Origin of the sequence: Burkholderia sp. A2, from assembly GCF_001729305.1 — a bacterium.
In the GTDB taxonomy this organism is placed as follows: Bacteria; Pseudomonadota; Gammaproteobacteria; order Burkholderiales; family Burkholderiaceae; genus Burkholderia; species Burkholderia sola.
This window is the reverse complement of sequence record NZ_LZXX01000090.1, coordinates 284,854-513,508: the sequence shown is the minus strand read 5'-3', so window position 1 is coordinate 513,508 and position 228,655 is coordinate 284,854. Positions and strand designations below refer to the sequence as shown.

Genomic DNA, 228,655 nt, shown 5'->3' with positions numbered 1-228,655 from the left:
CGGCACTGAGCGACAACCTTCATCAGGATTTCGTGAAGGAAGGCGGCTCGTTCGGGATGACGCAGATCTTCTCGATGGTCGTCGCTGTTGCCGCGGCGATCATGATGCAGCCGGAAATCTCGGCTGCGATTGCGTCGATGTCGGGGGCTGCCGAAGCGGCTACCACGGCGGCATTCATGGCGGCTCAGCAGGGGCTGACAGGTGCTGCTATTACAGCGGCGGCAAGTGCGGCAGGCGGTTCGCTGGCCGTTGGTGGGTTGGCCAACACGATGATTGCAGTCGGGCTGAGTTCGTTTGCATCGAGCGCGCTCGGCCAGGTGGTCGCTAGCGGCAAGATCGATTTCGGCGCGAGCCTGAAGAATGGCCTGATCGGAGCCGTGACTGCCGGGCTGACGAACGGCATCACGTTTGACAGCGGTTCGGGCTCGTTCGGGTTCAGCGCGAATGCTGCATTCGAGGGAAGTGCGCCGTCTCTTTCGGCGCTGGCCGGTGTGCAAACGACGGGTAATGCGTTGGTGCCGCAGGCTGGAGCGGCATCGGGATCGCTGTCGACCGCAGCGTTGGCACTGTCTGCCAATGCGGCGATTCAGGCCGGCACGCAGACGCTGATCGGCGGGGGAAGTTTCCTCGATAGTTTGCGAGACAGCTTCGTGAGGGATGCGGCGGCCGCTGCTGCGTACGCGATAGGGAATGCAAATGGAGCCAAGGTCTTTGGCGATGGGCTTTCAGGAGAGTTGAGTTATGTAGCGTCGCATGCTGCGCTCGGCTGTGTAGCAGCATCCGCAATAGGACAAGGGTGCGGAGGTGGTGCGATTGGCGCCGCCGCGAGCGCGGCCCTTTCGCCGGACTTTATTAAAGCTGTTGATCCGACTGGCGCGCCGTTGAATCCAGAGCAACTGGCGGCGCTTGCCGCGTTCGCAACGTTTGCCGGTGGCGGTTTAGCGGGATTGGCGGGCCAGAGTACGGTTGTTGGAGGCACCGCCGCGCAGAACGAAGCGCTCAACAATGATGCGGGCGATCCTGCTCATATAGCCCAGGCGGCCAAGGACGGCGGCTTTATCAATGCATTGCCGATTCCCGAAAAACTCGGCGTTTTGGCTCTCGCTGCGCTGCAAAACAATGTGACGGGCCCACTCGCAAACGCGATTCTTCATACCGGCACACCGCAGAATCCCCAAGATCCTAACCAGATCGACCCCAGTAGCAGCGGACCGCGCACCGGAGGGCCGAGCGCTCCGGCCATTGTCACGGCAGTATCGGCTCTGGCATGCGCGTTGTCGGGCGGCGAGGCTTGCGGTTTATTGAGTTTGCCAGTGGTTTCGCCGGGGGGGCCGAGCGCGCCGAGTAACGCCCTTTTGGCAAGTGGTAATAATTCCTCTAGCTCTGGAGGGACACAGAATTCGGGCGCCCTTAACGTGAGTGCTCAGAAGGCGCTTGACGCAGTATCGAGAACACCTCCGGCTGAAGCAACGAGCGGCGGTTATGTCAACAGCTCAAAAATCTGCCAAAGTAGTTGTAACGTTCAGGATCTGAATTCGGCGCAGCAGAGTACTCTGCAAAGTATTCTGCAAAATGGTGATCCGGGGGGGACTAAGACAGAGGCTCTTGTTGACTCAGTCAGTCAAAGCGCTGGTTATAATATTTTGTCTGGAAGTAAATATGGATCCAACAACGGGTTCGATCACGTACTGCAAGGGATCGATGGAAGCGTTACTATTGTGGTCGATTCTAAGCAAATCAATGGTGGGAGTGTAAGGCTTGGAGTGACTGAGGCTGGTACTCAGTTGAGTTCAAGTTGGATAAATGCTACCTTGGATAATTTGCCAACCAATTCGCCGGCGCGAATTGCTGTTACAAACGCTCGAAACAATGGGCAACTGTTCACAGCGGTCGCTGGTGTAAACAAGGTAACTGGAAACTTGGTGATTGTGCCTGTTAAAGTAAAGTGAAGGAGAGATTTGTGACGAAAATTCCAGCTACCGAGGAAGCGGCTAATCGGTTGAATCATGTCTTGAAGAGGCGTGCGTTCGATGTTTCGAGTGGAGTGCTGGATAATTGTATCGCCAATATAGAAGGTGATTTGGGTGATCCATCCGGATGTCTGCGCACGTTAATGAGTTATGCAGAGGCGTCGGCAATTTCGGTATGGTACGAGACTGGCGATGTTGCGACCTTCAAGCAATGGTTCTATGTCCGTGCGAAGCTGGAGTATATTCTCTCGCAGCCAAAATATAATGAGCCTATTGGTACATTGGCATATGAGCGCAGGGCGATTAATGGTATTTATTATTTGATTTCTGGTCATGAGGGGTTGCTTGATTGGTATGGTGGAATTGATTCTGAATTTGACGTAAAGAGAGTAAATAACCATAATTTATTTGATTTTTGGACGGAGCAGTTTTTTGTTGCGCTGCGTGGGGATTGGGACGTTTTGAGGGAGCGCTGCGAGCGAGTAATTTCAAATCCTCCGAGGGGCGGTAGGGAGAGGAAATTTCTGGTTGATCATAGATTTTATTTGGCACTTGCGGAGGGGGATGTTAATGGGATGGAGGTCGCGCTTGGTGAATTGGTTTCGCCGAAATCAATTTGCAAGCGTGCATCTCTGGACGGAGGGTTCTTTGCCGACTTAATTTGTGCTCCAGCGGTTATTTATAGCAAACTTGCTTGGCGAAATGGTTATAAGGTGGATGTTGATAGTGCATACGTGCCGAAGGAGTGGATGTCGGAAATTGGGCCGAAGGCATATTTCGATGAATTTGAGTTTATGTCGAAATATGTGATTTGAACGAGTTTTGTTTCATTGAGGGATTGTCTGATTTTCAAGAGGAATGTGAAACCCAGTTGATCTTTCAGCATTGTTGGTGCCGTTGGTCGCGGAGAGTCAAAACAAGCGATGCGCATTCCGCAACATTTGTCCAACGCATTATCGACGGCTGCGATATTGATTACGACAGAGGGTGAACTCCCGCCTGCCGTCCGGAAAGACCTTCTTCAATTGATCGAAGCTCTATCGGTGACCGAACACGCCGATGCGGGGGTACTTACGCTGCGCGCGATTGGCTGTGATCTGTGCGAGAGAGGTGCTAGACCGGCTGAGTCCGTATGCGAGCGTGTTGACGGCGGCCGAAGCGATCCTGGCGAGCGGCATCGACGCGTTATCGGGTCAATTCGATCTGCCCACCCTCGAAATAGCCAACGGCGAGTACCACACGAAGGTTATCGATCTGTTCGAACATGGCGAACCGGCCTTTGTCTCCGTTTATGCGGGCATGGCCGTCTTCTCGGCGATCAATACGATTTTGTACGACACGAACTTCGATGTGGTCGGCGAAAGCGAAAAGAGCGTACCTCCAGACGATTGGGGCGCCGACTATTACGCAGCGCTTGCGGTGTCGGGCAGTGCGATCTGGGAAGCCACGGGAGGCGCCGAACGCCGTCGATCATACTGGCTCTGGTACTTGCAAAACGCTGTTCCGCTAGCCTGGGACGTTCTTGTGCCGCTGCGTCGTGACTGAAGCGTTTTCCCGATCGACAGATTGAATTAAAAAAACGCGGTTTGACTTCATCGCCCGAGCCAACGGCCGAGCGAGAGGGCTTATGGAGCGCCGGAACAAAGCCCCCTAGAAAATTCCCTCGATAAACCCACCCTAAAGAAATCCCCACCACCGCCGTTACCTTCCTCGGCAGCTCAAAAAAGTATTATTAGAGCCGTAGAACCAAACCACACGACCAGATAACCGAGGGGGCGCGCGGCCGGCGAAGCCGTGCGCAGTATAGAAGATGGGATGCACCGATTCGATTGGGCGCGCAGGCACCGGGGGCTGGCGCGCGCTGCGCCTTTGCCTTGCCGCGGCATGCCTGCTGCTGCACGCGGTTCTCACCGCTGCGTACACGTTCCCGCACGACCACTCCTCCACGCTCGTCCCCGTCGTGCCGAATCTCCGACAACCGACGCCCCCCTCATCGCGCTTCCCCAACACATCACCCCAAGCACCCAACATCGCTCGAGGAGGCCCACGTAACCCACCAGAAAAGTAACGCGATTCGAATCTAGACCACTAAAAAAGCATCAAAAAAATCGAGGATTGAATTGAACAAGCATTCCCTTTGCCTGCTGGCAGCAGCCGCAATCTCGGTATTCGTTGTCGCCGGTTGCGGCGGCGGTGACGGCTCGTCGAACGCAAGCAGCGGCACGCCCGCCAACACCGGCGGCGCCAATAACGCAGCCAGCACACCGTCCGTCGCGTCCACACCGCTCGCAGCAGCCCCCGCAAGCGCCCCCGTCGCATCGTCACAGCCGGTGACGGTCGGCGAGGCACTGCCCAGCCTGACGACCCCGCAAACCGGTTCGACGGCCGCAACGGCAACCGGCCCGGTCGGGATCTGGTCGGCATCCGGCAACCTCGGCTACTCGACGATCGCCCTGATCGACCCGCACAACAACCTGAGCACGCTCAATCTGCTCGGATCGTTCGTGATGTCCGACGATTTCTCGACCCTGACCGTCAACGGTTCGACGTGGTCGCTCGCGCCGGGTATCAACTTTGCAGGAACGAGCGGCATCGTCACGAAGATCGATTCGGGCTCGGGCGCATACAGCCCGCAGCAGACGTTGTCCGGCACGATCAGCCGCAACGGTACGGCGTCGAATTTCGCGTGGACCTACAACGCCGCGAACGCACTGGCCGTCACGCAGGACAGCGTGGTGGGCACGTGGGCGACGACCAACGCGTCGTTCGCGATTGCATCGGGCGGTACGCTCACCGGCACGCTGAGCGGTTGCAACCTGAGCGGCACGCTGCTGCTTTCCACGCCCGGCTCGAACCAGAACATGTACGACATGACGGTGACCGCCTCCGCGTCGACGGGCTGCAAGCTGCCGGCCGGCGTTCCGCTGTCGGGCAGCGCCGCGATCATGTTCGTGCCGATCACGGGAACCAACGGCTTCAAGCGCTCGATCCTCTACGTGCTGCGCGCGGCTGATTACAGCTTCATCGCGTACGGTCAGGTGATCAAACAATAAACGCACGGCCGAGCCGCACACGGCGCGTCGACGCACCGCGTGCGGCGGCCCGATGAATACGTTCCGTCAACAACGAAAGCCACTCATCCAATGAAGAACTTCTCCAAAGCCACCCTGTTCGGTTGCGGCCTGCTCGTGACGCTGCTGTCCGGCTGCACCACGCTGCCGAATACCGACATGAAACCCGAGGCGCGTCAGAAGCTGCATTCGATCGCGATGCTCGACGTCACCGAGCCGAAGCGTGTCTCGGTCCTCAATCTCGGCGGCGCGGCGGGCGGGTTCGGCCTGATCGGCGCGCTCGCGCAAGTGGCCGTCAACGCGAGCCATACGAGCACGTACACGGATCACGTGGCGGCCGGCAAGATCGTGTTCGCACCGGACATCGCGGAAGGCGTGGCGGGCCGCCTCACCGGCAACGGCTATCAGGTCGTGAAGCTGGACGGCCAGAAGGTGAAGCTCTCCGATGACGGCAAGTCGGACGACTACTCGGCGATCCAGACCGACGCGGATGCGATCATGAACGTGTGGTTCACGTCGTTCGGCTATATCTCGCCGCCCCAGCAGCTCGACTACATTCCGTGGGTCGTCATCCGCGCGCGCATTCTCGACGCGAAGACGAAGCAGGACCTCTATTACAAGACGTTCGCGTGCGGCTACGACGTCAAGGCGAACAGCGTCCACATCGACAGCGATTTCGCATACACGTACGGCAGCTTCAGCGATCTCGAGAAGAATTTCGACAAGTCGGTGGAAGGGATCAAATCGTGCGAGAAGTCGGTCGCGGACATGATCGGTCGGGATCTGGCCCGTACGCCGGCGCCTGCCACTGCTGCCACGACGATGACGACGCCTGCAGCCGCTGCGACGTCCACTGCCACAGCCACAGCCACGGCGTCGAACAAACTTTGACGCGCCTGCAGGATCGTCGCGATATGCGCTGCGAATCCGGCAGTGCTTGAAGAAAAAGCGGGAAGGGAAGTACTGCATGCAGCCGGGCGGTTGTCACGCCGCCCGGCCGCTCGCGAAAGCGACTGGCTTACTTGTCGCTATCGCCCTTGATCTGCGGCAGCGCCGACGCTTCGCCCGGCGTCAGCAGCCCGACTTGCGAATACACACGCAGCTTGTCGCGCGTATCGGTGATGTCGAGATTGCGCATCGTCAGCTGGCCGATCCGGTCGCGCGGCGAGAACGTCGACGCCACCTTCTCCATCGACAGGCGTTCCGGCTGATACGTGAGGTTCGGCGACTTCGTGCTCAGGATCGAGTAGTCGTTGCCGCGGCGCAGTTCGATCTTCACTTCGCCGGTGATCGCGCGTGCGACCCAGCGTTGTGCCGTTTCGCGCAGCATGATCGCCTGCGGGTCGAACCAGCGGCCTTGATACAGCAGGCGGCCGAGGCGGCGACCGTTCTCGCGGTACTGCTCGATCGTGTCTTCGTTGTGGATGCCGGTGACGAGACGCTCGTACGCGATGTACAGCAGCGCGAGGCCCGGGGCTTCGTAGATGCCGCGGCTCTTCGCCTCGATGATGCGGTTCTCGATCTGGTCGCTCATGCCGAGGCCGTGGCGGCCGCCGATGCGGTTCGCTTCCAGCAGCAGCTCGACCTGATCCTTGAACTCGACGCCGTTCAGCGCGACCGGCTGGCCGGCTTCGAAGCGCACCGTCACTTCCTCGGCGGCGATCTTCACGTCGTCGCGCCAGAACGCGACGCCCATGATCGGGTTCACGATCTTGATGCCGCTTTCGAGGCTTTCGAGGTCCTTCGCTTCGTGCGTCGCGCCGAGCAGGTTCGAATCGGTCGAATACGCCTTCTCGGCCGACATCTTGTACGCGAAGCCGGCCTGGTTCATGAATTCGGACATTTCGGCGCGGCCGCCGAGCTCGTCGATGAACGTCTGGTCGAGCCACGGCTTGTAGATCTTCAGATCCGGGTTCACGAGCAGGCCGTAGCGGTAGAAGCGCTCGATGTCGTTGCCTTTGTACGTGCTGCCGTCGCCCCAGATGTTGACGCCGTCTTCCTTCATCGCGGCGACGAGCATCGTGCCCGTCACGGCGCGGCCGATCGGCGTCGTGTTGAAGTACGTGACGCCGGCGGTCGTGATGTGGAACGCGCCGCTTTGCAGCGCCGCGATGCCTTCGGCGACGAGCTGCGCGCGGCAGTCGATCAGGCGGGCGCCGGCTGCGCCGTATTCGATCGCGCGTTTCGGGATCGCGTCGTAATCGTCTTCGTCGGGCTGGCCGAGGTTCGCCGTGTATGCGTACGGGACGGCGCCCTTCAGTTTCATCCAGTGCAGCGCGGCGCTGGTGTCCAGGCCGCCGGAGAAGGCGATACCGACCTTCTGGCCGGTCGGGAGGCTTTCGAGAATCGTGCTCATAGGAATTACCGTGGATTGAAGCCGGTGGGATCGTATTTCGCGGAATATGCGAGTATCGGCTGTCCGCGAAGTTGGGGCAAGGGCTGATTTTGGTGCGGAACCGTCGTCGCGCCTGTCGCGGCGGGCCTGACAGGCGGTTAACCGGCTGGAGAACACCGGGCTGGACGGTGTTGCATCGCAGCCGAAACGTGCGCTGAAGGGCTGGGCCGCCGCCGAGTTTCCGGGGCCGGATCGGCGGTCAACCCGGCGTTCCCCGTCGCCAGCGCATCGCCTCGTTGCACAGAAAGGCATATGAAAGCATGGCGCGTGAAATCGGAACTCAGATATTCCACGACCGCGCGGTATCGAGCAGCCGCTCGCGCAACTGGTCGACTTCGCCGGCCAGCTTGGCCGTGATCGATACGTAGCCGGACAACTGCGGCGGCGGCGCGTCGGGCGGCGGCTCGGCCGGCCGGCGGCGCGCCGCGAGCCGGCTCGGCGTGCCGAACTTGAGCGCACGGCTCGCGCCGATCAGCGTGTCGCGGATGCGCCGGTTCACGCCCTTCATCTCGACGCGCACGTATTCGCGGGCCGCCACGTCGTCGGAGGCCGGCAGCGCGCTCGACAGGATCTCCAGATACCCGATGCACAGGCGCAGGCTGCGCTGGATCGCCTCGAGCTGCGCCATCGACGTCTCGCATTCCTTCGACACCGACGGCATCAGCGAGCGCAACTGCACGAGCAGCGCGCTCAGCGCGGCCATTTCCTTCAGGTGCGCGTCGTCGCTCACGTGGCGGTCGCCCGCGAGCCGCGCATGCACGGCCGCGCACGCGCGCAGCGCGTCGGCGAGCTTGTAGCGCCAGGAATAGGTCGCGTAGAGCGGCAGCGCGAACGAGAACGCCAGCGCGATCGCGATGCCGACCAGCACGTTCACCGCGCGCCACAGGCCGTCGACGATCTCGTTGTCGCCGTGTCCGGCGACGATCACCATCGTGATCGCCGACAGCAGCGCGATGTAGCCGGCCTTGCCGATCGCGTGATACGCGCAGACGCCGCACCCGACGGCCATCAGCAGGTAGATCGCGAACGGCGCATGCAGGAACGAGTAGAGGAGGATCAGCCCGAGGCCCGCCAGCGCGCCGATCGACGTGCCCAGCGCGCGTTCGGCCGCCTTCTTGCGGATGTTGCCGTGATGCTGCAGCCCGCCGACGACGATCAGCACGGTGATCGTCGACCATTCGCCATGCGGCACGTTCAGCCCGGTGGACAGCGCGATCGACACGAGAATCGCGAGCGCGACGCGCGCCGCGTGGATCAGCTTCGCGTGCCGGTAGCGGCGGTACGGGTCGAGCAGCGGGCGGAGCGCGTGGCGCACGAGCGGCGGCAGTCGGGTCGGGAGCGGGGCGGTCATGACGGAGCGGGAGTGGCGGGAACGCGCACGGCGGCGTGCGCGGGCCGGCGCCGCGCCGCATGCGCAGCTGACGTAACGCTAGCCGAACGCGCGCGGGCTGTCCACGGCGAGGCCGCCGGGCAGTGGCCGTGCGGCAGGTGGCCGCATCCGATCACGCGGCCCGCCGGATCGCATCGCCTTAGTGTGCTTCAAGCGTCGGCCGCGCTCGATTGCGCGTCCAGCACGCGGTTGCGGCCGCCGGATTTCGCGCGGTACAGCGCTTCGTCGGCACGCCGCAGCAGCGTCGCGGCGTTCATCCGGCCGTCGGCGGCGGTGGCCGTGCCGATGCTGGCCGTGACGCACCCGTACGGGCTCTTCACGTGTTCGATGTCGAGTTCCGCGATCGCGCGCCGGATGCCTTCGGCGACGGTTGCCGCGCCCGGCGCGTCGGTGTCGGGCAGCGTGACGACGAATTCCTCGCCGCCGTAGCGCGCGACGTGATCGCTGTCGCGGCGCAGGCTGCGCGTCAGCGATTGTGCGACCTGGCGCAGCACGTCGTCGCCGGCCGGGTGGCCGTAGTAGTCGTTGAATGCCTTGAAGTGGTCGACGTCGACGAACAGCACGGACAACGGGCGGCCGCTGCGCGACGCGCGCTGCGCCTCCTTCGCGAGCACCGTGTCGAACGTGCCGCGATTGTCGAGGCCGGTCAGCGAATCGGTGTGCGCGAGCCGGTACAGCTTCGATTCGGCGTCCTGCCGGCGCTTCAGCTCGCGCGACAGCGCGAGCGAGCCCCACGCGATGAACGCCGTGAACAGGCTCATCAGCACGACGGTCCAGATCGCGCGGTGGCGCCACGCCGCGTAGACGTCGATCTCGGCGGGCGCGACGTCGACGATCAGCGGCAGCCCGGCGAGATGCTTGTAAACATAGATGCGCCGCACGCCGTCGATGGCGCCGACACCGGTCAGCTCGCCGGCGCGGCCGCGCTGCGCGTCGATGAACAACGGCGAGTCGTGCAGGTCGAGACCGACCACCCGCGTGTCGTAAGGCAGGCGCGACACGAGCGTGCCGTTGTCCTCGACGATCGCGGCGCTGCCGTGCCGGCCGACCGCGAGGCCGTCGAGCAGCGCGCGGAAGTAGTCGATGCTGAGCGTGCCGACGACGATTCCGCCGAACGTGCCGTCGGGCCGGTTGATCCGGCGGCTCAGCGCGATCGTCAGCGCGCCGCCGCGCAGCCGCGACGCGTACGGCCGGCTGATGTAGAGGCCGGGGGCGAGCCGGTCGCGATGCACGGCGAAATAGTCGCGGTCGGCGAAATTGCCTTGCCGCGCGGGCGACGCGCTCGAATCGATCGCGATATTGCCGTGCGCATCCATCACGAAAATCGAGCCGAGATAGGCGCCGGTGGCCGCGCGGTCGAACAGCAGCCGGTGGCGCTGGCGCGGCGGCAAGGTCATCAGTTCCGGATCGGCCATGCCGTCGACGACGTTTTGCAGCGACAAATCGTAGAGTTCGATATTGCGCGCGATATCGCGTTCGATCAGCAGCATCAGGTTGCGCGCGTTTTCTACCGCATGGCCATATGCGTCGCGTCGCGCCTCGATTAATAGCGACGTGGAAAGTCCCCAACTGAACATCAGCAGGACGATGCCCGCCACGAGTACGCCGCGGGGCGACAGAATGCGTGCCACGATCGACGCGGTATGGCGGCGCAGCGTGGCGGGCAGCGGGAATGACTTCATCCTCGGGGGCAGCGGGCGGCGGCTACTCGCGTCGTTGGCGGTTCCGCGCGCGGATTATTTCGAATTAAGCGTCATTATCCCGCGAAATCCTGAAATTCGCGTGCACATGCAAAACATGCATGTGAACGGCGTCATTCGCAGCGGTGACGCATCATTACCGCATTGCACGCGGGAAACTTGATTTGAATCAATTGACAGTAGTGTCGGTCTTTTTGTCTGATTAATCGTGTAATCATCAGTCGATTTTGCCTATTGCCGCGGCATTTGGCGGATCGGGACAGGATTACAGGGTCTCGGAGGAATCGAAAATCGAATGACCCGATCGTCGTCGTGGTTTTGCAAGGGTGCGGGGAAATGGCGACGGCCGGCGCGGCCAACCCGTTGATTTCGCGAAATCCCGGCGTGGCGGCAGGCGGCGCGACCTCGGCTGCCCCTATCGAATCAGGTAGAATCCGCGCTTCGCCGCAGGCGCCCGCCGCGCAACGCGTATCGGGGCCGCATCGAATGCATCGCAGGACGCGCACCGCGCTCCGATTCCGCATGCGCCGGCTACGGATGCCGGCTCGCTCAACGTTCGTCTCGTTTATGTCCGCCATTCCGAATTCCGACCCACCCGGTTCGCCCGCGAACCCACCCAAGCTTCATCGCGCGCTGAAGGCGCGCCACCTAACGATGATCGCCATCGGCGGCTCGATCGGCACGGGCCTGTTCGTCGCGTCCGGCGCCTCCATCTCGCAGGCCGGCCCCGGCGGCGCGATGGTCGCGTACATGCTGATCGGCCTGATGGTCTACTTCCTGATGACGAGCCTCGGCGAGATGGCCGCGTTCATGCCGGTGTCCGGCTCGTTCGCGACCTACGGCGCGAAATACGTCGACGAAGGCTTCGGCTTCGCGCTCGGCTGGAACTACTGGTACAACTGGGCGGTGACGATCGCGGTGGAGCTCGTCGCCGCGCAGCTCGTGATGCATTACTGGTTTCCGGACGTGCCGGGCGTGTGGTGGAGCGCGGCGTTCCTCGCCGTGATGTTCCTGCTCAATGCGCTCACCGTGCGCGGCTTCGGGGAAGCCGAATACTGGTTCGCGCTGATCAAGGTCGTCACGGTGGTCGCGTTCATCGGCGTTGGCCTGCTGATGATCTTCGGCATTCTCAAGGGTGCGCCGGCGAATGGCTGGGGCAACCTGACGATCGGCGACGCGCCGTTCGCGGGCGGCCTGCCGGCGCTGATGGGCGTCGCGATGATCGCGGGCTTCTCGTTCCAGGGCACCGAGCTGATCGGCGTCGCGGCCGGCGAATCGGAGCATCCGCGCACGACGATCCCGCGCGCGGTGCGCCAGGTGTTCTGGCGGATCCTGCTGTTCTACGTGTTCGCGATTTTCGTGATCGGCGTGCTGATTCCGTATACCGACCCGAACCTGCTGAAGACGGACGTGACCGACATCGGCGTGAGCCCGTTCACGCTCGTGTTCCGCCATGCGGGCCTCGCGTTCGCGGCCGGCGTGATGAACGCGGTGATCCTGACGGCCGTGCTGTCGGCCGGCAACTCGGGCATGTATGCATCCACGCGGATGCTCTACAACCTCGCCACCGAAGGCCGCGCGCCGAAGGTGTTCGCGAAGCTGTCGCCGGGCGGCGTGCCGCGCAACGCGCTGTACGCAACCACCGCCGTCGGCGCGCTGTGCTTCTTCACGTCGCTGTACGGCGACAAGACCGTGTACCTGTGGCTGCTGAACACGTCGGGGATGACGGGCTTCATCGCGTGGCTCGGCATCGCGGTCAGCCACTACCGGTTCCGCAAGGGGTACGTGAAGCAGGGTTATTCGCTCGACCAGTTGCCGTATCAGTCGAAGTGGTTCCCGTTCGGCCCGCTGTTCGCGTTCGTGCTGTGCCTCGTGATCGCGCTCGGCCAGGATTACCAGGCGTTCCTCGCGAACCGGATCGACTGGGCCGGCGTGACGGCGACCTATGTCGGCATTCCGCTGTTCGTGGTCGTGTGGCTCGGTTTCCGGCTCCTGAAGAAGAGCCGGTTCGTGCGCTACGAGGACATGGAGATCGCGCCGTGGATCGCCGCGAATCGCGGCGCGCAGCGGCAGCCGGTGGCGAACCGCGAAACCGTGGGCTGACGCCGGCGCCGCACGCAGCCGCGTGACGGACGACGAAACGGGAAGCCGCGCGCTTCCCGTTTTTTTTGCCCGGCTTTTGCCTGCGCGGGGTCAAAGCCGGTTATATTGCCCGACCCTACCGGGCCGCGGCCCGGCCGGCGCGACAGGCGCGGCGCGGATCGGCATCCGGCGCGCGCGGCGCGCGGCGGCCGGCGACACGCCCGGCGTTTTCATCGCTCCACCCGGGCCGGCATGGCCCGCGGAGCGCGCAACCCAGAGGAATTCATGAGCGCATCACCCGCCGAGCGGAAGGCCGGACCCGTTTCCATCGTGCGAATCGAAGCCGCGATCAACGCGTGGCGCGAAGTGTACCCGCCGGCGCCGAACGGCGAGGACGGCTACGCGCTCGACGCCGGCAGCAACTGCCTGGCCGAGCTGTACGGCACGATGATCTGCTATCAGTTGCCCGACGTGCCGCTCGACTCGCTGAGCCACGAGCAGCGCGACGCGCTGTATGCGACCGAGGTGTGATGCGGTCGGCACGATGCCGCGGCGCGGCGTCGGTGAACGAACGGGAAGCCTCGCGGCTTCCCGTTTTGCTTTGCGCGGCCCCGGACGTCGCCGCGAGCACCACGCTGCTCGAGCCGGGATCGGCGCCGGCTGAGGTATCGTGACGGGAGCGGGCAGCAGGCGATCGAGAAGGCCGGTACGGATAGCCGACGAGGGCGACCGTTGCGGGCGCTGTCCGCGCGGTGCCGGATGAGCGTCCGTTGCCTGTCCCGGGAGGATTCGAACATGGAGTTGAGACACCTCCGCTACTTCGTCGCGGTAGCCGAAGAGCGGAATTTCACGCGGGCGGCGGAACGGCTGCATATCGCGCAGCCGCCGCTGAGCCGGCAGATCCAGCAGCTCGAGGACGCGCTCGGCGTGCCGCTGTTCGAGCGCACCGCGCGGCCGCTGAAGCTGACCGATGCCGGGCGCTTCTTCTATTCGCACGCGGTGCAGTTGCTCGCGCAGACCACCGAGCTCGAATCGATGACGAAGCGGGTCGGCAAGATCGAGCGCAGCATGTCGGTCGGTTTCGTCGGCTCGACGCTGTACGGGATGCTGCCGAAGATCATCCGGCGCTTTCGCAGCGAATATCCGGCCGTGGAGCTGAGCCTGCACGAGATGTCGACGATGGACCAGATCAAGGCGCTGAAGGAAGGGCGCATCGACGTCGGGTTCGGGCGCATCCGCCACGAGGATCCGAGCGTGCGCCGCGTCGTGCTGCGCGAGGAGCGGATGATCGTCGCGCTGCCGGTCGGCCACGTGCTCGACAGCGCGAAGCCCGTGCTGTCGCTGCACGATCTCGTGAACGACACGCTGATCATCTTTCCGAAGGCGCCGCGCCCGAGCTACGCGGACCAGGTGCTCGCGGCCTTCCACGATCGCGCGCTGCAACCGCGCAGGATCTACGAGACGCGCGAACTGCAGATCGCGCTCGGCCTCGTCGCGATGGGCGAGGGCGTGTCCGTCGTGCCGCACAGCGTGTACGGGCTCAAGCGCGACGACATCAGCTACAAGCCGCTCGACGATCCGAACCTCGTGTCGCCGATCATCATGAGCATGCGGATGCTCGACGAATCGGAGGACATTCGCGCGATGCAGGCGCTGATCTACCGGCTGTACGACGAAGCGCAGATGGAGTACCTGCCGCCGCAGCCCGAATGAGCGCGTGGGCGATAGGGGCTTGCTTGACGCTGCGCGCGCCGGCAGGCCACCATGTCCCGATTCGACGCGGCCGCCGACGGGCGGCCGCTTTCAAGCAGACGACCGACACATGACCGATATCGTGACCGAGGAGACGACCGTCGGGACGCCGCAAGGGCGTCTCTTTGCGAAACGCTGGCGTGCGGGGCCGGCGCGGCACGCGGCCGCGCCGATCGTGCTGCTGCACGATTCGCTCGGCTGCGTCGATCTGTGGCGCGACTTTCCCGCGCAACTCGCACGCGCGACGCAACGCGACGTGATCGCCTACGACCGTCTCGGTTTCGGCCGTTCGGATCGTCATCCGGCAGCGCTTGGCACGACGTTCGTGCGCGACGAGGCCGATCACGCGTTCGTCGCGGTGCTGGAGCAGCTCGGCGTCGATGCGTTCGTCGCGTTCGGGCACAGCGTCGGCGGCGGGATGGCGGTCGGCTGTGCGGCCGCGCATCCGGCGCGTTGCCGGGCCCTCGTGACGGTCGCCGCGCAGGCGTTCGTCGAGGATCGCACGCTGGCCGGCATTCGCGACGCGGGGCGACAGTTCGACGAGCCGGGGCAGCTCGACCGGCTCGCGCGCTATCACGGCGACAAGGCCGAATGGGTGCTTCGCGCGTGGGTCGACACGTGGCTGTCGCCGGCGTTTCGCGACTGGAGTCTCGACGACGACCTGCCGCGCGTGCAGTGTGCGACGCTCGCGATTCACGGCGAAGACGACGAATACGGCTCGGACGTGCATCCGAAGCGGATCGCCGCGCGCGTCGCGGGGCCGTCGTCGTTCCTGTTGCTCGCTCGCTGCGGACACATGCCGCATCGCGAGCGAACGGACGACGTGCTGGCCGCCGTCGCGACGGGGCTGCGCGACGCGCGCGCCTGAGCGCGCTTGCCGTCGCCAGCGGGCGGACGCCCGCCGGCGATCAGAACGAAAGCTGGATCGCGAGATCGATCGCCAGCAATACGATCGAGAGACCGATGCCGAGAATCACGTTTGGCAACCGGTGTTCGAAATCGCGGTGATCCTTGCGCATCGCGGCGCCGAGCAGGAAGATCGCCTCGACGACGATCTGCAGCCCGACGAACAGCAGCATCAGCAGATACTCGTAGCCCATCTGCTTGAACGCGACGAATTGCATCCCGTGATCGCGGATCCACTGGCCGACGCGCAGCAGTTCGTAGACGAACAGCAACGCAGGGAACAGGTAACTGATGAAGTAGGTCGGCGCGGTGGCGTGCCGTAGTTCGAGGTGGAAGTGCTGATGCGTGGTAGCCATCACAACCCTCCTTGCAACGCGTGATTGCGGTCGCGACGGCGGCGCGTGTCGCGTGCAAACGACGGGATTGCCCGATGCACAGTGCGCAGCCGTACCGCATCAGCATACTGCTGCACGGGAAATTTGGCATGCGAAGCGTGCGTTCGTTGTAACAATGTGTATGCGGCGTGCGACGCGTTGGCTGCGTCCCGCTGCCCGTGGCGCTGCGTTGCGCGGTTACGCGACGCTCTTCCGGGCGCTGGTGCACGCGTCACCGTTTCGCTTCGGCGCCTTCGATAAACAGCTTCGCAATCGACTGAAACTCCCGTTTCAGCGACAGCCCCGGCACGGTCAGCCAGCGCAGCATCGCCGCGAGATACAGGTGATGGAACCAGGTCGCGAGCTGATCGGCCCGCAGCGTGCCGTTCAGTTCGCCGGCCTGCTGGCCGGCTGCGATCAGTTGCTGCCACACCAGTGCGATGTCGCTGCCGTTCTCTCCCGCACGCTCCGGTTCGGCTGCGCCGATACTCGGGAAGCGGTGCCGCAGGTACGCGAGCAGATACACCGGATGTTGTTCGCACCACGCGGCCGACGCGTCGAGCACGCAGCCGATCCGCGATGCAAAGGTCTTGCGCCGCGCGACGTCCTGCTGCAGATGCGCGAGATCGCGCGCGAGCTCGCCTTCGAGCCAGTGCGCGAGCACGGCTTCCTTCGTCGGAAAGTGGTTGTACAGCGTGCGTTTCGCGACATCGGCCTGCGCGGCGATCTGCTCCATCGTGACGGCATCGTAGCCGTGTGCATCGAACAGGCGCGCGCCGGTCGCGGCAAGATGCGCGAGCATCTGGATGCGTTTGCGCGCGCGGCGGCCCGGATCGTCGGTCGGAATCGTCATGGCAGGGGATTGACTGAAAGTGTGCGGATTGCATTAGTATACGACGTGCACTTTTTTGAATCCAACCTTTTCCGCCGTGCACGAGGAGTCCTGCATGAAACTCGTCATCGCCACCTACGGCACCGAAGGCGACACGCGCCCGCTCGCGGCGCTCGGCCGCGCGCTGATCGATGCCGGCCACGACGTTCGCTTGCTCGCCGACGCGGCGACGCTCGGGGCGGCGGCCGCGCTCGGCGTGCCGTCGGCGCCGCTGTCCGGCGATATCCGCCGCGCGATCGCGCCGGAAGGCGCGCTGGCCGATGCGGTGCGCGGGCGCGGCGGCTTCACCGATACGTCGAAGGCGCTCGCGGCGATCGCGAATGCGAACACGGCCGCGTGGATGCGTGAAGTGGCGGACGCGTCGGCCGGCTGCGACGCGCTGCTCGTGTCGGGGCTCGCGTCGTTCGTCGGGTTGTCGGTCGCCGAATATCGCCGCATACCGGCGATCGGCACGGGCATGATCCCGATCACGCCCACTGCGGAATTCGCGTCGCCGTTCCTGCCGCCGGGCAAGTTGCCGCGCGGGCTGAATCGCGCGAGCCATCGGTTCGTGAATGCGCTGCTGTGGCAGGCGTTCAGGAAGTCGACCAACGCCGCGCGCGCCAGCGTATGCGGGTTGCCGCCACGCAAGCGCGTGTGGACCGATCATCCGATGCTGTATGGCGTCTCGCCCGCGCTGCTGTCCGGCCCGGCCGACTGGCCGGCGAACGCGCAGGCCTGTGGCCAGTGGCGGATCGATGCGCGCGCGTGGGCGCCGCCGCCCGAACTCGCGACGTTTCTCGACGCGGGCGACCCGCCCGTGTACGTCGGTTTCGGCAGCATGGCCGGCTTCGATCGCGCGGCGATGGCCGCGGCGCTGACGCACGCGCTGGCCGGCCGGCGCGCACTGTTTTATCCGGGCTGGAGCGGCATCGACGCGTCGCTGCTGCCGGCGCACGTTCGCGTGATCGGCGATACGCCGCACGACTGGCTGTTCCCGCGCGTCGCGATGGCGGTTCATCACGGCGGCTCGGGCACCACGCATTCGGCCGCCCGGGCCGGCATTCCGTCGGTTGTCGTACCGTTCGCGGGCGATCAGTTCTTCTGGGCGAACCGGCTGCAACGGCTCGGTGTCGCGGATGCGCCGGTGCCGGGCCGGCGCATGGAGGCTGCCGCGCTGGCGCGAGCCATCGCGTTTGCCGAACGGAGCGAGACGAAGGCGCGCGCGACGGAACTCGGTGCGCGTCTGGCGCAAGAAGCAGGCTTGGAGCGGGCCGTCAGTGCGATCGAACGATGGGCGCAACCGCGCGCGAGGTAAGCCCGCGCATCGGCATCAGAAATGCCCGGTGAACCGATAGCGGCTGCCCGGGTGCCACAGATTGGCGACCGATGCGACGAGCCCCTGCGACCACGTGCGCCGATGCAGCAGCAGGCACGGCTCGCGGTCGTCCATCGTCAGGTGGCGGCGCGTGTCGGCGTCGGGCATCGCGGCCTCGATCCGGTATTCGACGCGCTGCAGCGGCGCGACGCGCGTCAGGTATTGGTTCGGCGTCGTCGTCGTGAAGTCCTGTAGCGCGTATTCGGGCGCGCAGGCCGGATTGACCCAGCGTTCCTCGAGTTGCACGGGCGTGTCGTTCTCGAAGTGCAGCACGCGCGAATGGAAGATCGGGCTGCCGGTGTCGAGCTGCAGCTCGTCGGCGAGCTTCGCATCGGCGACGGCCGCGCCGACCAGCAGTACCTGCGCGCGATAGCCGTGGCCGCGCGCGGCGACTTCGTCGGAGATGCTGCGGATCGCGACGAGCGTCGATTCGTATTTCGGCGACGCGACATAGGTGCCGGAGCCGCGCGTGCGCGTGAGCACCTGTTCGGCCGTCAGCTCGCGCAGCGCGCGGTTGACGGTCATCCGCGCGACGTTGAATTCGCGCGCGAGCTCGTTCTCCGACGGCACCTGGTCGCCTTCCGCCCATTCGCCGGCATGAATGCGCGCGAGGATGAAGTCCTTGATTTCCTGATAGATCGGTGTGGTCATGGGATCACGATTCAGAGTCGGCAGCGGGCCGCCGCCGAATGCCGATCCGGCGCGCGCCCGGCGCCGAGTGTACCGGTTTCGCGGGCGTGCCGGCCCGGATTCCCCGAATGATCCCTGTTCGGCCGGCGCGCGTCCATGCGGGATTGCACAGAGCGGCCGGCCTTCGACGGCCGCGCGCGGTCAGAACCGATGCCGGATGCCGACCGTTGCGACCACCTGCGTGCCGGTCGACGAAGCCGCGAGCCCCGTGACGTTCGCGAACCCGAGCGTCGCGCCCGACGACACGCCGAACTGGTGCTGGTACACGGTTTCCGCATACACGTCGGTGCGCTTGCTCAGCGCGTAGTCGGCCATCAGCGTCACCTGGTGCCACTTCGGCCGGTGGCTGTCGGTCGCGTCATCGTAGCGGCCGTCGGTGAACGTATAGGCGCCCGCGAACGAGACGGCCGGCGTCAGCGCATAGCGTGCGTTGACTTCGTAGTTGTCGAAGCGCAACGCGTTCAGCGCGCCGGGCAGCGACGACGCGGCCGTCTCGTCGAACATCGTATGCGTCCACAACGCGCCGATCGTCAGCCGGTCGAACGCGTAGCTGCCGCCGGCGCCCATCACGCGCTGCCGGACGGCCGGGAAGTTCGGCGCGTCGTTCGTCGACAGTGCGCCGCCGGCCGTCAGGCCGCCGCGGTTCAGTTGCAGGTACGCGGCGCCGATGCTGACCGGCCCGTTCGCATACGACACACCCGCGCTGTATGCGCGGTTGTTCGCGAAGCCGCCGGCCGCGTTGCCGAACCCGTACAGGCCGCCGAACTGCCAGCCGGCGAGCGTGGGGCTCGTGTATTTCACCGCGTTGTCGATGTAGAACGAATCGTCGAGGTTGTCGTTGTCGAACGGATGCGACGCGAGGTTGTTGCCGTCGCCGTTGTTCGCCATCGCGAGCGGGCCGAGATAGTCGACCACGGCGTCGTACTGGCGGCCGAGCGTCAGCGTGCCGTACTGATCGCTCTGCAGGCCGACGTACGCACGGCGGCCGAACATCGTGTTTCGATAGGACTGCGTGCCGTTGTTCAGGTTGAAGCCGCTTTCGAGCCGGAACAGCGCATGCAGGCCGCCGCCGAGATCCTCGTTGCCGTTCAGCCCGAAGACCGTATTCGACAGCAGCCCGCTGCCTTGCTGCCACGCGCTCTTGCCCGACTGGTTGTTCGTATAGGCGATACCGGCATCCAGCATCCCGTAGAGCGTGACGCTGCTTTGCGCATGCGCGGCGGCGCCGATGAATGCGAGCGAGAGGGTACCGACGACTGCTTTTTTCATTGCGTATGTTTCCTGGAAAGGCCCGTTGCGACGGGAACGGCGATCCGTCACGCGCCCGTGCGGACACGCGTGTGCGAATCGATGAAAGGGGAGCGCGTGACGCGTGTCACGCGTGGCGGTGGACGCCGGCTAATGCAGGAGCAGGCGGATCGTGCCGAATTCGGCGGCCGGCAGCACGCGCAGGATCGACAGGATCGCGGGCGACGCCTGCGACCGCGCGACTTCGAGTTCGATGCATGCGCACCCGGTGCGGCTGTCGATCGCGGCCGTGTAGCAGTTGAGCGCGGCGCCGACGGCCTGATGCAACTGGCGCCGCACGAGCGCGAGGTTGTCCGATTCGACGCGGATCGACAGCAGCACGAGTGCGTCGGTGGGAGAGCGGCGCCGCGAACGATCGGGCGGCAGCGTGCGTGAAGCAGCGGAATCGGCTCTGGTCGGTTTCATGTGCTCATCCCCGGTCGCAGCGGGCTCCGCACCGCGGAGATCTCGTCCTGGACATGGCCCCCATTCTAGAAATCGCCGTGGCGAGACGGTGTATAGACTCGCCGCGCGCCTGCAAAGGATGCGTAAACGTGCCGGGCCGTGCCGGCCAAGAGCGGAAGGCATGACGAGCGCGGTGGTGGGTCTGTCGTTGGATGACTCGGCCGACGAAGTCTAGACAGCTGCCGCGCACTGTCCGGCCACCTCCATACGCGGCGAGAAAGCTGTCATTCAGCCTTGCGTAATCAGTAGTTAATTGAAAATCAAGGAAAATAAGGCTCGCTGATCCTAATCCGCCGACAATTAGAGATAAACACGGATTGCTGGCCTCCCCTCTGAAAAGGCAAAGTTGTATGTACAACTTGGGGCGTCGCCTGAACGAGCGATTTCCCGGTTGGAGGGTTCACGGCGCGCAGTCCGGCTGGAACCCCTTCCGGTTCGCCTCTGACAGGAACGCCATGAAGAAACTCGCGCTCAGTATTGCCCTCGCCTGCCTCGCGGTCGGCGCCCATGCCAAGGATGGGCCGACGATCCGCTTCGACGTCTACGGCGGCTGACCGCCCGTGCGCCGCGCATCGATCGCGGCGCGCGCCGCGTCCCTCGCGCGACGCGTCCGGCTTGATGAGCGGACGGCATCAGGTAGTGCGCAGAACTCGTTTGATGCGCGCTTAATGGCTATTGACAATCCAGCCACATCGTTCTGGATCCCTAATATGATCTTCCAAGGATTTGGCCCGCTGCTGTGGGCCGGCACGGTCGAGACCGTGAAGCTCGCGGTGCTGTCGCTCGCCGCGTCGCTGATACTCGGCCTCGCCGGCGCGGCCGCGAAACTGTCGGCCAACCGCGCGCTCAAGTCGGTCGGCACGTTCTACACGACGCTGATCCGCGCGGTGCCCGATCTCGTGTTGATGCTGCTGCTGTTCTACGGGATCCAGATCCTGCTGAACGACGTGACCGACGTGCTCGGCTGGGACCAGATCGACATCGACCCGTTCGTGGCCGGCGTCGTGACGCTCGGCTTCATCTACGGCGCGTACTTCACCGAGACGTTCCGCGGTGCGTTCCTCGCGGTGCCGCGCGGCCAGCTCGAAGCGGGCTTCGCGTACGGGATGAGCGGCTGGCGCGTGTTTTACCGCATCCTGTTCCCGCAGATGATGCGCTTCGCGCTGCCGGGCATCGGCAACAACTGGCAGGTGCTCGTGAAGGCCACCGCACTCGTGTCGATCATCGGCCTCGCCGACGTCGTGAAGGCGTCGCAGGACGCGGGCAAGAGCACGCTCGATTTCTTCTTTTTCACGCTCGCGGCGGGCGCGATCTACCTCGCGATCACGACGGTGTCCAACGTCGTGCTGCACCACCTCGAGAAACGTTATTCCGTCGGTGTCCGGAGGCTCGCACTGTGATCGAACTCGTCGGCCAGTACTGGCAAAGCTATCTCTATTCCGACGGCTACCGCTTCAGCGGCCTCGCGATCACGCTGTGGCTGCTGGTCGTGTCCATCGCGCTCGGCTTCGCGCTCGCCGTGCCGCTCGCGATCGCGCGCGCGTCGTCGAACCGCTGGATCTCCGGCCCCGTGTGGCTCTATACGTACGTGTTCCGCGGCACGCCGCTCTACGTGCAGCTGCTGATGTGCTACACGGGCATCTACAGCCTGCAGGTCGTGCACGACCACGTGCTGCTCGACACGTTCTTCCGCAACGCGATGAACTGCACGCTGCTCGCGTTCGTGCTGAACGAATGCGCGTATGCGACCGAGATCTTCGCGGGTGCGATCAAGGCGACGTCGGCCGGCGAGATCGAGGCCGGCATGGCCTATGGGATGTCGCGCTTCAAGCTCTATACGCGCATCATCCTGCCGTCCGCGCTGCGCCGCTCGCTGCCGAGCTACAGCAACGAAGTGATCCTGATGCTGCACGCGACGACGCTCGCGTTCACCGCGACCGTCCCCGACATCCTGAAGGTCACGCGCGACGTCAATTCGGCGACGTACATGTCGTTCCAGGCGTACGGCATCGCGGCCGTGCTGTACGCGGTCGTCGTGTTCGCGCTCATCTGGGCGTTCCGCAAGCTCGAGACGCGCTGGCTCGCGTACCTCGCGCCGCGCAGCCATTAATGCATTCGCAAGATCCGCAACGAAGGACCCAGCATGTACAAGCTTACCGTTGACAACCTGCACAAGAAATTCGGCGACAACGAGGTGTTGAAGGGCGTGTCGATGAAGGCGAAGGCCGGCGACGTGATCAGCATCATCGGCTCGAGCGGCTCCGGAAAAAGCACGTTCCTGCGCTGCATCAATTTCCTCGAACAGCCGTGCTCCGGGCAGATCACGATCGGCAGCGAGCCGATCCAGACCACGCGCGACCGCAACGGCTCGCTGCGCGTGGCCGACCAGAAGCAGCTGCAGCGCATGCGCACGAAGCTGTCGATGGTGTTCCAGCATTTCAACCTGTGGGCGCACATGACGGTGCTCGAGAACGTGATCGAGGCGCCGATGGCCGTGCTCGGCGTCGGCAAGGAAGAGGCGGTCGCGCGGGCGCGCAAGTACCTGGAGAAGGTAGGGCTCGCGCCGCGCGTCGAGGGTATGTACCCGTCGCACCTGTCGGGCGGCCAGCAGCAGCGCGTCGCGATCGCGCGTGCGCTTGCGATGGAGCCGGAGGTGATGCTGTTCGACGAGCCGACGTCGGCGCTCGATCCGGAGCTGGTGGGCGAAGTGCTGAAGGTGATGCAGAAGCTGGCCGAGGAAGGACGGACGATGGTCGTCGTCACGCACGAAATGGGCTTCGCGCGCAACGTGTCGAACCACGTGATCTTTCTGCATCAGGGGAAGATCGAGGAAGAGGGCGATCCGCAGCAGATCCTCGTGAATCCGAAGAGCGAGCGGCTCGGGCAGTTTCTGTCGGGGCGGTTGAAGTGAGTACGCACGGTTTCGCGCCGTCGCAAACTGGAACGCTTAATGCTTGTCTCGCGTGATCCTTTCGATGAAGGAGCACCGCGATGAGCACGCCGACCACCACCGCTTTTTCCCACGTGAAGCCGCAGGACACCGCCTATCAAGGCGAGGGCCTGCGCGACTTCTTCCTGTATCGCGATCTCGGCATCGCCGCCGCGACGAACGGCAAGGTCGTCGCGCAACTCGTCAGGGCCAATCATGCACCGGCGGCGGGCACCGGCTGGCACCGTCATGAGGCCGAGTTCCATATCGTGATCATGTTGAAGGGCTGGGCGCGCTTCATGTACGGCGACCAGGAAACGCTGGTGGCGGCCGGAGACTGCGTGCACCAGGCGCCGGGGATCGTCCACTACCTGTTCGACTACTCGCCGGACATGGAGTATCTGGAGATCGTCGGGCCTGCCGATTTCAAATCGATCGACGTCGACGGGCCGTGCGCGGTGCCGGAGCCAACGCCGTGGGGCGAGGTCGGTGCGTAGCGTGCCGGCTCGGTGTGCGTTTTCGACGAACCGCCTGCATTCAGGCGGTTTTTTATGGTCCGTCCAAATCCGCGACCGACCTTCCGCTTCCGCCTGTTGATTCGAATTCCAAACGGCCCCGAAGCTCAAGAGCCAGAAAGAAAAGAAAGACAGTCGTCAGCTTCGACCGTCGATTGACGACGCGATGTCAAAGATCATCGATTGCACGCAGATGCGGTGCACGGCCTGTCGACGCCGGGCGTTAGTCGCACGGCAAGGCCTAATCGCAACGAGCCGGCCGCGCGCGTGAGTGGTTCGATCGCGCGTCGTCCGGATGCTGCAGCAAACGTCGCCCCGCCTTTCCGGCGGGGCGATTCACCGTGTCACTACCCGCGTTCAGTCGCGTGATCCGATTGCGCTTCGGTCGCCGCATCGATCCCGGCCGTGCGCGCATCGAGCAGCGCGCGCAGCGTGACGTAATACGCGCCGCTTGTGTCGCCTTCCGCATCCGTGGTGCGATCGTACGGCTCGTTGTCGTGGATCGTCGCGCGCACGATTGGATAGATCTGCGCTTCCCATCGACTGCCGTTGAACACGCCGTAGTGCCCCACACCCGTTTGTACATGGTGCGTCTTCAGGTACGACGGTAACCCCGAACATAGTTCCTGCGCGGCGACCGTCTGGCCCACTGCGCAGATATCGTCCTTCTCGCCTTCGACCGTCAACAGCGCGGTACGATGAATCGCCGCCGGTTCGACGAGCGTGCCGCCGACCGTCAATTCGCCGCGCGCGAGCGCGTACTGCTGGAACACCTTCTCGACCGTTTCCAGATAGAACTCCGCGGTGAGGTCGGCCGTCGCGAAATATTCATCGTAGAAATGCCGCAACGTATCGGCTTTCGCGGGGTCGCCTTTCGCGCGCTCGTAGTACAGATCCGCGAACGACGCCGCATGCCGGTCCGGGTTCATCGACATGAATGCGCCGACCTGCACGAAGCCCGGATACACGCACCGCTGCGCGCCGACGAAGCCCGTCGGCACCACGCTGATCAGGTTGTGCGCGAACCACTCGATCGGCTGGCTCGTCGCGAGTTCGTTGACCTTCGTCGGATTCACGCGACAGTCGATCGGGCCGGCCATCAGCGTCAGGCTCGCCGGCTGCGCGGGATCGCCGCCGGCCGCCATCAGCGAGACTGCCGCGAGCGACGCGACGGTCGGCTGGCAGATCGCGAGCACGTGCGCGTCCGGGCCGATGTGGCGAATGAAGTCGATCACGTGCGTGACGTATTCGTCGAAACCGAAACGTCCGGCCGACAGCGGGATGTCGCGCGGGTTGTGCCAGTCGGTGATGTACACGTCGTGATCGGCCAGCATCGTGCGCACCGTGCCGCGCAGCAGCGTCGCGAAGTGCCCGGACATCGGCGCGACGATCAGCACGCGCGGCTGGCGCGCGACCGGCCGCGCCTTGCGGAAATGCAGCAGCGTCGCGAACGGGGTGGCCGCGGCCGCTTCCTCGACGATCGGCACCGTTTCGCCGTCGACGACGACCGACGCGATCCCGAACGGCGGCCGCCGGTGCGAGAACGCGCAGCATTCGAGCAGTTCGCACAGCGCATCGACCATGCGGCCTGTCGGCGTCGATGTCGCGGGCGGCCACATCGACATCGTCGCGCGCGTCGCGGCCGCCCATGCCCGCGCCGGGCGCAGGCATTCCGCAGACCATTGATAAAACGGATAGGCAAGCAGATTCATGACCGTCGCTCGTGACGCCGCATTGCAAGTAACGAGGCAAGGCGTATGCCAGCATGCGGCTGGCACGCGCGTTGCAGCGCTTCGGGAGCGCGGCGACGCGCGCGGTACGTGATGAGCTGGGCGAAGGCGATCCGTTGCCTTGCTGGCCGGGCGTGCGACACGTGTCGCGATGCCGTGCGACGTTGCGCCAGTTCGGCGTACGGACCGCACAGGCGTGGTGCGCGGTCCGACGGCGCGTCCGTTTACGGTGCAGGGGCACGAACGACATTTAGCAGGGGAGCGACATGGAATCCAACGCACGGACGACGCTGACCATCAGCAGCCGCAATTACTCGTCGTGGTCGATGCGCGGGTGGTTGCTCGCGAAGCTGAGCGGCCTCGCGTTCGAGACGATCAGCGTGCCGATCGATGCCACGTCGCGCGCCGAGCTGCTGCTGCTGTCGCCATCCATCCTCGTGCCGTGCCTGACGCACGACGGCAACGCGGTGTGGGACACGCTCGCGATTGCAGAGTACCTGAACGAGATCCGCCCGCAGGCGCGGCTGCTGCCCGACGAGCGCCACGCACGCGCGCATTGCCGGTCGATCTGCGGCGAGATGCATTCCGGCTTCAGCGCATTGCGATCCGCGCTGCCGATGAACCTGCGCGGGCATTTCCCCGGCTTCCGGATCTGGTCGCGCGCGCAGCACGACATCGAGCGGATCGTGACCATCTGGCGCGAGTGCCTGGCCGAGTACGGCGGCCCCTGGCTGTTCGGGGCGGAGATCGGCATCGCCGATGCGATGTACGCGCCGGTCGTCACGCGCTTCCTGACCTACGACGTGAAGCTCGAACCGGATATCGCCGAGTACTGCATGCGTGTCCTGGCGCATCCGTTCGTCGCCGAGTGGATCGACGCGGCGAAGGCCGAGCACGAAGACATTGACGAACTCGACATGGAGTTCTGACGCGTTCGATCGGAGCGCGCTTTCAATTTCACTACAGGTGCGCGCGACGAAACGAACGATCGATGGACCTGCGCAACTCGCAAACGTTTCACCTTGATTTCGGTTCAAAACGAGCACGAATGCCCTAAAGGGCGTTGCGTCCGATGACGTAAACAAGTCACGGGGACGACTCGCGATCGCATGCTTCAGACGTGCGACGCGCAGTCCGCAACAACCAGCGCAGCAGGGGGATCGACTTGTGAATCGTCAGCAATCGTGGACGCGTACCGCCGCGCCCGGGGAAATCATTTACTCGGAGGGCTTCGCGGGCGAGCCCGTCATCTTCCTCATTACCGACGGCAAGGTCGAGCTGTCCACGCGCTGCGACGACAAGCGCGTGATCGTCGCGACGCTCGGCCGTGGCGAGTTCTTCGGCGAATCGGCGCTGCTCGCCGCCGAGCCGCGTGCGCATACCGCGAAGGCGCTGTCGTTCTGTCAGCTCACGGTCGTGCCGGCCGGCATCCTCGATGAAGAAATCGAGCGCGTGTCCGCGCTGCTGCGTCATATCGTGCGAACGATGATCCGCCGCGTGAAGCGCAAGGACGACCAGCTCGCGACCTATACGCATGCGGATTTCATGCCGGGCGTGCTGTCGTATGCGCACGTGCTGTCTCTGATGGCCGGCGCCGATGCGCGTGAATCGGGCGACACGTGGGCGCGCCGGCCGATGCAGGCGCATGCGGCCGAAACCTCCGTGCCGCTCGCCGAAGTGATCCGCAAATGCCGCGCGATTGCCGGCCATTCTCGGCCGCACGTGCTCGCGATGCTGCGGCGCATGGAGAAGCTCAACCTCGTCACGATCGAAGCCGCGCAGGGCGATGGCGGTGGCGCAACCGATTACGCGGCTTCGTCGGATGCGCGTCAGGTCGTCACGTTCGACGCCGCACGCGTGGTCGACCGCGCGCAGCAGGTGGCCGATCACGATCTCGACGTGTCCATCAACAGCGAACTCGAACTCATCGAGCTGACCGATCTCGAATCGCTGATCGGCGTCGACAAGACGCTGTTGCTCAACAAGCTGTCGAACGGCGAGATCGCGGAAGAAGTGTTCGCGTTCCGCAAATCGAAGGTGCTCAACTACGTCGAACAGAAGGGCGTTGCGTACTTCTCGCGCCGCAATGGCCGCCGAGGCGGCGACGTGCGCGCGCTCGAGGATCTCGTGTGGATCGACCAGCGCACGCTGTTCGACGTGATCAGCGCATTCGATACCTACGACCTCGCGAAACTGATCGCGAACCTCGACGATCGCGCGGTGGCCGACAAGCTGTTTTCCGTGATGACCGAGGCGCGGCGCAACGAGGTGTCGTGGGTGATGCGCCGCGAACTCAAGCTCGACCCGATCGAGATCGAGGACATCGAACAGCGCGTGCTGGAGGCCGTGCGCGCGGCGAAGGCGCCTGCGGCGGGTGCGGCGTCCGTCGCGGCGACACTGTCGTCGGATGTGTGATACGGGGGGCGTATGGATCTGTTGACCCTGGTCGGTGTGATGCTGGGCGGCGCGGCGATCGTGTTCGGGTTCGCGCTCGAAGGTGGGCATTTCTCGATGCTGGTCCAGTTCGAGGCGCTCGTGATCGTGCTCGGCGGCACGCTCGGCGCGGTGATGATCCAGAACACGTGGGCGTGCTTCTTCGACGCGGTGAAACAGTTGCGGCTCGCGTTCGTGCGGGCGCGCGAAGTCGATCGCAAGAACCTGTCCGATCTGCTCGAATGGGGCGACCGCGCGAAGCTCGACGGGCTGCTCGCTTTCGAATCGATGGACGTGAGCGGCATTCATCCGTTCGCGCGACGCGGGCTCGAACTGCTGGCGAACGGCGTGTCGACCGCGGTGCTCGAAGACGCGTTGCAGCGCGAACTCGATGCGTACGAACGCAGCCGCCTCGCCGCCGTGCGCGTGTGGCAGCAGGCCGGCGGCTATGCGCCGACCTTCGGCATTCTCGGCTCGGTGCTCGGGCTCGTGCAGGTGACGAGCCATATTCTGGAGCCGGCGCAGCTTGGGCCGGGCATCGCGATGGCGTTCGTCGCGACGCTGTACGGGCTCGCGTTTGCGAACCTCGTGTTCCTGCCGCTGTACGGCAAGCTGCGCGCGCAGATCGATAGCGAGATGCGGTTCCGCAAGCTGTATCTCGACGGTTTGCTCGCGATTTCGCGCAAGGAATCGCCGCATACGATCGAGACGCGGTTGACCGGCGATGTGCGTGGGCGGGCGGCGGAAACGCTGGCGTGATGTTCGTGCGCTTTGTGCTGGCGTGTGTCTGCACCTGTACCTGTACCGTTTGACGAACCCGGATTTCCGACAGCATGACTGCTCGAACTGACGGCGCATCCGCTGCCGATCGCGACGATCACGAACTCGAAGGCGCGCACTCCGGGCGCTGGCTGATTTCGTACGCGGATCTCATCACGACGCTGATGGTGCTGTTTCTCGCGCTGTATGTGCTGCAGCTCGCGAAATACAACGCGCTCGATGCGCGGTATCAGACGCTTGCGCGGCAGGATGGTGGTGCTGCGACTGCTTCCGTCGATGCCGCCAAGTCCGAGCCAGCGCCGCCATGGCTCGCGTTGCTCGATTCGTTGAAGTCGAATGGACGCATTTCGCTGGTGAAGGCGCCGCATGGCGTCGAGATCGGTATCGACGCGAAGATCCTGTTCAACGTCGGCGATGCGCGCTTGCTGCCTGATTCGTCGCCGGTGCTGAATCAGATCGCGCAGGCATTGAGTGCGCATGCAACCGGCGACATCCTCGTCGAAGGCCACACGGATAGCGTGCCGATCGCGAACGCGAAATACGAATCGAACTGGGAGCTTTCGTCGGCGCGCGCGGGGAGTGTGGTGCGCTACCTGACCGAGCGCGGTGTCGCGCCACATCGGCTGGCGGCGATCGGGCGAGCCGATACGCAGCCGCTCGTCGCGGGGGACGATGCGGCTTCAAGGGCAAGGAACCGGCGCGTCACGATCTTCGTTGCTTACTGATCAGCGCCTCGTGTTTGCGTTGTTTCTCGTGCATATAAGCGGCCGCATATGCCCGCTCTTTAACAACATAACGAATCTCGAATGATCGCTATCTGAAATCAGCGATGCGATTCTGCGCCCGCCTGCCGATAACCCAATCTGGCTCAGACCGAGCGGTTATCGAGGGTTCCCCATGCATTTCTGGCGCAAGCTTTCCATTCAGAACAAGCTGATTCTCAGCATGACGAGTTGTCTGCTCGTGTTCGTCGCGATTTCGAGCGGGCTCAGCGTTCGTTTGATCGGCAACGCGGTGCGCGATCGCGTCGTCCGCGAAGAGTTGCCGACCGCCGTCAACGGCATCCGCGCCGACGTGCAGCGCCAGATGGCTGGCCCGATCGCCGCGTCGCGCATTCTCGCGCGTGATGCGTTCCTGCTGCAATGGGAAGCCGACGGCGAACCCGACGCCGGCACGCGCAACTGGATTCAGCTCGCGAAGAACGTGAAGGACGAGCAGAAGGCCGCGTCCGTGCAGTGGGTGTCGGTGAAGAGCGGCAACTACTACAACGAAGCCGGCCTGCAGCGGAAGGTGACCGACAAGGATCAGTGGCTGACCAGCTTTCTTTCGTCGGGCAAGGCGTACGACGTGAACATGGATCGCGAGGTGACCGTCGGCGGCTACATGATGTTCATCAACAGCCGCGTGGAACTCGACGGCGTGCCGATCGGCGCGGCGAGCATGAGCCTTTCCGTCGATGCGCTCGCGAAGGGGATCTCGGCTTACCGGATCGGCGACACCGGGTTTGCGTACCTCGTGCGCCCCGACGGCGCGATCATGATGCATCGCGATACGTCGTTGATCGACGGGAAGCATTTTCTGAAGGATGAATCGGGGCTGCCGAGCGAGGCGTCGGCGACGTTGCTTGCGGGCAAGCCGTATGCGTATCTCAGCTATGAGGGCGATGGCGGCGCTCGGTTCATCGCGACGTCGTTCATTCCGGAGCTGAATGCGTATGTGGTCGTTCACGTGCCGCAGGCTGAACTGCTGGGGCCGGTGACGCGTGCGATTCGTAGTGCGGCGTTGGTCGCGGCGGTGGTGGGGCTTGGGGTTGCGCTGTTCGTGATCTGGTTGGTGGGCCGAGCGATTGCCGCGCCGATTCGTCGGGCGGCGACGCTGCTGTCGGAGATCGCCAGCGGCCAGGGGGATTTGACGCGCCGCATGACGGTCGAGAGCGAGGACGAGATCGGGCAGTTGTCGGATGCGTTCAATCGGTTCGTGTCGTCGTTATCGACGCTGGTTCATCGGATTCGTGCAGCTTCGGCTTCGATTGCGACCGGGTCGGCGCAGATTGCTTCGGGGAATGCGGATCTCAGCGAGCGCACCGAAGGGCAGTCGAGCAACCTGGAGCGGACGGCTTCGTCGATGGAAGAGATCACGGCCGTGGTGCGTAACAACACCGAGACGGCGACGACGGCCGCGAAGATGATCAATGGCGCGGCGGATACGGCGGCGCGTGGTGGGCAAGTGGTAGGCGAGGTCGTGACGACGATGGAGCAGATCAGTAACGCTTCGCAACGGATTTCCGAGATCATCGTGATGATCGACAGTATCTCGTTTCAGACGAATATTCTGGCTTTGAATGCGGCTGTGGAGGCTGCGCGGGCGGGGGAGCAGGGGCGTGGGTTTGCTGTTGTCGCTTCGGAAGTGCGGAATCTGGCGCAGCGTAGTGCGCAGGCGGCGAAGGAGATTAAATCGCTGATCGAGCATAGCGCGGGGACGGTGGGTGCCGGGTCGCGGCTCGTTAGTGAGGCGGGGAAGGTGATGAGTGATGTTGTCTCGCAAGTTCAAGGCGTTAGCGCGATGATGAGCGAGATTGCGGAGGCTAGCCTGGAGCAGAGCGCCGGGATCGATCAGATCGGGGATGCGGTGCAGTCGCTCGATCAGATGACGCAGCAGAATGCGGCTTTGGTTGAGGAAAGCGCGGCGGCGGCGGAGAGTTTGAAGCAACAGGCGGCGGAATTGACCAAGCTGGTTTCGGCTTTTAAGGTGGATGAGTAAGGGTTGATTTGGGGTTTGAGGTTGGTGGGGTGTTTCTGAGGGCGGCTGTCGTGGGTCACGGCGGCCGTTTTTGTTTGTTGTTGCCCGATTTGGCTGCGTTTATAGAAATGAAACGTATTTCCGGATTGAAGGTTGGGGTGGGGGATGTAGTGCTTGCCGTCGTCATTGCGGGAGTTGAGGGCGAAGGGTGTTGGGGCGCCGGCGGATTCTTATCTTGCATGCGGGGCAGGTGTGTTCCTCAACACTGGGTTTTTCGCTGAGATCTTACGCTTGGTTAGTCAGTTGCGGACTGCTTTAGCTATCGTGGCAATAGACCACAGACCGCACGAGTCTGAGATGAGCACGAGACTGGAAAATTTCTCTACGTCGGATGACGAGAAGAGAACGTTTGCTAAATGGCTAGTTTATACAGAATGCTTGGAGGTAAAGGCCAACCGATCGTGTAGTGGTTATGCGGATGGAGGGGGAGAAGTGTAGGATGTCCAGCCGGTATAGTGTGTGCGTTTCCGCCATCTCGAAAGATGATGTCTCAATGTTCCGCCGGAAATCTCTTCCGACACAACATATTGACTAGCCGGATCCATCAGTGCCAGATCCGTAAACAAGCCGGTACATCCTACCCAAGTAGGTTAGCCGATCAATAACTTTTAAGCAACGCCTTCTTTTCAAGAGACGCGAGTAATTCGGCTTGGTTCCAGGACGTAAACCATCGATATTTTGCAAATTTCTTTTGATATTCGAGTACTACGTGATCGGGTGGTTGCAATTGTGTTACCTGTGCGAGAAGTTTTTTGACGTAACCTCTGCGTTTTTCGTCTGAAACAAAAGGGCAGGTCAATATATCTAAGAGTAAGTATGCTTTCTCTGAATTAGATTTGATATCGGAGATGTCTTGTAGGATGTAATCTATATCTTTGATAATCTTCTCCTTGATTCTATTGTACGATCCCTCTGGGTCGTCACCTATATAAAACAGTAGTGTCGTAATTTCGAAGTACGAGGTTCGCCTGTTATTGGCGATATTGACTATTTTTTCTAAAACGGATCGAGATACAAGAAAATTCCGACCAAGCAGTTTGAGGGCGACAAGGATATTTAATGCCTCGAGAAGTGCAAAGTCCGAATTGTCATTCGATATTTTTTTGAATCCGCTGCTGGAGAAGAAGTCGTTCCCTAGGGTGTAGATTAGGCTTCTTATCTCGTTTGCTTCATCGGGAATCTTCTTGGATATGTATTTGCAAGAAATATTTGTCAAAATACAAATCTTGATTGATCCATTTTGACTTGGGCTGATTGTGTAAAAATGAAATACAAGCTCAATGATGATTTTTAAAAAATCAACATATTTCTTTCTATTTTCGTTTTCGGGGGCTGGGTGGTCAAGATCTTTTTCGCAAAAAGAGATTGCGAGGTTCGAGAGTGCGGAGATAAGGTATCCTGAAACCAACTCATACGCTTCCGTAGATTCTATGCATGCAGATTTTACTTCGTTCAAAAATGAGGCGATAAGACTCTTGCGGCGGTATATTCTCTTGGGAGTTGTTATCTCGTCCTGTTCGTTTTTGCTTGTCAATATGTTTGAAACGAGAGACTGCAGCGCTCTTTTGGCAAATAGAAGTGATCGACTTTTTTGGGTGACAAATGGCCGGCTTGCTTTGTTGGTTTTTGCGCTATTAATGTTGAGTTTGTACGATTTTAGGCAGTTCTCGACAACCTTTGCGACGGTTTCTGATATCTCTTCAGATAGTGAAAATATGTAGATATCATCTACGTAGCGCCTGATTGTGTAATCGACTCCATTGCGGAGATTGTGATGTTCGGGCTTTTGAAGTTCTGTCAGGATGTCTTTGTCAATTCGCTGAAGAATGATTTCCGCGAATATCCGGCTTATCTCTGGACCAATTACAATCCCGGCGGTCTCGTTGTAATTGGCGCGTTGCATTAATGTGTCAAATACAGATCCGAATGTATTTTTGATGCTGGCAATATTTTTTGAGTGTGGTTTGGTTTTTAGTGCCCATGTGATGGAGTGTGTGTAAATGCTGTCGAAGCATTTGGATATGTCGAGAGACCAAAAAGATGAATATTTTCTCTCCAGCGTGATAAATTCTTGGGAATCGAAGAAATGGTGAAGTCTATTGTATCCGCGATATGCGAAATATGATGAAAGATATCGGCTCTTTGTTTCTGATTGTTTTGTTGTTACGCCCTCTGATTTGAATTTTTGTGTGTTTTCCTTTTTGTTGTGCACATAGTACTTGCTCGCAACGGTTTCCGGACAGCGAATGCTGAAGGGGCTATCTTTGCAAGCTAAGATTATCTGCTGATCGAATGTTTTGTAGAAGTCTATGAAATTGATTTGAGTGATGGGGTGAATTAAAGCGAGATGGCGATAGGATCGGCTATCTTTTCTGATCTTGTAGGGCAGTGGGGTTGTGTAGTGATTTATGTCGGAATTGCAGAATAGATAATCCATGACGTCGGGGAAGAAGCTTTTCCCGTCTTGATGTTTTTTCCAATGCCAGTAAAATCCGACGTTCGAGAATGTGACTGGGACGTCATAGCATGGCGTCTCGGTTAAAATGACTCGCGCGTAGTCTTCTTTCTTTATTTGGCGAAGTGATTTCGTCATTTTTTCCAAACCTCCTTTATTTTCTTTAGATCTTCATGTGTGAAGGTGTGTAGTCTTATTTCGTAGAAGCCCTTGGTAAATGTGTGACCGATAAGTTGTCGGCGTTGATTGAGGGTGAGTTTTTTCTGAATTCTTGATGATAGTTTTGGTTTTTTGTCAAATAGAAGTCCTCTCAGCATGGCATCAAGCTCTTTCAGTGGGCAATTGATCTTCTTGTTTTTCTCGGGGTAATTATAAAATATGCCGGTTTTTATGTTGATTTTTGTGAGTGGATCGTTTATGGAGTAATTCCCAGTAAGCGCTTTGATTCTTGATTCTAGGATGTGAAATGCAGTGGGGGCGGTGGCGTTGCTCAGATAATTGGTGAATGATGCGATTATTCTCGATTTTATTCTGTCTATCTTATCTTTGCAGATTTCAATTTCAATGTGTCTGCGGGGAATTCCGAGGATGGAATCTGTTCGGCTGTTTTTTTCATGAATTGAAAAATCATATCCGAGATATTGGAGATTTTTGGGTTTCGTTTGATTCTTGTCGGACGCTTTTCCCAGCGAGTGATGAGAAATTTTATTGCCTGACTTGTGTAGTTTCAGGCCGAAGCCTAAATTCCCTTCGAGAAGTTTGATGACATCGCCGTGAGAGAAGTCAGGGGCGGTGATTAGGATCATGTCATCGACAAATCTGGCGTAGTAAAAGACATTCCTTTCGCGCTTTATTGCGGCGTCAAAATCATGTAGTGCGAGTTCGGAGAGGGTGGAGCTCAATCCAATTCCCCGGGGAAGGCCAAGGATGCCTTGCGATTTTATTCTTTCGAAGAGGTCGTAAATCAGGGTCAATGTTTGTCTGGAGCAATTGTCTTCTGAAATAAGTTTATTGAAAATCGCTGGTCGATCAATGCTTTCAAAGAAATTTTCGATGTCAAATCTGTGAATATTATACGGTGAGCTCTCTCTGAGTGTGGATATTAAGCTCCTTATGATGAGATTTCTGTTTTGAGGTCTGATTTTGTAATTTGCTTTTATATTTTTCGATATGAGTCTGGTGACAAGCGCCTGTTCGGTATTCGCGAATGTATATGCAGTCTTCCCTTTTATTTTTAGCAATTTAAGGTCTTCTTTGAATATTGTTCGAGTGGCTATCTTTTCTGCTGATAATTTTGATTTGGCATCTCGATTTTTAGTGTCGAGTAAGGTTTTGTCGTTAATAATGTCGGCGTAGTTTATACACTTTGAAATTCTGCGCTTCGTATATGCAATTTCTAACATTTCTTCCCCGTTAAAATTGAAATGTTATTTTTGATAGTGGTTAGTTCACTGCGTGGTGCTGTTTGCTAGATCTAGACTAGCTGCTGCGCCAGTGAAGTGTCGCATTATCCGAGGTGGCCCCTTGATGCCTGAAATCGGGCCCTATTCAGACTTCCGACTGATACGAAAACGGTATCACGATCGAAAACTTGCAAGCAATACACTTTTAACCCGATGTGCGACGTCTCTCCGTTCACTTTGTGTCGGAAAGTTTGACCCAAGAGATTGCTCGATCCTCCGATTGGAGTCGACGTCTTGGCGAGGTAACAAGCATTTTGGATTGCTGGCGTGAACATCGGGGACCTTCTGGGAAGCATGAGTCGAGCCAGTTCCTATACCTAACGGCCAATCCCCCTCAATCCCCCATTTCTGAGATGCCAGCTCGACTACACTGGTCATGAAGCCATGCTTCTCGCCATCGGGAGTTGAACGCAGCTCCCTCCACCCCGATGGTCGAAAGAAAGCCGTCTTGCCCAACAAGACCCAGCGAAGAGAGGAGAAAGAAGGGGAAACCCAAGGCAACAAAGAAGCGCGGGCCGCATGGGCGGCAACCCATACGACCCGCTGACCACCACCAACTCACCCAAGGAGTCGGAAATGGCTGACGCCAATACTAAGCCACGTCGTAGAAAGAACAAACCCGTCAACATGCAGAAGACGTTTGAGCTGGTCCTGCGCAACTACCCGGACCTACCCAAGCGAGGCTGGCCGTACCTGCCGTGGATGAAGGCGATCGATATCAATTTCAAGATCTTCGGCTTCAAGCCGGGCGACCGCGTGTACTTGAGAGTCAGCGACGTCGACCGATCGATCACGATCACGCCGGACTACAGCCAGTTGGCGCTGCGAGAGCAGCCGTACCACGATCCTGACCGGGGACCGTCACCGCTCTAACACCTGCAAGGGCCGCTTGATGCGGCTCTAGCGAGTGGAACGCAGGCGTTGCATGAACACGACTGACCGCCGGGGCGACACCGCCCCGGCCATTGCCGCGAACGCCGCGATTCACACCTCTAGTGACCTTCAACAACTGTCACGACCGCAAGGCCCGTGAGGCCGCATCGCGCCTGCCGAAATACCCGAATGGTGTCAAATCACCGCCCGCCGGCCCGCCGCTTCACAACCGCTCCCCGCTGCAACACATACTCGATCCGCGTACCTTCATCGGCCACGACGCCAATATCCTCAAGCGGATTCCCATCCAGCACGACGACATCAGCGATCGCCCCCACCGCAACCACCCCAAGCTCCCCCGTCATATTGACAATCTCCGCCGCCACCGTTGTCGCCGACCTAAGCGCTTCCAAATTCCCAAGCACCTCCGCCCGAATCCGAAACTCACCGGACTGAAACGCGTGCATCTCGCCGAGCAGGTCCGACCCGAACCCCATCTTCACCCCGGCCTTTGCATAGATCTCAAGCGACTCGCGTCCTTTCTGCTGCACGGAGGCCACCTTCGCGATGGAGTCCGCCGGCATCCCAAACTCCGCCCCATGCTTAGCCAGCGCGTCATAAGTCACCAGCGTCGGCACCACAAACGCCCCCCGCTCATGCATCAGCGCCGCAGCCGCCTCATCCACGAGATTCCCATGCTCGATCGTCCGCACGCCGCACCTCACAGCCCGCGCAATCGCCCGTCCCGTATACGCATGCGCCATCACATAAGTATTCGCGGCCTCGGCCTCGTCAACGATCGCCCGAATCTCATCCTCTGAATACTGCGTGTTCGCAATCGGATCGGTCGGCGAAGCCACGCCACCCGACGCCATGATCTTGATCTGCGTCGCGCCTTTCTGAATCTCCTCGCGCACGGCGAGCCGCACCCCTTCGACGCCATCGACGACGCGCGCAATCGCTCCCGTCCTGAAACAGCAGGAGCAGGGCTCCAGCAAATCCCCCCGAGGCCGAAAATCCCCATGCCCGCCGGTCTGCGACAACGCTTTCCCCGACGGAAAAATCCGCGGCCCCGGAATCAGCCCCGTCTCAACCGCCTGCATCAAACTCCAATCCGCGCCCCCCGCATCCCGCACACTGGTAAACCCCCGCGACAACATCGCATCGAGAATCGGCAGCGACCGAATCGCCGCGAGAATATTCGGCTGCGTCGCATTCGCACCCAGGTTCGCATTCGACGCCAGCACATGCACATGGCAATCGATGAACCCCGGCATCACGGTCTTGCCGCGCACGTCGATCACCTGCGCATTCGGCAAATCCACCGGCCGATCGGTGACTTCGACGATCCGCTCGCCTTCGATCACGACATGATGATGTTCGAGCAACACGCCTCGTTCGAGGTCGAGCACGTTGCCGCCTTGAAGCACGGTAATGGTCATGGGAGAAATATCCTTATCGAGTCGTTGCGGCCGCACGCTTCGCGTTCTTCACGAAGCGCGTGCCGACGAAACTGACGGCCGCCGCGAACATCACGTAGAACGCGGGCGCCATGTTGCTGCCGGTGCGGGCGATGAGCCACGTGATCAGGAACGGCGCGAACCCGCCGAAGATCGTCACCGCGAAGTTGTACGCAACGGATAACCCGGTCGACAGCACCTTGGTCGGAAACAGCTCCGCGAACGCCGCGAGGATCGGCCCCGTATAGGCGGCGATCAGCACGCCGAACACGGCCTGGAACACGATCAGCGACGCGAACCCGGGCGCATGGTTGATCCACGAGAACATCGGCCACGCGAGCACGAGGATCGCGAGCGCCGCGCCGGACAGGAACACGCGTCGTCCCCACACGTCGGCGAGTCGCCCGACGATCGGCGAGCAGCACATGATCATCAGCCCGCCGACCATGCCGGCCGTGAAGCCGGTCGATTGCGGCAGATGCAGCGTGCGCACGGAATAGGTCGGCATGTAGAACAGCAGCACGTAGGTGCAGACGGTCCACAGGATGACCATCGAGAAACTCGCGAACGTCTCGCGCGGATACGTGTGCAGCACTTCCTTCAGCGGCGAGCTTTCCTTCGCCTGCGATTCGACGGCGCTGAACGCGGGCGTCTCGTCGATATGGCTGCGGATGAAGTAGCCGACCGGCCCGACGATGATCCCGAGCAGGAACGGCAGCCGCCAGCCCCAGCTATGCAGCGCCTGCGTGTCGAGCGACGTCGTGACGAACGTGCCGGTCGCCGCACCGAGCAGCACCGCGAAGCCGATGCTCGACTGGATCCAGCTCGAGTAATACGCGCGCTTCTCCGGCGGCGCGTATTCGGTGAGGAACGCGGTGGCGCCGCCCATCTCGCCGCCGGCCGAGAAGCCTTGCAGCAGCCGCGCGACGACGATCATCAGCGGCGCGGCGATGCCGGCCTGTTCGTAGGTCGGCGCGATCCCGATCAGCGCGGTGCCGGCCGCCATCAGCAGGATCGTGAGCGACAGCGCGGCCTTGCGTCCGACCTTGTCGGCATAGACGCCGAGCACGATGCCGCCCACCGGCCGCATGAAGAAGCCCACGCCGAACGTCGCGACGGTGAGCAGCACGGACGTGAGTTCGTTGCCGGTCGGGAAGAACAGCTTCGCGATGATCACCGCGAAGAAGCTGTAGACGGTGAAGTCGAACCATTCGAGGCCGTTGCCGATGACGGTTGCGACGATGGCGCGGCGGCGCTGTTGCACCGCCGCATCGACGGAAGGCGCGGCGCGCGGGGAAAGCGTTCCTTGCATGGTCTCTTCCTTTGTCAGAAGTCCGAAGACGGGACGGCTGTCCCGCATGAATCCCATGCTAAGGAGAGCCGGATTTTTTTCTGAAACGAAAGATTCGCATGCCTGCATGCGCTGCACGCATGCGTCGCGCCGGGGGCATTCAGGCCCCGGTCTGCTGCTCCGCCTGCTCGAACAGCCAGCGCGTGAACAGGCGGGCGGCCTGGTTCTGCGCGCGGTCGTTCGGCGAGATCACGTAATAGCCGCCACCGTGGCTCGCGGACGCTTCCGTCACGCGCACCAGCAGGCCGGCTTCGATGCATGCGTCGATCATGTAACGCCAGCCGAGCGACACGCCCTGACCGAGAATCGTCATCTGCACGATCTGCGGATAGGAGTTGATCGAGATGTCCTGCGGCTGCGCCTTCTGCCGGTCGACGTCGTTCAGGTCGAACCATTCGGACCACGACATCCATTGGCGCTGGCCGTCTTCGAGGCGCAGCAGCGTTTCGTTCGCGAGATCGGCCGGGTCGAGCGTGCGGCCGGCGAGATAGCCGGGCGCGCAGACGGGGAACACTTCTTCGTCGAACAGCCGGCGCGCGGTGTATTCGGCCGGTGCCTGCTGGCGCACGTAGTAGACGCCGACGTCGAATTCCGCGGGCGACATCGATGCAAGGCTGTCGCGCACGATCAGGCGCAGCTTGATGTTCGGATACGTGGCGCGAAAGTTCGGCAGCCGCGGCGTGAGCCACAGTACCGCGACGCCGGACGAGCACGCGATCGTCAGTTCGAGATCGCCGTACGGTTTCATCACGTCGTGCGTGGCTTCCGCGCATTGCGTGAGCAAATGATGGACTTGTGCCGCGTATTGTTCGCCGGCTATCGTCAGCCGTAGCGAACGGTGTTCGCGAACGAACAGCGAGCGGCCGAGGAATTCCTCGAGCTGCTGGATCTGGCGGCTGACCGCGCTTTGGGTCAGGTGCAGTTCGGCGGCGGCTTTCGTGAAACTCGCGTGCCGCACGGCGGCTTCGAACGCGATGAGGCACTGAAGAGGCGGCAGGGGCGTGATGCGCATGGCGGGCAGGAAGTCGGGGGCGCTGCCTCCATGATACGGGTGGGCCCGACGAAAATCCCGATCCGTGAAGGGCGCTGTGGATTCGCCGTATTCATTCATGCGAAGATTGAGCGAAACAGCACCGACACGTACCCGAGAACGACGTGACCCTATCAAACCCTGAGAGCAACGTGAAAGCCGTCCACCCACCCTGGATGCCCGTCGCGCTGGCCGAACTCGGCATCCGCCGCCACCCGCCGGGCAGCATCAACCCGCGCATCGTCGAATACAACAACCAGACGAACCTGGTCGGCTACGACGACAAGATTTCCTGGTGCTCGTCGTTCGTGAACTGGTGCATGGCGCACGCCGGATTTCGCGGCACCGGCTCCGCGCTCGCACGCTCGTGGCTCGAATGGGGCAAACCGCTGGAGCGCCCGGTCTACGGCTGCATCGCGATCCTGACGCGTGACGACCCGACGAGCTGGAAAGGGCACGTCGGTTTCTACCTGCGTCACGACGATGAGCACGTCCATCTGTTCGGCGGCAACCAGTTGGAGGAAGTCCGGGAACTTGCGTATCCGCTGCATGAAGTGATCGGCTACCGTTGGCCCTCCACCGAGTGACCGTGCAGCAGCACACGCAAGGCAGCAAACAGCGCCGTTCCCGCTACTGCTGACCTGTCGAGCCGGCATGTCGTACTACGCGCCGCGCCCCCCGCGATCGCCTCACTCCGTCAGCAGTTCAGCGCCGCGGCGCGACGAAATACCGACCAACTGCTCGGCGGGCTGCGGCCGCGCGAACAGGAAACCCTGCCCCTGGTGGCAGCCGATCTCCTGCAGGAAGGCCAGCTGCTTCGCCGTCTCGACGCCCTCCATCACGACGTCGAGCCCCAGCGCACGCCCCATCGCCACGATCGCGCGCACGATCGCGTCGTCCGTGCTGCCCGAACCGCAGTTCGTGAGGAACGACCGATCGATCTTCAGCGTATCGACGGGCAGATCCTTCAGATACACCAGCGACGAATAGCCCGTGCCGAAATCGTCGATCGCGAGGCTGATTCCCCGCGTCGCCAGTTCGCGCAGCAAGATGCCGATTTCCTCGCGGGTGTTCATCGCCATGCTTTCGAGCAACTCGAGCTGCAGGTATTCGGCCGGCAACGCGGTTTCGCTGAGAATGGTCGTCAGGTCGCTGAGGAAGTGGTCGGTAAAGCACTGCCGCGCCGATACGTTCACCGACACACGCCCGAACTCGAAGCCCTCGTCGAGCCAGCGGCGCGCCTGTCGGCACGCTTCGTGCAAAACCCATCTGCCGATCGGGACGATCAGCGCGGATCGCTCCGCCAGCCCGATGAAGTCGCCCGGCGGCACCAGGCCCCGGTGCGGGTGCAGCCAGCGCAGCAGCGCTTCCATGCCGACGATCCGGCCGCTCGCCAGATCGTATTGCGGCTGGTAGAACAGGCGGAATTCATTCTGCTCGAGCGCGCGGTGCAGTTCGCCGAGCGTCTCCAGTTGCTCGATCGCCGATGACGTCATCTTGCTCTCGAAGAACTGAAACACGTTCCTGCCGCGGCTCTTCGCGCCGTACATGGCCTGGTCCGCGAGCAGGATCAAGTCCTCCGCCGCGGTGCCGTCGTCCGGATAGATGCTGATGCCGATGCTGGGCGTCACGAAGATCTCGCGATCGCCGATATCGATCGCCCGTCCCACTTCGTCGAGCAGCTTGCGCGCCACGCGTCCCACGTCGCGGACGTCGTCGATCTCCTCGAGCACGAGCGCGAATTCGTCGCCGCCCATGCGCGCCACCGTGTCGTTCGCGCGCACATTGGCGACGATGCGCTCGGCGACCGTCTTCAGCACCTCGTCGCCGGCGTTGTGGCCGAGCGTATCGTTGATCAGCTTGAAGCGGTCGAGATCGAGGTACATCACCGCGACCTTGCGACCGAACCGCTTCGCATGGCTGATCGCGTGCGCAAGCCGCTCCTCGAACAGCATCCGGTTCGCGAGGTTGGTGAGCACGTCGTGCGTGGCGAGATAGCCCAGCCGTTCCTCCGCCTGGCGCCGCTGCGTGATGTCGGAAAAGATCGCTGCGTAGTGAGAGATCTCGCCTGCGCTGTCGCGAATGCTGGTGATCGTCAGGTATTCGAGAAACAGCTCGCCGGTCTTGCGGCGATTCCAGATTTCGCCTTGCCAGTGGCCATCGGTCGTGAGCGAATGCCACAGCTGCTTGTAGAAATCGGGCGTCTGGCGCCCGGAACTCAGCAAGCCCGGGTTGCGCCCGATCACTTCATCCTCGCTGTACCCGGTCAGGCGCGTGAACGCCTGGTTGACGCGCTCGATCCGCGCGCGCCGGTCGGTCACCATGATGCCTTCGAGTGCCGATTCGAACACCCGATCCGCCATGCGCAGGTTGAAGCGCGCGAGCCCCAGCGCTTCGTCGCGCTCGCGCAACGCGCTGCGCAGCTCGTTCGCGTATTCGTGCTCGATGCTCTGCAGCACGTCCGCGAAGCAGAGCAGCCCGGTCAGTCTGCCATCGTCGTCCCGGATGCCGACATGCCGCATGTTGTGTTCGGTCATGAAGCGCTGCGCCGCATACAGGCTTTGCTTGGCGGTCAGCATCTGCAGCGGCTTGCTCGCATGGGCGCCGACCGTGCCTTGGGCGCCGCCGCCCGCCAGCAGCCGGACGATGTCGCGTTCGGTCAGGATGCCGTGCTCGCCGTCGTCGTAGCCGACGAGGATCGCATCGAGCCGTTGCGCGCGCATCTGCGCGATGACGTCGTGCAGTCGGGCCTGCTCGGGCACCACGACGGGCGGATGGATGCGGATCGACTCGATCGGCTTCAGGTGCAGGAAAAATTCCGGGCCCTGGTTCACGACGACGTCCGTTTGCGTCAGCACGCCGATCGCGGCGCCATCCCGCACCACCACGAAGTGCCGCACGCCCGACTGCTTGAACTTCATCGCGGCTTCGCCCAGTGGCGTGTCGGCCTCGAGCGTCAGCACCGGATGGCTCATCACCTCGCTGACCGGCCGATCGAGCTCGCCCGGATTGTCGCCGGCCGACAGTGCATCATGCTCGGTCCAGATCCCGACGACCTGTTCTTCCTTCATCACGACGATCGAGCTGCAACGTTCGGCGAACATGCGTCGCGCGGCCTCCCGCACCGGCGTGGCGGGCGCGCAGGACAGAATCTGGCGCGCGACGAGGCGCGCAATCGGAACATCGTAGCTGTTCGGATACATTCTCTAACCAAGACGAAAAATCGTCGCCGGCGCGCTTCGGTCCGGCAACCGTCGGGCGCACCCACGCCGGCCGGCAAGGCGTGATCTTGCTCGCCTCGACTGGTTGCGCACTCATCGAACTCGCCCGCGCGGAATCGACGCCGCGTTCGAGGTGTCGCGGCGACGAGCGCGGCACTTTTGCCCCGAGAGCGCGATCGATGCCCCGTTGTCCGGCGAAACCGCACGCCGGCGCATCGCCCTCGCACGGGCCGCCGCCCTGAGTTAACGGCAGATCCGGCCAGGAGTTGAGTGCGATTACAACGTTCGGGCCACGCGGCGGCAAATCGAGCGGCCGCGGGCAAGGCGAGATTGACGGCGCGGTCGTCGCGCCGCCTATTGCGAGGCTTACTGAGGGCGGTGTGCGGGTAGTCCTCGCACCTGATCGTCGTACCACGTGGCGGCAGCGAGCCAGAGCAGGGTCAGGTCGTTCGGGGTGAAGATCGGCGATGCATTGCACACTGCGCGGATGGCGTCGAAGTCGCCCGATTCCGCTGCCTCGCTGGCGTTCAAGAGCCAACCCAGTTCGCCATGCCGTTCGAGCAGTGCCCGCCGGATATCGGCGTGAATCGGCGTCGTCGTGACGACGTCCTCGATCGTGCTGCCGAACAGCACATGAACCAGTGAGAACACGCCCGCAATGAACGCGGTAGCGGCGAACCGGTCGTCATCGGGCCGCAGCCGGGCCGCGGCCAGCTCCATGAATCGTGCCCGCGCGCCGCATAGTTGTGCCAGCGGATCGGAGCGCAACGCATCCAGACGCTCATCGGCAAACAGGAGCAACTGGGTCCAGCGCGTAATCTGTCGCGTGCCGACCAGCATGATCGCCTCGCGCAGTGATGAAACGGGCTGGCTGAGCCCCACCGCGCTCGAATTGAGCAGCATCAGAAGGGGAATGACGAGGTTTGGGATGCGCTTGAGCTCGGCTTCGAGCGCCACGATCTCCGGTTCGCCGCCCAGAAGCACGAGCAGGCGTAGCAGCGCGTCACGCGATGGCGTGACGCGCCGCGATGTCAGCACCTGCGGTTTCGCGAAGTAGTAGCCTTGAAACAGTTCGAAGCCCGCTTGCATGGCAGTGCCATGGTCCTCCGGCGTTTCGATTTTCTCGGCGACCGCCATCTTCCCGTGCTGCCTGACGGCGCCGATCAGTTCGGCCAGGTGCTCGCGCGGACATTCGAGAAAATCGATCTTGACGATATCGACGTAAGGGAGAAATTCGAACAGGCGGGGGGAAACCTCGGAAACGTCGTCCAGCGCGAGCCGGTAGCCCGCGCGCCGCAGTTCGCTGCAGCGCTTGCAGAGCGCGTCGTCGAACGTCACCGTTTCGAGGATTTCGAGAACGAAGCGTTCATGCGGCAACAACCAGACGATGTCGGACATCAGCACCGTCCGGTCGATGTTCACATAGCCGGTGCGATCGCCGAGTGCGGCGTTGAGGCCGATATCGCCGATGAGTCGCCCGATCACCTGTGCGGTGGCGGCGGCGTCATCCGTGATGTGGGCGCGATTGGCTGTCCCGGAGCGGAACAATAGTTCGAATGCGATCAACGCTCCGCTGCGGTCCAGAATCGGTTGCCGCCCGAGGTAGACGTATTCCGGTGTGCCGGCTTTGCTGCCCGACTCCGGTTGATCGTCGGCGGGGTGGGGCGACGGTGCGCTCGTATTCAATCTGAACGTTCCCTTTGAGTTGAGGTCTCGCGGATGCCAGGCGGGTATCCGTCGCATCCGGGGAGTTCGTTGCGCCGATGACCGACGCCGTCTCCGGCTTCTTCAACGTTCACGAAGATGCGCGCGGCCCTTCCGGGCCGGCGCCGACCCGCGCGGTTTGCGCCTCCTGTCAGTTTACTCGCGACACGGGTGGCCGCCTAGAAGGTGTCCCAATCGTCCGTCGCGGCGGTTTGCGCGATTGGAGCGGGTGGCGCGGCGGGCCGGGCCGACGCTGGCCGGGCTGGGGGCCGGATGCGTGTGGGAGGAGCCGCGGTGGTGTGCGAGTCCGGGCGGCTGACTTCGGCGCCGCGTGCGGCGCCTAGTTTTTCGCCACGGCCTCGGTTTCCGTCGGCGGCCCGCCGGCCGCATCGTTCCGGCTCCACCCACCTCCAAGCGACCGATACAACGCCACCGCCGCCAGCGCATGCTCGCGCTTGACCTGGTTGAGCGAATCCGAATCGCGCAGATACACCTCCTGCGCCGACAGCACGTCCAGGAAGTCGGTCGCGCCGCCCTTATAAAGCTGATTCGCCAACCCGAGCGCTTTATCGGAAGCCGCCAATGCACTATCGAGCCGCCGCGTCGCCTCATCGGAGCTGACGAGATTCGCGCGCGCATCCTCGACTTCCCGCAGCGCTTGCAGCATCGTCTGCCGCAACCCGAGTTCCGACTCGCGCATCCGGCTTTCGCTCTGCGAGATATCGGCGGTAATCCGCCCCGCATTGAAGATCGGGCTCGTCGCACTCAGCGCCGCGCTGAACAGGTTATCGGTCAACGTCGGCAACCCGAGATACGAAGCCGCCAGAATTCCGTCCGTGAGGTTCAGCGAAAACTTCGGATACCGCTCGGCCTTCGCCACGCCCACTTGCGCCGCACGCCGCTCGACTCGAGCGTAGGCAGTCAGCACGTCGGGCCGCCGCAACAACGCTTGCGAAGGCAACGTCCCCGGCGCGCCGACCGGCGGCGCGGGAATCTCGCCGGCCTGCGCCAGCACGAGCCGATCGACCGATTCCGGCGTCCGCCCGGAATACACGGCGATCAGATTCAGTTGATGCGAAATCTGCGCCTGCGTCGGCGGAATCCGCGCTTCGAGCGCATCGAGCTGATTCTGCGCGCGCGTCACGTCGAGCTCCGTCGACAGCCCGAACGCCTGCCGCTTGCGCGTGAGTTCGAGCGCATGCTGCCGGATCTTCGCGTTGTCCTGCAGGATCTTCAATTCCTGCTGGGCCCAGCGCAGATCGACATACGCGGCTGCCGTATCGGCCGCGAGCGCGAGCCGCATCGCATCTTCCGCGTGCTTCTGCCCGACCCACTCCGCTTGAGCGGCCAGCAAATCGAGCCGTTCGCCGCCGAACACATCGGGCGACCAGCTCAGCGCGAGCCCCGCGCCGGCCTGCCGCACATAACCGAGCGGCGGCGGCGTGTTCTGCCGCGCGTCGGCCGCATGCGCGGTCGCGTCGAGTTCGGGCAGCAACACCGCGCGCTTCTGCACGGTCAGCGCCTGCGCCTGCTTCACGCGTTCGGCGGCGGCCTGCAGATCGAGGTTGCCGTCGAGCACGGTCGCGATCAGCCGGTCGAGCACGGGGTCGTGGAATTGCGCCCACCAGGCGGCGGCGTCGATGTCCGCGCGCGGCACGTCGGTATCCCATGCGGTGGGCGCAAGCGTCTGAACCGATTCGTTCAGCGCCGGATGCTGCGCGGGCTGCACCGCACACCCGGCGGCGAATGCGCTGACAGCCAGCGCGACGAGTAGCTTCTTCATGATGATGATCCTTGGGCCTCAGTGCGCGTCCGGCGGCGGCGCGTTCAACGTGATGGGTTTGGAAAACACGACGGCAAGCAGCGCGACGACGAAACACAGCGACAGCGCGTAGTACGCATCCGCATAGGTCAGCGTCAGCGCTTCGCGATAGATCAGCCGGTGCAGGTTCGCGAGCCCGGCCTGCGCGGTATTCAGCGTATTGCCGGCCACCGATCCCCAGTACGCGGCCTGACGGTCGAGCAGCGACGCGACCTGCGGTTCGCCGGCGCTCACGTGCTCGTTCAGCCGCAGGTAATGAAAATTCAGCCGGTCGTTGAGCATCGTCGCGCTCACCGCGATACCGATCGCGCCGCCGAGGTTGCGCATCAGATTGAACAGGCCACTCGCCGATTTCAGCCGCGACTGCGGCAGCGAGCCGAGCGCCATCGTCACGATCGGCGGCACGCTGAACTGCTGGCCGATGCCGCGCAGCGCCTGCGGCAGCAGCAGTTCCTGCCAGCCCCAGTCGTGCGTGATCGGCGTGTACAGGTAGCACCCGAGGCCGAAGCAGATCAGCCCGAACACGAGCAACGCCCGCATGCTGACGTAGCGCGCGGCGAACGCATACGCACAGAGCGCGATCAACTGGAACGCGCCGACCGACAGCAGCGCGATGCCGATCTGCAGCGAGCTGAACGCACGGACCTGCGCGAGAAACAGCGGCGTCAGGAACACGGTCACGAAGATCCCGATGCCGGTCACGAACGACAGCAGGCTGCCGATCCCGAAGTTGCGCACGGCGAGCGCGCGCAGGTCGACGATCGGATCTTTCGCGGTCAGCGCATGCACGATGAACAGGAAGCCGCAAATGCCGGAGATCCACGCGCAGACCACGATCGCGTCGTCGCCGAACCAGTTCTTGCGCGGGCCTTCCTCGAGCACGTATTCGAGGCAGCCGAGGAAGCCCGACATCAGCACGATGCCGAGATAGTCGCCGCGCTTGACGAGGCTGAGGTCGGGCGCGTCGATATGCACGTAGCGCGGCACGAGCGCGGCCACCGCGATGCCGGGCACGAGGTTCAGGTAGAACAGCCAGTGCCACGACCATTGGTCGGTGATCCAGCCGCCGATCACGGGGCCGATCGCCGGCGCGAGCGACGCGAGCGCGCCGATGGTCGTCGATGCGATCAGCCGCTGCTTGCCGGGGAACAGCACGAACGCGGTGGTGAACACGGTCGGGATCATCGCGGCGCCGAGCGCGCCCTGCATCCCGCGAAACAGGATCATCGAATTGATGTCCCACGCGAGCCCGCACAGCATGCTGGTGATCGTGAAGCCGACGGCCGACGCGACGAACAGCCAGCGCGTCGACATCACCTTCGACAGCCAGCCCGACATCGGGATCACGATGATCTCGGCGATCAGGTACGCGGTCTGCACCCACGACAGTTCGTCCTGGCTCGCGGACAGCCCGCCGCCGATGTCGCGCAGCGACGACGCGACGATCTGGATGTCGAGCGTCGCCATGAAGAAGCCGACGCACATCAGCGCGAACGCGAACACGCGTTGTTTGGTCGGTTGCGACGCGGGGTCGCCGGAAAACGCGGTGGTCATCGTCGGCTCCCGCTCAGTGCTGGTGGTCGGTATGCACGGTCACGACCGCGGACAGCCCCGGGCGCAGCACGTGCTCGATGCCCGGCTGCGGATCGAGATGCACGCGCACGGGCACGCGCTGGACGATTTTCGTGAAGTTGCCGGTCGCGTTCTCGGGCGGCAGCACGCTGAAGGTCGCGCCGGTCGCGGGGGCGAGGCTGTCGACGCGGCCATGCAGGCGCGTGCTCGACGCATCGAGCGCGACGTCGACGCGGTCGCCCGCGCGCATCTTGCGAAGCTGGTCTTCCTTGAAGTTCGCATCGATCCACAGCCCGGAGGCCGGCACGACGGTCAGCAGCGGCACGCCGACGTTCGCGAGCATGCCGACGCGGCCCGTGCGGTTGCCGACGTAACCGTCGACCGGCGAGCGGATCGTCGTGTATTCGACGTTGAGCGCCGCGACGCGCTGCGCGGCGAGTGCGGTGTTCACGCGGGCCCGCGCATCGGCGAGCTGCGCGCCGAGCACGTCGAGCTGCCGCTTCGACGCGAGCAGCGCGGCGTCGCTGCGTTCGACGGCCGCGCCGGCCTTCGAATAATCGGCGTCCGCGCGCTCGACGATCTGGTTCGATACGGCATCCGATTTCACGAGCTCGCGATAGCGCGCGCGATCCGATGCGGCGCGCGTCAGTTCGGCTGACGACGCGTTCTTGTCCGCCGCGTGCTGGCCGATCACCGCGTATTGCAGTTGCTGCTTTGCTTCGAGTTCGGTCACGGCGGAGCGCGCGCTGTCGACTTCGGCGCTGGCCTGCGCGAGCTTCGCGTCGTAGTCGCGCGCATCGAGCTGCACGAGCACGTCGCCGGCCTTCACGCGCTGGTTGTCGGTCACGAGAATCTTGTCGACGAAGCCGTTGACCTTCGGCGCGAGCACCGTCACGTCGCCGCCGACATACGCGTCGTCGGTGCTTTCCTGAAAGCGCAGCACGAACAGCCAGTCGAGCGCGGCGGCCGCGACCACGACCACGACGGCGCCCACCGCGATGCGCATCCACGGCACGCGGCGTTGTTGCTTCGCGGGCCGCTCGGTTGTGGCTGCTTCGCGTGACGAGGCAGCGGCTTGGGTCGTATCCATCGAATCACCTATGTATATGCACTAATCAAAACGATCGACGACGTCGTGTCGATCGGGAAAAGGGTTAGCGTTCCGGCAGGTTGTGCGTGATCCGGAACAATTCGTCTCTGAGGCGGGCCGCCTGCGCCGACCCGAAGCACCGCTCGAACGCTTCCTGTGCGGCGAGCCAGTGCACGTGCGCGTCGGCCACCTTCGTTTCGCCGTGCGCGGTCAGTGCGAACGTCTGACCGCGGCACGGCGGCTCGATCCGCCCCGTCACCAGCGCCGCGCCGACGAGCGGCTTGAGCGCGCGCAGCAGCGCGGTGCGTTCGATCACCAGCACGTTCGACAGCGTCGCCATCGTCAGGCCGGGCCGCTCGCGCAGCAGCGCGAGGATGCTGTATTGCGACGGCGTCACGCCCGCTCGCGACAGGTAACGCTCGTAGAACTGCGAGATTCGCCGGGCGGCTTGCCGGACCGCGAAGCAATCGTCATCGGTGAGCGTGGTCTTGTGCATGTGCACATGTTAGGCGGCGGGGCGGGGCGAAGCGAGGGGCGGGAGAGGATCAGACTGGTGTCGTGGCTGTACCAATCGGCGTCGGAAAGGCGCGCTCGCGCCGGTCACGCCGCGGCCGGAACGATCCAGCCTTCTCGGTCGCAGTACGCGGCCGTGTAGTCGATAAATGCCTTCACCTTCGCGGGCAGCAGCGCGCGGTTCGCGTATGCGAGCTTGATTTCGACGAACGCATCGACGAGATCGGCGTCTTCCAGCAACTGCACGAGCGCGCCTGACGCGAGTTGCGCCTCGACGAGCGTTTTCGGGACGACGCCGATGCCGAAGTCGTGCATCACCATTTCGCGGTTGAAAACGGGGCTGTTCGACGAGACGTCGAAGCGGAACGGCACGGTGAGCATGTTGCCGTCGACACGGAACGACAGCGCCGGCCGGCGCAGCGACGGCGAGATCGGCACGAACGGATGATTGGCGAGGTCGGCGGGCGTCTCGGGGCGCGCATGCGTTTGCAGATACGCAGGCGTCGCGACGATTACGACCGGAATGCGCTCGACCAGCCGCACGACGGTCGATTCGCTCGTCAGCATGTACGGCACGACGATGCCGATGTCGTAGCCTTCGCCGACCAGATCGACCGGGCGCTCGGTCAGCGTGACGTCGAGGCGCACGTTCGGGTGTGCGCGCTTGAAGCCGGCGATCAGCGGCACGAGCCGGTTCAGCGCGGCCGTCGTATGGGCCACGAGGCGCAGCAGGCCCTCGGGCTCGCGCGTGTGCGTCTGCGCTTCCACTTCGAGCGCGTCAAGTTCGTCGAGCACGGCCGCGCACCGCTCGTAGATGCGCTCGGCCGTTTCGGTCAGTGACACCTGGCGCGTGGTCCGGTGCAGCAGCCGGCTGCCGAAACGCGCCTCCAGATCCGCGACCGCGCGCGAGACGACCGGCCGCGCGAGGCCGTGCATGTCGGCGGCGCGGGTGAAGCTGCGCATCTCCACCACCGACCGGAAGATGCGCAGCTTGTCGATGTAGTCCATGTCCGTCTCCTTGACGCGATGGCCGGCCCGGCCATGTTATGGCGGAGTGTACATTGACTTTATGCATATGCACATATAGATTCGGAAACATGAACGACATTCCGATTTCCGAGGCGTGCAACTGCCTCGCGCTGCGTCAGGCGGCGCGCTTCGTCACGCAACTGTACGAACGCCATCTGGCCCCGGTCGGCGTCACGCCGGCCCAGTTCTCGATCATGGTGAACCTCAAACGCCGGCCCGGCCTGCTGATGAGCGAACTCGCCGATGCGCTGGTGATGGATCGCACGACGTTGCTGCGTGCGCTGAAGCCGTTGCAGCGCGACGGTTTCGTCGCCACGGCGGCGTCCGAGCACGATGCGCGTGCGCACGCGCTGCACCTCACGAAGCTCGGCGAGCGCACGTTCGCGCAGGCGACAGTCGCGTGGCAGGCCGCGCAGGACGAATTCGACACGCAGTTCGGCCGCGATCGCGCGAAAGCGTTGCGCGCGGAGCTGTTCAGTCTGACGGCGGAACGTTAGGCGAGGGGCGGGGTGGGGCCGGCCGGGCGATCAACTGGTGTGGAATTCGAGCCATTGACCGACTTAAAAGCGATCGATCGCAAAAAATTGGTTTCACTGATGTCCGGATTGAATGAAATCTGGACAGTTTTTGTTTCCAGTTGTAGAGTCCTCTGACTGATTCCATGAGCCGGCGCCGCCGCGCCGGTCGGCACGCGTCACGAGGAGCAACCGATGCTGCAGTTGAGTGACCGCGACGACGCCATGTTGCGCGGGGATTTCGGGCACGGCGTCGCCCGCGCGATGCGGATCGTCGCGCGCACCGCGCAAGTGATGTCCGCGCCGCACCTGATCGACATTACGTCCGCCCATATCGACGGCTGTCTGTATCACGGCCAGACGAGCCTCGATTTCGTCGACTATTTCGTCGACACGGGCGCGAAGGTCGCGGTGCCGACCACGTTGAACGTCGGGTCGCTCGACCTGATCCATCCCGAGCTGTATCACGGCGATCGCACGATCCAGCGCGATGCGCAGCGCCTGATGGACGCGCATGTTTTGCTCGGCTGCGAATCGAGCTTCACGTGCGCGCCGTATCAATTGAAGAATCGTCCCGTGCTGGGCGAGCAGATCGCATGGGCCGAATCGAATGCGATCGTGTTCGCGAATTCGGTGCTCGGTGCGCGCACGAGCCGCTACGGCGATTTTCTCGACCTGGCCGCCGCGATCACCGGGCGCGCGCCGTATGCGGGGCTGCATGTCGATGCGAACCGCGCCGCGCGGATCGTGTTCAATGCGCCGGATTTCACCGGCCTGCCGTCGCGCGACATCTATTTCGCCGCGCTCGGTTTGGCGGTCGGCAAGATCGCGGGCGCGGTCGTGCCGGCGATCGTCGGGCTACCCGCGGACACCACCGAGGACGAACTCAAGGCGCTCGGCGCGGCCGCCGCATCGAGCGGGGCCGTCGCGCTGTTTCACGCGGTCGGCGTGACGCCCGAGGCGCCGACGCTCGACGCCGCATTGCACGGGCGCACCGCGCAACGCACGATCGATATCGCGATGGCCGATCTCGACGAGATTCGCCGCACGCTGAATCACGGCGCGGCCGGCGACGCGCTGGTCGCGGTCGCGCTCGGCACGCCGCATTTCTCGCTGGCCGAATTTCGCACGCTCGACACGTTGCTCGACGCGTTCGACGGCAAGCCGGCCTGCGATTTCTACGTGAACACGAGCCGCTTCATTCTGTGGGAGCTGGAGGAAGCCGGCCTCGCGGAGAAATTCGCCGCGCGCGGCGTCCAGATCGTCGTCGATACCTGCACGTACATCACGCCGGTGATGAAGCGGTTGTCGGGACTGGTGATGACCAATTCGGGGAAATGGGCGTCGTATGCGCCCGCGAACATCGGCGTGACGGTCGCGTACGGCAGCATGCGCGAATGCGTGCGGTCCGCGTACGAAGGCAAGGTGCGATTCGATGACTGAAGCGACGGGCACATTTTTGACGGGCGACACGCTCGTGCCGGGCAGCGCGTGCGCGCGGCCGTTCCTCCTCGACAAGCCGCTCAGCTTCTGGGGCGGCTACGACTCGGGCGCGGGCAGGATCGTCGATCGCGGGCATCCGCAGGCCGGCGCGAGCCTCGCCGGCAAGGTGATGGTGATGCCGCACGCGAAGGGATCGAGTTCGAGCAGCAGCGTGCTCGCGGAAGCGGTGCGTAACGGCACCGGGCCGGTCGGGATCGTGCTGAAGGAGCGCGACCTGATCATCTCGATCGGCGCGATCGTGGCCGCCGAGCTGTATGCGATCGCGGTGCCGGTGGTGTGCGTGAGCGACGATCTGTACGACGCGATCGCCGCTGCCACGGGCGACGTGCGGATCGAAGCGGGCGAAGGGGACGGCGGCGCGCGGGTTTATATCGGTCGTTGATGCGCCGAGCGCTCGTCGTTCGCGTCAGAGGAAGCGAATGTTTCGCGTCTCCGTATTCGCGAGCGACAGCGCGTGCTTCGCGGCATTCATCTCGCGCCTGCCGCCGGGCTGCTTGAGCCGCCGGATTTCGGGCCACACGACGACGCCGAACACGGCGCGCAGCATCGCGCTCAGCACGAAAAAGCCGATCGCGGTTGCACCGAACGCCATCGATATGTCGAGCATGCCGTCCGTGCTGCGTTGCACCGCGGACAGGATGCCGGTGACGCAGAGGATGACGCACAGCATGCCGATCGTAACGAACGTATCGGTGCGTGCACCGGCGACTTGCGCGGTTCGAACGAGATACACGGAGCCGTCGGTGACGTTCCGGATGCCGTAGAGGCGGGCGCGATCCCCGCTTCGCGCGTACGCCACGGTCAGCCGGTCGCCGGCGACGATGAACAGGCTTCGCGTGCTGTCCGTCCTGACGGTGAGCAGCGCGTCGAACGTGTCGAGTTGCAGCGCGATTTCCTCGATGCTTTGCGTGGTCCAGCCGAGGTTGTTGCTCCAGACCTTCGTACTGATCGTCGTCTGGCTGACGGACGTCACGCAGCCGGATGCGATCTGCATGGTGCGATCGGTCATGCGTTGCTCCGTTCCGCGGTGAAACGGGCCGGTTCGGATTGCCACTTCTCGTAGGCCTCGCGCCGCTGCGGCTGAAAAGCCAGTTCGGACAGGCCGGCAATCGCGAGCAAAGTACCCAGCATGCTGATGATGCTCACGAACACGTTGATGGCGCCGACGAGTGCCCAGCCCTGTTTGAATATGGCGGCCCCGCTCAGCAGGCTCAATATGAAGATGCATGACGCCCACGTGAGCAGCGACAGATTGCTGTTCCTTTGGCTGAACGCATCGTAAGGCGCGATCGCCACGTCATCGCTTCTGATCCATGCGATCCGGCGACGCCCGCGATCGTCGAAGATGCACGCGCGCACGGCCATCCCGGGCTTCAGTTGATCGACCTGCTTGAACGCCTCCGCGTCGATATCGTAGGCCGCGATGAAGTAGCAGGCGTCCTGCATCGTCAGGCGGTAAAGCGGCACTTTCTTGATGTCGGCTTCGATACGAATGAGATTCGTATCGATACGGTCGATCGTCGACTCGATCAGGGTAGTGTGATTGCGCATAGGCAGGACGGGGCACCGGTGTGGCATTGATCATACCGATGAAACTGCGGGCAGGCATCTCGTGCCGACGGCATCCGGGCGTCACTCGCGTGCAGAACCCGCAGCCGCTTCCCGAAACGCGCTCGGCGTCTGCCCGGCCCAGCGCCGGAACGCACGCGTGAAATTCGCCGGGTCGGTGAACTGCAGCCGTTCGGCGATCGTTTTCAGATCGAGGTCCGACGCGGCGAGCAACTGCCTCGCGTCGCGAAACCGCGCTTCGTCGAGCAATTGCCGATAGCTCGAGCCGGCTTCTTCCAGCCGGCGCCGCAGCGTGCGCGTCGACACGAGCAGCGCGTCGGCGAGCATGTCCGGCCCCGGATAATCGCCGGCGGCGCGCGCCAGTTCCGCCCGTACGCGCTCGACCAGATCGCCTTCCTCCTGCCGCACCTGCGCATATTCGCGCTCGACCTGCACGAGCGCCTGCCGGTGCGCGACTTCGTCGGCGAGCGGCAGCGGCCAGTCGAGCACGTCACGCGCGATCCACAGCGCGTTGGCCGCGCAGCCGAATGCCACCGGCGGCAACGTATCGCGATAGCGCGCGAAATACGCGGGCTCCGGCCACGCGAATTGCAGCCTGATCGGCGGCGACGCGCGCCCGGACCATTGCGAGATGTTCTGCGCAAGCCCCGTCAGCACGAACTCGAACATCACGTGATGCTGCAGCACGGGGTTCGCCTGCACACCGTGCAACTCGAGCGTCGCGCCGCGCTCGTCTTCCGCATAGGTCAGCCGGTACTGGCGATTGCGCATCCGGAAGTAGCGCTGCGTGACCGACAGCGCTTCGCGGATGTCCCGTGCGGTCAGCGTCGCGTAGCCGAGAAAGCCGTGCACGGTCGGTTTCAACAGTAGCCCGAACGCGAGCCCGATGCCCGGATCGCCGCCGATTTCGATCGCGTTGAGCACCAGCCGCCCCCATTGCGACGGCGCGACGCGTGCGTCCGGCTCGGCCAGCACCGCGTCGCGCAGGCCCGTGCCGGCGCGCACGGCGGCCAGGTCGACGCCGCGCGCGGCCAGCGCCTGTAGCAGCAGACGCGTATAGGCGACCGGAATCGTTGGCCGGCGCAGCCCGAGGCGATCCTTTCGAGACGGGGAAGTCATGTCGATTTGGCCGGAAATGACAAGCATTATGGCTGTTTGCCCCCTCACGTTCAAGGCGGGGCGCGCCTACGATGGCAGGCATCGCTTATTGGCCGAATCATCATGACGACACCCTTTCCCCACCTGCTCGCACCGCTCGATCTCGGCTTCACGACGCTGAAGAATCGCGTGCTGATGGGCTCGATGCACACGGGCCTCGAGGACAGCCGCAAGACGCTGCCGCGCCTCGCCGAATATTTCGCCGAGCGCGCGCGCGGCGGGGTCGGCCTGATCGTGACGGGCGGCTTCGCGCCGAACGTGGCCGGCTGGACCAAGCCGTTCGGCGGCACGCTGATGACGTCGGCCGCCGCGCGCCGGCATCGCGAGATCACGGATGCCGTGCATGCGGAGGACGGCAAGATCGCGCTGCAGATCCTGCATACGGGGCGCTACGGTTATCACCCGTTCGCGGTCGCGCCGTCGAAGATCAAGTCGCCGATCTCGCCGTTCGCACCGCATGAACTGAGCGCGCGCGGCGTCGAGCGGCAGATCCGCGCGTTCGTGCGCTGCGCGAAGCTGGCGCGCGAGGCCGGTTACGACGGCGTCGAGATCATGGGCTCCGAGGGTTACCTGATCAACCAGTTCATCTCGATGCATACGAACAAGCGCACCGACCAGTGGGGCGGCTCGTACGAGAACCGCATCCGCTTGCCGATCGAGATCGTCGAGCGCACGCGCGAAGCGGTCGGCCGCGACTTCATCCTGATCTACCGGCTGTCGATGCTCGACCTGATTCCGGATGGCAGCGACTGGCGCGAAACCGTGCAGCTTGCGAAGGCGGTCGAGCGCGCGGGCGCGACCATCATCAACACGGGGATCGGCTGGCACGAGGCGCGCGTGCCGACGATCGCGACGTCGGTGCCGCGCGGCGCGTTCGCGTGGGTGACGAAGAAGATGAAGGGCGAGGTCGGCATCCCGCTCGTGACGACCAACCGGATCAACCGGCCCGAAGTGGCCGAGCAGATTCTCGCGGACGGCTGCGCGGACATGGTGTCGATGGCGCGCCCGCTGCTCGCGGATGCCGAGTTCGTCGTCAAGGCCGCGCAGGGTCGCGCCGACGAGATCAACACCTGCATCGGCTGCAACCAGGCGTGTCTCGACCACGCGTTCAAGAACAAGATCGCATCGTGTCTGCTGAATCCGCGCGCGTGCCACGAGACGGAGCTGAAATACACGCCCGCGCCGCAGCCGAAGCGAATTGCGGTGGTCGGCGCGGGGCCGGCCGGGCTCGCGTGCTCGACCGTGCTCGCGCAGCGCGGCCATCAGGTCGACCTGTTCGACGGCGCGGCGGAGATCGGCGGCCAGTTCAACATGGCGAAGCGGATTCCGGGGAAGGAGGAGTTTCATGAAGCGTTGAGCTACTTTGGCCGGCAGGTCGAACTGACCGGCGTGAAGCTGCACCTGAACCGCCGCGTCGACGCGCGCGACCTGATCGCGGGCGGCTACGACGAGATCGTGCTCGCAACGGGCGTCGCGCCGCGCGACCCGAAGATTCCGGGGCAGGACGGGCCGAACGTGCTCAGCTATATCGACGTGCTCGCGCGCAAACAGCCGGTCGGCCGGCGGGTCGCGGTGGTGGGCGCGGGCGGGATCGGCTTCGATGTCGCCGAATATCTGGTGCAGGACGGCGAATCGCCGGCCCTCGATCTGGACGCATGGAAGGCCGAGTGGGGTGTGACCGACCCGGCCGCGACGCGCGGCGGCGTGACGCGGGCGCAGGTGTCGGCGCCGGCGCGGGAAGTGACGCTGCTGCAGCGCAAGGCCGCGCCGCTCGGCAAGGGACTCGGCAAGACGACCGGCTGGATTCACCGTGCGACGCTGAAGATGAAGCAGGTGAAGATGATCGGCGGCGTGAACTACGAGCGGATCGACGCGCGCGGGCTGCATGTGTCGTACGGCGAGCAACGCACCGATCACGAACTGATCGAAGCCGATACGATCGTGCTCTGCACGGGGCAGGAGCCGCAGCGCGCGTTGCTCGCGCCGCTGCGGGCGGCCGGGCGCTCGGTGCACCTGATCGGCGGCGCGGAACTGGCCGCCGAACTCGATGCGAAGCGGGCGATCGATCAGGGGGCGCGGCTCGCGGCGCGGTTGTAACGGGCGGGCGCTGCGATGGTCATTGGGTCGTCGCAGCGTGGCGATGATCCGTCGTTGCGCAACGCGCAACGGCTACGCGACGGTTCGCGGCTCGCCGTCTGATGCGCCGATTCGCGGGTGCGGAACCATAACCAGCCGCAGCGCCGCTCGCGCCACCATGCAACGTGACGGCGCGAGCCCGGCAGACCGTGATCGCGATCGACCGGCGCGGCTCAGGCCGCTTCGGCCCGTTCTTCCTGTTCCGCCTCGAGCATCGCCTTGACGATCAGATAGACGGCCGGCAGGTCGTCGTCGTCACGCTGCCAGTCGACCGGCTCCTCGACGTCCGTGGCGACCAGCCGGCTGTCGCGCAGCCGGATGAACGCGTCGACGACGGTTGGATCGTTGCGGTTCAGGAACCCGGGATTCGAGAACGCCAGCTCTTCGACGTTCAGCAGCGCCTGCCAGCTCATCGTGCGGACGGCTGCCGGATGCGTGCGGCGGCGCAGGCCGAGCGCCCGCTGCGCGGGGCCGCCGACGACACGCTGCAGATCGACGACCGCCCGCTGCGCGGCGCGCTCGAAGTGGACGGGATTGAAGCCGGGTTGCTCGGGATCGAATGCGGAAGCCTGGAACATGGTCGCCTCACAAAAGTCCGTTCGTCTGTGGATGACGGAATTCGGGTCAAATGGTGCAAAAGCACTGTAAATATATACAGTGTTCGCGGCGGTTTCAAGTCCCGAATAAAGGATTTCGTGCGTCGGCGCTCGGCGCGGACGAATCGCCGCGATCGGGCGGGCAACTTACACCGCCGCCGCGATCGTCTCCCGCAGCCATCGATGCGCCGGATCGCGATGCACGCGCTCGTGCCACAGCATCGACATTTCATAGCCGGGCACCTCGACCGGCGCGTCCACCACGCGCAGCGCGGGCACGTCGCGCACCAGCCGTTCGGGCAGCATCGCGACGAGATCGGTGCTCGCGACGGCCGACATCACGAACAGGAAGTGCGGCACCGACAGCACGACGCGCCGCGTGGCGCCGACCTTCGCGAGTACTTCGTCGGTCACGCCGAAGAAGCCGCCGCCGTCGGGCGACACGATCACGTGCTCGAGCGTGCCGAATTGCGCGAGCGTGGGGCGCCGCTTCAGCTTCGGGTGACCGGCGCGGCCGATCAGCACGTAACGCTCGACGAACAGCGGCAGGCGCCGCATGCCGGGCGGCGACGCTTCGGTCATGTGGAAGGCCAGGTCGATGCCGTTTCGTTCGGCATCCTGCTCGATACGCGGCGGCATGAGCTCGAGGACGGCCAGCCGCGTGCCGGGCGCGGTGGAACGCAGCGTGCGCAGCGCGGGCAGCACGATCGTCGATTCGCCGTAGTCGGTCGCGGCCACGCGCCACGTGTTCGTCGCGGTCGCGGGATCGAACGGCGTGGCCGGGATCACCGCGCGCTCGACCGCTTCGAGCGCATCGCGCAACGGTTCGCGCAGCGCTTCCGCGCGCGCCGTCGGCCGCATCCCGCGCGGCCCCGGCAGCAGCAGCGGATCGCCGAACACGTCGCGCAGTTTCTGCAACTGCACGCTGACCGACGGCTGCGACATGTTCAGCTTCTCGGCCGCGCGCGTGACGTTGTGCTCCGCGAGCAGGACGTCCAGCGTGACGAGCAGGTTCAGATCAAGCCTTCTGAGATTATTCATGGTTATACCTGGAATATCAGGAATTCATTTCAAATATACCTTCGAAGGCGGCATCCTGCAGTCATTCAATCCACGGAGTGACGACATGAATGTGCTGATCGTGTATGCCCATCCTGAACCGCGTTCGCTGAACGGCGCGTTACGCGATTTTGCGGTCGCGCATCTCGAAGCGGCCGGCCACGCGGTGCAGGTGAGCGACCTGTATGCGATGAACTGGAAGGCGGCGTTCGATGCGAACGATGTGGTCGATCATGCGCCCGGCGCACACTTCGATCCCGTGCTCGATTCGAAGCGCGCGTTTGCGGAAGGTACGCAGAGCGAAGACATCGCACGCGAGCAGGACAAGCTGAAGTGGGCCGACGCGGTGATCCTGCAGTTTCCGCTGTGGTGGTTTTCGATGCCGGCGATCATGAAGGGCTGGGTCGAGCGCGTGTACGCGTACGGTTTTGCTTATGGCGTCGGCGAGCATTCCGATACGCACTGGGGCGATCGCTACGGCGAAGGTTCGCTGGCCGGCAAGCGGGCGATGATCGTCGTCACCACGGGCGGGTGGGAATCGCACTACGGCCCGCGCGGCATCAACGGGCCGATCGACGACTTGCTGTTCCCGATCCAGCACGGCGTGCTGTATTACCCGGGGTTCGACGTGTTGCCGCCATTCGTGATCTACCGGACGGGCAAGATGAACGCCGCGCGTTTCGACGAAACGTGCACGGCGCTCGGCCGGCGTCTCGACGATTTGTGGACCATGCCGCCGATTCCGTTCCGCCGGCAGAACGCGGGCGATTACGAGATCCCGGCGCTGACGTTGAAGGAGGACATCGCGCCGGGGAAGGCGGGGTTTGCCGTGCATCTGGTCGCCTGACGGTTCCTACGCACCCTGATGCAGGGCGACACGGATAGCCGCCGCCAAATGCAAATGCAAAAACCCCGGGCGGCCTGCGTGACATCGCCGGCCGTCCGGGGCGTGCATCTCATGGCATCGCACGACCGTGGGTCACGGCCGCGATGCATCGTCGCTTACCGATCGTCTTCCCGCACCGAGGACGGATGCCGGCACAGCGCCCGCACCTCCATCTCCATATACGGAAACAGCGGCAACTGGCTCAGCACGTCATGCAGCTGCTGCACGCTTTCGACGTCGAAGATGCTGACGTTCGCATACTGCCCGGCGATTCGCCACAGATGACGCCACGTTCCTTCGTTCATCAGCCGCTGGCACATCGCCTTCTCTTCCGCCTTCAGCGTGGCCGCCTTGACCGGATCCATGTCCGCCGGCAGGCGAACGGTCATTTCCACATGAAACAGCATCCTGCACTCCTTGCGTTGTCGATTCGTCGAACGGGAAGGGCGCTCACGCCTGCGCGCGGGCCCGTTCGACTTCGCTGCCCGGCACGTCCTGCTTGTCCTTGAGCAGCGAGAAGTCGAAGTCGATCAGCGCGAACTGCCCGTCGATGCCGTACGGCTTGCCTTCCGCGCCTTCCGCCTGCCGCACCGGCGGGATCAGCCCGTCGCGCGTTGCGAACGCGAAGTCGTCCCACAGATGCGGATCGCCATCGATGTTGATCTGCGTCGTCAGCTTACGATAACCGTCCGCGGAAACGAAGAAGTGAATATGCGCCGGACGATGGCCGTGGCGGCCGAGCTGGTCGAGCAACTGCTCGGTCTTGCTGCCCGGCGGCACGCTGTAGCCGACCGGCAGCACGCTGCGGAAGCTGTAGCGGCCTTCGGCATCCGTGCGGATCGAGCGGCGCAGGTTGAACGCGGGCTGCGACGCGTCGAAGTACGAGTAATTGCCCAGATGATTCGCGTGCCACACCTCGACCAGCGCGTTCGCGAGCGGCGCGCCGTCCTGGCCCAGCACCCGGCCGCGCATGATCAGCGTCTGGCCCGGATCGGTGCCGTCGTCGAGACGCGCGTGGCCGACCGATTCCGGCGCGCCGGCGACATACAGCGGCCCTTCGATCGTACGCGGCGTGCCGCCCTGGATGCCGGCCTTCGCCTCGGCTTCGTCCATCCGTACGTCGAGGAAGCGCTCGAGGCCGAGGCCCGCGGCGATCAGCCCGAATTCGCGGCCGGCTTCGTTCAGGAAGTTGAGCGCGGTCCAGAACTCGCTCGGCTGCACGTCGAAGTCCTCGATCGTGTAGCAGATGTCCTTCACGATCCGGTTGACGATCGCGCGCACGCGCGGGTTGCCGGGCTTCTCGGCGGCGTCGTCGAAGGTCTTCAGCAGGGCGTCGATGGCTTGCTTGTTCATCTGTGTCTCCGGTTTCGGGTGTCGTGTGGGGATCAGCGGGCGTCGCGTCGCATCCGTTCGATGCGGGCCCAGTCGAAGGTGATGCCGAGGCCGGGCGTTGCCGGCAGATGCAGCTTGAAATCCTGGTAGCGCAGCGGCTCGACGAGGATCTCCTCGGTGAGCAGCAGCGGGCCGAACAGTTCGGTGCCCCATTTCAGCGAGTCGAACGTGCTGAACAGTTGCGCGGACGCGATCGTGCCGGCCGCGCCTTCGAGCATCGTGCCGCCGTACAGTTCGATGCCGGCCGCCGCCGCGATCGACGCGACGCTCGCCGCGCCCTGCAGGCCGCCCGATTGCGCGATCTTCACCGCGAACACGTTGGCCGCGCGATCCTGCGCGAGCGCGAACGCATCGACGGGGCCGTGCAGCGCTTCGTCGGCCATGATCGGCACCTGCGCGAGCTGCGTGAGGCGTTTCAGCCCCGCCCGGTTGGTCGCGGCGATCGGCTGCTCGACGAGGCTCACGCCGGCGTCGGCCAGCCGCGCGCCGGCCCAGATCGCATCGGTCTCGCTCCATGCCTGGTTCACGTCGACCCGCACGTCGCCGCGTTCGCCGAGCGCGCGCTTGATCGCGACCACGTGGGCCACGTCGTCGGCGACCGCGTTCGCGCCGATCTTCAGCTTGAACGCGCGATGGCGGCGGGCGTCGAGCATCGCTTCGGCTTCCGCGATGTCGCGTTGGGTATCGCCGCTCGCGAGCGTCCACGCGACATCGACCGCATCGCTCCGGCGCCCGCCGAACAGTTCGGACAGCGGCACGCCGAGACGCCGCGCCTGCGCGTCGAACAGCGCGGTCTCGATCGCGCACTTCGCGAAACGGTTGCCCTGGAACAGCTTGCGCGCCCGCGCCATCGCCGCGCCCGGACGCGTCGCGTCCATGCCCTGCAGCAGCGGCGCGAAGTAGGTGTCGATATTGACCTTGATGCTCTCGGGGCTCTCCTCGCCATAGGCGAGACCGCCGATGGTCGTCGCCTCGCCGACGCCTTCGATACCGTCCGTGCATCGAATTCGGACCAGCACGAGCGTCTGGCAATTCATCGTGGCGACCGACAATTTGTGGGGCCGGATCGTCGGCACGTCGACCAGCAACGTCTCGATGCGTGCGATGGTGGCGGCAGTTGCTATCATGCGATTCCTCCTGTTGGTGCACATGGTAGGAATGCCCGCCCCGCGCCGTCCAACACTCTTTCCGACTACTTCCATACCTTTGAGGCATGAAATGGAATTGCGCCAGCTCCGTTACTTCATCGCCGTCGCCGAGGAAATGAACATCACGCGGGCCGCGGAGCGGCTGCACATGACGCAGCCGCCGCTCAGCCGCCAGCTCCAGGCGATCGAGGAGGAGATCGGATTGCCGCTGTTCGAGCGCGGCGCGCGGCCGCTGAAACTGACCGATGCCGGGCGCGTGTTCTATGCGCAAGCCAAGCGTCTGGTCGACCAGGCCGACGAACTGGGGCCGTTGACGCGACGGCTCGCGCAACTGTCGGAGCGGATCGTGATCGGCTTCGTGCCGTCCACGCTGTACGGCGCGCTGCCGGACGTGATCCGCGCGTTTCGCGAGGCGCAGCCGGACGTCGAGCTGTCGCTGATCGAAATGTTCACGCTCGAACAGCTCGGCGCGCTGAAGGGTGGGCGGATCGACGTGGGGTTCGGCCGCCTGCGCTTCGACGACGACCAACTGGTACGCGAGGCGCTGATCGAGGAAAAGCTGATCGCGGCGCTGCCGGTCGGGCATCGGCTCGCCGATCCGGCCCGGCCGCTGACGCTCGCGGATCTCGCGAACGAGACGATGATCGTCTACCCCAGCACGCCGCGGCCGAGCTTCGCCGATCAGCAGTTGTCGGCGCTGCGCGACGGCGCGGTCGTGCCGGCTGCCGTGCACGAGGTGCGCGAGCTGCAGACGGCGCTCGGGCTCGTCGCGGCGCAGGTGGGCGTGTCGCTGGTGCCGGAGAGCGTGGAGGGCGTGCGCGTGAAGGGCGTCGTCTATCGGCGGCTGCCGGAGCCGGGCGCGACGTCGCCGATCATCATGAGCCGCCGGCTGCATGGCGAAAGCGCCGCGACGGCCGCGTTCTGCGCGATCGCGCGCGAGATGATCGTGCCGCCGGCGTAGCGGGACGCCGCTTCGGCCTTTCCATGCAACTAACGGTCTATCTGCGATACGTCCTCGGATGGAAATGCGGCACGTTGCTGCGACCTCATATCGTCGACCGAATCGTGCCAGCTCCATTAATGAGATAGTTTATTAATGAGATAAAGGAGGGCTCAAATATATAGGGATTTATTAATGAGATATCGATCGATAAAAGTGCGGTGGATATCCGGATTCTTGCCGTTTTCGATTTTGATTATTTCGGATCGAGATGCCTAAATCGACTCGTTTTCCTTCCGTAAACCCCGGTCATGGAACGGCGCTTGCCATTCCGCATCGACCTGGAAAGCCGGAGGAGCGTGAAAATGAGTCGATTTGCAAAAAGCATAAAGTTCAGGATTTTTCTCACCCTTGCGTCGTGTGTCGCATTAATGGTCGCGATCGGCGTGTTTGGCGTATTCGGTTTGTCCCGACTGAATTCGAATCTGCATCGCGCGTATCAGGGCAATACATTGCCGATCTGCGAATTGACCGAAATTCGCGCCATCTCGCTCGGGATGCAGCTTCGGATGCGCCGGATCCAGGCGGAGCGCGACCCGGTACGCACGCGAAGCGGCGTCGACGAAATTCGTGCCGAGCAAAGCCGCCTCGATACGCTCTGGAACCGTTATTACGCGGAATCGATCACGAGCGACAAGGAGCGCGCGATCGCCGAGCGCATCCACGGTGTGCTGCCGCGCTTCAGGGCGGGCGTCAACGACGTCGTCGCGGCGATGAGCGGCTCGAGCCCCGATGCGATCAGCGCGGCCATCGACCGGCTGCTGCCGGCCTCGGGCGAACTCAGGCAGGTGCTCGAAGACGACATCGCACTGAACGCCGAGCAGGCGAAGTCGTTCGTCGACGACAGCGAGTCGACGTTCGGGATCATTCTGTGGATCGCGATCGGCTTGATCGGCGCCGGCGTGCTGATCGCGGTGTGGGCGTCCATGCACCTGCTGCGACACATTTCGACGCCGCTCGGCCAAGCCGTGCGCGTGGCCGATGAAATCGCGGGCGGCACGCTGGACAACCGCATCGACGTCGATTTGCACGACGAATTCGGCCAATTGCTCGGCGCGCTGGCGACGATGGACCGGCAGCTCGGCACGACGGTGCGCGGCATCAAGCGCAGCGCGGAGTCGGTCGCGATCGCGTCGCACCAGATCGCGAGCGGCAATGCGGATCTGTCGGCTCGCACGGAGGAGCAGGCCGCGTCGCTCGAGGAGACCGCGTCGAGCATGACGCAACTGACGGAGACCGTGAAGCAGAACGCCGACAACGCGCAGCAGGCGAATACGCTCGCGACGCGTGCGACGGGCATCGCGGACGCCGGCCACGACGCCGTGCAGCACATGGTCGCGACGATCGGGCAGATCAGCGACCGCTCCAGCCGGGTGTCCGACATCACGGGCGTCATCGAGGGGATCGCGTTCCAGACCAACATTCTCGCGCTCAATGCGGCCGTGGAGGCGGCGCGCGCGGGCGAGCAGGGGCGCGGCTTCGCGGTGGTCGCGAGCGAAGTGCGCAACCTCGCGCAGCGTTCGGCGGCGGCGGCGAAGGAAATCAAGGAGCTGATCGGCGCGTCGGTGTCGATGATCCGCGACAGCGCGCAGCAGGCCACGGACGTGGGCGCGACGATGGGGCACGTGAAGCAGGCGATCAAGCAGGTGTCCGACATCGTCGCCGAAATCGCGGCCGCGTCGCGAGAACAGAGTCAGGGAATCGAGCAGGTCAACGTGGCGATCGGGCAGATGGAAGGCGTGACGCAGCAGAACGCGGCGCTCGTCGAGCAGGCCGCCGCCGCCGCGCATTCTCTCGAAGAGCAGGCCGGCCATTTGCAGGCGGCGATGTCGGCGTTCAGGCTGGCGGGAGCCTTCCCGGACGGGCCTGCCGCGCCGGCGGTCGCGCCGACGGCGCGGGCGCAGTCTCCGTCGGCAGCGCGGCCGCCGAGCGTGCCGGTAGCGGCCGCGGCAGGGGGCGCGGCCGCCGAATGGCACGCGTTTTGAACGCCACGCGGCTCGCCCCTGTGGCGACGCGCATGCCGGTGCGCCAGATACGCCGGCGCGCGCGTTCGCCGTTCACGTACACGATCCGTCTGCGGCGATGCGGGCGGTGGAGTTGCCTCTCACACTCATGACCAACCCGACTCAGGCAGTACTGACGCTCGACGCGCTCGTCGACACGTGCGCGCGTTTCGATCCGTCGGACGCGGATCAGCGGCTGATCGTGCGCACGATGGTCGTGCCGATGCTCGCGCGGCGGCTGAAATGGCTGGAATTGTTGCTGCGCGCGTGCCCGCATAGTCCGGCCACGCGGGCGATGTTCGAACAGGTCGAACGCGCGCTGGCCTGCGCGTCGTCGCGACTGGATGGTCCGCCATTGCCGTCCGCGGGCGCCGCGGATACGGCGTAAACGGCGCCGGCATAAGCACGAGTGGCAAAAAGCGGCTGATGCCGTTCACGCTGCTCGGGCCACCGCAGCCGTCAGCGCCGTGCTGTAACGGAGTGATCGTCGGCCCGCCGGTCATCGTGCGCGCCCGCCACGTAACCGGCAACCGCTCGCGCAGCCGCCGCGAACGCGTCCACCCGGATACGCCCGGGCGTGCGTTCAGCGCGTCGCGCCGAGCGTTTCCGACGGCGACTCGCCGAACCTTTCCCGATACGCGATCGCGAACCGTCCGAGGTGGGTAAACCCGCAGTCCAGCGCGATATCGGCGATTCGCCGGTCGGATGCCGCGCCGCGCAGCAGTTCCCGCGCGTGCGCGAGCCGCGTCGCACGCAGGTATTGCATCGGGCTCATCCCGCGGAACTGCAGGAACGCGTCGCGCAGCGTCCGTTCGGGCACGTTGGCGGCCTGGACGATATCGGCGAGCTGCAGCGGCTGCGCATAGTGCGCATCGACGAATTCCTGTGCGCGCCGCACGAAGCCCGGCGCCGGGTCGCGGTGCGACGCCTGCAGCGCGGACGGCGGATGGCCTTCGATCAGCAGGTCGATCAGCAGATGCTCGAGCTGCGACGCGACACGCGGGTTCGCGTTCGCGCGTTCGAGCAGCTCGGGCGACCGCGCGACGAGCATCAGCTGCTGGCGCCACGCGGCGAGCGCGGCGTCGCTGACGTGCAGCACCGGGTCGAGCGTCGCGCGCGGGTCGCCGGTCAGCGCGCCGACGGTCGTCGCGTCGATGCGCAGCACGAACTGCTCGCAATCGGCCGACAGCACCGCGTCGAAGCGCTCTCCGGGCGCGCACAGCACGCCGGTCTGCCCGTCGACGCCAAGCTGCCGCCCCATCGCGCGCACTTCGGCCTGGCCGGACAGGCAGAACATCAGCAGGTAATAGCCGTCGACGGCGTCGACCTGCACGCGCATCGCGTCGCCGAACGCGATCGTGCCGATCCCGAGGCCGCCCAGCCTGACGAAATCCATGTGCGACGCGCCTTGCACGCGGCCGCTCGGCAGCAGCGCGTGCGGCTGCATCACGCGCGAGATCCGCTCGCGCGTCTCGTCGAGATCGCGGGATTCGAACAGCCGGTGCGCGCGCAGCGCGAGCGGCTCGAACGACGTTGGGGACATGGGCCTCAGCCTTGGTATGGACGATGCGCGCTTCGATCCCACGAATGGGTCGCGATCGCGCGCCGGGTCGCGTGTGCCGTCATGCTAGCGCAGAAATCCGCCGAAAGTGGATATTGCGCCGCCGCAATCGCACTTTCCGGATAGACGCCAAATATTAGCTTTTCAAAAATCGGCTCCATGCATTCAACGCAACGGATCGACAAGGAGTCCGACATGGAGCAGACAGAATCGCCCGTCGTTTTCGCCGCGCGCGGCGACGCATCCGACGTGACTTTCCCGCACGACGACGGCTCGCGCGTGCCGTACAAGGTGTTCAGCTCGCGTGCGGTCTACGATCGCGAGCAGGAACGCATCTTCCGCGGGCCGACGTGGAACTTCGTCGCGCTCGAAGCCGAAATCCCGAACGCCGGCGACTTCAAGAGCACGTTCGTCGGCGACACGCCGGTGGTCGTCACGCGCACCGAGGACGGCGCGCTGTCCGCGTGGGTGAACCGCTGCGCGCACCGCGGCGCGCAGGTGTGCCGCAAGTCTCGCGGCAACGCGAGCTCGCACACGTGCGTGTATCACCAGTGGAGCTTCGACAACGAGGGCAACCTGCTCGGCGTGCCGTTCCGGCGCGGCCAGAAGGGAATGACCGGGATGCCCGCCGATTTCGATCCGAAGCAGCACGGGCTGCGCAAGCTGCGCGTCGACAGCTATCGCGGGCTCGTGTTCGCGACCTTCAGCGATGAAGTCGCGCCGCTGCCCGAGTATCTCGGCGAGCAGATGCGCCCGTGGATCGACCGGATCTTCCACAAGCCGATCGAGTATCTCGGCTGCACGCGCCAGTATTCGAAGTCGAACTGGAAGCTGTACATGGAGAACGTGAAGGACCCGTATCACGCGAGCATGCTGCACCTGTTCCATACGACCTTCAACATTTTCCGCGTCGGGATGAAGGCGCGCTCGATTCCGGACGCGAACCACGGGCTGCACAGCATCATCACGGTGACGAAGACGGGCGACGACACGTCGGCCGCGTACAAGCAGCAGAACATTCGCTCGTTCGACGAGGGCTTCCATCTGGAAGACGAATCGATCCTCGATCTCGTGTCGGAATACGACGAGGACTGCACGAACCATATCCAGCCGATCTTCCCGCAACTCGTGATCCAGCAGATCCACAATACGCTGGTCGCGCGGCAGATCCTGCCGAAGGGCCCCGACAACTTCGAGCTGATCTTCCACTTCTTCGGCTACGCGGACGACACGCCCGAGCTGCGCGCGCTGCGCATCAAGCAGGCGAACCTGGTCGGGCCGGCCGGCTACATCTCGATGGAGGACACCGAAGCGACCGAGCTCGTGCAGCGCGGCACCGTGCGCGATGCGGATGCGACATCGGTGATCGAGATGTCGCGCGGCAATCCTGACCAGCAGGACACGGTGATCACCGAGAGCCTGATCCGCAAGTTCTGGGTCGGCTACCAGAAGCTGATGGGCTATTGACGCGGGAGCAAAAAATGACGGAAGACATGAAGACGTGGTTCGAGATTTACATGCTCCAGAACCGCTATATCGGGCACCTCGACAACGACCGGCTCGAGCACTGGCCGGAGATGTTCACCGAGGATTGCACGTACGAAATCGTGCCGAAGGAGAACGCCGATCTCGGGCTGCCGGTCGGGATCGTGCACTGCACGAACCAGCGGATGCTGCGCGACCGCGTGGTGTCGCTGCGGCACGCGAACATCTACGAAGAGCATACGTACCGGCACATGACGTCGGGCCTGACGATCGTCGCCGAACGCGACGGCGAGTTCGATACCGAGAGCAACTACGTGGTCGTGCAGACGCGCAGCAACGGCGAATCGAACGTGTACCAGGCCGGCAAGTACTACGACACGGTCGTGCGTACGCCGGACGGGCTGCGCTACAAGACCAAGCGCGTGATCTACGACACGTCGCGCGTGCAGACGCTGCTCGCGACGCCGATCTGACCGATCTGACGAAGCAAGGAACCGACATGACTGAAGCAACGCTGGCCGAGTGGCATCCGCTCGGCGCTTTCGACGAATTCTCCGAGGACGAACCGGCGGCGCGCGTCGCCGGCCAGAAGCCGATCGCCGTGTTCCGGATCGGCGACGAACTGTTCGCGATGCACGACCTGTGTTCGCACGGTCACGCGCGCTTGTCCGAAGGCTATGTGGAGGACGGCTGCGTCGAATGCCCGCTGCACCAGGGGCTGATCGACATTCGCACCGGCGCGCCGAAATGCGCGCCGATCACCGAGCCGGTGCGGACCTATCCGATCCGGATCGTCGACGGGCAGGTGGAAGTCAATGTCGGCTGACCCGTTCGTGATCGTCGGCGCCGGCCACGCGGCGCGGCGCACGGCCGAGGCGCTGCGCGAGCGCGATGCCGATGCGCGCATCGTGATGATCGGCGCGGAGCGCGAGCTGCCGTACGATCGGCCGGCGTTGTCGAAGGATGCGCTGCTGACGGACGGCGGCGAACGGCGCGCGTTCATCCGCGATGCCGCGTGGTACGACGCGCAGCGCATCGAGTTGCGGCTCGGCACGCGCGTCGACGCGATCGAGCGCGATGCGCAGCGCGTGCGGCTCGACGACGGTGCGTCGTTGCCGTACGCGAAGCTCGTGCTCGCGACGGGCTCGCGCGTGCGCACGTTCGGCGGGGCGATCGACGAAGGTGTCGCCGTGCACTACGTCCGCACGGTCGACGATGCGCGTGCATTGCGTGCGCAGCTTGCGCCCGGGCGCCGCGTGGCGGTGCTCGGCGGCGGCTTCATTGGCCTCGAGGTCGCGGCGGCGGCGCGTCAGCTCGGCTGCGACGTGACGGTGATCGACCCGGCTGCGCGCTTGCTGCAACGCGCGTTGCCGGAAGTGGTCGGTGCGTATGCGCGGCAATTGCACGATGCGCGCCGCGTGGCGTTCCGGACGGCGACGCTGCCGCGCGCGATCCGCCGCGCGCCGGGCGGCGGCGCGATCGTCGAGACCGATCGCGGCGACGTGCCGGCCGACATCGTCGTGGTCGGCATCGGCGTGGTGCCCAACGTCGAGCTCGCGCAGGCGGCCGGGCTCGACGTCGACAACGGGATTCGCGTCGACGCGGGCTGCCGCACGGCCGATGCGGCGATCTTCGCGGCGGGCGAGGTGACGATGCACTTCAATCCGCTGCTCGGGCGGCATGTGCGGATCGAATCGTGGCAGGTGGCCGAAAACCAGCCGGCCGTCGCGGCCGCGAACCTGCTCGGCGCCGACGAGCGCTATGCCGAGCTGCCGTGGCTGTGGTCCGATCAGTACGACTGCAACCTGCAGATGCTCGGGCTGTTCGGCGACGAACGCACGATCGTCGTGCGCGGCGATCCGGCGAGCGGGCCGTTTACGGTGTTCGGACTCGGCGATGACGGCAGGATCGTCGCGGTGGCCGCGGCGAACCTCGGGCGCGACATCGGCGCGTCGCGGCGGTTGATCGCGGCAGGCGCGGTGCCCGATCCGGTGAAGCTGGCCGATCCGGCGGTCAATCTGAAGACGTTCATGTAGCAGCGCGGCGCGGGCGGCGCGCATGCGCCGTGCGTGCCCGCGCCGGCTACGGGTTTGTCGGTGGGGGCGAAATCGGGGATATTAACGGCATCGCCGATCCCCCCGCCCTCCATGACGCCAGACAAAGCCCTCGAACTGAAACGAAGCAAACGCCGTGCGCTGTGGCTGCTGCTGGCGGCCGTCGCGGTGTTCGTCACCACCATCCTGCTGCCGCGCGGCCCGTGGGTCGACGGCTTCAAGGCGGTCGCCGAAGCCGCGATGGTCGGTGCGCTCGCCGACTGGTTCGCGGTCGTCGCGCTGTTCCGTCGCGTGCCGATCCCGTTCGTGTCGCGCCACACCGAGATCATTCCGAAGAACAAGGACAAGATCGCCGACAACCTCGCGGTATTCGTGCGCGAGAAATTCCTCGGCCCCGACGCGCTCGCCGCGCAGATCCGCCAGCACGATCCCGCGCAGAAGCTCGGCGCGTGGCTCGGCGAGCCGGCGAACACCGACGCGCTCGGCGGCTACGTGACGAAGCTGATGAGCTTCGCGCTCGACATGACCGACGACGCGCGGATCCAGTCGTTCGTCCACGACGCGTTCCGCGCGGTGATCGACCGGGTCGACCTGTCGCAATCGGCCGGCGCGATCCTCGACACGCTGACGAAGGACGGCCGCCACCAGGCGCTGCTCGACGACGCGATCGAACAGGTGGTCGACGTGCTCGACAAGGAAGAGAACCGCGAGGTGATCGCGGGCTTCATCGTCGAATGGCTGAAGACGCAATACCCGAAGGTCGAGAAGATCATGCCGACGCAGTGGTTCGGCGAAAACGGCGCGCGGATGCTCGCAAGCGCGGTGAGCCGCGTGCTCGAAGGCGTCGCGGCCGACCCCGAGCACGAACTGCGGCAACGCTTCGATCGGACGGTCGTGCGGCTGACCGAGCGGTTGAAGCACGACCCCGCGTTCATCGAGAAGGGCGAGGAGATCAAGCGCTATATTCGCGATGGCGATGCGTTCAACGACTACGTGCGCGATTTGTGGGACCAGTTGCGCGCGTGGCTGAAGGCCGATCTCGCGCGCCCCGATTCGGCGCTGCACCGGCAAGCCGCGACGCTCGGTGGCTGGCTCGGCGCACGGCTCGCGGAGAGCCCGGCGCTGCGTGCGTCGCTGAACGAGCACGTCGAGAAGGCCGTGCACGAGATGGCGCCCGATTTCGCCGATTTCCTGATGCGTCACATTCGCGACACGGTGCGCAACTGGGATGCGCGCGAGATGTCGCGACAGATCGAGCTGAACATCGGCAAGGATCTGCAATACATCCGCATCAACGGCACGCTGGTCGGCGGGCTGATCGGGCTCGGGTTGTATCTGGTGTCGCTCGCGCCGCGCTGGGCGGCCGGGTGGCTGCACTGACGCGGGCACGCGCGTTGCGCCCGCGGCCCGACGCGGTGCGCCGCCGGATTATGCGGCCGCCTTCGCGCCGTGCAATTGCAGGCCGAGCGCCTTGATGACTTTCAGGATCGTGCCGAAGCTCGGATTGCCGTCGTGCGACAGCGCCTTGTACAGCCCTTCGCGCGACAGGCCCGCATCGCGTGCGACCTGCGACATGCCGCGAGCGCGGGCGATCACGCCGAGCGCGTGCGCGATGAAGGCCGGATCGTCGCCGCCCTCCTGCAGGCAGGCGTCGAAGTACTCGGCCATGTCGTCTTCGGTTTTCAGGTGTTCGGCCGAATCCCACGGCCGCGTGTTGATCTTGTCCATCGATCACTCCATGTCGAGGTGCGCGAGCATTGCATGCGCGGCGCGTATGTCGGCCCGTTGCGTCGATTTATCGCCGCCGCAGAGCAGGATGACCCATATCGTTCCGCGCCTCACGTAGTAGACGCGATAGCCGGGGCCGTGGTCGATACGCATTTCGACGACGGGGGAGCCGGCGGATTTCCAGTCGCCCGTATTGCCCATCGACAGGCGGTCGATGCGCGCCTGGATGCGGCGCTTGGCGAGGCGATCGGGCAGGCCGGCAAACCAGGCGTCGAAGACGTCGGTGGTCCGGATGCTGTACGTAGGCGCACAGTAAGGCACGGATTGCATGATGTCAACCATGGTTCACATGTTCGATGAATGGAATCGTCGCGCCTACGGTAGCGCCGCGCGCGTCGTTCGAGGTCGAATTGGCCGTCAGGCCGATCCTGTCGCGAGGCCGGAGCCGGCCATCCGGCCGAAGCCGGAATGCCGCGAATCCGTCTACAATCAAAAGCGTCTTTGCCGCCCGTGCGCGCTTGCCGCGCGCGGGCGAATCCGTTCGTCCTCCGGCATCCCGGGGGCGCCGCCACGCCTCACGCCTCGAGCATCGCGTGTTGCGCGGCGAGCAGTGCCGTGGTCTGTGTCCAGTAGGTAAGGCGTCCGCGTGCCGTAGGCCGGCGCGCGTCCTGAACGCCGCGTGTCCGTAGGCCGGGCAGGCGGCATAACCGAGAGTCCCCATGAAAGCATCGGATCTGTTCGTGAAGGCGCTGGAAGCCGAAGGCGTCGAGTACGTGTTCGGCATTCCAGGCGAAGAAAACCTCGATCTGCTCGAATCGCTGCGGCGATCGAAGATCAAGCTCGTGCTGACCCGGCACGAGCAGGCGGCCGGGTTCATGGCCGCCACCTACGGCCGCCTCACGGGCCGCACCGGCGTGTGTCTCGCGACGCTCGGGCCGGGCGCGACGAACTTCGTGACGGCCGCCGCATATGCACAGCTCGGCGGGATGCCGATGCTGATGATCACCGGGCAGAAGCCGATCAAGTCCAGCAAGCAGGGCCACTTCCAGATCGTCGACGTGGTCGACATGATGCAGCCGCTCACGAAGTTCACGCGGCAGATCGTGTCGATCGGCAACATCCCGTCGGCGGTGCGCGAGGCGTTCCGCCGCGCGGAGGAAGAGCGGCCGGGCGCCGCGCACCTCGAGCTGCCGGAAGACATCGCGCACGAGGAGGGCGACGGCAAGCCGATCCCGCGCAGCTACAGCCGGCGGCCGGTGGCGGAGGAGAAGGCGGTCGCGCACGCGGTCGACGCGATCCAGGCCGCGCGCCATCCGCTGTTGATGATCGGCGCGGGCGGCAATCGCAAGACCACCTGCAAGATGCTGCTCGAATTCGTCGACAAGACGGGCATCCCGTTCTTCACGACGCAGATGGGCAAGGGCGTGATCGACGAGACGCACCCGCTGTGGCTCGGCAACGCGACGCTGTCCGACGGCGACTTCGTGCATCGCGCGATCGAGCACGCGGATTGCATCATCAACGTCGGCCACGACGTGATCGAAAAGCCGCCGTTCTTCATGCGCACCGACGACAAGACCGTGATCCACGTGAACTTCCTCGGCGCGCAGGTCGATCCCGTCTATTTTCCGCAGATCGAGGTGGTCGGCGACATCGCGAACGCGGTGTGGCAGATGAAGGAAGCGGTGACGCCGCAATCGCACTGGGATTTCGAGCGCTTCAGGATGATCAAGGAGCATTTCGACGCGCATCTGCAGAAAGGGCAGCACGACCCGCGTTTTCCGATGTATCCGGTGCGGACCGTCAACGACCTGTACAACGCGTTGCCGGTGGACGGCATCGTCTGCCTCGACAACGGGATGTACAAGATCTGGTTCGCGCGCTACTGGCGTGCGCACGAGCCGAACTCGCTGCTGCTCGACAACGCGCTCGCATCGATGGGCGCGGGCCTGCCGTCGGCGATCGCGACGAAGATCGTGCATCCGCAGCGCAAGGTGATCGCCGTATGCGGCGACGGCGGCTTCATGATGAATTCGCAGGAGCTCGAAACGGCCGTGCGGCTGAAGCTCGACATCGTCGTGATGATCCTGCGCGACGATGCGTTCGGGATGATCCGCTGGAAGCAGGAGAACATGAATTTCCCCGATTTCGCGATGACGCTGCAAAACCCCGATTTCGTGTCGTACGCGCAAAGCTACGGCGCGCACGGGCACCGCGTCGAGTCGGCCGACGATCTCGAGCCGCTGCTGCGCGAGTGCTTCTCGTCGCCGGGCGTGCACGTGATCGACGTGCCGATCGACTACTCGGACAACGAGCGCGTGCTGAATCGCGAGATCAAGCGCCTGTCGGCGCAACTCTGAATTGCCCGTTCACAGGAAGGAGTCGTTCCATGTTGAAGGAAACCTATCCGTACTACCTCGCCAACGAAGCCGTCTACGCGAACACCGATCTGGAGGTGACCGACAAGTTCAGCGGCAAGGTCGCCACGCGCGTCGCGCTCGCCGACGCGAAGGCGATCGATGCGGCGATCGCCGCGGCCGTCGACGCCACGAAGCCGATGCGCGAGATGCCGGCCTACAAGCGGCAGGCCGTGCTCGATCATTGCGTCGCGCGCTTTCGCGAACGTTTCGACGAACTGGCCGAGGCGCTGTGCATCGAGGCCGGCAAGCCGATCAACGATTCGAAGGGCGAAGTCACGCGGCTGATCGATACGTTCCGTGTCGCGTCCGAGGAATCGGTGCGCATCGACGGCGAGATCGTCAACCTCGAGATCTCCGCGCGTGCGCAGGGCTATACGGGCTACACGAAGCGCGTGCCGATCGGCCCGTGCTCGTTCATCTCGCCGTTCAACTTCCCGCTGAACCTCGCCGCGCACAAGGTCGCGCCCGCGCTCGCGGCCGGCTGTCCGTTCGTGCTGAAGCCCGCGAGTCGCACGCCGATCGGCGCGCTGATCATCGGCGAGGTGCTCGCCGAAACCGACCTGCCGAAGGGCGCGTTCTCGGTGCTGCCCGCGCATCGCGACGGCGCCGACCTGTTTACGACCGACGAGCGCTTCAAGCTGCTGTCGTTCACCGGTTCGCCGGCCGTCGGCTGGGCGCTGAAGGAGAAGGCCGGCAAGAAGAAAGTCGTGCTGGAACTGGGCGGCAACGCGGCGGCGATCGTCGATGCGGATCAACGCGACCGGCTCGACTACGTGGTCGAGCGGCTCGCGTTCGGCGCGTACTACCAGTCAGGCCAGAGCTGCATCGGCGTGCAGCGGATCCTCGTGCATGCCGACCTGTACGACGCGCTGCGCGAGAAGCTGATCGCGAAGACGCGTTCGCTGAAGATGGGCGATCCGAAGGATCCGTCGACGTTCGTCGGCCCGATGATCTCCGAATCCGAATCGCGCCGGCTGTCGGGCTGGATGGACGCGGCCGTCGCGGCAGGCGCGAAGATCGTCGCCGGCGGCAAGGTCGACGGCGCGATGTTCGAGGCGACGCTGCTGGAAAACGTCGGGCGCGAGCAGGACCTGTACCGTAAGGAGGCGTTCGGCCCGGTCGCGATCCTCGAGAAATTCGACCGCTTCGACGACGCGCTCGCGCGCGTCAACGACAGCGACTTCGGGCTGCAGGCCGGCGTGTTCACCGATTCGCTCGCGCATGCGCACCGCGCATGGGACGAGCTGGAAGTCGGCGGCGTCGTGATCAACGACGTGCCGTCGTTCCGCGTCGACAACATGCCGTACGGCGGCGTGAAGGATTCCGGTCTCGGCCGCGAAGGCATCCGCTATGCGATCGAGGACATGACCGAGCCGCGGCTGATGGTCGTGCGGCGCCGGTAACGCGCGGCAGGCCGGGCGGCGCCGCGACGGCACGCGGGCGGGCGATCGGGCCGGCCCGCGTGCCGTTTTTTCATGACGGCGCGCGCAGCGGCACGGCGCCGCGCGTGTTCCGCGCGGCGGGCCGCCCGGAACGGGCTCGACTGCGGGTGTCGCGTCGTGATGTAATCGCGCGAAACTGCCGACCGGGGTACGACGCCGGAACGCGCGAATTCATTCTTCACGAGGTCGATTCATGTCCCCCGTCTCGGCATTCAAGCTGGTTCTATTGTCATTCCTCGCGATCGTCGCGCTCGAATGCATCGCGAAGCGGTTGAGGCTGCCGCCCGCCGCCGCGCTGCTGATCGGCGGCATCGGCATCGCGTTCATCCCCGGCCTGCCGCCGGTCAACCTCGATCCCGAGCTGGTGCTGCTGGTGTTCCTGCCGCCGCTGCTGATGGACGGTGCGTACTTTTCCGTGTGGGAAGAGTTCAAGCGCAACGTCGGCGGCATCCTGATGCTGGCGATCGGCGCGGTCGTGTTCACGACATTCGCGGTCGGCTTTGCCGTGCACTGGGTGGTGCCGGCGCTGCCGTGGGCCGCATGCTTCGCGCTAGGCGCGATCGTGTCGCCGCCCGATGCGGTCGCCGCGAAGGCCGTGCTCGAACGGGTCGCGCTGCCGCGCCGGTTGATGGTATTGCTCGAAGGCGAGAGCCTGCTGAACGACGCGGCCGGCCTCGTGCTGTTCCGCTTCGCGGTCGCGGCCGCGCTCACCGGCGCGTTCAGCGTCGAGCATGCGGTCGTTCGTTTCGCGGAACTCGGGCTCGGCGGCGTGGTGGTCGGCTTCGTGGTCGGCAAGCTCGTCGTGTGGTTCCTGAAGCTGCTCGACGACGACTATCTCGTGATCACCGTCGCGGTGATCGCCGGCTGGATCGCGTACATCGCGGGCGAAATGGTCGAGGTGTCGGGCGTGATCGCGACCGTCACGGCCGGCATGATCGTCGGCTGGCATCAGCACGAGGTGTTCTCGGCGGCCGTGCGCACGCGCGGCACCGCGTTCTGGCAGGTCATCGTGTTCCTGCTCGAGGCGATGGTGTTCGTGCTGATCGGGCTGTCGCTGCGCGGTGCGATCCACCGGCTCGGCGGCTTCGAGCAGGTGCTCGGCACGATGGTCCCGCCCGTGCTCGCGGTGCTGGCGGCGGTGATCCTGTCGCGCTTCGTGTGGATCTACGCGGTCGAGGCGCTGAAGTGGCCGGTGCGTGGCCTCGTGCGGCGCGGCGACGCGCCCGACTGGAAGGCCGCGACGATCATGAGCTGGGCCGGGATGCGCGGCGTGGTGACGCTGGCGATCGCACTGTCGCTGCCCGAGGCGCTGCCCGGCCGCGACGTGATCCTGGTCGCGTCGTTCGCGGTGATCCTCGTGACCGTGCTGCTGCAGGGCACCACGATCGGGCCGCTGATCCGGCTGCTGCGCCTGCCGCAGCGCGACGAGCGCGCCGCGCACCATCTGACCGAGCCGCAGACGTGGGCATACGTCGAGGCCGCGCAGCTCGCGGCGATCCAGCCGCTCGTACGCGACGAGCACGGCGTCGTGATCCATCCGCGTCTGCTCGAGCAGTACACGTATCGCGCCGAGCTGACCGAGCGGTCGAAGAACGAGCCCGCGTATCCGGCGGAAGTGCGCATGGCGCACTACGACGTGGTGCTGGCCGCGATCCGGGCCGGGCGTGCCGAACTGTTGCGCCTGCATCGGTCGGGGCGCATCCACGACGAGATGCTGCACACGCTCGAACGCGACCTCGACCTGCAGGAGGTATCCGCGCAGCACGCGCGCGGGTAAGCGGGCCCACGGGCCGGCGTCCTGCCGGCCCTGAAACGCGCGGGTCGAGCGCGTCCGTCGCGCGATTTCTCTTCTCCCAGCTGCCGTTTGCCGCTCTTCGAATCCGGCCCCAATACACGCCCCTGATACGACCCGCCGCCACCCTTGCAGCGCATGCAAACCTCATGGCGCCGGTCTCGCAAACGTTATCGTCCCTCGAATCCGGAAATGATCTGATTTATCTGATTCCGTATCTTTCTGCATATTTGGCAAAACTAAACCGGAAGGAGATAGATGCTGTGTTCTAATTTCATTTAGAATCAGCCGGTTATGTTTATTGAGAGAAAGAATGCGGAGGTAATGTGGTCGTCGACGGGGAAGAAAGCGGCGTCCAAAGCCCCGCGAGGCAATGCCGACAGGCCAAATCGGCGGAATCAGGCGGTTTTTTCAACTGCCAATATAAGATAGCGTCCAAGTCGGATAAACAACTCCCATGAAAGAATCGATTGGAGATTCGGCGTTTGAAACTGTATTTATGAAAGAATCGAGCAGTGATAATGCCTCGGATTGCCTCGAATCGGGCTTATCGGTCCTGCTGGTCGACGACCAGCCGTTCGTCGGCGAGGTGATCCGCCGCGCGCTGCGCAGCGAGCATGACATCGACCTGCACGTGTGCACCGACGCGCACCGGGCGATGGCGGTCGCGCGCGACGTGAAGCCGACGGTCATCCTGCAGGATCTCGTGATGCCGGAGATCGACGGCCTCGATCTCGTGCGTGCCTGGCGCGCGGACCCCCGCACCGCGCGCGTGCCGATCATCGTGCTGTCCGCGAAGGAGGAGCCGATCGTCAAGCGCGAGGCGTTCATCGCCGGCGCGAACGACTATCTGGTGAAGCTCCCCGACGCGATGGAGCTGACCGCACGCATCCGCTATCACTCGAATTCGTACCTGATGTCGCGGCAGCGCGACGAGGCGCTCGATTTCCTGTCGCACGACATGCGTTCGCCGCAGACGTCGATCCTCGCGCTGCTCGACGTCTACCGGGCCGAACACGGCGACATGCCGGCGATCATGGAGCGCATCGCCGGCCATGCACGGCGCGCGCTCGCGCTCGCCGACGGCTTCATCCACCTGACCCGCGCGCAGTCCGAGCGCCGCGCGCACGAGGTCGTGAGTCTCAACGAGATCGTGCTCGACGCCGTCGACCAGCTGTGGGAGAAAGCTGCCGGGCTCGGCTGCCGGGTGAGCGCGTGCGTGCCCGATACCGAGTGCGTGACGATGGGCGACCGCATGATGCTGACGCGCGCGGTCGCGAACCTGATCGACAACGGGCTGAAGTATGGGCCGGCCGGGATGGACGTACATTGCACGCTGACCGGCGAGGACGACGCCTGGCTGATCGGCGTCGAGGATGCCGGCGTCGGCATCGCGCCGGAGCAGCGCACGGCCGCGACCGAGTCGTTCGTGCAGCTCGAATCCGCGCACGGCGCGGCGCGCAGCGGTTTCGGCCTCGGCCTCGCGTTCGTCCGCGCGACGGCGGCGCGGCATCGCGGCCAGATCCTGATGCGCAATACGGCGCGCGGCTTCATGGTCGCACTTCGGCTGCCGGCGCAAGCGGAGCGATGATGTCGCGACGCGGCCTGCCGGCGCCGCGCCGCCCGCGGGACCCCGATGCGCTCGTGGCGCGCCAACCGGCGCGCCAGGCGGGCGCGGATTTTTCAACGCTGAATTTAGAAAGCCCATAACGAACATGGCCACCTTGACGCCCCGCGCGACCAATGAAAGCCTGCATCCGACGATCGGCGCTGCCCGGCTGACGCTCGGCAATCGCATCCTGCTCAGCTTCGGCCTGCTGTTCGTGCTGATGCTGGTGACCGCCGGCGTGTCGTACGAGCGACTGCGCGCGATCAACGCCGAAGCCGTCAGCATCGAGCGCGACTCGGTGCCCGGCGTCTACCTTGCGTCGTCGCTGCGCGGCGCGGTCAACGAGTCGTTCACGCTGCTGCAGCGCGGGATCTTCGTCGACACCGAGCCCGACGCCGCGCAGCGCGATCTCGCGAAGATCGCCGACGCGCTGAAGGAGATCGAGTCGCTGTCGGTGGACTACCAGAACACGACGTTTCGCGACGACGACCGGCAGCGCTTCATGGCGTTCCGCGGCGCGTACGATCACTACGTGCCGTTGCTGAACGAAGCAGTGCAGAACAGCCGCGCATCGCACGGCGAGGCGGTCGCCGCGTACGCGAAAGCGCTGCCCGCATGGACCGAGGTCGTGCGCAACGCGAACGTGCTGGTGCAGGAGAACCGCAAGTTCGCGGAGCAGTCCGCGAAGCTGATCCGCGAATCCGTGCAGGACACCGAGATCGTGCTCGCGACCGCGCTGGCGTTCATGCTGCTGTCCGCGCTCGGGCTCGGCTACATGCTGTACCGCTCGGTGACCGTGCCGATGGCGCGGCTCGTCGAGGTGCACGACGTGATGCGCACCGGCAACCTGACACATCGCCTCGATCTGCGCCGCCGCGACGAATTCGGCACGCTCGAGACCGGCTTCAACCGGATGGCCGATGAGCTGACCGAGCTGGTTTCGCGCGCGCAGCAGTCGTCGCTGCAGGTGACGACGTCGGTGGCCGAAATCGCGGCGACGTCGCGCGAGCAGCAGGCGACCGCGAACGAGACCGCGGCGACGACGACCGAGATCGGCGCGACGTCGCGCGAGATCTTCGCGACGTCGCGCGACCTGCTGCGCACGATGAACGAGGTGGCCGGCGTGGCCGAGCAGTCGGCGACGCTCGCGGGCGTGAGCCAGAGCGGGCTCACGCGGATGGGCGAGACGATGCGCAGCGTGATGGACGCGGCCGGCTCGGTGAACGCGAAGCTCGCGATCCTCAACGAGAAGGCGCTGAACATCAACCAGGTGGTCGCGACGATCACCAAGGTGGCCGACCAGACCAACCTGCTGTCGCTGAACGCGGCGATCGAGGCCGAGAAGGCCGGCGAGTACGGCCGCGGTTTCGCGGTCGTCGCGACCGAGATCCGCCGCCTGGCCGACCAGACGGCCGTCGCGACCTACGACATCGAGCAGACGGTGAAGGAAATCCAGTCGGCCGTGTCGGCGGGCGTGATGGGGATGGACAAGTTCTCCGAGGAAGTGCGCCGCGGGATGCTCGACGTGCAGCAGGTGGGCGGCCAGCTGTCGCAGATCATCGCCGAGGTGCAGACGCTCGCGCCGCGCTTCCAGATGGTCAACGAAGGGATGCAGACGCAGGCGAACGGCGCCGAGCAGATCACGCAGGCGCTGTCGCAACTGTCGGAAGCCGCGCAGCAGACGGCCGAGTCGCTGCGCCAGTCGTCGCAGGCGATCGACGACCTGACGCTCGTCGCGAACCAGTTGCGCACCAGCGTGTCGCGCTTCAAGGTCGACGCGTGACGCGCGCCGATCCGCAGAACGGCGCGCACGCGCTGTTCCTGATGTTCGAGCTCGACGGCGAGCGCTATGCGCTCGACGCGGCCGGCATCGACGAGGTGCTGCCGCTCGCCGTCATGAAGGCGGTTCCCGGCGCGCCCGACTGGATCGCCGGGCTGCTGATGCGCGGCGGCCAGCCGGTGCCGGTGATCGACGTGCCGATGCTGGCGCTCGGGCGGCGCGCGCAGGCGCTGCGCTCGACGCGGCTCGTGATGGTCCGCCATCGCTCCGGTCACGCCGATGGCGAGCGCACGATCGGCCTGATCGTCGAGCGCGCGACGCAGACGATGCGGATCGACCGCACGGCATTCCGCGCCAGCGGCGTCTCGACCGCGCGCACGCGCTGGCTCGGGCGGGTCGCGAACACGCCCGAGGGCGTCGTGCAGCAACTGTCGGTGTCCGACCTGATCGACGACGTGGCACGCCTGTATCTGTTCGACGGCCTGTCGGGCCACGGGGAGGAGTTCGCATGAACGCGTCCGAATCGCGCTTTCGCGACTGGTTGCTGCGCGAGACCGGCATCGACGCCGATTCGCTCGGCAACGATTTCCTGATGCGGGCGCTGACGGATCGCGTGCATGCGTTGCGGGCGGACGGCGAGCGCGTGCCGTCGGCCGCGCGGCCGCCCGTCACGCCGGAAGCGCTCGACGCGTACTGGCAGCAACTCAACGCGTCGGCCGACGAACGGCGCGCGCTGATCGAGCTGTTCGTCGTCCCGGAAACGTGGTTCTTCCGCGACCGCGAGGCCTTCGCGACGCTCGCGCGGCAGGCCGCCGAACGGCTCGCCGCGATGCCCGGCCGCGTGATCCGCGTGCTGAGCGCGCCGTGCTCGACGGGCGAGGAGCCGTATTCGGCGGCGATGGCGTTGCTGGATGCGGGGCTCGAGCCGGCGAGCTTCGCGATCGACGCGATCGACCTCAGCGCGCGCGCGATCGAACAGGCGCGGCTCGGCTGTTACGGGCGCAATGCGTTCCGCGGGACCGCGATGGAGTTCCGTACGCGGTATTTCACGCCGACCCGCGACGGCTGGCTGCTCGACGAGCGCGTGCGCGCGCGCGTGCAGTTCAGTCACGCGAACCTCGTCGAACCGGTCGCCGATAACGGCATTCGCTACGACTTCGTGTTCTGCCGCAACGTGCTGATCTATTTCGACCGCGATGCGCAGGATCGCGTGATCCGCTCGCTCGACGCGCGTCTTGCCGACGACGGCATGCTGTTCGTCGGGCCGGCGGAGACGGGCGTCGCGATGCGGCACGGGATGCGCTCGGCGCGCGTGCCGCTGGCGTTCGCGTTTCATCGCGAGCCGGCGGGCGCGGCGGCCGATGCATGCGCGGCCCGGCCGGTTGTGCCGCTGTCCGCGGCACCGGACCGGCGCGCGGAGCGCTTCACGGTCGCGCCGCTCGCCGCGCCGCGCCCGGTGGTGGCCGTCGCGCCGCCGGGCTGGCTCGGCGACGGGCGCCAGCCGTTCGCGGCGGCGCCGGCCGTGCAGGCTGCCGCAGTCGACGCGCGGGCCTCTCTGGCGGCGGCGACCGCCGTGGCGGCCGCCCCGGCCTACGACGGGATCGCGCCGACGATCGACGATGCGCCGACGCTGGAGGATGCGCAGGCCCTGGCGAACGCGGGCGCGTTCGACGAGGCCGAGCGCGTGCTCGCGCAGTTCTCGGCGCGCGTCGGCCCGCATGCCGACGCGTTCTACCTGAACGGACTGATCGCGGATGCGCGCGGCCGCGCCGCGGAAGCGAGCGACTTCTACCGGAAGGCGCTGTACCTGCGCCCTACGCATCACGAGGCGCTGACGCATCTCGCGACGCTGCTCGACGTCGGCGGCGATCGCGCGGGCGCGCAATGGCTGCTCGAACGCGCCCGGCGTTCGGCCGGCTGACACGACGACGGGAAATGGGACCGACACCGCGATGACCAGAGGAACCCTTGACGTCCTCCTCCGCCTAAAGGCGGAAGATTCCCACGCCTGGCGATGCACGTCCGCATCGGAGAATGTTCAGCGCAGCGTTGGTATCTCGATCATGCTCGACACCACAGTCACTGCAGGTCCACTCTCTTATTCTCAGTCCCGCGATAACTTTCGGCCGCGTTGTGCTGTCTTTCGACCCGCACGACGAACAGGACTGGGTAGAACCGCTTTCATCGACTTCATCGAACGTGACTCCGTGCGCCATCGCTTTGTAACGGAGCTTGTTTCGGAAGGACGACCAGGACGCGTCGTAGACGCTCTTCGCCATCCTGGTTCTGGCGAGCTTCGCGGCCGACACGTTGCCGACCGCGATGTAATCGAAGCGCCGCACCAGATCGAGCGCGAGCTTGTGTTGGAAATCGGCACGGGCGTTCGTCACTTTGGCGTGCAACTTCGCGATATGCCGCCTGTGTTTTCGCGCCCGTTGCGCTTTCGCGAGTTTCTCGGCCGCGCATCGACCGAACCGATCGTTAGGGAGCTTCTCGCCGGTCGAAAGTGTGGTGAAGTCTTTCAAGCCGAGATCGATGCCGACGCCGGAACGGATCGGTCGGGCCTGAACATCGGGTATCTCGATCACGATGTTGAGAAACCAGTTGCCACGCGCATCCTGCGCAAAGTTGGTTCCATCCCTGATCTTGCCTTCGGGAAGCGGTCGGCTGTTGAACACGCGAAACGTGTTGCCAGCGAAACGGAACGCGTCACCCTCGCGCTTCAGGTCACGGCCCTTCAGCGGCACCCAGCCCAGCGATTTCCTACCGCGATAGCGCAGGTAGGGCCGACGGTGCTGGCTGCGCGACTTCGCGTATTGCTCGCACGTCGCGTTGACCGTGCCGGAATGGATGCCAAGCGCCTTGCTACTCCCCGTCGTCAGCACGTTCAGATCGAATCCCGTCGGCCACTTCTTGCGCCACTTGAGCGCGTGCTTCTGCGTGTCGTTGCAGAAGTTCCAGACGTAGTTCACCGCACGGCTCTGCTTGTTAAGCAGTCCGTTGAGCGATTTCACCCGGTAGCGATAGACAAGGATCATGCCGGTGATCCTAACCCGTGGCAGAAGCTGCCTGTCAACAGCACGCCTTTCCTTCCCGCCATCAATGGCGGGGTCTCTCGGAGAAAATTCTGATGAACCGCGCCGCTGCCACTGACGACGCGACGCTCGACGTCGACGATTGCTGGAACCGGATCGGCACGCGCGGCGACCGCTCGTGCGAGCGGTTGAACGACTGCCTGCGCTGCCTGAACTGCCCGGTCTACGCGTCGCACGCGGCGAAGCTGCTCGAGCGTCCGCTCGACGTGGCCGAGATGGCGGACGTCACGCGCCGGATGAGCGCGTTCGGCACGGCGCGCGCGGGCGACGACGACGGCGATACGCGCCATGCGGCGCTCGCGTTCCGGGTGGCCGACGAATGGCTCGCGCTGCCGATCGGCGTGCTGCGCGAGATCGCCGGCACGCGCCCGATCCATTCGCTGCCGCATCGTCGCCATTCTGCCGTGCGCGGCGTGGTCAACATCCGCGGCACGCTGCGCATCGCGATCTCGATCGGCGCGCTGCTCGGCCTCGATGCCGGCAAGGCCGGCCGCGGCGGTGGTGACGGCCGGTTCACGCGGCTGCTGGTGGCCGCGCACCAGGGCGAACCGGTCGTGTTTCCGGTCGACGAGGTCGAGGGCGTGCTGCGCTTCGGCGCGTCCGACTGGGTACCGGTGCCGGCGACGGTCGGACGCGCGAGCGCCGGCCTGTCGCGCGGCGTGCTGTCGTGGCGCGGCAAGTCGGTGGGCCTGCTCGACGACGATCGTCTGTTCGACGCCGTGACACGGAGCATGCGATGAGCGGCGATGACGACCTGAGCCACCTGTCGCTGCTCGAGCTGTATCGCGAGGAGACGCGCACGCAGACGCAGGCGCTGTCGGAGCGGCTGCTCGCGCTCGAATCGGGCGAGCCCGATTCCGTCGCACTCGAAGCGTGCATGCGCGCCGCGCACTCGCTGAAGGGCGCCGCGCGGATCGTCGGCGTGCCGCTCGGCGTCGAGATCGCCGGGCGGATGGAGGAATGCTTCGTCGCCGCGCAGGCCGGCACGATCGCGCTGACGGCCACGCACGTCGACGTGCTGCTGGCCGGCGTCGACTTGCTGGTGCGCGTCGGCGATCCGCAGGGGCAGCCCGTGTCGCAGGCCGAGATCGACGTGTTCGCGGCGGCGCTGACGGGCGCCGACGGCGCGCAGACGATGCAGGCGCCGGCCGCCGTGCCGCCGCCGGTGCCGATGCCGCCGTCGTTCGTGCCGTATCGCGATCACGACGGCGCCGCGAACGAGCCGGTCGGTGCGGGTGCCGCGGTGCCGCCGCTCGCCGTGTCGAGCCCGGTGCCCGATCCGGTCCAGGCCGGCCGCGTGGCGGGCGCCGGCGCGATGCGCCGCGTGCGCGCCGATACGCTGAACCGGCTGCTGAGCCTGTCCGGCGAATCGCTGGTCGAATCGCGCTGGCTCAAGCCGTTCGCCGAATCGATGCTGCGCGTGAAGCGCGCGCAGCGCGACGCGGCCCGTTCGCTCGACCTGATGGTCGAGCAGTTCGCCGACGAGCTCGACGCCGGCATGCTGGCGTCGATGAACGAAGTGCGGCACATGCTCAACGACCTGCAGCGCTCGCTCGCCGAGCGGATGGACGAATTCGACCGCTTCGAGCGGCGCAGCACGCATATCGCCGAGCAGCTGTACGACGAGGCGCTGCAATGCCGGATGCGGCCGTTCGGCGACGCGACGCGCGCGTATCCGCGCATCGTCCGCGATCTCGCGCGCTCGCTCGGCAAGCAGGTGCGTTTCTCGATCGTCGGCGAAGGCACGCAGGTCGATCGCGACATCCTCGACCTGCTCGACGCGCCGCTCGGCCACCTGCTGCGCAACGCGATCGACCATGGCGTCGATTCGCCCGACGCGCGGCAGGCGCGCGGCAAGCCGGCCGAGGCGAGCGTCACGCTCGAGGCGCGCCACAGCGCCGGCTCGCTGCTCGTCAGCGTGATCGACGACGGGCCGGGCGTCGACATGGACGCACTGCGCGCGGCCGTCGTGCGCCAGCGCCTGACCGACGACGAGACGGCCGCGCGGCTGTCCGACCCCGAACTGCTCGAGTTCCTGCTGCTGCCGGGCTTCTCGATGCGCGATGCGGTGACCGACGTATCGGGGCGCGGCGTCGGCCTCGACGCGGTGCAGGAGATGGTGCGCGGCGTGCGCGGCGCGGTGCGGATCTTCAACGAGCCGGGCGCCGGCATGCGCTTCGTGCTGCAGTTGCCGCTCACGCTGTCGGTGATTCGCAGCCTGCTCGTCGAGGTCGGCGGCGAGCCGTACGCGTTCCCGCTCGCGCATGTGCGCCGCACGCTCGAACTCGCGCACGACGATATCGACGTGCTCGAAGGGCAGCCGCATTTTCCGTTCGACGGCCGGCGTGCGGGCCTCGTCGCCGCGCACCAGTTGCTCGACGCGGGCGAACCCGACGTGGCCCGCGCCAGCACGGCGGTCGTGGTCGTCGGCGCCGAACCCGAGCTGTACGGCGTCGCGGTCGACCGCTTTCTCGGCGAACGGATGCTCGTCGTGCAGCCGCTCGACAGCCGCCTGCACAAGATCCAGAACATCGCGGCCGGCGCGTTGCTCGAGAACGGCGACCCGGTGCTGATCGTCGACGTCGAGGACCTGATCCGCTCGGTCGACAAGCTCGTGCGCGGCGGTCAGCTCGCGCGGCTCACGCGCGATCCGCAGCTCGCGCTGGCCGACCGGCGCCGCCGCGTGCTCGTCGTCGACGATTCGCTGACGGTGCGCGAGCTCGAACGCAAGCTGCTGGAAAAGCGCGGCTACGACGTGACGGTCGCGGTCGACGGGATGGAAGGATGGAACGCGGTGCGCAGCGATGCGTTCGATCTCGTCGTGACCGACGTCGACATGCCGCGCATGGACGGGATCGAACTCGTCACGCTGATCAAGGGTGACCCGATGCTCAAGCGCGTGCCGGTGATGATCGTGTCGTACAAGGATCGCGACGAGGATCGCCGCCGCGGGCTCGACGCCGGCGCCGACTACTACCTCGCGAAGAGCAGCTTCCACGATGAAGCGCTGCTCGACGCCGTGCACGACCTGATCGGGGACGCGCGAGGATGAACATCGGCATCGTCAACGACCTGCCGCTGGCCGTGGAGGCGCTGCGCCGCGTGATCGCGCTGCGCGCGGACCATCGCGTGCTGTGGGTGGCGACCGACGGTGACGAGGCGGTGGATTTCTGCGTCGCGCAGCCGCCCGACGTCGTGCTGATGGATCTCGTGATGCCGAAGGTCGACGGCGTCGCCGCGACGCGCCGGATCATGGCGCGCGCGCCGTGCGCGATCCTGATCGTGACGGCGAGCGTCAGCGCGAACACGTCGTCGGTGTACGAGGCGATGGGCGCCGGCGCGCTCGACGCGGTCGACACGCCGACGCTCGCGCTCGGGCTGTCGACCGACGCGTCGCCTCAGGCGCTGCTCGCGAAGATCGACCAGATCGGCCGGCTGCTCGAAAGCCGCAGCGCGGCGCTCGTGCCGCCGGGGCCGACGCCCGCGCGCGGACAACCGACGCTCGTCGCGATCGGTGCGTCGGCGGGCGGGCCGACCGCGCTCACCGCGCTGCTGCGCGCGCTGCCGGCGGATTTCCCGGCCGCGATCGTGATCGTCCAGCACGTCGACCAGGCCTTCGCGCATGGCATGGCCGAATGGCTCGACGGCTATACGCGGCTGCCGGTGCGCGTCGCGCGGCAGGGCAGCATGCCGGAAGCCGGCACGGTGCTGCTCGCGGCGACCAACGACCATCTGATGCTGTCGCCGCGCGGCGTGCTCGGCTATACGCGGCATCCGGTCGAAACGCCGTACCGGCCGTCGATCGACGTGTTCTTCAACAGCGTCGCGGACGGCTGGCAGGGCGAGGCGCTCGGCGTGCTGCTGACGGGCATGGGGCGCGACGGCGCGCTCGGCCTGAAGGCGATGCGGGCGAAGGGTTGCTACACGATCGCGCAGGATGAAGCGACCAGCGCCGTGTACGGGATGCCGAAGGCGGCCGCGGCGGTTGGCGCGGCGTCGGCGATCCTGCCGCTCGAGCAGATCGCGCCGCAGTTGACCGCGCGGATCGCGCTCGCGCCGCGCGACTGACCGCGCGTCGGGCAGAGGCGATCGCTGCGTGGCGCGCCGGCGCTGCATTGCCTGCGTGGCGCGGCGTCGCGTACAATTGCGGCCTGCGGAGATGGCATGCCTCCCTGCGGTCGTTCCCGGCGCGTGGCGCGCGGTGCGACCCTCAACCGCCGGTTTGCCCGGCTGATGATGCCTGCGTGTTCCTGGGTCGTCAGGAGGTCGCAGGCCGTCCATCCGGTATTCTGCCGCCCAGGTTTTGATGTTCCGTCGAATCTGGAAATCATGTTCTTCACCACTTCTGCCGATCTTTTCGCGACCGTGCGCTACGTGTGCCGCTGGCTCGCGCTTTCCGCGCTGCTCGGCGCGCTCGCCGGCACGGCCTCCGCACTGTTCCTGATCGCGCTCGACTGGGCGACCGGTACGCGCGTCGCGCATCCGTGGCTGCTGTGGGGGCTGCCGGCCGCCGGTTTTGCCACCGGCTGGATCTACCATCGCTTCGGTCAGTCGGTCGCGCGCGGCAACAACCTGCTGATCGACGAGATCCACGATCCGAAGGCGCTCGTGCCGAAGCGGATGGCGCCGCTCGTGCTCCTCGCGACCGTCGTCACGCACCTGTTCGGTGGCTCGGCCGGCCGCGAGGGCACGGCCGTGCAGATGGGCGGCGCGCTTGCCGATCGCGTCACGCATCTGTTCCGTCTCGATCGCGAGCATCGCCGCGTGCTGCTGATGGGCGGCATCGCGGCCGGCTTCGCGTCGGTGTTCGGCACGCCGCTCGCGGGCGCCGTGTTCGGGCTCGAGGTGCTCGCGATCGGGCGCCTGCGCTACGACGCGCTGCTGACCTGCGTCGCGTCGGCGATCGTCGCGGACGTCGTGTGCCGCGCGTGGGGCGTCCATCACACGGCCTATGCGATTCCGTTCGTGCCGGCCGTCTCGGCGACCGGGCTGGCCGTGACGGTCGTCGCGGGCATCGCGTTCGGCGTGGTCGGGCGGCTGTTCGCGTTCGCGACGCATGCGCTGACCGCGTGGTTTCGCCGCGCGATCCGCTATGCGCCGCTGCAGCCGGTGCTCGGCGGCCTGCTGGTCGCGGTGGCCGCGACCGTGCTGAACGTACCGCAGTATCTCGGCCTCGGCATCCCGACGATCGAGGCTGCGTTTCACGGCCCGCTGCCGCCTTACGATTTCGCGGGCAAGTTCGCGTTCACCGTCGTCACGCTCGCGTCGGGGTTCAAGGGCGGCGAGGTGACGCCGCTGTTCTACATCGGCGCGACGCTCGGCAACGCGCTCGGCCAGGTGCTGGCGCTGCCGGTGCCCGTGCTCGCGGGGCTCGGCTTCGTCGCGGTGTTCGCGGGCGCGGCGAACACGCCGATCGCGTCGACGATCATGGCGATCGAATTGTTCGGCGCGGACATCGGCGTGTACGCGATCGTCGCCTGTGTCGTCGCGTATCTGTTCTCGGGGCACGCGGGGATTTATCGCGCGCAGCGCGTGGCGGTGGGGAAGGGGGCGCGGGTTGAGGCGGAGTGAAGCGGGGGCGCGGTCGATGTCGGTCGATCGCGGCGGCGCGATGCGATACCCGGGACGCTAAAAAGAGAGGCGTCCAATGACGTCGGACGATTTTCTGAACGAAGCCGGGCGGCTCGCGAGGCCGTGCCGTCAGTACCGTTTCGCGGACGACGGCGAACCCGTCGCCGGCTACTGGCATGGGGTCGATGCCGGCGAGTTGTGCATTTCCGTCGAACGCGACGGCGTCTGGCTGAACGTCTATCTCGACGATAGCGGCACGTCAGGCCGTGTGGAGACTTCCATGCAACCCGTCCGTTCCGCCCGCCCGCTGTGCCGATCCGACGCGCTGTCGCTTCCGCCGGTCGACGCGGTGTTTCGCTTCGGCTCCGCCGCGATCGGCGCATACCTCGACGCACACGGCTGGCAGCGCGACTGGGGATTCAACGGCAACTTCAAGGGCGCGGCCGCGCACGACTACGAGCGTGAATGGATCGCGCAATGCCCGCTCTACACGGGCGGCGTGGTGGCCGTCGCGGGCGGATGGAACATGCCGTGGCCCGACGACGACTGGAATGAACTGATCGACCTCGAACTCGTCCTCTGGACGTTCGAGGAATCGGAGCCGTGGGTCGAGGTGTTCTTCGACGGCAGCCGGTACTCGGTGATCCAGCGGATCACCTAGCACGCGGGCATCGCGCTTACTGCTTCGGCAGCCGCGCGACATGACGCGCCAGCAGTTCCTCGATATCGATGCCTTTTTCCGCGAGCAGTGCGGTGACGACGCCGTTCAATTCGCCGAGCGTTTCCTTGACCGATTCCCGGATCGTATCCACGACGACCTGCGTGCTGCGCTCGATCTCGATGTTGACCTTGTCGTCGACACCCTTCGCATCGAACGTGGTCGCGCGGCGCGTTTCGGGAATCAGCCAGACGTCGAACCAGCCTTCGTCGCGATTGACGTCCGACACGGTGAGGCTGCAGCCGTTGATCGCGATGTAGCCCTTCGCGAACACATAGCGCTTGAACGCGGCCGGCACGCCGATGCGGATCATCCGGTTGTGCTCGGACGACGCGACGTGCGCGATGGTCCCCGTGAAATCGACATGACCGGACAGCGGATGCCCGCCGATTTCCGCGCCGTCCTTCGCGGCCCGCTCGACGTTGACGCGCGCGCCGGTCGTGAGGTCGGCGAGCGTCGTGATCCGCAGGCTCGGCAGCATCACGTCGAAGTCGATCAGCACCGGCGAATGAATGGTCGTCACGGTCAGGCACACGCCGTCGACCGACACGCTCGCGCCGATCTCGATATCGTCGGTGAACCGTTCGGGGAATTCGATGCTGAACGTTCTCAGCTCGCCGTGATCCTTGATGGCGTTGATGACGGCAACACCCTGAACAATGCCTGTAAACATGATCGATCCCTCGTCGCAAATTTCCTGGCCGACATGATAAGTGATCCCGCTGCCGGACATGCCGCGGCGCGCGGGCCGGCGCCGGCGAGCACGTGCCGCAGATACAAAAAAGGCCGTGCGCGTGGCACGGCCTCGAACCGGATCCGCTGGCTGGCCGATACGGCCCGGCGGCGATGACCGCGCCGCCAGGCCGTGTCGTGATGCGCCTGCATCAAACCTTCGCTGGCTCGCCCAGCGGCCCGGCGTCGCGATCCGCCGTACGCCGCGGCGAATCGGCGAGCCCCTTCGCGAGCTCCAGCGCCTGCCGCTCGAACAGCCGGCGATAGATGCCGCCGTCGATGCGGATCAGCGCATCGTGGTTGCCTTCCTCGATCACCTTGCCGCGATCGAGCACCAGCAGCCGGTCGAGCGCGCGCACGGTCGACAGCCGGTGCGCGACGACGAGCGTCGTGCGGCCGACCATCAACCGCTCCATCGCCTGCTGGATCAGCAGCTCGCTTTCGCTGTCGAGGCTCGACGTCGCTTCGTCGAGGATCAGGATCGGCGCATCGGCGAGGAACGCGCGCGCGATCGCGACGCGCTGGCGCTCGCCGCCCGACAGTTTGATCCCGCGTTCGCCGACGAGCGTGTCATAGCCGTCCGGCAGCGCGGCGATGAAGTCGTGCGCGCTCGCCAGACGCGCGGCGCGCTCGATGTCGGCGCGGCTCGCGTCGGGGCGCGCATACGCGATGTTCTCCGCGAGCGTGCGGTGGAACAGCACGGGCTCCTGCTGGACGATCGCGATCTGGCTGCGCAGCGAATCCTGCCGCACCTGCGCGATGTCCTGCCCGTCGATCGTGATGCGGCCGCCCGACACGTCGTACAGGCGCTGGATCAGCTTGATGAACGTCGTCTTGCCCGACCCCGAATGGCCGACGAGGCCCACGCGTTCGCCGGGCGCGATCCGCATCGAGAAATCGTCGTACAGCGGCACCGGATGGTTGCCGTAGCGGAACGTCACGTGCTCGAAGCGGATCTCGCCTTGCCCGATCCGGATGGCCGGCGCGCCGGGGCGGTCGTCGATGCCGAGCGGCTGGCGTTCGAGCGCGACGAGTTCTTCCATGTCGTTCACCGAGCGCTGCAGGTTGCGGATGTGCATGCCGACGTCGCGCAGGTAACCCTGCAGCATGAAGAACATCGTCAGCGCGAACGCGATGTCGCCGACGCTCGCCTCGTCGTTCATCCACAGCCGCAGTGCGACGCCGATCATCGCGGCCTGCATCGCGACGAGCATCGCGCCCTGCAGCCCGCCGTTGAACGTGCCGCGCACCCACGTGCGGCGCGTGCGCTGCCGCCACTTGCCGATCACCCGCGCGAGCCGCGCTTCCTCGCGCGTTTCCGCGCCGAACGCCTTGACGACCGCGTTGCAGCTGACGGCGTCGGCGAGCGCGCCGCCCATGCGCGTATCCCACAGGTTGCCGAGCCGGGCGGCCGGCGCGACGATGCCGAGCGACACCGCGACCGTCACCGCGATGTACAGCAGCGAACCCGCGCCGACGACGAGCCCCATCACCGGCCAGTGCGTGCCGAGCAGCACGGTCGCGCCGACCAGCATCGTGACCGACGGCAGCAGCGCGATCAGCACGGTGTCGTTGAGCAGGTCGAGCGCCCAGATCCCGCGCGTGATCTTGCGCACGGTCGAGCCCGCGAAGCTGTTCGCGTGCCAGTCGGTCGAGAAGCGCTGCACGCGGTGGAACGACGCGGCGGCGATCTCGCTCATCATCTTCAGCGTGAGCGTGATGATGTTCAGGTAGACGCCCTGGCGCAGCACCGTCGCGCCGATGCCGAGCGCGGCGAGCGTGCCGAACGCGACGAGGGCCGAATGCCACGCGGCGGCGCGGTCGGTCAGGCCGGTCGACAGCGCGTCGACGAGGCGGCCGGCGAACAGCGGCGTGAGGACGTCGGCGAGCGCGGCGAGCAGCGCGAGGCTCGCGACCGCGGCGATGCGCGCCGGCTGCTTGCGCCAGTAACGGATGGTGAAGCCGAAGACGGCCTGGAATGCGTGGCCGCCCAGATGGGAGGTTTTTCTGGTCATGTATCGTTGCCCGGCGCATCGCGCGACGGGACTTTCCGGTTCGGAGAACGTCGAAAACGCAACAGCCGGGCCGCGCAACACGCGCGGGCGGAACGAAAACGGGCTGTCGGGAAAAGCGCGGCTGACGGGTTAGCGGAAAACTCGGGAGCCGGCGCGGACGGCGGGCTGGATCAGCTGCGCCGCGAGACCACGTTCGGGAAGGTTGCTGGCATTCGGAACATCTGCACCTCCCTGAAGTGAACGGTTGAATGAAAGGACGCCGAAAAGACGTGCAGCGATTTTATCAGGACAGTCGCGCGCGCCGCAACGTCTGACGAATGCGGCGTTGCTGCGTCGATACGGTTAGTATTCGGGGTTTTGGCCCCTTTTCGCGTACGTTGCGCGATGGCGGGTGCGGAGCCGGCGCGCGCATCGATTACACTTCCGCGTCCGCGGCGCGCGACGGCGTGGCCCGCACAGATTCATTCCGAACCATTCCCGAGGAAACGATGAGCGACGTTCAGCAAGGCATCCTGGCTCCGATCGATACGGCAGCCCGATACCTCACTTTCACGATGTCGAACGACGGCAATGTCGCCGCGGCGCTGGCCGCGCTGCGCGAGATCGCCGACGGACGCGACACGGTGGTCGGTTTCGGACACGCGCTGGCCGCCTATCTCGGTCACCCGGTGCCGGGCCTGACCGACTATCCGGCGTTCTCGGTGAACGACCGCACGCTGCCCGCGACGCCGGCCGACGTGTGGGTCTGGCTGCGCTCGGACGACCGCGGCGAGATCGTGCTGCGCGCGCGGGCGATCGAACGCGCGCTCGCGCCGGCGTTCGTGCTGCAGGAGGCCGTCGACGGCTTCCGCTATTCGAACGATCGCGACCTGTCCGGCTACGAGGACGGCACCGAGAACCCGGAAGGCGACGATGCGGTAGCCGCGGCGATCGTCACGGGGCAGGGCGCGGGGCTCGACGGCTCGAGCTTCGTCGCGGTGCAGCAGTGGGTGCACGACTTCGACCAGATGGAGCGCATTCCGTCGGGCGAGATGGACCACATCATCGGGCGTCGCCGTTCGGACAACGAGGAACTCGACGACGCGCCCGAATTCGCGCACGTGAAGCGCACCGCACAGGAAAGCTTCGAACCCGAGGCATTCATGCTGCGCCGTTCGTCGCCGTGGTCGGACACGCGCCGTGCGGGCCTGTACTTCGTCGCGTTCGGCTGCTCGTTCCGCGCGTTCGACGTGCAGATGCGCCGGATGAGCGGCGCGGAAGACGGGATCGTCGACGGCTTGTTCCGCTTCACGCGGCCGCTGACGGGCGCGTACTTCTGGTGCCCGCCGATGAAGGACGGCAAGCTGGACCTTGCCGCGCTCGGACTGTAAGCGCCGGGGAGGATCGACGAACGGGCGGGGCGCGCCGGATGCGCGGCCCGCCCGTTTCGTTTTTCGAGCGGCAAACCGTACGGCGTACCGCGTGCGTCAGTTCAACGTCGTGTCGATCCGCGTGCCGCGCTTGATGAACTGCGTCACCGGGGTTTTCTCGCAGATTTCCGCGAGACGCTGGCGTTGCGCGTCGTCGAGCGGGCCGTCGAGCGTCACGACGCGGCGCACGTACTGCACGCCTTCGCGATCGGCGTGCAACTCGGTGCGCACGGCGATGCGCGCGGCCGGCCACGTCTTGCGCTGCATGTACATGCGCAGCGTCGCGGCCGTGCATTGCGCGAGCCCGGCCAGTACGAATTCGTACGGCGCCGGCCCGCGATCCTGGCCGCCTTCGCGCGGCGCTTCGTCGCCGGTCAGCGCGTGCGTGCCGGCCTGCAGCTGGACGACGTAGTCGGGCGCGTCGGCATCGAGGACGGCGGCGGCGTGGATGAGCGACATGGCAGGTCTCCGGGAAGCAAATAAAGGAAAGCGGGCGCCGCGTGGCGGCGTGCAGCCGTCAGCATACCGTCCCGGCCGCGCGGGCGTGCGCAGCGCGCTACGCATCGGCGATGCCGGCGCTGCTGCGCACGAGCGCGGCGATGCGTTCGCCCGCGTTCGATGCACGTCGCTGCCGTTCGCGCCGATACGCGAGCGTTCGCGTTGCCGATGTAACGCAATCGAACACGCACGCCATTACGCATGACGGCTGCAATAATCGGCTGCATCGCATACGCGATTCTGTATCGGCATACCAGCGGCGCGCGGCAGCCTGTAGTAATCCGCCATCATGCTGTCCCCGTCGGCCATTTCGCGCCAAAGGCGCTACCCGTTCGGCTAAGATGCCGTCGCTTCATATTTCGGGATAGCCGTCCTGTCGCACGCATTCAAACCAAATATAAGCCTGACAGTTCGACGGTATTAGAAGAAGTCGAACAAGTCGGGGGCTTGGCCAGTGAATGCAGCAGATCAGCGGTGGGTCATTATCTATTTGAGTACGGGGTTTTCGTTGGCCCAGGCCGCGCGTCTCGGCGAGGCCTTCAACCTGGCGAATCGCCTGCATGGGTACGGTGTGGATTACCAGCTCAAGTACGTATCCGAAAGCGGGGGACTGTTGCAGTCGTCGTCCGGCGTGAGAATCGCGGCCGATCCGCTCGGCGACGAACACAGCCGCCGCGCGCGCGCGTTCTTTCATCTTCATGGCGACCGCGCGGCCGTCAACTGGGACGACGCATTGCAGCGGCGCCTGGCCGACATTCGCCAGCATGCGCGCTGGATCGTCGACGCGATGGACCTGCCCGCGCTCGCCGCCACGCAGCGGCCGTCGTCGTCGATCGACGTGCGGCCGGGCAGGGCGCGACGCCGCGCCGCCACGACGATCGAATCGCGGGCCGGCGAGACCGACGTGTTCGCCGCCGCGCTCGACATGTTCCGCGCCGACCTCGGCGACGGCGCCGCGCGGGAGATCGCCAGCAACATGATGCGGCCGGTCGAGCAGCGCTATGTTCAGTCGATGTGGGCGTTCCGCGAACTGAGCGCGAGCCCGTCGATCCGGATGTCCGCACAGCGGCTGCGCGCGCAGAGCGTGAACCGCATCTCGATCGCCAACGCCGCGCAGGCGGCCGCGATGAGCGAGCGCAATTTCCTGCGACGCTTCAAGAAGGAAATCGGCGTGACGCCGACCGAGTTCGTCCAGCACGTGCGGCTCGAACGGGCGTGCCACATGCTGATCCATACGACGCTGCCGGCCGACAAGGTCGCGCGGCGCACCGGGTTCGGCAGCGGCGAGCGGCTCGCGAAGCTGTTTCGCCAGCGCCTGTTGATATCGCCGACCGAATTTCGCGTCGCCGAGCGGGAAAAAATCCTCGCGCACGGCGCGGCGTCGCCCGATCCGGATGACGGGGCCGCCGCCGCGTGCCGCGACGGCGACGGGGCGGAATGCGACGCGTGCGTGGCCGCGCGCGGGAAAACGGGACGGATACCCGTAGAATCGTCGTGTCGCGACCTCGATTCCCGGTTTCCATGCCCTTCCTCCCCTCTACCGCCACCGCCCCTTTCTGCCCGTCGGAAGTAAAGGGCAGCATCACGATCGACGCCGCCGCGCCGCGCTGGCAGAAGCTCAAGCGTTTCTTCGGCCCCGGCCTGCTGGTCGCGATCGGCTACATGGATCCCGGCAACTGGGCGACTGATATCCAGGCGGGCTCGCAGTTCGGCTATTCGCTGCTGTGGGTCGTCGCGTTCTCGAGCCTCGCGGCGATCTTCCTGCAGATGCTCGCGGCGCGGCTGGGCCTCGTCGCGGGCAAGGATCTCGCGCAGGCCAGCTACGACCGCTACGGCCGGTTCGGCCGCGTCGTGCAGTGGATCACCGCCGAAGTGTCGATCATCGCGTGCGACATCGCGGAAGTGCTCGGCTGCGCGCTCGCGTTCAAGCTGCTGCTCGGCGTGCCGCTTGCGTGGGGCGTCGTGCTCACCGCGCTCGATACGGTGATCGTGCTCGGCCTGCAGGGCAAGGGGTTCCGGCAGATCGAGGCGATCGTGCTCGGGCTGATCGCGACGATGGCGTTCTGCTTCGTCGCGCAGGTGGCGATCACGCCACCCGACTGGCACGCGGTGGTCGGCGGGCTCGTGCCGGGCGACCCGGGCCACGACCGCAAGGACGCGATCGTGCTCGCGCTCGGCATCGTCGGCGCGACGATCATGCCGCACAACCTGTACCTGCATTCGTCGGTCGTGCAGACGCGGCATGTGGTCGGCGGCGCGCGCGGCGTGATCCGCGACACGCTGGGGCTCGTACGCATCGATACCTGCGTGTCGCTGTTCGTCGCAATGCTCGTCAACGCGGCGATCCTCGTCGTCGCGGGCGCCGCATTTCATGCGACGGGCCAGCACAACGTGACCGACATCGAACAGGCGTACCGGCTGATCACGCCGATCGCCGGCGGCGCGGCCGCGCTGTTGTTCGGCATCGCGTTGCTCGCATCGGGGCAGAGCTCGACGCTGACCGGCACGATCGCCGGCCAGGTCATCATGGACGGTTTCCTGCATACGAAGATCCCGTGCTATCAGCGTCGGCTGATCACGCGCGGGCTCGCGCTCGTGCCGGCGCTGATCGGCGTGCTGTGGCTCGGCGACGGCTCGGTCGGGCAACTGCTCGTCTGGAGCCAGGTGCTGCTGAGCCTGCAGTTGCCGTTCGCGATGTGGCCGCTGATCCGCTCGGTCAGCGACCGCCACACGATGGGCGAACACGCGATCGGCCGCGGGATGCAGGTGGTCGCCTGGGCGCTGTTCGCCGTGATCACCGGCACGAACCTGCTGTTGATTACCGGTGTCGCGGGCTGATACAGCCTGTCACAGGCTGACACAGGCGTGCGGCGCGCATGCGGTAAACTGCCGCCTTTGGATCGACCCCGAAGTCCATTATGTGGAGTGAAATCAGCAATATCGGCGATGCCGCGCTGACCTTGCCGATCGCGCTGACCTGCGCGGCATGGCTCGTGCTGACCGACTGGCGCCTCGCCGCCCGCTGGGGCGTGCTGCTGGCCGCCGGCATGGGCGTCGTCGGCGCGACGAAGATCCTGTATGCCGGATGCGGGATCGAGCTTCCGCAATTCGATTTCCGCGTGATCAGCGGCCATACGATGCTGTCGACGTCGGTGTGGACGGTCGCGCTGTCGATGCTGTGGCAGGCGTTCCGGCCGGGCAGGGCGCCCGGCATCGCGGCCGGGCTGGCCGTCGGCGCGATCACGGCCGTCGCGCGCGTGTTCGATCATTCGCATACCGTGCCGGAAGTCGTCGCCGGCTGGATGCTCGGCGCGCTGGTCGCGCTGGTGTTCCTGCGCGGCTACGACGGCGCGCGGCAGCGCGCGTTCTCGCCGCGCGTCGCGGCGGCCTGCCTGCTGCTGGTGTCAGGCATCGCGTACGGGCACCGCGCGCCGTTCCAGCAGATGATCGACACGCATTCGCCGCAGTTTTGCGCGTTCATGCGTGCGCCGTCGGGCGACCGGGTCTGACCGGTGCAGATGGCGGGCGCTACGGCGCCGCCTCCCTGCCGCCGGCGTTCGTCCGGCGTTTTCCCGGGTTTTCCGGCGGGTCGCACGATGCCACGCCGGTTCATCTCCCCGATTGCTTTCCCCGGTTGTGCGGAACGCAACGCCCGGCATCCCGAAAATCGACTTGCTCGCCAGCCCGTTCGATGTCTATGACCGGGCATAACGAACATTCACTTCAACGATCGGCTGCATTCGCGTACGCTGGCTGTCGTTCAACCGCGGACAGCCTGCCCGGCCGGGCACGCGTGCGTCGCGTTCGTCTCGATATACTCGCGGAAACCGTGTGGCGCGTCGTCATGTCGGCGCACCGGCCACCGGCGCACGTCGGCCGGCAGCGGCCCTGAAGGCCCGGAAAGCACGCACACCCCGTCGCGGCAGCGTTCCGCGACGACGATTCAAGACAGGAGCAGACACATGACAATCGTTTCTCCGCGCCTCGCCGGCAAGTGCGCATACATCACGGGCGCCGCGGGCGGCCTCGGCCGCGCGATCGCGCGCCGGATGGTCGAGCAGGGCGCGCGCGTGTTCGTGACCGATATCGCCGAAGCGGCGGTGCTCGACGCGTTCGCGCAGGAACTCAACGCGGGCCGCGCGACGCCGGTCGCGTTCGCCGCGACCCAGGACGTGCGCGATGAAGCGCGCTGGCAGACGCTGCTCGCGCAGGCGACCGATGCGATGGGCGGGCTGTCGGTGCTCGTCAACAACGCGGGTGTCGGCTCGATCGGCTCGCCCGCGCAAATCGAGCTGGACGAATGGCGGCGCGTGATGGCGATCAACGTCGAGAGCATCGTGCTCGGCTGCAAGCATGCGCTGTCGTATCTGGCCGAGAGCCATCCCGCATCGATCATCAACATCTCGTCGGTCGCCGCGTTCAAGGTCGAACCGGATTTCACCGCGTACAACGCGTCGAAGGCGGCGGTCGCGTCGCTGACGAAGTCGGTCGCGATCGACTGCGCGCGCCGCGAGATCGACGTGCGCTGCAATTCGATTCACCCGGCGTTCATCCGCACGGGGATCGTCGAGCCGCTGTTCCAGTCGCTCGGCGAACGCGACGCGACGCGCAAGCTCGCGCGCGGCATTCCGCTGCGCCGGCTCGGCGAGCCGGACGACGTCGCGCATGCGGCCGTGTATCTCGCGTCCGACGAGAGCCGCTTCGTGACCGCCGCCGAACTCGTGATCGACGGCGGCATGTGCGCGGTCTGACGCGCATCCCGAACCACAACGATTGGAGGAGAACAGCATGTCGACACCCGTGAACCGTCAGCTGCTGCTGAAGACGCGCCCGGAAGGGCGGGTCGGCCGCGAACATTTTTCGCTCGTCGAGACGCCGGTGCCGGCGCTCGCCGACGGCGACGTGCTCGTACGCGTGCTGTATCTGTCGATGGACCCGACCAACCGCGTGTGGATGAGCGACGTGCCGCAGTACCTGCCGCCCGTCGCGATCGGCGAGGTGATGCGCGCGCTCGGGATCGGCCGCGTGATCGCGTCGCGCCATGCGGGGTTCGCGGAAGGCGATCTCGTGCAGGGGCTCGTCGGCTGGCAGGACTACGCGGTCGTGCCGGCCGAGCAGGCCGCGCAGTTCGTGAAGCTGCCCGCGCAGTCGGGCCTGCCGCTGCCGACGCTGCTCGGCGCATGCGGAATGAGCGGGTTGACCGCGTACTACGGGCTGACCGACATCGCGCCGGTGCAGCCGGGCGAAACGCTCGTCGTGTCGGCGGCGGCCGGCTCGGTCGGCTCGATTGCCGGGCAGATCGGCAAGATCCACGGCGCACGGGTGGTCGGCATCGCGGGCGGTGCGGACAAGTGCCGCTACCTGACCGAGACGCTCGGCTTCGACGCGGCCGTCGACTACAAGGCCGACGATTTCCGCCAGCAACTGAAGGCAGCGACGCCGGACGGCGTGCACGTGGACTTCGAGAATGTCGGCGGCGAGGTGATGCGCGCGGTGCTGTCGCGGATGGTGATCGGCGGGCGGGTCGCGCTGTGCGGCGTGATCTCGAACTACAACAGCGGCCGCGCGGCCGACGACGTCGGCGTGCTGATCTCGAAGCGGCTGACGATGCGCGGCTTCCTGATCCTCGACTACCGCAAGAGCCGCGAAGCCGTGCAGACGCTTTCCGGCTGGCTGCGCGACGGTCGGCTCAAGGCCGAGGAAACCGTGGCCGACGGCCTCGAAAACGCGCCCGACGTGCTGAATCGCCTGTTCGACGGCGACCATCGCGGCAAGCTCGTGCTGCGCGTCGATCCGGAAGCGTGACGGACGTGTCTCGCCTGTCGGATCGGGGCGCGGGCGCGTATCGATCGCGCTGAGTTCGATTAATCCGGCTGCAGTTTAGGACTTGTCCCATATATTGTCCGGGCCGCTCTCCCTACAGTGATTGCCAGTACACAGGCGGCGTGACCGACGCGTCACGCCGCCTGTTTTTTCTGGTGACGCGGCAGAGGAGAGGGAACATGCGCGACAACGCGAAGCGGTTGGCATCGGCGACGGTAGTGAGTGCGGGAGTCGTGCGGAAGAGGATGTTCGGGCTCGGTGTCGCGCTCGCGATGTCGACTGCGACGTCGATCGCAATGTCGAACACGAACATGGCCGGACAGCCCGCGGCGGACGGTGTCGTGCGATTCACCGGTGCGCTCGTCGATCTCTACGACGTGACGCTCGATGCCCCGGCGGGTGTGCAGGTCGACGCGCGGAACGCGGATCACGGCGGGGCAGCGGCCACGCTCCGGTTCGATGCGCATGGGCGGCGCCTACCCGGTGCGCTGGTGACGCTGGTCGGGCCGGACGGCGCGCCGCTCGCGGCCGATGGCGGCGCGGCGGTGCGCGCCACATGGCACGACGCGCGCGGCGATCGCAGCGTGCCGCTGGCGCCGGGCCGCGTTCATCGCGTCGGCCCGTATGGCGGCGTGATGACGGTTGCGGCGGATGAAGCAACGGGCGCCGTGGCGCCCGTCATGATCCATATCCGTCATCCTTGACCGGCGATGTCCGCCCGCATGCGGATCGCCGGCCGCCGGACGCGCGTCATTCGCCCTGTTCGGCGCGCGCGTAGATGTCCCAGCTCGCCATGAACAGCGCGGCGACGAGCGGCCCGATCACGAAGCCGTTGATGCCGAACAGCGCCATCCCGCCGAGCGTCGAGATCAGCACGACCCAGTCGGGCATCTTCGTGTCCTTGCCGACGAGGATCGGGCGCAGCAGGTTGTCGACGAGGCCGATCACGCCGACGCAGAACGCGACGAGGATCACGCACTTCCATACCGCGCCGATCATCAGGAAGTAGAGCGCGGCGGGCACCCACACGAGGCTCGCGCCGATCGCGGGCAACAGCGACAGGAACGCCATCAGCGCGCCCCACAGCACGACGCCCTCGATCCCGAGGATCCAGAAGATCAGGCCGCCGAGCGCGCCCTGGACGAGCGCGACCGCGATGTTGCCCTTCACGGTCGCGCGCACGACCGTCGTGAATTTCGCGAGCAGCAGGTTCTTGTGCTCTTCGTCGAGCGGCAGCGCGCGGCGCACGCGGCGGCCGATCTCGCCGCCGTCGCGCAGCAGGAAGAACACCATGTACAGCATCACGCCGAAGCTCACGACGAACTGGAACGTGTTCTGGCCGATGCTGAGCGCCTGGGTGGCCGCGAACTGGCTGATCTGCGCGGCGCCGTCGGTCAGCTTCTTCTGGATGCCCGGGATGTTGGTCAGCCCGTATTTCTGCAGCAGGTTCTGGATCGACGTCGGCAGCGCGTGAATGATGTCGTGGAAATACTGCGAATAGTTCGGCTGGGCATCCTTGAGCTCCTGGTACACGTACGCGATTTCCTGCACGAGCGTGGCCGTGACGAACACAAGCGGCAGGATCACGATCAGGATGATCAGCGACATCGTGACGAGCGCGGCCAGATTGCGCCGCTTGCCGAAGCGTGCGGCCAGCCAGCGCTGCACGGGCTGGAACAGGATCGCGAGAATGGTGCCCCAGAAAACGGCGCCGGAGAACGGCGCGAGGATCCAGCAGAGTCCGACGGTGACCGCGAACAGCAGGAAGTAGAAGAATTTTTGGTGATCGTGTCCGCTATCCATGGGTACATTCGCGCAGATTGATGCGTGGTTTGATTGAATCTCGTTGCCCCGCGCGCGATCGGTTCGCGAACGTCGGGTTCGCGGCGCGACGCGCCGCCGGGCGGCCCATGCGGAGTATGCCCGCAAAGGTGCCGCCATCATAGCCGCTGCGTGATGCACATGCGAAAACGCCGCGGCCGGGGCCGCGGCGCTGCCGGGAAGCGAACGCGGCGGGAGGCCGCGTGCCGCATCGTCAGATGTTGAGCTTGGTGACCTTCGTGCCGTTCACCGACAGGTCGCCCATCAGGCCTGCATTGGTCAGGACCAGCACTTCCACCGGTGCGGTAGCCGTGTTGGAGTCGACCGCGCCGTTCGCGCCGACCTTCACGACCGCGACCGACGCGTCTGCGCCGGCCGACCAGCCGTCCGACTTGCGGAACGAGTCGAGCGCATCCTGCGTCATGAACAGGAACACGACCGCCTTCGACTGCGCGCCGGCCTGCAGGCCGACCGACAGCGACGACGTGTTGTAGTAGCCGACGGTGCTGCCGCCGACGCGCAGCGCGCCGTTGCCGGACTGGGCGCCGACGATGAAGCCGGCCTGCAGCACGTTCGGGAACACGAGGACGCCGCGCGCTTTCGAGACCAGGTCGCGCGAGCCGGGCACCGTCGAATACAGGCGCGACAGCGTCGCGTTCACGCTGGCGTCGATCGACTCGCGCTTCGACGCGCTGGCCGCGGGGCTATCGGGTTTGCCGGACGTGGTCGTGCAGCCGGCAAGGGCGAGGCTGCCGAGCATCACGGCAGCGGCGGCTTTCATGGCGAGGGATTTCTGCATGGCGTTTCTCCTTCGTTGTCTGATGGATGACGGGCGAGGCGGGCGGCGGTGCACGCCGCCCCGTTCAACGGCGGGAAAGGAGCAGGCCCGCAACGAACGCAAGGCCCGCGACGACGCCGGCGGTTTGCCACGGGTTGTCGTGCACGGCCTGCGACACGCGTTCGGCCGATTCGCGCAGCCGGGCGGCCGCGCTGCCCGATGCGTAGTCGAGCGCGCCGCGCGCTTCGTCGAGCCGGGATTGCACGCGCTTGCGCAGCGCGGCGATATCGCCATCGCCATCGTTTTTCAGCAGATCTTCCAGTTCGTCGACCAGCCCGCGCAGATCGTCGGTCACGTCGGCATGCAGATCGCGGGCGGCCGCGCGCGTCGTGCGGCCCACGCGCCGGCCGGTGCGACGGATATCGGACAGCCCGCGGTCCAGCTTGTGTTCGATCGAGTCGGTAAGCGCCATGGTGTTTATCCTCCTTTGATTCCAGGCAATTTGAAGATAAGACGAATCGCTGCAACTAATGTGATTCACTTGATCCGATTGAGTTTCGAGACAAATTTTCAATTCGTCAGCCGGATCGCCGGGAAACCCCGTCGCGCGGGGCGGCGCAGCGGTTGAAAAAATTTCGCGCGTCGGGGCGATACAGCGTGTCGAGCAGCGGGTCGCAGTGAAGGTCCGGTAAATATGGCGCCCCCACGGGCATCAGGTAAATAGTGCCGTTGCAGGTTGAGCGTTGATGCAAATGCACTACTCGACGCTCGATCGAGGCGCACGATTCGTGCCTGATGCCGGCTGTGGGCCGGTGTCGTTCAGCGCGACGTCGATGACGACGGGATCGTGGTCCGACGAGCGGTAGGCGTCCGGCGCGTAATAAGCCGACCGTCGCGTGCGCGTTTTGTAATCGGGCACGGGTTGCAGCGCGAGCGGTTCGTCCGCATTGATGTGCCAGAACCGCACGGCCTTCACGCGCGCGGCGAGCGGCGGCGTGGCGAGCGCATGGTCGAGATTGCCGGCTTCGCCGCGAAATACGTAGCTGTACGCAGCATCGCCGACGAAGCGCGCAACCAGATTCGCGTAGCCGCGCGCTTCGAGCGTGCGGACCGGGTCTTCCTTCGCATAACTGTTGAGATCGCCGATCAGCAGCACGCCGCCGGCCGCGACGCCCGTCGGCGACGTGGCGAGCCAGTCGGCGACGCGCGCGGCCGCCCGCGTGCGCGCCGCATTCCAGCAGCCCTGGCCGTCCGACTGGTCGAGATCGGCGCCGCTCGCATGCGGGCAGTTCTTCGACTTCAGGTGATTGACCGCGACCGTGAGCGCACGCGTGCCGCCGATGCGCCGGAACGTCTGCGCGAGCGGCGCCGATCTCGACCAGTCGGACGGCCAGGGCTGCTGGAATGCGGCGCGCACGCGGGCGGCCGCGCGCGTCNNCGCCGAGTTGCGCGGCGAGCCGACGGATGGCGCTCGCGTCGCCGTGGCCGTTGTTCGCGATTTCCATCAGCCCGATCACGTCGGCGCGCAGCGCGCGCAACGCCGCGACGATCTTCGCTTCCTGCCGCGCGAACGCGGCGGCCGTTTTCGCGCCGCGGTTGGCCGGCGCGTCGAATCCGCCACCCTGGCCGTCGCCGTTGAAATAGTTGAAGACGTTGAACGACACGATGCGTACGTCGGCATCGGGATGCCGGGCCGGCGCCGCGGTACGCGGGTTCGCGGCGGCATCGAATACGGGCGCCGTGCCGGCCACCGGTTGCAGCCGCCATGTGCCGTAGCGCAACTCGAGCACGCCTTCGACGCCGCGTACCGTGTAGCCCGCGCGCAGCGTGTTGGCGGCGCTCAGCGCGGGCGGCGGATAGCGGACGGTCGCCGGGTCGCGGCGGTTCGAACCGTCGTCGAGCACGATGCGATTCAATGCGTTGGCCGTTGCCTGGGCGGCAGCGTCGGCCGGCGGCGCGACCTGGGTCGGCACGCGCAGCCGGCCGTTGCTCAGCACGATGCTGCCGTAGCGGCCGAGTTCGTAGGTATCGCTGACCGTCAGCGTTTGCGGCAGGCGTACGCGCATGGCTTCGTGCGCGGCGAGGACGGCGGGCGACGCGACCGGCAGCGTGAGCGCGGCCGGCGTGACCGTCTGCCCGCGTGCGCAGACGGCCACGCGGCCCGACAGCGTGAGCTGCGTCCGGCCGTATTTCTCGTCGACCTTGCCGGTCAGACGCACGAGATCGCCGGGTTCGGCGCGCGCGTCCGGTGCGTAGACGAACAGGCCTTCCGAAACGCCCGGCCGGCGTTGCCGCTGTGCGTCGGCCTGCTGGACGAAGAAGCCGCCCAAGCCGTCGGCGCCGCCGAACGCCGCGGTGACGACCGCCTCGATCGACGTCGTTTGCCCGGCGAGCGGCGACCGACCACCGGCGCGGCGGATCTCGGCAATCGCCGTGGCTGCGCCGCCGCAGCCGCTGCTGACCGGCAGCGCGGCGGTGGTCCGCCGGGCGCAGAAGGCCACGGACAGCGCGACGGACACCACGACGAACAGCGCGACGGCAAGCAGGGGGAGCGGGCGTGACATGGGGCGATCCACAGGATGAGAATCCGACAGTTCGGGACCGCATCTTGAAGGCAAAATGTCAGGCTGCGGGCGAAATGGCCGTTCGGCCATTGCCGGTTGGCCAACGATGCGGCAAGCCGCCCCGCGGCTGTTACGCTTTCGCACCGGGCGTCGTGTGCCGCTCGTCCGCTGCATGTCGCCGCACCCCGTTCCCACAGGAGAAATCCATGTCTTACATGCTGTTGATTGTCGAACCGGTCGAACAGCGCGCCGAGCGCACGCTCGACGAAGGCCAGGCGCTTTATGCGCGGATGGTCGAATTCGCCGAGTCGTTGAAGGCGCGCGGCGTGCTGCGCGGCGTCGAGTCGCTGGAGCGGTCCGAGCGCGGCACGCGCGTGCAGGTGCGCGACGGCGAGACGCGGCTGCTCGACGGCCCGTTCGCGGAGGCGAAGGAGATGGTCGGCGGCTTCTTCCTCGTCGACGTCGACACGCGCGAGGAAGCGATCGAGATCGCGCGCCAGTGCCCGGCCGCGCAATGGTGCACGGTCGAGGTACGCGCGGTCGGCCCGTGTTTCCTGTGAGTGCCGCGACTCGGTATTTACCCTGATTTGTCGTGGCGCGTGTCGATCCGGCCGTCTTCCGCCCGTCGTCCGGGTAAGGCGCCGCGGAACGGGCGCCGCTTTCCACCGACGACAAGGAGTGAACGATGCGATTCATGATCATGATCCGGGCGAACGCCGTCAGCGAATCCGACGCGTTGCCGGACAACCGGCTGGTCGAGGCGATGACGGTCTATCACGAGGAACTGGCGAAGGCCGGCGTGCTGCTCGACGCCAACGGCCTGAGGCCGAGCGCCCACGGCTGGCGCGTGCGCTACACGGGCGGCAAGGGCACGGTGGTCGACGGCCCGTTCGCCGAAACGAAGGAACTGATCGCCGGCTACACGCTGATCCAGGTGCGCTCGCGCGACGAGGCGCTCGAATGGACCCGCCGGTTCCCCGCGCCGTTCGGCGCCGAACTCGATTGCGAGATCGAGGTGCGGCCGCTGTTCGAGCTCGACGACCTCACGCCGAGCGATGCGGTCGAGCGGTTCCGCGATCTCCACGTCGGCCGCAGCCACGCCTGAATCCAACCTCACCGGGAGCACCCGTCATGCACAAGATGGTTTTCATCAACCTGCCGGTAGCCGACCTGCCGCGCGCGAAGACGTTCTACCAGGCGCTCGGCTTCGAGGTCGTGCCGGCCTATACCAACGAGCAGGCCGCCTGCATCAAGATCAGCGACACGATCTTCGCGATGCTGCTCGTGCGGCCGTTTTTCCAGACCTTCACCGACAAGACCATCATCGATCCGGCGACGCACATCCAGGTGCTGTCGTGCCTGTCGTGCGACAGCCGCGCCGAAGTCGACACGCTCGTCGCGAAGGCGCTGGCCGCCGGCGGGGCTGCGCCGCAGGCGCCGCGCGAGTACCCGAACATGTACGGCCACGGGTTCACCGATCCGGACGGCCACACGTGGGAACTGATGGCCATGCCGCTGGAGGCGTCCGCCCAGGGGCAGGCGTCGTGACGCATGAGGCGACGCATCGTGCGATCGAAGCGGTCTGGCGAATCGAGGCGCCGAAGATCATCGCGCGCGCCGCGCGCGTGGTGCGCGACGTCGGCGTGGCCGAGGAGCTGGCGCAGGACACGCTCGTCGCGGCGCTCGAGCACTGGCCCGTCGACGGCGTGCCCGACAACCCGGCCGCGTGGCTGATGACGGCCGTGAAGCGTCGTGCGCTCGACCGGGTCCGGCAGGAGTCGCTGCATGCGGCGAAGCGCGACCAGCTCGGCCACGAGATGGACGCGCTCGAAGCGCATGTTGTCCCCGACATCGCGGACGCGCTCGCCGACGCGCGCGACGACGACATCGGCGACGACCTGCTGCGGCTGATCTTCACGTCATGCCACCCGGTGCTGTCGACCGACGCACGCGTCGCGCTGACGCTGCGGCTGCTCGGCGGGCTGACGACGGGCGAGATCGCGCGCGCGTTCCTGACGCCCGAGCCGACGATCGCGCAGCGGATCGTGCGCGCGAAGCGCACGCTCTCGGCCGCGCACGTGCCGTTCGAAGTGCCGGCTGCCGATGCGCGGCCCGCGCGGCTCGCGTCGGTGCTCGAAGTGATCTATCTCGTGTTCAACGAAGGCCATGCGGCGACGGCGGGCGACGACTGGATGCGTCCGGCGCTATGCGACGAGGCGTTGCGGCTCGGCCGCGTGCTGGCCGGGCTCGCGCCGGATGAAAGCGAGGTGCTCGGGCTCGTCGCGCTGATGGAGCTACAGGCGTCGCGCATGCATGCGCGCGTCGATGCGCAGGGCCGGCCCGTGCTGCTGCTCGACCAGGACCGCAGCCGCTGGGATCCGCTGCTGATCCGGCGCGGCCTCGCGGCACTGGAACGGGCGACGAAGCTCGGTGGCGTGCGCGGGCCGTATGCGCTGCAGGCCGCGCTCGCCGCGTGCCATGCGCGTGCGCGGCGGCCGGCGGACACGGACTGGGCGCAGATCGTCGCGCTGTATGACGCGCTCGCCGAAGTCGCGCCGTCGCCGGTCGTCGAACTGAATCGCGCGGTGGCCGTGGGAATGGCGTTCGGGCCGGCTGCGGCGCTCGAACTCGTCGACGGGCTGCGCGACGATCCGGCGCTCGCGCGCTATCACTGGCTGCCGAGCGTGCGCGGCGATCTGCTCGCGAAGCTGGGTCGCACCGACGAAGCGAAGCTCGAGTTCCGGCGCGCGGCGGAACTGACCCGCAACGCGCGCGAAAGGGAATTGCTGCTCAAGCGTGCGACGGATGCGTGAAGTGGATCGCGCGCCGTCGCGGCGCGTCGGCGGGAAATGCTCGCGAGCCCGGCCGGAAGCGGTGCGGTGACGACACGCCGAATGCGGCATGACCGGCCGGTGCGCACGAGTCGGCGCCTCTCGGCGGGATCCGCGATATGTCGGCAGATTTAAGCGATGTCCTAATTGGACGCTAAAAAATAATAATACGTGTACGAATTATATTTCAAGATGATAATTTTAATTGAAACTTAAATGCAAGGCTTCGCATAATCCGCGCTTGATTGACATGTCGCGCGATGGGCGGGGTCCGAGTGTTAAGGATAGTTAACAAAAAGAAGTATGGGCGAATGGAGCCCACGGAGTCGCGACGCGCCCGCATGCGCCAGTCTTGCGCATCATGCGAGACCGGGCGCGGCCCGATACGATTCGGTCGCATCGGTCATTTCCCGGATCTGGTCATGCGGCCGCGACGCATTGCGAGCCGCGCGCTGTGCGCCGCGAACCTGGTGGCATTCGCTGTTGCCGCGGCTGCCCAGACCCCCGAGTCCGGCGCGCAGCCGCTCAATGCACAGCGCCATCAGGCCCAACAGCTCGACGAGATCCGGCAGCAGATGCTCGACCGGCCGGACGTGCTGTCCGCGAAGCCGCCGCGTGAATCCGACGCGCTGCAATTGCCCGAAGAAACGCCGTGTTTCGACATTCACACGATCGAATGGCGCGGCGCCGACGCATTCCCGTGGCTGCGCGACGCCGTCCCGTTCGAGCCCGCCTGCATCGGTGAAAAAGGCTTGGGTCTGCTGCGCGAACGGATCGGCCGCCGTCTCGTCGCACGCGGATACGTCACGTCGCTCGTCAGCATTCCGTCGCAGGATCTGTCGACGGGACGCTTGATCATCGAGGTGCTTCCCGGCCGCATCGGCGCGATAAACGACGAGCGCGGCCGGATCGGCTGGGTGCGCATCGCGTTTGCGCGCGGCGCGCACGCGTTGCTGAACGTGCGCGATCTCGATCAGGCGCTCGAGAACATACGTCGTCTGCCCGGTCAGGCAGCCACCGCGTTCGATCTGGTTCCCGGCGCGTCGCTTGGCGATACCGACATCGTCGTCCGGCCTCCGGACGATACGCGCCGCTTTCGCTTCATCGCGACGGCCGACAACGGCGGGCTCGATGCGACCGGTCGCAACCAGCTCGGCGCGATCGTCGCGATCGATTCGCCGCTGCGGCTCTACGATCAGTTGATCCTCACCTACAACACGGACGCATCGCTGGGCAACAAGGCGATCGGCTCGCAGGCGAAAAGCGCCGCATGGAACGTGCCGATCGGCTATGCGTCGTTCTCGCTCGGCATCAGCGAGTGGACGAGCCGGCAGGCGCTGTTGAACGATGTGCCCGGCCTTGTCGTGCCGCCGTTCGGCCAGCGGACCCGCCGCTACGAGACCGGCATCGGCTACGTGCCGTATCGCTCCGGTCACGGCAAGACCACGCTCGGTTTCCGGCTTGCTCGACGCGAGGACCGTTCGTGGTTGGGGCCGATCGGTATCGACGTGATGCGCCATGACATCGTCAGCTATGAGGTGAGCGCGGCGCATCGCGAGAAGCTCGCGCGCGCGACCATCGACGCGAGCATCAGCATGCGCGCAAGTCTCGCCGGGTTGAGTCCTTTCCCCGGCCATATCAACGGTCGGGACTCGTGGGACGGCCGCTATCGCGTGTTTACCGCGGCGTTCGGCGCCGATGCCCCGTTCCGGATCGGCGCGCGGCCGTTCGGTTATCGCGGGTTCGTCCAGTTCCAGTACACGCCCGGCGTGCTGCCGTCCACGGAGTACCTGCAGATCGGCGGCCGCTACACGGTGCGTGGGTTCGACGGCAACCAGACTCTCGCTGGAGCCTCAGGCTGGTTATGGCGCAACGAGCTGGCGACGCCGTTGTTCGGCATGCACGAGGTCTATGCCGCGCTCGACGCCGGCCAGATCGTCGGCGAAGGCGCGGACGAGGGCGCGGGCCGGGGAGGCCGCATGCTGATCGGCGCCGCGCTCGGCGTGCGCGGCGGCTACCGGATGCTCGGCTATGACGTCGCGCTCGGCATGCCGCTTCACAAGCCGGGCGCGCTGCGAACCGCGCAACCCATGTTCCTCATGTCGCTTACGAGCCGTTTCTGATCGGTGCGGGCGCACCCGCGTTCGCCATATGCCACGGAGGGAACCGCCATGTAAGCACGTTTGCCCGTTCATCGGCCGATCGACGGACCGGCCCGATCCGGCGTGGCCTGGGCCATGCCTGTCATTCATCTTCAGAAAAACGAGAAGACCATGAAACATCAACTCGACCATCATCGCCGGCGTGCGGCCGTGCCATCCGTGCGCACCGCGCTTGCCGCGGCGCTCACGCTTGCAATGCCGATCCTCGCGACACAGCCCGCGTTCGCGCAACCCGGGCTCGTCGTGGATCCGAGCGGGGCCAATCGCCCCGGTCTCGGCACCGCACCGAACGGCACGCCGATCGTCGACATCAACGCACCGGATGCCGCCGGCATTTCGACCAACCGCTTCACCGAATACAACGTCGGTTCGACGGGCCTGGTGCTGAACAACAGCGTGGGCCGCACGCACACGCAACTGGCCGGCGACATCGACGGCAACGCGCGGCTCGGCGGCCGGTCGGCGCAGGTGATCCTGAACCAGGTGACGGGCGGCAACGCGTCGGTGCTCGCGGGCACGACGGAAGTCGCGGGGCAGAAGGCGCGCGTGATCGTCGCGAACCCGAACGGGATCAGCGTGAACGGCGCGAGCTTCATCAACGCGAGCCGCGTGTCGCTCGTCGCGGGCACGACGGAATTCGACGAGATCGGCAACGTCAAGCAATTCCGGACCGAGAACGGCCGCATCACGATCGACGGCGACGGGCTCGATGCGCGCAATATGGATCAGCTCGATCTCGTGGCGCGCACCCTGAAGGTGAACGCCGCGCTGCACGCGAAGAAGCTGGTCGCGGTCGCCCAGCAAGGGACGGCCGCGATCGAGAATCCGCAGGCGATGTCGTTCGATGCTGCGACGGGTGGAGAATTGCCGCGTGTCGCGATCGACGTGTCGAAACTCGGCAGCGTGCATGGCGAGGATTCGATCGTCATGCGTGGCACGTCGGCGGGCGTCGGCATCAATATCTCGGGCAAGCTCGAGGCGGTGACGGGCTCGATCTCGCTGCTGTCGGATGGCAAGGTCCGGATCTCGAATGGCGGGTCGCTGCGCGCGAAGCGTCTGTCGGTGCCGTCCGGCCTGCAGATCGGCGGGAACTGGACGGACGACGACGAGGCGACGAAGCCGCCGGTCAAGCCGGAGCCGCCGGTCGCCGAAACGAAGCCGCCAGTCGATCCGGAGCCGCCGGTCGCGGAAACGAAGCCGCCGGTCGATCCGGAGCCGCCGGTCGCGGAAACGAAGCCGCCGGTCGACCCGGAGCCGCCGGTCGTCGAAACGAACCCGAAACTCGTCGTCGACCCGAACGCAGCCGATCGCCCCGTGCTTGGCGCCGCGCCGAACGGCACGCCGATCGTCGACATCAATGCACCGGACGCCGCCGGCATTTCGTCGAACCGGTTCCTCGAATACAACGTCGGTCCGAACGGCCTTGTGTTGAACAACAGCACGAAGCGCACGCACACGCGACTGGCCGGCGATATCGACGGTAACGCGCGGCTCGGCGGCCGGTCGGCGCAGGTGATCCTGAACCAGGTGACGGGCGGCAACGCGTCGGTGCTCGCAGGCACGACGGAAGTCGCGGGGCAAAAGGCGCGCGTGATCGTCGCGAACCCGAACGGGATCAGCGTGAACGGCGCGAGCTTCATCAACGCGAGCCGCGTATCGCTTGTCGCGGGTACGACGGAATTCGACAGGTACGGTCGCGTCAAGCAATTTCGGACCGAGGACGGCCGCCTCACGATCGAAGGCGACGGGCTCGACGCGAGCAGCGCGAATCAGCTCGATCTCGTGGCGCGCGGCGTGAAGGTCGATGCGGCGGTACGCGCGAAGCAACTGTTCGCGATCGCCCATCAAGGGACGGCGGCGCTCGAGCAGACGGTGCCGCGGACGTTTTCCGGGCCGGCGAGCGGCAACGCGCCGGACGTGGCGCTCGACGTGTCCGCGTCGGGCAGCCTGCAGGCGGACACGATGGCGCTGGTCGGCGCGTCGGCGAAAACCGGCGTCAGGATCGCCGGTACGGTGGACGCATCGGCCGGTGGCGTCTCGATCTCGTCTACCGGCAAGACGCGGATCGAGTCGACCGGACACCTGCAAGCGGGCGCGTTGCGGCTGATGAACGGGCTCGACAACAGCGGTACGGTTCGCGGCGGCACTGTCAGCGTCGCTGGCGATCTCGACAACGACGGTTCCGTACAGGGACGCAGCGTCTCGATCAGCGGCAACGCAACCAATGCCGGCACGCTGCACAGCGACGGCGCGCTCGACATCGCTGGCCGTCTGGCCAATAACGGCGCCGACAGCGCCGTCGACGGGCGCGATGTTCGGGTCATGGGCAACGTCGTCAACGAAGGGACGCTGGGGAGCGCCGAGTCCCTGAAGCTCATGGGATCGCTGACCAACAGCGGTACGGTCGGCGGTCGCAACATTCAGGTGATGAGCAACCTGGTCAACACCGGCTCGCTGCACGCGGAGAAATCGCTGTCCGCGATGGGCAACGTGACCAACCGCGGTACGATCGACGCCGGCAACGTGCGGATCATGGGCAATACGACCAATGACGGCACGCTGCACGGCGACGATTCCGTCCTCGTGATGGGCGGCCTGTACAACGGGTTGTCCGGCATCACCAGCAGCTACGGCGGCGTGACCGGCTTCGGGCGCATGTCGGGGCCTGGGCGTGTCGTCAGCTACATGGCGCGTCCGTTGCCGGCCGACAAGGTCCGATAAACCTCGATCGCACGGCTCGTACCGAGTCGGGCAAGCCGGGCGTCGCGTCGTTGGCGATGCCCGGTCCTTCACTCGCATCGCCACGGCGCGCTTCGTCATGGCCCGGATATCGGCCGCGGTCCGTGATGGAAGTCGCGTTGCCCGCACGCTTGCACGAACGATCGCCCGGCAGCGGGCGGCCGCTATCGGCCGGATTGAAAAAGCCTATTGGGGGATGCGAACGCCAGCGCCTAGATTAAAAGGCACGAAGCGTGCGCGTCCGGCGTGTGCTTCGTTCCCACATACCTGATCGGCCCGGCGTCGCACGCGGCCGCGCCGACTCGAACGGAGGCGCACATGGCTCAACTCAAGGGCAGCAAGACCGAAGAGAACCTGAAGGCCGCATTCGCGGGCGAATCGCAGGCGAATCGGCGCTATCTGTATTTCGCTTCGAAGGCCGATGTCGAGGGGCAGAACGACGTCGCCGCGCTGTTCCGCTCGACCGCCGAAGGCGAAACCGGCCATGCGCACGGCCATCTCGAATACCTGGAAGCCGTCGGCGATCCGGCGACGGGCTTGCCGTTCGGTTCGTCGCGGCTGAATCTCGAATCGGCGATCGCCGGCGAAACGCACGAATACACCGACATGTATCCGGGCATGGCGAAGACCGCGCGCGACGAAGGTTTCGACGAAATCGCGAACTGGTTCGAGACGCTCGCGAAGGCCGAGCGCAGCCACGCGAACCGCTACACGAAGGCGCTGGACAGTCTCGTCGACTGACGGGCCGCCGCAGGCCGCACGGCATCGCCGCGCGACCGGCACGCGGCAGCTGTTCGTTCATCGCCGCCTGCGTCGCGCGGGCGGTGCGCTTGCGCACATGCGCGCCATGCGGGAGCGCCTCATGCCCCACAAGGAAGGCAGTCTCGAAGCTCCGACCCGGCATCCGCTCGACTGGCGGTCCGAAGCGTTCTACGACCAGGCCGAGATCGACGCGGAAATGACCCGCGTATTCGACATCTGCGCCGGCTGCCGACGCTGCGTGTCGCTGTGCGGCGCGTTTCCGGCGCTGTTCGACCTGGTCGACGACACGCCGACGGGCGACATCGACGAAGTGCCGAAGGAAGCGTTCGGCAAGGTCGTCGACCAGTGCTATCTGTGCGACCTCTGCTACATGACGAAATGCCCGTACGTGCCGCCGCATGCATGGAACGTCGACTTCCCGCACCTGATGCTGCGCGGCAAGGCCGCGCGCTACAAGCGCGGCGAAGCGACGCTGCGCGACAAGGTGCTGTCGAATACCGATGCGCTCGGCCATTTCGCCGGCATTCCGGTCGTCACGCAGGCGGTCAACGCGGTGAACCGCACGCCGCCCGCGCGCCACGCGCTCGAAGCGGCGCTCGGCGTCGATCGCAGCGCGTGGCTGCCGGAGTTCGCGCCGCGCACGTTCCGGCGCGCGGCCGAGCGCTCGGCGAACCCGCCCGTGCGCGACGGCGAACGCACGCCCGGCAAGGTCGCGATCTACGCGACGTGCTACGTGAATTTCAACGAGCCGGGGATCGGCCACGACCTGCTCGCGATCCTCGCGCACAACGACATCCCGTACGAACTCGTCACGCGCGAAGCGTGCTGCGGGATGCCGCTGCTGGAGCAAGGCAATCTCGACGGCGTCGCCGCGAAGCAGGCGGTGAACATCCCGGTGCTCGAACGTTACGCACGCGAAGGCTATGCGCTGATCGGCGCGATCCCGAGCTGCGTGCTGATGTACAAGAGCGAGTTGCCGCTGATGTTCCCCGGCGACGCAGCCGTGCGCGCGGTGGCCGACGCATTCTGGGATCCGTTCGAATACGTGATCGCGCGGCATCGCGACGGCCTGCTGAAGACCGATTTCAAGACCGGTCTCGGCAGCGTGTCGTATCACGTGCCGTGCCATGCACGCGTGCAGAACATCGGCCGCAAGACGGCCGATGCGCTGTCGCTCGTGCCCGATACGCGCGTGACCGTCGTCGAGCGTTGTTCGGGCCACGCGGGCACGTTCGGCGTGAAGAAGGAATTTCATGCGGACGCGATGCGGATCGGCGCGCCGGTGTTCAAGGCGATGGCCGAGCCGCGGCCGGACGTCGTGTCGTCCGACTGCGCGCTCGCCGGCCATCACATCGTGCAGGGCATCGACGAGAACGGGCTGCCGGAAGCGCCGCTCGCGCATCCGCTGACGCTGCTGCGGCGCGCGTACGGCATCTGAGCCGCGGCCGGCCATCCACGAGGACACCCATGACGCTGACCCGCGACTCCCTGCTGACGCTCGAAGCGTACGCGAAGATCCGCAAGGCCGAACACGCGCGGCTCGTCGCGTACAAGCGCCGCCGCGCGGTGGCGCTCGGCAACCACCTGCGGTTCCTGTTCGAGGACGAGACGACGATCCGCTACCAGATCCACGAGATGCTGCACATCGAGAAGATCTTCGACGAAGCCGGCATCGAAGGGGAACTCGACGCGTATCTGCCGCTGATGCCCGACGGCACCAACCTGAAGGCGACGATGCAGATCGAGTACGAGCACGAGATCGAACGGCGCGCGGCGCTCGCGCGGCTGATCGGTGTCGAGGATCGCGTGTACCTGCGGGTCGACGGGCACGCGAGCGTCTACGCGATCGCCGACGAGGATCTCGAGCGCGACAACGCGGAGAAGACGTCGGCCGTGCACTTCGTCCGCTTCGAGTTCGACGCGCCGATGCGCGCGGCGCTCAAGGGCGGGGCGGCGCTGTCGATCGGCTGCGATCACCCGGCCTACACGATGCCGGCGCAGCGCATCGACGCGGACGTGACCGCGTCGCTGGTCGGCGATCTGCGCTAGCGCCGCCGTCGTCGCGGAGCCGCGTACGCCGGCTTCGGGCTTTCCGTTCCGACCCGGAACAGCAGCGCCTACGGCCTGCGGCGCGGTCGCTTGCCGGTCTCCGCGAAAATGTAACAAGCGTGACGGATTTGCATGCGGGGACAGAGTGGGCGCGCTACGTCAGCGTATTTTCATTCCTCGCAGCGAAACAATAAAAAGATTGTGCATCGAGATAATTTGATTTAGCTCAATTTGAATGATTTACCGATTTGTGAATGGCTCGTTACGAAATTTTCCATGATTTACCGATTTCCGGAAGCCATTCCGGAAGAGCTTGCCGGCAAGGGTCGGACCAGCCTGTAACCACCGGTGCAGCGCATTCCTCAGACGCTGCGGAGCCCCGTCAGCCGGGCCTTTGCAGCCATCGGCATAAAGATCCCGCAAAAAAATTCAAGCGTAAATGGATTGCTCGCCGATGGCAGGTTGTTTCAGTGCGTAACATTAAGTCATTGTCATATTGAGATAAACCCTAAGGATGGTATGCTTCGTGCACAAAAATTCCCACATTGGAGTGAGACCGCGATTTGTGCGCCATTGCCGGGAATCGCGGCACCGTGAAAGTGCGGTGTCGCCCGGTATGCACAACGCCGGATAACCATAATGTGCAACCTGGCCGCCCCGCGACGCGATGTGTCGTGACGGCGCCGCCAATCGCAGCCCCGGCCTGGCTGCGTGGAGAGATCGACTATGTTCTTCGATGAGCTTAACGATGAAGAGTGGTTTCGCCTTTCAGCGCTGATCGCCGATGAACCCATCAGGCTGAACCGTCGTGGGCGTCCACGTGCCGAACCGCGCGTCGTCGCGAACGCGGTGCTCTGGATCCTGACGACCGGGGAAGCCTGGTCCAAGCTGCCCGGTCGCTATCCGTCCGGGCCGACGTGCCGTCGTCGCTACGAGGAGTGGCTCGCGAACGGCACGCTGCTGAAGATGATCGACGTGCTGACCCAGTTCAGCGGGCGCACGTTCGCGTATATTCCGCCGCCGCCGGAGGCCGTCGTGCCGGCTCGCCGCGCGGAGCCCGCGCCCGACAACGACCGTCTGCGCGGCGTGTTCTGGCAGAACCCCGAGTCGTGGCAATTGCCGGTTGCGCAGGCAAACGTTTGGCGGGACGAGGGTGCGTCGCTGAGCGCGATGGCGGAGGACCAGGTGACCGGCCGCGCCGACGTGTCGTTTACCGTGCCCGGCGCGCCGGGCACGGAGTTGCGCCATGCGCGCGCGTCGGCGGCGAGCTTCGCCGCGGCCGAGCCGCAGGTCGACGAGTATCGCGGCTATACGATCAGCGGCATCGCGCAGCCCGTGCAGAACCTGATGTATCGCGCGTGGGCCGAGATCTCGCAGGACGACCGTCGGGTCGAACGCTCGGGCCTGATCGGCCCGCGCTTCACCGACGCCGAGGAAGCCGAGCAGTACGCGCTCGACTGGGCGCGCCAGTGGATCGATCGCCACGGTGCGAGCGACGCCCCGGCGCGCGAGCCGCAGGGCGAAGTGCTGGCCGGCTTGTCGGCGCTGGCGCGCGCGGAATCGGACATCAAGCGCTTCATCGCCGAGCGTCGCGCGGGCGCGCTGTCGGAAAGCCGCAACGATCCCGTGCAGGCGGAGCGTCGCGAATACGCGTATCGCGTGGGCTGATCGCCGTTGCCGTGTCACGCGCGGGCCGTCGTGTGCCACGACGCCCGCGCGGAAGTCCCATGTCTCCATGTCTGCCTAGGGCACGTTCGCAAGCCCGTTGTTAGCGTGAACAGACCCTTGCCCGGGCGCCGCCGTCGAAGCGGCGCCCTTTGTTGCATGCGCGTTACTGCCGGCCGTAGGTATCGTCGAAGCGGACGATGTCGTCCTCGCCGAGATACGCGCCCGATTGCACTTCGATCAGTTCGAGCGGCATCTTGCCCGGGTTTTCCAGGCGGTGCGAGACGCCGAGCGGAATGTACGTCGATTCGTTTTCGGACAGCAGGAACGTTTCGTCGCCGCGCGTGATGCGCGCGGTGCCGCGCACGACGATCCAGTGTTCGGCGCGGTGGTGGTGCATCTGCAGCGACAGTTGCGCGCCCGGCTTCACGACGATGCGTTTCACCTGGAAGCGCTCGCCCGTGTCGACCGAGTCGTAGTGGCCCCACGGACGATGCACCTTGCGGTGATCGGTCGCTTCGGTGCCCTGTCGCGCCTTGATGTGCCCGACGATCTTCTTCACGTCCTGCACGCGCGATTTATCCGCGACGAGCACGGCGTCGGGCGTTTCGACGACGACCAGGTTCTGCGTGCCGACGCAGGCGACGAGCCGGCTTTCCGAATGCGCGAACGTCGAGTCCGCGCCTTCGAACAGCACGTGGCCGCGGCCGACGTTGCCGGCGTCGTCCTTCGGCGAGATCTGCCAGATCGCGTCCCACGAGCCGACGTCCGACCAGCCCGCGTCGAGCGGCACGACGACGCTTTCGCACAGTTGCGGCAGGCTCGCGAGCGGCTCCATCACCGCGTAGTCGATCGAGTTCGACGGCGACGCGGCGAATGCATCGCGATCGACGCGGAAGAAATCGCCGTCTTCCTTGCCCTGTGCGACGGCCTGTTCGCAGGCCGCGTAGATCTCGGGTTCGAGTTGCCGGATCGCCTTCAGCCAGACCGACGCGCGCACGATGAAGATTCCGCTGTTCCACCAGTATTCGCCCGACGCGACGTACTGCTGCGCGAGTTCGAGGTGCGGCTTCTCGACGAAACGGTCGAGGCGGCGGACGTCGAGGGCGGCCGTTCCGGCGTCGCCGAGCGGCGCGCCGACGCGGATGTAGCCGTAGCCGGTTTCCGCGTGCGTCGGCACGATGCCCATCGTCGCGATCTTGCCTTGTGCCGCGCAGTGCACGCCGGCCGCGACGGCCGCGTGAAAGCGCGGCACGTCCGCGACCGCATGGTCGGCGGGCATCACGGTCATCACGGCGTCGTTGCCGCCGGCGACGAGCCGCAACGCGGCGAGCGTCAGCGCGGGCGCGGTGTCGCGGCCGAGCGGCTCGAGCATGATGGTCGCGTGCTTGGCCGTCAGGCGCAGCTGTTCGGCGGTGGTGAAGCGGTGATCCTCGCCGCACACGATCAGCACGTCGTCGTTCAGCGGGTGCTCGGCCATCAGGCCGTCGAGGCGCAGTGCGGTGGACTGCAGCAGCGAATGATCGCCGAGCAGGCCGATCAGCTGTTTCGGAAAACGCTCGCGCGACATCGGCCACAGGCGCGTGCCGGAACCGCCGGCGAGAATCACGGGCTGCACGGCGAGGCGGGTGCCGACGGCGGGCATACCGGCTGCGGGCATACCGGCTGCGGGCATACCGGCTGCGGGCATACCGGCTGCGGGCGTACCGGCTGCGGGCGTACCGGCTGCGGGCGTACCGGCTGCGGGCGTACCGGCATCGGGCGTACCGGCATCGGGTGCGGCGGAAGAAGAATGGCGCGTTTCGGCGACCACTGCCGGAGCATTCATGATGACACTCTCCACGGTTGAAGTCAGTGCCTGTCGTTGTAGCATGAAGTAAATCGACAATAAAACCGGACCTAATGCCGGATATCCGCCGCACCGTCATCCGGGAGAATTTTCCGCGGTAGCACCGGCCGCAAATAAAAAAATAAAAAATAATTCCGGTCGTGCGCCTGTCATGCCCGCCTGCAAAGGGTGAGCGGAAAGCGTAAAGATTCAGAAAAAATCCTCGTTCGGGCCCGATTCGGGAAAACCTGCCGATTTAATTAAAAAAGATCGCGGCAAGAATTTCCGATTATTTTTCGAAATACTTGTGCGCTTGAGGCGGAATTTTCTTGTCGCTTCAATAGCGTCATGCAACGTTTGAATCGAATGTGCGGCACGGGTCGCGCAAGGCGCTGTTCGGCAAACGCCTGTTCAAAGAAGAGGAAACAGACATGTTGAGCGTGCTGGCGAGAGTCATCGATATCGCGATGGTCGTGACGGGCGCGCTGATCGCGGCCGCGTTGCACGACGGCAGCATCGGGCTCAGCGACCTGCAGCGCACGACGGTGCTGTTCGACTGCCTGCTGGTCGTCGTGTTCTTTCCGGCCGTCGGCATCTACCAGTCGTGGCGCGGCAAGCGTCTCGTCGGGCTGGTGGTGCGCGTGGCGTTCGCGTGGCTCGCGGTCGAGCTCGCGGGCATCCTGATGAGTTTCAGTTTTCACCAGTCGGGCGACCTGTCGCGGCTGTGGCTCGGTTACTGGGCGCTCGTGACGATGGCGCTGCTCGCCGGTTCGAAGACCTGCGTGCACGTCGTGCTGCGCCAGTTGCGCCGCGGCGGCTACAACCTGAAGGCGGTCGCGATCGTCGGCGGCACGCCGGCGGCGCGGCGGCTGATCGCGCAGATGCGGGCGCGGCCGGAAGCCGGCTTCAACCCGGTGTGCGTGTACGACGAAAGCGAGGCGCCGGGCGAAGTCGCGCTCGACGACGTGCGCATCGAGCGGCAGTTCGAATCGCTGGTGTGGCTGGTGCGCAGCCGCGCGATCAGCGAGCTGTGGCTCACGCTGCCGATCACGGAGGAGCGCCGGATTCACCAGATCGTGACGGTGTTCCGCCACGACTTCGTGAACATCCGCTTCATCCCGGACGTGCGCACGCTGTCGTTCTTCAACCAGGAAGTGGTCGAGGTGCTCGGCGTGCCGGCGATCAACCTCGCGGCGTCGCCGATCACCGACGTGCGGATCCTGCCGAAGTTCGTGTTCGACCGGCTGTTCGCGCTGGCGGCGCTCACCGCGCTCGCGCCGGTGATGGTGCTGATCGCGGCGCTGATCAAGCTGACCTCGCGCGGGCCGGTGTTCTTTCGGCAGAAGCGCAAGGGCATCGACGGGCACGAGTTCGAGATCTACAAGTTTCGCTCGATGAAGGTGCACCAGGAAGCGGCCGGGCAGGTCACGCAGGCCACCAAGAACGACTCGCGCGTGACGCCGGTCGGCCGGTTCCTGCGCCGCACGAGCCTGGACGAGCTGCCGCAGTTCATCAACGTGCTGAAGGGCGAGATGTCGGTGGTGGGCCCGCGCCCGCATGCGCTCGCACATGACGACATCTACAAGGATCTGGTCAAGGGCTACATGTTCCGCTACCGGATCAAGCCCGGCATCACCGGGTGGGCGCAGATCAACGGCTATCGCGGCGAGACCGACCAGATCGAGAAGATGATGGGCCGCGTGAAGCTCGACCTGTACTACATGCAGAACTGGTCGTTCTGGCTCGACATCAAGATCGTCGTGCTGACGCTGTGGAAAGGCTTCACCGGCAGCAACGCGTACTGACACCGACGCGCTGCGTCGCGCAGGCATTCCGGTTTTCCGAATTTCGAATCATTGGTCAAGGGGTCCGACACATCATGAATCTGACTATCATCGGCAGCGGTTACGTAGGGCTTGTCACCGGCGCCTGTCTCGCCGACATCGGGCACGACGTGTTCTGTCTCGACGTCGACCAGGCAAAGATCGACATCCTGAACGAGGGCGGCGTGCCGATCCACGAGCCGGGCCTGAAGGAAGTCATCGCGCGCAACCGCTCGGCCGGCCGCCTGCGCTTCTCGACCGACATCGAGGCCGCGGTCGCGCACGGCGACGTGCAGTTCATCGCGGTCGGCACGCCGCCCGACGAGGACGGCTCGGCCGACCTGCAATACGTGCTCGCGGCGGCGCGCAACATCGGCCGATACATGACCGGCTTCAAGGTGATCGTCGACAAGTCGACGGTGCCGGTCGGCACGGCCGAGCGCGTGCGCGCGGCCGTGGCCGAGGAGCTCGCGAAGCGCGGCGGCGACGCCCCGATGTTCTCGGTCGTGTCGAATCCGGAATTCCTGAAGGAAGGCGCGGCCGTCGACGATTTCACGCGACCGGACCGCATCGTGATCGGCTGCGACGACGACGTGCCGGGCGAGCGCGCGCGCGAGCTGATGAAGAAGCTCTATGCGCCGTTCAACCGCAATCACGAGCGCACGCTGTACATGGACGTGCGCTCGGCCGAGTTCACGAAATACGCGGCGAACGCGATGCTCGCGACGCGCATCTCGTTCATGAACGAACTGGCGAACCTCGCCGACCGCTTCGGCGCGGACATCGAGGCCGTGCGCCGCGGGATCGGCTCCGATCCGCGCATCGGCTACCACTTCCTGTACGCCGGCTGCGGCTACGGCGGCTCGTGCTTCCCGAAGGACGTCGAGGCGCTGATCCGCACGGCCGACGAGCACGGCCAGTCGCTGCAGATCCTGAAGGCCGTGTCGTCGGTCAACGCGACGCAAAAGCGCGTGCTCGCCGACAAGATCGTCGCGCGTTTCGGCGAGGACCTGAGCGGCCGCACGTTCGCGCTGTGGGGCCTCGCGTTCAAGCCGAACACCGACGACATGCGCGAGGCGCCGAGCCGCGAGCTGATCGCCGAACTGCTGTCGCGCGGCGCGCGCGTCGCCGCCTACGACCCGGTCGCGCAGCAGGAAGCGCGCCGCGTGATCGCGCTCGATCTCGCCGATCACCCGAGCTGGCTCGAGCGCCTCTCCTTCGTCGACGACGAGGCGCAGGCCGCGCGCGACGCCGACGCGCTCGTGATCGTCACCGAATGGAAGGCGTTCAAGAGCCCCGACTTCGTCGCGCTCGGCCGGCTGTGGAAGGCGCCCGTGATCTTCGACGGCCGCAACCTGTACGAGCCGGAGACGATGAGCGAGCAGGGCATCGAGTACCACCCGATCGGCCGGCCGGGCTCGCGCCAGGCCGTCGCCGCGCGCGTGCCGGGCGCCGCGCGCGCCAGCGCGTAACCCGTTTTTCGTCACTCGTTACGAGACGCCATGTTCCGGAACATCCTGATCGTCTGCCACGCGAACGTCTGCCGCAGCCCGGCGGCGGAAATGCTGTTCAAGTCGCACGCCGCGTCGCGCGGCGGCCCGCGCCCGACGTTCCATTCGGCCGGCGTCCACGCGAACGACGGCGACGGCATCGATCCGGTGATGCGGCAACTGCTGGCCGAGCGGGGCGTCGATGCGACGACTCATCGCTCGCGGCGGCTGTCGCGCCGGATCGTGCGCGACGCCGACCTGATTCTCGTCAGCGAGCGCCGGCAGATCGCGGCCGTCGAAGCGGTCGATCCGTTCGCGCGCGGCAAGGTTCACCTGCTCGGCAAGTGGGAGGGGGCCGAGATCGCGGACCCGCACGGCGGCCCCGAGGCCGACTACCGCGAGAGCTACTCACTGATCGAACGTCTGGTTCAAGGATGGCTACAGAAACTATGCTGAAACGCCCGATGCGCCCGGTGGCGCTTGCCGTCGCGCTGACGACTTTCCTGTCAGCCTGTGCAACCGCGCCCGGCAACTACCTCGACTCGTCGAACCTGAAGGACGAAGGCCGGCAGGAAGCGGCCGAAACCTATCCGGTTCATTACATCGACGCCAAAGTGGTGATGGACCAGCTGCAGAAAGCGCAGGTCGATCATCCGCTGCCGCCCGGGCGCTATACCGATCCGTCGCAGTACACGTATCGCGTCGGCCCGCAGGACATCCTCGGCGTCACCGTGTGGGACCACCCGGAGCTGACGACGCCGCAGGGCCAGTCGTTCTCGAGCGGCGGCAACACGACGCAATCGGTCGCGGGCGCGTTGCAGCAGCCGTATACGACCGCGTTGCCGGGCCAGGCCGATCCGTACGGCCAGACGGTCGCCGCCGACGGCACGATCTTCTTCCCGTTCGTCGGCCGGATTCGCGTGGCGGGCAAGACGGTCGGGCAGATCCGCGACGAGATGGCGTCCAGCCTTGCGCGCTACGTGAAGAATCCGCAGCTCGACGTGCGCGTGCTGTCGTTCCGCAGCCAGAAGGTGCAGGTGACGGGCGAGGTGAAGCAGCCGGGCCCGCTCGCGGTGAGCGACGTGCCGCTCACGCTCGTCGACGCGATCTCGCGCTCCGGCGGCTCGACCGCCGAGGCCGACCTGCAGCGCGTGCGCCTGACGCGCGACGGCAAGCTGTACACGCTCGACGCGAACGGCGTGCTCGATCGCGGCGAGGTGAAGCAAAACGTGATGCTGCAGCCGGGCGACATCGTCAACGTGCCGGATCGCAGCGACAGCCGCGTGTTCATCATGGGCGAGGTCAAGACGCCGGTCACGGTGCCGATGCTCAAGGGCAGGCTGACCATCGCCGACGCGCTGACCGCGGGCGGCGGGATTCTCGACACCGACGCGAACCCGCGCAAGATCTACGTGATGCGCGGGATGCGCGACAACCCGACGAAGCCTGAAGTGTTCCGTCTCGACATGACGCAGCCCGATGCGCTGATGCTGTCGAGTCGCTTCCCGCTTCAGCCGCTCGACGTCGTCTACGTCAGCACGGCCGGCTCGGTGCAGTTCAACCGTGTGCTGCAGCAGGTGCTGCCGACGATCCAGACGATCTTCTACATGCGGCAAATCACGCGCTGATAGCCCGCCGGGGCGGCGTCCGCCCCCCGGCACCACTCAAGCGGGAACGAATGGTGAACACGCAAGCGAAACACTCCTACGCGGACCTGACCGCGAAGACCGAGGAAGAGGACGTCGTTCTCGGCCAGTTGCTCCAGGTCATCATGGACGACATCTGGCTGCTGCTCGGCATCGCGGTGACGGTCGTCGCGCTCGCCGGCCTCTACTGCTTCATCGCGAAGCCGGTCTACCAGGCGGACGTGCACGTGCGGGTCGAGGGCAACGACAACACGTCGCAGGCGCTCACGCAGACGCAGACGGGCGCGTCGATCAACAGCGGCCCGCAGCAGGCGCCGACCGATGCGGAAATCGAGATCATCAAGAGCCGCGGCGTCGTCACGCCGGTCGTCGAACAGTTCAAGCTGAACTTCTCGGTCGCGCCGAAGACGCTGCCGGTGCTCGGCAGCCTCGCCGCGCGCCTCGCGACGCCCGGTGAGCCGTCGCGGCCGTGGCTCGGCCTGAAGTCGTACGCGTGGGGCGGCGAACTCGCCGACGTCGATTCGATCAGCGTCGTGCCGGCGCTCGAAGGCAAGAAGCTGACGCTGACGGCCGGTCCGAACGGCACCTATTCGCTGGTCGACGAGAACGGCACGCGGCTGCTGGCCGGCCGCGTCGGCGAATCGGCGCAGGGCGGCGGCGTGACGCTGCTCGTGCGGAAGCTCGTCGCGCGCCCCGGCACGCAATTCACGGTCGTGCGCTACAACGATCTCGACGCGATCAGCGGCTTCCAGGCAGGGATCCAGGTGAGCGAGCAGGGCAAGCAGACGGGCGTCGTGCAGATTTCGCTGGAAGGCAAGGACCCGGACCAGACCGCCGCGATCGCGAACGCGCTCGCGCAGTCGTACCTGAACCAGCACGTGGTCGCGAAGCAGGCGGAGGCGACCAAGATGCTCGACTTCCTGAAGGGCGAGGAGCCGCGCCTGAAGGCCGACCTCGAACGCGCGGAAGCCGCGCTCACGCAATACCAGCGCACGTCGGGCTCGATCAACGCGAGCGACGAGGCGAAGGTCTACCTCCAGGGCAGCGTGCAGTACGAACAGCAGATCGCCGCGCAGCGCCTGCAGCTCGCGTCGCTCGCGCAGCGCTTCACCGATTCGCACCCGATGGTGATCGCCGCGAAGCAGCAGCTCGCGGAGCTGCAGGGCGAGAAGGACAAGTTCAGCAACCGCTTCCGCAGCCTGCCGGCGACCGAGGTGAAGGCCGTCCAGCTGCAGCGCGACGCGAAGGTCGCCGAGGACATCTACGTGCTGCTGCTGAACCGCGTGCAGGAGCTGTCGGTGCAGAAGGCCGGCACGGGCGGCAACATCCACCTCATCGATTCGGCGCTGCGTCCCGGCGCGCCGGTCAAGCCGAAGAAGGTGCTGATCCTGTCGGCCGCCGTGTTCCTCGGGCTGATCCTCGGCACGGGCGTCGTGTTCCTGCGTCGCAACCTGTTCCAGGGCATCGAGGATCCGGACCGCATCGAACGCACGTTCAACCTGCCGCTGTACGGGCTGGTGCCGCAAAGCGCCGAGCAGGTGAAGCTCGACGCGGCCGCGGAGAAGGGCGGCAGCCGTGCGCGGCCGATCCTCGCGAGCCTGCGCCCGAAGGACCTGAGCGTCGAAAGCATGCGCAGCCTGCGCACCGCGATGCAGTTCGCGATGATGGACGCGAAGAACCGCGTGATCGTGCTGACCGGGCCGACGCCGGGCATCGGCAAGAGCTTTTTGACGGTCAACCTCGCGGTGCTGCTCGCGCATTCGGGCAAGCGCGTGCTGCTGATCGACGCCGACATGCGTCGCGGGATGCTCGACCGCTACTTCGGGCTGACCGTGCAGCCGGGCCTGTCCGAGCTGCTGAGCGATCAGGCGCCGCTCGAGGAAGCGGTCCGCGAGACGCCGGTGCAGGGCCTGTCGTTCATCGCGGCCGGCACGCGTCCGCCGAACCCGTCGGAGCTGCTGATGTCGACGCGCCTGCCGCAATACCTCGAGGGGCTCGGCAAGCGCTACGACGTCGTGCTGATCGATTCGCCGCCGGTGCTGGCGGTGACCGACGCGACCATCATCGGCCGCATGGCCGGCTCGACGTTCCTCGTGTTGCGCTCGGGCATGCATACCGAAGGCGAGATCGCCGATGCGATCAAGCGTCTGCGCACCGCGGGGGTCGACCTGGAAGGCGGAATCTTCAACGGCGTGCCGCCGAAGGCGCGTGGCTACGGCCGCGGCTATGCGGCCGTGCACGAATACCTGAGCGCTTGATCGCATTTCACGACACCGGGCCGGCGCGAGCGGCGCCTGCCCGGCCGACTGGAGAATCCTTGATGAAAATTTCCGTGCTCGTTCCGACCTATCGGCGTCCCGCCGACCTCGCGCGCTGCCTGCTGGCGCTGCAGCGGCAGCAGCGGCTGCCCGACGAGGTGATCGTCGTCGCGCGCCCGGAGGACGACGCCACGCACGAACGGCTCGCCGATCCGGCGGTCGGCGGCGCGCTGCCGCTGCGCATCGTGCCGGTGGAGGTGGCGGGGCAGGTCGCCGCGCTGAACAAGGGGCTCGACTCGGTGAACGGCGACATCGTCGCGATCACCGACGACGATGCGGCGCCGCATCCCGACTGGCTCACGCGCATCGAAGCCGCGTTCCTGTCCGACCCGCGCGTGGGCGCGGTCGGCGGCCGCGACTGGGTGCACGAGAAGGGCCGCCTGCTCGACGAATCGCGCGAGCTGGTCGGTCAGCTCACGCTGTCGGGCAAGATCATCGGCAATCATCACCTCGGCGTCGGCGGCGCGCGTGCAGTCGACATGCTGAAAGGCGCGAACATGAGCTACCGCCGCGCGGCGATCGAACGGCTGCGCTTCGACACGCGGCTGCGCGGCGCGGGCGCGCAGGTGCACAACGACATGGCGTTCAGCATGGAAGTGCAGCGCGCGGGCTGGACGCTGCTGTACGACCCGGCGATCGCCGTCGACCATTTCCCGGCCGAGCGCTTCGACGATGACCGGCGCGATGCGGCGTCGCTGAACGCGATCAGCAACGGCGCGTACAACCTGCAACTGACGCTGCGCGAGCATCTGCCGCCGCTGCGGCGCGAGATCGCGTGGTGGTGGTGGACGCTGGTCGGCACGCGCGTCTATCCGGGCTTCGCGCACGTGCTGCTCGCGCTGCCGACCGCGCGGCGCGCCCGCGTGCTCGCGCACTGGCGCGCGGTGCGCCGCGGCGCGCGCGATGCGCGTCGCACCAACCTTGCCCCCCATCGTGCGGCGATGCCGCCGGTGACGTCTTGAACGGCCCGCGCGCCTCGCGCGCGGCCATGCCCGGAGGGCTCGCATGACCACGAAGGCTGCAACGAACGTTCACGTCCATTTGTTCTACGGCGCCGATCCGCGTACCTATCGGAAAGGCGACGACATCGGCTGCCTGTACGGCTATCACCACGCCGAATCCGACGAATTCCGGCTGACCTATTCGCAGGACGTCCGCGAGAACCGCGTCGTGAGCGTTGCGCGCCGCGCGCTGAAGGCGGCGCTCGGCTTCGACGTCGTGCATGCGTGGCGCAACCGCGCGGCGCTGCTCGCGAGCGACGTGATCTGGACGCACACCGAGCAGGAGCATCTGGCCGCCGCGCTGATCCTCAAGCTCGCCGGCGCGCAGGGCAAGCGCCCGCTGCTGCTCGCGCAGAGCGTGTGGCTGTTCGACAAGTGGGGCAGCTTCGGCGGCCCGCGCCGCTGGCTGTACCGCAAGCTGCTCGCGCGCGCCGACGTGCTGACCACGCTCGCCCGCGACAACGCCGACCTGTGCCGCCGCTACCTGGGGCGCGAAGCCGAGTTCGTCTATTACGGGCTGAATACGCAGGATTTCCCGCCGGTCGAGCCGCGGCAGTGGCAGCCGAACCGGCCGCTGCGGATCGCCGCGATCGGCAACGACCGCGACCGCGACTGGCGCACGTTCCTCGCCGCGTTCGGCGGCGACGAACGCTACGACGTGCGGCTCGCGACGCGCCGCCGCGTGCCGCGCGAATGGCACGCGCCGAACGTGAAGATCGGCGCGGCGTCGGGGCTCGCGAAGCAGCACGAGCTATACGCGTGGGCCGACGTGATCGTCGTGCCGCTGCGGCCGAATTTCCACGCGTCGGGCATCACCGTGATGCTCGAGGCGGCGGCCGTCGGCAAGCCGATGATCGTGTCCGACGTGGGCGGCCTGAGCGACTACTTCCCGCACGATACGGCCGCGTATGTGCCGGCGTTCGACGCGCAGGCGATGCGCCAGGCCGCGGACCGCTTCGTCGCCGATCCGGCGGCGGCGCTCGACTGCGCGCGGGCCGCCGCCGCTTGCCTGCGCGAGCGCGACCTGACCACGCAGGCGTTCGCCGAGCAGCACGTACGGATCACGCGCGACATGCTGCGCCGGCGCCGCACGCCCGCGGCGGCCGGCGTCGCGATGCCGCTCGCCGATTCGCACCCTTCGTCGCAGTGAGCGCGCATCGATGAGTACGATTGTCGCCGAACGCGCGCCGTCGCGCGCCCGCAGCTGGTTCGCCGAGCCGAGGCACTGGGCCGGGCAGGCCGGGCTGTGGACGTTGACCGCCGCGCTGATCGCGATCCACCAGGGCAAGGTGCTGACGCTCGCGTTCCCGGTGCTGGCCATCGGGGTCGGCATCTGGCTGTATTTCAAGAGCCCGGCGCGCTATATCGGCTTCATGTGGTGGGTGTGGTTCCTGAGCCCGGAAGTGCGGCGTCTGGCCGACTGGTCGAAGGGCGCGTTCACGCCGACGAGCCTGATCCAGGTCGCGCCGCTCGCGGTGACGATGATCGCCGGCCTGGGGCTCATCCGGCATTACCGCGTGCTCGCGCAGCGGCGCGGGATTCCGGTGCTGCTGATCCTGTTCGGGCTCGTGTATGCGTACCTGGTCGGGATCGTGTCGAGCGGCGTGATGGCCGCGACCTACGACCTCGCGAACTGGCTGTACCCGATCCTGATCGGCTTTCACATCATGGTGAACGCGCGCAACTATCCGGAGTATCGCGACGTGCTGCTGTCCACTTTCATGTGGGGCATGCTCGTGATGGGCGTGTACGGCGTCGTGCAGTACTTCGTGATGCCGCAGTGGGACGTGTTGTGGATGGTCGGCTCGCAGATGGGCTCGCAGGGCGAGCCGGTGCCGTACGGCGTGCGCGTGTTCAGCACGATGAATTCGTCGGGGCCGTTCGCGTTCGCGATGATGGGCGCGCTGGTGTTCGTGCTGGTCGCGCCGCAGAAGATCCGCTGGTTCGCGGGGGCGGCCGGTTTCGTGTCGTTCGCGCTGTGCCTCGTGCGCTCGACCTGGGGCGGCTGGGTGATCGCGCTCGCGATCCAGCTCGTGCAATCGAGCAACCGCGTGCGGATGCGGATCCTGATCAGCGGCGTCGTGCTGGTCGGGCTGTGCGTGCCGCTGCTGACCGTCGGGCCGGTGGCCGACCGGCTCGGCGCGCGCCTGCAGTCGATCACGAACCTGAAGGACGACCGCAGCTACGACGACCGCAACAAGTTCTACGCGACCTTCGCGCAGACGGCGTTCACCGACGTCGCCGGCGAAGGGATGGGCGCGACCGGCGCGTCCACGAAGCTGTCGAGCGACAGCGGCGAGCTCGGCAAGTACGGCAGCTTCGACAGCGGCGTGATGAACGTGCCGTTCGTGCTCGGCTGGCCCGGCACGCTGCTGTATCTCGCCGGCGTCGTGATGCTGTTCGGCCGCACGCTGCGCGCGGCGTTCAAGCTGCGCCAGGACAAGTTCGTCGGCGCGTGCCTGAGCCTGTGCCTGTCGACCTTCGCGATGCTCGTGTTCACGAACTCGCTGATCGGCACCGGCGGCCTGCTGATGTTCACAGCCATTTTTTCGATACTTGCCGCGGCGCACTGGCAGAAGGCGCAACGCCTGCTGGCCGCCGCGCGTTCACGGGGAGGCGACCATTGAGAATCGCGATCGTCACGCACGTCGTGCGACATAACGACGGGCAGGGCCGCGTCAATTACGAAATCGCGCGCGCGGCGCTGGCCGAACACTACGAGGTCACGCTGGTCGCGTCGCATGTCGCGCCCGAGCTGCTGGCCGACCCGCGCGTGCGCTGGGTGCCGGTGAAGGTCGGCGGCTTCTGGCCGTCGAATCTCGTCAAGCAGCAGGTGTTCGCGCTGAAAAGCGCGGCGTGGCTGCGCGCGCATCGTAGCGAATACGACGTGCTTCACGTGAACGGCTTCATCTCGTGGATCAAGGCCGACGTGAATACCGCGCACTTCGTGCACGGCGGCTGGTTCAAGAGTCCGTACTATCCGTTCGGGCCCACCAAGGGGCTGTGGTCGGCCTACCAGTACGTCTATACGCGTGTGAATACCGTGCTCGAGCGCTGGGCGTACAAGCGTTCGCGCGCGATCACCGCCGTGTCGCAGAAGGTGGCCGACGAGATCGCCGGGCTCGGCATCGACAGCCGCAAGATCAGCGTGATCTACAACGGCGTCGACGGCAGCGCGTTCGCGGGCGCGCAGGCCGACCGTGCGGCGTTCAAGCTGCCGGACGACGCGTTCCTGCTGCTGTTCGTCGGCGACCTGCGCACGCCGCGCAAGAACCTCGGCACCGTGCTGAAGGCGCTGACGAAGCTGCCCGCGAACGTGCATCTGGCGGTGGCCGGCTACTTGCCCGGCAGCCCGTATCCGGAAGAGGCGCGTGCGCTCGGCATCGATTCGCGCGTGCATTTCCTCGGGCTCGTGAAGAACATGCCGACGCTGATGCGCTCGGTCGACGCGTACGTCTTTCCGTCGCGCTACGAAGCGATGAGCCTGTCGCTGCTGGAGGCGATGGCGGCCGGGCTGCCGGTCGTCACCGCGCGCACGGCGGGCGGCGCGGAAATCATCACGCGCGAATGCGGGATCGTGCTGGAGGATCCGGACGATCCGGCCGCGCTCGCGCAGGCGATCGGCGCGCTCGCGGCGTCGCGCGACACCTGCCGCGCGATGGGCGACGCGGCCCGCGAACTGATGACCCGTTTCGGCTGGGCGCACATGGGCGCCCAGTACGTCGCGCTTTACCGGCGCATCGGCCAACCCACGCAGCCGTCCGCGTTCGAGCGGGTCGAGCATGCAATCACGCAGGAGCAACCGTGATGTCCCAATCCTCCCGGCCGATCAAATCGTTGCAGATCGGCATGCACTGGTTCCCCGAACGCGCGGGCGGCCTCGACCGGATGTACTACTCGCTCGTCGGCGCGCTGCCCGGCGCGGGCGTCGAGGTGCGCGGGCTCGTTGCCGGCTCGCCGAAGGTCGCCGACGACACGGGCGGCGCGATCCAGGGCTTCGGGCCGGCATCGCAGCCGCTCGCGCGCCGGATGCTCGCCGCGCGGCGCGCGCTGCGCGACGAAATCCGCAGCGCGCGGCCGGACGTGATTTCGTCGCACTTCGCGCTGTACACGTTCCCCGGCCTCGACGTGACGCGCGGGATTCCGCAGGTGTCGCACTTCCAGGGGCCGTGGGCCGACGAAAGCCAGGTCGAGGGCGCCGCGTCGCTCGGGCAGCGCGCGAAGCGCTATCTCGAACAGGCCGTCTATACGCGCTCGTCGCGGCTGATCGTGCTGTCGCAGGCATTCGGCCAGATCCTGACGCACCGCTACGGGATCGATCCGTCCCGCGTGCGCGTGATTCCCGGCTGCGTCGATACCGCGCAGTTCGACACGCCGCTCACGCCGGCCGAGGCGCGGCACAAGCTGCAACTGCCGCAGGACCGGCCGATCGTGCTGGCCGTGCGCCGGCTCGTACGGCGCATGGGGCTCGAGGACCTGATCGACGCGATCGGCCTCGTCAAGCGCCGTCACCCGGACGTGCTGCTGCTGATCGCCGGCAAGGGCAAGATCGGCGAGGAACTGCAGCAGCGCATCGACGAAGCCGGGCTGCAGGACAACGTGAAGCTGCTCGGCTTCGTGCCCGACCATCATCTCGCGGCGCTGTACCGCGCGGCGACGGTCAGCGTCGTGCCGACGGTCGCGCTCGAGGGCTTCGGGCTGATCACCGTCGAATCGCTGGCATCCGGCACGCCGGTGCTGGTCACGCCGGTCGGCGGGCTGCCGGAGGCGGTCGCGGGGCTGTCGAACGATCTCGTGCTGCCGTCGACGGGCGCGGACGCGATCGCCGAAGGGCTCGGCGGTGTGCTGTCGGGCGCGATCGCGCTGCCCGACGAGGCCGCGTGCAAGCGCTATGCGCGCGATCATTTCGACAACGCGGTGATCGCGCGACGCGTGGCCGGCGTCTACGAAGAGGCGATTCAGGCGGCCGGCTGAACGCCCGCGGCGCGCACCCGGCGCGCCAGATCGAAAGCCCGACCGGCGCGCGTGCGTGGCCGGTTCGCGTGCCGGCCGCCCGCCCGGGGCGTGCCGGCTTTTCCCGTTCCATCCGCCCGACCGGCACGCATCATGCGCGCCGCAGCGTCGCAACCCATACGCCGAGCGCGGCCACGCTCACTCCTGCACCGAGCACGCAGACGCCCGTCCAGCCGGCGCGCGCATACATCATCGTCGCCGCGATCGCACCGAGCCCGCTGCCAACGGAATAGAACAGCATGTAGCAGCCGACGAGACGCGCCTGCGCGTCGGGCCGCGCGCCGAGAATCATGCTCTGGTTGACGACGTGCACGGCCTGTCCGCCGACGTCGAGCAGCACGATGCCGACGATCAGCAGCGCAATCGACGTATTGCCGAATGCGAGCGGCAGCCACGCGCACGCGAGCAGCGCGAGTGCGGCGCCGGTCGTCGTTTCGCCGTGCCCGAGATCCGCGAGCCGGCCCGCGCGGGCGGCCGCCGCCGCGCCCAGCGCGCCGACGAGGCCGAACGCGCCGATCTGCGTGTGCGACATCGCGTGCGGCGGCGCGCTCAGCGGCAGCACGAGCGCGCTCCAGAAGATGCTGAACGCCGCGAACATCAGCAGCGCGATCGCGCCGCGCACGCGCAGCACGCGTTCTTCGCGCAGCAGCGACACCATCGAGCGCAGCAGCGCCGCGTAACCGATGCGTTCGCGCGGCTCGCGCATGTCGGGCAGCAGCCGCGACAGCGCGATCAGCATCGCGATCGCGAGCGCACCCGATACGAGATAGACGGCCCGCCACCCGGCGATGTCGGTGACGACGCCCGCGACCGAGCGCGCGGCGAGCAATCCGACCACGACGCCGCCCTGCGCGGCGCCCACGACGCGCCCGCGTTCGCCCGCCCCGGCGAGGGCGGCCGAGCACGCGATCAGCCCTTGCGTCATCGCGGTGCCGAGCAATCCGACGGCGGCCATTCCCGCCACCAGCGCGACGCGTGTCGACGCGGCGGCCACGCCGATGCAGGCCGCGGCCAGCAGCAGAAGCTGCACGGCGATCAGGCGCTTGCGGTCCAGCAGGTCGCCGAGCGGCACGACGAACAGCAGCGCGAGCGCGCAGCCGAGCTGCGTCGCGGTGATGACGCCGCCGACGGCGGCCTGCGACACGCCGAAATCCCGTGCGATCGAATCGAGCAGCGGCTGCGCGTAGTAGACGTTCGCGACGCTCGCCGCGCAGCAGACGGCGAGCAGCGCGACACGCGCCGACGACAGGCGGCCGCCATCGGCCGGATGGACCGCATCGGTTCGCGCGTTCGATGCAACGGTGCCGGAACGGCAGGACGACTCCATGGTTGCCTCACGCAATGTAGTTGCAATTTGAAACTTGTTTGGAGTGTAGGGAAAGTGGTTTTAAAATGCAACTTGTTGGGTGGCGGGCCGAAGGCCCGTGCACGGATGGCCGGCATGCCCGCGAAGGCGGCCGGCGCGATTGCGGAGAGGAAGATGGCCAGGCAGAAAAGTCTTGCGGATTCGCCGTGCCCGGTGGCGCGCGCGACCGATATCGTCGGCGATCGCTGGGCGTTGCTGATCGTGCGCGATGCGTTCGACGGCGTGCGCCGCTTCGGCGATTTCCGCGCGAGCCTCGGCGTCGCGAGCAACATCCTGTCCGACCGGCTGAAGCGGCTGGTGGACGCCGGCGTGTTCGACGTCGTGCCGGCCTCCGACGGCACCGCGTATCAGGAATACGTGCTGACCAAAAAGGGCGAGGGGCTGTTTCCGGTCATCGTGATGCTGCGGCAGTGGGGCGAGGCCAACCTGTTCGCGCGCGGCGAGCCGCATTCGGTGCTGGTCGACCGCGGCACCGGGCGCACGATCCGCAAGCTCGCGCTGCGGCACGACGACGGCCGGCCCGTGAAGGCGGCCGACACGGTCGTCAGGAAGATCGATGAAGAGGCCGGTGCGGCACGGCGGTGAGCGTCATGTGCGAGGGTTGTACCGTCGGATGGCATTCGGCGCGGAAGCACGGGCGCGGCCCGGCCCGGCCGGCTCCGCGAGTCGCTTCAGGAAGACGTCCTGTCGTTGGCGTGACGACCTGATTCAAGGTCGGCGGCGAAATGCGCGCGCGATATTGACGATCGTCACGTCGAGCTGCGTGACGACGAACCCGATGCCGGCGGTGGCGACGACGCGCGTGGGCGCAGGCGGGAAAGCGGGGGACGGTGGGGGCGCATCCATGCGTCCAACGTAGGCGGCGACGGACACGCGATGTTTCAGCGGGACGTGAAGCGTCGATACGCATGCCGACGCGTGCTGCCTGCTACGTGCGTCGTTACGTATTCGGTGAGGCCGATGCGTTCAGTGCCGTTCGCCGCGCCAGCGCCCCGGCGCGACGCCGAAGCGCTTCGTGAACGCATGCGTGAACGTGCTTTGATCGGCGAAGCCGACGCTGCCCGCGATGTCGACGAGCGAATGCCGGCCGTCGGCGAGCAGTACGACCGCGGCGTCGAGCCGCAGCCGCTGCAGGTAGCGATGCGGCGTTTCGCCGAACGCGTCGACGAACAGTTGATGAAACCGGCGCATCCCGTAGCCGCAGTGCGCGGCGAGATCGGCGATGCGCAGCGGCTCGGCGAGCCGCGCGCGCAGCCAGCGGTCGATGCGCGCGAAATCGAGGCCCGACGCGGGCGCGGCGATGCCTGCATCGTCGAGCAGCGCGTCGCACAGGCGCGCGGCGGCCTGCCACTGGAAACGGTGCGCGGCGGCCTGCCGTGCGTCGCCGGCCGGCGCATCGTGTTGCACGGCCGCCGCCGCGACTTGCGCGACGAGCGACGTGAGCGCCGGGTCGATCGACACGGCGCGCGCATGGTCGAACAGCCGCTGTGGTACCGCGAGCGACGCGGCGGGCAGGTCGATCACGAGCTGGCGATTGTCGCCGAGGCCCGCGTAGTCGTGGCGCGCGCCGGCCGGAATCAGCCAGGCCGCGTGCCGGTCGATGCGCCGGCCGATTCCGTCCACCGCCATCACCATCGCGCCATCGACGCCGAGCACGACCTGGTGAAAGTCGTGCACATCCGACGCTTCGCACGTGGCGTAGCGGCGCAGCGCGATGGCGGGGGAGGCGATGCGTTCCATCGGGAAGAAAACGGCCGGATGCGCGCTCAGACGTCGAGCAGTTCGACTTCGAACACGAGCGTCGCATTCGGCGGAATCACGCCGCCTGCGCCGCGCGGGCCGTAGCCGAGTTGCGGCGGGATCGTCAGGCGACGCACGCCGCCGACCTTCATGCCCTGCACGCCTTCGTCCCAGCCCTTGATGACCATGCCGCCGCCCAGCACGAACGCGAACGGGTCGTTACGATCCTTGCTCGAATCGAATTTCTGACCGTCGGTCAGCCAGCCCGTGTAGTGGACGCTGACGGTCTTGCCGGCTTGCGCTTCCGCGCCGGTACCTTCGGTCAGGTCTTCGTACTTGAGGCCCGATTCGGTCGTGATGACGGACATGATTTCTCCTGAAAGAGCGTGACGTAAAACCGCTATTGTAGGCGAGCGCGCAGCGGGCCGGCACGTGCGGATCTCGCGCCGCCGTGCGCGTGTCGGCAAGCGTGTCGCCAGGCGCGGCGGAGCGCCGCGCGCGGGATCGCCCGAAACGCCATTGGAACGCGCGTTTGAATTTTTCGCGCGTCGCGGCGCCGAGGTTGCACCACGGCAGTGTGCTGCGCGTATGAATCGATGGGACCGGCATGCGTTGCCGCGGGTTGCACGACCGGCGCCAGAGGCGGCGAAATGGCCGCCACACGGGGCTTGCGGCCCGATAGCGACGCGCCGTATCGGGCCTGGCATCTCGCTCGCCCGCGCGTCCGCGCGTTCGAATCGCACCGGGCCCAGGCGCCGTTCGAGCGCCGTTTTTCCCACCTTTCCGACCGTGCCCTGTTTGGAAGCGCGCATCTACCGCGCGGCTTGCGTGCGCCGGCGCGTGCGGCCTATCTTTACATCTGTCGATGTCATGATTTGGCGGCGCGCGATGGGCCGCCCGGGCTTGCGCCGGCCGCGTCGGACGATGCGCCGGGCGGCTCCGCACCAGGAGAAAGATGAACATGAAGTCAGCCGCTTCCGCCACCGCAGCCGGGATCATGCCGGTGCGTCGCGATCTGCGTTTCGACCTGCCGGTCGAACGCGCGAAGGACTGGCATGGCCTCGGGTCGCACGTGACCCATTTCTTCAACGCGCTGTCGCTGCTGTTTCCGGCCGGCGAGCGCTTCTTCATGGATTCGGTGCGCAATTACCGCGACCGGATCGACGATCCGGTGCTGAAGCAGCAGGTGCTCGGCTTCATCGGCCAGGAGGCGATGCACACGCGCGAGCACGTCGAATACAACGAGCTGATGCAGGCGAACCGGCTGCCCGCGCGCAAGCTCGACAAGCGCGTGTGGACGGTGCTCGGCTACATGAAGCGCAAGCTGCCGCATTCGGTGCAGCTCGCGCACACGGTGGCGGCCGAGCACTACACGGCGATGCTCGCCGACTGGCTGCTGGGCGACCCGACGCGCCTGGCCGGTTCGGTCGAAGGCTACCGGCAGATGTGGCTGTGGCACGCGCTGGAGGAGACCGAGCACAAGGCCGTGTCGTTCGACGTGTGGAATGCCGCGATGAAGCCGGGGCTGCGCCGTTACCTGGTCCGCATCGGCGTGTATCTGCTGACGACGCTGACGTTCTGGCCGACCGTGTTCCTGATCCATGTGACGCTGCTGTGGCGCGATCGCGGCGCCGGCCATCACGTGCGCGGCCTGCTGCGCGTGATCGCGTTCCTGTACGGGCCGCGCCGCGGGCTGTTCCCGCGCATCGCCGGCGAATGGCTGAGCTTTTTCCGGCCGGGCTTCCACCCGTGGGATCACGACAATCGCCACCATCTCGCGCGGGTCGATGCGCTGGCCGCCAGCTATGGCCAGCACGGCGGCACGCCGACCGGCCGCGCGAGCGCGCCGGCGCCGCTCGCATCGGGCCGCTGACCCGGCCGCCCGCCGTACGGCGGGCGCCGCGCATGTTGCGTGCGTGCATCATCTGACTGCTTCCGACGATTGACGCAAATCAACCGGAACCGGTTGCGCGGGCGCCCGCCTGCCCGGCCGACCGGTTGCACGCGCATGCGCCGGCGCGCCGATCGGCGTGCGCCGCGTCGCACGCAATCGCCGCGCGCCAGCACCGGCGCGGCTGTGCGCGCGCGGCGGCGGTCCGTTCCGGTCGCGCGCCGTGCCCGCCTCCGGGATAACACCCATCTAGCCGCAGGCCGGCCGTATCGATATACCGTTCATGACAACGTCTACCTCCGGCGCGATTCATGCGCAGGGGGATTTTATTCGGACGGAAATACGGCCAATATGTCGGTTCGATCGTGTCCGTCGTACGCGGCGGTGAGCCGGCGCGCGATACCAACGCCAAGCGGGGAACAACGATGGTTGCAAGGTCACCCGACGCAAACGGGCAGGCGGCGCCCGAGATGACGGACATGTCCGTCACCGCTCCCGAGGCCGGACGCAAGCTGTTCGTGATCATGCGCACGCCCGACGAGCCGTTGCTCGCACAACTGCGCGGGCTCGGCTGGGAGATCGCGGTCGCGAAGACGGCCGGCGCCGCGCAGAACATGACCTCCGGCGTGAGCGTGGCCGCCGGTCTGGTCGATTTCACCGGGTTCACGTCGCGCGACTATCCCGCGCTGAAGATGTGCCTGAGCCAGCCGGCGATCGGCTGGATTTCCATCGCGCAGGCCGGCATCACGATCGGCCCCGCCGTGCGCGAACTGATTCGCAGCTATTGTTTCGATTACGTGACGCTGCCGCTGCCGTACGAGTGGATTTCGCACGTGCTCGGCCATGCGCGCGGGATGGCCGCGCTCGATCGCGTCGACGGCGCCGCCTATGCGGCGTCGATCGGCGAACACGGGATGATCGGCAACTGCGAGGCGATGCAGCAGCTGTTCAGCACGATCCGCAAGGTCGCGAAGACCGATGCGAGCGTGTTCATCTCGGGCGAATCGGGCACCGGCAAGGAACTGACGGCGCTCGCGATTCACGAGCGCTCCGGCCGCGGCAAGGGGCCGTTCGTCGCGATCAATTGCGGCGCGATCCCGCATCACCTGCTGCAGTCGGAGCTGTTCGGCTATGAACGCGGCGCGTTCACCGGCGCGAACCAGCGGCGCGCGGGCCGGATCGAATCGGCGAACGGCGGCACGCTGTTTCTCGACGAGATCGGCGACATGCCGGTCGAAAGCCAGGCGAGCCTGCTGCGCTTCCTGCAGGAAGGCAAGATCGAGCGGCTCGGCGGGCAGGAATCGATTCCGGTCGACGTTCGGATCATCTCGGCCACGCACGTCGATCTCGACGGCGCGGTCGAGGCCGGGCGCTTCCGCGCGGATCTCTATCACCGGCTGTGCGTGCTGCGCATCCACGAGCCGCCGCTGCGCGCACGCGGCAAGGACATCGACATCCTCGCGCACTACGTGCTGCAGAAATTCAAGGCCGACAGCGGCCGCAAGATCAGCGGCTTCACGTCGGCCGCGCTCGACGCGATGCGGCGCTACGAATGGCCCGGCAACGTGCGGGAGCTGATCAACCGCGTGCGGCGCGCGATCGTGATGGCCGAGAGCCGGCTGCTGACGCCGCACGATCTCGGGCTCGACACGCCCGGGGAAACCGAACCGGTGACGCTCGAGCAGGCGCGCTCGCTGGCCGAGCGCACCGCGATCGAGAACGCGCTGCTGCGCAACGACCACCGGATCAACAAGGCCGCCGCCGAACTCGGCATTTCACGCGTGACGCTCTACCGGATGATGATCGAGCACGGGCTGAACGATCACGACAACACCGGCGGCAACGGCGGAAACGGCGACAGCGGCGGGCACGACGGCGCGCCGTCGGGCGACGCGGAGCATCAGCGGGTCGGATGAGCGACGTGTGCGATGCGTGTGGCGCGGCTCACCGATAGGTCCACAGCCGGTGCAGCACGAACGTGACGGGCGGCACGCACAGCACGACCGCGACGATGCTCCATGCACGGGCGAGCCCGAGCGCGTCGGTGCCGCGCGCCAGCAGCATCGTCGCGGCGAGGCCGGCCATCGCGACCGCGAGAAAGCGCACGAAGTTGCCCCATGTCACCGGCGACGCAAAACTCCACAGCGTGTTGGCGAGATACGAGAACGCGGTCGAACAGACGAACGCAGTCGCGTTCGCGACGACGGGCGTCGCGTCGAACAGCGCGAACATCGCGGCGGCGATCAGCGCATGCAGTGCGGTCGAGCCCAGGCCCGACACGCCGAAGCGGATCAGTCTCGCGCGCTCGGCGGCATGGAAGGTGCGGATCATCGTGGGCGGGCGTTTGCGTGAAGTCGCGTGGAGCGGTGTCGCAGTATAGCCATGCGATCGGTCGTAGCGTCCAGCGTCCGGCAGCGACCTGCGGTGCGCGTTGCCGCCGCCGGCATGTAAAGCGCATGAAACATTTCGCGTTGGCCGCCACGCGAATTTCCGCGGCGAACCGGGCCGATCGGCCAGCCCGCCGCCGGTAAAAATTCCGCGCTCCATTGTTCAGCCTTATTCCGCAAGGCCCCGCCGTTGCGCGGCCGGCGCGTGCCGCGGCGCCGATGTTTCAGTTTCGTAACTTCCGGCATTCCACGCCCGTTCCAGCCGCCAGCCGGTCCGGGCACCGCCTTGTCCTGCCGGGCTCGCGCAGCGCTGGCCCGGTCCTTGCGAAGAAGGGCATGCGAGAGTCGACGGCGCGAGATCCGTCCGGTCGGGCGGCGACAGCCGCCGCTGCCGGCCAGGATGCAGTCCGCGGGGATGCGGCGGCCGTGCGCGGTGCAGCGGCCGCGTCACGGCGAGCAGGGAACGTCGTCGCCCGATCGCCGGGGCATCGGCATCGTCCGGTTGCCGGAACAAACATCAGACAGCAAACGGGGTAGAAAAATGATCGATCATCACACGCCGCGGTCCGCAGGCCGCGATCGCAGTGATTCGGGACATCGCCGCTCGAACGTCGCGCTTGCGGCAGACCGGCATGCCTCGACAGGCCATCTCTCCGCGCCCGGTGCGAGGCGGATCCGGCTGGTTGCCGGTCATCCGCGCCGGGTCGGCACTTTCCTGCACGCGAATCCGATCCGCATGGGCATGTGCACGCGGGCGCCGATACCGCGACGTCCGATCTTCGCCTATTGACCCGAGCGGCACGCGGTCCGTTCGCATGACTATCTGTTCCGCGAACGATTGATCGGTTATCCGAACGATGGTCGACGCATCGTGCTGCGCGCGATGCGGGAAGACAGGCATTCGATGCAACGGCGAACCACGCGCCGCCGTTGCCATCCGGTTGAAGGGGAGGGGCGGTCGGACGCGCGCGACGGGAGCAGTACCCGTACGCGCGCGACGCCGTTTTTCAACCGCCGTAGATGTCGAAGTCGAAGTACTTCGACGCGAGTCGCTTGTAGGTGCCGTCCTTGACCATGTCGGCGATCGCGCGATCGATCTTCGCCTTCAGGTCGGTGTCCTGCTGACGCAGGCCGATGCCGGCGCCGATGCCGAGCACTTTTTCGTCGACGAGCTCGGGCCCGACGAACGTGTAGTTCGCGCCGCGCGGCGATTTCAGGAACCCGATCGCGGCCTGCACTTCATCCTGGAGCGCCGCGTCGAGGCGCCCGGCGATCAGGTCGGCATACACGCCGTCCTGGTTCTGGTACGACACGACGTTCGCGCCTTGCTTGCCCCAGTACGCTTTCGCATACGTTTCCTGCGTCGTGCCCTGCTCGACGCCGATCGATTTGCCCTTCAGCGATTCGGCGGTCGGCAGCAGCGACGAGCCCTTCTTCACCACGAGCCGCGTCGGCTGGTTGTAGATCTTCGTCGTGAAGGCGATCTGCTGCGCGCGCTGCGGCGTGATCGACATCGACGACAGCACCGCGTCGAACTTCTTCGCTTTCAATGCAGGAATCATCCCGTCGAAATCGTTCTCGAGCCACACGCATTTCGCTTTCAGGCGCGCGCAGATCTCGTTGCCGAGGTCGATGTCGAAGCCGACGAGCTTGCCGTCCGGCGCCTTCGACTCGAACGGCGCGTAGCTGGCGTCGGTGCCGAAGCGGATCGTGGTCCAGTCCTTCGCGACGGCGGGGCCTGCGGATACCGCGAGCAGGGCGATCGAAACGGCGGCAATCAGTCTCTTCATGGTGCGTTCCTTGGCGTGGGGCATCCGGTTTCCGTGCGACAGGGTCTCCACGGACGCGACCCGCGCCGTGACGCGGTGTCCGCACGGCCATTAACGCAGAAAATAAAATAAGAGTCCAGAATGGACAAAAAATATCGATCTGGCGGATCGGTGTGACGATCGATGGGTGCGACCCTTGCAAAAATACGATAATGGACTAACCTTGTTAGTAAATTCATTTAGAGACTAACGATCATGTCACAGCCCGCGTACGATTCGCATTCCGCCGTGCCGCACGCTTCGGTCGCGCAGATGTCCGCGGCCGGCCTGCGTGCGTTTTTCAACATTGCGCGCGACTGGGAACTGACGATCGACGAGCAGATCGTGCTGCTTGGGTCGCCTGGCCGCTCGACGTTCTTCAAGTGGAAGGCCGCGCCGGAATCGGCACGCCTGCCGCGCGATACGCTCGAGCGGCTATCGCTGCTGCTCGGCATCTACAAGGCGCTGCAGATCCTGCTGCCGCAACCGGCCGCGGCCGATGCGTGGGTCAAGCGGCCCAACGATGCGGCGCCGTTCGGCGGCAAGCGCGCGCTCGACCGGATGCTGGCCGGCAACGTCGGCGATCTGGTGGCCGTCCGGCAATATCTCGACGCAATGCGGGGTGGCTGGGCGTGACGACACCGATCGAAGTCACCCGGTGGCCCACGACCACCGTCGACTGGGCGCCAGCCTATCGCGTGATTCCCACCCGTTTTCCGGCCATCAACCTGTTCGACCGCGTTGCATCGGCGGACGATTTCGACGCGCTCTACGCGCTCGAATCGCTGACCAACGACCGCATCCGCAACGAAGTCGGCACGCTCGATCTCGTGCCGCCGGCCGAGCGCCGCTACGGGCAGGGCTGGGGGCCGATCATGGCCGCGTTCACGCACCTGAATCCGCTGGGCAGCCGCTTTTCGGACGGCAGCTACGGCGTGTTCTACTGCACGCGCTCGCGCGACACGGCGATCGCCGAAACGCGCTATCACAGCGGCCTGTTCCTCGCCGCGACGAAGGAGCCGCCGATGCGCCAGCAGATGCGGCTCTATACCGTGTTCGCGCACGGCGACGTCGTCGACGTGCGCACGTGGCCGCAGCGCGACCCCGCGTTGCTGGACCCGGTCGACTACGGCGCGGGGCAGGCGTTCGGCCGCGCGGTGCGCCATGCCGGCGGCGCGGGGATCGTCTATCCGTCGGTGCGCGATCCGCGCGGCGAGTGTCTCGCCGCGTTCCGCACGACGCTGCTGCGCGACTGCCAGCATGCGGCCTATCTCGAATACAACTGGAACGGCTCGGCCGTCGATGCGGTGTTCGAACTGAATCAGGTCGGCTAGCGTTCGCGTGCGGGACGAAGCGCCGGCCGGCGCATCAGGGCAGCGGCCAGTCGCCCGCGTGGCGCTCGCGCGCTTCGGCCTGCGTCATCGACCAGGTGCGGCCGGTGCGCGGCTCGGCGAGCGTCAGCCGCCCGGCCGGCGCGAACGCACCCGTGTCGATGAACCATTGCGCGCCGATCCGCTGCGGCTCACGCACCGGCGTGTGTCCGGTGCAGGTCAGCGACAGCCCGGCCTGCACCGCCGGATCGGCGAGCCCCTGGACGAGATCGCGGCCCCAGATCAGCCGCTCGCGCACGTCGTGCGGATAGCTGCCGGCATCGAGATCCGCGTCCGAGCCGAAGAATTCCGCGTGCAGCACGTTGAAGCGCGTCGGGCCGTCGCCGATCACGCGCACGAGCGGCAGTGCGTCGACGCGCGCCGCATGCGCGCGCAGCCGTTCCGGCGGCAGGTCGGCGCCCCAGTCGCCGCCGATCCCGCGCCACGCGTCGGGCGGCAGCTTGCCGCGCGCGACGAGGCTCAGCACTTCCTCGTGATTGCCGCGCACGACGTGGCACCATGGTCGGTCGAGCAGGTCGAGCGCGGTGTCGGAGGCCGGGCCGCGGTCGACGAGATCGCCGACCGAGAACAGCCGGTCGCGGGCAGGATCGAAGCGGACGTCGTGCAGCAGCGCGCGCAGCACGTCGACGCAGCCGTGCAGGTCGCCGACGACGAAGTCGCGGCCGGCCGTGTTCGCGGGATGGCGGCAGAGCAAGGCGGTGGCGGTCATCCCCTTATCTTAGGCGCTCCTCGGGCGCTCGCACCCATCGCCATCTGACGATGGAATGAGGATAATCGGGGCGCGTTTCACGCCGGCGCGGCGGCGCTGCCGCGCACCCGGCCGAACCCTTTCCATCTGCTTTCGGAATCACACGATGACGCTTTATCCGCAGGTATTACGCAACCGGCCGCGCATGGTCGCGGCGTTCGTCGCCGGCGTGCTGTGCGCGGTGCTGCTGCCGTTTCCGCTGCGCGCCACCGCGCGTGCGCTGATCGGCTGGGATTGCGCGGTCTGGCTGTATCTGGCGTTGATGTGGGTGCGCATGGTCACCGCGCATCATTACAAGGTGCGCGAAGTCGCGATTCGCGAGGACGAAAACGCGACGACCGTGCTGACCGTCGTGTGCCTCGCGACCATCGCGAGCGTGGCCGCGATCGCGATCGAACTCGCGACCGCCAAGAGCGTCGGCTTTCGCGCGGGGCTCAGCCACTACGCGATCACGGGCGCGACGCTGTTCGGCGCGTGGTTCCTGATCCCGACGATCTTCACGCTGCACTACGCGCGGCTCTATTACGGCTCGCCGAGCGGCGATCGCGCGCTGCGTTTCCCGGACCAGCATCCGGAGCCCGACTACTGGGATTTCCTGTATTTCGCATTCACGATCGCCGTCGCGTCGCAGACGGCCGACGTGTCGCTCGCGAACCGCACCGCGCGGCGCTCGGTGCTCGCGCAATCGATCCTGTCGTTCTACTTCAACATGGCCGTGCTCGGCTTGTCGATCAACGTCGCGGCGGGGCTGCTGAGCTGACGCCGGTTATTTGAGCAGGTCGTACCGGCCGCCGCGCTCCAGCGCGCGCCGGTAGGCCGGCCGCGCATGGATCGTGTCGAGAAAGCGCGCGATCGCGGGATACCGGCTGCCGCCGCCGCGCGCGGTCGCGGCTTCGAGTGGAAAGCTCATCTGGATGTCGGCCGCGCTGAAGCCGTCGCCGACGAACCAGCCGCTGCGCGCCAGCGTGCCGTCGACATGGCCGAGATGCAGGTCGATCTGCGGATCGACGAATCCCGACTGCAGCGTCGTGGCGATCTTGCGTGCGATCGGCCGCGCGAAGAACGGCATCGGCGCATGCGCGATCCGCAGCGCGACGAGCTTGAGCAGCAGCGGCGGCATCGCCGACCCTTCCGCGTAGTGCAGCCAGTATGTGTAGTCGTGCCGCTCGGGCGAGCCGGGCGGCGGCGCGAGGCGCCCGTCGCCGTAGCGTTCGACCAGGTACTCGATGATCGCGCCCGATTCGGCGAAGGTGCGGCCGTCGTCGGTCACGACGGGCGACTTGCCGAGCGGATGGATCGCGCGCAATTCGGCCGGCGCGAGCATCGTCTTCGGATCGCGCTCGTAGCGCACGATCTCGTACGGCACATCCAGTTCTTCGAGCAGCCAGAGCACGCGCTGCGAACGCGAGTTGTTCAGGTGATGGACGGTCAGCATGTCGAGGCCGGAAGGGGGGCGGGAACGCCATCATACCGAGCCCATGCGCCGCGTACGCGAATCGTGTGACGCACGCCGCCGCCGGGCGCATCGACCGTCATGCGCGCCGCACCGCGATCCACGCGCCCCAGAACAGGCTCGCGAAAAAACGCAGCGGCGCATCGAAGCCCGCGTCGCGCAGCAGCGCGAACACGGCTTCCTCGGACGCGGGCGGATCGGCGCCCTGCAGGATCTTCGCCAGTTGCGCGCGCACGGCGTCGGGGGTGGCGCCCTTCATGCGCCAGCGCTGCTGCCACGCGTCGAGCAGGCGCGGGTGGTCCGCGTAGCGGCGATGGTTGCCGGCGAGCACGAGCGGCGCGCCGGGCTTCAGGCGTCGCGCGATCGCGTGCAGCAGCGCGGCTTTCGCGTCGTCGCCCGGCACGTGATGCAGCACGCCGATCAGCGTCGCGCCGTCGAACGCGGGCACGTCGGGCAACGCGTCGACGCCGTCCTCGACGAATGTCGTACGCGCGCCGAAGCCCGCGGCTTCGACGTTCGCGTGGGCGAGCGCGAGCATCGGCGCGGACGGGTCGACGGCCGTGAACTGCCAGCCCGGTTCGAGCGCGGCCGCGACGCAGATTTCCTGTCCCGTGCCGCCCGCGCCGGCGACGAGCATCCGCGCATCGGCCGCACCGATCGCCGACGCGAGCATGCATGCGGTGAGTTCGTGGCACGCATCGTAGCCGGCGAGCGCGATGCGCGATTGTTCGGCGTAGTCGTGTGCGCGTGACGGATCGAATTTCGCGGCGCTGGCGGGAAGCGACATGGCAGGTCCTCGGATCGGGGCGGACGACGTGTCCGCGAACAGGACGCAGAGCGTATGTGCGCGCGGCCGGCGCAACAAGACGAGCAATCATTCCGGTATGCCGACTACCCGACTGGCGGGCGCATGCCGGCCGGTTTCCCGCGCGATTTTCCAAGGGTCGATTCGCATTTAAAAATGTCTGACTACGATGCATCGACGTGGCGAATCCGGCGCATACTCGGTGCTCTCCCCCCGCCTGGCCTTCGCATGCCGGGCTCCGATGCGCTGCGCCATCGGCGCGGCCATGCCGCTCGGTACGCACGAGGAGCGCATGATGTCCGATTGTCCGCACGATCCGTACGCGCAGCACTACATCCATTGTTTGCCGTTTGGCGCGCAGCCCTGCGGCGCCCTGTGCACGACGCCGCGCACGCATTTCCGCGTGTGGGCGCCCGGCAGCGCCCACGTCGAGCTCGAACTCGATACCGGCTACGGCCCGACGCTCGTGCCGATGACGAGCGCCGGCCCGAACTGGTTCGAGGTTTTCGTCGACTGCGGCGCGGGCGCGCGTTACCGCTATCGTCTCGACGATACCGTGTCGATTCCCGATCCCGCCTCGCGCTCGCAGCCCGAGGGGCTCGACGGCCCGAGCGAGGTCGTCGATCCGCGCGCGTTCACGTGGCGCAATACGTTCTGGCACGGGCGCGCGTGGGAAGACATCGCGCTCTACGCGATCCGCCCGCACGCGGTGGGCGGCTTCGACGCCGTGCGCCGTCGCCTGCCGCAGCTGGCGCGTCTCGGCGTGACCGCGCTGGAACTGCTCGCGTCGCCGCACGACAGCCTGCCGTTCGCGCCGCTTGCGGCCGAAGGCGGCCCCGACGCGCTGAAGGCACTGATCGACGCTGCGCACGGCTACGGTCTCGCGGTGCTGCTGGAGCTCGACTACGCGCGCTTCGGCAGCGGCACCGACGCGCTGCGCCACTACGCGGGGCCGTTTTTCCATACGCGCGACGATCCGCTGCAGGCCGCGCCGCTCGCGCTCGATCATCCGGAAGTCTGCGATTTCTTCTGCGACAACGCGCTGTACTGGATCGACGAATACCGCTGCGACGGGCTGCGCCTGCGCGAAGCCGACCGGATCGGCGTGTCGTGGCTGCGCGAGATCGCGGATCGCGTGCGCGCCGCCGTGCCGGCCGACCGGCTGATCCACCTCGTGCTCGGCAGCGAGCGGCATCCGGCGCATCTGGCCGATACCCATTTCGATGCGCAGTGGAACGGTTGCGGCGAACGCGCGCTGCACCGGCTCACCGGGCGCGACACGTCGGCTCATGAAGGCATTTCCACGCACCAGTCGATTCACACGCTCGCCCGCGCGTTGACCGCGGCTGGCGCGGCGTATCAGCCGGCCGCATCGGCGGACGGGATGGCCGCCGACAGCGGGCTGTCGCTGACGTCGCTCGTGCTGTCGGACGGCGCATGGCGCGACAGCGGCCCGGGCGATCACGGGCAGGCGGCCGGTCTGGCCGCGCTCGCGCTGTCGCTGCTCACGCCGCAGATCCCGCTGGTCTTCGACGAAACCGCGCGCGACATCGACCGTGCGCATTTCGTACAGTCGGCGCTCGCGGTGCGCGCGAAGCTGATCGCGCCCAGGCTGACCGATTGCCGGCCGCAGGAAGCCCATGCGCTGAAGGCGGACGGCGACGGCGATGCCGACGCGCTGTGCGCATCATGGCGGCTCGCCGACGACGAGACGTTGACGATCGCGTTGAACCTGTCGCCCGATGCGCTGCCGTTCGATGCACCGGTCGGGCGGGTGGTGTTCGAGACGCCGGCACGCGCGCGCGACCGGGTCGATGAAGGGGAGTTGCCGCCGTATTCGCTCGTCGCGTGGCTGACGGGCGACGTCAATCGCTACGCGCTGACGCACGACGTGCGTCGCCTCGACGACGGTTCATGGCGCGGCAGGCGTGCGAACCTGAACGCATGAGCCGATGAACGCGTGAAGCGGCGTGGCGGCCATCGGTCGCGCACGGCCGCGCTGCCGGAACATACCGAATTACCAGAACCCGCGAATGCCCGCGATCCCGTACGCGCCGTGACGGCGCGCGTCGTCGAGGTGCGCGCGCGTCATGCCGCCGAGCGCGAACACGGGCATCGCGGCCTGCGCGGCCAGCGCGTCGAATCGCGCCCAGCCGAGCGTCGGCGCGCCGGGGTGGCTGAGCGTCGGCAGCACCGGCGATAGCGTGACGAAATCCGCGCCGGCGCGCGCGGCCAGCAGCAGGTCGTCTTCCGAGTGGCACGCGGCGGACACCCACCGGCCGGCCGGCAGCGGCCGCTGCGCGACCGCGCGCAACGCGGGGCCGTCGAGATGCCAGCCGGCGCCGTCGAGCCGCATCACGCCGGCTGCGTCGATCGGGCCGTTCAGCATCAGATGCGCGCCGGCCGCGTTGCAGCGCGCGAGCGCCGCGGCGGCCAGCGACGCGAACGCGGCCGCGTCGAACGATTTCACGCGCAGTTGCACGAGCGTTTCACCGCGCGCGAGCACGGTCGACAGCCGATCGAGGAACGCGGCCCGATCGGCCGCCGATGCGGATGCCGGCTCCGGCGTGATCACGCAGCAGCGCGGCAGCGGCGCGTTCATCGCGCGATGCAACCCGCCGCCGTCATTCGTCGGCCTCTTTCGCGATCTTCGGATAGACGCGCACGAGCACGATGCGCGGCCCGTTCATCTTCTTCACGACGACGTCGAAGCGGTCGAACGATACGCGCTGCCCTTCGGTCGGCAGGTCGCTCAATGCCTGGATCACGAGGCCGCCGACCGATTCCGCGCGGCCTTCGTCGATGTCGATGCCGAGCGCCTGCTCGAGCGACACGACGGGCAGGCTGCCCTTGCCCATCAGCGTGCCGTCGTCGAGGCGGCTCCAGTCGGCGTCTCCCTGGCGGAACTCGTCGTGGATCTGGCCGACCAGCGCGCCGAGCAGGTTGTCGAGCGTCAGGAAGCCGATCGGTTTCTCGCCCTTGTTGCCGACCAGCGCGAAGTGCGGCGCGCCCTTGCGGAAGCGGCGGAACAGCTCCAGCGCCGGCGTGTCGGGCTTCACGTACTGGACCGGGCGCACGTAGTCGGACAGATCCGCGAGCGCGGCGCCCGCGTGACGCGCGAGCAGCAGGTCCTTCAGGTGGATCAGCCCGCTCACCTGTTCGCGCGACGCATCCTCGAACAGCGGATAGCGGCTGAAGCGGTGCCGCGCGACGATCTCCATGTTGTCGGGCAGCGGCAGGTCGCGCCGCAGGCCGATCATTTCATGGGCCGGCCGCATCAGGTCCGACACGGTCATCGACGAAAAATCGAGCGAATGCGCGAGCGTGTTCCACTCGTCGTTGCTGTATGTGCCGCGCGCCGGCTGGGCCGCATTGCCGGCCGCGCTGCGGCGGCTGCGCAGGATCAGCTTCAGCTCGTCGGTCGAATAGTGCGCATCGCCGCCGTGGTCGGCCGACAGCCCCGCGAGCCGCAGCACCGCGTTCGCGCTGGTGTTGAGCACCCAGATCGCCGGATACATCGCCCAGTAGAACGCGTAGAGCGGCAGCGCGACCCACAGGCCGACCTTCTCCGGCTGGCGGATCGCCATCGATTTCGGCGCCAGTTCGCCGACGACGATGTGCAGGAACGAGATCAGCGAGAACGCGAACACGAGCGAGATCAGGTGCACGACGCGTTCGGACTCGACGCCGATCAGGTCGAGCAGCGGGCCGATCAGTTCCGCGAACGCCGGTTCGCCGACCCAGCCGAGGCCGAGCGACGCGAGCGTGATGCCGAGCTGGCACGCGGAAAGATACGCGTCGAGCCGGCCGTGCACGATGGCGAGGATGCGCCCGCGCAGGCCGTGCTTGCGGGCGAGGGTCTTGACGCGCGTCGCGCGGAGTTTGACGAGGCCGAATTCGGCCGCAACGAAGAACCCGTTCAGGGCCACCAGGAACAACGCGCCGATGAGCGCGAAGATCTGTAACAAAGAATCGCTCCGGTTATGAATGGCCCGTCAGTATAGGGCCAGAAAGGATTTTGTAATGTGTCGGGCGGCCGCTTGCTTACACCGGCGCCTCGCACGGAATCGAGAACGTGAGGGTGGCGGGCGCGCCGTCGCCGAACACGTCGTGCGCGAACGTGCCGCCGTGCGCGAGGGCGACGCGTTGGCACAGCGCGAGCGCCCATGCGCTGCGTTTCGCGTCGCGCTCGCGCAGCATCTCGTGCCGGGCGAACGATTCGAACGCGTGTGGCTGCGCGGGATCGACGAGCACGCCGGTGTTCACGGTGCAGGTGGCGCGCGCGGTGAACTGTGCGCCGTCGCGCGTGCAGGCGAACACGACGCGGCTGCCCGCGGCGCTGGCCTCGACGGCCGTCGTCAGCAGGGTCCAGAGCGCCTGCGCGACGCGTTCGCGATCGACGGTGAGCGACGGCTCGCCATCCGGCAGCGTCGTGTCGAGCGCGACCTGGCGGGTGTCGGCGAGCGTGAAACGCACGAGCGCGATCGTTTCGTCGAGCAGCGCGCGCAGCGCGAACGGCCGCGGCGCGAGCGCGAGCGTGCGGGTTTCCGCGCGCGGCGCGTCGAGCACGCCATCGATCAGCGCGACCTGCTGGTCGATGCCCGTGCGGATGCCCGCGAGCGCGCGCTGCAGGTTCGGATCGGCATTGGCGAGCTGGCGCTCGAGCACGTAGGCCCAGCTGTGCATCGCATTCAGCGGGCTGCGCAGGTCGTGCGACGCGGTGGAGAGCGCCTGGTCGCGCAGGAACAGCGCCGCCTGGGCGGCGTAGTGCGCTGCGCGTTCGCGCAGCAGGTCGGCGGCGGGATCGACGGAAGTGGACGTCACGGAGCTGGCCTGTCGGAAGCGGTTGGCGTGGAAGTCACGCGAATCGCCATTATAGGGACGGTGGGCGTCACGCCGGCAGCGCGTCCTCGTCCTTTTTCCGCGCGTCGCCGTTCGGCAGCAACTGGCACGCGAGCAGGCCGGCCAGCATCAGCGCGCAGCCGACGAGCGCGCGCAGCGTCAGCGTTTCGCCGAGCGCGGCCCAGCCGGCGATCGCCGCGAATACGCCTTCCATGCTGAAGATCACCGCCGCGTGCGCGGGCGCCGCGTCGCGCTGCGCGACGACCTGCAGCGTATAGCCGACCCCGACCGACAGCAGCCCGCCGTACAGCAGCGTCGGCAGCGCGCCGCGCAGCATCGCGACGCTGACCGGTTCGACGGCCAGGCCGGCCGCGAGACACGCGACGCCGCACACGGCGAACTGCAGGAACGCGAGCACGAGCGGATCGTGGCGCTTCGCGAGATGGCCGACCGCCATCACGTGCGCGGCGATGATGACGGCGCCCGCGAGCTGGAACCAGTCGCCGTAGAGCACCGAGAAGTGCTCGTCGATGCTGAGGAAATACAGGCCGATCGCGGCCAGCAACGCGCCGAACCACGTGCCCGCGCCGATCCGGTGGCGCGCGAACACGCCCATCAGCGGCACGATCACGACGTACAGCGAGCTGATGAAGCCGGCGTTCGCGATCCGCGTGTATTGCAGGCCGACCTGCTGCAGCGAGATCGACACGGCGAGCAGCCCGCCGAGCGCGAGGCCGGGCAGCAGCAGCGCCGGTTCGCGGCGAATCGCCGCGAGTTGCGTGCGCGACGCCGGATTCAGCATCAGCAGCGGCACCAGCACGAGCGCGCCGAGCAGGAAGCGCAGCCCGGTGAACAGGAACGGGCCGATCACGTCGAGACTCAGGCGTTGCGCGACGAAAGCGGAGCCCCAGATCGCGGCGGCGCCCAGCATCAGCAGGTTGGCGCGGAGGTGCTTGCGGGCGTCGGGCTTCATGGGAATTCGTCTGGAGATTACGGAGGAGCCCGCTAGTTTACGCCGAGATTGCAAGACTGTCGGCGAACCTGCGCAGCGCGGCGGCGGCGCGGGCGTCGCGTACGCGCGAATACAGCACGACCTGCGATCGCGGCAGCGCCGGCAGCCCGAATTTCGCGCCGACGTCGACCAGCGTGCGGGGGGCGACGCGCCGCGCGAGCGGGCAGACGGCCAGCCCCGCCGCGGCGGCGGCCGTGACCGCCGCGACCCCGCCGCCCGTGAAGCGCTCGCGCCATGGCAGCCCCGCACGGTCGAGCGCGCGCAGCGCGGCGGCCCGCACCCCGCAGGGGCCGGCCAGCACAGCGAGCGGCAGCGGCTCGCCTGCGCGCGGCGCCCAGTCGGGCGCGGCGAGCCACGCCAGCGGCTCGGTAAACAGCGGCGTGGCGTCGTCGCGCGGCGGATCCTCGCCGGGCTCGTGCCGGACGATCACCGCGTCGAACCGCCGTTCGTCGTACTGCGGAAGCAGGCTCGTCGACGCTCCGAGATGCATTTCCAGCGACAGCCCGGGATCCTGCCGGTGCAGGCTCGTCAGCACGGCCGGCAGGTCGGGCACCGCGACGTGCTCGCTGACGCCGAGCGACAGGCGCACCGTGCCGGTCGAGATCGCGCCGAGCGCGTGCTCGTGCGCGTCGAGCAGCGCGCGGGCGGCCGGCAGGAAAGTCTCGCCGTCGGCGGCCAGCTTGACGACGCGCGGCGTGCGCGCCAGCAGCGGCTTGCCGAGATGGGCCTCCAGCCGCTTCAGCTTCAGGCTGACGGCCGACTGCGTGGTGCCGAGCGCATCGGCTGCGCGCGTGAAGCTGGCGAGGTCGGCGACCAGCACGAACGCGCGTACCGCATCGAGATCGAGTACTTTCATTTCAGTTGAAAATGAATGAAATATTCATCAATGACTGTTCATTATAGGTTGCCGCGCCTAACCTGACGCTGTGTTTTCGATCTTCAACGTCACTCACCGACAGGAGCAGCACCATGCCATTCACCCGTATCGCCGTACGCGAAGGCAAACCGGCCGCCTACCGCAAGGCCCTCGTCGACGGTGTGCAACGCGCGCTGATACAGACGTTCAACGTGCCCGAGGACGACATCTTCATGGTCGTCACCGAGCACGCGGCCGAGAATTTCGTGTTCGGCCGTCATTACCTCGATATCGAACGCAGCGACGATCTCGTGATCATCCAGATCACCGCGAACAACACGCGCACGCTCGAGCAGAAGCGGGCGCTGTACCGGACGATCGCCGACAACCTGTCGCAGCAGCCCGGCGTGCGGCAGGAAGACGTATTCATCGGTCTCGTCGAGGTGCTGAAGGAGAACTGGTCGTTCGGCAACGGCATCGCGCAATACGCCGTCTGACGTGCCGGTTTGACGTGCCACAGGGAGACAGGGCCGGATCGTCGGCTGCGCTCTTTTGGGGCGTGTACTATGGAAGTTGCTTCACGAGCGACGCCGGCGCGGTCGATGCGCCGGCGATCCTTCTTGTGCAGGAGCCTCCATGTCGCGTGTGCTGGAAATCGTGTTGTCGTTGTCGCTGGAAGGGTGGCCGGGAAAGGGCGCAAGCCGCGCCCGTGGCGCGCAGCGCGACTTCGGCGCAGAACTCGTGCGCGCGTGGCGGATCTGCCCGCAGGTCCGGATGCGGCGCGGCCACGAGCGCGTGACGATCGAGCCGTGCCAGATCGAGGAGGCCGAGCGGAGCCCGGGCGCGAGCTGGTGGACCTGGCTCGAAGCGAACGCGCATGGCACACGGGTCGTCGCGTCGCGCACCGAGACGTTCGCGCCCGGCGTCACGCAGCGCGAACTGTTCGACGCGGAGCACGCTGGCATCGTCGTCGCGACGTCGCCGGTGCCTGCGGCACGTGCCGCGGCCGGTGCCGACGCGCCGGCCGCCGAGATCGACGGCGTTGCATCGGACACCGACGAAGCGCGATCCCAGGCGTCGGCGCTGCGCATCGTCAGCGAACGGCGGCGCGGGCGCTGGGCCGATGACAGCGGCGTCGTGGTCGAGATGACGCTCGACGACATCGCGCTGCACGGCGGCGGCGAGCCGCCGCGCCGCTACGTGGAGTTGCGACTGGCCGCGCCCGACTGGGAAACCGTTGCCGCGCGCACGGCCGCGCTGCACGCGCTGTTTGCCGCGGCGCGCGAACTGACCGGCGCGTGGCCCGCCTTCGTGCAACTGACGAGCGTGATCGACCGCGCCTGTGCGGGCGGGCCGGTAGCCGCCGCGCTGGTCAAGGCGCAGCCCGTCGACCTGAGCGGCATCCGCACGCAGCGCGCCGCGCTGTTCGCGCTGTCCGGCGACATCACCGCGCAATGGCTCGGCAACGAGTGCGGCGTGCTCGATCGCGACGATCCCGAGTTCGTGCACCAGATGCGCGTCGCGCTGCGCCGCCTGCGCACGCTGATGCGCTTCTTCCCGCGCTTCACCGACCGTCAATGGAAGGACACGCTCGGTGTCGACCTGCGCTGGCTCGCCGCGCTGCTCGGCACCGTGCGCGACTGGGACGTGTTCGCGACCGAGAGCCTGCCCGCGCTGATCGCGGCCGACGGCGGCGGCGGTGCGTGGGACGGCACGCTCGACGCCGCCCGCGCGCAGTCGATGGCCGCGCGCGTCGAACTGCGGCAGGCGCTGCATTCGGCCCGCTATGCGCGGCTGACGCTCGGCTGGCTCGAATGGCTGAGCGCGCTCGCGCTGCCGGCGGGTGGCGACGACGACGCGCCGTCGCTGCGGCGTCACGCGACCAAGCGCGTGCGGCGGCTGTTCGGTCATCTGTACGGCTCGCCGTCGCTCACGTCGCTCGACACGGCGGCGCGCCACCAGGTGCGGATCGATGCGAAGCGGCTGCGCTACGCCCTCGAATTCTTCGCGTCGCTGGCGTCGCGCCGCACGCGCACCGAGACGGTCAAGACGCTGGCGCGCGTGCAGAGCGTGCTCGGCGAAGCGAACGACGCGATGGTCGCGCTGCACCATCTCGAACAACTGGCGGCGCCGCCGTATCAGCTCGGTTTCGTGCGCGGCTACGGCGCCGCGCTCGAACAGCGGGCCGCGCGCGACGCCGAGACGCTGCTGGCCAGCCTGCGGCCGCCGAAGCTCGACGGCAAGCCGGGCTGAGCGCCGCGCGCCGGGCCCTATAATGGCCGCCCGTTTCCTGCCCGCATGCCGATGATGACCGACGCACCGCATTCTTCCTCGTCCGCCGGGCCGCTCGAACTGGGTGGCGAGCTGTGGCTGCGTGCCGGCGAACAGACGCTCGGCGGCGCGACGCGTATCGCGCTGCTCGCGGCGATCGGCGACACCGGTTCGATCACGCGCGCGGCGAAGGCCGTCGGCCTCAGCTACAAGGCCGCTTGGGAGGCGGTCGACACGATGAACAATCTCGCCGGCGAGCCGCTCGTCGCGCGTTCGACGGGCGGCAAGGGCGGCGGCGGCACGACGCTGACGCCGCGCGCGACGTCGCTGATCGCCGTGTTCCGCACGATCGAGCGCGAGCATCGCCGTTTCATCGAGGCCGCGAGCGCGGCCGTTGCCGGCTTCGACGTCGACTGGGCGCTGATCGGCCGGATCGGGATGAAGACGAGCGCGCGCAACCAGTTGTTCGGCAAGGTCGCGTCGATCGTGCGCGGCACCGTCAACGACGAGGTCACGCTTGCGCTGCCGGGCGGGCAAGCCGTCGTCGCCGTGCTGACGCACGAAAGCGCCGAAGCGCTCGGGCTGCGGGAAGGCGCGAGCGCGTGCGCGCTGGTGAAGGCGTCGTGGGTCGTGCTCGCGGTCGACGATGGCGGGCCCGACCTGAAGGTGTCCGCGCGCAACCGGCTGCGCGGCAGCGTCGAAGCCGTCACGGCGGGCGCGGTGAACAGCGAGGTGACGCTGGCGCTCGACGGCGGCGGGACGCTGACGGCCGTCGTGACCAACGACAGCGTCGATGCGTTGCAGCTCGGCTCCGGCCGGCGCGCGATCGCGCTGTTCAAGGCGTCGAGCGTGATTCTGGCGGTGACCGGCTGACCCGGCCGGCAGCGTGGCTTCCATTGGCCTGGGGCCGTCGTGCGGGGCGGCGTGAAGCCGGTGCCGCATGCGTGCGCATCGCACCGGCTTCGTTTCCGCTTTCAGCCTGTGCCGCGACGCGGCTGCTCTCAGGCTCCAGCGTGGCGGCGGGCGCCACGCTCACGACCACGGCGTCGCGCGTTCAGGTGACGCGCGTCGGCCACTCGGCGTGCGGCGAACTCGCCTGCACGCGTCCTTCGCTCAACTGCACGACCTGGTCGCCGAATGCGGCGACGTCGTCGGGGTCGTGCGAGATCAGCACCATCGGGATGTCGAGCCGCGCCTGCAGTTCGGCGAGCTCATGGCGCATCCGCTGGCGCATCGCGCCGTCGAGCGCCGCGAACGGTTCGTCGAGCAGCAGGATGCGCGGCTGCGCGACCAGCGCACGGGCGAGCGCCACGCGCTGCTTCTGCCCGCCCGACAGTTGCGACGGATATTGCCCCGCGAGCGATTCGAGATCGAACGCGCGCAGCCAGTACGCGACCTCCGGCGGCGCCGTCTTCGCGCGCGGGTTGCGCAGGCCGGCCGTGAGCCCGAACGCGATGTTCTGCCGCACGTTCAGATGCGGGAACAGCGCATAGTCCTGGAACAGGTACGCGACACGGCGTTCGCGGGTCGGCACGTCGATGCGGCGCGCGGCGTCGAACAGCGGCTCGCCGTTCAGCGTGATCGCGCCTTCGTCGGGCGTCAGCAGCCCGGCGATCGCCTGCAGCGTCATGCTCTTGCCTGCGCCAGACGGACCGAACAGCACGACGCGCTGCGTCGTCGCCGTGAACGACACGTCGAGCGTGAAGCGGCGCTCGGCGTTCGCGTAGGTCTTGCGGATGTCGACGACGACGCTCATGCGGGCCTCCGCCGAAGCGGGCCGGCCGCCGGGCGGCGCCACTGATACGGACAGGACGGCCGCTTCATGTCAACTGGCTCCGCCGGGCGCGCGACGGCACGAGCCAGCCGGTCGCGAGCAGCACGAGCACGCAGGTGATCGACGTCACCAGCACGAGGAAGTTGGCCGTGTTGTCGTCGCCGGCCTGCACGGCCGCGTAGATTGCAACCGACAGCGTCTGCGTGCGGCCGGGCAGGTTGCCGGCGATCATCAGCGTCGCGCCGAATTCGCCGAGCGCGCGCGCGAACGCGAGCAGCGCTCCGGCGAGGATCCCTCGCGTAGCGAGCGGCAGCGTCACGCGGAAGAACACCGCAACTTCGCCGAGCCCGAGCGTGCGCGCGGCGCGTTCGAGATGCGGATCGACGCCTTCGAACGCCGCGCGCGCCGATTTCAGGATCAGCGGAAACGCGACGACCATCGACGCGATCACCGCGCCTTGCCACGTGAACACCAGTTCGATGCCGAACTTGTCGAGCCACGCGCCGAACACGCCGCGCCGGCCGAGCAGCACGAGCAGGTAATAGCCGAGCACCGTCGGCGGCAGCACGAGCGGCAGCGTCAGCACGGAATCGACGACGTCGCGCAGCGGCGAGCGCCAGCGCGCGAGCACGAACGCGGCCGCGACGCCGAGCACGATGTCGAGTGCGGTCGCCCAGCCGGCAACCCTCAGCGACAGCAGCAGCGGGACCCAGGCGTCTTGCATCGCGATTCCCTCACTTGGCGGGCTTGAAGCCGAACGTCGACAGTACGGCCTGCCCCTGCGGCGACGCGACGAAATCGATGAACGACTGCGCCTGCGCGGCGTGGCGGCTGTCCTTGACCACGGCGATCGGGTAAGTGATGGCCGTCCGGGTCGGCACCGTCAGCGCGACTTTCACGCGGCCCGGCATGATCGCGGCGTCGGTGCCGAACACGAAGCCCGCGTCGACCTCGCCGCGCGCGACGTAGTCGAGGCTCTGGCGTACGTTGGCGGCCAGCACGCCCTTCGCGCTGACCGCATCCCACACGCCGGCCGTGCGCAGCGCGCCCTCGGTGTAGCGGCCGACCGGCACCGAGGCCGGGTCGCCGTACGCGATGCGCTTCACGCCCGGCGCGGTCAGGTCGTTCAGCGACGTCGGCGCGGCCGCGCGGCTGTCCGCCGGCACGATCAGCACGAGCGAGTTCGCCGCGAAGTCGCGGCGCGTGCCGGGCACGATCACCTTCTCGTTCACCGCGCGATCCATCGCCTTCTGGTCGGCCGACGCGAACACGTCGGCCGGCGCGCCCTTGGCGATCTGCTGCATCAGCACGTCCGATGCGCCGAAGTTGAACAGCACCTTGGTGTCCGGATGCTGCTTCTCGTACGCGTCGCCGACGGCCTTGAACGCGTTCGTCAGGCTGGCTGCTGCCGACACGACGAGTTCGTCGGCGGCGCAAGCGGGTGCGCTGAGCGCGACCCCGGCGGCAAGCGTGGCGATCGGCAGCAGGCGAAGCAGGGCGCGGCGAAGCGGACGGGCGGTTGAGCGCATGGGTTTCGTTGTGAATGGGTGGAAACCGTCATCGTAATATAGGGCGGGTTATAACGCTCGACATACTGCGCATGCGACGGTGCGCATGAAATGGTCAGACATGAAAACGGGCGGCCGGGCGGCCGGTCACGCATGAAGCGCAGGCGGCGCCGATTCGGTGCGCTGCAGCGACGACGGCTGCGACGCGGGATGGTAGTTCGGATTGGCCTTCCAGCGCGCGCGGACGAAGGGGCGCTCGTGGCCCGACAGTTCCAGCGCGACTTTGGTGACCCAGCGATGCGACGGCACCGTGAGGCCGTGGAGCGCCACGGTGACGAGCGCGAGGCTCGCGACGACCGCCGGCACCGACCAGCGGTGCGGCGCCGCGCGCCACGAGCCGGCGATGAACGCGAGCGCGGCGATCGCGCCGACGATGCAGCCTGTGATCGATTCGGACGGCGAATGCGCGTCGAGCGCGACCCGCGACACGCCGACCGCGATGCCGGCCGCCAGTCCGAGCGCGATGCCGGCGATCCGCACCGGCGTGCGCGTGCGGATCAGCGCGAGGAAAATCGCGACCGGATACACCGACGTCGACAGCATCGCATGGCCGCTGAAGCCGGTGAAATCCCACGCGCGGATGCCGATGCCCCAGCCGAGGAACGCGATCTTCGTGAGCGCGACCACGCCGATTGCGGCCGCGAGCACGCCGAGCCACGCGGCCGCGCGCTGCCATGAGTAGCCGAGCATGAGCCAGACGGCTATCGTGATCGCGAGCGGCAAGGTCAGACCGGCGCCGCCGAACGCGGTGATCATGATCCACAGGTGAGCGGGCAGGTCGAACATCGGGAAGGGGACGAACGAAGGCGGGACAATGCTTAAATCAACGCGCGAGCCGGGAAGAACGACTACAACGGATACAAGCGACGAAACCCCAGTATAGCGCCGTGTCCGTATGGGGGCCCGCTTTTGCGCCGCCGGGAACGCTCGGCGAGCAGGAAAAATCCTGGAAACAATGTTATGGTGCATTGCACAAAGTCAAACGATGCATCCGTTGCGGCGGCTTCATCGCGCCCCTATTTTTCCTGACTGCGAGCCCGATCGATGACCAAAAGTCTGACCAAGGTGTGGCTGGGCGGCATGAAACGCATGCTGTCCCCGGTCGCCAAGCGCGCGGCGCGCGATGCGCAGCGCATCGCGCGCGACGCACTCGAGGCCGCGGCCTCTCCTGCCGTGTCCGATCCGTCCCCGCCTCGCGAATCGCGCGTGCGGCCGCGCGCGGCCGCGTGGGCGGCGGGCGAGTGGACGCGCGGCGAACATCCGATGGCGCCCGCGCTCGGACGCCTCGTCCAGCATCTCGCATACGGGCTTTACGTGCCGCCCGGCCGCCGGCGTGGCGCGATGCCGCTCGTCGTGATGCTGCACGGGTGCCAGCAGTCCGTCGACGAATTCGCGCAGGGCACGCGGATGAACCTGCTGGCCGACAAGCACGGCTTCGCGGTGCTGTATCCGGAACAGTCGCTGCGCGCGCACGCGCATGGGTGCTGGCACTGGTATGAAGACACCGACCGCGCGGGGCGCGGCGAGGCGGACACGGTGGCGGCGCTGGTCGACGCGCTGGTCGACGAGCAGGGTTTCGACGCGTCGCGCGTCTACGTCGCGGGGCTGTCGGCCGGCGCGGGGCTCGCATCGCTGCTTGCGCTGCACCATCCGGACCGTTTCGCGGCGGTCGCGTTGCACTCGGGCCCCGCGCTCGGCGAAGCGAATTCCGGCATCACCGCGATGGACGTGATGCGCCGCGGGCTGCGGCAGAACCCGGCCGCGGTGGTCGACGCGCTGGTGGACGCCAGCGCATATCCAGGCATGCCCGCGCTGATCGTCCAGGGCGACGGCGACCATGTCGTGGCGCCGAAGAATGCCGACCAGCTGACCGTCCAGTTCATGCGCCTGAACGGGCTCGCCGACAGCCGGGGCGCGCTGCGTGGCGGCGAGCGCGTCGAGACGCGCAAAACGGGCGTCCAGATTACCGACGTGTGCCGCGACGGCGAGCCGGTCGTGCGGCTGTGTCACGTGAAAGGGCTCGATCACGCGTGGGCGGGCGGCGACGAAGCCGTGCCGTTTCACGCGGCGGTCGGCCCCGACGCAAGCGCGATGATCTGGGCTTTTTTCGAAACCCATCGCCGCACTGTGGCGACCGAACGACGCACGGTTTGATCGATGCTGGTCAAAGCCTAGGGTTTTCCCTATAATTCGGGAAAACCCTAGTCCAGAACCTTTGAATAGCGAGATCGACCATGTACCTGCTGAGCCACCTGTTCCTGATGCTGACCAAGAACGCCGAAAAGGCCGCGAAAGAGCGCGCCGACGCGTATCTGGCCGAAGCCACCGACATCTACGATCTCGAATTCCGCATGCGCAAGATCGATCGCGACGCGGCAATGAACCGTCCGTATTCGATCGGCGCGCGCTAAGCGGCGCACGCGGGCCCGCCGGCCCGCCATTTCGACGAATCGCGTAAAAGGGCGCGTGCGGCATCGAGCTGCACGCGCCCTTTTCGTATTCTGTCGAAGCCCGAACCTGGTCGCGTCAGACGACCGTCAGGCGCACCGGCACGTTGTTGCGCGTGGCGTTCGAGTACGGGCACACGTGATGCGCCTTGTCGACCAGCGCTTGCGCGTCGTTCTTGTCGAGCCCCGGCAGCGACACGCGCAGTTCGATGTCGAGCCCGAAGCCGCCCGCATCGTTCGGGCCGATGCCCACTTCCGCCGTCACTTGCGTATCGGCCGGCAGCGTCTGCTTGTTCTGGCCCGCGACGAATTTCATCGCGCTCAGGAAACAGGCCGAGTAACCTGCGGCAAACAGCTGCTCCGGATTCGTGCCTTCCGCGCCCGTGCCGCCGAGTTCGCGCGGCGCGGCCAGCTTCACTTCCAGCTTGTGGTCGGCGGATACCGCGCGGCCGTCGCGGCCGCCCGTGCTCGTGGCGCTGGTCTTGTACAGAATGTTCATCGTGCAACTCCTGTCGGGAAGAGAGGGGGAAAGCGGTCCGGTCGGACGGGATGTCGCCGGCCATGACTAAAATATAGAACACAAATGATTAGTGTGCAAATTAAATTTTGAAGAAAAACCCGCCAGCGCGGGGTGGGTGGCTTCGCGCGCGAAGTGTCAGCGTTCGTTGGCTACCGACAACGCGTCGCGCAACTGCTGGAGATCGGCGCGCAGCCTGATCAGGAAGTCGGGCGTCTGTTGCATCGCGCAAAAGAGATCGGCGGGCACCGAGCGCGCGCGGTCCTTCAGCGCACGGCCTTCCGGCGTCACGCGCACGTTGACGACGCGTTCGTCAGTCGCGCTGCGCACGCGCTCGACGTAGCCGAGCGCTTCCAGCCGCTTGAGCAGCGGCGTGACCGTGGCCGGATCGAGGTCGAGCCGTGCTGCGATGTCCTTCACGGCCAGGTCGTCGCGCTCCCACAGCACGAGCATCGCGAGATATTGGGGATAGGTCAGCGACAGCTTGTCGAGCAGCGGCTTGTACGCCTTCGTCATCGCATGCGAAGTCGAGTAAAGCGCGAAGCAGAGTTGCTCGTCGAGCGTCTGGGGCAGCGGAGGCAGGCGATCCATGATTCGGGAAGCGCGGCGGATGCGCGAACGATTTGCACACAAATTATTTTGCGCGCAAAAGTTCAGGTTGAACAGGGGGCGACCAGAGACGGTCGATACCGGAAAAGGGGAGAGATCGGAAGCGCGCCGGGCGCCCACCCGGCGCGGGAAACAGCGTGACGGCCGGCGACATGCGCCGGCCGGGAGAAGGGTCAGCGGCCCGACATCGTCGTCGTCGCGCCCGGTTCCTGCACGCCGAAGCAGCCGCGATAGGTCGCGTAGAACGAGCAGTACAGCATCGTGACGATGATGATCGTCACCGGCATCATGATCGTCAGCGCATACGCGCCGGCGCCGAGCGCCTGCAGCAGCAGCGACAGCGCGAGCGACGTGCCGAGCGCGACGCCGAACCACAGCACGCCGTACACGACGAACGCACCGCGATTGCGCCAGCAACTGACGACGCTGAAGAACAGCGCCTTCGCGGGCGGAACGTCATGCCACGCGACCAGCACCGGCGCGAACCAGAACAGCATCGCGACCGGCAGATAGAGTAGCGTCGCGAAGAACAGCGCGCCCAGCGTGCCTTGCGCGGCGAGCGTCTCGGGCGTCGTGTTCGCTTCGTCGGCCGCGCCCATCATCACGTGGAACAGCGCGCCGCCGTCCACGAGCGACGATGCCGCGAACACCAGCACCATCGACACGACGTAGATCACGCCGAGCACGAGCAGCCGCTGCGTCGCGACGGTGCCGTACGAGCGAAAGCCGTCGACGAGGATCGTCGGCATCACGGTCTTGCCGGCCACCGTGTCGCGGCACGCGGCCATGAAGCCGACCGCGATGCCGGGAATGAACACCAGCGGCAGCGCGGAGCCGATCACGGGCACCATCGACACCAGCGTGATCGCGAGCAGGTACGTGAAGAACAGCGTGATGAATGCGAGCGGATTCCGGCGGAACAGCCAGATGCCTTGACGGAACCAGACATAGCCCGTTTTCGCGGGCACTTCGATCAGTTGCATGCGGTTTGGATCTCGGGAAGCGCGGGCGTATGCGCGATACGCTCACGCAGAATGCGTTCGAAATGGCCGGGGTCGTGCGGCTTGAGCATCTCGGCCGCGCGCGGCAGGTAGAAGTCGTACAGGCGCGACACCCAGAAGCGGTACGCGCCGGCGCGCAGCATGTCGCTCCAGTGGCGGCGTTCCTCGGCCGTGAACGGCCGGACCGTCTGGTACGCGCGCAGCAGCGCATCGGCGCGCGCGACGTCGAGCACGCCGGTCGCAAGGTCGACGCACCAGTCGTTGACGGTAACCGCGACGTCGAACAGCCACTTGTCGCAGCCCGCGAAATAGAAGTCGAAGAAGCCGCCGAGCCGCACGTCGTGGCCGGTGCCGGGCGCCGCGTGCGCGAACAGCACGTTGTCGCGGAACAGGTCGCAATGGCATGGGCCGGCCGGCAGCGCCGCATAGTCGTCCGACGCGAAGAAACCGGCCTGGTGCGCGAGCTCGCTTTCGAGCAGCGTGCGTTGCGCGTCCGTGATGAACGGCACGATTGCCGGCACGTTCTCCTGCCACCACGGCAGGCTGCGCAGGTTCGGCTGGCTGCGCGGATAGTCGCGCCCCGCGAGGTGCAGGCGCGCGAGCATCTGCCCGACCTCGATGCAGTGTTCGACGCCGGGCGCGAGTTCGGCCGCGCCGTCGAGCTTCGTGACGATCGCGGCCGGCTTGCCGTGCAGCTCGCCGAACAGCGCGCCGTCGTCGCGCGGGACCGGGTCCGGCACCGGCACGCCGTGGGCGGCCAGGTGGCGCATCAGGTCGAGGTAGAACGGCAACTGCTGCGCCGTGAGCTTTTCGAAGATCGTGAGGACGTATTCGCCGCGCGTCGTCGTCAGGAAGAAATTGCTGTTTTCGATACCGGACGGAATGCCGCGGAACGCAAGCACGTCGCCCAGTTCGTAGTGGCGCATCCATTGCGCGAGATCGGAGTCGGAAACAGCGGTGAAAACGGCCATGCGGATGCGTCAGGTCAGGGTGTCGGCACGCGGGCGGCGTGCAGCGCGACAGCAGGTGAAGGGGCGGCGCGGCGCGGTCGGTGCGCGGCGCCACGGAATCAGTAGCGCAGGTTCAGCGACGGCAGGCGCGTGATCGGGATGCCCGCGTCGTGCGGCTTCGGCGACGTGTCGGGCGTCGAGCTCATCTGGTAGCGCGTGCCGAAGTTCGACTTCACGTCGATCTCGACCGGCTTGCCGCGGTCGCGGTACTCGGTGACTTCGGTGCCGTTCTTGCTCTTTTCGTGGAAGCTCGGCGTGCGGCGGATGTCGGCGAAGTCCACTTTCGACGTGACTTCGGCGCCCGGCCGGTTGATCTTGCGGAGATCGGGCAGGCCGGCGGCTTCGTTGGCCTCGGCCCGGGCCTGCGCGTCGGCGTCAGGCGTGCCGCCGGCGGCGTGGGCGACGCTGGCGGCGGCAAACGCGACGGCAGCGGCGACGAAAATGAGCGGCTTCATGATGAGTCTCCAGTGAACCTACCGATTTTAGCAAATACTGCGCGCCATCCGGCCCCCGCGTGCACAGGGCGACCATAAGGGCGACCTGGTTCCGTGGTAATGTCGTCGGATCAGACGAGGTGATGAAAATGAAGAACGATTTGAGCCGCCGGCACCGTGTGCTGTCGCCCGAAAGCCCGTCGACCGAGGCTTTCGACGATCCGATCGCTGCCGTCGCGCGGCTGTCCGCCATTTACGACACGAATACGGGTTTCCTGCGCGATGCGTTCGCGCGCAATCGCCGCCACGAAGCGATCACCGAGCACGTGCGCGCGTGCTATCCGTTCGTGCGGATCCGCACCGACGTCAACACGCACGTCGATTCGCGCCGCTCGTACGGCTTCGTCGCGGGGCCGGGCGTGTTCGAGACGACGGTCACGCGCCCCGATCTCTTCGCGAACTACTACCGCGAGCAACTGCGCCTGCTGGCGAAGAACCACCATGTCAAGATCGAGATCGGCGTGTCGTCGCAGCCGATTCCGATCCATTTCGCGTTTCCGGAAGGCATCCATCTCGAGGGCGAACTCGATCGCGACCGCCTGCTCGCGATGCGCGACATCTTCGACACGCCCGACCTGTCGTATCTCGACGACCGCATCGTCAACGGCACGTTCGAGCCGGCGCCGGGCGAGCCGCATCCGCTCGCGCTGTTCACCGCCGCGCGCGTCGACTTCTCGCTGCATCGGCTGCGCCACTACACGGCGACGTCGCCCACGCATTTCCAGAACTATGTGCTCTACACGAACTACCAGTTCTACATCGACGAGTTCGTGAAGCTCGGCCGCACGATGATGACGGAAAGCGACGATCCCGAGGTGCGCGCGTACCGCAGCGAGTACAGCGCATTCGTCGAGCCGGGCGACGTCGTCACGTACAACGCGAACCTCGGCGGCGAGCCGGCCGAGGGCACCGCGCCGCCGCGCCTGCCGCAGATGCCCGCGTATCACCTGAAGCGCGCGGACGGCAGCGGGATCACGATGGTCAACATCGGCGTCGGTCCGTCGAACGCGAAGACGATCACCGATCACATCGCGGTGCTGCGTCCGCACGCGTGGGTGATGCTCGGTCACTGCGCGGGGCTGCGCAACACGCAGCGTCTCGGCGACTACGTGCTCGCGCACGGTTACGTGCGGGAAGATCACGTGCTCGACGCCGACCTGCCGCTGTGGGTGCCGATCCCGGCGCTGGCCGAAGTGCAGCTCGCGCTCGAGCGCGGCGTGGCCGAGGTCACGCGGCTCGAGGGCGTGGAGCTGAAGCGCGTGATGCGCACCGGCACGGTCGCGAGCGTCGACAACCGCAACTGGGAGCTGCGCGACCATCGCGAACCCGTGCAGCGGCTGTCGCAGAGCCGCGCGATCGCGCTCGACATGGAAAGCGCGACGATCGCCGCCAACGGTTTCCGCTTCCGCGTGCCGTACGGCACGCTGCTGTGCGTGTCGGACAAGCCGCTGCATGGCGAGCTGAAACTGCCGGGCATGGCCGACACGTTCTATCGCGGGCAGGTCGACCAGCATCTGCAGATCGGCGTGAAGGCGATGGAGATCCTTCGCACGAACGGGCTCGACAAGCTGCATAGCCGGAAGCTGCGCAGCTTTGCGGAAGTGGCGTTCCAGTAACGCGCATGACTGGCAGGGGGAGGGCGATGCCCTGCCGGGCTTCGCGGCGGCGGGCGCGCGCCTGCGTCACCCCTCCGGTCGTCCGGACACTCGTCGTGGCCGCAATGCGGCCTTCGTACTCGGACGTGACCATATTCTCCAATTTGGAAGTTGTCCTATAGTTTTGTCCTTGTCATCGAAAGTATGCTCTCCTGCGTGGCGTTGTTCGACGCCCGCACGAAGGAACGGCGAATAGCCGATCCAATTGATTCTTATAATATTGAGAGTAGACGTATCCGATGAAAATCAAAATCCTGCTGGCTTCCCTGATGCTCACTGCTTCGCTGTCGGCCATGGCCCAAGCGGTGATCGGTCCATCCAAGCCGAAGCCGCCTTGCGAAAGAGAAGCGGTGCTCGGCCCCTCCGATCCTTGCAAACCCGTCGCAGTAGTCGGCCCGAGCAAACCCAAACCGTGTTGGTGCTACCTCGTTAATTAAGCCGTGAAAGAGGCGCGTCCATCCTTGGGTGCGCCTTGTTCGCAGGTTCAAGCGTGACAGAGAAGGGAACGCATCGATGGCGCGACGGAGCGGCCTCTACTGCGCAAGCCGGGGGAGGCATCGGTAGCCTCGAGATCTCATCGTTCATCGGCCGTCGGCTTTTTCTCGTCATTGTGATCGCTACGGTCTCCGCTCTGAGCAGTGCCATGAAGGCGTGCCCGGTACGGGGAATCGATTGAATGCGATGACGGTATTCGCCAGTGTCACCGACGGCAGCATGTCGCGCTCGTCGTCGCGGCAGACCAGGCTGTACCGGCTCTGCATCGACACGAACCGGGCGAGGCCGTGTTGTCGCCGGAACGTGAGCATCTTTCCGTGTTGCGGCGCCGTATTCGCTTACCCGTCGTTTTCTCGCGCCGTTGCTCGGCGAATTCTGCGACCGGCAGCCGGGCGTGACGGCCGAGTCGATCGTCAGCGACGACATGGCCGATATCGTCGAGCATCGGATCGATATCGCGGCGCGAACCGGCAATCTCCCGACAGCGGGCTGATTGCGCGGCGCAGGCGTATTTGCGCCATCACAAGCGCGGGCGTGACGTGTGTGACTGCCGAGGGTGGGGGGCGTCGGTCGACGTTCTTTCGGCCCGGTCAGGGCGGCTCGATAGAAGGGCGCGCCTGCGTCGGCAGATCGCCGATTTGCGGTACAGGCGGCTCAAAGCGGCAACGCCGGGGGCTCAGCACTCCCCCTTCTTTGCGTGTCCCGGCGGGCAGTGATAGCCGCCATGACCGCGATGACGCTGATGATCTTCCCATTCGCGGCGTTCCCAGTAGCGGCGGCCGTCCCAGTAGCGGTCGCCGTGCCAGCCGACGATTACCGCCGGCGCGGGGGCGACCACGACGGGCGCGGGTGCGACGACGACCGGCGCGGGCGTGCCGATGTTGACGTCGACGTTGACGGCGTGAGCGAGGCCGGACAGCGAAAGGCCGAGGCCGGCGAAAGCGAGGGCGATCAGCGAGCGTTGCATGTTCTTTTCCGTGGTGTCGTGATGAATGGGCCGACGCGACGCGATGGAAGCGAGGGGGACCGTTCCACCGGGGGAACGCCGCGTCGACACAATGCAGTGTGCTGCCGCGCGACGGAAAAGGCGAGTCATGATTATTACGGAGGATTGGCGGCGCGCAGGCGCGCGAAGGGCCATCCATTTGACAGTGGCGGGCCGCCGGTGCGGCTGAGCCCGTCGCATGACGCAGCGCCGACTGCGGGGATTTGACATTCGACCGCGCGCGGCGGTGAACGGTATTAACAGCGCGTTACAAAGTCGCGCCCGGCGCGCCGCCGGACCACGATGTCGGTCGCGTGCGAAGCACGACAACCGGCCGTCGGGCCGGCTGTCGTCACCGAATAGTTACAGATAGAACATCCGGTCTTCTTCCGGGCGCGGCGGATGATCGTCGTCGTCCGAACCTTCTTCCTCGCCGCTGTCCTCGTAGAACGCAAGCACCGCGTCGAGCACCTGGTCGGGATCGTCGATCACCTGCATCAGATCCATGTCTTCCGGATTGATCAGGCCCATCGGAATCAGTTGATCGCGGAACCATTGCAGCAGCCCCTGCCAGAATTCGCTGCCGACGAGAATGATCGGCACGAGGCGCGATTTTTTCGTCTGGATCAGCGTGAGCACTTCGGACAGTTCGTCGAGCGTGCCGAAGCCGCCCGGCATCACGATCACCGCATCCGAATTCTTCACGAACGTGACCTTGCGCGTGAAGAAGTGGCGGAAGCGCAGCGAGATGTCCTGATAGTGGTTGCCGGCCTGTTCGTGCGGCAGCTCGATGTTCAGGCCGACCGACGGCGCCTTGCCGGCGTGCGCGCCCTTGTTCGCGGCTTCCATGATGCCGGGGCCGCCGCCGGAGATCACCGCGAAGCCGGCGTCCGACAGCTTGCGCGCGATCTGCGCGGCGAGCTTGTAGTGCGGCGTGTCGGGTTTGAGGCGGGCAGAACCGTAGATGCTGACAGCCGGGCGGATCTCCGACAGGTACTCGGTCGCCTCGATAAACTCTGCCATAATCGTGAACATCTGCCACGATGCGCGCGCCTTCTTGGCCGTCGCGCGCTCTTGATCTGCGAGCGAACGCAGACTCGGAATCACTTTTCTCTTGTTCATAATGCCTGAAGAACGAAATCTGGAAGGTAAGACCCTGCTATTGGTTGACGGTTCGAGCTATCTGTATCGGGCTTACCATGCGATGCCTGATTTGCGTGGCCCTGGCGGGGAGCCGACCGGAGCGCTCTACGGAATCATCAACATGCTGCGCCGTATGCGCAAGGAAGTCAGTGCAGAGTATAGCGCTTGCGTGTTCGATGCAAAGGGCAAGACGTTCCGCGACGACCTCTATGCCGACTATAAGGCAAACCGTCCGTCGATGCCGCCCGACCTCGCGTTGCAGGTCGAGCCGATCCACGGCGCGGTGCGCGCGCTCGGCTGGCCGCTGCTGATGGTCGAAGGCGTCGAGGCCGACGACGTGATCGGCACGCTCGCGCGCGAAGCCGAACGGCACGGGATGAACGTGATCGTGTCGACGGGCGACAAGGATCTCGCGCAGCTCGTGACCGACCGCGTCACGCTCGTCAACACGATGACCAACGAGACGCTCGACCGCGACGGCGTGCTTGCGAAGTTCGGCGTGCCGCCCGAGCGCATCATCGACTACCTCGCGCTGATCGGCGACACCGTCGACAACGTGCCGGGCGTCGAGAAATGCGGGCCGAAGACGGCCGTGAAATGGCTGTCGCAATACGACAGCCTCGACGGCGTCATCGAACACGCGGCCGAGATCAAGGGCGTGGTCGGCGACAACCTGCGCCGCGCGCTCGACTTCCTGCCGCTCGGCCGCCGGCTCGTGACGGTCGACACGGCCTGCGATCTCGCGCCGCATCTCGACTCGATCGAAGCTTCGCTGAAGAGCGACGGCGAGGCGCGCGACCTGTTGCGCGACATTTTCGCGCGCTATGGCTTCAAGACCTGGCTGCGTGAAGTCGAGAGCGCACCGGCCGAAGGCGGCGGCGCCGATGCGGCGGAAGGCGAGCCGGCCCCGGTGATCGCAGCCGACGTCGTGCGCGAATACGACACGATCCAGACCTGGGAACAGTTCGATGCGTGGTTCGCGAAGATCGACGCGGCCGCGCTGACCGCGTTCGACACCGAGACGACCGCGCTCGATCCGATGCTCGCGCGGCTCGTCGGCCTGTCGTTCTCGATCGAGCCGGGCAAGGCGGCCTACCTGCCGGTCGCGCACCGCGGCCCCGACATGCCCGAGCAGCTTCCGCTCGACGAAGTGCTCGCGCGCCTGAAGCCGTGGCTCGAATCGGCCGATCGCAAGAAGGTTGGCCAGCACCTGAAGTACGACGCACAGGTGCTCGCGAACTACGACATCGCGTTGAACGGTATCGAGCACGACACGCTGCTCGAATCGTACGTGCTCGAATCGCACCGCACGCACGACATGGACAGCCTCGCGCTGCGTCATCTGGGCGTCAAGACGATCAAGTACGAGGACGTGGCCGGCAAGGGCGCGAAACAGATCGGTTTCGATGAAGTGGCGCTCGCGCAGGCCGCCGAATACGCGGCCGAAGACGCCGACATCACGCTGCAGCTCCATCACGCGCTGTATCCGCAGGTCGCGCGCGAGCCGGGCCTCGAGCGCGTGTATCGCGAGATCGAGATGCCGGTGTCGCTCGTGCTGCGCAAGATGGAGCGCACCGGCGTGCTGATCGACGATGCGCGCCTGCACGCGCAGAGCACCGAAATCGCGACGCGCCTGATCGAACTCGAGGGCGAGGCATACGAACTGGCGGGCGGCGAATTCAATCTCGGCTCGCCGAAGCAGATCGGGCAGATCTTCTTCGAGAAGCTGCAGTTGCCGGTGGTGAAGAAGACGCCGAGCGGCGCGCCGTCGACGGACGAGGAAGTGCTGCAGAAGCTGGCGGAGGACTACCCGCTGCCGAAGCTGCTGCTCGAGCATCGCGGGCTGTCGAAGCTGAAGTCGACCTATACCGACAAGCTGCCGCGGATGGTGAACCCCGCCACCGGCCGCGTGCACACGAATTATGCGCAGGCTGTCGCGGTGACGGGCCGCCTTGCGTCGAACGATCCCAATCTTCAGAACATTCCGGTGCGCACGGCCGAAGGCCGGCGTATCCGCGAAGCGTTCATCGCCTCGCCGGGCCACCGGATCGTGTCGGCCGACTATTCGCAGATCGAACTGCGGATCATGGCGCACATCTCGGGCGACGCGTCGCTGCTGCGTGCGTTCTCGCAGGGCGAGGACATCCACCGCGCGACGGCCGCCGAGGTGTTCGGCGTGACGCCGCTGGAGGTCAATTCCGACCAGCGCCGGATCGCGAAGGTAATCAACTTCGGGCTCATCTACGGGATGAGCGCGTTCGGGCTCGCATCGAATCTCGGCATCACGCGCGACGCGGCGAAGCTCTATATCGACCGCTATTTCGCGCGCTATCCGGGCGTCGCGCAGTACATGGAAGACACGCGCGCGGCGGCGAAGGAGAAGGGCTACGTCGAAACCGTTTTCGGTCGCCGCCTGTGGCTGCCGGAGATCAACGGCGGCAACGGTCCGCGCCGCCAGGCGGCCGAGCGCGCGGCCATCAATGCACCGATGCAGGGCACAGCGGCCGACCTGATCAAGCTGTCGATGATCGCGGTGGACGACTGGCTCACGCGCGACCGGCTTGCGTCGCGAATGATCATGCAGGTGCACGACGAACTGGTGCTCGAGGTGCCCGAAAGCGAGCTGTCGCTCGTGCGCGAGAAACTGCCGGAAATGATGTGCGGCGTCGCGAAGCTGAAGGTGCCGCTGGTCGCCGAAGTGGGCGCCGGCGCGAACTGGGAAGAGGCACACTGACGCACCCCGTGCGATTTCCCGCTTCCCGCGGCATATTGTTGCAGGGATGCCAAATATCGAGATGGTTTGCTTGTGGTCAACGCGCAAGCTCCCGGACAATGCATGTCAGGCATGTCATTGACGCGGGGCGGCGCGCCCCGCGTGCCGGATCGGCCGCATCGTCGTGCTTCGAACTGCACATCGATGATGTCCGAACCGGTTAATCCACCGGGCGGCGCGCGTGCATCGCGTTTGCTTCGTCCGGCGGCAGCATTTCGACTCGCAAAGGGGGAATCAGATGCATCGGATCATCATCGTAGGCGGAGGCGCGGGTGGCCTGGAACTGGCGACGCGGCTCGGCGACCGTTACGGCGCGCGCGGCAATCGTCCCGCGCGTGCGCTCGTCACGCTCGTCGACCGCAATCCGACTCACATCTGGAAACCGCTGCTGCACGAGGTCGCGGCCGGCAGCATGGACCCGTTCACGCAGGAACTCGAATATGCAGCGCAGGCGCGCTGGCACGGCTTCGAGTTCCAGCAGGGCGAGCTGACCGGGCTCGACCGCGCGGCGAAGCGCGTCACGCTGTCGCCGCTCAACGACAGCGACGGCGAGGAACTGCTGCCGGCGCGCGAGCTGGAATACGACACGCTGGTGATCGCGATCGGCAGCACGACCCACTTCTTCGGCGTGCAGGGCGCGCCGGAAAACGCGATCGCACTTGACACGGTCGGGGAGGCCGAACGCTTCCGCAAGCGGCTGATCGCGGCATGCATGCGCGCCGAGCACCAGGCGTCGGCGCCTACCGTGCCCGGCGAGTCGGCCGAGCCGCGTATCCAGGTCGTGATCGTCGGCGGCGGCGCGACGGGCGTCGAGTTGTCCGCGGAGCTGCGCAATACCGCGCAGGTGCTGTCCGTGTACGGGCTGCACAAGCTCGATCCGCGTCATGACGTCGGCATCGTGCTGATCGAATCGGGGCCGCGGATCCTGCCGGCACTGCAGGAGCGCGTGTCGACGGCGACGGCCGAACTGCTCGAAAAGCTCGGCGTGCGGCTGATGCTCAGCGAGCGCGTGACCGAGGTGGCGCCCGGGTTCGTGCATACCGCGAGCGGCAAGGCGGTGCGCGCGGACCTGACGGTGTGGGCGGCCGGCATCAAGGCGCCGTCGGTGCTGTCGCACCTCGACGGCCTTCAGGTCAACAAGCTCGGTCAACTCGACGTGCGCCGCACGCTGCAGACCTTCACCGACGACAACGTGTTCGCACTCGGCGATTGTGCGGCCTGCGCATGGCCGGGCAACGAACGCAACGTGCCGCCGCGCGCCCAGGCGGCGCACCAGCAGGCGAGTTTCCTGCTCAAGGCGATCGGCTGCCGGCTCGAAGGCCGCTCGCTGCCGGAGTTCACGTACCGCGATTTCGGCTCGCTCGTGTCGCTCGGCCACTTCAGCGCGGTCGGCAACCTGATGGGCGGGCTGATCGGCGGCAACATGCTGATCGAAGGGCTGTTCGCGCGCTTCATGTACATGTCGCTGTACCGGCTGCACATCGCGGCGCTGCACGGTTATCCGCGGATGATGCTCGACACGGTCGCGCACTGGCTGCGGCGCACGACGCTGCCGCGCGTCAAGCTGCACTGATCGCGTCGTCGCACGCGGAGCGGGCGGGGAATGCGCATGTCGTGCGTGTTCGCCGCCCGTTTTTCTTTTCGATTCGCCAGGGTTCGCGCGACGATCGATTCGGCGCCGCCGCGTGTCGTAATCGAGTCTTACACATCCGACAGTTGACGCGACAACGGATTATTGGGCATCTTGTCCGGGTTTTCGTTTGCGGCGGCGTGCCAACCGCCGCGACTTCCGCGCCGCGCGCCGGTGCGATGCCCCGTCATGCCGTATCGGCGATCGTGACGGCGGCGCCCAATCGAGGAGTGCATTCATGTTGAAACCCGAAGTCGACAGCCTGGTCCCCCACGTCCCGTTCTCGCGCCGCAAGTTCATGCAGGCTGCGCTCGGCGGCACCTTCGCGGCGGCCGTGCTGCCCGTGTCGGCGCAGACGGTCACGACCGACAGCGCCGGGCTGGACGTCGACACCATCGAGATCCGCTCGGGCGATGCGAGTATTCCGGCGTATCGCGCACAGCCGGTCGACAAGACGAACCTGCCGGTCGTCATCGTGATCCACGAGATCTTCGGCGTGCACGCGCATATCGCCGATGTGTGCCGGCGCTTCGCGAAGCTCGGCTATCTCGCGATCGCGCCCGACCTGTTCGCCCGGCAGGGCAATGCGGCGAAGTATCCGACGATGAAGGAGCTGTACGACCACATCATCAGCAAGGTGCCGGACCGGCAGGTGACGGAGGATCTCGATGCGACCGTCGCGTGGGCCGGCAAGAACGGCGGCGACCTGTCGCGTCTTGGCGTGACGGGGTTTTGCTGGGGCGGCCGCCAAGCGTGGCTGTATGCGGAGCACAATCCGCACGTGCTGGCCGCCGTGGCGTGGTACGGCTTCGTCGAAGGCAAGACCGACGAGATGACGCCGTTCAATCCGGTCGACCATGCGTCGTTGCTGAAGGTGCCGGTGCTCGGGCTGTATGGCGAGAAGGATCAGAACATCACGCAGGCGTCGCTCGCGGACATGCGCAAGGCGATCCAGGCGAGCGATTCGAAGCGCGCGCGCGAATCGGAGATCGTCGTGTATCCGGATGCCGGTCACGCGTTCTTCGCCGACTACCGGCCGAGTTACGTGAAGGGCGATGCCGAGGACGGCTGGAAGCGCGCGATCGAGTGGTTCCAAAAGTACGGCGTGATGTAAACGACGAGCGGCGGCATCGGTCGCCGCGGCACCGGCCGCCGCGGCATCGGCCGCCGCATCATCGTCGTCGCGCCGCGCGGGCGCTCAAGGATTCGGGCCGGTCGCGATCGGCCGCGACGGATCGGCGCTCCATTCGCTCCACGAGCCCGGATACAGCGACGCGCCGTGCAGGCCGGCCACTTCCAGCGCCAGCGCGTTGTGGCATGCGGTGACGCCGGAGCCGCATTGCAGGATCACGCGGTTCGGCTCGGTGCCGGCCAGCACGGCGGTGAATGCCTCACGCAATTCATGGCCGGTCTTGAAGCGGCCGTCGGCGGTCAGGTTGTCCTTGAAGAAACGGTTGCGCGCGCCCGGAATGTGGCCGCCCACCCGATCGATCGTTTCGTTTTCGCCGCGATAGCGATCCGGTGCGCGTGCATCGATCACGACGCGCGCGGGCGACGACACGTTCGCGAGCACGGTCGCTGCATCGACCGTCGATTCGAGCGGCGTGGCCGAGCGGAAGTCGCCGGCGACCGGGTGCGGCACGTCGGTCGTCAGCGGCTGACCGGCCGCTTCCCAGGCCTGCAAGCCGCCGTCGAGCACGGCAACCGAATCGTGGCCGAGCCAGCGCAGCAGCCACCACAGGCGCGCCGCATAGGCGCCGCCTTGCGCGTCGTACGCGACGACCTGCTGACCCTGCTTGAGGCCGCGGCTGGCGAGCAGCGTCGCGAGCGCGTCGCGGGTCGGCAGCGGATGGCGGCCGTTGGTGCCCGTCTTGCGGCCCGACAGGTCGCGGTCGAGATGAAGATAGTGCGCGCCGGGAAGGTGACCTGCCGCGTAGGCGGCTTCGCCGGCGCCGGGATCGGCGAGATCGAAGCGGCAGTCGAACAGCGCGACGCTGCCGGGCGCCGCGGCCAGGCGCTCGGCGAGATTGGCGGCGGAGATGAGCGTGGTGTAATGAGTGTGCGGCATGACGACTCCCTGGAGTGCAAATGGCCTGACACTCCAAGTCTAAACAAAAAAAGACGGGCCGAAGCCCGTCTTTTCGTCTGCCGGATGCCGCGCGGCGTCAACGCGCCGCAGCCGCTGTCAGAGGTCGCCGAGGTGGCGGCGCAGGAACTCGTGGAAGTGCTGCATCCCGTCTTCCATCGGGCTTTGGTACGGGCCGACCTGCGACTCGCCGCGGGCCATCAGCGCACGGCGGCCCGCGTCCATCCGCATCGCGATCTCGTCGTCCTCGACGGCCGTTTCCATATAGGCGGCACGCTCGGCCTCGACGAATTCGCGTTCGAACAGCGCGATTTCCTCGGGGTAATAGAACTCGACGATGTTGGTCGTCTTCTGCGGCCCGCGCGGAATCAGCCACGACACCACCAGCACGTGCGGATACCACTCGATCATCAGGCCCGGGTAGTACACCATCCAGATCGCGCCGAACTCCGGCGGCACGCCGTTGCGGAACTTCAGCACCTGTTCGTGCCATTTCTGGTAAGTCGTGCTGCCCGGTTTCGCGAGGGCGTTGTGCACGCCGACCGTCTGCACGCTGTACCAGTCGCCGAACTCCCATTTGAGATCGTCGCACGACACGAAGCTGCCGAGGCCCGGGTGGAACGGGACGACGTGGTAATCCTCGAGGTAGACCTCGATGAACGTCTTCCAGTTGTAATCGCACTCGTGCACTTCGACGTGATCGAACTGGTACTCGGAGAAGTCGAAGTGATGTTTCGTGCCGAGGTTCGCGAGATCGCGCGCGACGTTGCGGCCCTCGGCCTCGAACAGCAGCCCCTGCCAGTTCTGCAGCGGGCTCTTGCCGAGGTTCAGGCACGGCTTGTCGGGGAAGTGCGGCGCGCCGAGCAGCTGGCCATCGAGGTCGTACGTCCAGCGGTGCAGCGGGCACACGATGTTCTGTGCATGGCCGCGCCCGTTGAGCATGATCGCCTGCCGGTGGCGGCACACGTTCGACAGCAGTTCGATCCGGTTCGTCTGGTTACGGACCAGCACGCGGCCTTCCTTCTCGGACGGCAGCGCAAAATAGTCTCCCGCCTCGGGCACCATCAGCTCGTGCCCGACGTAACGAGGACCTTTCTTGAAGAGGGTTTCGATCTCGCGCTCAAGCAGCGCCTCATCGAAATATGCAGTGACTGGAAGCTGGCTGTGGGCCGACTTCAACTGAAGCGCATCGCTCAGATTGGACATTCCCACTCCCGGTGTTAGCGTGAAAGCAGTGAACAACCCAACCATCGAAAAATCGATTTAGGGAAACGGAGAATTATACCCGGTTCGCCCCGCAAGGCTAGGATTAAGTGCCTGATTTGTGTCAATTTTTTGTCGGGCGGCCGTCCAAAGGCGCACACTGTGCGTCGTAGATGGGGCCGGAATTGTGCGCGGGCGCCCAACACGGCAGGTCGGAAAATTCTCTTTTGCCGTAGAATGTCCGACTTGTTTTGAAATTTGACACCTCGTCCATGGCGAAAACCGCATCCCCAGGCGCCACGCCGCCCGGCAATGGCACCGAACCGTTGCCGGACAATTACGAGATGGCGCTGGCGGAACTCGAGACGCTGGTTGCCCGGATGGAAGGCGGCGCGTTGAGCCTCGAGGATTCGCTGGCGGCGTATCGCCGCGGTGCGACCCTCGTTGCGTTTTGCCAACAGCAGCTCGAGAAAGTGGAGCAGCAGGTTCGCGTGCTCGACGGCGCGACGCTGAAGCCGCTTTCGTCCGGAACGGCCGCCACGGACGGCGAAGACGACGATCTATGACATTCGAACAATGGATGCGGTCCGTGCTTGACCGTGTCGAGGACGCACTCGGCCACTATCTGCCGGCCGAAACCGCGACGCCCGCGAAACTTCACGAGGCGATGCGCTATGCGGTCCTCGGTGGCGGCAAACGCGTTCGCCCGCTGCTGTGCCATGCAGCAGGCGAACTGACCGGCGCGACGGAAGCGGCGCGCAACGCGGCGGCGGCGGCGCTGGAGATGATCCACGTCTACTCGCTCGTGCACGACGACATGCCGTGCATGGACGACGACGCGCTGCGTCGCGGCAAACCGACCGTGCACGTGCAGTACGACGAGCCGACGGCGCTGCTGGTCGGCGACGCGCTGCAGTCGCAGGCGTTCGTCGCGTTGACCGACGCCGATGCGCTGTCGCCGGTGCAGCAGGCGGCGCTCGTGCGCGAGCTGGCGCTCGCGAGCGGCTCGATCGGCATGGCCGGCGGGCAGGCGATCGACCTGGCGAGCGTCGGCCTGAAGCTGACGCGCGAACAGCTCGAGACGATGCACCGGATGAAGACGGGCGCATTGCTGCGCGCGGCCGTGCGGATGGGCGCGCTCGCCGGCGAGACGCCGTCGGCGGAAACGATGGCCGCGCTGGATGTTTACGCGGGCGCCGTGGGTCTGGCCTTCCAGGTCGTCGACGACATTCTCGACGTCACGACCGATTCGGCGACGCTCGGCAAGACGGCCGGCAAGGACGCGGCGAACGACAAGCCGACCTATGTATCGATCCTCGGTCTCGAGGCGTCGCGCGAGCTGGCAGCGCAGCTGCGCGCCGAAGCGCACGACGCGCTGAAACCGTTCGGCGCACGCGCACAGCGTCTCGCCGAACTTGCCGACCTGGTAGTGAACCGGGTCAGCTGACGCGAAAGCCCGCCGCCGCGCACATGCTACGGTGCGTGCAAAAGAATGCGGGCGCGTTTGATTTCCTACAATGGAACGACGATGTACGACTTGCTGAAAACCATCGACGACCCGGCGGATTTGCGCCGCCTCGATCGTCGCCAACTGCAACCGCTCGCGGATGAACTGCGCGCGTTCGTGCTCGACAGCGTGTCGAAGACGGGCGGCCATTTGTCGTCCAACCTCGGGACGGTCGAGCTGACGATCGCGTTGCACTACGTGTTCGACACGCCGAACGATCGCATCGTCTGGGACGTGGGTCACCAGACCTACCCGCACAAGATCCTGACGGGCCGCCGCGACCAGATGCACTCGCTGCGTCAGCAGGACGGCATCTCGGGTTTCCCGCGCCGTTCGGAGTCGGAATACGACACGTTCGGCACCGCGCACTCGAGCACGTCGATCTCGGCCGCGCTCGGGATGGCGATCGGCAGCCAGCTTAACGGCGACGACCGCTTCTCGATCGCCGTGATCGGCGACGGCGCGATGACGGCCGGCATGGCGTTCGAGGCGATGAACAACGCGGGCGTGTCGGAAGATGCGAAAGTGCTCGTGATCCTGAACGACAACGACATGTCGATCTCGCCGCCGGTCGGCGCGCTGAATCGCCATCTCGCCCGCCTGATGTCGGGCCGCTTCTATGCGGCTGCGCGCGCGGGCGTCGAGCGCGTGCTGAGCGTGGCGCCGCCGGTGCTCGAACTTGCGCGCAAGCTCGAGGAGCACGCGAAGGGCATGGTCGTGCCGGCCACGCTGTTCGAGGAGTTCGGCTTCAACTACATCGGCCCGATCGACGGTCACGATCTCGATTCGCTGATCCCGACGCTGCAGAACATCCGCGAACTGCGCGGCCCGCAGTTCCTGCACGTGGTGACGAAGAAAGGCCAGGGCTACAAGCTCGCCGAAGCGGATCCCGTGCTCTATCACGGCCCCGGCAAGTTCAATCCGGCCGAAGGCATCAAGCCGTCGACCACCCCTGCGAAGAAGACTTACACGCAGGTGTTCGGCGAGTGGCTGTGCGACGAAGCCGAGCGCGATACGCGCGTGGTCGGCATCACGCCCGCGATGCGCGAAGGCTCCGGCATGGTCGAATTCGAGAAGCGCTTCAAGGATCGCTACTACGACGTCGGCATCGCCGAGCAGCACGCGGTGACGTTCGCGGGCGGTCTCGCGACCGAAGGGCTGAAGCCCGTCGTCGCGATCTACTCGACGTTCCTGCAACGTGCGTACGACCAGTTGATCCACGACGTCGCGCTGCAGAATCTGCCGGTCGTGTTCGCGATCGACCGCGCGGGCCTCGTCGGCGCGGACGGCGCGACGCATGCGGGTGCGTACGATCTCGCGTTCATGCGCTGCATCCCGAACATGACGATCATGGCCGCATCCGACGAGAACGAGTGCCGCCAGATGCTGCATACGGCGCTGCAGCAACCGAACCCGACCGCGGTGCGCTATCCGCGTGGCGCGGGCACGGGCGTGGCGACGGTGAAGGAATTCACCGAGATCCCGGTCGGCAAGGGCGAAGTGCGGCGCCGCACGTCGCAGCCGGAAGGCAAGCGCGTCGCGATCCTCGCGTTCGGCACGATGGTGGCGCCGTCGCTTGCCGCCGCCGAGGAACTCGATGCAACGGTCGCGAACATGCGCTTCGTGAAGCCGATCGACGCGGCGCTCGTGCGCGAGCTCGCCGAAACGCACGACTACGTCGTCACGGTCGAGGAAGGCTGCGTGATGGGTGGCGCAGGCTCGGCGTGCGTCGAAGCCCTGATGGAGAGTGGGGTTATCCGACCCGTACTACAATTGGGCCTCCCTGACCTGTTCATCGATCACGGTGACCCCGCGAAGCTGTTGTCGCAATGCGGCCTCGACGGCGCGGGCATCGCGAAATCGATTCGCGAACGCTTTCTGAATCCGGCGGCCGATGTCGCCGGTCAGGCGAAGCGCGTCGCATAAGCCGACGCCGCCCGCGGGCGGCGTCGGTGCGACTGGTGCAACCGGTCTTCATTGATGCGGAAAACATGGGCCTGCGGGCCCATGTTGCTTTTCCGGCCGCCGCATGATGCGGCGTGCGCGTCGTCGGACGCGCGGCTTACAAGGATTGAATAAATGAACCAGATGAATCCCGCCTTCGTGATGCCCGACGTGCAGAGCACGGTGGATACCCGTCAGATCCCGATTCAGCGCGTGGGCGTGAAGGCGGTTCGGCATCCGTTGACGGTGTGTACCGAGAGCGGCGACGTGCAACCGACCGTCGGTGTCTGGAACCTCGACGTCCATCTGCCGGCCGACCAGAAAGGCACGCACATGTCGCGCTTCGTCGCGCTGCTCGAAGAGAATCGCGCGCCGCTGACGGTCGAGCGCTTCCGCGCGATGCTCGCGTCGATGCTCGTGAAGCTCGAAGCCGAGGCCGGCCGCATCGAGGTCACGTTCCCGTATTTCGTGAACAAGACGGCGCCGGTGTCCGGCGTGCAGAGCCTGCTCGACTATGAAGTGACGCTCGCGGGCGAAAGCCGCAACGGCGACACGCGCCTGTTCCTGAAAGTGCTCGTGCCGGTGACGAGCCTGTGCCCGTGCTCGAAGAAGATCTCGCAGTACGGCGCGCACAACCAGCGCTCGCACGTGACGATCGATGCGGAGCTGGCCGCCGATCTGCCGGTCGAGGCGCTGATCCGCATCGCGGAAGAGGAGGCGTCGTGCGAACTGTGGGGGCTGCTGAAGCGTCCGGACGAGAAGTTCGTCACCGAGCGTGCATACGAGAACCCGAAGTTCGTCGAGGATCTCGTGCGTGACGTCGCGCAGCGTCTCGATGCGGACGAGCGGGTGATCGCGTACGTGCTCGAAGCCGAGAACTTCGAGTCGATCCACAATCACAGCGCGTATGCGCTGATTGAGCGCGACAAGCGGCTGGCTGCATAACGCCGCGGCGTTTTGTTCCGCCAATGACGAAGGCCGCTCGGAACCGAGCGGCCTTTTTGTTTTCCTGCTCGAGGCATCGCGTGGCGCGATTCAGCTTGCGAGCGACGCGAGATCCCAGCGCGGCTTCACCGTGAACGCGTAATCGGCATTCGCCTGTTCGGGCCAGCGGCCGAGCCGCAGCGCGCCCGCGAGCGCGATCATCGCGCCGTTGTCGGTGCACAGCGCGAGATCGGGGTAGTGCACGTCGAAGCCGCGCCTGGCCGCGGCCGCCGACAATGCGGCGCGCAACTGGCGGTTCGCGCCGACGCCGCCCGCGACCACGAGGCGCTTGAGCTTCGTCTGTTTCAGCGCGGCGAGCGACTTCGCGACGAGCACGTCGACGGCCGCATCGACGAAGCCGCGCGCAAGGTCGGCCTTCGCGCGTTCGAGTGCGTCGCCCTCGAGCTTCGCCGCTTCGAATTTCTTCATCTGCGTGAGCACGGCCGTCTTCAGGCCGCTGAAGCTGAAGTCGAGATCGCCCGAATGCAGCATCGGACGCGGCAGCACGACCGCGCCCGGCGTGCCCGTTTCGGCGAGCTTCGATACTTCGGGGCCGCCCGGATAGCCGAGACCGATCAGCTTCGCCGTCTTGTCGAACGCTTCGCCGGCCGCGTCGTCGAGCGTTTCGCCGAGCGTCTCGTACACGCCGACGTCGGTCACGCGCATCAGTTGCGTATGGCCGCCGGAAACCAGCAGCGCCACGAACGGGAACGGCGGCGGCTCGTCGACCAGCAACGGCGACAGCAGGTGGCCTTCAAGGTGATGGATGCCGACGGTCGGCTTGTTCCACGCGAGTGCGAGCGCATTCGCGATGCTCGCGCCGACCAGCAGCGCGCCGGCGAGGCCGGGGCCCTGCGTGAACGCGATCGCGTCGATGTCGTCGCGGCGCGTGCCGCTTTGCGCCATCACTTCCTCGAGCAGCGGCAGCGCGCGACGGATGTGGTCGCGCGACGCGAGCTCGGGCACGACGCCGCCGTAGTCGCGGTGCATCGCGATCTGCGAATGGAGCGCGTGCGCGAGCAGGCCGCGCTGCGTGTCGTAGAGCGCGAGGCCGGTTTCGTCGCAGGAGCTTTCGATGCCGAGAACGAGCATGGGTGAGGGCAGGGCGCGCCGTTTCGGACGCGCCGCGGGTAGGTCGACGTAACCTGAAATTATAGCAGGCAGGGGCTCGCCGCCGCCGCAGGCGGCCCGGGCGCGAGGCCAGGCAGGTACAATCCGCGCCATGGAAACTTATGACATCGCCGTGATCGGCGCGGGCGCCGCCGGCATGATGAGCGCCGCGGTCGCCGGGCAGCTCGGCCGTCGCGTCGTGCTGATCGATCACGCGCCGCGGCTCGCCGAGAAAATCCGCATCTCGGGCGGCGGCCGCTGCAACTTCACGAACCTGTACGCCGGACCCGACAACTACCTGTCGTCGAATCCGCATTTCGCGCGCTCGGCGCTGGCGCGCTATACGCCGCGCGACTTCCTCGGGCTGCTCAAGCGCCATCACGTGACCTGGCACGAAAAGCACAAGGGGCAGCTCTTTTGCGACCACGGCAGCGATGCGATCATCGACGTGCTGAAGCACGAGTGCGACGCGGGCGGCATCGCGTGGCGCCGGCCCGTCGTCGTCGACGCGGTGCGCCATGCGCCGGCCGACGGCTTCACGCTCGACACGCAGCAGGCCGGCCCGATCGGCGCGCGCGCGCTGATCGTCGCGACCGGCGGCCTGTCGATCCCGAAGATCGGCGCGACCGACTTCGGCTACCGGCTCGCGAAGCAGTTCGGCCACAAGCTCGTCGATACGCGGCCCGCCCTCGTGCCGCTGACGTTTGCGCCGCAGGACTGGGCGCCGTTCGCGCCGCTGTCCGGCGTGTCGCTCGAAGTACGCGTATCGACCGGCGACAAAAAGCGCGGCGGCGAATTCGTCGAGGACCTGCTGTTGACCCATCGCGGGCTGTCCGGGCCGGGCATCCTGCAGATTTCGAGCTACTGGCAGCCCGGCGACCCGATCCGCGTCGACCTGCTGCCGCAGCGCGACACCGTGGCCGATCTGCTCGACGCGAAACGCACGTCGAAGCGCCAGATCGGTTCGCTGCTCGCCGACTGGGTGCCGTCGCGCCTCGCGCATGCGTGGCTCGACACGCATCGCGTCGCGGCCGACGCGCGGCTCGCGGACCTGCCCGACAAGAAGCTGCGGCAGATCGGCGACGCGCTGTCCGGCTGGACGCTGACGCCGAACGGCACCGAAGGCTACAAGAAGGCCGAAGTGACGAAGGGCGGGGTCGATACGCGGGAGCTGTCGTCGGCGACGATGATGAGCGCGCGCGTGCCCGGGCTGTTCTTCGTCGGCGAGGCGGTGGACGTGACGGGCTGGCTCGGCGGCTACAACTTCCAGTGGGCGTGGGCGTCCGGCACGGCGGCCGGGCAGGCCGCGGCCGAGTACGCGCGCGGCGCCTGACGCGCCGGCCGGCGCCGTTCCGGCGGGGCTGGGGTCCGTGCCTTCGAGCAATCGCTCTGCTATACTCGGTAGTCTTTCCCTGCAAACCTTTATTCGTGTCGGATCATGACGATCATTCGCGTTAAAGAGAACGAGCCGTTCGAAGTTGCAATGCGTCGCTTCAAGCGCACGATCGAGAAGAACGGTCTGTTGACCGAGCTTCGTGCGCGCGAGTTTTACGAGAAGCCGACCGCAGAACGCAAGCGCAAGAAGGCCGCTGCGGTGAAGCGTCATTACAAGCGTATTCGCAGCCAGACGCTGCCGAAGAAGCTGTACTGAACGATTGGGCGCCGCGCGGTTCGCTGAGCGGCGCACCGGCGACTCCGTGCGATCGGGTGCGGTCGCGCAGCCGATCAGGCGGCGAGTCGCCGATGCCGGATTCGAGCAACCCGCTTGAGACAATGTCCCAAGCGGGTTTTTGTGTTGACGCCCGTTCGCGGGCGTCGGATTCACGTTTCCATCCCGGGTGAAAGATGAGTTTGAAAGAGCAGATCAGCGAAGACATGAAGGCCGCGATGCGCGCGAAGGAAAGCGAGCGCCTGGCAACGATTCGCCTGCTGATGGCCGCGATCAAGCAGCGCGAAGTCGATGACCGGGTCACGCTCGACGACGCGGGCATCACGGCCGTGATCGACAAGATGATCAAGCAGCGCAAGGATTCGATCAGCCAGTTCCAGGCGGCCGGCCGTGACGATCTCGTCGCGAAGGAGCAGGCCGAGCTGGCCGTGCTGGGCGGTTACATGCCCGCGCAACTGTCGGACGCCGAAGTGGCGGCCGAGGTCCAGGCGGCGGTCGCGCAAACCGGCGCAGCCGGCCCGCAGGACATGGGCAAGGTGATGGGCGTGCTGAAGGGCAAGCTCGCCGGCCGTGCCGACATGACGGCCGTTTCCGCACAGGTCAAGGCCGCGCTCACGAAGTAAAACCCGTTCCCGGCGCGCCCAGCGATGCGTGCGCCGGGCGTCGTATTGTCTTTTTTCGCTCGATCCCACGGTGATTCCGCATTCGTTCCTGCAGGATTTGCTGAACCGCGTCGATATCGTCGACGTGGTGGGCCGGTACGTGCAGCTCAAGAAGGGCGGCGCCAACTTCATGGGGCTGTGCCCGTTCCACAACGAGAAGAGCCCGTCGTTTACCGTCAGCCCGACCAAGCAGTTCTATCACTGCTTCGGTTGCGGCGCGCACGGCACGGCGATCGGCTTTCTGATGGAGCACGCGGGGCTCACGTTCCCGGAAGCCGTGCAGGAACTCGCGCAATCCGTCGGGCTGACCGTGCCGCACGAGCCGTCGATGCGCGGCGGTGGGGGCGGAGGCGGTGGCGACTATCCGGCGCCCGTGTCGAAATCGGTGGCGACCGCGCTGTCCGATGCGATGACGGCGGCGTGCGACTACTACCGCAAGCAGTTGCGCGGCGCGACCGTCGCGATCCAGTACCTGAAGAACCGGGGCCTGACCGGCGAGATCGCCGCGCGCTTCGGTCTCGGCTATGCGCCGGACGGCTGGCAGAACCTCGAAGCCGCGTTTCCCGACTATCGCGACGAGTCGCTCGTCGAGGCGGGGCTCGTGATCGTCAGCGAGAAAACCGACGCGCAGGGCGTCGCGCGCCGCTACGACCGGTTCCGGGAGCGGATCATGTTCCCGATCCGCAACGTGAAGGGGCAGGTGATCGGTTTCGGCGGCCGCGTGCTCGGCAGCGGCGAGCCGAAGTACCTGAACTCGCCGGAAACGCCGTTGTTCAACAAGGGCAGCGAGCTGTACGGCCTGTTCGAGGCGCGCCTCGCGATTCGCGAGCGCAAGTACGTGCTGGTCGTCGAAGGCTACATGGACGTCGTCGCGCTCGCGCAGCTCGGCTTTCCGAACGCGGTCGCGACGCTCGGCACCGCGTGCACGCCGATTCACGTACAGAAGCTGCTGCGTCAGACCGACACCGTGATTTTCAGTTTCGACGGCGATTCGGCCGGGCGGCGCGCGGCCCGGCGCGCGCTCGAGGCCTGCCTGCCGCATGCGGGCGACAACCGTACGATCCGGTTCCTTTTTCTGCCGACCGAGCACGATCCGGACAGCTACGTGCGCGAGTTCGGCGCGGACGCGTTCTCCGAGCAGGTCGAACGCGCGATGCCGCTGTCGCAATTTCTGTTGAACGAAGCAATTGCCGGCAAGGCGCTCGATCAGCCGGAAGGCCGCGCGAAAGCGCTGTTCGATGCGAAGCCGCTGTTGCAGGCGCTACCCGCGAACGCGTTGCGCGCGCAGATCATGCACATGTTCGCCGATCGTCTCGATATCCCGTTCGAAGAGGTCGCGGCGCTTTCCGACGTCGATACGCGCATCGCGGCGCCGCCGCGGCAGGCGCCCCCGCGAAGCGAGCGGCGCCGCGTGACGGACAGCGAAAAGCGCGCATTGCGCACGCTGGTGATGCATCCGCGCGTCGCATCGCAACTCGACGACGAACAGATTGCGACCCTGCGCGCGCTGCCGCGCATCGGCGAGCTGTTCGCGGAAGTCGTCGATCATGCGCGTGCGCTGGGCGACGGCGCGGAGTTCCGGCTGTTGTCGGATGTCCTGAGGACGTCCTCGAACGGGGCGACTTACGAGGAAATCTTCCGCGAAATTCTGGACTATGATGAAAACGTCCGCGATTTGCTGTTACAGAATCCGGAAGACGAGACGGTGCCCGAGCGGCAGCGTGAGCAGGAGCGGATTGCGGGGGAGGAGCTGCAGGCAGCGGTGCTCAAGATGCGCTATGACGCCTGCTGCGACCGGCTGGACAGGCTGGCGCGGCAATCCACGTTCACCCCCGAGGAATTGGCTGAATTGACGGAATTGAACCAGCAGCGAACCGACATGAAGCGTCGGCTCGGGCTGTAGGCGGCTGGGGCGCTTAGAGAGGGCTCCCCAGCGTGCTATAATATAAGGTTTCCAGCGGTTTGTTTTCCAAGCAGAGGCGAGAATCGCGATGGCAAAGACGACAGGCGGAAAGAAAGCAACAGGCAAGGGCTCGACGGAGCCGACCAAGAAGGTCACAGCGGCCAAGTCTGCTTCTTCCACCAGGACAACGTCTTCAGCCACGTCAGCCCCTGCAGGAAAGAAAACCGCGGCCGGCACTGCTCAGGCTGCGCCGGCGCCGGCAGCCAGAACACGGGCTGCCGCCAGACCCGACTCCGGGCCGGCCAAGCCGGCGGCGAAGCGGGCAAGTGCGAAAAGCGCAAGGGACACGACTGCCGACGCGGACGAAACGGCAGTACGTACTACTCATGCACCCACGGTTCAACCGGCTGTCGTCCAGCAGCCGCGAGTCGATATAGCCGGTATGGCGAACTCCATGACCAAAAAGCTGAACGAAGTATCCGTCGAAGACGACGCAAATCAGAGCGACGAGCAGCCCGCAGCGGCGGCTGCACCGGGCAAGTCCAAGGTGCGCGATCGTCGCGCCAAGGAAAAGGCGCTGCTGAAGGAAGCGTTCGCGACGAGCACGCCGGGCACGGCCGAGGAGCTCGAAGAGCGCCGCGTGAAACTGCGCGCGCTGATCAAGCTCGGCAAGGAGCGCGGCTTCCTCACGTACGCCGAAATCAACGACCACCTGCCGGACAACTTCACCGAGACCGAGGCCCTCGAGGGCATCATCGGCACGTTCAACGACATGGGCGTGGCGGTTTACGAGCAGGCGCCGGACGCGGAAACGCTGCTCCTGAACGACAACGCGCCCGCCGCGTCGTCGGACGATGAAGTCGAAGAGGAAGCGGAAGTCGCGCTGTCCACCGTCGATTCGGAATTCGGCCGCACGACCGATCCGGTCCGGATGTACATGCGCGAAATGGGCACGGTCGAGCTGCTCACGCGCGAAGGCGAAATCGAGATCGCGAAGCGGATCGAGGACGGCCTGCGCCACATGGTGATGGCCATCTCCGCGTGCCCGACGACGATTGCCGACATCCTCGCGATGGCCGAACGCGTCGCGAACGAAGAGATCCGCGTCGACGAGCTCGTCGACGGCCTGCTCGATCCGAACGCCGCGGACGCGGCCGATACGGACGGCTTCTCCGCGAAGGAAGCGGAAGCCATCGAGAACGAGGACGAGGAAGCCGAAGAGGAAGAGGAAGAAGAGGAAGAGGAGGAAGACGACGGTGCCGCGCAGGCATCGGCGAATGCCGCCCAACTCGAAGCCCTCAAGCGCGCGTCGCTCGAAAAGTTCTCGCAGATCAGCGAGTGGTTCGACAAGATGCGCCGTGCGTTCGAGAAGGAAGGCTACAAGTCGAAGGCCTACCTGAAGGCGCAGGAAACGATCCAGAGCGAGCTGATGACGATCCGCTTCACCGCGCGTACCGTCGAACGCCTGTGCGACACGCTGCGTGCGCAGGTGGACGAAGTGCGTCAGGTCGAGCGTCAGATCCTGCACATCGTCGTCGACAAGTGCGGCATGCCGCGTTCGGAATTCATCGCGCGCTTCCCGGGCAACGAGACGGATCTCGACTGGGCGGAGAAGATTACCGCGGAAGGCCATCCGTACAGCGCGGTGCTGTCGCGTAACGTCCCGGCGATCCGCGAACAGCAGCAGCGCCTGCTCGACCTGCAGGCGCGCGTCGTGCTGCCGCTGAAGGACCTGAAGGAAACCAACCGCCAGATGGCGGCCGGCGAACTGAAGGCGCGTCAGGCGAAGCGCGAAATGACCGAGGCGAACCTGCGTCTCGTGATCTCGATCGCAAAGAAGTACACGAACCGCGGCCTGCAGTTCCTCGACCTGATCCAGGAAGGCAACATCGGCCTGATGAAGGCGGTGGACAAGTTCGAATACCGTCGTGGCTACAAGTTCTCGACCTATGCGACGTGGTGGATCCGTCAGGCCATCACGCGCTCGATCGCGGACCAGGCGCGCACGATCCGTATTCCGGTTCACATGATCGAAACGATCAACAAGATGAACCGCATCTCGCGGCAGATCCTGCAGGAAACCGGTCTCGAGCCGGATCCGGCAACGCTCGCCGAGAAGATGGAGATGCCGGAAGACAAGATCCGCAAGATCATGAAGATCGCGAAGGAGCCGATCTCGATGGAAACGCCGATCGGCGACGACGACGATTCCCATCTCGGCGACTTCATCGAGGACACCAACACGGTCGCGCCGGCGGATGCCGCGCTGCATGCCAGCATGCGCGACGTCGTGAAGGACGTGCTCGATTCGCTGACGCCGCGCGAGGCGAAGGTGCTGCGGATGCGTTTCGGTATCGAGATGAGCACCGATCACACGCTCGAGGAAGTCGGCAAGCAGTTCGACGTCACGCGCGAGCGGATCCGTCAGATCGAGGCCAAGGCGCTGCGCAAGCTGCGTCACCCGAGCCGTTCCGACAAGCTGAAGTCGTTCCTCGAAGGGAACTGATTTCCAGCGTCTCTTCTACGAACGCCGCCGGTATCCGCATGATGCCGGTGGCGTTTGTTCCCTCTGTCGTCTTTGTTGTTACAATGCCGGCCCGGCCTCGTTGCCGGGAGAGCGTGTAGCACGCTTTGCTTCTCGTCTGGGCCCCTAGCTCATGCTTGGTTAGAGCAGCGAACTCATAATTCGTTGGTGCCGGGTTCGACTCCCGGGGGGCCCACCAGATTCGCTTCCACGGTCGTTCGGGGAAGCCGCGAAACCCGCGATGCCGCAAGGCGTCGCGGGTTTTTCTTTGGGCGCGGTCGACCGTATTGAACGCGTTCGCGTCGGCGCCGGCTGTCGCATCTTCGCCACCGCGGAAACACGGAAAGCGTGCGGCCCCGATATCAATCGAAGTATGCTGTGGCGCGATCCGGTCGCACGCTGCTTTGTCGCGCGCACACCGAGGACCAGCGCCGCGCTCCGTCCGGCAGCCAGCCAGAACAAACACAATCCGACTTCGCCCGACAGTGGGGCGGCCAACATGATCATGCTGCGTTCGTGGGGTGCGATTCTGTCGTTGCTGATGCTCGTCGCGTGCGCGAGCCTGCCGCCGCAGGCCGAGCGCGCGCCGACGCACGCATTTACCGATACCGACGATACGCGCCTCGGCGCGGCATTTCGCCAGCAGGCAGCCGCCCATCCGGGGCAGGACGCGTTTCATTTGCTGACCGATCCGGTCGACGCGCTGGACGCGCGCGTGCTGCTCGCCGACCGCGCCGACCGCTCGCTGGACCTTCAGTACTACATCTGGCACGACGACCTGACCGGGCACGAACTCGCCGACGCGATCATGCGCGCGGCCGATCGCGGCGTGCGCGTGCGCGCGCTGCTCGACGATCTCGGCACCAACGCGGACGACCGCAAACTGCTCGAGATCAGCGCGCATCCGAACATCGAGATCCGGCTGTTCAATCCGGTGGCCACGCGCCGGTTCAAGAAGATCGGCACCGTGTTCGAGTTCTCGCGCGTCAACCGGCGCATGCACAACAAGGCGATGATCGCGGACAACCAGGCGGCGATCGTCGGCGGCCGCAATATCGGCGACGAATACTTCGGCGCATCGTCGATGCTGGAATTCGGCGATCTCGACGTCGTCGTTCACGGCCCGGTCGTGAAGGATATCTCGACCGAATTCGATACGTTCTGGAATTCGCCGTATGCGTATCCGATCGATACGCTGGTCGGACACGATGCGGCGCCGGGCGGGCTCGACCGCGAGCGCGAACGGTTGCGCGACTACCTGAGGGCGATGGAAGACAATCCATACGTGCTCGAGGCCCGGCAGCGGCTCGACCGGATCGTCCACGGGCAGGGCACCGAATTGTCGTGGGGGCATGCGACGGTGCTGTACGACGATCCGTCGAAGATCGCGCACCCGCCGAAGGACCGCGACGGGCACCTGATGCCGCAGTTGCGTGCGCTCGCGTTGCAGCCGCAGCACGACCTGCTGATCGTGTCGCCGTATTTCGTGCCGGGCAAGGATGCCGTCGAGCGGCTGCGCGCGCTCGTGGCGCGTGGCGTGCGCGTGACGGTGCTGACCAATTCGCTCGCGTCGACCGACGTGGCGGCCGTGCATGCCGGCTACCGCCGCTATCGAAGCGAGCTGGTGAATGCGGGCGTGCGGCTTTACGAGCGCCGGCCGTCGGGCGACAAGAGCATTTCGAAGCAGGTCATCATCGGCTCGTCGCGTGCATCGCTGCATGCGAAGACCTACGTGTTCGATCACACGAGCATTTTCATCGGGTCGATGAATCTCGATCCACGTTCGCTGAACCTCAATACGGAGATCGGCCTTTACTGCGAGAGTCCGGCGATCGCCTCCCAGGTGGCCAACGATCTGGAAGCGCGGCTCGACCAGATCGCATGGCGCGTGGAAGCGAGAACCGACGCGGCTGGCAAAGGGCGACTCAAGTGGGTTCAGACCGACGCGGACGGAAAGGTCACCGAGATCGATCACGAGCCGGAAGTGTCCGCCGGGCGGCGGATGGAAGTGTGGTTCCTCGGGCTGTTTCCGATCGAATCGCAACTGTGAGCGACGCTCAGCGCCGTGCGCGGCGGTGCTCGTCGATGACGGCCGCGAACTGCATCGCTGCTGTCTCGATCGTCGCGTCGCTCAGTCCGGAATAGCCGAGCACGAAACCGTTGTAGCGGCGGCCGTTGCCGCGGCGGCCGTCGCCGATGCAGTAGCTGCTCAGCGGTTGCAGCAGCAAGCCATGGGCGGCGGCGGTGCGCGCGACGTCGGTATCGTGCAGCGGCGCCGCGAGATCCGCGGAAAGATGCATGCCGCCCGGGCTTTCCCGCACGCTCAGCGACGTGCCGAGATGGCGGGCGAGCGCCGCTTCGAGGCTCCTGCGCCGGTCCGCATAAAGCGCCCGCATTCTGCGCAGGTGCCGCGCAAACAGGCCGGTATCGATGAATTCCGCCATTGCCAGCTGGTCGGCCGAATGACCGCGATGGACGAGTTCGCGCAGCGTGCGCGTGAAGCGTTCGACCAGCACCGGCGGCACCACCATGAAACCGAGCCGAAGGGCCGGGAACATCGTCTTGCTGAACGTGCCGAGATAGCATACTGGCGCGTCCGCTTGCAGACCCTGGATCGCGGGCAGCGGCTGGCCGCCGTGACGGAACTCGCTGTCGTAGTCGTCCTCGAGGATCCACGCGCCGCATGCACGGGCATGTTCGATGAGCGCCGCGCGCCGCCGTGGGCTCATCAGCGCGCCGAGCGGGTACTGGTGCGACGGGGTCGTATAGATCAGCCGGGGCGGGTGGGTGCGCCACTGCGCGTCGGTCGGCGCCATCCCCTCGCGATCGACCTCGATCGGCACGGGATTCAGGCCGGTCGAGCGGAACGCGGTCCTCGCGCCGTTGTAGCAAGGGTTCTCGAGCCAGCCGTATTCGCCGGGATTCGCCAGCATCCGCGCGCACAGTTCGAGGCTGCCCTGCGTGCCGTCGGTGATGAATACCTGCTCCATGTCGCAGCGCACGCCGCGCGACACGCGAATGTACGCGGCCACCGCGCGCCGCAATTCGGGCAGTCCTTCGACCGGACCGTACGCCAGCCGGGCGGGCGTGATGGTCTTCCATGCGCGCTCGATGCAGCGGCGCCACTGGGCAACCGGGAATTCGTCGAGAGACGGGAGGCCGGGAACGAACGGCAGCATGCGTTCGGGCTCGGGATCGGCGTTCTCCAGCCCGTGCACGCGCGCCGACAGGTGAACCGGTGCGGAGCCGTCTTCCTTTCCGGCGCCCGGGCGGCGGCATCCGTCCCATAGCGTGATCGTGCCGTTGCGCGTGGCCGCCACGAAGCCTTCCTCGGCAAGGCGCTCGTACGCATAGACTGCGGAATTGCGCGCGATGCCCAGCTCCGCCGCGAGCACGCGCGTCGACGCGAGCCGCGTGCCGGGCGGAAGCTGCCCGTCCAGCAGCATGTCGCGCAGGCTCCGGTAGAGCGCTTCCTGCTGACTATGCGTTGTCGCGCCGTCCTGTCTGGCAAGCGATGAGATGAGCAGCGCGAGATCCATGGGCTGGTTCCAGAAATTTTCCTTGTGCTGGTTCTTTCGAAGACGCGGCGCGCATCGTATCGTTCATGCTTTCGCGGCGCAGGCAGGTTCGCGCACATGGCGAGCGATCGGTGCGACTTGCGATGTGCGCGTATTTTGCTCGATTCGGCGCGCGATTGTCGATCGGCGGGGCAACCACGCGCTGAGACACGGATACGGCACGATGCCGATACAATTCACTTCGTAGTACAGATATATATGAGCGACCAGACCACTCTCTCTTCCACGCCGCGCACGACCATTCGCCGCCTGCCTGAACTGGCGTGTCACGATCGCACGATGCTCTACCGCGTCGTGGACGACGCGTACGTCTGTCACGTCGCATTCGGCGACGGACAGAACACGCACTGCATCCCGACCGCGCACTGGAGGAGGGGCGACGCGCTCTATATCCACGGGTCCAACGGCAGCCGGATGATCAAGGCGCTGTCGGCCGGCGTGCAAGCTAGCGTCGCGATGACGCTGCTGGACGGTCTCGTGCTGGCCAGGTCCGCCTTCAACCATTCGATGAATTATCGATCCGCGGTGATCTACGGGCAGTTCGACGTGATCGAAGGCAGCGTGGAAAAACTCGCCGCGCTGGATGCGTTGATGGACAAGATCGCGCCGGGCCGCAAGCATGAAGCGCGACCGGGCAATTCGAAGGAAATCAATGCGACCAGCGTCCTGCGGATTTCGATGGCGGAAGCGGCCGTGAAAATCAGCGATTCGCTGCCGTCCGACAAGGAAGAGGATCTCGGGCTGGCGGTGTGGGCCGGGATCCTGCCGTTGAAGACGACACGCGGCGCGCCGGTTCATGCAGGTGGCAACGCGCCGATGCCGGACTATGTCCGGAACTGGGCCGATTGAGCGGTGCGGTGCTGCGCGGCGGGGCCGCATCGGCGGAGGCGAGATCACGCGGCATGCAGAAAACCCGCGACGGCTTCGCAGCCTTCGCGGGCTGTTGGACGCGGTTGCGTGCGATACGTCGCGCTCCCGCACCCGGTTCGGTCAGTGGCCCATCAGCGCGCGAAATCCGACGTGCTCTGGATGAACGCGTTCAACTTCGAGATGTTCACGCTGCCGAAGCCCGTCGTCGCATCCCAGCCAGCCTTCGCCTTGTAGCCGTAGGTGCCGCTGCCGTTGTTGCCGGACGTGACGTCGTGCAGCAGCGCCGCGTTGGTCGGGAAGTACTTGTAGATGCTCGACGCGGGGAACCCGAGCGCATTGTTGTTGGCCGACTGCAGCCGCGCCCAGATGCCGGTGAAGATCGGTGCGGCGAGGCTCGTGCCGCCTTCGTTGTTCAGGTAGCCCGAACCCCACAGCGTGTCGGACGTCTGGCCGTTCACGACGAGAATCGCACCCGTGCGGAGATCGGCGTCGAAGCCGATGTCCGGCAGCGCGCGCTTGGTCGATCCGGTGAGAGTCGACGATTGCCACGTCGGCGCGGCTTCGTACTTGCTGTACCCGCCGCCCGTCGACCACACGGTGCCCGACTGCCAGCTCGGATCGTTCCAGACGATTTCGCTGTTGTACGCATTGGTCGACGTATTCGTGAACAGCGTCGTGCCGCCGACGGCGATCACGTACGGCGACGTGGCCGGCTCGCTCACCGTATAGGTCGAGCGCGACGGCTTGCCGCTCGCGCATTCGTACGCGCCGTGATCGCCGGCGGAAACCGAGAAGGTCTGCCCTTGCGCGACCGCCTGCTTGAAGATGGTGTCGTCGGTTGCCTGCGAGCCGGTGCTGTACGCGGACGACTCGCATACGCCGAGCGATACGTTGATCACTTTCGCGACGTTGTCGGTCACGGCCTTGTTGTACGCGGCCGTGATCGCGGTGAGCGTCATCGACGGCGCGACGTAGAACACGACCTGCTTCACGCTGCCGCCAGCCGTGCCGACGATCGACTGGCTGTCGAGGTTCCACTCGACGGTGCCGTCGGTGTCGGTGTACGAACTGCCGGCCGGGCCCGTCTTCACGATGCTGCTGTTGATCGTGCCGAGGCCGTTGTTCGCGGCGAACGTATTGAGGTCGCTCACCGTCTGCGACAGGTCGCCTTCGGAGATGATGCCGACCGTGGTTTGCGAGGCCGTCGGCGTGCCGTCGCCGCCGTAGATCGACGAGAACTCGGTCGGGTTGTGCGGCACCGCCGACGCGCCGGCCGGGATCGTCAGGTTGCTGGTATCGCCTTGCGGCTTGCTGCCCGCGCCCGTATGCATCAGTTCGACGTTCTGCAGGCCGAGCACCGCGCCGACGACGTTGCCGATCGCGTTCGGCACTTGCGCGGCGTCGGTGTTCGCATAGACGCTGCGGCCGTTGCGCGTGAAGCGCTTGAGGGTCGTGCGGAATGCGGACTGGACGGTCCCCGCGGTGCCGGACGCGGAGACCAGCAGCCGGTTCGGCGCGACCACGATATTCACGAAGCCGGCCTTGCGCAGGTGGGCGACGACGGACGCGACCTGCTGGTCGGTCGGTGCGTATTGCGCGGCGAATTGCGCAGGCGTGAGGAACTGCCGGTAGTGCGGCGAGCCGGGCGTGTGCAGGTCGCGCAGGTACTGGTCGAGCTGGGCTTCGTTGCGCAGGTTCAGCCCGAGCACGATGTCCACCGATTCGCCGGGCGCCATGTCGATGGCCGACGCGGCAGCGGCTGCCGTGCTCGCGGCGGGCGCGCCGGCCGTGTCGGCTTCGTTCTGCTGCACGAGCGGCAGGAACCCTTTGGTGCGCGTTTCCGTCCAGCCGGCCGCAGGCGCGGCATGGGCGGCAGCCATGCCGAACGAAGCGGCGGCGGCCGCGGCCGCGGCGGCGAGTGCGAGATTGACGGCGCGAATGTGCTTTTGTTTCTTGTTTGCAACCTGATTCATTTGAATTACCCCTCCGGTTGAACAACGAACGGCACGAACAACAACGGTCGACAGCGGTGCGGGTCATGCACCGCCGTTTTCTGTCGCATGCGGGCGGATGGCACGGACGCGACAGGGCCTTTCGCCCGATCCGGAAAGCGGTTTTTCTCCGGGGGCGAAATACGGAAAACGCGGTAACGGGAAGGCTGCGCCGCAGGGCGGGGCAGTCGCGCCGGAGTCGGCGCGGGCGGGATTGCTAGAGCAACAGCTTCGTTGTCCTGCTCATTTGATTCGGTCCTTCGGCCCGCTGCCGGATGGCAGCCGTCCAGTGAAATGCATCGGGATACTGCACGCGCCGGCGGACGAACGAATCATTCGGCGACGCGTACTTCGGTGCAGCGGAAGCGAAAAACGTAGAGCGGAATCGATTGCGTGGCGGGCAATCCGTCGGATTGCTTGCATCGGACGGTATCAAGAACGAAAGCGCGGTGTCAAACTTTTTCTGATTATATGAAACAAAATTAAATCGAATAAGATGCAATGATTTTGAAAGATCGGCGGCATTTTGTAATGTTCGAAACCGGTAAAGCAGGTAATGCCGAAAGCGACTCGCCGATCCTTTCCGATGCGTGTTGAAACGGCCGTTCGTTATCGAGGAAATGTTCGAATCGCCGGCGCCTGTCGTTCGGCTGCCTGAAGATCTTCGACGAACCGGAACAGTGCGTCGACATGCTGAAGCAGTCGTGAGAGGCAACGTCCGCATCGGTGGCGAACACCTTGATGGCGTCGAGCCCGGTTTCGAGTTCAGCGAGCTGGGTGTGCGAGACGCGACTGCTGGCGGCGACGATCCGGCCGGCGGCATCCGCCATCGCGTCGAGCATCGCGAGCATGCGGCGGATCAACGTGACGAGTTCGAACGCGGCGGCCAGCTGGCAGGCGAACAGCGCCGTCGCGAGCACCAGGTAAGTGGACGCACTGCGGAGCATCGCGCCGGTCGCGTCGTGCGGCAACGCGGCCGGCGCATGCAGTGCGTAGATGAAGAAGGCGGCGATGCAGGCGAGCAGCACGGCGACGATCGCGACGAGGCCGATCGTCCGCCCGAGTTTGCCGGCCGGGCCGTGCCGACAGCGTCACCGCACGCCTCGCAGCCGGTAGCCGACGCCGCGCATCACTTCCGGCATGCCCGGTGCGCCGGCCTGTTCGAGTTTCTTGCGCAGCCTGCAGATGTGGCTGTCGACCGTGCGCTCCAGCGCGCTCACGTCGGCCATGCACGCATCGAGCAACTCGCCGCGCGTAAACACGCGGCTCGACGATCTCGCCATGTGCGCTAGCAGCCGGAACTCCGTCAGCGTCAGCGTGATCGGCACCTCGGCGCCCGCCGTGCGGACGCGGGCCAGATAGCTGTCGGTGTCGATCTCCAGGTCGCCGACGCGCAGCACGCGCAAGCTCGGCGGCGCGGTGGACCGGCGCAGGATCGCGCGCAACCGCGCGACGACCTCGGCCGGGTTGAACGGCTTGACGATGTAGTCGTCCGCGCCGGCGTGCAGCGCCTGCAGCCGGTCGAGGTCGCGGTCGAACGCGGTGACGACGACGACGGGCGTGTTGTCGCGCCGTCGCAGTTCGGCGAGCACGTCCCAGCCGTTTTTATGCGGCATCTTCACGTCGAGCAGGATCAGGTCGGGCTTCAGGTGCGGCTGCATGTCGAGCACCGCTCGGCCGTCGACGACGCGGTAGGTGCGAAAGCCGTCGCGCTTCAGGTACGCATCGAGGATGTCCGAGATGTCGGGCTCGTCTTCTGCAATCAGTATCAGGGAATTCGTCATGGAGTGTGCCGTGCGATGTCGAACCATCGGGGCGGCCCGTTGCCGGGCGCGGGGCGCGCCGTTCCGCCACGCTGCCGCGGAGGACGAAACGGCGCCGTTCGTTCAGTTCTGCGCCACGCGCGTCGACGGTGCGACGTCCTGGTCCGTCAGGCCGCCGCCGAGCGCCTTGTACAGCGCAACGGCGTTGCCGAGCTCGCTGCGGCGCAGGTCGAGCAACGCCTGCCGTGCCGCATAGAGCTGCCGCTGCGAATCGAGCAACTCCAGCCGCCCCTCGACCCCCGCGCGATAGCGCAGGTTCGACAGGTCGGTGCGGCGTTCGGCCGAGCCGACCACGCGCGTCTGCGCGTCGATCTGGCGGCCGAAGGTTTCGCGTCCGGCGATGCCGTCGGCCACTTCGCGGAACGCGGCCTGAATTGCGCGTTCGTATTCGGCGACCGCGCTGGACTTGCGCACTTCCGCGAGACGCAGCTCGGCGCGCAGCCGCCCGCCCTGGAAGATCGGCACCGTGACCTGCGGCGCGAAGCTCCACACGCGCTGGCCGCCGTCGAACAGGCTGCCCATCGCGGGGCTGAGGAAGCCGATCGACGACGTCAGCGACAGGCGGGGAAAGAACGCGGCGCGCGCGGCGCCGATGTCCGCATTCGCGGCGACGAGATTTTGTTCGGCCTGCTGGATATCCGGGCGACGGAACAGCAGTTCGGACGGCAGGCCGGCCGGCAGTTGCGTCATCACCGGTTGCTGCTGCAGCGGCAGCGGCTCGGGCAGATCCTTCGGCAGCTCGGCGCCAACCAGCAGGCGCAGCGCGTTGCGCGCCTGCTCGACGGCGCGCGTGCGTGCTTCGAGATCGGCCGTCGCGCTCGCGACCTGGCCTTCGGCCTGCGCGATGTCGACGCCGCTCGCCTGATGCGCTTCCTTCAGGCGGCGCGCGAGATCGAGCGACTGCCGCCAATCGGCGAGCGTGCGCTCGGACAACTGGCGTTGCTCGTGCGCGAGGCGTTCCGCGAAGTACGCGTCCGCCACGCCGCCGACGAGCGAGATCTGCACCGCGCGGCGGCCGTGATCGGTCGCGAGGTAGTGCGCGAACGCGGCATCCGACTGCGACTTCACGCGGCCGAACAGGTCGATCTCGAACGCGCTGATGCCGACGTTCACGCCGTACTGGTTCTGCGTCGTGCCGAACAGCGGCGGATTCGATTGCGTGTCGTCCGACGTACGCTGGCGCGTGAAGTTCGCGCCGGCGCCGATCGCAGGCAGACGCGCGGCGCGCTGGATGCCGTACTGCGCTTCGGCGGCCTCGACGTTCAGCGCCGCCACGCGCAGGTCGCGGTTGTTGTCGAGCGCGAGCTCGATCAGGCGCTGCAGGCGGCGGTCGCCGAACATCGTGCGCCAGCCGAGGTCGGCGGCGTTCGCGTCGCGGTCGGCGGCAGCGGCGGCGTAGGCCGTCGGCACCGGCATCGAGGGTTTGACCAGCGTCGGTGCCAGCGAGCACGCCGACAGCGCGAGGACGAAGGGAAGAATAAGCAATCGCATGGCATCAACCTTCCTGTCCGTGAGTCGGGGCGGCCGGCTGCTTGCGGGAAGCCCGCCATGCGCCGATGCGCTCCTGGATGCTCGTCACGAACACAAAGAAAACAGGGACGAAGAAAATGGCCAGGACCGTCGCGGTCACCATGCCGCCGAACACGCCGGTGCCGATCGCGTGCTGCGTCTCGGCGCTGGCGCCGGTCGCGATCATCAGCGGTACGACGCCGAGGCCGAACGCGAGCGAGGTCATCAGGATCGGGCGCAGGCGCAGCTTCGACGCCTGCACGGCGGCCTCGATCAACCCGTTGCCTTCCTCGCGCAACTGTTTCGCGAACTCGACGATCAGGATCGCGTTTTTCGCGGACAGGCCGATCACCGTGATCATCCCGACCTTGAAGAACACGTCGTTCGGCAAGCCGCGCAGCAGCACCGCGCCGATCGCGCCGATCAGGCCGAGCGGCACCACCAGCATCACCGACAGCGGAATCGACCAGCTTTCGTACAGCGCGGCGAGCACCAGGAACACGACGATCATCGACAGCGCCATCAGCATCGGCGCCTGCGACGCCGACTGGCGTTCCTGCAGCGACTGGCCGCTCCACTCGACCGCGAAGCCCGGCGGCAGTTGCGCGGCGAGCCGTTCCATCTCGGCCATCGCCGCGCCGCTCGACTGGCCGGGGGCGGCGGTGCCCGAGATCCGCGCGGACGGATAGCCCTTGAAGCGCACCATCTGCAGCGGCGTGTCGGCCCACACCGGGCGCACCACTTCGGACAGCGGCACCATGCCGCCAGCCGCGTTGCGCACGTACAGCTTCATCACGTTGTCGATCTGCATGCGCGCCGGCGCGTCGGCCTGGATGATCACCTGCTGCATGCGGCCGGCGTTCGGGAAGTCGTTCACGTAGGTCGAGCCCATCGCGGTCGACAGCGTGTCGCTGAGCGTCGTGAACGACACGCCGAGCGCCTGCGCCTTCGCGCGGTCGATCTCGAGGCGAATGCTCGTGCCGGCCGGCAAGCTGTCCGGGTACACGCCGGTCACGACCTTGCTTTGCGCGGCGAGTTCGAGCAGCTTGACTTCCGCTGCCTTGAGCGCGGCCGTGCCCTGGTTCGCGCGGTCTTCCAGGCGCATCGAGAAGCCCGAGCTGTTGCCGAGTTCGTCGATCGCGGGCGGCAGCAGGCCCATCACCGTGCCTTCGGTCACGCCGGCCATCGCCTGCTGCGCGAGCATGCCTTCCTCGAGCGTCGATGCGCCGCCGCGGTTCTTCCAGTCCTTCATCACGGACCAGTTGATCGCCGCGTTCGGACCCTGGCCCGAGAAGCCGTAGCCGATCACGGAAATGCTCGACTGGATTGCCGGACGCGAAGCAAGATGCTTCTCCAGCGTGTTGACCACGTCATGCGTGCGCTCGGCGGTAGCGTCCGCGGGCAGCAGAAAGCTGGTGATGAAGTAGCCCTGGTCCTCGTCCGGCAGGAATGACGACGGCAGGCTGCGGAAACCGAACACCAGCGCGCCCGCGATCGCGACGAACACGAGCATCACGCGGCCGGTGCGGCCGACCAGGCGGCCGACGCGCGTCTCGTACCAGGTCGTCAGGCGGTCGAAGCGGCGGTTGAACCAGCCGAAGAAGCCGCGCTTCTCGTGATGGCCCGGTGCGAGCGGCTTGAGCATCGTCGCGCACAGGGCCGGCGTGAGCGTCAGCGCCAGCAGCGCGGAGAACAGGATCGACACGGCCATCGACAGCGTGAACTGCTTGTAGATCACGCCGACCGAGCCGCTCGCCATCGCCATCGGCAGGAACACCGCGGTCAGCACCAGCGTGATGCCGATGATCGCGCCGGTGATTTCCTTCATCGCCTTCGACGTCGCGTCCTTCGGCGACAATCCTTCCTCGGCCATCAGACGCTCGACGTTCTCGACGACGACGATCGCATCGTCGACGATGATGCCGATCGCGAGCACCATGCCGAACATCGTCAGCACGTTGATCGAGAAGCCGGTCAGCAGCATCACCGCGAAGGTGCCGAGCATCGCGACCGGCGCGACGATGGCCGGGATCAGCGTATAGCGCACGTTCTGCAGGAACAGGTACATCACGAGGAACACGAGCACCATCGCCTCGAACAGCGTGGCCAGCACCTTCTCGATCGAGATCTTCACGAACGGCGACGTGTCGAGCGGGATCGAATAGCTCATGCCCGACGGCATCGACTTGCTCAGTTCGGCCATGCGCGTGCGGATCGCGTCCGCGGTCTTCACCGCATTGGCGCCCGGTGCGAGCTGCACGCCAGCGAGGGTGGCCGGCTTGCTGTTCTCGCGGCTCACGAACATGTAGTTCTGCGAGCCGAGTTCGACGCGCGCGACATCACCGAGCACGACCCTCGAGCCGTCCGCGTTCGCGCGCAGCACGACCTTCGCGAATTCCTCCGGCGTCGTGAGCTGACCCTGCGCGGTCAGCGGAACGGTCACGCGCTGGCCTGGCAGCGCGGGCAGCGCGCCGAGGCTGCCCGGCGCGATCTGCACGTTCTGCTGGCCGATCGCGGTCGTCAGGTCGTTCATCGACAGGCCGAAATTGATCAGCTTCTGCGGATCGACCCAGATGCGCATCGCGCGCTCGGAGCCGAATTGCAGCACACGCCCGACGCCGTCGATGCGCCGCAACTCTTCGGACACGCTGCGCGCCATGTAGTCGGCGAGCGCGCCTTCGTCGAAGCGGCCGTTGTCGGAGCGCAGGCCGATCAGCATCAGGAAGCCGGACGACGCGGATTCGACGATCAGCCCGTTCTGGCGCACCGCGGCAGGCAGGCGCGGCTCGATCGACTTGATCTTGTTCTGCACGTCGACCTGCGCCATCTCCGGATGGGTGCCGGGCTTGAACGTGACGGTGATCTGCGCGCCGCCGGACGTGTCGGCCGACGATTCGAAGTACAGCAGGTTCTTGACGCCGGACAGTTCGCGCTCGATGAGGCTCAGCACGCCGTCGTTCATCGTCTGGGGCGTGGCGCCGGGATAGGTTGCGGTGATCGTGACGGACGGCGGCGCGACCGACGGATAGCGCGCGACCGGCAGTTGCGGGATCGCGATCAGCCCCGTCAGGATGATGAAGAGCGCGATCGCCCACGCAAACACCGGGCGTCGGATAAAGAATTCAGCCATGGCTGGAGGCTCCTCGTGACTCAGTGCGCGGACGCGGTGGCGGGCGCGTCAGGCGACTTCCAGTCGGTCGCGGCGGCCGGCGCGCCGTCGGTCAGGCGTTCCATGCCTTCGACGACGATCTTCTGGCCGGCCTGCAGGCCCGACTTGATGCGGTAGCTGCGATTCGCGAGCTCGCCGACTTCGACGGCCTTCAGGTGCACGGTGCCCTTTGCGTCGAGCACCCACACCTGCGGCTTGCCGCCGGCGCGCACGATCGCCTGTTGCGGCACCATCACCGCGTTCGCGTAGTGCGCGCGCGGAATCCGGGCCCGCACGTACATGCCCGGCAGCAACTGGCGCTTCGGGTTGTCGACCAGCACGCGCAGCAACACGTCGCCGGTGCCCGGATCGACGTTGACGCCCGAGAACAGCATGCGGCCCTTCACGTCGTAGCGCGTGTCGTCGTCGCGCAGCACGTCGACCGGCAGGCTGTTGCTGTCCGACGCTTGCGGCTGCGACGCGAGCGCGCCGCGCAGCGCTTCGAGCGACGCGGCCGGCTGGCGCACGTCCACGTACACCTGGTCGATCTGCTGGATGCGCGCCATCGGCTGGCTGTCGCTGCTCGATACCAGCGCGCCTTCCGTCACGAGCGCCTGGTCGATGCGGCCGGCGATCGGCGCTTCCACGGTCGCGAACTTCAGGTCCAGCTGGCGGCGCGCGAGCGTCGCGCGAGCCTGTGCGACGTCGGCCGCGGCCTGGTCGCGCTGCGACACGGCGTCGTCGTATACCTGGCGGCTGATCGCATCGGCCTCGACGAGCGGCTTGAAGCGTGCGGTCTGCACCTTCGCGCGTTCGAGTGCGGCCTGCGCCCGCTGCAGCGACGCGGCGGCCGTGTCCATCTCGGCCTTGAACGGCGCCGGATTGATCTGGAACAGCGGCTGGCCAGCGCGCACTTCGGTGCCTTGTTCGAACAGCCGGCGCTGCACGATGCCGCTCACCTGCGGCCGGATCTCGGCCACCCGCACGGCCGCGACGCGGCCCGGCAGGTCTTCGGCCACGTCGACGCGCGTGGCGGCCACGGTCATGGCCGCGACCGGGGTGGCCGGTGCGGCGGCCTGCTGCTCGGACGGCCCGCAACCTGCCAGCATGGCCGCCATCAGCGCGCATACGGCGCCGTGGCAGCATCGTTTCTGATTGTTCATAGCAACTCCAGGAAGCGCAGGCAGCCCACGGCCTGCTTTGACGGAGCGGAGTTTGCTTGGATTAGTTGGCGGCTTTCATGCGGAAAGATGGAGATTCGATGGAGGCGGCGAAAGGAGGGGGAGCCGCAGCAAGGGGCGCGGCGCGGTGTCACGCGCGGTGTTTCGGCTCGATGCGCGCGTGGGCCCGCGCCGGTGTTTGAAGATCGAGCCGGCAGGGTCGCTGGGCGAACTGCCCGACGAGGCGGCGCGTCTGCGCTGGCTGGCCATGGCGGGGCCGCTTGGCGCACGACGGGTGCGACGCGGCGCCGGCATCGCGCGATGGCGATGCGGATCGGGTCAGCGAATGGGGCGCGCCATTTGACGCGTAGCCGCGCTACTGTTTTGCGCCGGCATCCCGCAGTGCGTCCGCGGCATACGTATTGTCGTGCGTCAGCGCGAGCTGAAGCAGCGACTGGCCGCGCCGGTCGACATGGTTCGGATTCGCGCCATGCGCGACGAGCAGCGGAATCAGCTCGAAGCGGTTGAACAGCGTCGCGAACCCCAGCGCGGTTTCGCCGGCGCCGTTCGTCTGGTCGATCGGGCAGCGCGTGTCGATCAGGCGCCGCGCGATGTCGGGCTCGTTCCTGAACAGCGCGCCCATCAGCGCGGTGTTGCCGTGACGATCGCCGACGCACGCATCGGCGCCGGCCGACAACAGGTACTCGAGCGCCGCGGGCTGGCCGTCGTACGACGCGAGGATCACGGCCGTATAGCCGTGGCTGTCGGTCGCGTCGACCGGATAGCCGGCGTCGTGCAACGCGCGAAGGATATCGACGCGGCCGACGCGCGCGGCGTCGAACCAGTCGTCGTCATAGCGGCGCAGCGCGGCAGGGTCGGCCTTGCCGTACGCCGGCCGGTCGGGCAGGTGCGCGCAGCCGGCGAGTGCGGTCAGCGCGAGCGCCGCCGCGGCCGCGCGAATCGCGTGGGTGAAGCGTTCGGATCGCATGGGTGAAGTCCAGATGAAAGGATCGGGCCGACGTGCGCGGCGGGAGCGCACACGTCGGCGGCGACCGGTGTCGCGAGATCAGTTGTCGTTCAGCTTCGCCGCGAGCGACTGCACTTGCTGGACGTTCGCGTGAACGGCCTGGGCGAGGCGCGTGCCGTAGTCCGCGTCGGCCTTGTAGAAGTACGACAGCATCGCGTACTGGTTCTGCGCGTTCTTCACCTGGCCGAGGTCGCCGGACAGCGCGGTGACGAGGTCGTCCTTGTCCTGCGGCGACAGGCTGCGGTAGTACTCGCCCGCCTGACGGAACGGCAGCTTCTTGCGGATCGCCTCCTGCTGCGTCGTGCCGCTGAGCGCCATGCGGACCGACTTGTACTGAGGATCCTGCGCGAGTTCGTTCAGCGTCGACGGCTCGTAATTCACCTCGCCCTTGCGGCTGCCGGCATTCATCGCGCCGTCCTGGTTGTTGTTGACGACCGGCACGACCGGGCGGTTGATCGGCAGATCCATGTAGTTCGCGCCGAGCCGGTACAGCTGCGTGTCGGCGTATGCGAACAGGCGATCCTGCAGCATCCGGTCTTCGGACGGCTCGATCCCCGGCACGAGCCGCGACGGCGCGAACGCCGATTCCTCGGTCGACTGGAAGTAGTTGTCGGGCACGCGGTTGAGCGTCATCGTGCCGATCTTGCGTTCAGGTACGCCGGTCCACACCTTCGTGTCGTCGAGCGCGTCGAAGTCGAAACGGTTCAGGTCCTTCGGCGTGAGCACCTGCACGTACAGGTCCCACTTCGGGAAATCGCCCTGTTTCAGCGCGCCGTACAGGTCGTTCGTCATCAGGTTCCAGTCGCGGCCGATCGATGCGGCGATTTCTTGCGGGCGCAGGCCGTGCACGCCTTGCTGGCTCTTCCAGTGAAACTTCACGTAGTGCACGTCGCCTTGCGCATTGACGAACTTGAACGCATGCACCGCGAAGCCGTCCATGTGGCGATACGAATCGGGCATGCCTTCGTCCGTGTACAGCCGCGTCAGCATGTGGGTCGCCTCGGGCGTGTGCGCGAAGAAGTCGAACGCGAGGTTCGGGTCCTGCACGCCGGTCACGGCGCTCGGTTTGTTCGCGTGCACGAAGTCGGGAAACTTGATGCCGTCGCGAATGAAGAACACCGGCCAATTGATGCCGACCATGTCCCAGTTGCCCTGCTGCGTATAGAACTTCACCGCGAAGCCGCGCGGGTCGCGTGCCTGCTCCGGCGAGCCGCGATAGCCCATCACGGTGGAGAAGCGCACGAACACCGGCGTGCGGGTGCCCGGCGTGAAGACTTTCGCTTTCGTCAGGTCGGAGATGTCGGCGCTCGGCACGAACTCGCCGAAGGCGCCGGTGCCGCGCGCATGCACGACGCGTTCCGGAATGCGTTCGCGATCGAAGCGCTGCAGTTTCTCGATGAGCGCGGAGTCCTGCAGCAGCACCGGGCCGGCGGGGCCGGCCGTCTGCGAATTCTGGTTGTCGCCGACCGGCGCGCCGGTGTCGCGCGTGAGTTCGGCGGCGTACGGAGAGGCGGAGAGCGCGACGCAGATCGCGGCGACTGCGTGCCGCAGCACGCGATGGGAAGATGAGGACATGACGATGGAACTCCTTGAATCCGATCGGTGGTGGGGAAGCCGACTGAATTAGAAGAGATCGTCAGACGATTGGCTAATTGATATTCGATATGTTTTCGATAGCCGCGGGGCGATGCGGCGCGAGCCCGTTCGTTGCGCAGGAAACGAAGCGTATTGTTGCGCGCGCAATGAGTTGTTGCCGGATTGTTTCGGCGAGCATGATGCATCGGTCGTGCATGATTTGCGGCCGCGCCGTCAACCGGCGCTTGCCTGCCATCCGAGCCCGAGGCTCTTCTGCACCGACACATAGTCCTTGATCAGTTCGGCTTGCCCGGCGATCACGTTCTGCTGCGCGGACAGCGCTTCGCGTTGCGTATCGAGCAGGTCGATCATCGACGCGACGCCCGCACGATAGCGCTGGTCCATCAGCGTGCGCGAATGCACGGCCGACGTCTGCACCTTCGTCAATGCGACGACATGCTCGCGCTGATGCCCGTAACGCTGCAGTGCGGTATTGGCGTCCTGCAACGCGCCGAGCACGGCCTTCTGATAATTCGCTTCCGCTTCGTCGCGCGACGCTTCGGCTGCGCGCACCGCGCCGCGCGTGCGTCCGAAATCGAGAATGTTCCATTGCAGGTATGGCGCGCCTACCCAGGTGAAATTCTGCTTGCGGAACAGGTGGCCGGGGTCGGTCGCGCTGAAGCCGAGATCGCCGAGCAACGTCACCTTCGGGAAATAATCGGCGACATGCTCGCCGATCTGCGCATTGCTCGACGCAAGCCGGCGTTCGGCCGCGCGGATGTCGGGGCGCTGTTTCAGCAGCGTGGCCGGATCGCCGATCGCGACGCTGCCGGGCAGCGTCGGCAATGCCGCGTCCGGGGTCGACAGCGCGGCGTCGAGCGCGCCCGGCGCGCGGCCCGTCAGGATCGCGAGCCAGTCGAGCGATTCGGTCACCTGGGCATCGAGCGGGATCAACGACGCGCGCGTGTTTTCGACCTGGGTCGTCAGCCGCTCGATGTCCGCATCGGCCGCGACGCCGCGCGCGCGGCGCTGCTGCGTGAGTTCGAGCATCTGCTGCTGCAATTGCGCGGTGCGTCGCGACAACGCGAGCCGTTGCTGCTGGTCGCGCAGGTCGACATACGCATTCGCGACTTCGGCCGCGATCGACACCTGCGTATCGGCGAGATCGGCGTCGACCGCTTCGGCCTGCGCGGAAGCGGCTTCGACCGCGCGGCGCGTGCCGCCGAACAGGTCGATTTCCCACGTCGCGTCGAAGCCCGCGGAATAGAGTTGCAGCGGGCCCGAGCCGCCGAGCGACGGCGACGTGCCGCCCGACTGGCCCGAGCCGTTCGACGGCAGCAGCGAGCCGAGCGCGCCGACGTCCGGTTCGCGCATGCGGATGGCCGCGGCGGTGGCCGACGATTTCGGCATCTGCGCGGCGCGCTGTTGCGCGAGCTGCGCGCGTGCCGCGCGCAAGCGCGCCTGCGCGGCGTGCAGATCGGGGTTGTATGCAAGCGCGGCAACGATCAGCGCGTCGAGCTGGCGATCGTTCAACGCGTGCCACCAGGCGCTCGGCGCCGGCGCGGCGGTGTCGACGCCGGTGGCCGGCGCACGCACGAAGGTCGGCGCATCCGGCGCGGCGGGCGCGCCGCGATAGTCGGGGCCGACCGTGCAGCCGGCGAGCAGGCACGCGGCCGCGCACAGCGTGAGCGCGGGGCGGCGGGGCAGGGGGAAGGATTTCATCGCGTATGACGGGTCAATGGCCGGACGACATCGGTTGCGGGCCGCGCGGCGGCGTTCTCAGCAGCAGCGCGAGCGGCACGCAGGCGAGCAGCGCGAGGCCGAGCAGATAGAAGGTTTCGGAGTAGGTCATGACGACGGCCTGGATCTGGATCTGCCGCGCGAGCTGGCCGAGCGCGCGCATGTTCGAATACGCGAGATCGCCGGTGTGCGCGAACCAGTTGGCCGCATAGGCCGACAGTCGATCCTGGCCGATCAGCGAGTTCGCGGTCACCGATTCGCGCAGCGCGGCCGTATGGAAGGTCGTGCGCCGGTCGATCACGGTGCCGATGATCGCAAGCCCGATCGAGCCGCCGAGATTGCGCGCCATGTTGTAGAGCCCGGCCGCATCGCCCGAGTCTTCGCGCGCGACGGCCGCCATCGACGCCTGGTTGAGCGGCATCATCGCGAGCATCTGCGCGAGGCCGCGAATCAGTTGCGACCACACGAAATCGTGACCCACGCTCTGCGCGGTCAGGCTGATGTCGAGCATGCAACTCAGGCAGAACAGCAGCAGCCCCGTGATCACGAGGATGCGGAAATCGACCTTGCCGAGCAGGCGCGGCAGGATCGGCATCACGAGAAAGGCCGGGAGCCCCGACAGCAGCATGATCGCGCCGGCCTGTTCCGCGTTGTAGCCGGCGACGATCGCGAGGAACTGCGGCAGCAGGTAGGACACGCCGTACAGCCCGGCGCCGACCGCGGACACGATCACGATCACGCTCGCGTAGCGCGGGTTGCGCATCAGCGACAGCCGCATGATCGGCCGCTTGGCGAAGCGCTGCGACAGCGCGATCAGGACCATCCCGACGAACGACACGACGCTCAGCGTGACGATCATCTGCGATTCGAACCAGCGTTCGCGCTGGCCCTCCTCGAGCACGACGGTCAGCGAGCTCAGGCCGATCGCGAGGCCGATGATGCCGAGCCAGTCCGCGTTGAAGAACGCACTCCATTGCGGGCGGTCCGACGGCAGGCCGAACACGAGCAGCGCCATCAGCAGCAGGCACACGGGCAGGTTCAGGAAGAAGCACCAGCTCCAGTTCACGTTTTCCGCGAGCCAGCCGCCGAGCACCGGGCCGAACAGCGGCCCGAGCAGCACGATCAGGCCGAACAGCGTCATCCCGACCGGCAACTGCGACAGCGGCAGGCGCGTGCGGATGATCGTCTGCGCGGTCGGGATCAGCGCGCCGCCGGTGAAGCCCTGGCCGATCCGGCCGGCGATCATCATCGGCAGCGAATGCGACCAGCCGCACATCATCGAGAACGCGATGAACAGCGCGGAGTTCGTCAGCAGGAAATTGCGTAGCCCGAACACGCGTGTGAGCCAGGCCGCAAGCGGGATCATCACGATTTCCGACATCAGGTAGCCGGTCGAGATCCACGTGCCTTCGGTGCCGGTCGCGCCGATTTCGCCCTGGATCTGCGGCAGCGCGGAATTCGTGATCGAGATGTCGAGCGTCGCCATCAGTGCGCCGAGCGCGCCGGCCGCGACCGCGATCCAGTCGGTCACGCTCGCGCGGCCTTCGTGCGGCGGCATGGGGATCGTGGCGGGCGTATCAGCCATGATGCTGCTCGTTGCGCGCCGAGCGCGTATCGACGTCGACCGTCACCGACAGCCCGGGCAACAGCATGCGTTGCGCGCGGGCGTTCGCGGCCAGGCGGATGCGCACCGGCACGCGCTGGACGATCTTCGTGAAGTTGCCGGTCGCGTTCTCGGGCGGCAGCAGCGCGAACTGCGCGCCGGTGCCGGGCGCGAAGCTGTCGACGACGCCGGACAGCGGGCCGTCCGGCAGCGCGTCGACATGCAACTCGACGGGTTGGCCGATGCGCATGTTGCCGATCTGCGTTTCCTTGAAATTCGCGACGAGATAGATCGAATCGACCGGCACGACGGTCAGCAGGCGCGTGCCGGGCTGCACGTATTGCCCGACGCGCACCGTGCGATCGCCGACCCGGCCCGCGAGCGTGCTGCGCACGATCGTGTTGTCGAGGTCGAGTTGCGCCTGCGCGGCGCTGGCCTGCGCGGCCTCGAGCTGCGCGCGCGCCTGCTGGAGTTGCGCGGTGAACGACGCGATCTGCGTGCGGGCGGCGGCGATCGACGCGTTGTTCGCGGCGAGCGTCGCCGCCGCCTGGTCGCGCGTGCTCTTCAGGTCGGCCACGCGTTCGTGCGTTTCGGCGCCGGTCGCCGCGAGCGGCGCATAGCGCGCGTACTCGTCGCTCGCGTGCTGTGCGTTGATGCGCGATACCTTCGCCTGCGCGTCGGCTTGTTCGAGATTCGCGCGCTGCTGGCTGATGTCGGCTTCGGCGCGCGCGATATCGGCGCGACGGGCGTCGACGGTCGCCTGCGCTTGCGCGAGCGCCACCTGGTACTGGCGGACATCGAGCCGAACGAGCGGATCGCCGGCCTTGACGGGCTGGTTGTCGCGCACGTAGACGTCGGTCACGTAGCCGGCGACCTTCGGCGCGGCGGTCATGCTGTCCGCCTGCAGATACGCATCGTTGGTGCTTTCGATGAAGCGGCCGACCGTCCACCAGCGGCCGAGCCACACCGCGCCGCCGACGGCCGCGAGCACGGCGACCGCGAGCAGGATGCGCCGCCTCGTTCCGCCGTTGCGCGGCATCGTTCCGTTTTCCTGACGATCTGCTTTCTGTGGCGGGTCTTGTGGCGTCGACATGCGGGATCCAATTTATTCCAAGTGGAAGAATTATTCCAGTTGATAAAATTGTGTCAAGTAGAATGTCGACCGAGCGAATGACGAGGAAGCCATGAACGAAGCGAAGAAGCTGCGCCGCACGTCGGCGGGCGGCTACGCGCGCGGCGACGAAACGCGCCAGCGGATCATCGAGGCGGCGATCGAACTGTTCGGCGAACGCGGGTTCGCGGGCGCGTCGACGCGCGAGATCGCCGCGATGGCGGGCGTGAACGCGCCGGCGCTCCAGTACTACTTCGAGAACAAGGAAGGCGTGTACCGCGCATGCGTCGAGACGATCGCCGAGCACGGCTGGCAGGTGTTCGCGCCGGCGGTCGGCCATGCGCGGGCGATGCTCGACGCCCATGCGAGCGTGGATGCGCTGATCGATGCGTTCATCGGGCTGCTGCGGGCGCTGTCGGACCGGATGTTCACCGCGCCGAAGACGATGAACCAGCGGATGTTCTTCGCGCGCGAGCAGGGCGGCCAGGAGCCGGCGAGCGCGAGCGAAATCCTGATGAAGCGCATGCGCAAGCCGCTGAACGACGTGAGCGCCGAGTTGATCGGCCGCATTTCCGGGCGGCCGGCCGACGACCCCGTCACGCGGTTGCGCGCGCTGAGCCTGTTCGGGCAGATCACGGTGTTCCACATCGCGCAGCGCTCGGCGCTGCAGTTGCTCGAATGGGACGCGTTCGAGGGCGAACGCGCGGCGCTGGTGACCGATACGATTGCGGACCAGACGCGCGTGCTGCTCGAACAATGGCATGCGCAGCGCGATGCGGGTGCCGCCGGTCCGGAAACCGCTGCGAAGCGCGGGCAGGGTGCCGCGACGAAACGACGTGCGGCGAAGCCGGGGGCCGCACCGCCCGCCGCGAAAAGCACGGCGCGCGTGAAGAAGCCCGCCGCGCGTTGAGCGCCGCCGGTCACCGGCCCCGGGCGATCGCGATCAACCCGGCTTGCGCTCCGCTGCGTCGGGCGACGGCGGCCGGGCTGCCATCTCGGCGGTATTCCGCGGGTCGGGGCGCGGGCCGTCTTCATCGTTGTCGACCGGCCGCGATCCGTCCGCATAGGCGACGACGCTGCGCTGCGGATTGGCGATCCGGATCCCGCGTTCGCGGAACGTCTCCGCGATCCGCCGGTTGAATTCCCGCTGCACGCTCCAGCGCGCCGAATCCGTGCACTGGATCTGTCCGGCCAGTGCGAGCGCCGCGCCGTCGACCTGGTCGATGCCCCAGTAGCTGAAGTCCGACAGGATGCCGTCGTGGTACTTCGGATCGTCGCGCAACGCGGCGCCGATTTCCTTCAGCGTCGCGATCGCGCGCTCGATGTCCTCGCCATACGCGATGCTGACCTTGACGGCCGCATTGCCGAGCCCGCGATTCGTGTTGTTGACGGTCGTCACCGAGCTGAACGGGATCGTGTACAGCGACCCGTCGCCCGCTCGCAGCCGAACGGTGCGGATCGACAGGTATTCGACCGTCCCCGACACGCCGGCGAGCGTGACCCAGTCGCCGACCTGCATCGCGTTTTCCATCAGCAGGAAGATCCCGGTGATGAAGTCCTGCACGAGCTTCTGCGAGCCGAAACCGAGCGCGACGCCGAAGATGCTGGCGCCGGCCAGCAGCGGGCCGACGTTCACGCCGAGTTCGCTGAGGCCCGTCAGCACGACGACGAGCGCGATCATCACGAACAGCAGCGAGCGCAGCATCGGCAGCAGCGTGCGCAGCCGCGCGGCGCGCACCAGGTTGCCTTCGCGCGTCCAGCGTTGCAGCCGGCGCTCGATCGCGATGTTGGCTGCTTCCCACACGACGAGCGCGACGATCGCCGCGATCGCGATCGTCACCAGCGCGGACGCGAGCCGATGGCCGATCGTGCCCGTCCCGAATGCGCGGAAGATCGGCACGCCCCAGATCTGCAGCAGCAGCACGACCGTCACGACGCCGATCGCGCCAGACACGATCTGGCGCAGCAGCGGGTAGTAGCGGTACGCGTGCAGATGAACGAGCGTGCGGTCGTCCTCGCGGCGCTGGAACAGCCGCGCGAGCGCGCCGAACACGACGATCGACACCATCCGCATCGCGATCATCACGGCGATCGAGCGGCCGCCGAGCGCGATCAGCACGCGGTAGCCGTTGTGGACGTCGAGCGCCCACACGAACCACAGCGCCATCACGATGAAGACCGACACGGGCGCCCACGCGTCCGCGAGCGCGTTGCCGACGACGGTGAAGGTCGGACGATCCGCGCCGGCGGCACGGATGCGTGCCGCGACCGGCCGGCGGCACTGCAGGATCAACACCGAGATCATCACGTGCCCGACGAGCGCGACGGCCTTCAGCAGCGCGACATGGCCGGCTTCGGTCAGGCCGAAGTTCGCGGCGATCTCGACGGCCGCCGTGCATGCGCCGACCACGATCACGATCCGCGCGATCGAGCGTTGCGCGAACGCGGCCCATGCGTCGCTGATATGCAGCAGCCGCAGCTGCCGCGCGTCGGGCTGGAAGAACAGCCGGCTGACGATCGTGACGAGCCGGCAGATCACGTAGGTGTCGATCAACGCTTCGAGCGCGGACTCGATCGGCGTGTCGGCTTCGACGAGCAACGACATCGTCAGGCTCGCGACGCCGACGAACACGAGCAGCGGCACCGCGCGCAGCGCGAGACTGACGAGTGCGCGCGGCATCCGGTGCAGCAGCGTGGTGTGCCGGCGTGCGTGGCCTTGGCTTTGCGAGGGCGACGGGGCCGTGTCTGCCGTGTCCGCGGCTGCGGCGTCGGGCGGAGGGGAAGGATCGGGCGGCGGCGCGTGGTCGCCGTCGGATGCGGCGGACTCGGGCACGGCGCGGCGCGCGGCCACCGCGGCCAGTGCGCGTCGCAGCAGCCGCTTCGCGAGCCATTCGACGACGAGCGCAGGCAGCAGCACCGCGAGGAGGATGCCGAGCGTGCGAGTCAGATTCGCACGCTCGTCGGCGCGCACGAGCGTGTCGTGCCACCAGCTTCCCACCGAACCGATATCGAGCAGCGAGCGCAGCGATTCCTGCAGCGCGTGGCCGATCTGCGCGGCCCAGCGCGATCCCTGGCGGACGAGCATCGATGCGAGCCCGTTCGACGTGAGCGCGGCCGGCGCCGCGGCAGCCGATGCGCCGCTGGCCGCGGGCGCTGCGCTTGCCGGCACGGCGGGCGCGCTCAACGCGCCGACGGCCGCGATCGCGCGCAGCGTCGTTTCGACCTGTGCACGCTCGCGCGGGTTTTCGAGCACATTCAGTGCCTGCCGCGCCTCTTGTGGCGTCAGCGCGGGCGCGGCGCCGGAGGCGGCCGACGCGGCGGCCGGTGCGGGAGCGGCCGCGTGGGCGGCCGAGACGACGGCGGCGAGCAGCCAGCCGAGGAGGATATGTCGCATGGAGTGGGCATGCGGGTGCGTCTCGTCACGCGGCCCGCCAGGCTGAACGATGGACGGAAGTTAACATGATCGCGATCGAAACCGAATAGTTCCGTCGCCGACGATTTGAATCGGGCATGAAGGCGCCGGATACAGGCCGTCGGCCGTCCGACATCGCGGGAACGTCCTGTTTGTCCGGTCGTAAGGCGTCTGTAACACGCGTTTGCCGGTTCCGGTCAGCGATGCGCCGCTGCGTGAGTGTTCGTCCGGCCCCGATCGGTGCTTGAATCGCATCGTATGGATCGGGATTCCTGACGAATCACGCTTGCTCGTCGTGAAAGACCGGCAACACATGTTCGGCGATTTCCTCGATGACGTCGCGCACCGGCCGGTCCGATCCCGGGTTCAGCGCGACATGGTGCGTCCCGGCCGCCTGCATGTCCTGCAGAATGTCGACCAACGCGCGGCGCCCGGTTGCATAACCGAGCGGCAGCGCGGTGGCGGGCGTATCCGGATGCGCGGCGAGATCGAGCCGCATCGCTACGCCGAACGCGCGAAATGCCGGCGATGCGAGCCGGTCGACCGCCGCGCGCCACATCGAATAGCGGGCGCGCTGCGTATCCGGATCGCGGTGATACGTCATCCAGCCGATCGAATGACGGGCGATCCAGTCGACGCTCTGTCCGCCCGAGCCGACCGCCAGCATCGGCACCGCGTCGCCGTCGCGCGGCAGCAGCGTGAATGCGGGCGCATCGGGTGGCGTCTGGTCGGGCAGCACGCGCGACGGCACGCCGAGCGCGGCCGCGACGACGTCCCAGTGCGCGCGATAGCGGTCGCGCCGCGTTTCCGCGTCGACGCCGAACGCCGCATATTCGGGCGGCCGGTCGCCGGAGCCGAGCCCGAGGATGAAGCGCCCGCCCGACAGCGTCGCGACCGACAGCGCGCCTTTCGCGATGTGCAGCGGATGACGCAGCGGCAGCACGATCGCGCCGCTGGCGAGCGCGATCCGGCGGGTGCGCGACGCGAGTGCGCCGAGCAGTACCCACGGGTCGAGGTGGCCGACCGGGTCCGGATAATCGGCGCTGTTCAGCGGCACGTCGCGAATCCACAGCGCGCGAAAGCCGAGCGAATCGGCCAGCGCGGCGAGTTCGAACTGCTCGTTGAAGTCCGCGACGACGTGGCCGCCGCGAAGCAGCGGAAGCGTGAGGCCGATCGACAGCCGCCCGGCCGAGAAGACGCGATGCGCGACGTCGGGATGGGCGGAAGCGGGTGGGGTCATGGTGGATCCTTGGCGGCGAGGCAGCGCAAGCGTGCGGCGCTCCGTGTCCGAATGCTAGCGTGTTTGCGCGATGCGCGAGCGGGACGGCGCAAACCCGCGCTACCCGCGCCGCAACGCGCGCCCCAGGGCGGAACGCCGCGCATTGCGACGCGCGGTTGTCGCGATCGGTGCCGTGGAACAGCGTGCGGTAGTCGATATCCAGCCCGTGCCTCGTGTCGGACATGCGGCGAGTGCGGGTACCGGTCGGGCGGTGGCGCGCCGCGGGAAAGGGCAAGTCCGTGCGCGTGCGACGCCAATCGTGGGGGGATTGCAAGGCGCCTGCCCGCGCGGCAAGGCGGCGACCGGACGATACCGGCGACGCCGGCGGTGCGTTTCAGTTTCGAAACATTCGCGCTTTCTGACGGGGCGCGATGCCTGCCCGCGGCCCCGGATATGCCCGCGCGGCCTTGCGGCATGAAGCATGGTGCGCTCCTTGCATGGTTGTATGGGCCGTGAGCGCGATCGCAGGTGCAGTCAGCCCGGCAATCGCTTCAGTGGGTCGGATGTATCGAAGACGGGGACAAGAGAATGAAAAAAGACCGAAACGCAACATGCCGTGTTGCAAGCATGAATCGCCGACCTGCCAGGGTATTCGCTTCGCCGTTGATCGCGGCGACGTGAGCGAGCGGCTTTCCGTTCCATCCGAACAATCGGGTTCGTTCTGAACGACGGCGTGCAAGCGTGACGCACGCGTCCGACCAACGCCGGTCGGCCGTCCGGGATGAACCGCGAACGCGGGCGGATGGCCGCGGCCCGGATCCCGAATCGTCATGCCATGGCGCAACGCACACCGTCGCGCGGCGAATGCGCTTGCACGCCGCGCATGACGGCGGCGTGACGAGCGCGACGAACAGGATCGGGTCTGGAAAGCCGATGACGCGCCGATGTGCGCGGCAGTGCGGAACACGCGAAGTCCGGGGGAGCGTCCGTCGATCGCGGTACGACGGGCGTCGCAACATTGTGCTGTCAGTTGATCCACTACCCCGATGGATCAATTGTTGGAGCGCCCGTCGCCGAGCGGCGATGGGCGTCTTTTTGCGTCCTGTTGCGTGCCGCGGCAGCCCGCCCGATTGCACGGCGTTCTGTATCATGTGCTGGCGCGCGTGGCCGCCCGTGCGGGCGCACGGCCTGCCGGCGCGCCCGATCACGTTGCCAACATGAACGACAAAGCCTTGCCCGACCCCTCCCTCGCCGACGTCGATCCGGCTGCGCTCGATGCGCTGCAGACGTTCGTCGAGCGTCATCCGCGCCTGCTCGTGCTGACCGGCGCGGGCATCAGCACCGATTCCGGCATTCCCGGCTACCGCGACCGCAACGGCCAATGGATGCGCTCGCCGCCGATCCAGCTCAACGAATTCCTCGGCTCCGATGCCGCGCGGCGCCGCTACTGGGCGCGCAGCATGATCGGCTGGCCCGTGGTCGGCCGCGCGCGGCCGAACGGGTCGCACGTCGCGCTGGCGCGGCTCGGCGGCGCGGGCCGGATCGAGCGTCTCGTCACGCAGAACGTCGACGGCCTGCATCAGCGCGCGGGCAGCGACGACGTGATCGAACTGCACGGCGGCATCAACGGCGTGACCTGCCTCGACTGCGGCGCGCATCATGCGCGGGCGACGATCCAGACCGTGCTCGAAGCCGACAATCCCGAACTGCTGGGCGCGCAGGCCGAGCCGGCCGCGGACGGCGACGCGCATCTCGAATGGGCCGCGCTCGATACGTTCCGCATCCCGGCGTGCCCCGCGTGCGGCGGCCTGCTGAAGCCGGCGGTGGTGTTCTTCGGTGAAAACGTGCCGCGCGAGCGCGTGGCGCTGGCGTCGCAGGCGCTCGAAGCGGCCGACGCGCTGCTCGTCGTCGGCTCGTCGCTGATGGTGTATTCCGGCTACCGCTTCTGCGTGTGGGCGCAGGCGCAGCACAAGCCGATTGCCGCACTCAATCTCGGCCATACGCGCGCCGACCCGATGCTGACGCTGAAGGTCGAGGCGCGCTGTGCATCCGCGCTCGACGCACTCGTGACGCGGCTGGGGCTCGGAAGCAACATCGACAGCGACACGGCGGAGCGTGCATCGTGACCGGCGACGCTTCTTCTCACGATCCGTCCGCGCGGCTGTCGGCGCCGGCGGCCGAACGCAATCGCGGGCCGATCCTCGACGTGCTCCGCCGCGTGCTGCCGGCGACCGGCAGCGTGCTCGAAATCGCGAGCGGCACCGGGCAGCACGTCGTTCACTTCGCGCAGGCGTTGCCGGGCCTGCACTGGCAGCCGAGCGATCCCGACGCGCAGGCGCGGCGTTCGATCGCCGCGTGGGTCGCGCATGCGGGCCTCGCGAACGTCGCGGGGCCGCTGGCGTTCGACGTGCGCGACACGCCGTGGCCGGTCGCGGCGCTCGACGCGATCGTCTGCATCAACATGATCCACATCTCGCCGTGGGCCTGTACGGAAGCGCTGTTCGCAGGCGCGTCGCGCGTGCTGCGGCCGGGCGGCGTGCTGTTCCTGTACGGCCCGTACCGTCGCGAAGGCCGGCATACGGCGCCGTCGAACGAAGCCTTCGACCGCCAGTTGCGCAGCCGCGACCCGTCGTGGGGCGTGCGCGATCTCGAGACCGTCGTCGCGCTCGGGCTCGATCGCGGGCTCGACTGCATCGAGGTCGTCGAGATGCCGGCGAACAACCTGAGCGTCGCGTTCCGGCGCCTGCCGCACGCGGAGCAATGACACGCGAGCGGGCAGCGCCGCCGGGTTTCCACTATCCTTTCGCCTGTGCGCGCGGTCCGGCTCGGGTCGCGCCCCGTTTTTTCCGGAGAATTGACTAATGGGCAAACAAGCAATCGGTGTGATCGGGCTCGCGGTGATGGGCCGCAATCTCGCACTCAATATCGAGAGCCGCGGTTACGCGGTGTCGGTGTTCAACCGCAGTCGCGAGAAAACCGACGAACTGATCGCCGAATTCCCCGGCCGCAATCTGGTGCCGACCTATACGCTCGAGGAATTCGTCGCGTCGCTCGAAACGCCGCGCCGGATCCTGATGATGGTGAAGGCCGGGGAAGCCACCGATGCGACGATCGCATCGCTGAAGCCGCTGCTCGAAAAGGGCGACGTGCTGATCGACGGCGGCAATACGCACTTTACCGACACGATCCGCCGCAACCAGGAACTCGCGCAGTCGGGCCTGCATTTCATCGGCACCGGCGTGTCGGGCGGCGAAGAGGGCGCGCTGCGCGGCCCGTCGATCATGCCGGGCGGCCAGCGCGACGCGTACGATCTCGTCGAGCCGATCCTCAAGCAGATCGCCGCGAAGGCGCCGTCGGACGGCGAGCCGTGCGTCGCGTACATGGGCCCGGACGGAGCGGGCCACTACGTGAAGATGGTCCACAACGGCATCGAATACGGCGACATGCAGCTGATCGCCGAAAGCTACGCGGTGCTGAAGGACGTTGCGGGCCTGACCAACGACGAACTCGGCGCGGTGTACACCGAATGGAACCAGGGCGAGCTCGACAGCTACCTGATCGAGATCACGTCGAAGATCTTCGGCAAGAAGGACGAAGAGACCGGCAAGCACCTCGTCGACGTGATCCTCGATCGCGCCGCGCAGAAGGGCACCGGCAAATGGACGAGCCAGAACGCGCTGGATCTCGGCGTGCCGCTGCCGCTCATCACGGAGTCGGTGTTCGCGCGCGTGCTGTCGTCGCTGAAGACCGAGCGCGTCGCGGCGAGCAAGATCCTGTCGGGCCCGGCCGCCGCGCCGTTCGACGGCGATCGCGCCGCGTTCGTCGAAGCGGTGCGCCGCGCGCTGTACCTGAGCAAGGTGATCTCGTACGCGCAGGGCTTCGCGCAACTGCGCACGGCGTCGGAAGAATACGGCTGGAACCTCGATCTCGGGACGATCGCGAAGATCTTCCGCGCGGGCTGCATCATCCGCGCGCGCTTCCTGCAGAAGATCACCGACGCATACGCGAAGGATCCGGCGCTCGCGAACCTGCTGCTCGACCCGTACTTCAAGGACATCGCCGCGAACTACCAGACCGCGCTGCGCGACGTCGTGGTGGCCGCGGTGAAGGCCGGCGTGCCGGTTCCGGCGTTCGCATCGGCGGTCGCGTACTTCGACAGCTATCGTTCCGAGCGGCTGCCGGCGAATCTTGTGCAGGCGCAGCGCGACTTCTTCGGCGCGCATACGTTCGAGCGCACCGACAAGCCGGGCAGCTTCCACGCGAACTGGTCGTGACCGGCTGGCGAGGACAGCATTGTTGCGAAAATCTATTCTCTGAATAGGGTTTTTCTATCCCGGATGCCAGCATTGTTGGCTCCGGGGAAACAGTGTTTTCGTTCTTTCATGGTTTTCCCTAGGTGCTGCCGGGACTAAACTCTGTTCCATCGCTGCAGACATGGTGTGTGCGGCGGAGCAAAAAAATCCCGGAGGTAATCATGAAATCGCTGATCGCAACGTTCGCTGCTGCTGCTGTCCTCGCCGTCCCCGCCGTCTCGTTCGCCCAACAGAACGCGCCCGTCACCCGTGCCCAGGTGAAGGCCGAACTGGTCCAGCTCCAACAGGCCGGCTACAAGCTGGGCAGCGACCGGACCAACTACCCGGAAGGCATCCAGGCTGCTGAAGCGCGTGTGAACCCGCAACAGAACGTCGCCGCCGCCGACACGACCGGCTACGGCGCACAACCGGCCGCCGGCCAGGAATCGGGCGTACCGGCTGCCGCCAAGACCGGCTGGCAAGTCAAGCGTATCGCTGACGGCGCACCGGTCTACAAGGGTCGTTAATGGTACGGCCGCGCTGGCGACCCGATCCGACCCCCTGTAGTACAACAGCCCGTCGTTCCGCATAACGGAACGACGGGCTGTTTTCATTGGCGGCGCGCAATGCGCCGGCATTCAGTGTAGCGGGCGTCTGCCGCGCCCGATATCGCGGAACAGTGCTTCCGCCGGTTCCAGCACCTGCAGCCACGTTTCGTCGTAACCGCTCAGCGTGTCGAGCGCGTCGCGCAGCCGTTCGATCGCGAGGACCGGCAGCTCGACGCTGTGGCGCGTGGCGCCGGTCAGGTGCGTGACGCTCGCCAGCTGGACGAGAGCATCGGCCGCTTCGGCGACGTCGGTCGCGAACAGCAGGTGCCGGTTGAGCAATTCGACCAGACCGCTGGAACCGGCGAAATCGTCGGCGTCGAGCTGCACGGAAAGAAACGTCGCGTTATTCATTGTCATGCTCCTCGTTGTCGTTGGATCGCGCTGCGCATCACCGAGTATAGGCGGCGATCGAAGCGGACAATATGACGCCGCCGATCCGGCAGCCGCCGGGGGCGCCTCCGCGAAAAACCGCAAGCGGCCACCGGGCGGCCCGCCCGACACGGCTCGCAGGCCGCCGGGGGCCCGCGCGACGCCGCAAGATTGTTTCCGGATCGGGCAACTGTCGGGGCCCTGACCGCGACAAATGGTATCTTTGCCGATCGGGACGATGCGAAAAAGGGCCGGTGAGCGCTTCGCACCCACGTTCCGCTGTGGAAACTGACGGCCGCGAAAGCGGTCGGATACTGATTGATCCGGCCGTTCGGCCGGACATCGTGCGTCGCGCGCCGGGGGGCGGTGGGCGGCGCAACGACGCAAATCCGGGAGGACCCTTGAGAGAAACTATTCCCATCCACGACGCGCTCACGCGCTGGCTGCCGCAGGCGGCGCTCGTCGCCGCGGCCATTGCGCTGGCGGGCTGCACGATGACGCCGTGGACCGACAGCTGGCAGCCCACGCGCCAGCCGGCGCCCACGTCGGCGGCGACGCCGGGCGTGATTGCCGGTTATTACCGCGTGAACCCGGGCGATACGCTGGCGGGCATCGCGAACGCCTACGGGCAGCGCGTGCAGGACGTCGCCAACTGGAACCGCATGGCGCCCACGGACGCCGTGTCGCCGGGCCAGGTTCTGCGAGTCGCGCCGCCGCAGGCCGCGACCTCGTACGGGCAACCGCCCGCGGCCGCCGCCCAGCCGGGCTCGCTCGCATGGCCGGCCACGGGCGTCGTCGCGGCGCCGTTCTCGGCCGGCAAGACGCGCGGCGTCGTGATCGCCGCATCCGGGCCCGACCATTCGGTGCGGGCCGCGGCAAACGGGCGCGTCGTGTACGCCGGCTCCGGCGTCAAGGCATACGGTCCGCTCGTGATCCTGAAGCACGACAACGGGCTCATCACGGCCTACGGGCACAACGGCAAGCTGCTCGTCAACGAAGGCGACGCGGTGCGTCAGGGCCAGCCGGTCGCCGAAATGGGCATCGACGCGAGCGGTCGCTCGACGTTCGAGTTCGAAGTCCGCCAGAACGGCAAGGTCGTCGATCCGATGAACTTCCTGCCGCGCAACGGCGGCTGATCGTCGGTATCGCCACGTGTGCGCCGGCCGGCGCACACGTTCCCGCCTCTTTCACCTTCCCGCCTTCATCCTTCCTTAAGCGTCGCGCTGCCAGACTGTCTCGCATGATTACCGAGCCAGCAAATGCACAACGCGAGCGCCGCCGCGCCGAGCGCGATCAGCGAACACTGGATCGCGACGGGCAGGTAGCCGTGCGGCCGCGGATCGACGAACGGGTAGGGGTACCAGTTCTCCACCGCGCCGCGCACGAGCGTATAGCCGAGATAGACGACCGGAAAGCCGAGCCACGCGAACGCACTGCGGCGCGGAATCGGCGAGCGCGGTTCGACATACAGCCAGTCGCACAGCATCACGAGCGGCACGATCCGGTGCAATACCCAGTTGTTGAATGCCGGCGTGACGTGGAGCAGCGCATCGAGCCGCGCAAGCAGCAACTCGTAAACGATCGCGGTGATCAGCACGTACAGCACGGCCGCGCCGCGCATCGATTCGTAGCGGGCCGAGCCGGGGCGCGCGATGCGCCACAGCCCCGCGGCCAGTATCGCGGCCGCGTAGAGGCTGCTCAGTTGCGTGAAGTAGCTGAGGTAGTTGCCGAGATGGAAGCTTGGCAGGCGCCAGTAGTCGGCGACGCTGTGCAGCGTGGTGGACACCGCGAGCAATGCGGCGATCAGCCGGTAGGCCGCAACGAAGAACGCTTTGCTCATGATGCCCGCGCGCCGTCGCACCAAAGCTTCATCGTGCCACAGCCGCCCGGGCGCGCGATGCGGATTTTCCATAGGACGCGCCGACGCGCGGCGCGCGCCGACGATTCATCGGATATTTGACCGCGCCGTGCAAGACCGGCCGCCCGTGCGGCTACAATCGCCACAGCTTTGCCGGGCGCCGATCGTTTGCAGTAGGCGCCCCTTCCCGAATACGACACGAGACGAAGCATGAAAAACATCCTCGCAAAACAGACGCGCTACAGCTCGCCCGCGATCTTCTTCCACTGGGCCATCTTCCTGCTGGTCACGCTGGCCTACCTGGCCATCGAGATCCGCGGACCGAAGGGCAGCGACAGCCGGGCGTTCTGGATGAACGTGCACCTGACGGCCGGTACGTTCGTCCTCGTGCTGTCGGTGCTGCGCGTGCTGTGGCGCGTCGTCAGCCGCGTGCCGGAACCGATTCCGCAGACGACGCTGCTGCGCTGGCTGTCGAAGCTCGCGCATTTTGCGCTTTACGCGTTCATCATCGCGCAGCCGCTGCTCGGCATCATGACGATCAACATGGGCGGCAAGCCGGTGTCGCTCGACTGGCTCGGCGTGTCGTTCACGCTGTTCGGCCCCGACAAGGCGCTGCGGCCCACGATCAAGGAGGTGCACGAGCTGATCGGCAATGCGTTCTACTTCGTGATCGGCCTGCATGCGCTGGCCGCGCTCTACCATCATTTCATCCGGCGCGACGACGTGCTGCGGCGCATGGTTCCCTGATCGTCCGGCTGCCGGCACGTGCAGCACGCGGGGGCGCATGGTTGTGTCGACAACCATGCGCCCCCGGTTCGTTTACCGTGCGTCCGCACTGGTCATCACGTTGAACATTCTGTAACATCGCGGCTGTTTTTTTACATTCCGCTGACTCGTTGCCGTACATGCTGCACCGACATCGTCACCTGACTGCCTGGCTTGGCCTGCTCGCGATCTGGATCGCGATCGCGGCGCCGCTGGTGTCGCAGTGGCGTATCGCACAGACGGCCACGCCCGAGGCGATCGTCTGCAGTACGGAGCATGCTGCGCATCGTTCGTCCGATGCGCGCGGCATGCAAGATCATGCGCTGCATCTCGACGCATGCGGCTACTGCGGCTTCTTCGCGCATAGCCCGGCCATCGGCGCGCCTGCCGCCGTGTCGGTCGGCTCCATTCCCGTCGTTTCCGTTTCCGCCGCCGCGTCGCCTGCCGTCGCGGCACGCGGCGACCACTATCCGCGCGCCTATCCGCGCGCACCGCCCGAGCGCGCCTGACGCGTTTCTTCCGTTCTTATCACCGCCACTATCCGTGCGGCCCGTCGAGGCCGCGTGGAGGGCGTCACTCGGGCTTTCGATCATGACCAATTCCCAGTTGCGTGCGCCGCGGGCGCTACGCAAAGCCGGTGTGCGGCCTCTGCCGCGCATGCTGAAACTCACCGTTCCCGCGCTCGCCGTCGGCGCGCTGGCCGCGAGCGCTGCCGCTGCCGACGCCACGCGTGCTGAAGGTGCGCCGACGGGCGATGCGGCCATGCTGTTGCCGCCCGTCGAAGTCGTCGCGTCGCCGCTGTCGACGCCGCTCGTCGTCGTCACGGATCCGAAGGCGCCGCGCCAGCCGCTGCCCGCCAGCGACGGCGCCGATTACCTGAAGACGATTCCGGGCTTCACGTCGATCCGCAGCGGCGGCACGAACGGCGACCCCGTGCTGCGCGGGATGTTCGGATCGCGGCTGAACATCCTCGCGAACGGGATGCCGACGCTTGGCGCGTGCCCGAACCGGATGGATGCGCCGACGTCGTACATCGCGCCGGAAAGCTATGACAAGGTCACCGTCGTGAAGGGGCCGCAGACCGTGCTGTACGGTCCGGGCGCGTCGGCGGGCACCGTGCTGTTCGAACGCGTGACGCCGCGTTTCGAGCGACCCGGCATGCGCTTCGACGGCAGCCTCGTCGGCGGATCGTTCGGCCGCAACGACCAGAACGTCGACCTGACCGCCGGCACGCCGGACGTCTATGGCCGCGTCACCGCGAACCACGCGCATTCGCAGGACTACCAGGACGGCAACGGCAACACCGTGCCGTCGCAGTGGGACAAGTGGAACGCCGATGCAGCGCTCGGCTGGACGCCCGACGACCATACGCGCGTCGAGCTGACCGCCGGCACCGGCGACGGCTATGCGCGCTATGCGGGCCGCGGAATGGACGGCGCGCATTTTCGCCGCGAGACGTTCGGGCTGTCGTTCGACAAGCGGCATCTGGGCGGCGTGCTCGACCGGATCGAGGCGCGCGTGTACTACAACGAAGCCGATCACGTGATGGACAACTACACGTTGCGGCAGCCCGACCCGACGAGCAGCATGCCGATGCGCATGGCCGCGGACGTGCGGCGCCGCACGGTCGGCGCGCGTGCGGCCGCGACGTTGCGCTTCGGCGACGACGTCAAGCTCGTCACGGGTGTCGATGCGCAGTCGAACCGGCTCGATTCGCGTTCGTCGATGGGGTGGCAGAACTACCGCGACCAGCCGTGGGATGCGCAGGCGACGATGTGGAACGCGGGCGTGTTCGGCGAGCTGACGTGGTATGCGAGCGACGTCGCGCGCGTGATCGGCGGCGCGCGCGTCGACTATGCGAGCGCACGCGACAAGCGCGCGATGAAGCGCGGGATGATGACGAGCAAGCCGAATCCGACTTTCGACGACGATCGGACGAAGGTGCTGCCGAGCGGCTTCGTGCGCTACGAGCGCGATCTCGCGTCGCTGCCCGTCACGTGGTACGCGGGGATCGGCCACGCGGAGCGTTATCCGGACTACTGGGAACTGTTTTCCGCGACGCGCGGGCCGGCCGGTTCGGTCAACGCATTCTCGGCGGTGCAGCCGGAGAAGACCACCCAGCTCGACGTCGGCGCGCAATACAAGAGCGACCGGTTCGATGCGTGGGTGTCCGCGTACGCGGGCTACGTCCAGGACTTCATCCTGTTCAACTATGCGGCCGGCATGATGGGCCCGAGCACGCAGGCCACCAACGTCAACGCGCAGATCATGGGCGGCGAAGCCGGCGTGTCGTGGCGGCCGGTCGCGCCGCTGCGCGTCGAGACGTCGCTCGCGTATGCGTGGGGGCGCAACGTGGCGAACGGCGATCCGCTGCCGCAGATGCCGCCGCTCGAAGCGCGCATCGGGCTCGAATACACGCGCGGCGCATGGTCGGCGGGCGGGCTGTGGCGCGTCGTTGCGCCGCAGCATCGCTACGCGCCGAACGAGGGCAACGTGGTCGGCAAGGACTTCGGCCCGAGCGCCGGATTCGGCGTGTTGTCGCTGCATACGCAGTACAACGTCAGCAAGACCGTACAGATCTCGGTCGGCGTCGATAACGTGCTGAACAAGGCCTACACCGAGCATTTGAACCTCGCCGGCAATGCCGGATTCGGCTATCCGGCGAACGCGCCGGTCATGGAGCCGGGGCGTACCGCATGGGTGCGCGTGAGCGCGAAGCTGTAGCCCGGATCGCGCGTGTGCGTCGCAGCATGCGCGTGCCTGAACGCCGCACCGCCCGAACGGGCGGCGCGCGTCAACCGATTAGAGAGCCGTATCTAGTCGGGGCGCAAACGTTCGCGAGTCGTGCTTCACTCCCGCATTCGACCCACGCGGTGCGCGCAATGCGGCGTGCGTGTCGATCCGGTGTCATCCGCACCGGCAGCACAATAATCAGGAGAACATGCATGGCCAGATCGATGCGTTCAAGGGTAATGGCAGGGGCAGTGGCATGCGCGATGAGCGTCGCGCCGTTCGCGGCGACGACCGCGCTGACGACGCTCGCGACGACGCACACGGCGATGGCGGCAACCGCGCCCGCCGACGACTATGCGACGACGCGCTATCCGATCATTCTCGTGCACGGGCTGACCGGCACCGACAAGTATGCGGGCGTACTCGACTACTGGTACGGCATCCAGGAAGACTTGCAGCAGCATGGCGCGACCGTCTACGTCGCGAACCTGTCGGGCTTCCAGAGCGACGACGGCCCGAACGGGCGCGGCGAACAACTGCTCGCTTACGTGAAGACGGTGCTCGCCGCGACCGGCGCGACCAAGGTCAATCTCGTCGGGCACAGCCAGGGCGGGCTGACGTCGCGCTATGTCGCGGCCGTCGCACCCGATCTCGTCGCGTCGGTGACGACGATCGGCACGCCGCATCGCGGCTCCGAGTTCGCCGACTTCGTGCAGGGCGTGCTCGCATACGATCCGACCGGATTGTCGTCGACGGTGATCGCCGCGTTCGTCAATGTGTTCGGGCTCCTGACGAGCAGCAGCCACAACACGAATCAGGACGCGCTCGCGTCACTGAAGACGCTGACGACCGCGCAGGCCGCCACCTACAACCAGAACTATCCGAGCGCGGGCCTCGGCGCGCCCGGAAGCTGCCAGACCGGCGCGCCGACCGAAACCGTCGGCGGCAACACGCATCTGCTGTATTCGTGGGCCGGCACGGCGATCCAGCCGACGCTTTCCGTGCTCGGCGTGACGGGCGCGACGGACACGAGCACGATTCCGGTCGTCGATCCGGCGAACGCGCTCGACCTGTCGACACTCGCGCTGCTTGGCACGGGCACGGTGATGATCAACCGAGGCTCGGGCCAGAACGACGGGCTCGTATCGAAGTGCAGCGCGCTGTACGGCAAGGTGCTCAGCACGAGCTACAAGTGGAACCACATCGACGAGATCAACCAGCTGCTCGGCGTGCGCGGCGCGTATGCGGAAGATCCGGTCGCGGTGATCCGCACGCATGCGAACCGGTTGAAACTCGCGGGCGTGTGATCGATGGCGGCACGTGAAGGGCGCGCGCCGCTGGCGCGGCGCGCTGCAATCTACGGTGTCGTGGGACTGGCGGCGATTGCCGGCGTCGCGATGTGGAGCGCTGCGGGATCGCATCGCGGCACGGGCGCCGCGGCTGACGTGCCGGATGCGGCCGCGACGGGCGGCGTGGCGGCCGCTGCGCCCCAGCCGGCCGTACCGGCCAGTGCGGGGTTGCCGACGTCGCTCGCCGGTTCCAGCGCGCCGCGCCTGCCGCTCGATGCGGGCGGCCATCTCGCGAAATCGCGCGCAGTGCGCGATTTCTTCGACTATTGCCTGACCGCACAGAGCGACCTGAGCGCGGCCGCGCTCGATGCGTTCGTCGTGCGCGAGATTGCCGCGCAGCTCGACGGTTCGGTCGCGCAGGCCGA

General features: G+C 66.5%; 200 protein-coding genes, 1 tRNA gene, 1 pseudogene and 1 riboswitch (2 of these 203 running past the window's edge). Of the genes and pseudogenes, 115 read left to right on the top strand and 87 right to left on the bottom strand.

Features of this window, described 5'->3' with window-relative positions; all coding sequences use genetic code 11:
* The 5 genes from A9Z05_RS14285 to A9Z05_RS14270 form a co-directional block, all read left to right on the top strand.
* A protein-coding gene (locus tag A9Z05_RS14285) for a filamentous hemagglutinin N-terminal domain-containing protein (protein ID WP_371090892.1) crosses the window boundary here: on the top strand, positions 1 to 1,949 show its 3' portion. It extends 10,114 nt beyond the left edge of the window; the window shows 1,949 of its 12,063 coding nt (coding positions 10,115-12,063); its start codon lies off the left edge, out of view; the stop codon is at positions 1,947 to 1,949.
* Positions 1,950 to 1,960: 11 nt separating this feature from the next.
* Positions 1,961 to 2,785: an Imm49 family immunity protein gene (locus A9Z05_RS34695; RefSeq protein ID WP_141723415.1), complete on the top strand. Its 825-nt coding sequence runs from the start codon at positions 1,961 to 1,963 to the stop codon at positions 2,783 to 2,785.
* Between the two features lie 244 nt (positions 2,786 to 3,029).
* Complete coding sequence (locus A9Z05_RS14280; protein ID WP_069618639.1) at positions 3,030 to 3,515, top strand: Imm5 family immunity protein; 486 nt, start codon at positions 3,030 to 3,032, stop codon at positions 3,513 to 3,515.
* A gap of 575 nt (positions 3,516 to 4,090) precedes the next feature.
* Positions 4,091 to 5,023 (top strand): hypothetical protein, encoded by a 933-nt coding sequence (locus A9Z05_RS14275; RefSeq protein WP_084044247.1) that lies wholly within the window; start codon positions 4,091 to 4,093, stop codon positions 5,021 to 5,023.
* 90 nt (positions 5,024 to 5,113) lie between these two features.
* Positions 5,114 to 5,932 (top strand): hypothetical protein, encoded by an 819-nt coding sequence (locus A9Z05_RS14270; RefSeq protein ID WP_069618638.1) that lies wholly within the window; start codon positions 5,114 to 5,116, stop codon positions 5,930 to 5,932.
* 127 nt (positions 5,933 to 6,059) lie between these two features.
* On the opposite strand, the gene argG is transcribed toward A9Z05_RS14270, so the two are convergent.
* The 3 genes from argG to A9Z05_RS14255 form a co-directional block, all read right to left on the bottom strand.
* Complete coding sequence (argG, locus tag A9Z05_RS14265) at positions 6,060 to 7,397, bottom strand: argininosuccinate synthase (RefSeq protein WP_050018060.1); 1,338 nt, start codon at positions 7,395 to 7,397, stop codon at positions 6,060 to 6,062.
* Between the two features lie 319 nt (positions 7,398 to 7,716).
* Positions 7,717 to 8,787 carry an FUSC family protein gene (locus A9Z05_RS14260; RefSeq protein ID WP_069618637.1) on the bottom strand — a complete coding sequence of 357 codons (1,071 nt, stop codon included), beginning with the start codon at positions 8,785 to 8,787 and terminating at the stop codon, positions 7,717 to 7,719.
* 188 nt (positions 8,788 to 8,975) lie between these two features.
* Entirely contained in the window at positions 8,976 to 10,508 is a 1,533-nt protein-coding gene (locus A9Z05_RS14255; RefSeq protein ID WP_069618636.1) for a diguanylate cyclase, read from the bottom strand.
* On the opposite strand from A9Z05_RS14255, the gene A9Z05_RS36925 reads away from it, so the two are divergent.
* From A9Z05_RS36925 to A9Z05_RS14235, 5 genes are all read left to right on the top strand, one after another.
* Complete coding sequence (locus tag A9Z05_RS36925) at positions 10,447 to 10,689, top strand: hypothetical protein (RefSeq protein WP_176730198.1); 243 nt, start codon at positions 10,447 to 10,449, stop codon at positions 10,687 to 10,689. The two genes, A9Z05_RS14255 and A9Z05_RS36925, sit on opposite strands and share 62 nt — an antisense overlap.
* A gap of 404 nt (positions 10,690 to 11,093) precedes the next feature.
* A complete protein-coding gene (locus tag A9Z05_RS14250) occupies positions 11,094 to 12,629 on the top strand; it encodes an amino acid permease (RefSeq protein WP_069618635.1) in 1,536 nt (511 codons plus the stop codon).
* 264 nt (positions 12,630 to 12,893) lie between these two features.
* A complete protein-coding gene (locus tag A9Z05_RS14245) occupies positions 12,894 to 13,139 on the top strand; it encodes a DUF3717 domain-containing protein (protein WP_069618634.1) in 246 nt (81 codons plus the stop codon).
* A gap of 264 nt (positions 13,140 to 13,403) precedes the next feature.
* The gene (locus A9Z05_RS14240) at positions 13,404 to 14,321 is read left to right on the top strand and encodes a LysR family transcriptional regulator (protein WP_069618633.1); all 918 of its coding nucleotides are present in this window, start codon (positions 13,404 to 13,406) and stop codon (positions 14,319 to 14,321) included.
* A 109-nt stretch (positions 14,322 to 14,430) separates the two neighbouring features.
* Positions 14,431 to 15,228, top strand: coding sequence for an alpha/beta fold hydrolase (locus A9Z05_RS14235; protein ID WP_069618632.1), 798 nt, complete (start codon positions 14,431 to 14,433; stop codon positions 15,226 to 15,228).
* Between the two features lie 40 nt (positions 15,229 to 15,268).
* On the opposite strand, the gene A9Z05_RS14230 is transcribed toward A9Z05_RS14235, so the two are convergent.
* On the bottom strand, positions 15,269 to 15,622 hold the full coding sequence (locus A9Z05_RS14230) for a hypothetical protein (RefSeq protein WP_006482519.1): 354 nt from the start codon (positions 15,620 to 15,622) through the stop codon (positions 15,269 to 15,271).
* A 250-nt stretch (positions 15,623 to 15,872) separates the two neighbouring features.
* Positions 15,873 to 16,493, bottom strand: coding sequence for a TetR/AcrR family transcriptional regulator (locus tag A9Z05_RS14225; protein ID WP_069618631.1), 621 nt, complete (start codon positions 16,491 to 16,493; stop codon positions 15,873 to 15,875).
* Positions 16,494 to 16,587: 94 nt separating this feature from the next.
* On the opposite strand from A9Z05_RS14225, the gene A9Z05_RS14220 reads away from it, so the two are divergent.
* On the top strand, positions 16,588 to 17,829 hold the full coding sequence (locus tag A9Z05_RS14220; RefSeq protein ID WP_069618630.1) for a glycosyltransferase: 1,242 nt from the start codon (positions 16,588 to 16,590) through the stop codon (positions 17,827 to 17,829).
* Positions 17,830 to 17,844: 15 nt separating this feature from the next.
* On the opposite strand, the gene hutC is transcribed toward A9Z05_RS14220, so the two are convergent.
* The 3 genes from hutC to A9Z05_RS14205 form a co-directional block, all read right to left on the bottom strand.
* Complete coding sequence (hutC, locus tag A9Z05_RS14215) at positions 17,845 to 18,540, bottom strand: histidine utilization repressor (protein WP_069618629.1); 696 nt, start codon at positions 18,538 to 18,540, stop codon at positions 17,845 to 17,847.
* 180 nt (positions 18,541 to 18,720) lie between these two features.
* Positions 18,721 to 19,848, bottom strand: a complete 1,128-nt coding sequence (locus tag A9Z05_RS14210) for a porin (protein WP_069618628.1) — start codon at positions 19,846 to 19,848, stop codon at positions 18,721 to 18,723.
* Between the two features lie 129 nt (positions 19,849 to 19,977).
* Positions 19,978 to 20,292, bottom strand: a complete 315-nt coding sequence (locus A9Z05_RS14205; RefSeq protein WP_084044246.1) for a hypothetical protein — start codon at positions 20,290 to 20,292, stop codon at positions 19,978 to 19,980.
* A gap of 749 nt (positions 20,293 to 21,041) precedes the next feature.
* On the opposite strand from A9Z05_RS14205, the gene A9Z05_RS14195 reads away from it, so the two are divergent.
* From A9Z05_RS14195 to A9Z05_RS14180, 4 genes are all read left to right on the top strand, one after another.
* On the top strand, positions 21,042 to 21,731 hold the full coding sequence (locus A9Z05_RS14195) for an ABC transporter permease (RefSeq protein WP_050018072.1): 690 nt from the start codon (positions 21,042 to 21,044) through the stop codon (positions 21,729 to 21,731).
* A complete protein-coding gene (locus A9Z05_RS14190; protein ID WP_069618625.1) occupies positions 21,728 to 22,441 on the top strand; it encodes an ABC transporter permease in 714 nt (237 codons plus the stop codon). Before A9Z05_RS14195 ends, A9Z05_RS14190 begins: the two co-directional genes overlap by 4 nt.
* Positions 22,442 to 22,474: 33 nt before the next feature.
* Positions 22,475 to 23,242 (top strand): ABC transporter ATP-binding protein, encoded by a 768-nt coding sequence (locus A9Z05_RS14185; protein ID WP_069618624.1) that lies wholly within the window; start codon positions 22,475 to 22,477, stop codon positions 23,240 to 23,242.
* An 80-nt stretch (positions 23,243 to 23,322) separates the two neighbouring features.
* Positions 23,323 to 23,757: a cupin domain-containing protein gene (locus tag A9Z05_RS14180; protein WP_069618623.1), complete on the top strand. Its 435-nt coding sequence runs from the start codon at positions 23,323 to 23,325 to the stop codon at positions 23,755 to 23,757.
* Positions 23,758 to 24,122: 365 nt separating this feature from the next.
* Here the strand turns inward: A9Z05_RS14180 and A9Z05_RS14175 are convergent, their stop codons facing one another.
* Complete coding sequence (locus tag A9Z05_RS14175; protein ID WP_069618622.1) at positions 24,123 to 25,487, bottom strand: polyhydroxyalkanoate depolymerase; 1,365 nt, start codon at positions 25,485 to 25,487, stop codon at positions 24,123 to 24,125.
* 284 nt (positions 25,488 to 25,771) lie between these two features.
* Here A9Z05_RS14175 and A9Z05_RS14170 point away from each other — a divergent pair, with 284 nt between their 5' ends.
* The 5 genes from A9Z05_RS14170 (at position 25,772) to A9Z05_RS14150 (ending at position 31,478) form a co-directional block, all read left to right on the top strand.
* Positions 25,772 to 26,434, top strand: a complete 663-nt coding sequence (locus A9Z05_RS14170) for a glutathione S-transferase family protein (protein ID WP_069618621.1) — start codon at positions 25,772 to 25,774, stop codon at positions 26,432 to 26,434.
* Between the two features lie 238 nt (positions 26,435 to 26,672).
* Positions 26,673 to 27,920 carry a Crp/Fnr family transcriptional regulator gene (locus A9Z05_RS14165; protein ID WP_069618620.1) on the top strand — a complete coding sequence of 416 codons (1,248 nt, stop codon included), beginning with the start codon at positions 26,673 to 26,675 and terminating at the stop codon, positions 27,918 to 27,920.
* A 12-nt stretch (positions 27,921 to 27,932) separates the two neighbouring features.
* Positions 27,933 to 28,697, top strand: a complete 765-nt coding sequence (locus tag A9Z05_RS14160) for a flagellar motor protein (protein WP_069618619.1) — start codon at positions 27,933 to 27,935, stop codon at positions 28,695 to 28,697.
* A gap of 74 nt (positions 28,698 to 28,771) precedes the next feature.
* A complete protein-coding gene (locus A9Z05_RS14155; RefSeq protein WP_069618618.1) occupies positions 28,772 to 29,443 on the top strand; it encodes an OmpA family protein in 672 nt (223 codons plus the stop codon).
* Between the two features lie 172 nt (positions 29,444 to 29,615).
* Complete coding sequence (locus A9Z05_RS14150; RefSeq protein ID WP_069618617.1) at positions 29,616 to 31,478, top strand: methyl-accepting chemotaxis protein; 1,863 nt, start codon at positions 29,616 to 29,618, stop codon at positions 31,476 to 31,478.
* A gap of 637 nt (positions 31,479 to 32,115) precedes the next feature.
* Here the strand turns inward: A9Z05_RS14150 and drt3b are convergent.
* Both drt3b and drt3a read right to left on the bottom strand, forming a co-directional pair.
* The gene (gene drt3b / locus A9Z05_RS34685) at positions 32,116 to 34,110 is read right to left on the bottom strand and encodes an antiviral reverse transcriptase Drt3b (protein WP_084044245.1); all 1,995 of its coding nucleotides are present in this window, start codon (positions 34,108 to 34,110) and stop codon (positions 32,116 to 32,118) included.
* The gene (gene drt3a / locus A9Z05_RS34680) at positions 34,107 to 35,375 is read right to left on the bottom strand and encodes an antiviral reverse transcriptase Drt3a (protein ID WP_084044244.1); all 1,269 of its coding nucleotides are present in this window, start codon (positions 35,373 to 35,375) and stop codon (positions 34,107 to 34,109) included. The genes drt3b and drt3a overlap by 4 nt, the downstream gene beginning before the upstream one ends.
* A 579-nt stretch (positions 35,376 to 35,954) precedes the next feature.
* On the opposite strand from drt3a, the gene A9Z05_RS14145 reads away from it, so the two are divergent.
* Positions 35,955 to 36,308, top strand: coding sequence for a hypothetical protein (locus A9Z05_RS14145; RefSeq protein ID WP_244137935.1), 354 nt, complete (start codon positions 35,955 to 35,957; stop codon positions 36,306 to 36,308).
* Positions 36,309 to 36,508: 200 nt separating this feature from the next.
* Here A9Z05_RS14145 and A9Z05_RS14140 read toward each other — a convergent pair whose 3' ends face one another.
* From A9Z05_RS14140 to A9Z05_RS14130, 3 genes are all read right to left on the bottom strand, one after another.
* Positions 36,509 to 37,750 carry an amidohydrolase family protein gene (locus A9Z05_RS14140; RefSeq protein ID WP_069618616.1) on the bottom strand — a complete coding sequence of 414 codons (1,242 nt, stop codon included), beginning with the start codon at positions 37,748 to 37,750 and terminating at the stop codon, positions 36,509 to 36,511.
* A gap of 13 nt (positions 37,751 to 37,763) precedes the next feature.
* The gene (locus A9Z05_RS14135) at positions 37,764 to 39,080 is read right to left on the bottom strand and encodes an MFS transporter (RefSeq protein WP_069618615.1); all 1,317 of its coding nucleotides are present in this window, start codon (positions 39,078 to 39,080) and stop codon (positions 37,764 to 37,766) included.
* Between the two features lie 139 nt (positions 39,081 to 39,219).
* On the bottom strand, positions 39,220 to 40,131 hold the full coding sequence (locus tag A9Z05_RS14130; RefSeq protein ID WP_069618614.1) for a LysR substrate-binding domain-containing protein: 912 nt from the start codon (positions 40,129 to 40,131) through the stop codon (positions 39,220 to 39,222).
* A 194-nt stretch (positions 40,132 to 40,325) separates the two neighbouring features.
* Between A9Z05_RS14130 and A9Z05_RS14125 the strand changes: the two genes are divergently transcribed.
* Positions 40,326 to 40,736, top strand: coding sequence for a TIGR02594 family protein (locus tag A9Z05_RS14125; protein WP_069618613.1), 411 nt, complete (start codon positions 40,326 to 40,328; stop codon positions 40,734 to 40,736).
* A gap of 102 nt (positions 40,737 to 40,838) precedes the next feature.
* Here the strand turns inward: A9Z05_RS14125 and A9Z05_RS14120 are convergent, their stop codons facing one another.
* The 7 genes from A9Z05_RS14120 to A9Z05_RS14090 form a co-directional block, all read right to left on the bottom strand.
* A complete protein-coding gene (locus tag A9Z05_RS14120; RefSeq protein WP_069618612.1) occupies positions 40,839 to 43,352 on the bottom strand; it encodes an EAL domain-containing protein in 2,514 nt (837 codons plus the stop codon).
* Positions 43,353 to 43,736: 384 nt separating this feature from the next.
* Positions 43,737 to 45,056, bottom strand: a complete 1,320-nt coding sequence (locus A9Z05_RS14115; RefSeq protein WP_069618611.1) for an EAL and HDOD domain-containing protein — start codon at positions 45,054 to 45,056, stop codon at positions 43,737 to 43,739.
* A gap of 358 nt (positions 45,057 to 45,414) precedes the next feature.
* Positions 45,415 to 46,857: an efflux transporter outer membrane subunit gene (locus tag A9Z05_RS14110; RefSeq protein ID WP_069618610.1), complete on the bottom strand. Its 1,443-nt coding sequence runs from the start codon at positions 46,855 to 46,857 to the stop codon at positions 45,415 to 45,417.
* 18 nt (positions 46,858 to 46,875) lie between these two features.
* Positions 46,876 to 48,450, bottom strand: coding sequence for a DHA2 family efflux MFS transporter permease subunit (locus A9Z05_RS14105; RefSeq protein WP_069618609.1), 1,575 nt, complete (start codon positions 48,448 to 48,450; stop codon positions 46,876 to 46,878).
* A 13-nt stretch (positions 48,451 to 48,463) separates the two neighbouring features.
* On the bottom strand, positions 48,464 to 49,558 hold the full coding sequence (locus A9Z05_RS14100) for an HlyD family secretion protein (RefSeq protein ID WP_069618608.1): 1,095 nt from the start codon (positions 49,556 to 49,558) through the stop codon (positions 48,464 to 48,466).
* Between the two features lie 64 nt (positions 49,559 to 49,622).
* Positions 49,623 to 50,054 (bottom strand): MarR family winged helix-turn-helix transcriptional regulator, encoded by a 432-nt coding sequence (locus A9Z05_RS14095; protein WP_043886629.1) that lies wholly within the window; start codon positions 50,052 to 50,054, stop codon positions 49,623 to 49,625.
* Positions 50,055 to 50,158: 104 nt separating this feature from the next.
* Complete coding sequence (locus tag A9Z05_RS14090) at positions 50,159 to 51,079, bottom strand: LysR family transcriptional regulator (RefSeq protein WP_069618607.1); 921 nt, start codon at positions 51,077 to 51,079, stop codon at positions 50,159 to 50,161.
* Between the two features lie 89 nt (positions 51,080 to 51,168).
* Here A9Z05_RS14090 and A9Z05_RS14085 point away from each other — a divergent pair, with 89 nt between their 5' ends.
* From A9Z05_RS14085 to A9Z05_RS14075, 3 genes are all read left to right on the top strand, one after another.
* The gene (locus A9Z05_RS14085) at positions 51,169 to 51,597 is read left to right on the top strand and encodes a MarR family winged helix-turn-helix transcriptional regulator (protein ID WP_069618606.1); all 429 of its coding nucleotides are present in this window, start codon (positions 51,169 to 51,171) and stop codon (positions 51,595 to 51,597) included.
* A 213-nt stretch (positions 51,598 to 51,810) separates the two neighbouring features.
* Positions 51,811 to 53,058: an aconitase X gene (locus A9Z05_RS14080; RefSeq protein ID WP_069618605.1), complete on the top strand. Its 1,248-nt coding sequence runs from the start codon at positions 51,811 to 51,813 to the stop codon at positions 53,056 to 53,058.
* The gene (locus tag A9Z05_RS14075; protein WP_069618604.1) at positions 53,051 to 53,500 is read left to right on the top strand and encodes an aconitase X swivel domain-containing protein; all 450 of its coding nucleotides are present in this window, start codon (positions 53,051 to 53,053) and stop codon (positions 53,498 to 53,500) included. Before A9Z05_RS14080 ends, A9Z05_RS14075 begins: the two co-directional genes overlap by 8 nt.
* Before the next feature lie 24 nt (positions 53,501 to 53,524).
* On the opposite strand, the gene A9Z05_RS14070 is transcribed toward A9Z05_RS14075, so the two are convergent.
* From A9Z05_RS14070 to A9Z05_RS14060, 3 genes are read right to left on the bottom strand one after another with little or no spacing between them, the layout of a single operon-like run.
* Positions 53,525 to 54,127 carry a hypothetical protein gene (locus A9Z05_RS14070; RefSeq protein ID WP_069618603.1) on the bottom strand — a complete coding sequence of 201 codons (603 nt, stop codon included), beginning with the start codon at positions 54,125 to 54,127 and terminating at the stop codon, positions 53,525 to 53,527.
* Positions 54,124 to 54,696 (bottom strand): hypothetical protein, encoded by a 573-nt coding sequence (locus A9Z05_RS36920; RefSeq protein WP_256121989.1) that lies wholly within the window; start codon positions 54,694 to 54,696, stop codon positions 54,124 to 54,126. Before A9Z05_RS36920 ends, A9Z05_RS14070 begins: the two co-directional genes overlap by 4 nt.
* A gap of 54 nt (positions 54,697 to 54,750) precedes the next feature.
* Positions 54,751 to 55,833: an AraC family transcriptional regulator gene (locus A9Z05_RS14060; RefSeq protein ID WP_069618601.1), complete on the bottom strand. Its 1,083-nt coding sequence runs from the start codon at positions 55,831 to 55,833 to the stop codon at positions 54,751 to 54,753.
* 75 nt (positions 55,834 to 55,908) lie between these two features.
* On the opposite strand from A9Z05_RS14060, the gene A9Z05_RS14055 reads away from it, so the two are divergent.
* The gene (locus A9Z05_RS14055; RefSeq protein ID WP_069618600.1) at positions 55,909 to 57,942 is read left to right on the top strand and encodes an NADPH-dependent 2,4-dienoyl-CoA reductase; all 2,034 of its coding nucleotides are present in this window, start codon (positions 55,909 to 55,911) and stop codon (positions 57,940 to 57,942) included.
* Positions 57,943 to 58,154: 212 nt separating this feature from the next.
* Here the strand turns inward: A9Z05_RS14055 and A9Z05_RS14050 are convergent, their stop codons facing one another.
* Together A9Z05_RS14050 and A9Z05_RS14045 are read right to left on the bottom strand one after the other, a co-directional pair.
* Positions 58,155 to 58,559 carry a DUF2471 family protein gene (locus tag A9Z05_RS14050; RefSeq protein ID WP_069618599.1) on the bottom strand — a complete coding sequence of 135 codons (405 nt, stop codon included), beginning with the start codon at positions 58,557 to 58,559 and terminating at the stop codon, positions 58,155 to 58,157.
* 165 nt (positions 58,560 to 58,724) lie between these two features.
* Positions 58,725 to 59,618 (bottom strand): LysR family transcriptional regulator, encoded by an 894-nt coding sequence (locus A9Z05_RS14045; protein ID WP_069618598.1) that lies wholly within the window; start codon positions 59,616 to 59,618, stop codon positions 58,725 to 58,727.
* Positions 59,619 to 59,703: 85 nt separating this feature from the next.
* Here A9Z05_RS14045 and A9Z05_RS14040 point away from each other — a divergent pair, with 85 nt between their 5' ends.
* Complete coding sequence (locus A9Z05_RS14040) at positions 59,704 to 60,483, top strand: NAD(P)H-dependent oxidoreductase (protein ID WP_069618597.1); 780 nt, start codon at positions 59,704 to 59,706, stop codon at positions 60,481 to 60,483.
* 155 nt (positions 60,484 to 60,638) lie between these two features.
* Here the strand turns inward: A9Z05_RS14040 and catC are convergent, their stop codons facing one another.
* The 3 genes from catC to A9Z05_RS14025 are packed head-to-tail and all read right to left on the bottom strand — an operon-like array spanning position 60,639 to position 63,041.
* On the bottom strand, positions 60,639 to 60,929 hold the full coding sequence (gene catC, locus A9Z05_RS14035; protein ID WP_050017398.1) for a muconolactone Delta-isomerase: 291 nt from the start codon (positions 60,927 to 60,929) through the stop codon (positions 60,639 to 60,641).
* 43 nt (positions 60,930 to 60,972) lie between these two features.
* Entirely contained in the window at positions 60,973 to 61,875 is a 903-nt protein-coding gene (gene catA, locus A9Z05_RS14030) for a catechol 1,2-dioxygenase (RefSeq protein ID WP_069618596.1), read from the bottom strand.
* 32 nt (positions 61,876 to 61,907) lie between these two features.
* A complete protein-coding gene (locus A9Z05_RS14025) occupies positions 61,908 to 63,041 on the bottom strand; it encodes a muconate/chloromuconate family cycloisomerase (protein ID WP_069618595.1) in 1,134 nt (377 codons plus the stop codon).
* A 91-nt stretch (positions 63,042 to 63,132) separates the two neighbouring features.
* On the opposite strand from A9Z05_RS14025, the gene A9Z05_RS14020 reads away from it, so the two are divergent.
* The 3 genes from A9Z05_RS14020 to A9Z05_RS14010 all read left to right on the top strand — a co-directional run bounded on the left by A9Z05_RS14020 (position 63,133) and on the right by A9Z05_RS14010 (position 66,453).
* Positions 63,133 to 64,023, top strand: a complete 891-nt coding sequence (locus A9Z05_RS14020) for a LysR family transcriptional regulator (protein WP_069618594.1) — start codon at positions 63,133 to 63,135, stop codon at positions 64,021 to 64,023.
* Between the two features lie 344 nt (positions 64,024 to 64,367).
* On the top strand, positions 64,368 to 66,047 hold the full coding sequence (locus tag A9Z05_RS14015) for a methyl-accepting chemotaxis protein (RefSeq protein ID WP_069618593.1): 1,680 nt from the start codon (positions 64,368 to 64,370) through the stop codon (positions 66,045 to 66,047).
* Positions 66,048 to 66,174: 127 nt separating this feature from the next.
* On the top strand, positions 66,175 to 66,453 hold the full coding sequence (locus A9Z05_RS14010) for a hypothetical protein (protein WP_069618592.1): 279 nt from the start codon (positions 66,175 to 66,177) through the stop codon (positions 66,451 to 66,453).
* 195 nt (positions 66,454 to 66,648) lie between these two features.
* Here A9Z05_RS14010 and andR read toward each other — a convergent pair whose 3' ends face one another.
* On the bottom strand, positions 66,649 to 67,608 hold the full coding sequence (gene andR, locus A9Z05_RS14005) for an anthranilate 1,2-dioxygenase regulatory protein AndR (protein WP_069618591.1): 960 nt from the start codon (positions 67,606 to 67,608) through the stop codon (positions 66,649 to 66,651).
* Between the two features lie 213 nt (positions 67,609 to 67,821).
* Between andR and andAc the strand changes: the two genes are divergently transcribed.
* The 5 genes from andAc to A9Z05_RS13980 all read left to right on the top strand — a co-directional run bounded on the left by andAc (position 67,822) and on the right by A9Z05_RS13980 (position 72,545).
* A complete protein-coding gene (gene andAc / locus A9Z05_RS14000) occupies positions 67,822 to 69,093 on the top strand; it encodes an anthranilate 1,2-dioxygenase large subunit AndAc (RefSeq protein ID WP_069618590.1) in 1,272 nt (423 codons plus the stop codon).
* A gap of 14 nt (positions 69,094 to 69,107) precedes the next feature.
* Positions 69,108 to 69,584 (top strand): anthranilate 1,2-dioxygenase small subunit AndAd, encoded by a 477-nt coding sequence (andAd, locus tag A9Z05_RS13995; protein WP_006479528.1) that lies wholly within the window; start codon positions 69,108 to 69,110, stop codon positions 69,582 to 69,584.
* A gap of 26 nt (positions 69,585 to 69,610) precedes the next feature.
* Positions 69,611 to 69,937: an anthranilate 1,2-dioxygenase ferredoxin subunit AndAb gene (gene andAb / locus A9Z05_RS13990; protein WP_039344765.1), complete on the top strand. Its 327-nt coding sequence runs from the start codon at positions 69,611 to 69,613 to the stop codon at positions 69,935 to 69,937.
* Entirely contained in the window at positions 69,927 to 71,147 is a 1,221-nt protein-coding gene (gene andAa / locus A9Z05_RS13985) for an anthranilate 1,2-dioxygenase system ferredoxin--NAD(+) reductase (RefSeq protein WP_069618589.1), read from the top strand. The genes andAb and andAa overlap by 11 nt, the downstream gene beginning before the upstream one ends.
* A gap of 111 nt (positions 71,148 to 71,258) precedes the next feature.
* Positions 71,259 to 72,545: a DUF445 domain-containing protein gene (locus A9Z05_RS13980; protein ID WP_069618588.1), complete on the top strand. Its 1,287-nt coding sequence runs from the start codon at positions 71,259 to 71,261 to the stop codon at positions 72,543 to 72,545.
* A 48-nt stretch (positions 72,546 to 72,593) separates the two neighbouring features.
* On the opposite strand, the gene A9Z05_RS13975 is transcribed toward A9Z05_RS13980, so the two are convergent.
* A complete protein-coding gene (locus A9Z05_RS13975) occupies positions 72,594 to 72,893 on the bottom strand; it encodes an addiction module antidote protein (protein WP_050017389.1) in 300 nt (99 codons plus the stop codon).
* Between the two features lie 3 nt (positions 72,894 to 72,896).
* On the bottom strand, positions 72,897 to 73,235 hold the full coding sequence (locus A9Z05_RS13970; RefSeq protein ID WP_069618587.1) for a type II toxin-antitoxin system RelE/ParE family toxin: 339 nt from the start codon (positions 73,233 to 73,235) through the stop codon (positions 72,897 to 72,899).
* Positions 73,236 to 73,612: 377 nt separating this feature from the next.
* Here A9Z05_RS13970 and A9Z05_RS13965 point away from each other — a divergent pair, with 377 nt between their 5' ends.
* The 7 genes from A9Z05_RS13965 (at position 73,613) to A9Z05_RS13935 (ending at position 83,857) form a co-directional block, all read left to right on the top strand.
* Entirely contained in the window at positions 73,613 to 75,253 is a 1,641-nt protein-coding gene (locus A9Z05_RS13965) for an acetolactate synthase large subunit (RefSeq protein WP_069618586.1), read from the top strand.
* A 29-nt stretch (positions 75,254 to 75,282) separates the two neighbouring features.
* A complete protein-coding gene (locus A9Z05_RS13960; RefSeq protein WP_069618585.1) occupies positions 75,283 to 76,716 on the top strand; it encodes an aldehyde dehydrogenase family protein in 1,434 nt (477 codons plus the stop codon).
* 232 nt (positions 76,717 to 76,948) lie between these two features.
* Positions 76,949 to 78,532: a Na+/H+ antiporter gene (locus tag A9Z05_RS13955; protein WP_069618584.1), complete on the top strand. Its 1,584-nt coding sequence runs from the start codon at positions 76,949 to 76,951 to the stop codon at positions 78,530 to 78,532.
* A 472-nt stretch (positions 78,533 to 79,004) separates the two neighbouring features.
* Positions 79,005 to 80,138 (top strand): hybrid sensor histidine kinase/response regulator, encoded by a 1,134-nt coding sequence (locus A9Z05_RS13950; protein ID WP_069618583.1) that lies wholly within the window; start codon positions 79,005 to 79,007, stop codon positions 80,136 to 80,138.
* 124 nt (positions 80,139 to 80,262) lie between these two features.
* On the top strand, positions 80,263 to 81,939 hold the full coding sequence (locus A9Z05_RS13945) for a methyl-accepting chemotaxis protein (protein ID WP_069618582.1): 1,677 nt from the start codon (positions 80,263 to 80,265) through the stop codon (positions 81,937 to 81,939).
* Positions 81,936 to 82,448, top strand: coding sequence for a chemotaxis protein CheW (locus tag A9Z05_RS13940; protein ID WP_069618581.1), 513 nt, complete (start codon positions 81,936 to 81,938; stop codon positions 82,446 to 82,448). Before A9Z05_RS13945 ends, A9Z05_RS13940 begins: the two co-directional genes overlap by 4 nt.
* Complete coding sequence (locus A9Z05_RS13935; RefSeq protein ID WP_069618580.1) at positions 82,445 to 83,857, top strand: protein-glutamate O-methyltransferase CheR; 1,413 nt, start codon at positions 82,445 to 82,447, stop codon at positions 83,855 to 83,857. Before A9Z05_RS13940 ends, A9Z05_RS13935 begins: the two co-directional genes overlap by 4 nt.
* 64 nt (positions 83,858 to 83,921) lie before the next feature.
* On the opposite strand, the gene A9Z05_RS13930 is transcribed toward A9Z05_RS13935, so the two are convergent.
* Positions 83,922 to 84,974, bottom strand: a complete 1,053-nt coding sequence (locus A9Z05_RS13930; protein WP_069618579.1) for an RNA-guided endonuclease TnpB family protein — start codon at positions 84,972 to 84,974, stop codon at positions 83,922 to 83,924.
* Positions 84,975 to 85,066: 92 nt separating this feature from the next.
* Between A9Z05_RS13930 and A9Z05_RS13925 the strand changes: the two genes are divergently transcribed.
* The 5 genes from A9Z05_RS13925 to A9Z05_RS13905 all read left to right on the top strand — a co-directional run bounded on the left by A9Z05_RS13925 (position 85,067) and on the right by A9Z05_RS13905 (position 91,263).
* Positions 85,067 to 85,771 (top strand): chemotaxis protein CheW, encoded by a 705-nt coding sequence (locus tag A9Z05_RS13925; RefSeq protein WP_069618578.1) that lies wholly within the window; start codon positions 85,067 to 85,069, stop codon positions 85,769 to 85,771.
* Positions 85,768 to 88,083, top strand: a complete 2,316-nt coding sequence (locus A9Z05_RS13920) for a hybrid sensor histidine kinase/response regulator (protein ID WP_069618577.1) — start codon at positions 85,768 to 85,770, stop codon at positions 88,081 to 88,083. Before A9Z05_RS13925 ends, A9Z05_RS13920 begins: the two co-directional genes overlap by 4 nt.
* Entirely contained in the window at positions 88,080 to 89,099 is a 1,020-nt protein-coding gene (locus A9Z05_RS13915; RefSeq protein WP_069618576.1) for a chemotaxis response regulator protein-glutamate methylesterase, read from the top strand. Before A9Z05_RS13920 ends, A9Z05_RS13915 begins: the two co-directional genes overlap by 4 nt.
* 78 nt (positions 89,100 to 89,177) lie before the next feature.
* Positions 89,178 to 89,281: riboswitch (Fluoride riboswitch) on the top strand.
* Between the two features lie 79 nt (positions 89,282 to 89,360).
* On the top strand, positions 89,361 to 90,602 hold the full coding sequence (locus A9Z05_RS13910; RefSeq protein WP_069618575.1) for a voltage-gated chloride channel family protein: 1,242 nt from the start codon (positions 89,361 to 89,363) through the stop codon (positions 90,600 to 90,602).
* 76 nt (positions 90,603 to 90,678) lie between these two features.
* Positions 90,679 to 91,263, top strand: coding sequence for a hypothetical protein (locus A9Z05_RS13905; RefSeq protein WP_069618574.1), 585 nt, complete (start codon positions 90,679 to 90,681; stop codon positions 91,261 to 91,263).
* A 16-nt stretch (positions 91,264 to 91,279) separates the two neighbouring features.
* Here A9Z05_RS13905 and A9Z05_RS13900 read toward each other — a convergent pair whose 3' ends face one another.
* Both A9Z05_RS13900 and A9Z05_RS13895 read right to left on the bottom strand, forming a co-directional pair.
* Complete coding sequence (locus tag A9Z05_RS13900) at positions 91,280 to 91,993, bottom strand: riboflavin synthase (RefSeq protein ID WP_069618674.1); 714 nt, start codon at positions 91,991 to 91,993, stop codon at positions 91,280 to 91,282.
* Positions 91,994 to 92,204: 211 nt separating this feature from the next.
* A complete protein-coding gene (locus A9Z05_RS13895) occupies positions 92,205 to 94,067 on the bottom strand; it encodes an ABC transporter ATP-binding protein (RefSeq protein ID WP_069618573.1) in 1,863 nt (620 codons plus the stop codon).
* Between the two features lie 488 nt (positions 94,068 to 94,555).
* Between A9Z05_RS13895 and A9Z05_RS13890 the strand changes: the two genes are divergently transcribed.
* Positions 94,556 to 95,437: a Dyp-type peroxidase gene (locus tag A9Z05_RS13890; RefSeq protein WP_069618572.1), complete on the top strand. Its 882-nt coding sequence runs from the start codon at positions 94,556 to 94,558 to the stop codon at positions 95,435 to 95,437.
* 96 nt (positions 95,438 to 95,533) lie between these two features.
* On the opposite strand, the gene A9Z05_RS13885 is transcribed toward A9Z05_RS13890, so the two are convergent.
* Positions 95,534 to 95,935: an OsmC family protein gene (locus A9Z05_RS13885; RefSeq protein WP_069618571.1), complete on the bottom strand. Its 402-nt coding sequence runs from the start codon at positions 95,933 to 95,935 to the stop codon at positions 95,534 to 95,536.
* Positions 95,936 to 96,482: 547 nt separating this feature from the next.
* On the opposite strand from A9Z05_RS13885, the gene A9Z05_RS13880 reads away from it, so the two are divergent.
* From A9Z05_RS13880 to A9Z05_RS13860, 5 genes are all read left to right on the top strand, one after another.
* Positions 96,483 to 97,547, top strand: a complete 1,065-nt coding sequence (locus A9Z05_RS13880; RefSeq protein WP_069618570.1) for a helix-turn-helix domain-containing protein — start codon at positions 96,483 to 96,485, stop codon at positions 97,545 to 97,547.
* Positions 97,496 to 98,812, top strand: coding sequence for an Nramp family divalent metal transporter (locus A9Z05_RS13875; RefSeq protein WP_069618569.1), 1,317 nt, complete (start codon positions 97,496 to 97,498; stop codon positions 98,810 to 98,812). Before A9Z05_RS13880 ends, A9Z05_RS13875 begins: the two co-directional genes overlap by 52 nt.
* Before the next feature lie 80 nt (positions 98,813 to 98,892).
* The gene (locus tag A9Z05_RS13870; RefSeq protein ID WP_069618568.1) at positions 98,893 to 99,483 is read left to right on the top strand and encodes a phosphatase PAP2 family protein; all 591 of its coding nucleotides are present in this window, start codon (positions 98,893 to 98,895) and stop codon (positions 99,481 to 99,483) included.
* 453 nt (positions 99,484 to 99,936) lie between these two features.
* Positions 99,937 to 100,725 (top strand): SDR family oxidoreductase, encoded by a 789-nt coding sequence (locus A9Z05_RS13865; RefSeq protein ID WP_069618567.1) that lies wholly within the window; start codon positions 99,937 to 99,939, stop codon positions 100,723 to 100,725.
* 37 nt (positions 100,726 to 100,762) lie between these two features.
* On the top strand, positions 100,763 to 101,779 hold the full coding sequence (locus A9Z05_RS13860) for an NADP-dependent oxidoreductase (RefSeq protein ID WP_069618566.1): 1,017 nt from the start codon (positions 100,763 to 100,765) through the stop codon (positions 101,777 to 101,779).
* A gap of 112 nt (positions 101,780 to 101,891) precedes the next feature.
* On the opposite strand, the gene A9Z05_RS37770 is transcribed toward A9Z05_RS13860, so the two are convergent.
* On the bottom strand, positions 101,892 to 102,110 hold the full coding sequence (locus A9Z05_RS37770) for a hypothetical protein (RefSeq protein WP_256121993.1): 219 nt from the start codon (positions 102,108 to 102,110) through the stop codon (positions 101,892 to 101,894).
* Between A9Z05_RS37770 and A9Z05_RS13855 the strand changes: the two genes are divergently transcribed.
* Positions 102,070 to 102,501: a thioesterase gene (locus A9Z05_RS13855; RefSeq protein ID WP_256121992.1), complete on the top strand. Its 432-nt coding sequence runs from the start codon at positions 102,070 to 102,072 to the stop codon at positions 102,499 to 102,501. The two genes, A9Z05_RS37770 and A9Z05_RS13855, sit on opposite strands and share 41 nt — an antisense overlap.
* Positions 102,502 to 102,547: 46 nt before the next feature.
* Here A9Z05_RS13855 and A9Z05_RS13850 read toward each other — a convergent pair whose 3' ends face one another.
* The 5 genes and pseudogenes from A9Z05_RS13850 to A9Z05_RS37765 all read right to left on the bottom strand — a co-directional run.
* Positions 102,548 to 103,600 carry an AI-2E family transporter gene (locus tag A9Z05_RS13850; RefSeq protein WP_050017367.1) on the bottom strand — a complete coding sequence of 351 codons (1,053 nt, stop codon included), beginning with the start codon at positions 103,598 to 103,600 and terminating at the stop codon, positions 102,548 to 102,550.
* Positions 103,601 to 103,832: 232 nt separating this feature from the next.
* The gene (locus tag A9Z05_RS13845) at positions 103,833 to 104,417 is read right to left on the bottom strand and encodes a YSC84-related protein (protein WP_069618564.1); all 585 of its coding nucleotides are present in this window, start codon (positions 104,415 to 104,417) and stop codon (positions 103,833 to 103,835) included.
* Positions 104,418 to 104,481: 64 nt separating this feature from the next.
* A complete protein-coding gene (locus tag A9Z05_RS13840) occupies positions 104,482 to 104,868 on the bottom strand; it encodes a YqjD family protein (RefSeq protein ID WP_069618563.1) in 387 nt (128 codons plus the stop codon).
* 285 nt (positions 104,869 to 105,153) lie between these two features.
* Positions 105,154 to 105,832, bottom strand: a pseudogene (locus A9Z05_RS38425) (endonuclease/exonuclease/phosphatase family protein); the annotation flags it as partial.
* A 2-nt stretch (positions 105,833 to 105,834) separates the two neighbouring features.
* A partial coding sequence (locus A9Z05_RS37765; RefSeq protein ID WP_256121987.1) for an ExeM/NucH family extracellular endonuclease occupies positions 105,835 to 106,960 on the bottom strand: 1,126 nt, incomplete at its 3' end.
* Positions 106,961 to 107,166: 206 nt separating this feature from the next.
* Here A9Z05_RS37765 and A9Z05_RS13830 point away from each other — a divergent pair.
* The 10 genes from A9Z05_RS13830 to A9Z05_RS13785 all read left to right on the top strand — a co-directional run bounded on the left by A9Z05_RS13830 (position 107,167) and on the right by A9Z05_RS13785 (position 119,171).
* On the top strand, positions 107,167 to 107,520 hold the full coding sequence (locus tag A9Z05_RS13830) for a YciI family protein (protein ID WP_069618562.1): 354 nt from the start codon (positions 107,167 to 107,169) through the stop codon (positions 107,518 to 107,520).
* 125 nt (positions 107,521 to 107,645) lie between these two features.
* Positions 107,646 to 108,065, top strand: coding sequence for a YciI family protein (locus A9Z05_RS13825; protein ID WP_069618561.1), 420 nt, complete (start codon positions 107,646 to 107,648; stop codon positions 108,063 to 108,065).
* A 26-nt stretch (positions 108,066 to 108,091) separates the two neighbouring features.
* Positions 108,092 to 108,508 carry a VOC family protein gene (locus A9Z05_RS13820; RefSeq protein ID WP_069618560.1) on the top strand — a complete coding sequence of 139 codons (417 nt, stop codon included), beginning with the start codon at positions 108,092 to 108,094 and terminating at the stop codon, positions 108,506 to 108,508.
* The gene (locus A9Z05_RS13815; protein ID WP_069618559.1) at positions 108,505 to 109,773 is read left to right on the top strand and encodes an RNA polymerase sigma factor; all 1,269 of its coding nucleotides are present in this window, start codon (positions 108,505 to 108,507) and stop codon (positions 109,771 to 109,773) included. The genes A9Z05_RS13820 and A9Z05_RS13815 overlap by 4 nt, the downstream gene beginning before the upstream one ends.
* A 278-nt stretch (positions 109,774 to 110,051) precedes the next feature.
* Positions 110,052 to 111,914, top strand: a complete 1,863-nt coding sequence (locus tag A9Z05_RS13810) for a ShlB/FhaC/HecB family hemolysin secretion/activation protein (protein WP_256121986.1) — start codon at positions 110,052 to 110,054, stop codon at positions 111,912 to 111,914.
* Between the two features lie 150 nt (positions 111,915 to 112,064).
* On the top strand, positions 112,065 to 114,674 hold the full coding sequence (locus A9Z05_RS13805) for a filamentous hemagglutinin N-terminal domain-containing protein (RefSeq protein ID WP_069618557.1): 2,610 nt from the start codon (positions 112,065 to 112,067) through the stop codon (positions 114,672 to 114,674).
* 336 nt (positions 114,675 to 115,010) lie between these two features.
* On the top strand, positions 115,011 to 115,433 hold the full coding sequence (locus A9Z05_RS13800; protein ID WP_006497294.1) for a rubrerythrin family protein: 423 nt from the start codon (positions 115,011 to 115,013) through the stop codon (positions 115,431 to 115,433).
* 121 nt (positions 115,434 to 115,554) lie between these two features.
* Positions 115,555 to 116,892, top strand: a complete 1,338-nt coding sequence (locus A9Z05_RS13795; RefSeq protein WP_069618556.1) for a heterodisulfide reductase-related iron-sulfur binding cluster — start codon at positions 115,555 to 115,557, stop codon at positions 116,890 to 116,892.
* Positions 116,893 to 116,921: 29 nt separating this feature from the next.
* Positions 116,922 to 117,503, top strand: a complete 582-nt coding sequence (locus A9Z05_RS13790; RefSeq protein ID WP_069618555.1) for a DUF3501 family protein — start codon at positions 116,922 to 116,924, stop codon at positions 117,501 to 117,503.
* Positions 117,504 to 118,229: 726 nt separating this feature from the next.
* Positions 118,230 to 119,171 carry a transposase gene (locus A9Z05_RS13785; RefSeq protein ID WP_069618554.1) on the top strand — a complete coding sequence of 314 codons (942 nt, stop codon included), beginning with the start codon at positions 118,230 to 118,232 and terminating at the stop codon, positions 119,169 to 119,171.
* 163 nt (positions 119,172 to 119,334) lie between these two features.
* On the opposite strand, the gene A9Z05_RS13780 is transcribed toward A9Z05_RS13785, so the two are convergent.
* Positions 119,335 to 121,041 (bottom strand): mannose-1-phosphate guanylyltransferase/mannose-6-phosphate isomerase, encoded by a 1,707-nt coding sequence (locus A9Z05_RS13780; protein ID WP_371090890.1) that lies wholly within the window; start codon positions 121,039 to 121,041, stop codon positions 119,335 to 119,337.
* Positions 121,042 to 121,427: 386 nt separating this feature from the next.
* Between A9Z05_RS13780 and A9Z05_RS13775 the strand changes: the two genes are divergently transcribed.
* The 10 genes from A9Z05_RS13775 to A9Z05_RS13730 all read left to right on the top strand — a co-directional run bounded on the left by A9Z05_RS13775 (position 121,428) and on the right by A9Z05_RS13730 (position 134,248).
* Positions 121,428 to 122,801, top strand: coding sequence for an undecaprenyl-phosphate glucose phosphotransferase (locus tag A9Z05_RS13775; RefSeq protein WP_069618673.1), 1,374 nt, complete (start codon positions 121,428 to 121,430; stop codon positions 122,799 to 122,801).
* A gap of 74 nt (positions 122,802 to 122,875) precedes the next feature.
* Positions 122,876 to 124,291 carry a UDP-glucose/GDP-mannose dehydrogenase family protein gene (locus A9Z05_RS13770; RefSeq protein ID WP_069618552.1) on the top strand — a complete coding sequence of 472 codons (1,416 nt, stop codon included), beginning with the start codon at positions 122,876 to 122,878 and terminating at the stop codon, positions 124,289 to 124,291.
* A gap of 30 nt (positions 124,292 to 124,321) precedes the next feature.
* Positions 124,322 to 124,765, top strand: a complete 444-nt coding sequence (locus A9Z05_RS13765; RefSeq protein WP_006482944.1) for a low molecular weight protein-tyrosine-phosphatase — start codon at positions 124,322 to 124,324, stop codon at positions 124,763 to 124,765.
* Positions 124,759 to 125,937: a polysaccharide biosynthesis/export family protein gene (locus A9Z05_RS13760; RefSeq protein ID WP_069618551.1), complete on the top strand. Its 1,179-nt coding sequence runs from the start codon at positions 124,759 to 124,761 to the stop codon at positions 125,935 to 125,937. The genes A9Z05_RS13765 and A9Z05_RS13760 overlap by 7 nt, the downstream gene beginning before the upstream one ends.
* Before the next feature lie 50 nt (positions 125,938 to 125,987).
* Positions 125,988 to 128,213, top strand: coding sequence for a polysaccharide biosynthesis tyrosine autokinase (locus A9Z05_RS13755; RefSeq protein ID WP_069618550.1), 2,226 nt, complete (start codon positions 125,988 to 125,990; stop codon positions 128,211 to 128,213).
* Between the two features lie 62 nt (positions 128,214 to 128,275).
* On the top strand, positions 128,276 to 129,235 hold the full coding sequence (locus A9Z05_RS13750; protein WP_069618549.1) for a glycosyltransferase family 2 protein: 960 nt from the start codon (positions 128,276 to 128,278) through the stop codon (positions 129,233 to 129,235).
* A 43-nt stretch (positions 129,236 to 129,278) separates the two neighbouring features.
* On the top strand, positions 129,279 to 130,424 hold the full coding sequence (locus A9Z05_RS13745) for a glycosyltransferase family 4 protein (protein ID WP_069618548.1): 1,146 nt from the start codon (positions 129,279 to 129,281) through the stop codon (positions 130,422 to 130,424).
* A gap of 10 nt (positions 130,425 to 130,434) precedes the next feature.
* Positions 130,435 to 131,901 carry an O-antigen ligase gene (locus A9Z05_RS13740; RefSeq protein ID WP_069618547.1) on the top strand — a complete coding sequence of 489 codons (1,467 nt, stop codon included), beginning with the start codon at positions 130,435 to 130,437 and terminating at the stop codon, positions 131,899 to 131,901.
* Positions 131,898 to 133,082 carry a glycosyltransferase family 4 protein gene (locus tag A9Z05_RS13735; RefSeq protein WP_069618546.1) on the top strand — a complete coding sequence of 395 codons (1,185 nt, stop codon included), beginning with the start codon at positions 131,898 to 131,900 and terminating at the stop codon, positions 133,080 to 133,082. Before A9Z05_RS13740 ends, A9Z05_RS13735 begins: the two co-directional genes overlap by 4 nt.
* On the top strand, positions 133,082 to 134,248 hold the full coding sequence (locus tag A9Z05_RS13730) for a glycosyltransferase family 4 protein (protein WP_069618545.1): 1,167 nt from the start codon (positions 133,082 to 133,084) through the stop codon (positions 134,246 to 134,248). The genes A9Z05_RS13735 and A9Z05_RS13730 overlap by 1 nt, the downstream gene beginning before the upstream one ends.
* Positions 134,249 to 134,378: 130 nt before the next feature.
* Here A9Z05_RS13730 and A9Z05_RS13725 read toward each other — a convergent pair whose 3' ends face one another.
* On the bottom strand, positions 134,379 to 135,614 hold the full coding sequence (locus tag A9Z05_RS13725) for an MFS transporter (protein ID WP_069618544.1): 1,236 nt from the start codon (positions 135,612 to 135,614) through the stop codon (positions 134,379 to 134,381).
* Between the two features lie 153 nt (positions 135,615 to 135,767).
* Between A9Z05_RS13725 and A9Z05_RS13720 the strand changes: the two genes are divergently transcribed.
* A complete protein-coding gene (locus A9Z05_RS13720; protein WP_176730203.1) occupies positions 135,768 to 136,238 on the top strand; it encodes a helix-turn-helix domain-containing protein in 471 nt (156 codons plus the stop codon).
* Positions 136,239 to 136,361: 123 nt separating this feature from the next.
* On the opposite strand, the gene A9Z05_RS36915 is transcribed toward A9Z05_RS13720, so the two are convergent.
* The 3 genes from A9Z05_RS36915 to A9Z05_RS13710 all read right to left on the bottom strand — a co-directional run bounded on the left by A9Z05_RS36915 (position 136,362) and on the right by A9Z05_RS13710 (position 137,761).
* Positions 136,362 to 136,526: a hypothetical protein gene (locus A9Z05_RS36915; RefSeq protein ID WP_176730197.1), complete on the bottom strand. Its 165-nt coding sequence runs from the start codon at positions 136,524 to 136,526 to the stop codon at positions 136,362 to 136,364.
* A 93-nt stretch (positions 136,527 to 136,619) separates the two neighbouring features.
* Positions 136,620 to 137,393 (bottom strand): AraC family transcriptional regulator, encoded by a 774-nt coding sequence (locus tag A9Z05_RS13715; protein WP_069618542.1) that lies wholly within the window; start codon positions 137,391 to 137,393, stop codon positions 136,620 to 136,622.
* Between the two features lie 26 nt (positions 137,394 to 137,419).
* The gene (locus tag A9Z05_RS13710) at positions 137,420 to 137,761 is read right to left on the bottom strand and encodes an FKBP-type peptidyl-prolyl cis-trans isomerase (RefSeq protein WP_006479474.1); all 342 of its coding nucleotides are present in this window, start codon (positions 137,759 to 137,761) and stop codon (positions 137,420 to 137,422) included.
* Positions 137,762 to 138,354: 593 nt separating this feature from the next.
* Between A9Z05_RS13710 and A9Z05_RS13705 the strand changes: the two genes are divergently transcribed.
* Both A9Z05_RS13705 and A9Z05_RS13700 read left to right on the top strand, forming a co-directional pair.
* Complete coding sequence (locus A9Z05_RS13705) at positions 138,355 to 139,266, top strand: metal-dependent hydrolase (RefSeq protein WP_069618672.1); 912 nt, start codon at positions 138,355 to 138,357, stop codon at positions 139,264 to 139,266.
* Between the two features lie 443 nt (positions 139,267 to 139,709).
* Positions 139,710 to 141,200, top strand: coding sequence for a sigma-54 dependent transcriptional regulator (locus tag A9Z05_RS13700; protein WP_069618541.1), 1,491 nt, complete (start codon positions 139,710 to 139,712; stop codon positions 141,198 to 141,200).
* Between the two features lie 28 nt (positions 141,201 to 141,228).
* Here A9Z05_RS13700 and A9Z05_RS13695 read toward each other — a convergent pair whose 3' ends face one another.
* Positions 141,229 to 141,615 carry a GtrA family protein gene (locus A9Z05_RS13695; RefSeq protein ID WP_069618540.1) on the bottom strand — a complete coding sequence of 129 codons (387 nt, stop codon included), beginning with the start codon at positions 141,613 to 141,615 and terminating at the stop codon, positions 141,229 to 141,231.
* 597 nt (positions 141,616 to 142,212) lie between these two features.
* Here A9Z05_RS13695 and A9Z05_RS34665 point away from each other — a divergent pair.
* Entirely contained in the window at positions 142,213 to 142,461 is a 249-nt protein-coding gene (locus tag A9Z05_RS34665; protein ID WP_084044237.1) for a hypothetical protein, read from the top strand.
* Between the two features lie 217 nt (positions 142,462 to 142,678).
* Here the strand turns inward: A9Z05_RS34665 and A9Z05_RS13690 are convergent, their stop codons facing one another.
* Positions 142,679 to 143,461: an ABC transporter substrate-binding protein gene (locus A9Z05_RS13690; RefSeq protein WP_069618539.1), complete on the bottom strand. Its 783-nt coding sequence runs from the start codon at positions 143,459 to 143,461 to the stop codon at positions 142,679 to 142,681.
* A gap of 234 nt (positions 143,462 to 143,695) precedes the next feature.
* Here A9Z05_RS13690 and A9Z05_RS13685 point away from each other — a divergent pair, with 234 nt between their 5' ends.
* Positions 143,696 to 144,115: an MbcA/ParS/Xre antitoxin family protein gene (locus tag A9Z05_RS13685; RefSeq protein WP_069618538.1), complete on the top strand. Its 420-nt coding sequence runs from the start codon at positions 143,696 to 143,698 to the stop codon at positions 144,113 to 144,115.
* Positions 144,112 to 144,813 carry an RES family NAD+ phosphorylase gene (locus A9Z05_RS13680; protein WP_069618537.1) on the top strand — a complete coding sequence of 234 codons (702 nt, stop codon included), beginning with the start codon at positions 144,112 to 144,114 and terminating at the stop codon, positions 144,811 to 144,813. Before A9Z05_RS13685 ends, A9Z05_RS13680 begins: the two co-directional genes overlap by 4 nt.
* Positions 144,814 to 144,847: 34 nt before the next feature.
* Here the strand turns inward: A9Z05_RS13680 and A9Z05_RS13675 are convergent, their stop codons facing one another.
* Positions 144,848 to 145,579 carry a metallophosphoesterase gene (locus A9Z05_RS13675; protein WP_069618536.1) on the bottom strand — a complete coding sequence of 244 codons (732 nt, stop codon included), beginning with the start codon at positions 145,577 to 145,579 and terminating at the stop codon, positions 144,848 to 144,850.
* Positions 145,580 to 145,724: 145 nt separating this feature from the next.
* Here A9Z05_RS13675 and A9Z05_RS13670 point away from each other — a divergent pair, with 145 nt between their 5' ends.
* Entirely contained in the window at positions 145,725 to 146,378 is a 654-nt protein-coding gene (locus A9Z05_RS13670) for a DUF1345 domain-containing protein (protein WP_069618535.1), read from the top strand.
* A 6-nt stretch (positions 146,379 to 146,384) separates the two neighbouring features.
* Here A9Z05_RS13670 and A9Z05_RS13665 read toward each other — a convergent pair whose 3' ends face one another.
* Positions 146,385 to 147,053 carry a glutathione S-transferase gene (locus A9Z05_RS13665; protein ID WP_069618534.1) on the bottom strand — a complete coding sequence of 223 codons (669 nt, stop codon included), beginning with the start codon at positions 147,051 to 147,053 and terminating at the stop codon, positions 146,385 to 146,387.
* A gap of 97 nt (positions 147,054 to 147,150) precedes the next feature.
* The gene (locus A9Z05_RS13660; RefSeq protein WP_069618533.1) at positions 147,151 to 147,858 is read right to left on the bottom strand and encodes a class I SAM-dependent methyltransferase; all 708 of its coding nucleotides are present in this window, start codon (positions 147,856 to 147,858) and stop codon (positions 147,151 to 147,153) included.
* A gap of 313 nt (positions 147,859 to 148,171) precedes the next feature.
* Between A9Z05_RS13660 and A9Z05_RS13655 the strand changes: the two genes are divergently transcribed.
* Entirely contained in the window at positions 148,172 to 149,824 is a 1,653-nt protein-coding gene (locus A9Z05_RS13655) for a DUF3459 domain-containing protein (protein ID WP_069618671.1), read from the top strand.
* A 69-nt stretch (positions 149,825 to 149,893) separates the two neighbouring features.
* On the opposite strand, the gene A9Z05_RS13650 is transcribed toward A9Z05_RS13655, so the two are convergent.
* From A9Z05_RS13650 to A9Z05_RS13630, 5 genes are all read right to left on the bottom strand, one after another.
* Positions 149,894 to 150,478, bottom strand: a complete 585-nt coding sequence (locus A9Z05_RS13650) for a thiamine phosphate synthase (RefSeq protein ID WP_069618670.1) — start codon at positions 150,476 to 150,478, stop codon at positions 149,894 to 149,896.
* A gap of 22 nt (positions 150,479 to 150,500) precedes the next feature.
* A complete protein-coding gene (locus A9Z05_RS13645; RefSeq protein WP_069618532.1) occupies positions 150,501 to 151,844 on the bottom strand; it encodes a hemolysin family protein in 1,344 nt (447 codons plus the stop codon).
* Positions 151,845 to 151,920: 76 nt separating this feature from the next.
* Positions 151,921 to 152,700, bottom strand: a complete 780-nt coding sequence (locus A9Z05_RS13640; RefSeq protein ID WP_069618531.1) for a sensor histidine kinase KdpD — start codon at positions 152,698 to 152,700, stop codon at positions 151,921 to 151,923.
* Positions 152,701 to 152,767: 67 nt separating this feature from the next.
* Positions 152,768 to 153,691, bottom strand: a complete 924-nt coding sequence (locus A9Z05_RS13635; protein ID WP_069618530.1) for a DMT family transporter — start codon at positions 153,689 to 153,691, stop codon at positions 152,768 to 152,770.
* A 37-nt stretch (positions 153,692 to 153,728) separates the two neighbouring features.
* Complete coding sequence (locus A9Z05_RS13630; protein ID WP_069618529.1) at positions 153,729 to 154,586, bottom strand: LysR family transcriptional regulator; 858 nt, start codon at positions 154,584 to 154,586, stop codon at positions 153,729 to 153,731.
* A gap of 113 nt (positions 154,587 to 154,699) precedes the next feature.
* Between A9Z05_RS13630 and A9Z05_RS13625 the strand changes: the two genes are divergently transcribed.
* The 3 genes from A9Z05_RS13625 (at position 154,700) to A9Z05_RS13615 (ending at position 157,730) form a co-directional block, all read left to right on the top strand.
* On the top strand, positions 154,700 to 155,083 hold the full coding sequence (locus A9Z05_RS13625) for a tautomerase family protein (protein WP_069618528.1): 384 nt from the start codon (positions 154,700 to 154,702) through the stop codon (positions 155,081 to 155,083).
* A 139-nt stretch (positions 155,084 to 155,222) separates the two neighbouring features.
* On the top strand, positions 155,223 to 156,839 hold the full coding sequence (locus A9Z05_RS13620) for a CHAD domain-containing protein (protein ID WP_069618527.1): 1,617 nt from the start codon (positions 155,223 to 155,225) through the stop codon (positions 156,837 to 156,839).
* A gap of 54 nt (positions 156,840 to 156,893) precedes the next feature.
* Positions 156,894 to 157,730, top strand: a complete 837-nt coding sequence (locus A9Z05_RS13615; protein ID WP_069618669.1) for a TOBE domain-containing protein — start codon at positions 156,894 to 156,896, stop codon at positions 157,728 to 157,730.
* 181 nt (positions 157,731 to 157,911) lie between these two features.
* On the opposite strand, the gene A9Z05_RS13610 is transcribed toward A9Z05_RS13615, so the two are convergent.
* From A9Z05_RS13610 to A9Z05_RS13595, 4 genes are all read right to left on the bottom strand, one after another.
* Positions 157,912 to 158,613 (bottom strand): sulfate/molybdate ABC transporter ATP-binding protein, encoded by a 702-nt coding sequence (locus tag A9Z05_RS13610; RefSeq protein ID WP_069618526.1) that lies wholly within the window; start codon positions 158,611 to 158,613, stop codon positions 157,912 to 157,914.
* 64 nt (positions 158,614 to 158,677) lie between these two features.
* The gene (modB, locus tag A9Z05_RS13605; protein WP_069618525.1) at positions 158,678 to 159,355 is read right to left on the bottom strand and encodes a molybdate ABC transporter permease subunit; all 678 of its coding nucleotides are present in this window, start codon (positions 159,353 to 159,355) and stop codon (positions 158,678 to 158,680) included.
* Between the two features lie 10 nt (positions 159,356 to 159,365).
* Positions 159,366 to 160,160: a molybdate ABC transporter substrate-binding protein gene (gene modA / locus A9Z05_RS13600; protein WP_069618524.1), complete on the bottom strand. Its 795-nt coding sequence runs from the start codon at positions 160,158 to 160,160 to the stop codon at positions 159,366 to 159,368.
* 126 nt (positions 160,161 to 160,286) lie between these two features.
* Positions 160,287 to 160,985: a phosphatase PAP2 family protein gene (locus tag A9Z05_RS13595; RefSeq protein ID WP_069618523.1), complete on the bottom strand. Its 699-nt coding sequence runs from the start codon at positions 160,983 to 160,985 to the stop codon at positions 160,287 to 160,289.
* A gap of 258 nt (positions 160,986 to 161,243) precedes the next feature.
* Here A9Z05_RS13595 and A9Z05_RS13590 point away from each other — a divergent pair, with 258 nt between their 5' ends.
* Positions 161,244 to 162,353: a PHB depolymerase family esterase gene (locus tag A9Z05_RS13590; protein WP_069618522.1), complete on the top strand. Its 1,110-nt coding sequence runs from the start codon at positions 161,244 to 161,246 to the stop codon at positions 162,351 to 162,353.
* Positions 162,354 to 162,433: 80 nt separating this feature from the next.
* On the top strand, positions 162,434 to 162,610 hold the full coding sequence (locus A9Z05_RS13585) for a DUF3563 family protein (protein ID WP_069618521.1): 177 nt from the start codon (positions 162,434 to 162,436) through the stop codon (positions 162,608 to 162,610).
* A 115-nt stretch (positions 162,611 to 162,725) separates the two neighbouring features.
* Here the strand turns inward: A9Z05_RS13585 and A9Z05_RS13580 are convergent, their stop codons facing one another.
* The 5 genes from A9Z05_RS13580 to A9Z05_RS13560 all read right to left on the bottom strand — a co-directional run bounded on the left by A9Z05_RS13580 (position 162,726) and on the right by A9Z05_RS13560 (position 166,238).
* A complete protein-coding gene (locus A9Z05_RS13580) occupies positions 162,726 to 163,145 on the bottom strand; it encodes an organic hydroperoxide resistance protein (protein WP_069618520.1) in 420 nt (139 codons plus the stop codon).
* A 156-nt stretch (positions 163,146 to 163,301) separates the two neighbouring features.
* Entirely contained in the window at positions 163,302 to 163,754 is a 453-nt protein-coding gene (locus A9Z05_RS13575; protein ID WP_069618519.1) for a MarR family winged helix-turn-helix transcriptional regulator, read from the bottom strand.
* Positions 163,755 to 163,945: 191 nt separating this feature from the next.
* On the bottom strand, positions 163,946 to 164,755 hold the full coding sequence (locus A9Z05_RS13570) for a BPSS1780 family membrane protein (RefSeq protein WP_069618518.1): 810 nt from the start codon (positions 164,753 to 164,755) through the stop codon (positions 163,946 to 163,948).
* Complete coding sequence (locus tag A9Z05_RS13565; protein WP_069618517.1) at positions 164,746 to 165,744, bottom strand: homoserine kinase; 999 nt, start codon at positions 165,742 to 165,744, stop codon at positions 164,746 to 164,748. Before A9Z05_RS13565 ends, A9Z05_RS13570 begins: the two co-directional genes overlap by 10 nt.
* 98 nt (positions 165,745 to 165,842) lie before the next feature.
* The gene (locus A9Z05_RS13560) at positions 165,843 to 166,238 is read right to left on the bottom strand and encodes a hypothetical protein (protein ID WP_006479446.1); all 396 of its coding nucleotides are present in this window, start codon (positions 166,236 to 166,238) and stop codon (positions 165,843 to 165,845) included.
* Between the two features lie 128 nt (positions 166,239 to 166,366).
* Here A9Z05_RS13560 and A9Z05_RS13555 point away from each other — a divergent pair, with 128 nt between their 5' ends.
* Complete coding sequence (locus A9Z05_RS13555) at positions 166,367 to 167,893, top strand: AMP nucleosidase (protein WP_069618516.1); 1,527 nt, start codon at positions 166,367 to 166,369, stop codon at positions 167,891 to 167,893.
* A gap of 895 nt (positions 167,894 to 168,788) precedes the next feature.
* Positions 168,789 to 168,920: a hypothetical protein gene (locus A9Z05_RS13550; protein ID WP_256121985.1), complete on the top strand. Its 132-nt coding sequence runs from the start codon at positions 168,789 to 168,791 to the stop codon at positions 168,918 to 168,920.
* 183 nt (positions 168,921 to 169,103) lie between these two features.
* Here the strand turns inward: A9Z05_RS13550 and A9Z05_RS13545 are convergent, their stop codons facing one another.
* Both A9Z05_RS13545 and A9Z05_RS13540 read right to left on the bottom strand, forming a co-directional pair.
* Positions 169,104 to 169,394, bottom strand: coding sequence for a hypothetical protein (locus tag A9Z05_RS13545; protein WP_069618515.1), 291 nt, complete (start codon positions 169,392 to 169,394; stop codon positions 169,104 to 169,106).
* 381 nt (positions 169,395 to 169,775) lie between these two features.
* On the bottom strand, positions 169,776 to 170,534 hold the full coding sequence (locus A9Z05_RS13540; protein WP_059237322.1) for a TIGR00730 family Rossman fold protein: 759 nt from the start codon (positions 170,532 to 170,534) through the stop codon (positions 169,776 to 169,778).
* A 1-nt stretch (position 170,535) separates the two neighbouring features.
* Here A9Z05_RS13540 and polA point away from each other — a divergent pair, with 1 nt between their 5' ends.
* The 3 genes from polA (at position 170,536) to A9Z05_RS13525 (ending at position 176,072) form a co-directional block, all read left to right on the top strand.
* The gene (gene polA, locus A9Z05_RS13535; RefSeq protein ID WP_069618514.1) at positions 170,536 to 173,289 is read left to right on the top strand and encodes a DNA polymerase I; all 2,754 of its coding nucleotides are present in this window, start codon (positions 170,536 to 170,538) and stop codon (positions 173,287 to 173,289) included.
* Positions 173,290 to 173,566: 277 nt separating this feature from the next.
* A complete protein-coding gene (locus tag A9Z05_RS13530) occupies positions 173,567 to 174,901 on the top strand; it encodes an NAD(P)/FAD-dependent oxidoreductase (protein ID WP_069618513.1) in 1,335 nt (444 codons plus the stop codon).
* 295 nt (positions 174,902 to 175,196) lie between these two features.
* The gene (locus A9Z05_RS13525) at positions 175,197 to 176,072 is read left to right on the top strand and encodes a dienelactone hydrolase family protein (RefSeq protein ID WP_069618512.1); all 876 of its coding nucleotides are present in this window, start codon (positions 175,197 to 175,199) and stop codon (positions 176,070 to 176,072) included.
* An 84-nt stretch (positions 176,073 to 176,156) separates the two neighbouring features.
* Here A9Z05_RS13525 and A9Z05_RS13520 read toward each other — a convergent pair whose 3' ends face one another.
* Together A9Z05_RS13520 and A9Z05_RS13515 are read right to left on the bottom strand one after the other, a co-directional pair.
* Positions 176,157 to 177,026, bottom strand: coding sequence for a sulfurtransferase (locus A9Z05_RS13520; protein ID WP_069618511.1), 870 nt, complete (start codon positions 177,024 to 177,026; stop codon positions 176,157 to 176,159).
* 117 nt (positions 177,027 to 177,143) lie between these two features.
* The gene (locus A9Z05_RS13515; protein ID WP_069618510.1) at positions 177,144 to 178,250 is read right to left on the bottom strand and encodes an aromatic ring-hydroxylating dioxygenase subunit alpha; all 1,107 of its coding nucleotides are present in this window, start codon (positions 178,248 to 178,250) and stop codon (positions 177,144 to 177,146) included.
* A gap of 269 nt (positions 178,251 to 178,519) precedes the next feature.
* Here A9Z05_RS13515 and A9Z05_RS13510 point away from each other — a divergent pair, with 269 nt between their 5' ends.
* The 4 genes from A9Z05_RS13510 to folE2 all read left to right on the top strand — a co-directional run bounded on the left by A9Z05_RS13510 (position 178,520) and on the right by folE2 (position 182,643).
* Positions 178,520 to 178,813 (top strand): exodeoxyribonuclease VII small subunit, encoded by a 294-nt coding sequence (locus A9Z05_RS13510; protein WP_006479428.1) that lies wholly within the window; start codon positions 178,520 to 178,522, stop codon positions 178,811 to 178,813.
* On the top strand, positions 178,810 to 179,694 hold the full coding sequence (locus A9Z05_RS13505) for a polyprenyl synthetase family protein (RefSeq protein ID WP_050011336.1): 885 nt from the start codon (positions 178,810 to 178,812) through the stop codon (positions 179,692 to 179,694). Before A9Z05_RS13510 ends, A9Z05_RS13505 begins: the two co-directional genes overlap by 4 nt.
* Positions 179,695 to 179,775: 81 nt before the next feature.
* Positions 179,776 to 181,680, top strand: coding sequence for a 1-deoxy-D-xylulose-5-phosphate synthase (gene dxs, locus A9Z05_RS13500; RefSeq protein WP_069618509.1), 1,905 nt, complete (start codon positions 179,776 to 179,778; stop codon positions 181,678 to 181,680).
* Between the two features lie 153 nt (positions 181,681 to 181,833).
* Positions 181,834 to 182,643: a GTP cyclohydrolase FolE2 gene (gene folE2, locus A9Z05_RS13495; protein ID WP_069618508.1), complete on the top strand. Its 810-nt coding sequence runs from the start codon at positions 181,834 to 181,836 to the stop codon at positions 182,641 to 182,643.
* Between the two features lie 90 nt (positions 182,644 to 182,733).
* Here the strand turns inward: folE2 and tsaD are convergent, their stop codons facing one another.
* Positions 182,734 to 183,774: a tRNA (adenosine(37)-N6)-threonylcarbamoyltransferase complex transferase subunit TsaD gene (tsaD, locus tag A9Z05_RS13490; RefSeq protein WP_069618507.1), complete on the bottom strand. Its 1,041-nt coding sequence runs from the start codon at positions 183,772 to 183,774 to the stop codon at positions 182,734 to 182,736.
* A gap of 121 nt (positions 183,775 to 183,895) precedes the next feature.
* On the opposite strand from tsaD, the gene A9Z05_RS13485 reads away from it, so the two are divergent.
* The 7 genes from A9Z05_RS13485 to A9Z05_RS13455 all read left to right on the top strand — a co-directional run bounded on the left by A9Z05_RS13485 (position 183,896) and on the right by A9Z05_RS13455 (position 192,600).
* Entirely contained in the window at positions 183,896 to 185,125 is a 1,230-nt protein-coding gene (locus tag A9Z05_RS13485; protein ID WP_256121991.1) for an NAD(P)/FAD-dependent oxidoreductase, read from the top strand.
* Between the two features lie 105 nt (positions 185,126 to 185,230).
* Positions 185,231 to 185,443: a 30S ribosomal protein S21 gene (rpsU, locus tag A9Z05_RS13480; RefSeq protein WP_006479415.1), complete on the top strand. Its 213-nt coding sequence runs from the start codon at positions 185,231 to 185,233 to the stop codon at positions 185,441 to 185,443.
* Positions 185,444 to 185,637: 194 nt separating this feature from the next.
* Positions 185,638 to 186,084, top strand: a complete 447-nt coding sequence (locus A9Z05_RS13475; protein ID WP_050011331.1) for a GatB/YqeY domain-containing protein — start codon at positions 185,638 to 185,640, stop codon at positions 186,082 to 186,084.
* 70 nt (positions 186,085 to 186,154) lie between these two features.
* Entirely contained in the window at positions 186,155 to 188,026 is a 1,872-nt protein-coding gene (gene dnaG / locus A9Z05_RS13470) for a DNA primase (protein WP_069618505.1), read from the top strand.
* An 88-nt stretch (positions 188,027 to 188,114) separates the two neighbouring features.
* Complete coding sequence (rpoD, locus tag A9Z05_RS13465) at positions 188,115 to 190,532, top strand: RNA polymerase sigma factor RpoD (protein WP_084044233.1); 2,418 nt, start codon at positions 188,115 to 188,117, stop codon at positions 190,530 to 190,532.
* Positions 190,533 to 190,670: 138 nt separating this feature from the next.
* Positions 190,671 to 190,749: transfer RNA gene (locus tag A9Z05_RS13460), tRNA-Ile, on the top strand.
* 300 nt (positions 190,750 to 191,049) lie between these two features.
* Positions 191,050 to 192,600, top strand: coding sequence for a phospholipase D family protein (locus A9Z05_RS13455; RefSeq protein ID WP_069618668.1), 1,551 nt, complete (start codon positions 191,050 to 191,052; stop codon positions 192,598 to 192,600).
* 7 nt (positions 192,601 to 192,607) lie between these two features.
* Here the strand turns inward: A9Z05_RS13455 and A9Z05_RS13450 are convergent, their stop codons facing one another.
* A complete protein-coding gene (locus A9Z05_RS13450; RefSeq protein ID WP_069618504.1) occupies positions 192,608 to 194,089 on the bottom strand; it encodes a PLP-dependent aminotransferase family protein in 1,482 nt (493 codons plus the stop codon).
* Positions 194,090 to 194,326: 237 nt separating this feature from the next.
* Between A9Z05_RS13450 and A9Z05_RS13445 the strand changes: the two genes are divergently transcribed.
* Positions 194,327 to 194,977, top strand: a complete 651-nt coding sequence (locus A9Z05_RS13445; protein WP_069618503.1) for a pyridoxamine 5'-phosphate oxidase family protein — start codon at positions 194,327 to 194,329, stop codon at positions 194,975 to 194,977.
* Between the two features lie 152 nt (positions 194,978 to 195,129).
* Here the strand turns inward: A9Z05_RS13445 and A9Z05_RS13440 are convergent, their stop codons facing one another.
* The 11 genes from A9Z05_RS13440 to A9Z05_RS13390 form a co-directional block, all read right to left on the bottom strand.
* The gene (locus tag A9Z05_RS13440; protein ID WP_069618502.1) at positions 195,130 to 196,971 is read right to left on the bottom strand and encodes a protease pro-enzyme activation domain-containing protein; all 1,842 of its coding nucleotides are present in this window, start codon (positions 196,969 to 196,971) and stop codon (positions 195,130 to 195,132) included.
* A gap of 500 nt (positions 196,972 to 197,471) precedes the next feature.
* Positions 197,472 to 198,017: a hypothetical protein gene (locus A9Z05_RS13435; protein ID WP_256121984.1), complete on the bottom strand. Its 546-nt coding sequence runs from the start codon at positions 198,015 to 198,017 to the stop codon at positions 197,472 to 197,474.
* Positions 198,018 to 198,080: 63 nt separating this feature from the next.
* Complete coding sequence (locus A9Z05_RS13430) at positions 198,081 to 198,773, bottom strand: response regulator (RefSeq protein ID WP_069618501.1); 693 nt, start codon at positions 198,771 to 198,773, stop codon at positions 198,081 to 198,083.
* Positions 198,774 to 198,875: 102 nt separating this feature from the next.
* Positions 198,876 to 200,303 carry an efflux transporter outer membrane subunit gene (locus tag A9Z05_RS13425; protein ID WP_069618500.1) on the bottom strand — a complete coding sequence of 476 codons (1,428 nt, stop codon included), beginning with the start codon at positions 200,301 to 200,303 and terminating at the stop codon, positions 198,876 to 198,878.
* A gap of 4 nt (positions 200,304 to 200,307) precedes the next feature.
* Positions 200,308 to 203,451, bottom strand: a complete 3,144-nt coding sequence (locus A9Z05_RS13420; protein WP_069618499.1) for a multidrug efflux RND transporter permease subunit — start codon at positions 203,449 to 203,451, stop codon at positions 200,308 to 200,310.
* A gap of 20 nt (positions 203,452 to 203,471) precedes the next feature.
* Entirely contained in the window at positions 203,472 to 204,632 is a 1,161-nt protein-coding gene (locus tag A9Z05_RS13415) for an efflux RND transporter periplasmic adaptor subunit (RefSeq protein ID WP_069618498.1), read from the bottom strand.
* Between the two features lie 373 nt (positions 204,633 to 205,005).
* Positions 205,006 to 205,617, bottom strand: a complete 612-nt coding sequence (locus A9Z05_RS13410) for an ankyrin repeat domain-containing protein (RefSeq protein WP_069618497.1) — start codon at positions 205,615 to 205,617, stop codon at positions 205,006 to 205,008.
* Positions 205,618 to 205,695: 78 nt separating this feature from the next.
* Positions 205,696 to 207,231 (bottom strand): catalase, encoded by a 1,536-nt coding sequence (locus A9Z05_RS13405; protein WP_069618496.1) that lies wholly within the window; start codon positions 207,229 to 207,231, stop codon positions 205,696 to 205,698.
* A gap of 234 nt (positions 207,232 to 207,465) precedes the next feature.
* Positions 207,466 to 208,953, bottom strand: coding sequence for an efflux transporter outer membrane subunit (locus A9Z05_RS13400; RefSeq protein ID WP_069618495.1), 1,488 nt, complete (start codon positions 208,951 to 208,953; stop codon positions 207,466 to 207,468).
* Between the two features lie 13 nt (positions 208,954 to 208,966).
* Positions 208,967 to 210,556, bottom strand: coding sequence for an MDR family MFS transporter (locus A9Z05_RS13395; RefSeq protein ID WP_069618494.1), 1,590 nt, complete (start codon positions 210,554 to 210,556; stop codon positions 208,967 to 208,969).
* A complete protein-coding gene (locus A9Z05_RS13390) occupies positions 210,549 to 211,667 on the bottom strand; it encodes an HlyD family secretion protein (protein WP_069618493.1) in 1,119 nt (372 codons plus the stop codon). The genes A9Z05_RS13395 and A9Z05_RS13390 overlap by 8 nt, the downstream gene beginning before the upstream one ends.
* A gap of 91 nt (positions 211,668 to 211,758) precedes the next feature.
* Between A9Z05_RS13390 and A9Z05_RS13385 the strand changes: the two genes are divergently transcribed.
* The gene (locus A9Z05_RS13385; RefSeq protein WP_069618492.1) at positions 211,759 to 212,595 is read left to right on the top strand and encodes a CerR family C-terminal domain-containing protein; all 837 of its coding nucleotides are present in this window, start codon (positions 211,759 to 211,761) and stop codon (positions 212,593 to 212,595) included.
* Positions 212,596 to 212,628: 33 nt separating this feature from the next.
* Here the strand turns inward: A9Z05_RS13385 and A9Z05_RS13380 are convergent, their stop codons facing one another.
* Both A9Z05_RS13380 and A9Z05_RS13375 read right to left on the bottom strand, forming a co-directional pair.
* The gene (locus A9Z05_RS13380; RefSeq protein WP_069618491.1) at positions 212,629 to 215,079 is read right to left on the bottom strand and encodes a mechanosensitive ion channel family protein; all 2,451 of its coding nucleotides are present in this window, start codon (positions 215,077 to 215,079) and stop codon (positions 212,629 to 212,631) included.
* 298 nt (positions 215,080 to 215,377) lie between these two features.
* The gene (locus tag A9Z05_RS13375; RefSeq protein WP_069618490.1) at positions 215,378 to 216,337 is read right to left on the bottom strand and encodes an LLM class oxidoreductase; all 960 of its coding nucleotides are present in this window, start codon (positions 216,335 to 216,337) and stop codon (positions 215,378 to 215,380) included.
* Positions 216,338 to 217,533: 1,196 nt separating this feature from the next.
* Here A9Z05_RS13375 and A9Z05_RS13370 point away from each other — a divergent pair.
* From A9Z05_RS13370 to A9Z05_RS13355, 4 genes are all read left to right on the top strand, one after another.
* Positions 217,534 to 218,442 carry an NAD-dependent protein deacetylase gene (locus A9Z05_RS13370; protein WP_069618489.1) on the top strand — a complete coding sequence of 303 codons (909 nt, stop codon included), beginning with the start codon at positions 217,534 to 217,536 and terminating at the stop codon, positions 218,440 to 218,442.
* Complete coding sequence (locus A9Z05_RS13365) at positions 218,439 to 219,080, top strand: DUF938 domain-containing protein (protein ID WP_069618488.1); 642 nt, start codon at positions 218,439 to 218,441, stop codon at positions 219,078 to 219,080. The genes A9Z05_RS13370 and A9Z05_RS13365 overlap by 4 nt, the downstream gene beginning before the upstream one ends.
* Positions 219,081 to 219,177: 97 nt before the next feature.
* Complete coding sequence (gndA, locus tag A9Z05_RS13360) at positions 219,178 to 220,590, top strand: NADP-dependent phosphogluconate dehydrogenase (protein ID WP_069618487.1); 1,413 nt, start codon at positions 219,178 to 219,180, stop codon at positions 220,588 to 220,590.
* A 200-nt stretch (positions 220,591 to 220,790) separates the two neighbouring features.
* Positions 220,791 to 221,135, top strand: coding sequence for a DUF4148 domain-containing protein (locus A9Z05_RS13355; protein ID WP_069618486.1), 345 nt, complete (start codon positions 220,791 to 220,793; stop codon positions 221,133 to 221,135).
* Positions 221,136 to 221,246: 111 nt separating this feature from the next.
* On the opposite strand, the gene A9Z05_RS13350 is transcribed toward A9Z05_RS13355, so the two are convergent.
* A complete protein-coding gene (locus tag A9Z05_RS13350) occupies positions 221,247 to 221,567 on the bottom strand; it encodes a hypothetical protein (protein WP_011694691.1) in 321 nt (106 codons plus the stop codon).
* Positions 221,568 to 221,986: 419 nt separating this feature from the next.
* Between A9Z05_RS13350 and A9Z05_RS13345 the strand changes: the two genes are divergently transcribed.
* Positions 221,987 to 222,721: a M23 family metallopeptidase gene (locus tag A9Z05_RS13345; RefSeq protein ID WP_069618485.1), complete on the top strand. Its 735-nt coding sequence runs from the start codon at positions 221,987 to 221,989 to the stop codon at positions 222,719 to 222,721.
* A gap of 65 nt (positions 222,722 to 222,786) precedes the next feature.
* Here A9Z05_RS13345 and A9Z05_RS13340 read toward each other — a convergent pair whose 3' ends face one another.
* On the bottom strand, positions 222,787 to 223,425 hold the full coding sequence (locus tag A9Z05_RS13340; protein ID WP_069618667.1) for a Pr6Pr family membrane protein: 639 nt from the start codon (positions 223,423 to 223,425) through the stop codon (positions 222,787 to 222,789).
* A 228-nt stretch (positions 223,426 to 223,653) separates the two neighbouring features.
* On the opposite strand from A9Z05_RS13340, the gene A9Z05_RS13335 reads away from it, so the two are divergent.
* The 5 genes from A9Z05_RS13335 to A9Z05_RS13315 form a co-directional block, all read left to right on the top strand.
* A complete protein-coding gene (locus A9Z05_RS13335; RefSeq protein WP_069618484.1) occupies positions 223,654 to 224,190 on the top strand; it encodes a cytochrome b in 537 nt (178 codons plus the stop codon).
* Positions 224,191 to 224,348: 158 nt separating this feature from the next.
* Entirely contained in the window at positions 224,349 to 224,717 is a 369-nt protein-coding gene (locus A9Z05_RS13330) for a DUF2946 domain-containing protein (protein WP_069618666.1), read from the top strand.
* A gap of 82 nt (positions 224,718 to 224,799) precedes the next feature.
* Positions 224,800 to 226,932, top strand: coding sequence for a TonB-dependent copper receptor (locus tag A9Z05_RS13325; protein WP_069618483.1), 2,133 nt, complete (start codon positions 224,800 to 224,802; stop codon positions 226,930 to 226,932).
* Between the two features lie 221 nt (positions 226,933 to 227,153).
* Positions 227,154 to 228,248, top strand: a complete 1,095-nt coding sequence (locus A9Z05_RS13320) for an alpha/beta hydrolase (RefSeq protein WP_069618482.1) — start codon at positions 227,154 to 227,156, stop codon at positions 228,246 to 228,248.
* A gap of 3 nt (positions 228,249 to 228,251) precedes the next feature.
* Positions 228,252 to 228,655, top strand: partial view of a lipase secretion chaperone gene (locus A9Z05_RS13315; protein ID WP_069618481.1) — the start only. Its footprint extends 631 nt past the window's final position; 404 of the gene's 1,035 nt are visible here — the first part of the coding sequence; the start codon lies at positions 228,252 to 228,254; the stop codon falls past the right edge of the window.

Bases quoted from the DNA above. Each gene is read 5' to 3' on its own strand.
- A9Z05_RS14280 (WP_069618639.1), top strand. From the start codon at position 3,030: ATGCGGGGGTACTTACGCTGCGCGCGATTGGCTGTGATCTGTGCGAGA.
- A9Z05_RS14270 (WP_069618638.1), top strand. From the start codon at position 5,114: ATGAAGAACTTCTCCAAAGCCACCCTGTTCGGTTGCGGCCTGCTCGTG.
- argG (WP_050018060.1), bottom strand. From the start codon at position 7,397: ATGAGCACGATTCTCGAAAGCCTCCCGACCGGCCAGAAGGTCGGTATC.
- A9Z05_RS14260 (WP_069618637.1), bottom strand. From the start codon at position 8,787: ATGACCGCCCCGCTCCCGACCCGACTGCCGCCGCTCGTGCGCCACGCG.
- A9Z05_RS36925 (WP_176730198.1), top strand. From the start codon at position 10,447: ATGCGTGCCACGATCGACGCGGTATGGCGGCGCAGCGTGGCGGGCAGC.
- A9Z05_RS14255 (WP_069618636.1), bottom strand. From the start codon at position 10,508: ATGAAGTCATTCCCGCTGCCCGCCACGCTGCGCCGCCATACCGCGTCG.
- A9Z05_RS14250 (WP_069618635.1), top strand. From the start codon at position 11,094: ATGTCCGCCATTCCGAATTCCGACCCACCCGGTTCGCCCGCGAACCCA.
- A9Z05_RS14245 (WP_069618634.1), top strand. From the start codon at position 12,894: ATGAGCGCATCACCCGCCGAGCGGAAGGCCGGACCCGTTTCCATCGTG.
- A9Z05_RS14240 (WP_069618633.1), top strand. From the start codon at position 13,404: ATGGAGTTGAGACACCTCCGCTACTTCGTCGCGGTAGCCGAAGAGCGG.
- A9Z05_RS14235 (WP_069618632.1), top strand. From the start codon at position 14,431: ATGACCGATATCGTGACCGAGGAGACGACCGTCGGGACGCCGCAAGGG.
- A9Z05_RS14230 (WP_006482519.1), bottom strand. From the start codon at position 15,622: ATGGCTACCACGCATCAGCACTTCCACCTCGAACTACGGCACGCCACC.
- A9Z05_RS14225 (WP_069618631.1), bottom strand. From the start codon at position 16,493: ATGACGATTCCGACCGACGATCCGGGCCGCCGCGCGCGCAAACGCATC.
- A9Z05_RS14220 (WP_069618630.1), top strand. From the start codon at position 16,588: ATGAAACTCGTCATCGCCACCTACGGCACCGAAGGCGACACGCGCCCG.
- hutC (WP_069618629.1), bottom strand. From the start codon at position 18,540: ATGACCACACCGATCTATCAGGAAATCAAGGACTTCATCCTCGCGCGC.
- A9Z05_RS14210 (WP_069618628.1), bottom strand. From the start codon at position 19,848: ATGAAAAAAGCAGTCGTCGGTACCCTCTCGCTCGCATTCATCGGCGCC.
- A9Z05_RS14205 (WP_084044246.1), bottom strand. From the start codon at position 20,292: ATGAAACCGACCAGAGCCGATTCCGCTGCTTCACGCACGCTGCCGCCC.
- A9Z05_RS14195 (WP_050018072.1), top strand. From the start codon at position 21,042: ATGATCTTCCAAGGATTTGGCCCGCTGCTGTGGGCCGGCACGGTCGAG.
- A9Z05_RS14185 (WP_069618624.1), top strand. From the start codon at position 22,475: ATGTACAAGCTTACCGTTGACAACCTGCACAAGAAATTCGGCGACAAC.
- A9Z05_RS14180 (WP_069618623.1), top strand. From the start codon at position 23,323: ATGAGCACGCCGACCACCACCGCTTTTTCCCACGTGAAGCCGCAGGAC.
- A9Z05_RS14175 (WP_069618622.1), bottom strand. From the start codon at position 25,487: ATGAATCTGCTTGCCTATCCGTTTTATCAATGGTCTGCGGAATGCCTG.
- A9Z05_RS14170 (WP_069618621.1), top strand. From the start codon at position 25,772: ATGGAATCCAACGCACGGACGACGCTGACCATCAGCAGCCGCAATTAC.
- A9Z05_RS14160 (WP_069618619.1), top strand. From the start codon at position 27,933: ATGGATCTGTTGACCCTGGTCGGTGTGATGCTGGGCGGCGCGGCGATC.
- A9Z05_RS14155 (WP_069618618.1), top strand. From the start codon at position 28,772: ATGACTGCTCGAACTGACGGCGCATCCGCTGCCGATCGCGACGATCAC.
- A9Z05_RS14150 (WP_069618617.1), top strand. From the start codon at position 29,616: ATGCATTTCTGGCGCAAGCTTTCCATTCAGAACAAGCTGATTCTCAGC.
- drt3b (WP_084044245.1), bottom strand. From the start codon at position 34,110: ATGACGAAATCACTTCGCCAAATAAAGAAAGAAGACTACGCGCGAGTC.
- drt3a (WP_084044244.1), bottom strand. From the start codon at position 35,375: ATGTTAGAAATTGCATATACGAAGCGCAGAATTTCAAAGTGTATAAAC.
- A9Z05_RS14145 (WP_244137935.1), top strand. From the start codon at position 35,955: ATGGGCGGCAACCCATACGACCCGCTGACCACCACCAACTCACCCAAG.
- A9Z05_RS14140 (WP_069618616.1), bottom strand. From the start codon at position 37,750: ATGACCATTACCGTGCTTCAAGGCGGCAACGTGCTCGACCTCGAACGA.
- A9Z05_RS14135 (WP_069618615.1), bottom strand. From the start codon at position 39,080: ATGCAAGGAACGCTTTCCCCGCGCGCCGCGCCTTCCGTCGATGCGGCG.
- A9Z05_RS14130 (WP_069618614.1), bottom strand. From the start codon at position 40,131: ATGCGCATCACGCCCCTGCCGCCTCTTCAGTGCCTCATCGCGTTCGAA.
- A9Z05_RS14125 (WP_069618613.1), top strand. From the start codon at position 40,326: ATGCCCGTCGCGCTGGCCGAACTCGGCATCCGCCGCCACCCGCCGGGC.
- A9Z05_RS14120 (WP_069618612.1), bottom strand. From the start codon at position 43,352: ATGTATCCGAACAGCTACGATGTTCCGATTGCGCGCCTCGTCGCGCGC.
- A9Z05_RS14110 (WP_069618610.1), bottom strand. From the start codon at position 46,857: ATGAAGAAGCTACTCGTCGCGCTGGCTGTCAGCGCATTCGCCGCCGGG.
- A9Z05_RS14105 (WP_069618609.1), bottom strand. From the start codon at position 48,450: ATGACCACCGCGTTTTCCGGCGACCCCGCGTCGCAACCGACCAAACAA.
- A9Z05_RS14100 (WP_069618608.1), bottom strand. From the start codon at position 49,558: ATGGATACGACCCAAGCCGCTGCCTCGTCACGCGAAGCAGCCACAACC.
- A9Z05_RS14095 (WP_043886629.1), bottom strand. From the start codon at position 50,054: ATGCACAAGACCACGCTCACCGATGACGATTGCTTCGCGGTCCGGCAA.
- A9Z05_RS14090 (WP_069618607.1), bottom strand. From the start codon at position 51,079: ATGGACTACATCGACAAGCTGCGCATCTTCCGGTCGGTGGTGGAGATG.
- A9Z05_RS14085 (WP_069618606.1), top strand. From the start codon at position 51,169: ATGAACGACATTCCGATTTCCGAGGCGTGCAACTGCCTCGCGCTGCGT.
- A9Z05_RS14080 (WP_069618605.1), top strand. From the start codon at position 51,811: ATGCTGCAGTTGAGTGACCGCGACGACGCCATGTTGCGCGGGGATTTC.
- A9Z05_RS14075 (WP_069618604.1), top strand. From the start codon at position 53,051: ATGACTGAAGCGACGGGCACATTTTTGACGGGCGACACGCTCGTGCCG.
- A9Z05_RS14070 (WP_069618603.1), bottom strand. From the start codon at position 54,127: ATGACCGATCGCACCATGCAGATCGCATCCGGCTGCGTGACGTCCGTC.
- A9Z05_RS36920 (WP_256121989.1), bottom strand. From the start codon at position 54,696: ATGCCACACCGGTGCCCCGTCCTGCCTATGCGCAATCACACTACCCTG.
- A9Z05_RS14060 (WP_069618601.1), bottom strand. From the start codon at position 55,833: ATGCTTGTCATTTCCGGCCAAATCGACATGACTTCCCCGTCTCGAAAG.
- A9Z05_RS14055 (WP_069618600.1), top strand. From the start codon at position 55,909: ATGACGACACCCTTTCCCCACCTGCTCGCACCGCTCGATCTCGGCTTC.
- A9Z05_RS14050 (WP_069618599.1), bottom strand. From the start codon at position 58,559: ATGTTCCAGGCTTCCGCATTCGATCCCGAGCAACCCGGCTTCAATCCC.
- A9Z05_RS14045 (WP_069618598.1), bottom strand. From the start codon at position 59,618: ATGAATAATCTCAGAAGGCTTGATCTGAACCTGCTCGTCACGCTGGAC.
- A9Z05_RS14040 (WP_069618597.1), top strand. From the start codon at position 59,704: ATGAATGTGCTGATCGTGTATGCCCATCCTGAACCGCGTTCGCTGAAC.
- catC (WP_050017398.1), bottom strand. From the start codon at position 60,929: ATGCTGTTTCATGTGGAAATGACCGTTCGCCTGCCGGCGGACATGGAT.
- catA (WP_069618596.1), bottom strand. From the start codon at position 61,875: ATGAACAAGCAAGCCATCGACGCCCTGCTGAAGACCTTCGACGACGCC.
- A9Z05_RS14025 (WP_069618595.1), bottom strand. From the start codon at position 63,041: ATGATAGCAACTGCCGCCACCATCGCACGCATCGAGACGTTGCTGGTC.
- A9Z05_RS14020 (WP_069618594.1), top strand. From the start codon at position 63,133: ATGGAATTGCGCCAGCTCCGTTACTTCATCGCCGTCGCCGAGGAAATG.
- A9Z05_RS14015 (WP_069618593.1), top strand. From the start codon at position 64,368: ATGAGTCGATTTGCAAAAAGCATAAAGTTCAGGATTTTTCTCACCCTT.
- A9Z05_RS14010 (WP_069618592.1), top strand. From the start codon at position 66,175: ATGACCAACCCGACTCAGGCAGTACTGACGCTCGACGCGCTCGTCGAC.
- andR (WP_069618591.1), bottom strand. From the start codon at position 67,608: ATGTCCCCAACGTCGTTCGAGCCGCTCGCGCTGCGCGCGCACCGGCTG.
- andAc (WP_069618590.1), top strand. From the start codon at position 67,822: ATGGAGCAGACAGAATCGCCCGTCGTTTTCGCCGCGCGCGGCGACGCA.
- andAd (WP_006479528.1), top strand. From the start codon at position 69,108: ATGACGGAAGACATGAAGACGTGGTTCGAGATTTACATGCTCCAGAAC.
- andAb (WP_039344765.1), top strand. From the start codon at position 69,611: ATGACTGAAGCAACGCTGGCCGAGTGGCATCCGCTCGGCGCTTTCGAC.
- andAa (WP_069618589.1), top strand. From the start codon at position 69,927: ATGTCGGCTGACCCGTTCGTGATCGTCGGCGCCGGCCACGCGGCGCGG.
- A9Z05_RS13980 (WP_069618588.1), top strand. From the start codon at position 71,259: ATGACGCCAGACAAAGCCCTCGAACTGAAACGAAGCAAACGCCGTGCG.
- A9Z05_RS13975 (WP_050017389.1), bottom strand. From the start codon at position 72,893: ATGGACAAGATCAACACGCGGCCGTGGGATTCGGCCGAACACCTGAAA.
- A9Z05_RS13970 (WP_069618587.1), bottom strand. From the start codon at position 73,235: ATGGTTGACATCATGCAATCCGTGCCTTACTGTGCGCCTACGTACAGC.
- A9Z05_RS13965 (WP_069618586.1), top strand. From the start codon at position 73,613: ATGAAAGCATCGGATCTGTTCGTGAAGGCGCTGGAAGCCGAAGGCGTC.
- A9Z05_RS13960 (WP_069618585.1), top strand. From the start codon at position 75,283: ATGTTGAAGGAAACCTATCCGTACTACCTCGCCAACGAAGCCGTCTAC.
- A9Z05_RS13955 (WP_069618584.1), top strand. From the start codon at position 76,949: ATGTCCCCCGTCTCGGCATTCAAGCTGGTTCTATTGTCATTCCTCGCG.
- A9Z05_RS13950 (WP_069618583.1), top strand. From the start codon at position 79,005: ATGAAAGAATCGATTGGAGATTCGGCGTTTGAAACTGTATTTATGAAA.
- A9Z05_RS13945 (WP_069618582.1), top strand. From the start codon at position 80,263: ATGGCCACCTTGACGCCCCGCGCGACCAATGAAAGCCTGCATCCGACG.
- A9Z05_RS13935 (WP_069618580.1), top strand. From the start codon at position 82,445: ATGAACGCGTCCGAATCGCGCTTTCGCGACTGGTTGCTGCGCGAGACC.
- A9Z05_RS13930 (WP_069618579.1), bottom strand. From the start codon at position 84,974: ATGATCCTTGTCTATCGCTACCGGGTGAAATCGCTCAACGGACTGCTT.
- A9Z05_RS13925 (WP_069618578.1), top strand. From the start codon at position 85,067: ATGAACCGCGCCGCTGCCACTGACGACGCGACGCTCGACGTCGACGAT.
- A9Z05_RS13920 (WP_069618577.1), top strand. From the start codon at position 85,768: ATGAGCGGCGATGACGACCTGAGCCACCTGTCGCTGCTCGAGCTGTAT.
- A9Z05_RS13915 (WP_069618576.1), top strand. From the start codon at position 88,080: ATGAACATCGGCATCGTCAACGACCTGCCGCTGGCCGTGGAGGCGCTG.
- A9Z05_RS13910 (WP_069618575.1), top strand. From the start codon at position 89,361: ATGTTCTTCACCACTTCTGCCGATCTTTTCGCGACCGTGCGCTACGTG.
- A9Z05_RS13905 (WP_069618574.1), top strand. From the start codon at position 90,679: ATGACGTCGGACGATTTTCTGAACGAAGCCGGGCGGCTCGCGAGGCCG.
- A9Z05_RS13900 (WP_069618674.1), bottom strand. From the start codon at position 91,993: ATGTTTACAGGCATTGTTCAGGGTGTTGCCGTCATCAACGCCATCAAG.
- A9Z05_RS13895 (WP_069618573.1), bottom strand. From the start codon at position 94,067: ATGACCAGAAAAACCTCCCATCTGGGCGGCCACGCATTCCAGGCCGTC.
- A9Z05_RS13890 (WP_069618572.1), top strand. From the start codon at position 94,556: ATGAGCGACGTTCAGCAAGGCATCCTGGCTCCGATCGATACGGCAGCC.
- A9Z05_RS13885 (WP_069618571.1), bottom strand. From the start codon at position 95,935: ATGTCGCTCATCCACGCCGCCGCCGTCCTCGATGCCGACGCGCCCGAC.
- A9Z05_RS13875 (WP_069618569.1), top strand. From the start codon at position 97,496: ATGCCCTTCCTCCCCTCTACCGCCACCGCCCCTTTCTGCCCGTCGGAA.
- A9Z05_RS13870 (WP_069618568.1), top strand. From the start codon at position 98,893: ATGTGGAGTGAAATCAGCAATATCGGCGATGCCGCGCTGACCTTGCCG.
- A9Z05_RS13865 (WP_069618567.1), top strand. From the start codon at position 99,937: ATGACAATCGTTTCTCCGCGCCTCGCCGGCAAGTGCGCATACATCACG.
- A9Z05_RS13860 (WP_069618566.1), top strand. From the start codon at position 100,763: ATGTCGACACCCGTGAACCGTCAGCTGCTGCTGAAGACGCGCCCGGAA.
- A9Z05_RS13855 (WP_256121992.1), top strand. From the start codon at position 102,070: ATGTCGACTGCGACGTCGATCGCAATGTCGAACACGAACATGGCCGGA.
- A9Z05_RS37770 (WP_256121993.1), bottom strand. From the start codon at position 102,110: ATGTTCGTGTTCGACATTGCGATCGACGTCGCAGTCGACATCGCGAGC.
- A9Z05_RS13850 (WP_050017367.1), bottom strand. From the start codon at position 103,600: ATGGATAGCGGACACGATCACCAAAAATTCTTCTACTTCCTGCTGTTC.
- A9Z05_RS13845 (WP_069618564.1), bottom strand. From the start codon at position 104,417: ATGCAGAAATCCCTCGCCATGAAAGCCGCCGCTGCCGTGATGCTCGGC.
- A9Z05_RS13840 (WP_069618563.1), bottom strand. From the start codon at position 104,868: ATGGCGCTTACCGACTCGATCGAACACAAGCTGGACCGCGGGCTGTCC.
- A9Z05_RS13830 (WP_069618562.1), top strand. From the start codon at position 107,167: ATGTCTTACATGCTGTTGATTGTCGAACCGGTCGAACAGCGCGCCGAG.
- A9Z05_RS13825 (WP_069618561.1), top strand. From the start codon at position 107,646: ATGCGATTCATGATCATGATCCGGGCGAACGCCGTCAGCGAATCCGAC.
- A9Z05_RS13820 (WP_069618560.1), top strand. From the start codon at position 108,092: ATGCACAAGATGGTTTTCATCAACCTGCCGGTAGCCGACCTGCCGCGC.
- A9Z05_RS13810 (WP_256121986.1), top strand. From the start codon at position 110,052: ATGGGCGGGGTCCGAGTGTTAAGGATAGTTAACAAAAAGAAGTATGGG.
- A9Z05_RS13805 (WP_069618557.1), top strand. From the start codon at position 112,065: ATGAAACATCAACTCGACCATCATCGCCGGCGTGCGGCCGTGCCATCC.
- A9Z05_RS13800 (WP_006497294.1), top strand. From the start codon at position 115,011: ATGGCTCAACTCAAGGGCAGCAAGACCGAAGAGAACCTGAAGGCCGCA.
- A9Z05_RS13795 (WP_069618556.1), top strand. From the start codon at position 115,555: ATGCCCCACAAGGAAGGCAGTCTCGAAGCTCCGACCCGGCATCCGCTC.
- A9Z05_RS13790 (WP_069618555.1), top strand. From the start codon at position 116,922: ATGACGCTGACCCGCGACTCCCTGCTGACGCTCGAAGCGTACGCGAAG.
- A9Z05_RS13785 (WP_069618554.1), top strand. From the start codon at position 118,230: ATGTTCTTCGATGAGCTTAACGATGAAGAGTGGTTTCGCCTTTCAGCG.
- A9Z05_RS13780 (WP_371090890.1), bottom strand. From the start codon at position 121,041: ATGCTACAACGACAGGCACTGACTTCAACCGTGGAGAGTGTCATCATG.
- A9Z05_RS13775 (WP_069618673.1), top strand. From the start codon at position 121,428: ATGTTGAGCGTGCTGGCGAGAGTCATCGATATCGCGATGGTCGTGACG.
- A9Z05_RS13770 (WP_069618552.1), top strand. From the start codon at position 122,876: ATGAATCTGACTATCATCGGCAGCGGTTACGTAGGGCTTGTCACCGGC.
- A9Z05_RS13765 (WP_006482944.1), top strand. From the start codon at position 124,322: ATGTTCCGGAACATCCTGATCGTCTGCCACGCGAACGTCTGCCGCAGC.
- A9Z05_RS13760 (WP_069618551.1), top strand. From the start codon at position 124,759: ATGCTGAAACGCCCGATGCGCCCGGTGGCGCTTGCCGTCGCGCTGACG.
- A9Z05_RS13755 (WP_069618550.1), top strand. From the start codon at position 125,988: ATGGTGAACACGCAAGCGAAACACTCCTACGCGGACCTGACCGCGAAG.
- A9Z05_RS13750 (WP_069618549.1), top strand. From the start codon at position 128,276: ATGAAAATTTCCGTGCTCGTTCCGACCTATCGGCGTCCCGCCGACCTC.
- A9Z05_RS13745 (WP_069618548.1), top strand. From the start codon at position 129,279: ATGACCACGAAGGCTGCAACGAACGTTCACGTCCATTTGTTCTACGGC.
- A9Z05_RS13740 (WP_069618547.1), top strand. From the start codon at position 130,435: ATGAGTACGATTGTCGCCGAACGCGCGCCGTCGCGCGCCCGCAGCTGG.
- A9Z05_RS13730 (WP_069618545.1), top strand. From the start codon at position 133,082: ATGTCCCAATCCTCCCGGCCGATCAAATCGTTGCAGATCGGCATGCAC.
- A9Z05_RS13725 (WP_069618544.1), bottom strand. From the start codon at position 135,614: ATGGAGTCGTCCTGCCGTTCCGGCACCGTTGCATCGAACGCGCGAACC.
- A9Z05_RS13720 (WP_176730203.1), top strand. From the start codon at position 135,768: ATGGCCAGGCAGAAAAGTCTTGCGGATTCGCCGTGCCCGGTGGCGCGC.
- A9Z05_RS13715 (WP_069618542.1), bottom strand. From the start codon at position 137,393: ATGGAACGCATCGCCTCCCCCGCCATCGCGCTGCGCCGCTACGCCACG.
- A9Z05_RS13710 (WP_006479474.1), bottom strand. From the start codon at position 137,761: ATGTCCGTCATCACGACCGAATCGGGCCTCAAGTACGAAGACCTGACC.
- A9Z05_RS13705 (WP_069618672.1), top strand. From the start codon at position 138,355: ATGAAGTCAGCCGCTTCCGCCACCGCAGCCGGGATCATGCCGGTGCGT.
- A9Z05_RS13700 (WP_069618541.1), top strand. From the start codon at position 139,710: ATGGTTGCAAGGTCACCCGACGCAAACGGGCAGGCGGCGCCCGAGATG.
- A9Z05_RS13695 (WP_069618540.1), bottom strand. From the start codon at position 141,615: ATGATCCGCACCTTCCATGCCGCCGAGCGCGCGAGACTGATCCGCTTC.
- A9Z05_RS34665 (WP_084044237.1), top strand. From the start codon at position 142,213: ATGATCGATCATCACACGCCGCGGTCCGCAGGCCGCGATCGCAGTGAT.
- A9Z05_RS13690 (WP_069618539.1), bottom strand. From the start codon at position 143,461: ATGAAGAGACTGATTGCCGCCGTTTCGATCGCCCTGCTCGCGGTATCC.
- A9Z05_RS13685 (WP_069618538.1), top strand. From the start codon at position 143,696: ATGTCACAGCCCGCGTACGATTCGCATTCCGCCGTGCCGCACGCTTCG.
- A9Z05_RS13675 (WP_069618536.1), bottom strand. From the start codon at position 145,579: ATGACCGCCACCGCCTTGCTCTGCCGCCATCCCGCGAACACGGCCGGC.
- A9Z05_RS13670 (WP_069618535.1), top strand. From the start codon at position 145,725: ATGACGCTTTATCCGCAGGTATTACGCAACCGGCCGCGCATGGTCGCG.
- A9Z05_RS13665 (WP_069618534.1), bottom strand. From the start codon at position 147,053: ATGCTGACCGTCCATCACCTGAACAACTCGCGTTCGCAGCGCGTGCTC.
- A9Z05_RS13660 (WP_069618533.1), bottom strand. From the start codon at position 147,858: ATGTCGCTTCCCGCCAGCGCCGCGAAATTCGATCCGTCACGCGCACAC.
- A9Z05_RS13655 (WP_069618671.1), top strand. From the start codon at position 148,172: ATGTCCGATTGTCCGCACGATCCGTACGCGCAGCACTACATCCATTGT.
- A9Z05_RS13650 (WP_069618670.1), bottom strand. From the start codon at position 150,478: ATGAACGCGCCGCTGCCGCGCTGCTGCGTGATCACGCCGGAGCCGGCA.
- A9Z05_RS13635 (WP_069618530.1), bottom strand. From the start codon at position 153,691: ATGAAGCCCGACGCCCGCAAGCACCTCCGCGCCAACCTGCTGATGCTG.
- A9Z05_RS13630 (WP_069618529.1), bottom strand. From the start codon at position 154,586: ATGAAAGTACTCGATCTCGATGCGGTACGCGCGTTCGTGCTGGTCGCC.
- A9Z05_RS13625 (WP_069618528.1), top strand. From the start codon at position 154,700: ATGCCATTCACCCGTATCGCCGTACGCGAAGGCAAACCGGCCGCCTAC.
- A9Z05_RS13620 (WP_069618527.1), top strand. From the start codon at position 155,223: ATGTCGCGTGTGCTGGAAATCGTGTTGTCGTTGTCGCTGGAAGGGTGG.
- A9Z05_RS13615 (WP_069618669.1), top strand. From the start codon at position 156,894: ATGACCGACGCACCGCATTCTTCCTCGTCCGCCGGGCCGCTCGAACTG.
- A9Z05_RS13610 (WP_069618526.1), bottom strand. From the start codon at position 158,613: ATGAGCGTCGTCGTCGACATCCGCAAGACCTACGCGAACGCCGAGCGC.
- modB (WP_069618525.1), bottom strand. From the start codon at position 159,355: ATGCAAGACGCCTGGGTCCCGCTGCTGCTGTCGCTGAGGGTTGCCGGC.
- modA (WP_069618524.1), bottom strand. From the start codon at position 160,160: ATGCGCTCAACCGCCCGTCCGCTTCGCCGCGCCCTGCTTCGCCTGCTG.
- A9Z05_RS13595 (WP_069618523.1), bottom strand. From the start codon at position 160,985: ATGTTCGACCTGCCCGCTCACCTGTGGATCATGATCACCGCGTTCGGC.
- A9Z05_RS13590 (WP_069618522.1), top strand. From the start codon at position 161,244: ATGACCAAAAGTCTGACCAAGGTGTGGCTGGGCGGCATGAAACGCATG.
- A9Z05_RS13585 (WP_069618521.1), top strand. From the start codon at position 162,434: ATGTACCTGCTGAGCCACCTGTTCCTGATGCTGACCAAGAACGCCGAA.
- A9Z05_RS13580 (WP_069618520.1), bottom strand. From the start codon at position 163,145: ATGAACATTCTGTACAAGACCAGCGCCACGAGCACGGGCGGCCGCGAC.
- A9Z05_RS13575 (WP_069618519.1), bottom strand. From the start codon at position 163,754: ATGGATCGCCTGCCTCCGCTGCCCCAGACGCTCGACGAGCAACTCTGC.
- A9Z05_RS13570 (WP_069618518.1), bottom strand. From the start codon at position 164,755: ATGCAACTGATCGAAGTGCCCGCGAAAACGGGCTATGTCTGGTTCCGT.
- A9Z05_RS13565 (WP_069618517.1), bottom strand. From the start codon at position 165,744: ATGGCCGTTTTCACCGCTGTTTCCGACTCCGATCTCGCGCAATGGATG.
- A9Z05_RS13560 (WP_006479446.1), bottom strand. From the start codon at position 166,238: ATGAAGCCGCTCATTTTCGTCGCCGCTGCCGTCGCGTTTGCCGCCGCC.
- A9Z05_RS13555 (WP_069618516.1), top strand. From the start codon at position 166,367: ATGAAGAACGATTTGAGCCGCCGGCACCGTGTGCTGTCGCCCGAAAGC.
- A9Z05_RS13545 (WP_069618515.1), bottom strand. From the start codon at position 169,394: ATGCAACGCTCGCTGATCGCCCTCGCTTTCGCCGGCCTCGGCCTTTCG.
- A9Z05_RS13540 (WP_059237322.1), bottom strand. From the start codon at position 170,534: ATGAACAAGAGAAAAGTGATTCCGAGTCTGCGTTCGCTCGCAGATCAA.
- polA (WP_069618514.1), top strand. From the start codon at position 170,536: ATGCCTGAAGAACGAAATCTGGAAGGTAAGACCCTGCTATTGGTTGAC.
- A9Z05_RS13530 (WP_069618513.1), top strand. From the start codon at position 173,567: ATGCATCGGATCATCATCGTAGGCGGAGGCGCGGGTGGCCTGGAACTG.
- A9Z05_RS13525 (WP_069618512.1), top strand. From the start codon at position 175,197: ATGTTGAAACCCGAAGTCGACAGCCTGGTCCCCCACGTCCCGTTCTCG.
- A9Z05_RS13520 (WP_069618511.1), bottom strand. From the start codon at position 177,026: ATGCCGCACACTCATTACACCACGCTCATCTCCGCCGCCAATCTCGCC.
- A9Z05_RS13515 (WP_069618510.1), bottom strand. From the start codon at position 178,250: ATGTCCAATCTGAGCGATGCGCTTCAGTTGAAGTCGGCCCACAGCCAG.
- A9Z05_RS13510 (WP_006479428.1), top strand. From the start codon at position 178,520: ATGGCGAAAACCGCATCCCCAGGCGCCACGCCGCCCGGCAATGGCACC.
- A9Z05_RS13505 (WP_050011336.1), top strand. From the start codon at position 178,810: ATGACATTCGAACAATGGATGCGGTCCGTGCTTGACCGTGTCGAGGAC.
- dxs (WP_069618509.1), top strand. From the start codon at position 179,776: ATGTACGACTTGCTGAAAACCATCGACGACCCGGCGGATTTGCGCCGC.
- folE2 (WP_069618508.1), top strand. From the start codon at position 181,834: ATGAACCAGATGAATCCCGCCTTCGTGATGCCCGACGTGCAGAGCACG.
- tsaD (WP_069618507.1), bottom strand. From the start codon at position 183,774: ATGCTCGTTCTCGGCATCGAAAGCTCCTGCGACGAAACCGGCCTCGCG.
- rpsU (WP_006479415.1), top strand. From the start codon at position 185,231: ATGACGATCATTCGCGTTAAAGAGAACGAGCCGTTCGAAGTTGCAATG.
- A9Z05_RS13475 (WP_050011331.1), top strand. From the start codon at position 185,638: ATGAGTTTGAAAGAGCAGATCAGCGAAGACATGAAGGCCGCGATGCGC.
- rpoD (WP_084044233.1), top strand. From the start codon at position 188,115: ATGGCAAAGACGACAGGCGGAAAGAAAGCAACAGGCAAGGGCTCGACG.
- A9Z05_RS13455 (WP_069618668.1), top strand. From the start codon at position 191,050: ATGATCATGCTGCGTTCGTGGGGTGCGATTCTGTCGTTGCTGATGCTC.
- A9Z05_RS13450 (WP_069618504.1), bottom strand. From the start codon at position 194,089: ATGGATCTCGCGCTGCTCATCTCATCGCTTGCCAGACAGGACGGCGCG.
- A9Z05_RS13445 (WP_069618503.1), top strand. From the start codon at position 194,327: ATGAGCGACCAGACCACTCTCTCTTCCACGCCGCGCACGACCATTCGC.
- A9Z05_RS13440 (WP_069618502.1), bottom strand. From the start codon at position 196,971: ATGAATCAGGTTGCAAACAAGAAACAAAAGCACATTCGCGCCGTCAAT.
- A9Z05_RS13430 (WP_069618501.1), bottom strand. From the start codon at position 198,773: ATGACGAATTCCCTGATACTGATTGCAGAAGACGAGCCCGACATCTCG.
- A9Z05_RS13425 (WP_069618500.1), bottom strand. From the start codon at position 200,303: ATGCGATTGCTTATTCTTCCCTTCGTCCTCGCGCTGTCGGCGTGCTCG.
- A9Z05_RS13420 (WP_069618499.1), bottom strand. From the start codon at position 203,451: ATGGCTGAATTCTTTATCCGACGCCCGGTGTTTGCGTGGGCGATCGCG.
- A9Z05_RS13415 (WP_069618498.1), bottom strand. From the start codon at position 204,632: ATGAACAATCAGAAACGATGCTGCCACGGCGCCGTATGCGCGCTGATG.
- A9Z05_RS13410 (WP_069618497.1), bottom strand. From the start codon at position 205,617: ATGCGATCCGAACGCTTCACCCACGCGATTCGCGCGGCCGCGGCGGCG.
- A9Z05_RS13405 (WP_069618496.1), bottom strand. From the start codon at position 207,231: ATGTCCTCATCTTCCCATCGCGTGCTGCGGCACGCAGTCGCCGCGATC.
- A9Z05_RS13400 (WP_069618495.1), bottom strand. From the start codon at position 208,953: ATGAAATCCTTCCCCCTGCCCCGCCGCCCCGCGCTCACGCTGTGCGCG.
- A9Z05_RS13395 (WP_069618494.1), bottom strand. From the start codon at position 210,556: ATGGCTGATACGCCCGCCACGATCCCCATGCCGCCGCACGAAGGCCGC.
- A9Z05_RS13390 (WP_069618493.1), bottom strand. From the start codon at position 211,667: ATGTCGACGCCACAAGACCCGCCACAGAAAGCAGATCGTCAGGAAAAC.
- A9Z05_RS13385 (WP_069618492.1), top strand. From the start codon at position 211,759: ATGAACGAAGCGAAGAAGCTGCGCCGCACGTCGGCGGGCGGCTACGCG.
- A9Z05_RS13380 (WP_069618491.1), bottom strand. From the start codon at position 215,079: ATGCGACATATCCTCCTCGGCTGGCTGCTCGCCGCCGTCGTCTCGGCC.
- A9Z05_RS13375 (WP_069618490.1), bottom strand. From the start codon at position 216,337: ATGACCCCACCCGCTTCCGCCCATCCCGACGTCGCGCATCGCGTCTTC.
- A9Z05_RS13370 (WP_069618489.1), top strand. From the start codon at position 217,534: ATGAACGACAAAGCCTTGCCCGACCCCTCCCTCGCCGACGTCGATCCG.
- gndA (WP_069618487.1), top strand. From the start codon at position 219,178: ATGGGCAAACAAGCAATCGGTGTGATCGGGCTCGCGGTGATGGGCCGC.
- A9Z05_RS13355 (WP_069618486.1), top strand. From the start codon at position 220,791: ATGAAATCGCTGATCGCAACGTTCGCTGCTGCTGCTGTCCTCGCCGTC.
- A9Z05_RS13350 (WP_011694691.1), bottom strand. From the start codon at position 221,567: ATGAATAACGCGACGTTTCTTTCCGTGCAGCTCGACGCCGACGATTTC.
- A9Z05_RS13340 (WP_069618667.1), bottom strand. From the start codon at position 223,425: ATGAGCAAAGCGTTCTTCGTTGCGGCCTACCGGCTGATCGCCGCATTG.
- A9Z05_RS13335 (WP_069618484.1), top strand. From the start codon at position 223,654: ATGAAAAACATCCTCGCAAAACAGACGCGCTACAGCTCGCCCGCGATC.
- A9Z05_RS13330 (WP_069618666.1), top strand. From the start codon at position 224,349: ATGCTGCACCGACATCGTCACCTGACTGCCTGGCTTGGCCTGCTCGCG.
- A9Z05_RS13325 (WP_069618483.1), top strand. From the start codon at position 224,800: ATGACCAATTCCCAGTTGCGTGCGCCGCGGGCGCTACGCAAAGCCGGT.
- A9Z05_RS13320 (WP_069618482.1), top strand. From the start codon at position 227,154: ATGGCCAGATCGATGCGTTCAAGGGTAATGGCAGGGGCAGTGGCATGC.